Origin of the sequence: Mesorhizobium sp. WSM4935, from assembly GCF_029625735.1 — a bacterium.
Lineage (GTDB): Bacteria > Pseudomonadota > Alphaproteobacteria > Rhizobiales > Rhizobiaceae > Mesorhizobium.
In genome coordinates, this window is record NZ_JARTVR010000006.1 from 1 (window position 1) to 222,787 (window position 222,787).

Sequence of the window (222,787 nt, forward strand, 5' to 3'; positions counted from 1 at the left end):
GCTGGAAATGGCAGTCTCTCCCTCGCTCGACTGCCTGCCCAAAGAATCCTTTCTCAGGCTAACTTCAAGTCCCAAAAAGCCATATGCGATTCCCCTGCCCTCGTGGGGGAGATGTCCGGCAGGACAGAGGGGGGGCGCGAAGGAACGCGACGCGCGGTGATTGGCGGCGCTAGAGCCCCAGCGCCTGCTGCAGATCCGCGATCAGGTCATCCCCATCCTCGATCCCACACGACAGCCGCACCAGCGAATCCGAAATCCCGATCGCCCCCCGCTTCTCCGCCGGGATCGAGCCGTGCGTCATCAGCGCCGGATGCTCGATCAGGCTTTCGACGCCGCCCAGGCTTTCGGCCAGCGTGAAGAGCTGCGTGCGTTCCAGGAAGCGTTTCGTTCCGGCGAGGTCGCGGTCGAGGTCGACCGAGATCATGCCGCCGAAGGCGTGCATCTGCTGAACGGCGATGGAATGCTGCGGGTGGCTGGCAAGGCCGGGATAGATGACCCGGCGGATATCTTTTCGCGTTTCCAGCCATTGCGCGATCTTCAGGCCGTTGGCCGAGTGACGCTCCATCCTGAGCGCCAGGGTCTTGATGCCGCGCAGGGCGAGAAAACTGTCGAACGGGCCGGAGATGGCGCCGATGGCGTTCTGCAGGAATTTCAGCCGGTCGGCGAGATCCTTGTTGTCGCCGACAACCGCTACGCCGCCGACCATGTCGGAATGGCCGTTGAGATATTTCGTCGTCGAATGCACGACGATGTCGATGCCGAGCTCCAGCGGGCGCTGGAGATAAGGGCTGCAAAAAGTGTTGTCGGCGACGGTGAGCAGCCCCTTGCGCCTGGCCAGTGCGGCGACCGCTTCGAGATCGACGATGCGCAGCAGCGGATTGGTCGGTGTCTCGACCCAAAGCAGTTTTGTTTCCGGGCGGATCGCCGCCTCGACCGCGGCGAGATCGGTGAAATCGGCAAAGCTCACCTCGAGGCCCGCCGAGCGCTTGCGAACCCGCTCCATCAAGCGGAACGAGCCGCCATAGATGTCGTCGGTGGCGACGATATGGGCGCCGGAATCGAGAAGCTCGAGCACCGTGCCGATCGCCGCCAGGCCGGAGGCGAAGGCGAAGGCGGCCGAGCCGCTTTCCAGGTCGGCGACCGCACGCTCGAAGGCGAAGCGCGTCGGGTTCTGGCTGCGGGCATATTCAAAACCCTTGTGCACGCCCGGCGACTGCTGGCCATAGGTGGAGGTGGCATAGATCGGCACCATCACCGCACCGGTCAGCGGGTCATGGCTCTGGCCGCCATGGATGGCACGGGTGGAAAAGGCCAGGCGGTTCTTGCCGTTCGAACTCATTTTGCGCGGCGCCTCAGATGGTTGATCAGGTCGATACGGGTTATCAGGCCGATGAACTCCTCGCCATCGAAGACGATGGCGACCTCGTTGCGGTCGAAGACCGGCAGCAGCGCGTCGAGCGTCTGGTTGGCCTGCAGCGTGTGCAGGTTCGACGTCATGGCGGTGCGCACCGGCGCGTTGAAACGGTCCCAGCGGCCGTCATACGGGCCGTCGACCTTGGCCAGGATGTCGCTTTCGTCGACGATGCCGACCAGTTTGCCCTCGTCCAGCACCGGCAGTTGCGAGACATCGGAACGGCGCATGCGGCCATAGGCGTTGAGCAGGGTTTCCTCCGGGCCGACGGTCACGATGTCGCCGGTGCGCGGCGAGCGCATGACGAGGTCGCGCAGATCGCCATGTTGTTCCTGGTCGGCAAGGCCCTGCTCGGCCAGCCAGATGTCGTCGAAGACTTTCGACAGGTATTTGTTGCCGCTGTCGCAGACGAAGGTGACGACGCGCTTCGGCACCGTCTGCTCGCGGCAATAGCGAAGTGCCGCCGACAGAAGCGTGCCCGAGGACGAGCCGGCGAGGATACCTTCGCGCGACAGGAGATCGCGCACTGCCAACATGCTTTGCTTGTCGGGAATGGAGTAGGCCTTTTTCACCAGCGCGAGATCGGCATTGGGCGGCACGAAATCCTCGCCGATGCCTTCGACCGTCCAGCTCCCGGCCTCTTCCATCTTGCCGGTCTTGATCAGCGGCGCCAGCACTGAGCCGACCGGATCGGCCAGCACCATCTCGGTCTTCGGCGAATGTTTCGCGAAATAGCGGCCGAGGCCGGTCAGCGTGCCGCCCGAGCCGACGCCGACCACCACCGCGTCGACGTCGCCTTCGAGCTGCGATAAGATTTCCGGGCCGGTCGTCGTCTCATGCGCCAGCGGGTTGGCCGGATTGGCGAACTGGTTGGCATAGAAGGCGCCGGGCAATTCGGCGGCGATCTTCTCGGCCATGTCCTGGTAATATTCGGGATGGCCCTTGCCGACATCGGAGCGGGTCATGCGCACTTCGGCGCCCAAAGCGCGCAGATGCTGGATTTTTTCGCGCGACATCTTGTCGGGCACGACGAGAATGATGCGGTAGCCTTTCGGGATGCCGACCTGAGCGAGGCCGAGGCCGGTGTTGCCGGCGGTGGCCTCGACGATCGTGCCGCCGCGCTTCAGCTTGCCCGCCTTCTCGGCCGCCGCGATCATCGACAGCGCGATGCGGTCCTTGATCGAGCCGCCGGGATTCTGGCTTTCGAGCTTGATGAACAAGCGGCATTTGCCGGTGTCGAATTTGGTCAGCTCGACGACCGGCGTCTGGCCGATCAGGTCGAGCACCGAAGCGTAAGGCGGGCGAAGTCTCGACAGGTTGGTGTGCGCGCGCTGCGGCGCCGCTTTTGTCTGCTCGCTCATCTTGAGTGCTCCATCGAAGCAGTTCGAGGCGGATGTCGGCAATCTCGCGCGATAGGCCGCGGGATTCCATTCCGGTTTCGCGGATCGCGCGCCCTGTCTTTTCCAGCCCTTTTCATCAGGAAAGAAGATAGATCGTGCCAATCCCGCGGCGAGTGGCGGAATGGAATTCTAGGTGGGTTGCTTCGCAGCCTCTCATTGTTGAAGCCGGCGCGAGGCAGCCCCCTCTGGCCTGCCGGCCATCTCCCCCTTTCTGGGCATGGCGGTGCCAACCGCTGGGATATCGTCAAAGACGATAGAGAGGGTTCTTGCGCGTGAAGCTGCGATCCATCCTTCGTCATTCTAGGGCGGAGCAAGGAGCGAAGCGACGCGCGCAGACCCTAGAATGACGACCGATTGCAGCGAGCCTCACCCCAGCAGCAGCTTACTCAGCTTGGCGCATTGCACACGAATATCGGGAATGGCATCGATCTCGAAGAAGGTGCCGCGCGTCAGCGGGCCGACGGCGAGCAGCTTCGACGAGACCGTGCCGTCGGCCGCGATCAGCTCGCATTTCGCGGTGACATCGAGACCGAGGCGCAGCGGATCGGGCCGCGCCAGGCCGCGCTCGATCAGCGAGCGCACGACGCCGTTCGACGTCCTCGAAACGTCGCGGGCGATGCCCATGCAATCATAGAGCCGGGCGACCTCCAGGGTCTCGATATCCTGCGTGCCGCGCGGCTGGATTTTCACGGCGAAGCCGCCGTTCGCCTCGACATTCACGACCCTGCCGGCGACGAGGCGGATGCGGCCCGAGCGCACGGCTTCGGTGACGCGCGCGTAGACTTCCGGCGCCATCCGGTGGCGGTGGATGTCCCACCAGGCCTTAGTGTGCTCGACGAAGCGGCGTTTGGCAGAGGCCGGCCAGTTCTGCCAGATTTTCTGGTTGAAGGGCCTCAAGCCGTCGACGACGTCGCGCCAGTCGCCGCCGGCCTTCTGGTTCTCGCGGATCAGGTTGCGGAACCAGGCGACGAAATAGGAAAGCTGGGTGCCGAGCGGGATATCGGCGATATCGAGCTTGATCGGATTGCCCTTGCGATGCGGCGACGGCAGCAGGCCGCGTCGCGACACCGCGGCGATGGCGCCCAGATGGCCGCGCTGTTCCAGCGACAGGAAGGCGTCGACCATGCTCAGGCCAGTGCCGAGCAGCAGGACGGCGGCCTGCGGATCGAGCGCGGTATCGGCCTCCGTTCCCATGCGGATCGCATGGCCTTGGAAGGCGCCGGGTTGCTCGTCATGGCCGGTGGCCAAGACGGCGAGATGCGCCACGACGCTGGTGCCGTTGGCGAGCGCGACCTCGACACCCGACGGGGTCGGCGAGATCGACAGGCTCTCCTCGCGGATCAGCCTGAGACGCCCGGTCTCGCGTTCGCGTTCCTGGAGACCCTCGAGCACGTCCTGCAGATAGCGGGCATAGAGGCTGCGCGGCGCATAGAACGGCCCCTGGTCCGGCTTGGCGAGCCCGCGCTCCAACACCCAGCGCGCGAAATGCGTCGGGTCGTCGGCGTAAGCGCTCATGCCGGAAGCGTTGACGTTGAGCACATGCGCCGAAAGCAGCGTCGAATAGGCCATGCCCTGGCCGAAATGCGGCCGCTTCTCGATCAGCGTGACGCGCAGGTCCGGATTGGGCGATTTGAGCAGATGCGCAGCGAGCACGACACCGCTGGCGCCGCCGCCGACAATGATGATGGAATTGGCGCGTCCAACCATGACTGCTAGCCGAAACTGACGGAGCGATCAGCACGGAGCGGGCGCCGCGGTCGGCCTCGGCCGCAAGCCACGAACGATCGCCGAAACGGTCTTCAGAAGGTCGCGCATCGTTCTCTCACTCCCAATGTTGACAAGATTACTATACTAACCGAGCCAGGCACGAAACCCTCCTTCCAATTCGCCTGCGATGTGAAGCATGGATTTGCCAGGGTGGCGTGACAGGCAGATTTTCGTTCGCTGGGTCGCATCCACGCGGTCGGCATTCTGGGGCGGAGCGACGCGAAACAGAACGAGATAATAACGGAAGGGACGCCTGCCAGCAGATCAGATGCGCGAGCGGTTCGCCCAGCGCAGCCCGGCCACGCCGACCAGCATGGTGAGGAGGCCGACATAGAGCCATTGCGTCTGGCCGGTCATGAAGCTGCCCTTGACGAGACCGAGGCCTTGCAGCGACCACAGCGCACCGACGGCCAGCACAATCAGCGCCAGCACAAACCTGATCAATCGCATCGGTTGGACCCTCTCCAAAAGTCGATCCTGGACCGCGACAGAGACGCAACAAAGACGGCGAGGAATCGAAATAGTTCGGTTCCTCTTTACTGCAAAATCTTGAGGACCGATCTTGCCCGGAACGTGCCGGATTCCGGTCCGATATTCATCAAGAATACGCCGCTCCGCCTTCAGAAATATCATGACAAACTGTTTCGCAGCGACTCCAAACGTGTGCCGCCGCCATGGAACCGCCAGAAGGTTGCCGCATTTCCCGCCTCATTCGGCACTTAGGCGGGGCTATTCGATCAACGGAGCCACCCCCAAAAGATGAAGAAAACCAACCGCGCCGCGCTTGTCGCGGTGACGATCGCGGCTGGCCTGACGGCTGGCGCGTCGTCCGCCTCCTCCGCCGCCGCGCAATGCGGCCGCGCTTCCTGGTATGCGCTGCATTCCAGAACCGCCTCAGGGGAACGCATGAACCCCTCGGCACTGACAGCCGCCCATCGCTCCCTGCCCTTCGGCACCAAGCTCAGGGTCACCAACAAAAACAACGGCCGCAGCGTCATCGTTCGCATCAACGATCGCGGTCCATTCGTGAGGGGACGCATGCTGGATCTCTCCCGCGGCGCCGCCAGTCAACTGGGTTTCATCGGTTCGGGCCACACCGCCGTCTGCATGGCGCGTGTTTAAGCCATCTGTTCACAGGACCATGATCCAACCGCTCTTGATGTTAAGGATCGTGGCCGATGTCCGGCATGAGGGGCCGGACACATATCCTTCACATTTCTGCAGCGCACATTGAGCCGGCTCCGGCTTCAACGGCCGACTTTCAACAGCTTAGACCAAAGATGCATTCGTCAGACAAAATGACGTATTGCATCGCAACAAGATCTTGTTAACCTCGCCGCGACACATGCAAGGCTCGGCGCTGTTCGTCGTCCCTTTGGTCGTCGGACGGCAGCGGGGTTCGCGATGTTCTACCAGCTCTACGAAATGAACCATGCGGCGCTGCAGCCGGCCCGCCTCTATGCCGACGCGGTGCGGCTGTTCTACTCCAACCCGCTCAATCCGATTTCCCACACCCCGTTCGGCCGCTCGGTGGCGGCGACCGCCGAGCTGTTCGAGCGGAGCACCCGCCGCTACGGCAAGCCGCAATTCGGCCTGGACAAGACCGTGGTCGACTGGAAAAACGTCGCCGTCACGGAAAAGACGGTCTGGTCGAAGCCCTTCTGCAACCTCATCCGTTTCGAGCGCGCGCTGCCCGCCGGCCGCAAGCCCGACCCGAAGCTTTTGATCGTGGCGCCGATGTCGGGCCACTACGCGACGCTGCTGCGCGGCACGGTCGAGGCCATGCTGCCTTATGCCGACGTGCACATCACCGACTGGGTCGACGCCCGCATGGTGCCAGTCTCGCAAGGCAGCTTCGATCTCGACGATTATATCGATTACGTCATCGAGATGTTCCACGCGCTCGGCCCCGACACGCATGTGATGGCCGTGTGCCAGCCGTCGGTGCCGGTGCTGGCGGCGGTGGCGCTGATGGAGAAGCGCGGCGATCCCTTCGTGCCCTCGACCATGACGCTGATGGGCGGCCCGGTCGACACCCGCCGCAACCCGACCGCGGTCAATCTTCTGGCCGAGGAAAAGGGGATCGACTGGTTCCGCGACAATGTCATCATGCAGGCGCCGTGGCCGGTGCCGGGTTTCGGCCGCGAGGTCTATCCGGGTTTCCTGCAGCTTTCGGGCTTCATGAGCATGAACCTCGACCGCCACATCATCGCCCACAAGGACTTCTTCATGCACCTTGTGAAGCATGACGGCGACAGCGCCGAGAAGCACCGCGACTTCTACGACGAATATCTGGCGGTGATGGACCTGACGGCGGAGTTCTACCTGCAGACGGTCGACACCGTGTTCGTGCGCCACGCGCTGCCGAAGGGCGAGATGACGCATCGCGGCGAGCCGGTCGATCCGAAGGCGATCCGCAACGTCGCGCTGCTGACCGTCGAGGGCGAGAACGACGACATTTCCGGCCTCGGCCAGACCCAGGCCGCGCATGACCTTTGCGTCAACATCCCGGCAGATAAAAAAGCGCATTACGTGCAGCCGGCCGTCGGCCATTACGGCGTTTTCAACGGCTCGCGCTTCCGCTCGGAAATCGTGCCGCGCATCGTCGATTTCATTTCCAGCTATGGCCGCCAGCACCGGGTGGCGACAAAGCCGAAGCTGGTCCGTTCCGCAAAAAGCTGATTGCAGGCGCCCAGCATCAGCCCTGCCGCCACCCGGCGGCCGGCAGTGTTGCGTCCATGCCTCTGTTGCGAAAGTGCCGCTACTGGATCGTCCAGGTAACCATGCCGTCAAACGGACCGCCGTCTCTAATTGACACGGACTGTAAATCGCCCTTAACGTTTCGTTAATAAAGAACAGGGCGGGGGCAATGACTTCCTCAGCGATGACGCGGATTCTGCGTTTGTGTGCGACCGCGGGACTGGCGATCTCTGCGCATTGGGCGGTGCCGGCCTGGGCGGCGGGCGCGATGATCACGGGTGGCCTAACGTCGCAGCCGATCGGCCACTATGATTTCTGCAAATCGCATCCGAACGAATGCAACATCCGTCCGGTCGATCTCGAGCCGGCCAGGATGACGGATGGTTTGTGGCGCCGGCTGATCAACGTGACCGCCAAGGTCAACGCCGCCGTCAAGCCGATGAGCGACCTCGATCACTATGGCAAGGACGAAGTTTGGGCCTATCCGGACGACGGCTATGGCGATTGCGAGGACTATGTGCTGGAAAAGCGCCGCGAGCTCTATCGCATGGGCATGTCGCTGGCCGACCTTTTGATCACCGTCGTGCGCAAGCCGGACGGCGAAGGCCACTCCGTGCTGACGGTGCGCACCGACAAGGGCGACTATGTGCTCGACAATTTGACCGACAAGGTTAAAGCCTGGGACGCGACCGGCTACCGCTTCCTCAAGCGCCAGGCGATCGACAACACCGGACGCTGGGTCTCGATCCGCGACGGCCAGGCGGTGCTCGTCGGCTCGGTGCAGTAGGCAGGGCTAACCTCGGTTTCGTCATTCTAGGGCGAAGCAAGGAGCGCAGCGACGCCGCGAGGACCCCAGAATCCATTCCGTCACCTATAGGCGTTACCGCGGTGCAGGACGACCTCTGGTCTGCACCGCTTCTACCGTTCGCGCGAGGTCACGGAATGGATCCTCGGGCCTACGCTCCGCTTCGCGTCGCTTCGCCCTCGGATGACGAGCGCAAGGAGCTTCCGAAAAAATCGCACACCTCCATGAACCATTCCCGTTCGGCCGGCGACACACAGCCGTGAATGGCAAACCCAACCATGGAGAACGCAAATGACTTCTTTCCTGCGCAACACCTTGCTTGCCGCCGTCGCGCTGTCGGCCCTGACCGGATCGGCCCTGGCGGACCAGACCTACAAAAGCTGCGCCGCGACCAACCTCAATGACCTATGGAGCGGCCGCTGCTGCAGCGTCGGTTCCGCGAACTGCCCGGGCGGCGGCAATGGCCGCGACCACCAGGGCCATCAAGGCAATGGCGGCCGGGGCAGCCCCAACGGCGGCAGCACCAACGGCGCCGGCAAGCCCTGATCTCAGATGGAATTGAAACAGCGCCAGCGGACAATCGCGATCCGCTGGCGCCTGGCGCCGGGATTATAGAGGCCGGCCGAGTGCCGTGCGTATCGATGCGCTGAGGCGGCGCAATTCCGCCTCGTCCAGCTTCTCGATGCTCTCGGCCAGAAGGTTGGCGAGCTCCGTCGCCGCCGGCGACAGGCCGGACGTGTCGATCCTGACCCTGGGGTGCGAGCTTTCGGCGAGCCGGGCAAGGTCCTCGGCCTCGTCCCAAATGATGTTGAAATAGCCGATGATCTTCTGGATCAGCGTCCAGGTCGGCGCGCCGCGGCGGCCATGCTCGAGCGCCGACAGATAGGCGGCGCTGACGCCGATGGCCTCGGCCATCGCCTTCTGGCTGACGCCGCGCTCGGCGCGCAGCGCCCTAAGCCTTTCGCCGAAGGGGGTCATCTGGAACGGTTCACCGCTTCACCGAAGCGGCGACCCGCCGCGTTTCTTTGTTTTGGCGCAATTCCGGACGGAAAACCGCTACACACTTTTCCTGGAATTGCTCTAGGCATCCTCATGAGCGCGTCCGCCGCAGCCGCACATAGAGCGCGCCCGAACCGCCATGGTTGCGCGCGGCGTGGTCGTGGCTTGAGACCAGATGGCGGAAGGCCGGCGTAGAGAGCCAGGCCGGTACGGCGCGGCGCAGGATGCCGTCGCCGCCCGAAGACGAGCCCTTGCCGGTGATGATCAGCACATAGCGGATGCCGCCGGCATGCGCACGGTTGAGGAAGGTGAGCAGCAGCGAATAGGCCTCGTCCTGCGTCATGCCGTGCAAGTCGACGCGGCCCTCGATCGGCAGCCGGCCTTTCTTCAGCTTGTGCAGCGTCTGGTCGTCGAGCGAATGCGAGACATGCGGCGTCTTCGGCTTGACGGCAGCGGCCGGAACGCCATTGGCGGCAGGCCGCGGCGGCTCGGGTTTGGGCTCGACGATGTCGGGGATCTCGACGGCGGTCTTGCCTTTCAAAGGCCGGGCCGAGCGCGCCACCAGGTTCCACAGGATGCGATCGTCGTCGCTGAGATGATCGTCGCGGCGGCTCACCGGCTCGCTCCATCCAGAAGCGCGCGCGGCACCAGCGCATAGAAATCCGCCGCGTTGCGGACCACGCCGGCGATTTCGCCGGCGGCGTCACCTGAGCCGGCGAAGAGGTCGCCGCGCGCGGGTCCGGTGATGGCCGAGCCGGTGTCCTGCGCGATCATCAGCCGCCGGAACGGTTTTTGGTCGAAGGCGGTGAGCGTCGGGGCGTCGACATAGAAGGGCGTGCCGAAAGTGTGCAGCAGGCGGTCGACCGCGACCGATCGCCCGGGCGTCAGCGGCACCTTAGCGGCGGCGATGGGCCCGAGCGCCGCATCGTCGACCGCAGCCTCGCGGAAGAAAATGTAGGAGTGATTCTGCCAGAGGATCTCGTCGACCCGGTCCGGATGCGCCTTGAACCAGGCGCGGATCGACTGCATCGTGACTTTGTCCAGCGGGATCTCGCCGAGATCGCTCAGGATTTTGCCCGGGCCGGTGAAGCGCTGGCCGGACTTGGCCGCGTAGGTGATGCGGGCGAGCCTGCCGTCGGTCATCTTCAGTCTAGCCGCGCCCTGCACATGGATGAAGAAGGCGTCGACCTTTTCCGCAAGCCAGGCAATTTCGAGATTCCGGCCGGCGAGCGCGCCGCGTTCGATTTCGCCGCGGTCGAAATATTCGACCGGACCTCCATCCGTCCGGCGGGCAAAGGCCAGATAAGGATCCAGGCCGGCCGGCCGGTTGCCGTCGTCGATGTCGATCAGGTCGGCAGGCCGGGACAGCAGCGGCACGGTGAACCTTTCCGTCCTGACCGGCGAGGCCTCGACCTCCGGCTCGTAGAAGCCGGTGACAAGCCCTGAGCCGTTTTCAGCCTTCACCAGCATCGGCACGAAATGCCGTTCGAAGAAAGACCGCGCCTCCGACCGATTCGGCGCCGAAACGGCGCGCGCCTCGGCATAGGCCTCGGCAAAGGCATTGAAATCGACGCCGAGCAACCCGCTGCGATAAGGTTTTACCGGGGCATGGAAGGCGGAGCGGCGAAACGCGGCAAAGGCCGCGAGGTGGTCATCCTCGCCCCAGCCTGGTAGGTCGCCGAAGGTTTTTTCGCTGAATGTGGAAGAGAGCGGCACGACCGAGCCCCGCCGCCTGGATTTAGTCTTCTTCTTCGGTGGCGACGAGCTTCCAGTTCGGGTCGCGCGAGCGGGTGTCGCGGGCAAAGGTCCAGACATCCTTGACCTCGGCTACCGTCTCCGGATCGCCGTCGATGACGGCGCCGGCCTTGTCGCGGGTCGCCGAGATCAGCTCGGAGACGACGCGCAGCGTGATATGCGCTTCCGAGCCCTTCATTTCGGCGCTGACGATGTCGGCCTTGTCGATGCCGACGAAGGAAGACTGGATCTTTTCCGACTTGGCCTCGCGCTCGCCGATCGCGGCGACGAAGCCGTCATAGACTTCGCGCGACAGGAGGTTCTTCAGCGTCTTACGGTCGCCGTCGGCATAGGCCATGACGATCATCTCATAGGCCATCTTGGCGCCGTCGACGAAGGTCTTGGGGTCGAAGGACGGATCGTTGTCCTTGATCGTTCGCAGGCCTTTGTTGAGATCGGTGTCCGGCTTGGCGAAGGCGTCGATTTCGGCATAGGTCTCGGCCGCCGGTTCGCCCGGCATGCGCTTGCGCGGCACCGATACGACATTTTCAGGCTTCTGCGCCGCATCGGCCTCGCGCGTGCGGCTCGCCGAATAGGGATCGAAGGGCGGACGCTCGTTTCCGGTGCGACGTCCAAGCACGTTGCGCAGCTGGAAAAAGATCACAACCGCCGCAATCAAAAAGAAAATCGTGCCGAAGTCGAAGAAACCCATATTTTCCGCCAACTCGAACCCTGTCCTTGCCGGACCGGCGTAACTCCCTCGGGGAGCGCGGTCGCATAGCGTTCAACATCCAAAGCATATAGAACGGCAGGCGCTATCATTCAAATCAAAGGCAGCCATACCTATCTATAGGCGCCAAGGCCAGCGGCGATTGTCCGCGGGCGCCGCAAAAGAGAAAGCGATCGGTCGAGACTTGCGCATTTCCTTCATCCCGTTGTTCCTGCTTCTGCTGCCGCTGCTGGAGATCGCCGGCTTCGTCATTGTCGGCCGCGAAATCGGCGCCTTGGCGACGGTCGGGCTGGTGATCCTGTCCAGCATCGCCGGCAGCCTGCTGCTTCGGCATCAGGGTTTCGGCGTCATGACGCGGGTGCGCACGGAGATGGATGCCGGACGCGATCCCAGCCGGCAGCTTGCGCATGGCGCGATGATCGTGCTGGCGGCGATCCTGCTCATCATCCCGGGCTTCATCACCGACATCTTCGCCATTCTTCTGTTGCTGCCGCCGGTGCGCGACTTCGCCTGGCGCCTGCTCAAGAACCGTATCGTTATGGCAACCAGCTTCAGCAGCGGCTTCTCGGCGCGGCGGCGCCACACCGTCATCGATCTCGACGACAGCGACTATTCGCGCGACGATTATCCGAACCGGCCGGATCACAATTCGCCCTGGCGGCGGCTGAAGAACGATTAGTCCCGGACCTGTCGCCGACAGAGGCGGCAAAACTTGTTTTGTCCGGCCGACCATGGTAGCGAACCCGCGATTTCAATCCGGTCAGCAATGCTGCCCAGGCAAAAGGACTAAGGCTCATGGCCAGCAACGATGACGCGGCGACCGGCGCCGCCAACGGCAACGGCACCCAGAACCAGCCCTCGCTCAATGTGCTCGCGCAATATGTGAAGGATCTGTCCTTCGAAAGCCCCGGCGCGCCGAATTCGCTGCGCGGCCGCGACAAAGCGCCTGGCATCGCCATCAATGTCAACGTCAACGCCAACCCGCTTTCGGACAAGCAGTTCGACGTCAATCTGACGCTGAACGCCAAGGCGTCCTTCGACCAGGAAGTGCTGTTCAATGTCGAGCTGGTCTATGGCGGCGTCTTCGCCATCTCGGGCTTCCCGCAGGAACACATGCTGCCGCTGCTCTTCATCGAATGCCCGCGCTTGCTGTTCCCCTTCGCGCGCCAGATCATCGCCGACGCCACCCGCAATGGCGGCTTCCCGCCGCTGATGCTCGACCCGATCGACTTCGCGCAGATGTTCCAGCAGAGGATTGCCGAGGATCAGGCCGCGGCCAGCAAGGTCCAGGTGAGCTGAGAAGGCGCACCACCCATCGTATGGAGAGCCCGGCTTCGCGCCGGGCTTTTTTTGTTGGAGATGTCTGAGACTAGCGAAGACCTCCGGGCGATCGTCATTCCAGGGCGGAGCAGGGAACGAAGCGAGGCGCGCAGACCCTAGAATCCATGCCATGAAATTGGCCGTAGGCCGCGACAATGGAAGATCGAGTTGATCGAGAAGATCAACCCGGAATGGTTCGAGCTTTTCCGTGGGACAGGCTGGTAGCTCCGTCCGGCTTCTTGCACCGTCGGAGCATAGCACCAGCGTCACGGCATGGATCCTAGGGTCTGCGCGCGTCGCTTCGCTCCTTGCTCCGCCCTAAGACGACTAAGTCGCGAAAGCCTCGGCAGGCTACGTTCGGACGTTCTGGCTCAACCCACTGCCACCTTCAGCCACAGCGCCTTTTCACCCAGCGTCGAAACCAGCCCGGCATGCGCCGCGCGGTCCGCTTCGCTCAACCGTGGCGGCAGGGCGATCGGCCTCGCGCCGATGGAGATGTCGATATCGGCCACCTCGCCGGCGCCGTTCATCTGCACCGCCACCGCCTCCAGAACCAGCGCCGCCTGCTTGCCGCCGATGAGCTCGATATAGACCTCGGCCAGCAATTCGGAGTCGAGCAGCGCGCCGTGCTTGGTGCGGCGCGTGTTGTCGATGCCGTAGCGGCGGCAGAGCGCATCGAGCGAGTTCGGGCCCATCGGATGCTTGCGGCGCGCGAGCGCCAGCGTGTCGATGATGCGGCCGGGATCTATGGATGGATGGCCGAGCCGGCTGTATTCGAGATTGAGGAAGCCGAGGTCGAAGGTGGCGTTGTGGGCGATCAGTTTGGCGCCGTCGGTGAAGTCCAGCCATTCCTGCGCGATTTCGGCGAAGGTCGGCTTGCCGACCAGGTCGGCGGCACTGATTCCATGCACGGCCTGCGCTTCGGCATGGATGGCGCGGCCCTGCGGATTGATGAATTTGTGGAACGTGCGGCCGGTTGGAAAACGGTTGACCAGCTCGACGCCGCCGAGCTCGATGATGCGGTCTTCGCGCAAATCGAGGCCGGTGGTTTCCGTATCGAAGATGATCTCACGCATTCGAATCAATCCGCTCCAGGGAGCAGAATCACAAACCAGAACAAAATGGCAATGGGGACTGCTGACAGCAAGAGTCAGGAGCGGGGCGATTCCTGCTTATCCCCCGCCAGTTCGGCCACGATCGCTCCGACCGCCTTTCGCGCCGCGTCGAAGCCATTTCCGGTGTCGATGATGAAATCGGCCCGGCGGCGTTTTTCGGCGTCGGGCACTTGCTTGGCGAGGATAGAGGCAAATTTCTCCTCGCTCATGCCGGGCCTGGCCAACACACGCTGGCGCTGGATCTCGGGCGACGCGGTGACGACCACGACCTTGTCGACGCGGTTGCGCCCGCCGGTTTCGAACAGCAGCGGAATGTCGAGCACGGCGAGAGGCGCACCGGCGGCGCGGTGCCTGGCCAGAAACGCATCGGCGTCGGCGCGCACCAGCGGGTGAATGATCGCCTCGAGCTTCTTCAGCGCGGCCGGATCGGCAAGCACTCGGCCCGCTAGTTTCACGCGATCGACCACCCCTGCCTCGGTGGTACCCGGGAAAGCCGCTTCGACCAAAGGCGCTGCCTTGCCGGAATAAAGGCGGTGCACCGTCTCGTCCGAATCATGCACCGGCACGCCCGCCTCGGCGAACATTTTCGCCGTGGCCGACTTGCCCATGCCGATCGATCCGGTAAGGCCGAGCACGATCATCAATGGCCCTCGATGTCGGCAACGATCATACGCCGCAATTCGGGCGTGACTTCGGGTTTCCGACCGAACCAGCGTTCGAAGCCCGGTACCGCCTGATGCAGCAGCATGCCGAGCCCATCGACCGTCTTCAGGCCGCGCGCCCTGGCGGCTGCCAGAAGCGGCGTCTCCAGCGGTACATAGACGATGTCGGTCACGATGGCGCGGTCCGGCAGGCCGCCCGGATCGGCGGCCAAAGTCGCGTCACCATGCATGCCGAGCGCCGTGGTGTTGACGAGCAGGCCGGCATCGGCAAGCAGTTCGCCGACCGCGCCATGCGCCGAGACGCCGCCGCCGAAGTGGCGGCTGAGTTCCTCGGCTCTCGCGAGCGTCCGATTGACGACGCGGATATCCTTGATGCCACGCTCCTTCAGCGCGTGGATGACTGCGCGGGAGGCGCCGCCGGCGCCGAGCACCACGGCCGGCCCATTGGCCGCCCATCCGGGTGCATGGTCGTCGAGGTTGGCGGCGAAGCCGTAGCCGTCCGTGTTGCCGCCCCAGAGAAGGCCGTCCTCGAACCACAGCGTGTTGACGGCGCCGATTGCATCGGCCGCATGGTCGCGGCGGGCGACGGCCGCGAAAGCGGCTTCCTTGTGCGGAATGGTGACATTGCCGCCGCGATAGCCGTCCTCGCCGAGAGACTTGAGGAAGGCGGCGAAATCCGCCGGCGCGACGTCGATCGCCCGGTAGCTGCCGTCGATGCCGTATTGCTTGAGCCAATAGCCGTGGATCTTCGGCGAGCGCGAATGGGCGATCGGATGTCCGGTGACAAAAGCTTTTGCCTCAGCCATCGATGGCTCCCAATGCGCGCAATTCCTTCAGCACAGCCAGCAGCGGCAGGCCGACAATGGTGAAATAGTCGCCCTCGATCTTCTCGAACAGCTGGATGCCTTCGCCCTCGATCTGATAGGCGCCGACGCTGGAAAGCGCCTTGGCGCCGACGCGGGCCAGATGCCGGCCGATAAAGGCGGGGTCGAGCTTGCGCATGGTGAGGCTGGCGACGCCGACATGGCGCCACAGCACCTCGCTGTCGCGGCAGAGCACGGCGGCGCTGTTCAATTGATGCGTCTTGCCGGAGAGCGCGAGCAGGTGGCGGCGCGCGCCTTCCATGTCGGCGGGCTTGTGAAAAATCTCGTCGCCCAGCGACAGGGTCTGGTCGCAGCCGAGGACCAGAACACCTGGCCTGCGCTCGCTGACCTCGGTCGCCTTGGCCTCGGCCAGGATAGAGGCGACATCTTCCGGTGAAACGCCGCTGTCCTTCAGCGGAGCCTCGAGCGCGCGCTCGTCGACATTGGCCGGCACCGCCTCGATGTCGAGGCCGGCATTGACGAGCATCGCTTTCCTGTACGGGCTGCCCGAAGCGAGGATGATTTTTTCGGCCATTTTTTCGCGCCTGGTCTGTGGGACCAACTAGGGTGTTGAGATTCAGGTTAGGCCGAACCGAAAGTGGTGGCTTCCGAGAACCGGAGCGGAGCGTACTTAAAGTACGTGAGCACCGGAAGCGCAGGAAGCCGCTACTTGCAGGCCGGCATCACCTGAATATCGACGCCCTAGCGCGTCTTTCCCCGCAGGGCAACGATAGCCGCCGCTGTTTCCTCGATGGAGCGGCGGCTGACATCGATCATCGGCCAGCCATGCCTGGTACAGAGCTGGCGGGCATAGGCAAGCTCCTCGTTGATCGCGGCGCGGTCGACATAATCTGTCGGCACGAAGGCGGCGCTGTTGCCGAGGATGCGGTTTTGCCGCACATGCGAGATTCGCTCGGCCGTGGCGACGAGACCGACGACCAAAGGCGTCTTGGCGGCAATCAGGCTCTCGGGCAGCGGCACGCCGAGCACGATCGGGATGTTGGCGGTCTTGATGCCGCGATTGGCGAGATAGATGCTGGTCGGCGTCTTCGAGGTGCGCGAGATGCCGATCAGCACGACGTCGGCATCCTCCATATTGGCGGGCAGCTGGCCGTCATCATGCTCCATGGTGAAGTTCAGCGCGTCGATGCGGCGGAAATATTCGGCGTCGAGCACGTGCTGGGCGCCGACCCGGCGGCCGGCCGGCGTGCCGAGATAGGACTGGAAAACGCTGAGCACCGGCTCCAGCACCGAGACGCAAGGCAGGCCCATGGCGGCGCAGCGCTCGTCGATCGAGCGGGCGAGCTTCTGGTCGACGACCGTATAGAGAATGATGCCGGGCTCTTCCTCGATGTCCTCGAAGACCTTGGCAACCTGCTTCTCGGTGCGGATCAGCGGATAAATATGTTCGATGGCGCGCGCGTCCTTATACTGCGCGGACGCGGCGCGGCCGGCCGCCAGCAGCGTTTCGCCGGTGGCGTCGGAGATCAGATGCAAATGGAAGAAGCTCTGAGGTTTGTTCACAGGCGATGGGTCCAGGCTGTGGGCAATTGTGGACAAGGCTGGGTGGGCAGGCCTTGGGTCAAAAAGCGACTGTATCAGATGGCCGCTTGTCCACAATTCGACCCGCTGTAGGCTTTGTCGCGGCGCTGGGGACAAAACCGGGGATCAACTTTTCTTGGCCGATTTCATCCACAGCAAGGAGTTCGGAACGGAAGGCCCAAGCTTTTGACTCCAAAGCCTGAATCGGCTTCGTCCCCAGAACCCTCCAAATTGCGGACGCTAGTACGCGACAATATGCTGACTGGCCTTTTCGCGCCGCAGGCTGGACAGGTCGCAACCATCACAACCAACAGACTCTTAGAATCAGAAAACTCTTTTAAAATAGATATTTGATTTAGAGGGACTGGAGAGGGCAGCGCTGGATGGCTGGGAAACGGATCGTGCTGGACGTCCTCAAGGGCGAGACGGTTTCACCGCCGCCGCTCTGGATGATGCGTCAGGCGGGCCGCTATCTTCCGGAGTATCGCGAGACAAGGAAGCGGGCCGGATCCTTCCTCGATCTTTGCTACGATCCGGACCTCGCCGTCGAGGTGACACTGCAGCCGATCGAACGCTTCGGCTTCGACGCTTCGATCCTGTTCTCCGACATTCTCGTCGTGCCTAATGCCCTGGGGCGCGAGGTCCGTTTCGAGGAGGGTCGCGGGCCGGTCCTGAAGCCGATCACGGCGGCCGAGATCCCCGCGCTGAACGGCGATGTGTTTCACGTGAATCTCGAACCGGTCTATGAGACCGTGCGCCGGCTGCGCGCGAAACTGCCCGACGAGACGACGCTGCTCGGCTTCTGCGGCGCGCCCTGGACGGTGGCGACCTATATGATCGCCGGACATGGTACGCCCGACCAGGGCCCTGCCCGGCTTTTCGCCTATCGCGAGCCCGAGGCTTTCGCGAAGCTTTTGAACACGCTGGCCGATCACTCGGCCGCCTATCTCATCCGCCAGATCGAAGCCGGCGCTGATGCGGTGCAGATTTTCGATTCCTGGTCGGGCGTGCTGGACGAACCGTCCTTCGAGGCTTTTTGCGTCGAACCGGTGGCCGAGATCGTCGCCCAAGTGAAGGCGGTTCACCCCGACGTGCCGGTGATCGGTTTTCCCAAGGGCGCCGGCGAACGCTATCGCGACTACAGGAAGAAGACCGGCATTGCCGGTCTCGGCCTCGACTGGACCGTGCCTTTGTCGATGGCGAAGGACTTGCAGCGCGACGGCGCGGTGCAAGGCAATCTCGATCCGCTGCGCCTGGTCGCCGGTGGCAAGGCGCTGGCCGACGGCGTCGATGCCATTCTGAGAACATTGGGTGGTGGGCCGCTGATCTTCAATCTCGGCCACGGCATCACGCCGGAGACGCCGGTGGCGCATGTCGAGGCGATGGTGAAAATGGTGAGGAGCCATCGATGAGCAACGAGAACAGCACCGGCCAGGCGATGAAGCGCATGACGATCGGCATTGCCGTGCTCGTCGCCTTGACGGCGCTGCTCTATCTCGTCGCCGGCGACGGCTTCTATCTCTGGGCGAAGGCGATCCATGTGATCGCGGTCATTTCCTGGATGGCCGGCATGCTCTATCTGCCCAGGCTGTTCGTCTATCACGTCGATGCCGAGAAAGGCTCGGTCCAGTCCGAGACCTTCAAGGTGATGGAGCGCCGGCTGCTGAGGGCCATCATCAACCCGGCGATGATCCTGACCTGGGTGTTCGGGCTTTGGTTGGCCTGGAAAGGCTTTGCATTCCAGGGTGGCTGGCTGCATGCCAAGATCGCGCTGGTGCTCGTCCTATCGGGCCTGCATGGCTATCTCGCCGGCGCGGTCAGGAAATTCGCCGAGGACAAGAACGAAAAACCGGCACGCCACTGGCGAATCGTCAACGAGATCCCCACATTGTTGATGATCGTCATCGTCATCCTGGTCGTCGTGAAGCCGTTCTAGATCAGGAGCGTGATCTTTCCGAGAGCCGGTTCGCGTTTTTGCTTACGCTGACCTCCGGTCCGGGATCATGCTTTGGCTTCTCCGACCCCATCCAGGATCCGCAAAAGGCGGCTTGCTCTTTCAGGCGACCGACGATAAAAGACGGGTCTTCCTTCCCGTCATGCGCCGCCCCTTTTACTCGCTTCGGCCGCGCCCGGCATTTGTCGTATTCAGCCGATTTTTCTCCCCAAAGCCTACCCAGAGTCTATCTAATGCAAGAAATGAAACTCGCAGAGTTCAAGAACAAGAAGCCGCCGGAGCTGATCGCTTATGCCGAATCGCTCGAGGTGGAGAACGCCAGCGTCATGCGCAAGCAGGAGCTGATGTTCGCGATCCTGAAGAAGCTCGCCGCCCAGGATATCGAGATCATCGGCGACGGCGTCGTCGAGGTGCTGCAGGACGGTTTCGGTTTCCTCCGCTCGGCCAACGCCAACTACCTGCCAGGTCCCGACGACATCTATATCTCGCCGTCGCAGATCAGGCGCTTTTCGCTCAAGACCGGCGATACGGTCGAAGGACCGATCCGCAGCCCGAAAGAGGGCGAGCGCTATTTCGCGCTGCTCAAGGTCAACACCATCAATTTCGACGATCCCGAAAAGATCCGGCACAAGATCCACTTCGACAATCTGACGCCGCTCTATCCGACCAAGCGGCTGAAGATGGAGGTCGACAATCCGACTTCCAAGGACATCTCGCCGCGCGTGATCGATCTGGTCGCGCCGATCGGCAAGGGCCAGCGTGCGCTGATCAACGCGCAGCCGCGCACCGGCAAGACGGTGCTGATGCAGAACATCGCCCATTCGATCACCGCCAATCATCCGGAATGCTATCTGATCGTGCTTCTGATCGATGAGCGTCCGGAGGAAGTGACCGACATGCAGCGCTCGGTGAAGGGCGAGGTGATCTCTTCGACCTTCGACGAGCCGGCGGCGCGCCACGTACAGGTCGCTGAAATGGTGATCGAGAAGGCCAAGCGCCTCGTCGAGCATGGCCGCGACGTGGTCATCCTTCTGGATTCGATCACCCGCCTCGGCCGCGCCTACAACACCGTCGTGCCGTCATCCGGCAAGGTGCTGACCGGCGGTGTCGACGCCAACGCGCTGCAGCGCCCGAAGCGCTTCTTCGGCGCCGCCCGCAACATCGAGGAAGGCGGCTCGCTCACCATTATCGCCACCGCGCTGATCGATACCGGCAGCCGCATGGACGAAGTCATCTTCGAAGAGTTCAAGGGCACCGGCAACTGCGAAATCCAGCTCGACCGCAAGGTGGCCGACAAGCGCATCTACCCGGCGATGGACATCCTCAAATCCGGCACCCGCAAGGAAGACCTGCTTGTGCCGCGCGCGGACCTGCAGAAGATCTTCGTGCTGCGCCGCATCCTCGCGCCGATGGGCACGACCGACGCGATCGAGTTCCTCATCGACAAGCTCAAGCAGACGAAAACCAACGCGGATTTCTTCGATTCGATGAATACCTAGTCTAGTTGGAGGATCAGCCCTCTCCAGGCTTCGTCATTCTAGGGCGGAGCAAGGAGCGAAGCGACGCCGCGTAGACCCTAGAATCCATGCCGTTCCTTATGAGCTTTGCAGCGGTGCAGAATTCTGCTCTGTTGCCTTCGTCGGCCAACGTCACGGCATGGATCTTCGGGTCAAGCCCGGAGGATGACGAAGAAAAATCCGGCTTCGCTGGCTCTTGGCGCCTACCCCCGCCGCAACAGCTTCTCCAACTCCTCCGCATCCGTCACCACCGGCAGGCATACCTGCCCGCTGCAGAACCAAGCGCCGGGCTTGTCCGTCGGCGGCAGCACGCCGCCCGGCAACAAAGGTCGATTCGCTTCCGTACCGATCGGCACGACGATATCGACCCTGCGCGGATCGGGATTCCGATTCGCAACCGGAACAAGGCTTGAGGATTCTGGCCTGTCTATAATGACGAGCTTCAGTGGTTCGAGCGCCAGCGCGCAGGCATTGACGATGCCGGCTTGGCCATAGGCCTGTTGCGCGGCGCGGCCCATGGCATGTTCGGCGGTTGCCCAGGCCTTTTCCCAAAGATCGAGATCCCCGGTGAGCGATGACAGCCGCACCAGCGCCTCGACGATCTGGCTGGTGGCCGAGGGGATCGCCTCGTCGACATCGCCGCGGATGCGGATCGGCACGTCGCCGCTGTCCGACGCCGTCAGCCAGTAGCCGGTCTTGTCGTCGTCCAGATGCCAGCGGTCGAGCTCGCCGATGAAGCGTCTGGCGCGATCGGAATAGGCCGGATCGCCGGTCGCCTCGAACAGCGCGATCGCCGCGTTGGTCATGGCGGCATAGTCGCTGGACAGCGCGGGGAAAAGTTTCTTCGTCCCGAGCATGGAATGCGGCAGGCGGCCGTCCTGACTGGCCTCGGCGATATGGGCGAAAGCCTCGGCCGCGGCCTCGATCCAGTCGCGCCTGCCAAGGGAGCGTCCCGCTTCGGCGAGTGCCGCGATCATCAGCCCATTCCAGTCGGTGAGCGCCTTGCCGTCACGGCCTGGCCTGACCCGCGTTTCGCGAACGACCAACAGCTTTGCCTTCAGCGGCGCAAGCTGAGCGTCGTCGGCGATGCCCTGAACCTGTTGCGCCTCGCTTTGGCGAATGATCGGTTTGCCTTCCCAGCCATGCGGGGCAGCCAGCTCGAAATACCGGAAGAAGCTCGGCGCATCGTCTCCCAGCGCGGCTTCAACCTCTTCCCTGCTCCAGGTGTAAAAAAGCCCCTCCTCGCCGTCGCTGTCCGCGTCGAGGCTGGAGGCGAAGGCGCCGCCTTCGACTCGCATCTCGCGCAACAGCCAGGCGACCGTTTCTTCGATTCGTACCCGGAACAAACTATTGCCGGTCGCGGTATAGGCCCAGTTGCACAGGCGAATGAGCTGGGCATTGTCGTAAAGCATCTTCTCGAAATGCGGCACCAACCATTCGGCATCGGTCGAATAGCGGCTGAGGCCGCCGCCGACGTGATCGTAGATGCCGCCGGCGAGCATCTTTTCGAGGCTGGTGAGCACGGCGTTGCGATGCTCCGCACGGCCGTCGCGCAGCCAGGACAGCCACAGCGTATGCATGAAGGGCGCGTTGGGGAATTTCGGCGCGCCTTTCAAGCCACCGAGATCGCGGTCGATCATGCCGTCGATGCGGCCGGCGAGATCGCTGAGCGTATCGCGATCGAGCACAGCCTTCCCCGTCGCGCCGGCCAGTCGCTGCTCGACATGGGCGGTCAGCCCATCGGCGCTTTCGGCGAGGCTCTGCTGCTTTTCGCGCCAGGCCTTGTCGACAGCCTCCAGCACCTGGATGAAGCCCGGCCGCCCGTAACGCGCCTCGCGCGGAAAATAGGTGCCGCCCCAGAAAGGCTTGCCGTCGGGCGTCAGAAACATGGTGAGCGGCCAGCCGCCCTGCTCGCCCATGGCATGCAGTGCCGCCATATAGATCTGGTCGATGTCCGGCCGCTCCTCGCGATCGACCTTGATATTCACGTAGAGCCGGTTCATGACGGCCGCCACGGCGTCGTTCTCGAAGCTTTCATGGGCCATAACATGGCACCAGTGGCAGGCGGCGTAGCCGATGGAAAGCAGGATCGGCCGCTCCAGTTCCTTCGCTTCGGCAAGGGCTGCCGGCGACCAGCCGCGCCAATGGACAGGATTGTCGCTGTGCTGCCGCAGATAGGGGCTGGCTTCTTCGGCAAGCAGGTTTCGCGCGGGCAAGGTCACGATGGGCGGCTCGGCATTCGGGTTGATAAAGGCTGGAGCATGATGCCGAAACGTGTGGAGCGGTTTTCGGCCAACATGCTCTACCTCCTAATCTAGGCGGTTCGGCAGGTCCGGCAAATGGTTTCGCCAATGGCTTCGAAGGATTCGATCGTAGCGCTTTCCAGCGGCCGACTGCCCGCTGGCATCGCGGTTATCCGTGTCTCGGGACCGAAGACTCGATTCGTGGTCGAAACGATAGCCGGGCCGGTTAAGGATCGGTTTACCAATTTGCGGAGGCTCAGGGCGGCGGACGGCTCGACGATCGACCACGGGCTTGTCCTGTTCTTTCCAGGCCCCGGCAGCTTCACCGGAGAAGACGTCGCTGAGTTCCAGGTCCATGGCAGCCGCGCCGTAGCGGCCAAGATGCTGGAGACGATCACCGGCTTCGAAGGCGTCAGGCACGCCGAGCCCGGAGAGTTCACCCGGCGCGCCTTTCTCAACGGCCGGTTGGATCTGGTCGAGACGGAGGCATTGGCCGATCTCGTCAATGCCGAGACCGAGGCGCAGCGCCGCTTCGCTGTGCGCAACGCCGAAGGCGCGCAGAGCGAGCTTTATTCGAACTGGCGCCGCCGGCTCATCCATGCCCGCGCCATGATCGAGGCGGAGATCGACTTCGCCGACGAAGAGGATGTGCCCGGTTCCGTCTCGGAAGCGGTCTGGTCGGATGTGGCCGCGATGGTCGGCGAGATCGGACGGCACATCGAAGGCTTCAAGGCGGCGGAGATCATTCGCGACGGTTTCGAAGTCGTGATCATCGGCGCTCCAAATGCCGGCAAGTCCAGCCTTTTTAACGCTTTGGCGCAGCGAGAGGCGGCGATCGTCACCGATGAGCCAGGCACGACCCGCGACCTGCTCGAGGTCGTCATGGACCTCAAGGGACTGAAAGTGCGGCTTGTCGATACGGCCGGGCTGCGTGAGGCCGCGGGCAAGGTGGAGTCGATCGGCATCGAGCGGGCCCGGGCCAAAGCAGAAGGGGCAGATCTGGTGCTGTTGCTGGAAGATATGGCCGTCCCGGTTTCCGTCAGCGGTGTCCCAAGCGCTGTCCCGCTGTTGAGAATCGGTACCAAGTCGGATATTGCCGATGCCGGCGTCAGGGGCTACGACGTTGCGATCTCATCCAAAGACGGCAGCGGTGTGGACCGCCTGCTGGACGAGATCGGCACCCGCGCGACCGCCGCAGTTGGTGAGGCGGGCGACGTCTTGCCGTCCAGGCTGCGCCATGTCGAGCTGCTCAGGGAGGCGACGAACTTCTTGCGGGCGGCGCTGTCAGGGCGGAGCCAGGAGTTACGCGCCGAGGATCTGCGGCTGGCGGCCGAGCGCCTGGGGCGCATTGTAGGTGCGGTCGACGTTGAAGATTTGCTCGACGTCATCTTTTCGCAGTTCTGCATCGGTAAGTGATTCACGTGAAACATGGGCGGAGCCTACCCCGCAGTGATTCACGTGAAACACCGGCTGGAATGCGGATCGATGTTTCACGTGAAACGGCTCCGGTCCTTGACAGCCGGCGATAGCAGGGACATGTGTCAATCCATCTCTGAAAGCGGATTCTTGGAAAATGACCGATCACTATGACGTGGTGGTGGTGGGCGGCGGGCATGCCGGTTGCGAGGCGGCCAGCGCCGCCGCGCGCGCCGGCGCGAGGACCGCGCTGGTGACGCTGCGTTTCGATACGATCGGCGTCATGTCCTGCAACCCAGCGATCGGCGGTCTCGGCAAGGGACATCTCGTGCGCGAAATCGACGCTATGGATGGGTTGATGGGTCGTATTGCGGATGCCGCCGGGATCCAGTTCCGCCTGCTCAACCGCCGCAAGGGACCGGCCGTCCGCGGCCCCCGCACCCAGGCCGACCGCAAGCTTTATCGCCTGGCCATGCAGGAAGCGATTCGGCGGCAGAACAATCTCGACGTGATCGAGGGCGAGGTTCTCGACTTTGAAATCGTTGAGGGACAGGTCGCAGCCGTTCAGATATCGGGCAACCGTCGCCTTGCCTGCGGCGCCGTCGTGCTGACCACCGGCACCTTTCTGCGTGGCCTGATCCATATCGGCGAGAAGAAGATCGTCGCCGGCCGCATGAACGAGCAGGCCAGCATGGGTTTGTCGGCGACGATGGCGCGCGCGGGCTTCAAGCTCGGACGTCTGAAAACCGGAACGCCCCCTCGCCTCGACGGCCGCACCATCGACTGGGCCGCGCTGGAAAGCCAGGCCGCGGACGAGGATCCGGTGCCGTTCTCGCTGATGACGGATGCAATTGCCAATCCGCAGATCCATTGCGGCATCACCCGCACCATGCCGGCGACGCATGAGCTGATCCGCGCCAATCTCGGCCGCTCGGCCATGTATTCCGGCTCGATCGAAGGGGTCGGGCCGCGCTACTGCCCGTCGATCGAGGACAAGATCGTCAAGTTCGGCGACCGCGAGGGCCATCAGATTTTCCTCGAGCCGGAAGGCCTCGACGACGACACCGTTTATCCGAACGGCATCTCGACCTCGCTGCCTGAGGATGTGCAGCTCGAGATCCTGAAGACCATTCCGGGGCTCGAAAAGGCGACCATGCTGCAGCCGGGCTACGCGATCGAGTACGACCATGTCGACCCGCGCGAGCTGAAGACGACGCTGGAGACGAAGCGGGTCGCGGGCCTGTTCTTGGCCGGGCAGATCAACGGCACGACCGGCTATGAGGAGGCCGGCGCGCAAGGCCTGCTTGCCGGCATAAACGCGGCGCGCAAGGCTTCGGCGAGCGAGCCGGTCGTGCTCAGCCGGACCGAAGCCTATATCGGCGTGATGGTGGATGACCTCACCAGCCGCGGCATCGCCGAGCCCTATCGCATGTTCACCTCGCGCGCCGAGTTCAGGCTTTCGCTGCGCGCTGACAATGCCGATGAGCGGCTGACGCCGTTGGCCGAAAAGCTCGGCATCGCGTCGTCGGAGCGGCTGCAGCGCTTTGGTCGGATGGCGAAGAAGCTGGACGAGGCTCGCGCCTTGGCCAAGTCGGTCACCTTGACCCCGAACGAGGCGGCGCGGCATGGGCTCGAGATCAACCGGGACGGCGTGCGGCGCTCGGCTTACGAGTTGCTCGCGCATCCGGGGGTCGATATGGCCTGGCTCACCCGCGTCGAGCCGCGCTTTGCCGCGCTTGACACAAAGACGGCCGAGCGGCTTGAAACGGAAGCGAAATATTCGGTTTACCTCGATCGCCAGCAGGCCGATGTCGCGCAGATCAGGCATGAGGAATCGCGACTTATCCCAGAGGCGATCGACTTCTCCGATGTGCCGGGCCTGTCGAACGAGCTGAAGCAGAAGATGAAGACGCGCCGGCCGCGTTCGATCGCCGACGCGCAACGGATGGAAGGCATGACCCCGGCGGCGCTGGCGATCATCGTCGCACATGTCCGCAATGCCGAGCTTGCCGCACGAAGGTCTGTGGCGTGACTGCGGATGCCTGGGCGGACCTGCGGCAAGCAGCGGGTCCGGTTTCACGTGAAACATTCGAACGGCTGCAGGTCTTCGAGCAGCTGTTCCTGAAATGGAACCGCAGCATCAATCTGGCGGCGCCGTCGACGCTCGACGATGTCTGGCGCCGCCATATTCTGGACAGCGCCCAGCTCGCGCGAATCGCGCCCGCTGCAACACGCTGGGTCGATCTCGGCTCGGGCGGCGGGTTTCCCGGATTGGTGCTCGGCTTCCTGCTGGCCGAGCGTGCCGGCGCCTCGATCGATCTAGTCGAAAGCAACCGCAAGAAGGCATCGTTCCTGCACTCTGTCATTGGCCAGTTCAACCTTCCTGCACGCGTTCTGGCCAGGCGTATCGACGACAGCTATGCGCTTGTTTCCGCACCGGAAATAGTCACGGCGCGGGCGCTCGCCGCGCTCCCGGACCTGCTCGATCTGGCTGCGCCCTGGCTGACCAAAGGGGCGCGGGCGCTGTTCCACAAAGGCCGGGATTACCGGGCCGAAGTGGAAGAAAGCACTCACCGCTGGACCTTCGATCTGGTAGAACATTCGAGCATGACCGACCCACACGGCGTCATCCTCGAAATCACCGATTTGCGTCCGGCGAAACAGCAATGAATTACTGGCATAGGCCCATGAGCACAGCACCGCGTATCATCACTGTCGCCAACCAGAAAGGCGGCGTCGGCAAGACAACGACGGCCATCAATCTGGCCACGGCGCTGGCCGCGATCGGCGAGCGCGTGCTGATCGTCGACCTCGACCCGCAGGGCAATGCCAGCACCGGGCTCGGCATCGACCGAAAGGACCGCACGGTTTCTTCCTATGACGTGCTGACCGGCGAGCTCGAGTTGGAAGCGGCCGCCGTGCCGACGGCGGTGCCGGGACTGTCCATCGTGCCCTCGACGCTCGATCTGCTCGGCATTGAGATGGAGATCGCCTCAGCGCCCGATCGCGTGCTCAGGCTGCGCAACGCGCTGCGCGCCGCGGCTGAGCGTTCGGCGCCGTTCGGCTATGTGCTGATCGACTGCCCGCCCTCGCTCAATCTTTTGACTTTGAATTCAATGGCGGCAGCCGATTCCGTTCTCGTGCCGCTGCAATGCGAGTTCTTCGCGCTCGAAGGTCTCAGCCAGTTGCTGGAGACGGTCGAGCAGGTTCGCCACACGATCAATCCGGATCTCACCATCCAGGGCATCGTGCTTACCATGTATGACGGGCGCAACAACCTCGCCAACCAGGTGGTGCAGGATGTGCGCACCCATATGGGCGACAAGGTGTATGAGACGATCATCCCGCGCAATGTGCGCGTTTCCGAGGCGCCGTCCTACGGCAAGCCGGCGATCCTCTACGACCTGAAATGCTCGGGCAGCCAGGCCTATCTGCAGCTCGCCTCCGAGGTGATCCGCCGCGAGCGCAAGCTGCGCGCCGCCTGAGCGTTGGCAGCCGCCGGCTTTGGTTAATCGGCCAATTCGATTCCGAAACGATCTGGATATCATAATGAGCGAAGACCAATCGAGAAAAAGACTGGGCCGCGGCCTCGCGGCGCTGATCGGCGAAATCGACCGTCCGGCGGCGCCGGAAAAGCCAAGCGCGGTGGTGGCGGCCGACGGCAAGGTGCCGATCGAATTCGTCAGCCCGAATCCGAAGAACCCGCGCCGGCATTTCGGCGACGCCGAGCTGACCGACCTTGCCCAGTCGATCCGCGAGCATGGTGTGGTGCAGCCGGTGGTGGCGCGCCCCTCGCCCTCGCAGCCCGGCCGCTACGAGATCATCGCCGGCGAGCGGCGCTGGCGGGCGGCGCAGCGCGCGGGCCTCACCGAGATCCCGGTGATCGTGCGCGACGTCAACGACCGCACGGCGCTGGAGCTGGCGATCATCGAGAACGTGCAGCGCGCCGACCTCAATCCGGTCGAGGAGGCGCAAGGCTATCAGCAACTCATCGACGAGCATGGTTACACCCAGGCGGATCTCGGCCAGGTGATCGGCAAGAGCCGCAGCCATGTCGCCAACACGCTGCGTCTGTTGAAGCTGCCTCCCGTCATCCATTCGATGCTGGTCGACGGCGACCTGTCGGCCGGCCATGCCCGGACGCTGGTCACCGCCGAAGACCCGGCCGGGCTCGCCAAGCGCATCGTCCAGGAGGGGCTTTCGGTGCGCCAGGCGGAAGCGCTGGCTCAGATGCCCGCCGGCCCGACGCCGGCCAAGGCGAAGTCCGCCCCGAGCGCGCCCGAGAAGGATCCCGACACGCTGGCGCTCGAAAAGCTGATGACCGACACGCTCGGCATGATCGTCAGCATCGAGCACAAAGGCAAAGGCGGCACGCTCAAGGTGGATTACCGCTCGCTGGAGCAGCTCGACGAGCTCTGCCGGCGGCTTAAGGACGAGCGGTAGGCGGCTGGGACGCCACGGTATTTGGCTGTAGCTGAGGTTTTGGCTTAAGGCTGGATACGTCTGATATATTGGTGATAGACAAGGAGGGGCTGGCAATATGCCAGCCTTTTTTGTTGGCGACGGTGGCTAACGAGCGCGGCGGGGCTAATCTCCCTCCTTGTGGGGGAGATGCCCGGCAGCGCAGAGTGGGCGCGACGGAACGCTACATCTCCCGGAGCGAACCAAGGAACGAGCGCGCGCAGACATTAGGTGACTGGCGTGACTGATCGGGCCGAGCTTGATTGCTACGTGGGTCCCCCAATCCGTCGCTGCTTCGCAGCGTCACCTTTCCCCCTCCCGGGGGGAAAGGAAGGGAGTGTTGCTGGACAAGCGTTGATGGCAAAAAGCTTGGCGCCTTTCCTCTACCCCGTCGATCGGGGGAGAGAGGTGGCTCGGCGAAGCCGAGACGGAGTGGGGGTCGACCAGCGCTACAATAGACAATGCATGCGCCAAGCCGCCATGCACGCTATCGCCAAAGACCAGCCGCTTGGAAATGTGTGCATGCCGTAGTCAAAAAGGGGAGATCAGCCGGCACCGCGCCCTTTGCCAATCACCGGCGGCGACCGAGGCTGCGTTGCGGCAGCCGCTTTATCCAGCCGCGTCTGATCCGTTGCCTGGACGAGGAGATGCGGATTCAACGTCGGAGCCTTTCGCTTGACACCCCATGGCATCGGCGTAACCTGCATTAGATACAGCTAAACTATGCCCTGGCGTGCCGATCAGTCGCGATGAGGGCTATCTGCCGTTCCGAATCGTTCGTGAAACGGCACCGCCTTGCCAAAGCGATCCGCCGACACGCCCGACACGTTGGGAGGCGTAAATGGCAGTCAGCTGGCAATTGTCTGGAAGCTATTTCGAAAATTGCAGCTGCGACGTCGTGTGTCCTTGCCTGCTGTCCACCAACGCACAGCTGACATCGAAGCCGACGAAAGGCGTCTGCGACGTCGGACTGGTCTTTCATATCGACAAGGGCAATTTCGGCGACGTTCGATTGGATGGCCTCAGCGTCGCGATGGTCGCGCACACGCCAGGTCCGATGGCGGACGGCAATTGGACGGCCGCCGCCTATATCGACGAACGGGCCGATGACAGGCAAACGGAGGCGTTAGGCGCGATCTTTACCGGAGGCGCGGGCGGTCCGATGGCATTGCTGGCACCCATGATCGGCACCAATCTCGGTGTCAGGAAGGTTCCGATAGACTACCGGGTAGATGGCAAGAAGCGCTCGGCGGAGATTGCGGGCGTCATGAAGATGGCGGTCGAGCCGCTGCCGACGATGCGCGAGGACGGCGAGATGTGGGCGGCCACCGGCCATCCGATCAATCCCGACTGGCTCGGTCTGGCGATGGGGGCGGAAGGCAGCACGTTCAGCGACCACGGCATGAGTTGGGACAACTCCCGCCGGAACGGACATTACGCGCCGATCAATTGGTCCGGCCAGCAATAGCGCCTGCCCCGCATAGTCGAAACGGGGATCGCCAATGCTGACGCTGCAGCGAAACATTGTCCTCGTGCTGCTCATCGCCGCCGCAGCGGCGGCATGGACCCTGCTCGTCCGGCCGCAGACCGGCATGGACGCGGATATGGGCATGTACTCCCCCACCATGGGCATGACGGCGGCGCTGTTTCTTGCCGTGTGGTTGATCATGATGATTGCCATGATGTTTCCGGCGGCCGCGCCCATGATCCTGACCTTTCACCAGGTCCAGAGCGGCAAAAGGGGGCGCGGCCAGGCATTCGTCTCGACCTGGGTGTTCGTGGCCGGGTACATGCTGGTCTGGACCGCGACGGGCGTTCTCGCCTTTGCCGGCGCGGCGGGCGCGGAGATGCTTGCCGCGCATGTGGGATTGTCCGCAGCGACAGCCGCGCGCATCGGCGGCGCGCTGCTGATGGTTGCGGGCGCCTACCAGCTCTCGCCACTGAAAGACCTGTGCCTGGCCAAATGCCGTACGCCGATCAGCTTCCTCCTGACCTCATGGCGCGATGGTCAGTGGGGCGCGGTGCGCATGGGCATCGAGCACGGGCTCTTTTGTCTGGGCTGCTGCTGGTTTTTGTTCCTGGCTCTCTTTCCGCTCGGGATCATGAATGTCGCCGCAATGGCCGTGGTCACCTTGCTGGTCTTTGCGGAGAAGACCCTCCCCTATGGAGAGCGGATAGCGAAGGTGTCGGGTGTCGCCCTGCTTCTTTACGGAGCGGCGGTACTGGTCTTTCCACAGGCGCTGCCGACATTCCAGGCGACGAATGCGATGACGATGAACTGAGTGAAGGTGACTCTCGGGGCAAAGACAGTCTGACGTCATCATGAACGCCGTGAGTGCCGCTGCGGTTGGCTGATACCCTGGCGGGACAGCGCCCCCCTCTGTCCTGCCGGACATCTCCCCCACAAGGGGGGGAGATCGGCTAATCGCCTACCTCTGCCCCAATCTCGCGCTCTCGATCGCGATGCCGAGCAGCGCCTGCCGGGCCAGCGCTTCCGAAAGATCCGGCCGCTTGCGTGTTTGCAGCACCGCCGTCTGCAGTCGGCCGAGAGCGCGGCCGAGCGCCTCGACGTTCCAGCGCTCCAGTGTCTTTTCCACCAGCTTGCGGCGCGAGAAGAAGACGGGCGGGCGGGCGCCGGCGACGACCGAGGCGGCGTTGCGGCCGCCGCTTTCCATCTGGCCGCGCATCACCTGGATCGCCTGCAATTGCCGCATCGCCGAGGACAGCACCAGGAAGGGATGGCCGCCCGATTGGCAGTGGCGGTTGAAGGCGATGTCGAAGTCGCCGACCTTGCCGTCCAGCATGGCGTCGACCGCGGCGTCGAAGGAAGCGCCGGAGACATCGCCGGACAGCGCATTGACGTCCGCGAGGTCGATCTCCTTCTTGCCGTGGGCGTAGAGAACCAGCTTCTCGATCTCGCCGCGCGAGGCGAGCCGATCGCCGCCGAGATTGCGGCGCAGCGCCTGGCGGGCGTCCAGCGTCATCGACATGCCCGCCTTGCCCAATTCGTCGTCGATCACCGAATCCAGGTCGCGGGCTTCGTCGGCATAGCAGGGCAAGGCAATGGCGTTGCCGGCGGCCTCGACAATGGCCCTCAACCCGGTGCCCTTCTTCAGGTCGCCCGCCTCGATGAGGATGATGGCGTCGAGGGCGGGTTCGGCGGTCAGCGCCTTGATGTCGTCCGCCAGTGCCTTCTGGCCGCTGGCGTTACGCACCCAAAGCAGCCGCCGGTCGGAAAACATCGGCACGGTACGCGCCTCGTCGAGCAGCCGGCCCTCGTCGCGGTCGACCTCAGCGCCATCGAGCTTGACCACCGAGAACGGGTCGTCCAGCGGCAGGCCGGTTTTCGCGGCGAAGATTTTCGCCCGCTCGGCGACAAGGCCGCGGTCGGGGCCGTAGAGCAGGACGATCGCCATGGACGGGTCCGGTCGCGCCAGCCACGAATCGACTTCGTATCCTTTCTTTTGTGCCATGCGGCGTGAGTTAGCATGGCGTGGGGGCGGGGAACCAGCGTCTTCCCCTTCTCCCCTTGTGGGAGAAGGTGGATCGGCGCGAAGCGCCGAGACGGATGAGGGGTGGTCCAGCGGAGTGAGACGCTGGCTTTCCCTGGAGCACCCCTCATCCGTCGCCTTCGGCGACACCTTCTCCCACAAGGGGAGAAGGGGAAGGCCGCGCTCGACCGCAGCCTCCCACTTGCATTTTCTGACAGCAACTACCCCGCAAACTTCCGCCAAATTGCGCGCCAGCCAAAAACATCGACAAGAAATTTCGCCGCCATATCTGCATCTTGGCGCTTGCGTGCCGCATCGGCCTGCCAGGGCCAGCGACCGGGGAGGACGGCCGCGCCCAGACTCGGCGAATTCGCACTGGTCCGGCGGCGCGGATGTGCAAATATCGCACCGGCAACATTGGAGGATGTGAGCTTATGGCCGATGCTGGACTGTTGCGCTTCCATGTGCCCGAGCCCGAGGTGCGGCCCGGCGGCACGCCCGATTTCTCCAATGTGACCATTCCCAAGGCCGGCTCGGTGCCGCGCCCCGAGATCGATGTCGATCCGCGCACCATCCGCGACATGGCTTTCTCCATCATCCGCGTGCTCAACCGCGCCGGCGAGGCTGTCGGGCCCTGGGCCGGGCTGCTCAGCGACGAGGAGCTGCTCGAGGGCCTGCGCCACATGATGACGCTGAGAACCTTCGATGCGCGCATGCAGATGGCGCAGCGCCAGGGCAAGACCTCCTTCTACATGCAGCATCTGGGCGAGGAGGCGGTGAGCTGCGCCTTCCGCAAGGCGCTGCAGCCGGGCGACATGAATTTCCCGACTTACCGGCAGGCCGGCCTTCTGATCGCCGACGGCTATCCGATGGTCTCGATGATGAACCAGATCTATTCCAACGAGGCCGATCCGCTGAAGGGCCGGCAGCTGCCGATCATGTATTCGTCGAAGGAGCACGGCTTCTTCTCGATCTCCGGCAACCTGGCGACGCAATATATCCAGGCGGTCGGCTGGGCGATGGCCTCGGCGATCTCCAACGATTCGCGCATCGCCGCCGCCTGGATCGGCGACGGCTCGACCGCGGAGTCCGATTTCCATTCCGCGCTGGTGTTTGCCTCCACCTACAAGGCTCCTGTCGTGCTCAACGTCGTCAACAACCAGTGGGCGATCTCGACCTTCCAGGGGATCGCGCGCGGCGGCTCCGGCACGTTTGCCGCGCGCGGGCTGGGCTTCGGGATCCCCTCGCTGCGCGTCGACGGCAACGACTATCTCGCCGTCCATGCTGTGGCCAAATGGGCCGTCGAGCGGGCGCGCGCCAATCTCGGGCCGACGCTGGTCGAATATGTCACCTACCGCGTCGGCGCGCATTCGACGTCGGACGACCCGTCGGCCTACCGGCCGAAGGCCGAGTCGGATGCCTGGCCGCTCGGCGACCCGGTCATCCGGCTGAAGAACCATCTGATCCACAAGAAAGTCTGGTCCGAGGATCGGCACACCCAGGCGGAGGCCGAGATCCTCGAAACGGTGATCGCGGCGCAGAAGGAGGCCGAAAGCCATGGCACGCTGCATGCCGGCGGCAAGCCATCGACGCGGGACATGTTCGAGGGCGTCTATGCCGAGATGCCGCCGCATCTCAGGCGGCAGCGCCAGCAGGCGGGGGTCTGACCATGCCGAGAAAAACCATGATCGAGGCGATCCGCGACGCGCTCGACGTCTCGATGGGCCGCGACAGCCAGGTCATCGTCTATGGCGAGGATGTCGGCTTTTTCGGCGGCGTCTTCCGCGCCACGCAAGGCCTGCAGGCCAAATACGGCAAGAGCCGCTGCTTCGATGCGCCGATCAGCGAATCCGGCATCGTCGGTTCGGCCATCGGCATGGCCGCCTATGGGCTGCGCCCTTGTGTCGAGGTGCAGTTTGCCGACTATGTTTATCCGGCCTACGACCAGATCGTATCGGAGGCGGCGCGGCTGCGTTACCGTTCGAACGGCGACTTCACCTGCCCGATCGTGGTGCGCATGCCGACGGGCGGCGGCATTTTCGGCGGCCAGACGCACAGCCAGAGCCCGGAAGCGCTGTTCACCCATGTCTCCGGCCTGAAGGTGATCGTGCCCTCCAATCCGCATGACGCCAAGGGCCTGCTGATCGCGGCGATCGAGGATCCGGATCCGGTGATCTTCCTCGAGCCGAAGCGGCTCTATAACGGCCCGTTCGACGGCCACCACGACAAGCCGGTGACGCCATGGTCGAAGCATGAGCTCGGCGAGGTCGCCGACGGCCACTACACGATCCCGCTCGGCAAGGCGGCGATCCGCCGGCCGGGATCGGCGGTCACCGTGCTCGCCTACGGCACGATGGTCTATGTGGCGCAGGCCGCGGCCGAGGAGACCGGCATCGACGCCGAGGTTATCGACCTCAGGACGCTGCTGCCGCTCGATCTCGACACGATCGTTGCCTCGGTGAAGAAGACCGGCCGCTGCGTCGTCGTGCATGAGGCGACGCTGACCTCCGGCTTCGGCGCCGAGCTGGTCTCGCTGGTGCAGGAAAACTGCTTTTACCAACTGGAGGCGCCGGTGGCGCGGGTCGCCGGCTGGGACACGCCCTATCCGCATGCGCAGGAATGGGACTATTTCCCCGGCCCGGCGCGGGTCGGGCGCGCGCTCGTCGAAACGTTGGAAGCCTAGAGCCGGATGATTTCAGGTCGAACCGACCTGAAATCTGAATCCGGCTCTAAATCAGAGAGGGAGAGAGCATGATGTCGTCCGAAAACCGCTTCACACTTTTCGGCATCATGCTCTGGAGGGAGGCCTGAGATGGGTGAGCACGTCATCAAGCTTCCCGATGTCGGCGAGGGCGTCGCCGAGGCCGAGCTTGTCGAATGGCATGTCAAGGTCGGCGACCTCGTGCGCGAGGATACGGTGCTGGCCGCCGTCATGACCGACAAGGCGACCGTCGAGATCCCGTCCCCCGTCGACGGCGAGATCCTTTGGCTCGGAGCCGAGATCGGCGACACGGTGGCTATCGGCTCGCCGATCGTGCGGCTGAAGGTGGCCGGCGAAGGCAATGTGAAGGCTGCAGTCGAGCCAGCGCCGGAGGTGAAGGCAGCGGCTAAGCCGGCCGAGGCGGTACCGTTGCCGGCGGCGGCCGCGGCGCCAAAGCCAGCCGACCCGCCGGCTAAGGTTTCGCCAGCAGCCGCGCCGAAAGCCATGCGCCCCGCCTCCGTCTCCGGCGCGCCGCGCGCGGAAGGCGAGAAGCCGCTGGCCTCGCCTGCCGTCCGCCTGCGCGCCAAGGAGGCCGGCATCGATCTGCGCCAGGTGCCGGGCAGCGGTCCGGCGGGACGGATCAGCCATGAGGACATCGACGCGTTCCTCGCGCGGGGCCCGCAACTCGCCCGCGCCTCCGGGCTTGCCCAGAAGGACGGCGTCGAGGACATCAAGGTCGTGGGGCTGCGGCGCAAGATTGCCGAAAAGATGTCGCTCGCCAAATCGCGCATCCCGCACATCACCTATGTCGAGGAGATCGACGTCACGGCATTGGAAGAGTTGCGCGCGACGCTGAACAAGGAGAAGCGGGCGGCCAAGAGTGGTCTAGAGAGGCCCAAGCTGACGCTGCTGCCCTTCCTGATGCGGGCGATGGTCAAGGCGATCGGCGAGCAGCCCAACCTCAACGCGCTGTTCGACGACGATGCCGGCATCATCCACCAGCATGAAGGCATCCATATCGGCATCGCCGCCCAGACGCCGAACGGGCTGGTGGTGCCGGTCGTGAAGCATGCCGAGGCGCGCGATCTCTGGGATTGCGCAGCGGAGGTCAACCGCCTGGCCGATGCGGCCAAGGCCGGCACGGCAAGCCGCGAGGAACTGTCCGGCTCCACCATCACCATCACCTCGCTCGGCGCCATGGGCGGCGTGGCGACGACGCCGGTCATCAACTATCCGGAAGTGGCGATCGTCGGCGTCAACAAGATCATGGTGCGGCCGGTGTGGGACGGCACGCAGTTCATTCCGCGCAAGATGATGAACCTGTCGTCCAGCTTCGATCACCGCGTCATCGACGGCTGGGACGCCGCGGTGTTCGTGCAGCGGATCAAGGCGCTGCTGGAGACGCCGGCGCTGATCTTCGTGGATTGAAGGAGGCGGGACGATAGAGATGTCGGCGGGACAGCGCCCCCCTCTGCCTTGCCAGGCATCTCCCCCACAAGGGGGGAGATTGGCCGTCACGCCGGCTTTCGCCAATCACCAGCGCTCCCGGAATGAGCGAGGCGCCGAAGCTTCTAATCTCCCCCCTCGTGGGGGAGATGTCCGGCAGGACAGAGGGGGGCGCGAAGGATCTCGACGGAACGTTTCCTCGGATCGAAGGGTCACGTCATGAAAGAAATCTCCTGCAAGCTGCTCGTCATCGGCGCCGGGCCGGGTGGTTATGTCTGCGCCATCCGCGCCGGGCAGCTCGGCGTCGATACGGTCATCGTCGAGTTCGGCAGGCCGGGCGGCACCTGCCTCAATGTCGGTTGCATCCCGTCCAAGGCGCTCATCCATGCCGCCGAAGAGTTCGGTAAGATCGCGCATATTGCCGGCGGCAAGGATCCGCTCGGCATCAAGGTCGGTGCGCCGACGCTCGATCTGACCAAGACCATAGCATGGAAAGACGGTATAGTTAGCCGGCTCAACAGCGGCGTGGCGGGCCTGCTCAAGAAGGCCAAGGTCAAGACCGTGCAGGGCTGGGCGACCTTCCGCGACGGCAAGACCGTCGAGGTCGAAACCGAGACCGGGACGCAAGTCATCCGCGCCGAAACCGTGGTGATCGCCACCGGCTCGGCGCCGATCGAACTGCCGTTCCTGCCCTTCGGCGGTCCGGTGATCTCGTCGACCGAAGCGCTGGCGCTCAGCGAAGTGCCGGAGAAGCTCGCCGTCGTCGGCGGCGGCTATATCGGGCTCGAGCTCGGCATGGCCTTCGCCAAGATGGGCGCCAAGGTTACCGTGGTCGAAGCCCTGCCGCGTGTGCTCATGCAGTATGATGCGGAACTCGTCCGGCCGGTGCTGAAGCGGCTCGGCGAGCTCGGCGTCGAGGTGATGACCGGCGCGAAAGCCAAGGGGCTCTCGACCAAGGGCGATGCGCTGCTGATCGAGACGGCCGACCGAAAGAATAGCAAGGTCGCGGCGGACAGGATCCTGGTCACGGTCGGGCGCAAGCCGCTCACGGAAGGCTGGGGGCTGGAGCAGATCGATCTCGACATGGCGGGAAAATTCATCCGCATCGACGACCAGTGCCGCACCTCGATGCGCGGCATCTTTGCGATCGGCGACGTCACCGGCGAGCCGATGCTGGCGCACCGCGCCATGGCGCAGGGCGAGATGGTGGCCGAGATCGTCGCCGGCCATAAAAGAAGCTGGGACAAGCGCGCCATTCCCGCGATTTGCTTCACCGACCCGGAGCTGGTCACCGCCGGTCTCGCGCCGGACGAGACGAAGGCGCTCGCCGGCGAGATCAAGATCGGCCAGTTCCCGTTCGCCGCCAACGGCCGGGCCATGACAAAGCAGGGCGAGGATGGGTTCGTGCGGGTCGTTGCGCGGGCCGACAATCATCTGGTGCTGGGCATCCAGGCGGTCGGGCAGGGCATATCGGAATTGGCGGCGGCCTTTGGCCTGGCGCTGGAGATGGGCGCGCGGCTCGAGGACATCGCCGGGACGATCCACACGCATCCGACGCAGGGCGAAGGTTTCCAGGAAGCGGCGCTGAAGGCGCTGGGGCATGCGCTGCATATTTAGCCCCCCTTCTGCCGCAACAACCGCCGGCGCCGGTCGACCCCCACTCCGTCGAGCTTCGAACCGGTCGACGGGTGAGAGTAAGGGCGATGGGAGAGGAAGGGCGCGAAGCTATTCCGCCGGGCTCCCTTCCTCTCCCTCCGGAGGGGGAAGAGGTGGCTCGGCGAAGCCGAGACGGAGTGGGGGAAGCCGCTGCTCAAATATGCCGTCGCTGATAGCTAACCACCGGGCCTCTATCGTGGCGAGGCATCGACCCGGCTGAAAAGACAACAGCCGGCGCCGGTCGACCCCCACTCCGTCGAGCTTCGCTCGACACCTCTCCCCCGATCGACGGGGGAGAGGAAGGCGCGAACCGGTCGATGGGGTGAGGAAAAGGCGTGAAGCTCCTCAGCTCGCCAGTCGGCTCACCATTTCGTGCTGGGCGTAGGCACGGCCGAAACGGTTGGCGAGGAAGGCGTCGAGCGCGATGTCTTCCTGGCGTACGAAACCCTTCGCCGGCAGCGAGCCGTCGGCCAGCATGTCGAGCACGGCGCAGATGCCGGAGGCGGTGGTGATCTGGATGGCGCTGCGCACGATGTTGCCGACGCGCTGCGAATAGATCTTGTTGGCGTAGGTCTCCTGCAGCAGGCGGCCGTTGCGGCGGCCGGAGACGGTGACGAAGACGATGACCACGTCCTGCAGCGTCGCCGGCAGGGCGCTCTCGAAGATGTCCTTCAGCACGTCGCGGCGGTGACGCAGGCCGAGGTCGTTGAGCAGCGCCTTCATGATCGCGGCATGGCCGGGATAGCGGATGGTGCGGTAGTTCAGCGTGCGCACCTTGCCCTTCAGCGTCTCGGCCAAAGTGCCGAGCCCGCCGGAGGTGTTGAAGGCCTCGTAGGTAACGCCGTCGAGCGAGAACTCCTCGCGCTCTTCCAGTGGCGGCACCTCGATCAGCTCGCCCTCGACGATCGCCTCGCAGGGCTCGCAATATTCGTTGATGACGCCGTCGGTGCTCCAGGTGAGATTGTAGTTCAGCGCGTTCGACGGGTATTGCGGCAGCGCGCCGACGCGCATGCGCACGCTTTCCAGCGTGTCGAAGCGGCTGGCGAGGTCGTTGGCGACGATCGAGATGAAGCCGGGCGCCAGACCGCATTGCGGGATGAAGGCGGTTTTGGCGTCACGCGCCAGTTCCTTCACCCGGCGGGTCGAGACCACGTCCTCGGTGAGGTCGAGATAATGAACGCCGGTGGCGGCGGCCGCCTCGGCGATACGGGTGGTGAGGTGGAAGGGAGCGGCGCTTAGCACGGCGAATTTGCCGGCATGGACCTTTTCGAGGTCGCCTGCGGCGGCGATGTCGAGCTCCTGCGTCTCGATGCCGGCCGGCAATTCGGCGGCGACAAGCTGGGCGGCCGAGCGGTCGACGAGGGTGACGCGATAGTCGCCGGTAGCGCTCAGCATTTCGGCGATGGTCGAGCCGATCTTGCCGGCGCCGACGACAACGATGTTCTTCATGGTCAATACCCCTGCCAATCCTGATTTGGGCCAATTCGATTGGCGGGAATCATCGCAGCTTGCCTGTCGAAAGGAAGCGTGGAATCTGGCAGTATGAACCTGAACTTCAAGCGATTTGCCGAAGGGTTTCGTCGAAATGCTCACCGAAGCCGAACAAGCCCTGCTCACCCTGCTGCGCGCCAATGCGCGGGCCTCGACCGCCGAGCTCGCGCGCCAGCTCGGCGTGTCGCGCACCACGGTGCAGAGCCGCATCGAGCGGTTGGAGCAGCGCGGCATCATCAAGGGCTATGGGGTCAGGCTGTCGCCAGATTACGAGCAGGGGCTGGTCAAGGCGCATGTGCTGCTCACCGTCACACCGAAGCTCGCCGACAAGGTGGTGCGCAGTCTCGCGGCGATGGCGCCGGTCCGCACGGTCCATTCGGTGAGCGGCAATTTCGACATGATCGTCATTGTCGACGCGCCGTCGATCCGGGATCTCGACGCGTTGCTCGACAAGATCGGCGCGATGGACGGGGTGGAGCGGACGTCGTCGTCGATTATTTTGTCGACGAGGGTGGATCGGTGAAGGGGGGCCTGAGATATCGGCGGGGCGGCGAAGCTGCTGATCTCCCCCGCAAGGGGGGAGATTGGCCGTCGCGGCGGGTTTCGTCAGCCTCCAGCGTCGGCGCTAAGCCCTCCTTCTCTCCGGTCCCTCGTCCAGCCATGCCACATCCTCCGGCGTCAGCTTGATATCCAGGGCCTTCAGGCTGTCGTCCAACTCGTCCAACGTGCGCGGGCCGATCAGCGGGACCGACGGGAAGGGCTGCGCCAGCACGTAAGCCAGCGCAACATGGATTGGGCTCTTGCCGAGCTTGCGCGCCAGCTCGATGGCGCGGTCGCGGCGGCCGAAATTCTTTTCCGAGTACCAGACCCGCACCAGTTCCTCATTGTCGGTCCGGTCGCGGCCGGCGCGGTCGGTGAAGAAGCCGCGGCCTTGGCTCGACCAGGCGAAGTTGGGCATCTGCCTCGCCGTCAGCCAGGCCTTCCAGGCGTCGGTGGACGAGGTGACGCAGCCCGCCCAAATCGGCTCGAGCATCTCGGCCAGCGAGAAATTGTTGGAGAGCGCGCCAGGCTTCTGCCTGCCGTTCTTCTCGGCATAGGCGATTGCTTCGTCCATGCGCTCCATCGTCCAGTTGGAGCCGCCGAACAGGCCGCGAATGCGGCCGGCCTTGGCCTCGGCGTCCATTGCGTCGACGAACTCGCCGACCGGCACGTCCGGATTGTCGCGGTGCATGAAATAGATGTCGACATGGTCGGTCTGCAGCCGGTCGAGCGACTGGGCCAGCTGCTTGCGGATCACATCGGGATAGCAGAGCGGCGAATGCGCGCCCTTGGCGATGATCGCCGACTGCTCGCGCACGCCTCGATTCTTCAGCCATTGGCCAAGCAGCGTCTCGGTGTAGCCGGCGGCGTAGACGAAGCCGGTGTCGAACAGATTGCCACCGGCCTCGAAATAGGCGTCGAGCAGGATCGAGCCGGAGGAGAAGGTGCGGAAATCCTCGAAGCCGAGCGCCAGCCGGGATACGGCGCGCGGCAGGCCCGGAATGTCACGCTTGCCGATGGCCTTGCCATCGCTGCGCAGCGGCCGGCCGGCAATGGTGTTGACGCGCTTAGCCGGCTTTTCGATCTCGTATTCGAGGCCGACGGCGGCCCGCCATTTGTCGAGCACGCGCAGCGTGCCCAGGCTGTCCGCCCAGCCCATGCCCGGCCAGGCGAACTCCTGCCGTCCGGCAAGGATCGCCTCGCCGGCGGCATCAACCTCGAAGGAATAGAGGTGGCGCGTCTCGTTGAGGCTGATCACCTCGCGAGCCGCCCCGGACCGGATCACCTCGATCCGGCCCGGTCCGACATCGCGGTTGCCACCGGCGAACCAGAAATCGGGCACCTCGATCCGGCCCTTGGTGCCGAAGATGCGCAGCACATTGTCTTGATCGAGCGAGATGCTGCAGGAGATTTCGGCGACGAGGCCGCCGGGGAAACGGAGCAAAGCGGAAGCCCATTCGTCGACGCCGGACCGGCCGAGATGGGCGGCGCCAACAACCTTGTCGGGCTCGAGGAAAGGCTGCCCCGCTGCGGCACCCGCGATCAGCCGCGCCATCGACACCGGATAACCGCCGACATCGAGGATGCCGCCGCCGGCAAGCTCGTTGGCGTAGAGCCTGTGCTCCGGCATGAAGCCCGGCATGGCGAAGCCGAAGCTCGACTTGATCATGCGGACCTCGCCAATGGCGCCCGACTTGATCAGCTCGACCAGCTGAAGCGTCTGCGGGTGCAGCCGGTACATGAAGGCTTCGCCCAGAAACGTGCCGGCCTTGCGCGCGGCGTGCATCATGGCGTCGGCCTCGAAGGCGGTGAGCGCCAGTGGCTTTTCGCATAGCACGTGCTTGCCGGCCTCGGCGGCCTTGATCGCCCATTCGGCGTGACCGGGATGCGGGATCGAAATGTAGACGGCGTCGACATTCTCGTCGGCGAGCAGCGCGTCATAGCCGTCGAGGATGCGCGCGCCCGGAAAAGTATCGGCAAGGCCCGGCTTGGCGGGGTTGCGGGCGCCGAGCGCCTCGAGCGTGCCGGTGCGCGATCCCGCCACGCCGCCGGCGAAGGACTTTGCGATGCTGCCGGGCCCGAGAATGCCCCAGCGGATTTTCCTGGATGTCATATCGAATTCTCCATGAGTCGCCGGCACGCCTGGCATGCCGGCAAAGAAAAATTGCGGGTCAGCGGATCCTCGCGCCCTTCTTGTCGAAGAGCAGCGCGCGTTCCGCCTTGATCGAGACCGTGAAATGATCGCCGCTGGCGCGCTGGCGCGAGGCCTCGCGCTCGACGATCAGCTCCTCGGCTCCGGCATTGGCATAGACATAGCTCACCGAGCCCAGATGCTCGGCGACATCGGCCTTGACCGGAATGTCGCAATCGCCTTCGCCGGCCTCGAAGAAATGTTCCGGCCTGACGCCGAGCACGACCTCGGCGCCGATGGCGGGAAAGGCGTCGCAGAGCGGCTTGCGCAACCGCGCGCCGCCGTGATTGACGAGCTCGACAGTCGCGGCGCTGTTGGACGTCTCGACGACCTTGGCGCTGAGGAAATTCATCTTCGGCGAGCCGATGAAGCCGGCTACGAAACGGTTGGCCGGGTCATCATAAAGGTCGAGCGGCGCGCCGATCTGCTCGACATTGCCGGCCTTGAGCACCACGATGCGGTCGGCCAGCGTCATCGCCTCGGTCTGGTCGTGCGTCACATAGATCATTGTGACGCCGAGCTCCTTGTGCAGGCGCGAGATCTCGACCCGCATCTGTACCCTGAGCTCCGCGTCGAGGTTCGAGAGCGGCTCGTCGAAAAGGAACACCTGCGGCTCGCGCACGATGGCGCGGCCGATGGCGACGCGCTGGCGCTGGCCGCCGGACAATTGCTTCGGGCGCCGCTGCATCAATTCGTCGATGCGCAGGATTTCCGCCGCGCGCTTCACCCGGCGATCGGTGTCGGCCTTCGGATTGCCGTTCATCCTGAGGCCGAAGGAGAGGTTCTGCTCCACCGTCATGTGCGGATAGAGCGCGTAGGACTGGAACACCATGGCGATGCCGCGGTCGGCAGGCTCGACGTCGTTCATCACCTTGCCGCCGATGGCGATCTTACCGCCGCTGATGTCCTCCAGCCCGGCGATCATCCTGAGCAGCGTGGACTTGCCGCAGCCGGAGGGGCCGACGAAGACGACGAACTCGCCGTCGGCGATGTCGATGTTGGCGCCGTGAACGACTTCGAAGACGCCGAAACGCTTGACGACATTGGTGAGAGTGACGGCCGCCATCGCGCTCCTTCCTACTTGACCGCGCCGGCGGCGATGCCGGCGATGAAATGGCGCTGCAAGAGCACGAAGACGATGAGCATGGGCACGGTCAGCATGACCGCGCCTGCCATGATGCCGCCCCAGGAGACCTTGGTGAGGCCGACCAGCGTGCCGAGCGCCACCGGCGCCGTCATCGCGCCCGGCTGGCTGTTGATCAGCAGCGGCCAGAGATAGTTGTTCCACGAGGCGAGGAAGAGGATGATCGCAAGCGCCGCCAGCATCGGGCGGGCCAGCGGCAGCGCCACGAACAGGAAGATGCGCCATTCCTTGACGCCCTCGACGCGGGCGGCGTCGAACAATTCGGCCGGCATCATCGAGAAGGCCTGGCGCATGAAGAGCACGCCGAGCGAATTGAAGAGCGGCGGCACGATCAGGGCGAGCCAGGTGTTGGCCAAGCCGAAATCGCGCGCCACCATGATGAATTGCGGGATGAGCACCACGGCATAGGGAAGCGTGATGGTGCCGAAGATGATGGCGACCACCGCCCCCTTGCCGTGGAAGTCGTAGCGCGCCAGCGCCCAGCCGGCCATCGAGGTGAGCAGCACCGAAAGCACCGTGTAGGTCACCGCCACCGAGACCGAGATGCCGATGGCGCCGATGAAATTGGTGCCGCGCTGCAGATTGGCGACATTGTCGAGGAAACTGTCGTGCGGCAGAAGCTCGATGCCGGGGCTGAAGATGCCGTTGTCGGGCATGGTGGAGAACACCACCATCATCCACAGCGGAAACAGCCAGACCAGCGCCAGCGGCGTCAGGAATAGATGCAGCAGGATGCTGCGCCCGAGCCTTGCTTGCGAACGAGAGGTCATTCTCGGCGCCCCCGTCATTTGGGCTCTCTCGTCAGCCAGAGCTGCACCAAAGTGATGGCGATGGCGAGGCCCGCCATCGTGTAGGCGACGGCCGAGGCATAGCCGAAATTGAGCGACCGGAAGCCCTGGCGATAGAGCAGGAGGCCGAGTGTCTCGGTGCCGCCGCCCGGGCCGCCGCGCTCGGTGATCAGGAACGGCTCGGTGAAGAGCTGCATGGTGCCGATGATCGACAGCACGGCGCAAAAGACGATGACGGGCTTGAGCAACGGAAGCGTGATGTAGAAGAACTGCTTCAGCTTGCTGACGCGGTCGAGCGTCGCCGCTTCATAGACGTCCTCCGGGATCGACTGCAGGCCGGCCAGGATGATGATGGCGTTGTAGCCGGCCCAGCGCCAGGTGACTGCGATCATGATCAGCGCCATGGCCGGCGTGACGTTGGAGAACCAGTCGATCTTCTCCAGGCCGACGCTCTCAAGGAGCTTGTTGATGATGCCGAAATCGAGGCTGAACATCAGCCGGAAGACGGCCGAATACGCAACTTCGCCGACCACGACGGGGGCGAAGAAGGCGAAGCGGTAGAGGCCGCGGGCTTTGAGCAGCGGCGAATTCAAAAGCACCGCCATGACGATCGCCAGCGAGATCATCACCGGCACCTGGATGACCAGGATCAGCAGCGTGTTCTTCAGTGCATTGTAGAAGGCAGGGTCGCCGATCAGGCGGCCCCAGTTAAAGGCCGGCGCGAAGCGCCACGGCACGGTACGCGTCGCCTGGAAGGAAATCAGGAAGGACGAGATGATCGGCCAGATCCAGAAGATGGCGAAGATCAGCAGGTAAGGCGTGAGGAAGCGGTACGCGGTGGCGTTCTGCGTGCGCAATGACTTCCTCCTTTCTTTGTCTTTTCCTTCTCCCTTGTGGGAGAAGGAAAAGCGGCGCTCTACTTCACCGGCAGGCCGGTCGCGGCGGCGATCTGCTTGGCGGCGTCGTCGAGCGCGGCCTTGGCGTCGGGATAGCCGTTGGCCAGGTATTTGGTCTGCACGGCGCGCAGGATGATCTCGGCGTCGCTCTGGAACTGCGTGCCGCGGCTCGGCACCACCTTGGGGAGCGTCGCTAGGATATCCTTCCAGACGGCCTGGCCGCCCCAATAGGGCTGCGGCTGCGAGACGTAAGGATCGTCGAGCGCCGAGATCAGCGACGGCACCAGGCCGAAATCCTTCAGCATGGTGATCTGGCCCTCATTGGTCTCCAGCGTGTATTTCAAATAGGCGTAAGCCGCTTCCTTGTTCTTCGAGGCCGAGGTGATGGCCAGGGAGGAGCCGCCGAGATTGGCCGCGCGCGGGCCGTCGGCGGTCAGGCTGGGCATCAGGTAGACGCCCCATTTGCCGCTCTCCTTGGGCGATTCGGTGCGGATCGTGCCTTCATACCAGCCGCCATAGACCTGGCTGGCGACAGTGCCGGCGGTGTTGTTGGTGATCTTGGTCGACCAGTCGGCCGACGACACGATGCCGGCGTCCTTCATCTCCTTGACCTTGGCCATGGCGTCGACGCATTTCGGCTCGGCCACGGTGATCGACTGGCCGTCCTCGGCGAAATAGCCGCAGCCCTGCTCGTTGGAGATCATGCGGAAGAATTCGGTGTCGCCGTTGAAATCGGCATTGGTCATCGACACGCCGGGATTGGCGGCCTGGATCTTCTTGCCGGCGGCGATGAAATCGTCCCAGGTCTTGATCGAGGCCGGGTCGACGCCGGCCTTCTCGTAGAAGTCGCGGCGATAGAAGACGGCGACCGGGCCGGAATCCCAGGGCATAGCATAGGCCTTGTCGCCGACTTCGAGCTCGGTGCGCTTGAAATCGGGGAATTTCTTCTGGTCTTCCGCCGTGTAGCCCAGCGTGTGCAGGTCGACGAAACAGTCGGGAAACTGGCTCCAGTAGTTCTCGGCCTCGCCGTTCTCGATCGAGACGATGTCGGGCAGGCCGACGCCGCCGGCGGCGCAGCCGGCGATCGATTTGTCATAGGTCGGCTGGTTGCCGAGGTCCTGAACCGTGACCTTGATGTCGGGGTATTTCTTGTTGAAGCCCTCGACCGTCGCCTTCAGCGACGAGGCGGCGATGTTCCAGCTCCAGATGGTGATTTCGCCGGACTGCGCCAGGGCCGGGCCGGAACCCAGGGCAAGCATAAGCGCGACGCAGGTCAGTATAGTGCGCATTGAAATCCTCCCATTCCATTTGCTCTCTCACCGTGAGCGTGGCTAGACTATGCGGCGCAGAAGGCTTGTCCCCGTCGAAGGGAATAAGAAGTTGGCGGAAAGTAAGATGCCGGAGCGTCCGTTCTACCAGCCTGGCGCGAGCAGCGTCGAAGGACTGCCGCTCATGCTGCAGATGTTCCACAACCACCCGCTGGTGATGCTGAAGCCGCATTGGCACGCCCAGGTGGAGGTGAACTTCATCGTGCAGGGTTCGGTGCATTACCGCATGGCCGAGCACGAAATCGCGCTGTCGGCCGGCGAGATGTGCCTGTTCTGGGGCGGCCTGCCGCACCAGATGGACGATCTTTCCGACGACGCGATCTATGCCGGCGCGCATCTGCCTCTGGTGCATTTCTTCCGCCTGCACCTACCGGCGGACATACGCCACAGGCTGATGACCGGCGCGACGCTGGTGACCAACGCCACCGACCAGTCGGACAACGACAATTTCAAGCGCTGGAACGAGTATGCGCGCTCGGGCGATCCGGCCAAGGCCGAGCATGCCGTCAACGAGTTGCTGCTTCGGCTCGAGCGGGTGCGCTTCGAGCCTTACCGGCTGGTGCCGGAAAGGGTGGCCGGGCAAGGCGCCGGCAATGCCTTCGACCAGCAGTCCTCGCGCAATGTCGGGCGCATGTGCGATTTCATCGCCGAGAATTTCCTCTACGACATCGACTGCGTGACCATCGCCGCGGCCGCCGACATTCATCCCAAATATGCGATGAGCCTGTTCAAGAAATCGACCGGCATGACGCTCAACGAATATGTCAATCTGCTGCGCCTGAGCTACGCGCAGGCGCTGTTGATGCATGAGGACGCCAATGTGCTGAGGGTCGCCATGGAATCGGGCTTCGGCTCCCTCAGCGCCTTCAACAAATCGTTCCGCAAGCTCGCCGGCATGTCGCCCTCCGATTTCCGCCGGGCGGCCGCCGCGCGGTAGCGGATCATCAGGCGGACGCGACGGCCGGAAAGCTGACGGTGATGCCGAGACCCGGATTGCGGTCCTCAAGCGCTATCGCGGCGCCGTGCAGGTCGGCGACCGCCTTGACAAGGCTCAAGCCCAGGCCGCTGCCCGGCGTGGTGCGGCTGGCATCCAGCCGGTAGAGCCGGCGGAACACTTTTTCGCGCTCCTCGGCGGGGATGCCCGGGCCATTGTCATTGACATGAACGAGGACATGGCCGCCTCCGCCGGTCACCGACAGCTCGATCGCCGTGCCCGGCGGGCAATGCCTGAGCGCGTTCTCGACCAGATTGGCCAGCATCTGCATGAGCAGGTCGCGGTCGCCGTGGACGTACCATTTCGTGTCCGGAACGATCATCGTGGACAAGGACTTGCCGTCGTCCTCGGCGACATCGGCATAGACTTCGCCGATGGTCTCGACGACCGGCCCGACATCGAGATCGACGAAGCGCGCCTTGCGGGCGCCGGCCTCGATCTGGGCGATGCGAAGAAGCGCATCGAAGGTGCTGTTGATCTGCTGGCTTTCGGCGCGGGCGTCGGTCAGCTCGGTCGAGACGTCCTCGCCCGACACCGTCTTGTCGGCCGCGGATTCCAGGATCATCTGCAGCCGGTTGAGCGGCGTCTTGAGATCATGGGCGATGTTGGCGCTCACTTCCCGCATACCGTCGACCAGGGCCGACAGGCGCTCGAGCGCCGCATTCACCTGGGCCGAGACGGCGTCGATGTCGTCGCCATTGCCGATCAGCGGAATGCGCGCATCGAGCCGTCCATGCGAGACGTCGACCATAGTGCTGGCGATGCCGTCGAGGCGCCGCTGGACGCGCGAAGCAAGCACGGCGCCGCCGCCGACCGCCAGGCCGGTGATGAAGAGCGTCGCCCAGCCGAAGCTCATCAACACGATCCTTTCGAGATCCTCGGTTTCCGAAAGCGAGAAGGCGACTGTCAAATTGTTGCCGCCGACCGTGCCGGAATAGGCGCGATACTCGGTACCAGGCGACACACCCGGCAAGTCGGCGGCGAACATCGAAAAGCCCTCCGGCAGGTCGGATGCGGTGAAATCACCCGCGAGGCGGTTGCCGTTCTTGTCGGTGAGGGAAAAGATCTGATCCTTGTCCTGACTGAACTGGGCATGGTCCCTCACGGCGGTGGTGAGATCCTCTTCGTCGCTCTCGGCATAAGTCGCTGCGATGAGCGAATAGGTCTCCTTGATTGATTGATCGAGCTGCCTGGCGAGCGAGGCGCTCATCAGTTGATAGACGATCGCGCCCGACAGGATGAAGGCCAGCAGGAACAGGAAGGCGAAGGTCAGCGCCAGCCTGAATGGCGTGCTGCGCAGCAGGTTGGAGCGCGTCTCGCTCATCCCAAACCTATGGCCGGCGACGCGCCGATCCCAGAGCCGCACATGCGTTCAACCCTCCTGCGGCAATTCCAGGAAAAGCGCATAGCGGTTTTCCGTCCGCAAATCCATCAATGCCGAACCGCTTCAGGCCGGAACATGCAGGCTGTAGCCGGTGTTGCGCACGGTGTGGATCAGCGGCACGTCGAAGGGCCTATCGACCTTGGCTCTCAGCCGGCTGATATGCGTCTCGACGACACTGGTCTTGGGATCGAAATGAAAATCCCAGACGCGCTCCAGAAGCATGGTGCGGGTGATGACGCGGCCCTCGCCGCGCATCAGCACTTCGAGCAGGCTGAACTCGCGCGGCTGCAGATCGATCAGCTGGCCCTGCCGGGTCACGCGGCGCTGAATCAGGTCCATCTCGAGATCTGCGACGCGCAAAGCCGTCTTCTGCTCCTGCGCCGCCGGCCGGCGGCCGAGCGCGCTTATGCGCGCAAGCAGCTCGGAAAAGGCGAAGGGCTTGACCAGATAGTCGTCGCCGCCGGCTTCCAGGCCCTCGACGCGGTCGTCGACACCGCCGATCGAGGTCAGAAAGATGGCCGGCGTGCGGATGCCGGCCGCGCGCACCGCCTTGATCATCGACAGGCCGTCGAGGCCCGGAACCATGCGGTCGGCGACGATCACGTCATAGGCGTTGCGGGTCGCGGCGAAGAGGCCGTCATGGCCGTCGCGCAGCAAATCGCAGACATGGCCGGCCTCGGTCAGTCCCCTGACGATATAGTCGGCGGTTCTTGGATCGTCTTCAACAAGCAGAAGTCGCATCGCCCCGTGCTGTCCTTGCCGCCTCAACCTCACCGGCATGGTAGCGCCGGCTATGGCTTTTTCTTGGGCGGCCTCTGTGTCCTCGTTTGACGCGGTCCTGGAGGGAAATCCGGCGCCACCCGTTGCTGGAATTGCTCTAACCATCTGTTTTTACGCGTTGCCGGAGAGAAGACCGCTACACATTTTTGCGAGAAGCGTTTTAGCGACAAGCACGGTTCGGACCGAAACTCGAAGCCGCCCCAACCTCGTCATCCAGGGTCTCCGCGACGGAGCTTCGCTCCTGCTCCGCCATAGAATGACGATCACGATGGGCGTTTCGGCCAATCTCCAAGGCATGTCACCTGTCAACGCAAACAGAGCCGATCGGTCAAATCCCTGCGCAGTGCCTCTAGTCGAGCAGGGCCAGTTCGTCCTCGTCGATCAGCCTCCTCAGCGTCATATAGAGGACGATGACGACGATGCAGCCGAGGAAGGTCAGGCTGGTGAAGGTGGTGCCGAAGCCCATGCCGCCATATTCCACCGGCTGCGAGAGCAGGTCGCCGAAGGAGGCGCCGAATGGCCGGGTCAGGATATAGGCGAGCCAGAAGGCCAGGATGGCGTTCAGCCTGAGGAAGAACCAGGCAAGCGCGATCACGGCGACCACGCCGCCAAAGATGAGGCCAGTGGTGAGATAACCCAGGTCGAAACGCTCGACCACCAGGTCGCCGGCAGCGGTGCCGAGCGAGAAGGTGAAGAGGATCGCCAGCCAGTAGAAGATCTCGCGCCTGGTGGTGACGATGGTGTGGATCGACAGGGTCTTTTCGGCGGCGTACCAGGCGATGAAAGTCAGCGCCAGCACGACCGAGAAGACGATCGTCGCCGTCTCCAGCCGCACGCCGAAATTGTCGACGAGGTTGTCGGTGACCAGGGTGCCGACGATGCTGATCAGGACCACGGCGAGCCAGTAGGCCCAGGGCACGTAGCGCTTCTGCGCAAACTGCAGGACGAGCGCGACAATCAGAGTGCCTGTCATGATGAGCGACGTGCCGGTAAGGCCAAGGCCGAGATTGACGGCGAGATAATCGGCCGCCGTCTCGCCCATGGTCACCGCCATGATCTTGATCAGCCAGAAATCGACGGTGACGTCCGGAACCCGGTTAAATTCGAAATCGTGTTCGATGATTGTTGCGGTCATGGCGATGTTCATTTCCGGTCTCCGCTCGAAAATGGCGGCGATCGTCAGGCTAGACAGGCGAAATCACCGCAGCCTGTCCGCGCTCTTACAAATTCGTAAGGTCGGCCAAAAACATCGGGCGAGCCTCGCCATCACGCGGCGGAGAAGCTAGAGAAGCCTTGGTGTCCCGTCGGCGCCGGAGCGGTGAGAAAGAATGGCCTACACGTCCCTCAAATCGGCGCCGAACGCGTTCGACCAGCACAAGCGCCTGATCGTCGTGCAGGTGGCCGCCGTGCTCGCCCTGATCCTGCTGCTGTTCGGCAAGCCGGCGCTGGCCGAAGGGTCGGACGGGCACGAGATCGTCGAAACGATCGGCTTCGCGATGGTGCTGACCTGCTTCCTTGGCCGGCTGTGGAGCATCCTCTTCGTCGGCGGCAGGAAGAATGACGAGCTGGTCATGTCCGGTCCGTTCTCGATAACCCGGAATCCGCTCTATTTCTTCTCGACCGTCGGCGCGGCCGGCATCGGGCTGATGTTCGGCTCGGCGCTGGCGGCTGGAATGCTCGGCCTGGCGAGCTTCCTCGTCTTCCGCTTTACCGCGCGCAAGGAGGCCGAATATCTTGCCGGCAAGTTCGGCGCCGCTTACGCGGCCTATGCCGAGCGCACGCCGTCCTTCTGGCCGAACCCGATGCTTTACCGCGACGAGGCGCAGTGGCTGTTTTCGACCAGCGCGCTGTGGAACACGTTTCGCGACGGGCTCTATTTCCTGGCCTTGTTTCCGATCATCGAGGCGGTCGAGCATTTGCGCCTCAGCGGGGACCTGCCGACGCTTTTCACGGTTTATTAGGTTTCCGGCGCGGATTTGACCGGCGGCTATGTTTGCCGGCAAGCGGCATACGTTGGAGATTGGCCGAAACGCTTGTGAGGTCGTCATTCTATAGCGGAGCAAGGAGCGGAGCGACGCGCGCAGATCATAGAATCCATGCCGTTACTTCGAAGCGTCACAACGGTGCAGAATTCTGCTCCGCTGCATTCCACGGCTTAGGTCACGGCATGGATTCCAGGGTCTCCGCGACGCCGCTTCGCGGCTGCTCCGCCCTGGAATGACGAAGCTGAGGGCCTCCGTCAGTCTCCAGCGTTTGCGCTGATTTCCCGGAAAATGAAGGCCGATCAACGCGCCTTGTCGCGCGCGGCGCGGCGGGTGCTCTCCAGAAGAATTGCCAGGCAGCCGGCGAGAAGCAGGAAACCGCCGATGAGCGGCTGCAGCGCCAGCAATTTCACCGCGGCGGTGATCAGCGCGATCAGGATCAGCGCCAGCAACGCCAGGCTGCCGTCGTCGACGAACATGCCGACGAGCTCCTTGAAGACAAGACGGATCACGGTCATCGGGCAACTCCTTCGGCGGGTGCCGGGTAAGCGCCGCGCAGCCAGCGCACGATGGCGAAGGATGCAACGGCAATGACGGCGAAGATGGCGAGCAAAGCGAGGTCTTCGCCCGGCCATTCGGCGCCGAGGCCCTCACCGGTCCAGAACACGCCGAAGCTGGTCAGCATCAGCCCGACGATGAATTTCAGGGCATTCTCCGGCACGCGCGCCAGGGGCCGGTGCACGGCAAGGCCGACCAGCGTCACCAGCACGAAGGCCGCCAGCGCGCCGAGGCCGGCATAAAGCGTCTGGCCATGCGCGGCGCCGACGGCAATGACGATGAACACCACTTCGACGCCCTCGAGCAGCACCGCCTTGAACGACGCGACGGCCGCCAGATAGTCGGCGCGGCGGTCGGCGGCCTGCCGCTGCAAGGCAGCCGTCTCCTTGGAAAAGGCCTGCTCCTCGTCATGCAGCGCGATGACGCCGACGCTGCGCAGGATCGCCTTTCTCAGCCAGCGCATGCCGAACAGGATCAAAAGCACGCCGACCACGAATTGCAGGACGGTGATGGGGACGAGCGCCAAAAGCGGCCCGAAGACCAGCACCAGCGCCGCCAGCAGGGCGAGTGCCAGCGCCGCGCCGGTCAGCGCCGGGCGCCAGCTGCGCGTCACGCCGACGGCGAGCACGATGGTGAAGGCTTCGACCACTTCGACGAAGGACGCCAGGAAAGAGGCCGTCACGGTGGAAAGTATGGGCGTCAGGCCATGCATCAATGCATCCTACAGTTCGGGAATCATCAGTCGGCAAGAACGATACAACGCTCCGGCGGCAACGAGAACGCCAGCGACGAACCGACCGGCGGCGCCTCCGGCCAGTCGAGGCGGACGCGTTGCTGGCCAAGCTCCACCGCCAGCCGCCAGCAGCGGCCCTGGAAAGCGCTCGACAGCACTTTGCCTCGCAGGCGGTTTGCGGGATGCGCCTCGGCCGGCCGGGCATCCTCCGGACGCACCACAAGCATGCCGTCGCCCGGCTTCGCGCCGGGCGTCGCCAAGCTGTCGGCGGCGGCGCCCCGCGGGCTGAAGAGCCCGTCGCGCACGGTGCCCGGCACGACTGAAAAGCCGCCGATGAACCCGGCAACGAAGGAATCGGCCGGCGCCTCGTAGATCGCCCGCGGCGTGTCGAACTGGGCGATGCGGCCGTCGCGCATCACGGCGATGCGATCCGAAACGGCCATGGCTTCGGCCTGGTCATGCGTCACATAGATCACGGTCGCCGCCTCACGGCGCACCAGCTCCATCATCTCGATGCGCATGTCCTCGCGCAGTGCCGCGTCGAGATTGCTGAGCGGTTCGTCGAACAGCATCAGGGCGGGCCGCGCCGCCAGGCAGCGGGCGATGGCGACGCGCTGCTGCTGTCCGCCCGAGAGTTCAGATGGGAAGCGGTCGCGATAGGGCGCAAGCCGCGTGACCTGCAGCGCATGGCCGACGCGGGCGGCGATCTCCGGTTCGGCGAGGCGCTGCGCGCGAAGCCCGAACGACAGATTGCCCGCCACCGTCATATGCGGCCACAGCGCATAGTCCTGGAACACCATGCCGATCCGGCGCTTTTCCGCCGGCAGGACCGATCCTTCGCTCCAGACGACACGGTTACCGAGCGTGATCGTGCCCCTGTCGGGATCGACCAGCCCGGCGATGCTGCGCAGCAGCGTGGTCTTGCCGGAGCCGCTCGGGCCGAGCAGCGAGACGACCTCGCCGGCTTTGATCGCAAGGTCGAGATTGCTGAGCACGGCGCGCCCGCCGAGCGACTTCGAGATGCCGGCGCAATGGAGCGAAGCGGTCATGACGGCTCTCCCGGGGCGGCTGGGATGGTTTGGTGGCGACCGAAGGCCATGATGGCCTTCAGCGGATACCAGATCAACGCCGCCGCGCCGCCGGCGGCAGTCATGGCGGCAAGCGCGATCGCGCAGGCCAACCCGTCGCGATCATGGCTGAACAGTTTCAGGATCAGCGTCGGCGCCGGCGGGCCGCTTTGCGGGATGAGCATTTGCGACATCGGCAATTCGAACACGGTGCGGATGAAGGTGAGCAGGAAGGCGGTGACGACGCTGAGCAGGATCAGCGGCAGGGTCACCGATATCAGACACCGGACCGCGCCGACGCCGGAGAGCCGCGCGGCGTCGGTCAGGCTCGGCGCCAGCTGGCCGATGGCCGAGAGGATGACTACCAGGCAATAAGGCAGCGCCGCCGCGACATAGCCCATGACCAGCAGCGAGCCGTCGCCATAATGCGGAAACGGCCAGTCGCGGAAGCCGGGCAGCCGGTTCCAGACCAGGATGTAGCCGAAGCCGAGCACGATGCCGGGGATCGCGACCGCGCCCAGCGACAGGCCCAGCACCGCGGTGCGCATGACGGGGCTCGAACGATCGAGCCGGGCCGACAGCAGCAGGGCCAGCGTGCTGGCGATGATTGCGGTGAGGCCGGCATAGAAGAGGCTGCGCACCAACCCGTCATTGGCCGCCGTGTTCAGGCTGAGCGCCGCGCCGATATTGGCAACCGTGAAATTGTCCGGCGCCAGCCCGTGTCCGAGCGTGCTGGTGAGCGCCCTGACCGCGATCGCGCCGAGCGGCAGAATCAGCGCCAGGAAGGCGACCAGCAGCGCCAGCGCGAAAACGAGCCAGCGCCAGGCGCCAAGGTCATAGCGCCGGGCCGGCCTGGCCCGTCCGGAGATCAGTTGCGGATCGGCGCGGCGGCGCAGCAGCCTGTCGGCCACGACCACGAGCAGAACCAGCGCCAGCAACACGAGGGCCTGCGCGCCGGCGGCGGGAAAGTCGACCGGGTAGTCGCTTGCCGCCGCGTAGATGCCGTAGGTCAGCACGCCGAAGCTCGACATCCTGGCGATCGTCGAGGCCAGCCCGAAATCGGAGAGCACCTCGGCGAAGGTGGCGATGAAGGAGAGCATGATGGCCGGCGCCAGCAAGGGGCCGTTGACGCGCAGCCAGATCCTGAGCGGTCCGGCGCCCGAGAGGCGCGCGGCGTCCTCCAGCTCGCTGCCAAGCCCAGCCAGCGCGCTGCCGATGATGAAGACCGCGAGCGGGAAGAGGCTCAGCGTGTGCACGAAGACCAAGCCGGCCAAGCCGAAGAAGGAGGCGCCGAGCCAAGGCGGCAAAAGGCCAAGCTGCGCCAGATAGCCGCCGGACGACATCAAAAGCACCCAGGCCAGCGCCTTCAGGTAGGACGGCGTCAGGAACACCAGCCAGGGCACCAGCGAAATCGCGCCGCCCAGCGGTATGTCGCAACGCTGCACCAGCACGGCGAAGGCGCCGCCGAGGATGGTCGTCGTCAGGGCCGCAAGCAGGCCGAGCTCCAGCGAATGCAGCGATATGGGGCGAGGAGAAGATGCGCGCGAGCGGTTCGGCGCTGAAGAGACCTTGCGCGCCATCGACCGCGAACAGGCCGGGCATCACGGCCTGCAGCAGCACGAGCGCCAAGGGCAGGCCGATCAGCAGCGCGAAGACGGCGTAGACCGCCAGCGGTCCGGCAAGACGCGCCAGCGCGGGCGAGCGCCTGCGCGCCCACCCGCTCGAGCCGATGCCGCCGGCGGCGGCATCGAATTTCTGCACCATCGTCATTGCCTGGCGAGCACGGTCACTGGACGAATTTTTCCTTGTACCACTGCTTCCACTCCGTCTCGTGCGCCGAGGCGGTCGCGTCGTCGAGATGGGTGTAGGCGATGTTGGTCTCGCGGCCGGGCTTGGGATTCACGCCCTTGATGATCGGGATGAAGAAGAAATCGGTGTCGTCGCCGTTCTGCATCGCGGCCTGGCCCTCGGCGCTGGTGACGAAGTCGATGAATTTGCGCGCTGCGTCCATGTGCTGCGTCTTGGCGCTGATGCCGAGGCCCTGCGGCAGCGAGACCGAGCCTTCGCTCGGATAGACGGCGACGACAGGCTCGCCGGCGGCGATCTTGGAGAAGATGGCGCTGTCCTGGTTGATGCCGACCGCGGCGTCACCGGTGAGCACGGCCTTGTTGACCTTGCCGCCGCTGGAGAGGCCGGAGAGCGACTTGTTGGTCAGCGTCTTGGCGAGCAGTTCCTTGCCGGCGTCGACGCCATTGGTCTGGAAAAGGCCGGCCAGCCATTGATAGGCCGGGCCGGAAAGGTTCGGGTCCTTGGCGGCGACGCTGCCGGCGAAGCCCTCAAGGTCGGCCCAGGATTTCGGCATCTTGTCGGCCTTGACCTTCTTGGTGTTGACCTCGATCGCGGTGGTGCTGGTGCCGGTCGGCAGGAAGGCGTGGCTCCGCGGGATCAGCGACTTGCCGAGATCTGTCCAGGCGATCTTGTCATAGGCCTCGGCCGGCACCGGCTGCAGCACATGGTCGGCCGCCATGCGCTCCATCACGGCCGAGCCGTCGAGCCAGACGATGTCGAATTGCGGGTTGCTGCCCTCGGCGGCGATCTTGCCCAGCGTCTCGCCGGTGCTGCCGGGCTCGACGACGTCGACGGTCAGCCCGGTCTTGGCCTGAAAAGCCTTGGCGACCGGACCGGCGAAGTCGAGCGCGTCGTAGAGCACCAGGTCGGCGGCGCATGCCGGCGCGGCAATGGACAGAGCCGTCAAACCAAACGCAAGTCCAAGCGTTGTCTTTATATTCATATCGCTCTCCTGTTGTTTAGAAAGGCAAAGTAATGCCAATTCTATATTAGTAGCCTTTGGCCGACATTTTTATGTCAGCGGCGATTACTTCTTACGCGTCCCGCGTTTTATCCATGCCTTGTCGATCGCGCCCCGCAGGCTGCTCAGCCGGTCCAGGCTGTCGAACGCGGTCTCGCCGGCCTTTGCCGCGAGCGCGATGATCATTGCCTCGATGAGCACCATGGTGCCGCCATGGGTCGCGAGGTGGTCGGCCTTGCCGCGCGGAACCGGCAGCGTGGCCGCGATCCTGTCGGAGACGAGCGGTCCGAGATTGTCGCTGATCAGCACCACCGGCACTTCATGCAGGCCGGCCTGGTCGAGGACGATCTCGACCTCGCGGTAAAGCGGCGCGTAGGCCATCATCAGCACGGCGTCACCGCTTTGCAGCCACAGCAGACGGTCGGCGAGCGCGACGCCGGAAACCGACAGCGCGCTGCTCGGCAGACCGATCCTGTTGAATTGCAGGGCCGCGTATTCAGCCATGGCGCCCGACGGGCCGATGCCGAAGATGTGCCGGCGGGGGGCGGCGGCCAGGAGGTCGACGGCGTGGGCGAAGGCCGCTTCCATGTCGGGCTGCTTCAGCGCCTCGAGCGCACTTTCATGGAGGCCGACGACATGGCGCAGCGCCGAGGCGCTGTCACCGCCCGTCTCCTGCAAGGTGCGGGCCAGCCGCTTGCCGGGCGAGGCCGTTCCGGTCAGGTCCGCGAGCAGCACCTGGCGCAGCGCCGACAGGCTGTCGAAGCCGAGGGAGCGCGCGGTGCGCACCACGGTCGCGTCGCTGGCGCCGGCAAGGGCGGCGATTTCGGCCGCCGATCCAAGCAGCACCGCCTGCTTCTGGCTGACGAAGAAGCGCGCCATGCGCTGTTCGGCCGGCGGCAGGGCTTCCAGCGCCGCCTCGACGCGGTCGTCGAAGGCGCTTTGCCGGTCGGCGGGATTTTCGGATGTCATGGTGGCCGGCCATTCGTCGGGAAGGTTCGTAGCGATCGCTACGGCGCCGACATTCCGAAATGTTCATTACACCCGTGTGACAGCACATCCGTGTGACAGCGCCAGGATGCCTAGGCCCGTGGCGATTGACGGTCTGTATCCGTTCGGTGTCCGTTGTATCGCGGCGCTGCCCTGGCTATCTGCTGGAGCAACAAGGAGTTCGAGCGGTCAGTGGGCCGCTGCAGCAGGAATGGAGCCATGAAGAAGATCGGATTTCTGTCGTTCGGGCATTGGTCGCCCTCGCCGCAATCGGGCACGCGCTCGGGCGCCGACGCGCTGTTGCAGTCGATCGACCTCGCGGTCGCCGCCGAGGAGCTCGGCGCCGACGGAGCCTATTACCGCGTCCATCATTTTGCCCGGCAGCTCGCCTCGCCCTTCCCGCTGCTTGCCGCGGCGGGCGCCAAGACCAAACGTATCGAACTCGGCACCGCCGTCATCGACATGCGCTACGAGAACCCGCTTTACATGGCCGAGGACGCCGGTGCTGCCGACCTGATCGCCGGCGGGCGTCTGCAGCTCGGGATCAGCCGCGGCTCGCCCGAGCAGGTGATCGATGGCTGGCGCTATTTCGGCTATGTGCCGGAAGAGGGCAAGACCGACGCCGACATGGCGCGCCGGCACTCGGAGATCTTCCTCGACCTGCTGCGCGGCGAAGGCTTTGCCCAGCCCAATCCGCGGCCGATGTTCCCCAATCCGCCCGGCCTGCTCAGGCTGGAACCCTTCTCGGCGGGCCTGCGCGAACGCATCTGGTGGGGCGCGGCCACCGATGCCACAGCGGTCTGGGCGGCCAAGCTCGGCATGAATCTGCAGAGCTCGACGCTGAAATTCGACGAGAGCGGCGAGCCGCTGCATGTCCAGCAAGCCAAACAGATACGAGCCTATCGCGCCGCCTGGAAGGAAGCCGGCCACACAAGGGAGCCGCGCGTCTCGGTCAGCCGCAGCATCTTTGCCCTCGTCAACGACATGGACCGCGCCTATTTCGGCGGCAGCGAGGGCGAGGACCACTTTGGCTATATCGAGCCGGAGAAGCGCGCCGTGTTCGGCCGCACCTATGCCGCCGAGCCGGACAAGCTGGTCGAGCAGCTGAGGGAGGACGAGGCGATCGCCGAGGCCGACACGCTGCTGCTCACCGTGCCCAATCAGCTCGGCGTCGACTACAACGCCCATGTCATCGAGTCGATCCTGAAGCATGTCGCGCCGGCGTTGGGCTGGCGGTGATTGGCGGTTTCGGCGATAAATCCGCCCATAGGGCAATCGCCTGACATCACACGGTCCATGGGCTCGGAGCGTCAATTGCCGACGCTGGCGCTGCCCCTCATCTGCCTGCCGGCATCTTCTCCCCGTTGAACGGGGAGAAGGGGCTAGTCGCAACGCCGACACTTCTCTTTGCACCTCGGCGAATGGCGAAATCGACGGCGACGGCGTCTTTCTCCCCGTCACAATACGGGGAGAAATGCCCGGCAGGGCAATGAGGGGCAGCGCCAGCTTCTCAGGCAAACGTGTAGGCCGCAACTTCAAATGGCGCCCTCGGCAGCTTGCGTCCTGATATTGACACTCTTCAAATCCGCGCTCTACTCTCCAGCGTAATCGGTTACGTAACCGATTACGGCTCAATCAAGTGGAGGAGACTAATGAGCAAGGTTCCGAACACGCACTGGCTTGGCCCGTTCTCGCGCCGTCAGTTTCTGAAGACCAGCGCGCTGGCCGCCGGCGCGCTGGCGCTGCCGCTTGGACCGGCTTTTGCCGCCGACAAGCCGAAGGTCGGCCTGGTGATGAAGTCGCTGGCCAACGAGTTCTTCAAGCAGATGCAGGCCGGCGCGGAGGAGTATGCGGCCAAGAACAAGGACAAGTTCGATTTCGCCGCCGTCGGCATGAAGGACGAGCGCGACTTCGCCGCGCAGGTCGACGCCATCGAGAACTTCATCACCCAGAACTACAATATCATCGTCGTGGCGCCGGCCGATTCGAAGGCGATGGTCACGCCGATCGCCAAGGCGCTGAAGGCCGGCATCAAGGTCATCAACATCGACGTGGCGCTCGACGAGGACGCCAAGAAAAAGGCCGGCATCGACCTCGCCTTCTTCGGTCCCGACAACCGCGCGGGCGCCAAGCTCGCCGGCGATGCGCTGGGCAAGGCGCTGGGCAAGGGCGGCAAGGTCGTCATCCTCGAAGGCAATCCGGAAGCCGACAACGCCAAGCAGCGCAAGCTCGGCTTCGATGATTCGGTAAAGGAGTACGGCCTCGACCTGCTCGATTCCAAGACCGCGCATTGGGAGACCGAGGAAGCCAACACGCTGATGACCAACTTCCTCACCCAGCATCCCGATATCCAGGGCGTGATGGCGGCGAACGACTCGATGGCGCTCGGCGTCGTCAAGGCGATCGACGCGGCTGGCAAGTCCGGCCAGATCAAGGTCGTCGGCTTCGACAACATCCCGGCCGTGGGCCCGCTCCTGAAGAGCGGCAAGATGCTTGCCACCGTCGAGCAATATGGCGCGCAGATGGCGGCCATGGGCATCGACTACGGCCTGCGCGAGCTTGCCGGCGAGAAGTTCTCCGGCTGGGTCAAGACCGACATCAAGCTGATCACCGCATGAGGCGAGCGAGCCGCCGGCACTCCCTCCGGCGTTGCGCTTGTCTCATCACCGCCGCCGGTAGGTCCGGCGGCGGTGACGGAGCGCCGCTATCGCCGCGGACATGAGCGATTTAGGGTGCTGCCTGCCCATGGATGCGATTCTCTCCCTTGAAGGGGTCGGAAAGATCTTTCCCGGCGCCGTCGCCCTGAGCGACGTGTCGCTGGGAATCGCGCGCGGCGAGACCCACATCATCCTGGGCGAGAACGGCGCCGGCAAGTCGACGCTGATCAAGCTTCTGGCCGGCATCTACCAGCCAGACTCGGGCACGATCGCCTTCAGCGGCCAGCCCTACCAGCCGAAGACGCCGCATGACGCGCAGCAGAGCGGCATTCGCATCGTGCACCAGGAACTGAACCTTCTGCCCTATCTCAGCATCGCCGAGAATCTGATGCTGGAAAGCCTGCCGCGCCGCGCCTTCGGCATCGTCGACCGCAAGGCGCTCAACAGCCGCGCCGTGGCCCTGCTCGAGGAAGTCGGTCTCGACATCGATCCGCGCACGCGCGTCGAGGCGCTCGGCGTCGCGCAGATGCAACTGGTCGAGATCGCCAAGGCGCTGAGCTACGATTCGAAGCTCTTGGTGCTGGACGAGCCGACGGCGACGCTGACGCCGCCCGAGATCGAGCGGTTGTTTTCCATCATCAAGCGGCTGAAGGCCCGGGGTGTCACCATCATCTATATCTCGCACCGGCTGCATGAGGTGTTCGAGATCGGCAACCGGGTGACGGTGCTGCGCAACGGCAGACTGGTCGCGACGCGCGATCTCGAAGGCCTCGGCGTGCCCGATCTGGTGCGCATGATGATCGGCCGCGACATTGCCGACGAATATGGTTTCGACGCCAGGGTCGTGCCCGGCAAGGTCGCGCTCCGCGTCGCCAATCTGAAGCGCGACGCTTCCACTCCGGAGATTTCCTTCGCGGTGCGCCGTGGCGAGATCCTCGGCGTCGCCGGGCTGGTCGGCAGCGGCCGCACCGAAGCCATGCGGGCGCTGTTCGGCGCCGATCCGAAACTCGACGGCGTCGTCGAGATCGGCGGCAAGCCGGTGGCGATCGCCGCGCCCAAGGATGCGGTGCGGCATGGCTTGAGCCTGCTCACCGAGGACCGCAAGGGCCAGGGCCTGCTGCTCGACATGGCCGTCGACAGGAACATCACCATCACCGATCTCGGCAAAGTCTCGCGCAACGGACTGCTCAACCGCCGTGCGGAGGCAGCCGCGGCCAACGACCTCGTCGGCCAGCTACGCGTCAAGGCAAGCTCGATCGAGCAGGCGGTGCGCAACCTTTCCGGCGGCAATCAGCAGAAGGTGGTGCTAGCGAAATGGCTGTTCCGCGGCACCTCGACGCTGATCCTCGACGAGCCGACGCGCGGCGTCGATATCGGCGCGCGGCGCGAGATCTATCAGCTTCTGTGGATGCTGGCGGCGCAGCAAAAGGGCATCATCATGGTGTCGTCCGACCTACCTGAATTGATGGGCATGTGCCACCGCATCATCGTCTTTTCCAAGAACCGGATCGTCGGCGAGGTGCCGCGATCCGAATTCGACCAGGAGCGCATCCTGTCGCTCGCCTATCAGGAGTATGTGCGACCATGAGCGAGACGACCGCTTCCGCGCCTGTTTCACCCGGAAGGGCAAAATTCCTGCGCTTCCTGGTGCGCGATGCCGGCGTGCTCTTGGCGCTGGTGCTGATCACCTTGTTCTTCTCGGCCACCGCTCCCTATTTCGCCACGTCCGGAAACGCGCTGAAGATCTTCGTGCAGATCGCCATCAACACCGTGCTGGCGGCCGGCATGACCTTCGTCATCCTGACCGGCGGCATCGATCTTTCGGTCGGCTCGGTGCTGGCGCTTTGCACCGTGGTCGGCGCCACCGTGATGATAAGCGAGAGCCTGTCGCCGGCGGTCGCGATCACGCTGGCGCTGCTCGCCTGCATGGCAACGGGCGCGGTGTGCGGCTTCCTGAACGGCTGGATCTCAACGCGCTGGAAGATCCCGTCCTTCATCGTCACGCTCGGCATGCTCAACATGGCGGCGGGCGCGGCCCGCGTCGTCAGCGACAATTCGACCATCACGGGCCTGCCGCAGAGTTTCGTCGATTTCGGCAATCTCATCATCGGCGGCTTCCTGCCGTCGATCTTCCTGATCGCCGTGCTGGTGATCGCGGCCGGCTGGTTCGTGCTGCGCTTCACAGTCTTCGGCCGCATGATCTTCGCCGTCGGCACCAATGACGAGGCGGTGCGGCTGTCGGGCCACAATCCGGATTTCTACAAGGTCGCCGCCTTCACCATCAGCGGGCTCACCGCCGGCATCGCGGCCATGGTCTATCTTCTGCGCCTCAACATCGGCAGCCCGATCGCCGGCGTCGGCTACGAGCTCAATGCGATCGCCGCCGTCATCATCGGCGGCACCAGCCTCAGCGGTGGCAAGGGCTCGATCATCGGTACGCTGGTCGGCGCCTGCATCCTGCAGGTCTTGAGCACCGGATTGCAGCTGCTCGGCGTCGGCGACAATTTCAAACCCATCGTGATCGGCCTTGTCATCGTGCTCGCGGTCATCCTAGACGCGTATCGGGAGAGGCTGCTGCGGAAGATTCGGTAGGAGACCTCGGGGAACCAAGGCCATGACGACCATTGCCGATGTCGCGCGCCAAGCGGGGGTGTCCGTCGCCACCGTCTCGCATGTTATGAACCGCACGCGCCATGTCGAGCCGGAAACCGCCGAGCGCGTGCGCGCCGCAATCGCTGCGCTGCGCTACAGCCCGAACTCGGTGGCGCGAAGCCTGAGGCGCGGCGAGACCAAGACCATCGGCCTGCTTCTGCCTGACAATTCCAATCCTTTCTTCGCCAGCGTCGCGCGGCAGATCGAGGATGCCGGCTTCGTTTCCGGCTATACGGTGATCCTGTGCAACTCCGACGGCAATGCCGAGAAGGAGGAGCGCTATCTCTCGGTGCTGATGGCCAAACAGATCGACGGGCTGATCTTCGCCGGCTCGTCCGACCATGCGCGCGTGTTCGCCCGCCTCCTGCCCAGCGTGCCCGCGGTGCTGCTCGACCGCGAGATCCAGTCGGTCAACGTCGATTCGGTGCTGGTCGACCACGAGCATGGCGGCTATCTCGCCGGCAAATACCTGGCCGGTCTCGGCCACGAGAAGATCGGCGTCATCGGCGGTCCGCGCGATTCGAGCTCCAGTCCCGCCCGCCTGCGCGGCTTCGCGCGCGCGCTCAAAGAGGCAGGCCTTGAGCTGCCGTCCTCGTCGATCGTCGATTCCGACTATCATTTCGCCGGCGGCCGCCTGGCGATGGAGCAGCTGATTGCGCAGGCGCCTGAAACCACGGCGGTATTCGCCTGCAACGACCTGATGGCGATGGGCGCCGTCACCGCGCTGCGCTCGCGCGGGTTGCGGGTTCCCGACGACATCTCGATGGTCGGCTTCGACGACATCCCCTATGCCGTCACCACCTGGCCGCCGCTGACGACGATCGCGCAGCCGGTGGAAAAGATCGGCACGCGGGCCGTGAGCCTGCTGCTCGAGAGGCTGGGCGAACCGGCGGCACCGTCAAGGCGCGAGGTGCTGGCGCCGGTGCTGGTTGAACGGGAAAGCTGCGCGGCGCGGCGCTAGTAGGCGCCAGCATCATCAACGCAGGCGCCGCCCCTCATCCGCCGTTCGGGCACCTTCTCCCCGTGAAACGGGGAGAAGGGAAAGGCTTACGCCGCCGGCTGCATGGCCGCCCTCTCAAGCATGCCGAACAGGTCGCGCGGCTCGTCGGGGTCGGCAAGCAGGTCGAGCTCTTCATAGAGGCCGGTGGCCTGGAGCTGGTCGCGGACGTAGCGCAGCGCGGAAAAATCCTCGGTGGCGAAGCCGACGGAATCGAACAGCGTGATCTGTTCCGGCGCCTTGCGGCCGGGCGCCTGGCCGGTCAGCACCTGCCACAGCTCGGTCACCGGATGGTCGGCGTCGAGCTGCTGGATCTCGCCCTCCACGCGCGTCTGCGGCGGGAACTCGACAAAGATCTCGGAGCGCAACAGGATGTCGCGGTGCAGCTCCGTCTTGCCCGGGCAGTCGCCGCCGACCGCGTTGATGTGGACGCCGGAGCCGACCATGTTGTCGGTGAGGATCGTGGCGTACTGCTTGTCGGCCGTCACCGTGGTGATGATGTCGACGCCTTCCACCGCGTCCTGCCCGGTCGCGCAGATGGTGATGTCGAAGCCTTTGCCGGCGAGGTTGCGGGCGCATTTTTCGGAAGCGGTGCGGTCGATGTCGTAGAGCCGCAGCTTGTCGATGCCGAGCAGCGCCTTGAAGGCGATGGCCTGGAACTCGGATTGGGCGCCGTTGCCGATGATGGCCATGGCGCGCGAGCCCTTGGGCGCCAGGTATTTTGCCGCTACCGCCGAGGTTGCCGCGGTGCGCAGCGCCGTCAGGATGGTCATTTCGGTGAGCAGCATCGGATAGCCGGAGCCGACATCGGCGAGCACGCCGAAGGCGGTGACGGTCTGGCGCCCCTCGCGCATGTTCTTCGGATGGCCGTTGACATATTTGAAGCCGTACATCTTGCCGTCGCTGGTCGGCATCAGCTCTATGACGCCGTCATGGCTGTGCGAGGCGACGCGCGGCGTCTTGTCGAACAGCTCCCAGCGGCGGAAATCCTCCTCGATATAGGCGGCGAGCTCGGTGAGGAAACGCTCGACGCCGATGGCGAGCACGAGCTTCATCATGCGGTCGACGCTGACGAAGGGAACGATGGCGAGGCGCGAAGGCTGGGTCATGGTCAGAGGCTTCCGGAATGGCTGCGGGTCGGGCGGTCCATGATGCGGCGGCCCATCAGGCTGGCGGTGAGGTCGACCATCAGGATGGCGGTGCGGCCGCGCTCGTCGAGGAACGGGTTCAATTCGACAAGGTCGAGGCTGGAGACCAGGCCTGAGTCGGACAGCATCTCCATCACCAGATGCGCCTCGCGGAACGTGGCGCCGCCGGGCACGGTGGTGCCGACGGCCGGCGCGATGGACGGGTCGAGGAAATCGACGTCGAGGCTGACATGCAGGAGCCCGTTCTCCTTCTCGACACGGGCGAGGAAGGCGCGCAGCAAGGGCGCGATGCCGTGCTCGTCGATGGCGCGCATGTCATGCACGGTGACGCCGGCTTCAGTCAGCGCGCGGCGCTCGGCCGGATCGACGCTGCGCAGGCCGATGGCGCAGATACGGGCCGGGTCGACCGCCTGCGGCAGATCCGGGAAATAGCCCTTGAAGCCGGCTTGTCCGCTCGCATAGGCGAGCGGCACACCGTGCAGATTGCCGCTGGTGGTAGTGTCGAGCGTGTGGAAATCGGGATGCGCGTCGAGCCACAGCACGAAGAGCGGCCGGCCGCGCTCGGCGGCGCGGCGCGCCACGCCCGACACCGTGCCGGCGGAGATCGAATGGTCGCCGCCGAGGAAGATCGGCATGGCGTCCTTCGAAGCGGCGTAGGCGGTCTCGGCGATCGCCGCCGTCCAGGCGGAGATTTCCGGCAGCGCCTTCAGCGCGAGATTGCCGTGCACCACCGGGCGCGCCGCGGCCTTCTCGACCGCGCCCCAGTCCTCGACCTCGTGGCCGAGCTCGGCCAGCACCGAGACCAGTCCCGCCGTGCGCAGCGCGCTCGGCCCCATTTCGCATCCCATCCTGCCCGCGCCGTCCTGCACCGGCGCACCGACGATCCTGCAGCGCATGATTGTCTCATCCTCGCGATTGATCGGCTCGATTGGATCACCGACCGCTGGCGGTTTGAACAGGCGAAATTGGCATTTCGAGAAGAATGATTTATCATTCTGGGCAAACACCTTGATCGAACTGGGCAATCATGGACGCGCTCGACGAAAGGCTGGTCACGCTTCTGAGGCACGATGCGCGGCGCAGCGTCTCCGACCTTGCGGTCGATCTCGGCGTCTCGCGCGCTACGGTCCGGGCGCGCATGGAGCGGCTGGAGAGATCCGGCGAGATCATCGGCTACACGGTGGTGCTGCGCGCCGACGCGGTCGATCAGAAGATACGCGGCGTGATGATGATCGAGATCGAGGGCCACGCCGCCGATCGCGTCGTGAAGGCGCTGGGCGGCCTCGCCGAGGTCTCGACCATCCATACCACCAATGGGCGCTGGGACCTGGTGGTGGAACTCGGCACCGCCACGCTGACGGATTTCGACGCGGTGCTGCGCCGCATCCGGCTGATCCCCGGCATAACGGGCAGCGAAACGAGCCTCTTGCTGGCGACGCCGCGGACGACGAGGGCAAGGCTGGCGTAGTTGCGGGTCCACTTTCAACCCGGACGGCAATGCGGGAAGACGTTTACCGCCAAGAAGGCTTTCGAACAGGAAAAACGGCCGCCGGTGAAGGCCTAAAGCATGTCTCCCGAAAGTGGGAACCGGTTTCGGGGCAAAGACATGCGCAAAATCAAAAGCCTAAAGCGCGGGGAGCGAATCTGATCGCGACGCGCTTCAGGTAGGTCTGATCACACCGGCGGCAGCATTGGACGGGCGAATATCGTCAGCCGTTCGGATAATAGCCGCCGTCGGCGCCGCCGCCCATATAGGTGCCTTGGCCGGTGGCATTCTGAAGCCGCTGATCCAGATCATTGATCTGGCCCATCACCGAACGTCCTCCGGTCGGCCGGATTGCATCCGCCTGCCGCATCAGGTCGCGGGCCTGGTCCTCAGAGATCTTGCCGACCTCCCTGGCCTCACGGATACCCTGTTTCACGCCAAGCAGCTGCTCCGTCGCCGCTCTCGCTTCTGGATCCTTCGGCACCGATGCCGTGGTCATGGTGTCGACCTGTGCCCGATGGTGGCGATGCACGGCATAGGCGCTCGAAAGCGGTATGGCCGCGAAGATCGAGGCGGCCGCGATGATTTTTGGGATAAAAGAACGCATGATGACATCTCCTCTGAAGCGGTCAAACCGCTTTTCCGAACGGGCCGTCCGGTCGCGTCGTGTCGCGGTGCAGGCCATTCACCGCCGGCGGTTCTCGGCCCAGGGAGGAAATGTAGAAGCCGGCGCAACATCGGAATGGAGTGGCACGCAAACGTTATCCGATGTGATCTGCGGTTGAATCGCGGCGCCGCAATCCGCGTCCTCATGCGAACGGGACTCGCGAATCGCCCGCCAGCCCCCGATACCGGCATTGGCGCATGGCGCCGCCGGCCCTCGCCGGTCGTTCCGTCCGGCGAGGGCTGCCCGCAGGCCTAAACGCGAAAAAGCCGCGGCGAACCGCGGCTTTTCGTTTGCTTGATCCTCGGTGAGGAAACTGGAGCGGGTGAGGCGATTCGAACGCCCGACCCCAACCTTGGCAAGGTTGTGCTCTACCCCTGAGCTACACCCGCTCGCGCGGCCTTGGGCCGCAAGCCGCGCCTATATGGCCGAAGAGCGCGGCGATTGCAACAGGGAAATGACGGTCTTTTTGGGGCTAATTCTTTCCGCGGCGACGTTCGCTCGAAAAGCATCGAAGCGGCGGAACCGGGGCGATCGCAAATCAGCAGGCAAAGCCGCCGCCGGCCTTTCCGGGAATTGCTCCTTTCCCGGAAAGGCCGGCGGCGGCCTTGCCCCGATGGCACCGTTGGCCCTAAACGGCATGACCGCTCTTTTGACCGCGCGAGGACCGATGCCGAAGACCGAAGCCGAGCTCAACGAATTTCTTGCCGATCTCGGCATTTCCGTCTCGACCGTCAGGCACCCGCCGCTGTTCACGGTCGCCGATTCGCAAAGCCTGCGCGGCGAGATTCCCGGCGGCCACACCAAGAACCTGTTCCTCAAGGACAAGAAGGACAATTATTTCCTCGTCACCGTCGGCGAGGACGCCGCGGTCGATCTGAAGCAGATCCATCACCTCATCGGCGCCGCCAGCCGGGTGTCGTTCGGCAAGCCGGAGATGCTGATGGAGCTGCTCGGCGTCATCCCCGGCGCGGTCACCGTCTTCGGCCTGATCAATGACACGGAAGGACGCGTGAAGGTTGTTCTCGACGAAGCATTGATGAGCCATGACATCATCAACGGCCACCCGCTGACCAATGAGGCGACGACCTCGATCACCGCCGCCGACCTGATCAGATTCGTCAAGGCAACTGGCCACGATCCTGTTATCTTGAAAGTCTCATAATCTTGAAAGTCAGGGCTTGATCGCCACATGGAAGGCGGTTCCAAAATCCGAAAAATGACGCGCCGGGCGCCGACGCCTGACGCGCGACCGAAAGGGCGACACGATGAGCGACAACAATCCGTATAGCGGCGCGTTCGGCGGCAATGGCGGCCAATACGCCCAGACGGTGCAGTATGGCGGCGGCGACCGCCCCAAGGTTTCGCTGGGCGACGCGCCGGCGGCGGCCGACCTGATCAAGGATACCACGACCGCGACCTTCGCCGCCGACGTCATCCAGGAATCGCGCCGCCAGCCGGTGCTGGTCGATTTCTGGGCGCCATGGTGCGGGCCCTGCAAGCAGCTGACGCCGCAGCTCGAGAAGGCGGTGCAGGCCGCCGGCGGCAAGGTCAAGCTGGTCAAGATGAACATCGACGACCATCCGTCGATCGCCGGCCAGCTCGGCATCCAGTCGATCCCCGCGGTCATCGCCTTCAAGGACGGCCAGCCGGTCGACGGCTTCATGGGCGCCATTCCCGAAAGCCAGATCAACCAGTTCATCCAGAAGATCGGCGGCAAGGGCGGCGGCGCGCCGCAGATCGCGGACGCGCTTGCCGCGGCGGCGGAGGCGCGCACGGCCGGCGACGCGCAGACCGCGGCCGACATCTATGACGCGATCCTCGAGCAGGCGCCCGAGACGCTCGAGGCGATCGCCGGGCTGGGCGAGATCCTGTTCGATGCCGGCGACGCGCAAGGCGCCGAGGCCGTGCTCGCCCGGGCGCCCGAGGACAAGAAGGACGCGCCGGCGCTGGCGGCGCTGCGCGCCAAGATGACGCTGGCGGCGGAAGCGGCGGCGCTCGGCAATCCGGCCGAGTTCGAGCGCCGGCTCGCCGCCAACCCGGCCGACCATCAGGCGCGTTTCGACCTGGCGATGGTCCAGAACGCGCGCGGCGAGCGGAATGCGGCCGCCGACAATCTGCTGGCGATCGTCAAGGCCGACCGGACCTGGAACGACGACGGGGCCAGGGCGCAGCTGTTGAAGTTCTTCGAGGCTTGGGGAATGACCGACGAGGCGACGCTCGCGGCACGCCGCAAGCTCTCGTCGCTGCTGTTCTCGTAGAGCAATTCCAGGAAAACCGTTTCACACTTTTCCTGGAATTGCTCTAAAGCGCGTCGCGATCTTTCAGATTCGCTCCATGCGCTTTAGATTCTTGATTTACGCATGTCTTTATCCCGAAACCGGTTACCACTTTCGGGAGACATGCTTTAGGCTTGGTTTTGCGCAATTCCGGGCGGAAACCGCTGGTTCCTGGAATTGTCGTCAAAGTTTTTTGCCGACTGTCGCGGCCGGCAGGCTTGAGCGGCGGAGCACCAGCGCCAGATAAGGGCAGGTCGGCGGTTCGCCGCCGATCGAAGGCGGGTTTGCCGGTGCGAGAGGAGATTGCAGGGTGAAGCGTTTGCCGGCGTTGCTTTGGGAGGGTTGCGGTGCGCGTCGGTAACGCACTCTACCGGCTTGCCAGGGATCTGCCGACGGCAGTCCCAGTGTTTCCGCTCGCCGGAGCGCTGCTTCTGCCCGGCGGCCGCATGCCGCTCAACATCTTCGAGCCGCGCTACCTGCAGATGATAGACCAGGCGATGGCCGGCTCGCGGCTGATCGGCATGGTCCAGCCGAGCCTCGACGGCGCAGTGCGCGACGACGGCGAGCCGGAGCTGTGCAGCGTCGGTTGCGCCGGGCGCATCATCTCGCTAGCCGAAACGGGCGACGGCCGCTACCTGATCTCGCTGCAGGGCGTGTGCCGGTTCCGCATCGTGCAGGAGCTCACGGCAAAGGCGCCGTTCCGGCAGTGCAAGATCACACCGTTTCTCGCCGACCTCGATGAGGACCCGGCCGGCGCCGAGGTCGACCGGCCGGCGCTGCTCAAGGCATTTCGCGCCTATCTGCAGGCCAACGACCTCGAGGCCGATTGGGAGAGCGTCAGCCGCGCCGAAAACGGCATGCTGGTCAACGCGCTGTCGATGATGGCGCCCTATGGACCGGCCGAGAAGCAGGCGCTGCTGGAAGCGCCGGACCTCAAGACGCGCGCCGAGACGCTGATCGCCATCACCGAGATGACGCTGGCGCGCGAGGACGACGAGTTTGGGTCGAGCCTGCAATAGTTTGGGGTGAGCTCATGGCGGACGGACGGGACGGACGAAAAGCCACGGTCGATCCGAAGCTTCTGGAATTGCTCGCCTGCCCGTTGACCAAGGGGCCGCTGACCTGGGACCCGGAGCGCAACGAGCTGGTCTCGCGCGTGGCTAAGCTCGCCTATCCGGTGCGCGACGGCATCCCGATCATGCTGCCCTCGGAGGCGCGCACGATCTCGGCCGAGGACATGCTGACGCCACCGCCGCCGCGGCTCGGCGGGCCTTCGTGACGGGACCCTGCAAGCCTTCGAGATAGGAAGCGCTGCAGCGCACTGGTCGGAGACGCTGGCGGGACAGAGGGGGTGTGAAGGAACGCGGCTTTCACAATATCTTTCTCTCATCCTGGCGTCTTCGCTCCGATTAAGGGCAGAAGGTCTCTGTGCCTACTGAAAATTCCGCCCCTTCGGCATGACCTGTTGTGCGGTGCTCGACAGCGTCGCGACGTCCTGATGGAACGGCAGGCCACGGCTTGCGGCGGATCCAACCGGCCGTTCGGCGGGGTTATGCTCGATGACCGGGCGACTGGCGGACTCCAGCAGCACGCTCAGCCATGGAGTCAAATCCTCGATCCGGTCGGCGACGATGTGGATGACGTCCGATTCGTGCTGCAGCTTGCCGGTGACGCGGATGAAGCGCGCGCCCATCACCACCGAGCGGAAGCGGTCGAAGACGCGCGGCCAGACGATGACGTTGGCGATCGATTTCTCATCCTCCAGCGTGAGGAAGATGGCATTGCCCTTGCCGGGACGCTGGCGCACCAGCACGAGGCCGGCGACGGAGACGCGGCGGCCGTCGCGCACCGACGGCAGGCTGGCATTGGGTGTGATACCGGCACGGGTGAGCTTTTCGCGCAGGAAGGCGACGGGATGCTCCTTCAGCGACAGGCCGAGCGAACGGTAGTCGTGCACGACATGCTCGCCGAGCGGCATTTTCGGCAGCTTGGTTTCCGGCTCCAGCTCGCGCAGGCTGAGCGAAGGCTGATCGAATAGCGGCAGTTTCTCGGCGGCGCTCTTGCCGTCTAGCGCCCGCACCTCCCAGAGCGCGGCACGACGGTCGAGACCGATCGAGCGGAACGCGTCGGCCTCAGCCAATCTTTCGATCTCGCCGACATCGAGGCCCGAACGCAGCCAGACATCCCTGACCGATCGATAGCCGTCGCCGCGTTGAGCGACGACGGATTCCATGCGTTCTTTGGACAGGCCCTTGATCTGGCGGAAGCCGAGCCGCACCGCATGCGCCGTTTCGATGACGCCGCGCATCGAGGCGTGGCGCTCGAGGATGCGTGAGGGATCGAAGGCGGATTGCTCCAGCGTGCAGTCCCAGAGGGAATGGTTGATGTCGACCTCGCGTATCTCGACGCCATGGTCGCGCGCGTCGCGCACCAGCTGGGCCGGCTGGTAGAAACCCATTGGCTGCGAATTCAGGATCGCGGCGCAGAAGACATCGGGAAAGAAGGTCTTGAACCAGCAGGAGGCATAGACCAAGAGCGCGAAGGACGCGGCATGGCTTTCGGGAAAGCCATATTCGCCAAAGCCTTCGATCTGCTTGAAGCAGCGCTCGGCGAACTCTTTTTCGTAGCCCCTGCCGACCATGCCGTCGATCATGCGCTGGCGGTAATTGCCGATCGTGCCGGTGCGCTTGAAGGTCGCCATGGCGCGGCGCAACTCGTCGGCTTCGCCCGGCCGGAAGCCGCCGGCGACGATGGCGATCTTCATCGCCTGTTCCTGGAACAGCGGCACGCCGAGCGTTTTGCCAAGGATTTCTTCCAACTCAGGCTTGGGGTATTCGGCCTTCTCCTTGCCCTGTCGGCGGCGCAGATAGGGATGCACCATGTCGCCCTGGATCGGCCCGGGACGCACGATCGCCACCTCGATGACAAGATCGTAGAATTTCTCTGGCTTCAGGCGCGGCAGCATAGACATCTGAGCGCGCGACTCGATCTGGAAGACGCCAAGCGTGTCGGCTCGCTGGATCATGGCGTAGACGCGCCTGTCCTCTTCCGGGAGGGTGGCGAGCACGTAGGGTCGTCCAAACCGATCCCGCGCTTCCGGATAATGATCGGTGAGCAGGGTCAGGGCGCGCTTCAGGCAGGTCAGCATGCCGAGCGCCAGCACGTCCACCTTGAGGATCTTCACCGCGTCGAGGTCGTCCTTGTCCCACTCGACCATCTTGCGCTCCTCCATCGCCGTCTTGACGATGGGCACGACCTCGTCGAGCCGGTCGCGGGTGATGACGAAGCCGCCGACATGCTGGGAAAGATGGCGGGGAAAGCCCATGATCTCATTGGCGCGCTCCAGCACCTGACGCGACAGCGGGTCGGTACGGTCGAGGCCGCCGGCATCGGCTTCCCTTTCGCCGAGCTCGGAGGTCGACCAGCCCCAGATGGTGCTCGACAGCGCGCTCCTGACATCCTCCGACAGGCCCATGGCCTTGGCCACTTCGCGCAGGGCCGAGCGGCCGCGATAGCTGATGACGGCGGCGGCCAAGGCGGTGCGCTTGGCGCTGTATTTCTCGTAGATATAGGCAATGACCTCGTCGCGCCTTTCATGCTCGAAATCGACGTCGATATCGGGCGGCTCGTTGCGCTCCTCGGAGATGAAGCGCTCGAACAGCGCATCGATCCGGTCGGGGCCGACTTCGGTGATGCCGATGCAGAAGCAGATGACCGAATTGGCGGCGGAGCCGCGCCCCTGGCAAAGGATGTCCTTGCTGCGGGCGAATTTCACGATGTCGTGGACGGTCAGGAAATAGCGCGCATAATTCAGGCGCTCGATCAGCGCGAGCTCCTCTTCGATGCGTTGCAAGACATGGGCGGGAACACCGGCCGGATAGCGCACGGCCGCGCCTTCGCGCGCCAGGCGCTCGAGCTCGGCCTGCGGCTCGAGGCCGGATTCGGTCGGCTCGTCCGGATAATTGTATTCGAGATCGCTGAGCGAAAAGGTCAATTCGTCGGCGAAACGCAGCGTCTCGGCCAGCGCTTGCGGGTGGCGGCGAAACAGGCGCGCCATCTCCAGCGGCGGCTTCAGATGGCGCTCGGCATTGGCGGTCAGTTCCAACCCGACCTCGGAGACCGGCGTGTTGAGGCGGATCGCGGTCAGCACATCTTGCAGGGGACGGCGATCGGCGGCGTGGTAGAGCACGTCGTTGGTCGCCATCAGCGGGAGGCGCGCATGCTGGGCCATCGCCGCCGCCTGCTCGATGCGGAAGCGGTCCTTGCCGCCATAATCCGGCGCCACGGCCAGCCGGAGCGCCGCGCCAAAGCGATCCTTAAGCCGGCTAATGACCTTCAGATTGTCCTCCGCGCGGGCTGACAGATTGGGCAAGATCGCCAGCGACATCCGATCGCCCCATTCGAGAAAATCGCTCAATTCGAGCAGCGTCGCGCCCTTCTCGGTCTCGTCGCGCAGATTGGCCTGGGTCAGCATGCGGCAGAGATGCCCCCAGCCCTGGCGGTCGCGGGGATAGGCGAGGATGTCCGGCGTGCCGTCGCTAAACACCAGCCGGCAGCCGGGATGATAGGCCATCTTCTCCACCTTGGCCTGCTGCCAGGCGCGCACGACACCGGCGACGGTGTTCCTGTCGGCAAGGCCGATCGAGGCAAAGCCGTAGAATTTCGCCGTGACCACCAGCTCCTCCGGCTTGGAGGCGCCGCGAAGGAAGGAGAAGTTCGACTGGATGCCGAACTCGGCATAGGGGATGACCGTCAGCGCGTTCATGCGAACACCCCATGCATGAACCAGCGCGGCGGCGCAGCCCGCGACGCGCTGCCGTAGAGACCCTGGCGGTAGAGCCAGTAGCGGCGTCCCTCGCTGTCCTCGATACGGTAATAGTCGCGGGTCGGCGCCTCTTCCTCGCCGGGCAGCTGCCGCCACCATTCGGCGGCGATACGCTCCGGCCCCTCGGCGCGGGCGACGCGGTAGAGCGCGCGCCGCCAGCGGAAATTCATCGGCGGTCCCTCCGGGATCTCGGTCGCCGGCACCTCGATCGGCTCGGGCGAGCGAAACAGGCGCACCGGCCGCTCCGGCGGATAGACCGTCATCGGCGGCGCCGTTCGGGGCGCCACCGCCCGGCCAGCTGCCGGCGCGCGCCTTTGCGGCGCTTCGGCGAAAGGCACGGTTTTAACGGCGCGTTCCGGCAGATGGCTCTCGACAATCAACGGCTTCAGAACGGCGGCCTCGCCGAGGCGGGCGCGGACGCGGTCGGCGAAGAGCGCGATGTCGGCATCATCGTCGGCCACCTCGCCAGTCAGGTCGCCCTGAGCCAAGTCGAAGGCGGCGACCGACAGCACGGACAGCCGCACGAGGTCGAAGCCGAAGCCGGCATCGATGGTCTGCTCCAATGCGGTCAGCCGTTCATGGAACAATCTTTGGATCAGCCGCGGCTCGCGCATCGGGCGCGAGGTGCCGACGGCGATGCGGCTGACGGCGCCGTCGACACGGAAGAGAAGCAGCGCCAGCGTCCGCGCGCCTTCGCCGCGGCGTTCGAGATCGGTCTTCAAGGCGATCGCCAGCCGGCTCACCAGCCGCTCGATGTCGTCGGTGAGCACGACCGGCTCGGCAAGGTGGCGCTCGACCGAGAGCGGCGCGACGGGAAGGCGCGGCGACACGGCCTCGTCGAGGTGGCCGAGCGCCTGGTCGAGACGCAGAAGCAAGGTGGCGCCGAAGCGGCGGGCGAGCGGCGCGCGGGGTGCTGCCATCACCGCGCCGGCAGTGCGCAGGCCCACACTTTCCAGGCCGGTACGGGTCTCCGGCGCGATGCGCAGCGCCGAAAGCGGCAGGGGCGAAAGCAGCGCCTCCTCCTCGCCCCCGGCCACGATGCGGTCGCCATGGAAGCGCGCCGCCGCCCAGGCGGCGCCCGGCGTGGAGGCGAGGCCGGCGCGGACATCGAAACCCTGCTGGAAGAAGCGGGTGAGGATCTCGCCCTGCATGGCGCGCTCGCCGCCGAAGAGATGCGTGCAGCCGGTGACGTCGAGGAACAGCCCGTCCTCGCCGTCGATCGCCACCAGGGGCGTGTAGCGGTCGCACCAGTCGGCAAGGCCTTCGAGCAGGCGGCGGTCGGCTTCCGCGTCCGCCTCCACCACGTCGATCGAAGGATGCATGGCGCGGGCATCGGCAATGCCCATGCCGCGCTTCAGCTTCAGCGCCTCAGCCCGCTCGTCGAGGGCTGCGATGCGCTGGGTGTTGTTGTCGCGATGGCTGATCACCAGAGGCAGATGATGCGACGGCCGGGAACGCCAGGACCGCCCCAGACGCTGGCGCAGGATCCGCTCCGCGCTGAGATGTGGGAACCACAGCGACAGAATTCTCTGTTCTTTCTGCAAAAGCGTGCTCATCGGGGTTCCACTCCAGTGTGAATTGTCCGGGCAGGGCCGTGCGGCTCTTGCCGATATCGATGGTGAAGGCGGGGCGGCCGATCGAGCCGGCGAGCGGCCCGGCGACGGTCTCGCGGCTTGCCGAAGGTGCTGCCGAGACGATGAGGCGCACCGGGGCTGCGGTGGGTTCGGCCGCGCCGGCCTGGCGCAGCAACAGCAGCGGCCGGCCGGCGTTCCGGGCGCGGGCATGCAGGCGGCGCGTGGCGGTGAGGTCGAGAAGCCGCGGGCTGCCGCGGAGCTCGAGGATGACGGCGGCGAAGGCCGTCATGCGGGCAGCCTCCTCGGCGATCCACAGCGCGTCCAGCAGCTTCGGCGCCTCGGAAAACAGCAATTGCTCCGGCTCGATGCCGAACAAGGCGTGCAGGCCCTTGGCATAGGGAAGACCGGCCTCGTGGAAAATTTCCGCCGTGCCGACCCACAGGATAGGCAGGCCCTGCTTCTCCTTGAGGATCAGGCTTACGAGCGAGAGCGCGAAGCCGGCGACGGCACCGGCATCGCGGGTCTCCAGGCCATGGATCTCGCTGAGCGCCGCCTTGGGCAGGCCGCCGCCGAGGGCGGTGTCGAGGCGTTCGATGCCGGTGTGCAGGAAGGCGTCCGCCGAAGCCACGGCAAGGCCGCGCCGGACAAGTGTCATGTCCGATCCGCCGGCATTGTTGGATATTTGATTTTCCGCAATTCCGGACGAAAAACCGCTTCGCACTTTTCCTGGAATTGCTCCAGGCGCGCCGGGCGCCGGCGCCTGCAGGCGCTCGGGCAGCGTTCCTTCGATCTTCGCGATCTGGCGGCGCAGGGCAAAAATAGTGTCCCGCGCCACGGCGCTCATCGCCATGACGTTCACTTCCGGCAGCAATTGTTCCTGTTATGTTCTTATAGATTCCAGAGGCGTCCGGAAGAGTCAAGCAGACTCGCAAGGAATTTATTCCTTCGTCTTTTACCCTGAAAGCGGGCCGCCAGCCGGCTCATTTGCCTCTATCGGCGCGAAAGCCTATATGCCGGGATCAAAGGAAAGCTCATGGCCCGCATCTATAAGACACGCACCTGGCACGATCAGCTCTCGCCGTCGATGGACGAGATGGAGCTTCTGGCGCTGGAAACCTACGCCCATCTCCCGGAAGAGTTCCGCAAGCTCACCGGCGAGATCGTCATTCAGATCGCCGATTTCCCGACCGACGAGATCATGGATGACCTGTCGCTGGAGACCCCCTTCGACCTGCTCGGCCTGTTCGAGGGACGCGGCATCGCCGAGCGCTGGAACCCGCAGACCGGCGAGGGCCCGAACCGCGTCACGCTCTACCGCCGCGCCATCCTCGACTACTGGGCCGAGAACGAAGAGACGCTGGGCGACATCGTCACCCATGTGCTGATCCATGAGATCGGCCACCATTTCGGCCTGTCGGACGACGATATGGAGCGGATCGAGGAGGCGGCCGAGCAGGTGGCGCCAGGCTGAGTGTTACGCCGTTTTGTGGACGCCTCTCATCCGGCCGCTTCGCGGCCACCTTCTCCCCGCGGGGAGAAGAGATTGGGCGCGGCGCCGACCGCCTCCTCTGGGCGAGGGGGCGTCGCCTTACCAGTCGCTCAGCTTGGTGTCCGGCGTGTAGTCCTGGCCTTCGACATCCTTCACCACAGCCTGGCCGCAGCGCATCGACTTGGTTGTCTTGTCATAGGCGTAGGTCGGCGAGCCGAACAGGTGCCAGCCCTTGTTCAGCGCCGCCGTCACCTTGTGGCAGAAGGTGGCGTCGTCCGGGCCGGTGAGGAAGCGGTAGAGTTTCATGGATTTGTCCTGTCGTGCCTATCTGCCGTGCCTGATCTGTCTTGATTGCGCGAAAAGCCGGGTCTGAAAAATCTCGCCCGGCATCATGCGCCGATGATCGCGGCCTTCGCCAGAAGTTTCTCGGCTTCCGCCAGATGCAGCCGCTCGACCATGCGGCCGTCCAGCGCAATCACGCCCTTGCCGGCATTTTCGGGCCGCGCGAACGCATCCCGGATCGCGCGGGCCCTGGCCAGTAACTCCGCCGACGGCGAAAAGGCGCGGTTCGCCGGCTCGATCTGGGCCGGATGGATCAGCGACTTGCCGTTGAAACCCATGGCCGCAGCCTCGGCGCATTCACGGGCAAAGCCGTCGAGGTCGCGGAAATCATTGGCGACGCCGTCGATGACGTCGAGGCCGCCGGCCCGCGCCGCGAGCACCAGCTGCATCAGCCAAGGCGTCAGATAGCGCCGGTCGGGCGTCGCCAGGATGCCGGTCGCCTTCACCAGGTCGTTCGTTCCGGCCACGAAACAAGCCAGTCTGGAAGCCGGATCGCGGCCGAGCTCGGCGATGGCGCCGATATTGATTAGCGCCCTGGGCGTCTCGACCATCGCCCATAGTTTCACGCTGTCCGGCGCGAAATTGTCGTCGAGCAAATCGCCGACTTCGAGGATATCGCGCGGCGTGCCGATCTTGGGCAGGAGAATGCCGTCGGGCTCGGCCTTGGCCACCGCCAACAGGTCGTCGGTGCCCCACTCGCTGCCCAAAGGATTGATGCGCACCACCATCTCGCAGCGCCGTTCGGGGCGCGCAGCCAGGATGCCGGCGATCTTGTCGCGCGCCGCTTCTTTGTCGGCGGGCAAGACGGCGTCCTCGAGATCGATGATCACGGCGTCGCAGTCCAGCGAGCCGATCTTGGCGAGCGCCTTGTCGTTCGAGGCGGGAATGTAGAGCACCGAGCGGCGCGGGCTGTAGGGTTCTTGAGCCATGGCCGATCTATGCCGGGTGATGGCGGATGAGGCAAGGCGAGTCGTCACCGCAGAGGTTGGCGCCGCCCCTCATCCCCCTGCCGGGACCTTCTCCCCGTGAACGGGGAGAAGGGTGCTGGCGTGCACGAAAACTGCAAACCCTTGCTGAAAAGCTCCGGGATTCCGTCGCGCCTTTACCCCGCTGACCGGCGAGAAGGCCGCCATGCGAACACCTCACATATCCCGCTGGTCCCTGCCGCGCCGGCTCCGCGCCGAAGGCTGGTGGCTCGTCGAGCCGCAAAGGCCATGCCATGAGGCGGGTATCCTGCTTTTCGCCCCGAGGTCGCCCCACACGGTGCGAGCGGACACGCCGAGGAGGGTCCGGCGATGACGCTCTTTGCCAACCCTGCCATGGGTTCCGCGCAAGCATCCGCAAATGCCCGAGCGCCTTGCGGTTTCACGGCCTTTCCCCACACAGCTCGCGGTCGAAAAACAATTTCGCACTTTTCCTTGGAATTGCTCTAATCCTGCCGTCACCCAAGCTTACCCGCCGGGCTATTGATCGATGCCGCACAACATACTCGTCGCCGACGACGACCCGCATATCCGCGAGATCATCTGTTTCGCGCTGGAAAAGGCCGGCATGAAGACGGCCGCCGTCGCCAACGGCGCCGCCGCGCTCCAGGCGGTCGAGCGCCGCGCGCCCGATCTCATCGTGCTCGACATCGGCATGCCGGAGATGGACGGGCTGGAGGTCTGCCGCAGGCTCAGGCAAAAATCCGACGTGCCGGTGCTGTTTTTGTCCGCGCGCGACGAGGAGATCGACCGCGTGCTCGGGCTGGAGATGGGCGGCGACGATTATGTGACCAAGCCGTTCAGCCCGCGCGAGCTGGTCGCCCGCGTCAACGTCATCCTGCGGCGCGCGCGGCCAGCGCCGGTCGAAGAAGAAGCCGACGACCGTCAATTCGCGCATGGCAAGCTCATGCTCGTCCCGGCAAGCCATGAAGCGAGCTTCGACGGCAAGCCGCTCACCTTGACGGCGATCGAATTCGCCATCCTGAAAGGCTTCCTCTCCCGCCCGCAGCATGTGCTTGGCCGCGACGCGGTGATGGCCAATGCCTATGCCTCGAACATCCATGTCTCGGAACGCACGGTCGACAGCCATATCCGCAACGTGCGGGCCAAGCTGGCGGCGGTCGGCTGTATCGATGCGATCGCGACGGTGCATGGCGTCGGCTTCCGGCTCGGCCGATGCGGTGGTTGAGCAAGGAAAGATGGCGGCCGCGACTCGCCACCGTCGTCATCGTCATCCTGGTTATGGTGATGGCGCTGCCGCTGGTCGGGCTGTTCTTCTTCCGGCTCTATGAGAACCAGCTGATCCGCCAGACGGAGGGCGAGCTCATCGCTCAAGGGGCGGTCGTCGCGGCCATCTACGCCCAGGAGGTGCGCGCCGCAGGCATTCCCCAGGAAAGGCTGGGCTCGCCGATCTCGGCCGATCCGGCGAGGGACAACAACTATCCCTATGATCCGATCGAGCCCAGGCTCGACCTTGCCTCCGACGATGTCATGCCGATGCGCCCTGCGGCGCTTCCCGCCACCCCCGCCCCCGCCTTCGCGGCTATCGGCGCCCGGCTCGACGGCATTCTCGACGAAACGCAGAAAACGACGCTTGCCGGCTTCCGCCTGCTCGACCCACACGGCGTGGTGATTGCCGGCGGCGACGAGATCGGCCGGTCGCTCGGCAATGTCGAGGAGGTGCGGACCGCGCTTTCAGGCCTCTATGCCAGTGAACTCCGCCTGAGGATCCCCGACCAGCCGGCGCCGCCGCTCTATTCGGTCAGCCGCGGCACCAGGGTGCGCGTCTTCGTCGCCATGCCGGTCGAGCTCGACGGCCGGGTCGCGGGCGTCGTCTATCTGTCGCGGACGCCGAACAACATCGTCAAGCACCTCTATGGCGAACGGGGCAAGGTGACGTTGGCGGCGATCACGATCGTCGGCGGCACGCTCTTGATCGCGCTGGTGTTCATCCGCACCGTCAGCCGGCCGATCTATGCGCTGATCGAGCGGACGAAGCGGATCGCCGCCGGCGATCGCGACGCGATCAGGCCGCTCGCCCATCACGGCACGCGCGAGATGGCGGCGCTGTCGACGGCTTTCCTCGACATGGCGCAAAAACTGCAGGCGCGCTCCGACAGCATCCAGACCTTCGCCACCCATGTCTCGCATGAGCTGAAATCGCCGCTCACCGCAATCCAGGGCGCGGCCGAGCTGCTGCGGGATTCCGGCGGCGCGATGGACGAGGCCGAGCGCAAGCGTTTCTCCAACAACATCGTCACCGATGCGGGACGGCTCAATCTCCTGGTGCGACGGCTGCTCGACCTGGCGCGCGCGGAAAATCTGGAACCGAGCGGCGAAAGCACGACGCTTCACGCGGCATTGGCATCCTTGCCGATCGACACAAGGCTGGAAGCGCGGCTTGAAGGCGGCGGCGATATCAGGCTCGGCATCTCGGCCGAGAATCTCGGCATCGTGCTTGCCAACCTCATCGATAATTCGGCGAGGCACGGCGCCCGGCAGGTGGCGATCCACGCCTCGGCCGATGGCGAGCGCGCGTCGGTTCAGGTCGGCGACGACGGTGACGGCATCTCGGCCGCCAACCGCGCCAGGATCTTCGAGCCGTTCTTCACCACGCGGCGCGAGTCCGGCGGCACCGGCATGGGGCTCGGCATCGTGCTGGCCCTCCTGAAAGCGCATGATGGCACGATCAGGCTGGTTGACTCCGAGCGCGGCACGCGCTTCGAGATCGATCTGCCGGTTGCGTGAACGCGCGACCCGCCCAATTGGAGAAAAAATGCGCTACGACATCGTCATCATAGGCGGAGCCATCGTCGGGTCCTCGGTCGCCTACTATTTGCGCGAGGAAGGCTTTACCGGCTCCGTCGCGCTGATCGAGCGCGATCCGCAGTTTTCCCACGCGGCGACGACCTTGTCCCTCGCCTCGATCCGCCAGCAATTCTCGATCCCGGAAAACATCCGCCTGTCGCAGTTCACGCTGAAACTGTTCCGCCGGCTGAAGGAGACGTTCGGCGCCGATGCCGATATCGGCTTTCGCGAGGGCGGTTATCTGATCCTCGCCGGCGAGGCTGGCATGCCGATCCTCAAGGCCAATCACGAGACGCAGGTCGCCGAGGGCGCCGATATCCTGCTCGAGGACGCCGGGCAATTGGCGCGCCGCTTCCCATGGCTGTCGGTCGAAGATGTTTCCGCAGGCGCCTTTGGCCGCAGCGGCGAAGGCTGGTTCGACGCGCATGCGCTGCTGACGCTGTTCCGCAAGGCGCTGCGCGACAAGAAGATCGATTTCATCACGGCTTCCGCCGCCGGCATCAAACGCGAGGGTAACCGCGTCACCGGTGTGTCGCTCGACAATGGCGAGACGCTCGAAGCGGGTATCATCGTCAACGCCGCCGGGCCGAACGCCGGCAAGGTGGCGGCTTTTGCCGGGCTCAAGCTGCCGGTCGAGCCGCGCAAGCGCAACGTCTTCGTCTTCGAGGCGCGCGAGAAATATGCCGACATGCCGCTCTTGGTCGACCCATCGGGCATCTATGTGCGGCCGGAGGGCTCGGTCTACCTCACCGGCGGCGCCGAGCCGGAGGAAGGCGATGTCGCGCCCGACCCGACGGATTTCGATGTCAACTGGCCGCTGTTCGAAGAGGTGATCTGGCCGACCTTGGCCACCCGCATCCCGGCCTTCGAGGCAATCAAGCCGACGCGCGCCTGGGTCGGGCATTACGATTACAACACGCTCGACCAGAACGCGGTGATCGGGCCGCATCCGGAGGTCGAGAACTTCCTGTTCGCCAACGGCTTCTCCGGCCACGGCCTGCAGCAGGCGCCGGCGGTAGGTAAATCGCTCGCCGAGCTCATCGTGCATGGCGGCTACCGCACGGTGGACTGTACGGCGTTCGGATATCGTCGTGTGGCAGAAGGAAGGGCGTTCCGGGAGTTGAACGTCATCTGACGCATAATCGCATCGACCGACAACGCGTTGCCGAGCGCATGCCCGCGCCCCGTATTGTCGAAAATGCACCACACCTCAGTGGCGGACGCGCCCGCGTTGGCGAGTTGGGCACTGATCTCCAACAGCCGGCCGGCCTCATAGTCTGAAAAATAGACATGCGGCGCGCCATGAAAGCGGAAATAGGCGAGCTCATGCCAGCCGCCGGGCGCGGAAGCGGCGGAAACTGGGGCGGGGTCGGCCGCCACGCGCCCGACACGGAGGCGGCTCAGCAAAGCATCCGCTCCCGGCTCGAACCAACTGGCGTGACGCGGTTCGCAGACCAAGCGGCAGTCGGTCTCATCGCGGAACGAGGCGAAGAACTTTCTGGCTATTTGCCTGTCGAATTGCAGGCTGGGCGGCAGTTGGACCAGGAGGGCGGACAGCTTTTCACCGAGACCTCTGACCTCACCTATGAATGCATCCAGAATATCCTGGCAATCTTCCAGGCGGCGCTCATGGGTCGCGGCTTTGGGGATTTTAACAGAGAACCGAAAATGATCCGGGACCGAGCGCGCCCAGCGCTCATATGTTCCGCGCTGATGCGGTTTGTAGAACGAGGAGTTGATCTCCACAACAGGAAGACGCGAAGCGTAACGCTGCAATTGCGAGCCTGTCGCCGGAACAGAGGACCTGTGGGCTGCCGGTATGGTCCACCCGGCCGTTCCGATAAAAGGTTTGTTTTCGGCCATGTCCACAATCTGGACAGGCGCGCCTGCAGGTCAAGGCGGAGCTCAGGCAGCGAGGCGGCAGCCCAGATGTGCCTGTAGCCAGCCGAGCACGCGCGCCCAGCCTTCGGCGTGCTCCGCCGCGGCGTCCGGGAAGCCGGCGAATCCGCCGTGGCAGATGATGAGCCGCGTACCGTCGTCGATCGGCTCAAGCAGGTAAGCGACCGTGGTTTCATGACGGCCGAGCGTCGGATGGCCCCAGTCGTAGCGCCGCGTCTGCACGATGCGGCGCGGCGTTTCGATTTCGAGGAATTTTCCGCTGGCGGGCAGGCGCCTGCCGTCGGCGGTCCGCACCATGACGCGCCAGCTTCCGCCGGCGCGGAGATCGGCCGCCCAACCGGTCATGCAGTAGGTTTCTGGCGAACCCCACCAGCGTTCGACCTCCTTGGTGACGAGTGCCGCTATCACCTCGTCCGGCGAGGCGGGAAGCTCCGCCGACGCCATGACCGTGTCGGCATTCGCCATGGCTTGCGGCGAGGACAAGTGAAGCATCTAATCAACCTTTGCCAGAAATCGTCTCGCATCCGAAACGAAAGTCAACCCTTTGACGGCGGGCGCTCGAAACCCCTGCCGGTTTCGAGCAGGCTCTTCAAACTCGCCAGCACCAGCGGCCAGCCCTTGGAGACGTTCGGGATCAGCCTGTGCGGGCCGTCGGCCTCGTGGATGACGGCGAGCTTCATCAATTCGCCCTCCGGCTCAATGGTGAAGGTACAGCGGGTGTAGCCGTCCTCCTTCACCTCGGGCAGCCATTCGTTGCGCCATTTGATGACGAGGCGTTTCGGCGGGTCGATCTCGAGGATCTCGCCCGAGTCGGCGACGCGCCCGTCGGGGAAGACCAGCTTCCAGCTCGAGCCGACCTTCCAGTCGCTCTCCTGGTAGGAGCAGAGGAAGAACTGCCGGTTGAATTCCGGATCGGTCAGCGCTTGCCAAAGCTTCTCGGGCGTCGTGCGGATATAGGTGACATAGACAAAGCTGTTCTCGCTCACGGCTCTTCCCTTTCAAGGCGTTGCTTCAGGTCGCTCAATGCACTGAGCCGATGGCGCTCGAACTTACCGATCCAGCGCTCGGCGATCTCGTTGATCGGGACGGGGTTGAGATAGTGCTCCTTCTCGCGGCCCCGGCGCATGGTGGTGACGAGATTCGCCTCCTCGAGGATCGCCAAGTGCTTGGTCACCGCCTGGCGGGTCATCTCCATGTGCTCGCAGAGCGCGTTCAGCGTCTGCCCGTTCCGGGCATAGAGGCTGTCCAGCAATTGCCGGCGGGTCGGGTCGGCCAAAGCGCGAAAGACGGCATCCATGCTCATGACTTTAATATGCAACCATTTGGTTGCGTGTCAAGCGATGAGGCGGAAAAAGATTTGGCCCGCTGGCGCGGAACGGCGCGATTAAACCGCGGAGGCGGTCAGAGCTTGCGGGAGAACCAGAAGGCGTCGGGCATGCGCGTCATGCCGATGCGCTCGTAAAAGCCGATGGCGTCGGGCATCGAGATCAGGCTGATGGCGACCGAAGGGCCGAGCCGGCGCTGCGCCTCGTCCATCAGGCCCTTGCCGACGCCCAGCCTTTGCGCGGCCTTCGAGACGGCGAGCTCGGAGATATAGCAGACCCAGGAGAAGTCGGTGACGCCGCGCGCGACGCCGACAAGAGGCTCGCCCTCGATGTCAAGGCGCGCCGTCAGCACCAGGCTGGCATTGCCGAGCATCGCCCTCAGGCGGGCTTCGTCATCGACAGGGCGTGTTTTGCCGAGGCCCGACTCCACCAGCACGCGGCGGAATTCGGCGACATCGAGGGCGGGCTCGCTGGCGTAGAGAACTTTGGAAGGATCGGCCATGGCCGCAGACTGCACCAGCCGGCCAGGATTTCGAAGCCCTTTTTGAGCGTTCCGGCTCCGGTTCCGCGCGCCCTGCCGCCATTGGCCCAGGGCAGCGCACGAACAGTTGCCTTTCATTTGCCGCCGGCTTTGTGTAAACCGTCCGGCAAATTCCCCGCAAGCCAAGAAGAAGACGCGCAGGTATCCATGGATAAATTCACCAAGCTCACCGGCGTCGCCGCGCCCATGCCGATCGTCAATGTCGACACCGACATGATCATCCCGAAGGATTATCTCAAGACGATCAAGCGCACCGGTCTCGGCACCGGCCTGTTCGCCGAGATGCGCTACAATGAGGACGGCTCGGAGAACCCGGATTTCGTGCTCAACAAGCCGGCCTACCGCAAGGCTCAGATCCTGGTCGCGGGCGACAATTTCGGCTGCGGCTCGAGCCGCGAGCATGCGCCCTGGGCGCTGCTCGATTTCGGCATACGCTGCGTGATCTCGACCTCGTTCGCCGACATCTTCTACAACAACTGCTTCAAGAACGGCATCCTGCCGATCACGGTCAGCCCGGAAGACCTCGACAAGCTGATGGACGACGCCTCGCGCGGCTCCAACGCGACGCTGTCGATCGACCTCGAGGCCAAGGAAATCCGCGGGCCGGATGGCGGCGTGGTCAAATTCGACCTCGACGACTTCAAGCGCCACTGCCTCTTGAACGGCCTCGACGATATCGGGCTCACCATGGAAAAGGCCGGCGCCATCGCATCCTTCGAGAAGAAGAATGCCGAGCTGCGCCCCTGGGCCTGAGCGATCCGAACTTATAACCTGACCATCGCAGGTCGGGTTCGTGGCGGCTGAATGGAGGGAACAGTCATGACACGTTCGCTTCTGACCGCCGGCGCCACGGTGGCTATCCTTCTCGCCACGATCGGCGCCAATGCGCAGACCACCGCGCCGGCCACGCAGACGGCACCCGCCGCGTCCGATCAGCCGGCGTCCGATCAAGGCGCGGCCGGCCAGGGCAGCGACCAGGCCGGGTCGGATGAAGACAAGCAGGCGCCGATCCCGTTCGAGGGCGGACAGCTCACCATCACGCAGCCGGAGCAGGACGGCGAGAAGGTGCTGTCCTATGACGGCAAGCAGCTTGCCAGCAATTACGACGTCTTCTTCGACAAGATCGTCAAGATCGGCGACGTCAACGTGGCGCTGGTCGATGTCGGCGACGGCGGCAACCAATGCGGCCCGGCCAAGGTCATCGTCTGGAAGAAAGACGGCCAGATCCAGGCCACCACCGTCGAGCAGGACGAATGCGGCGCGCCGCCGGCCGCGGTCTCCGACGACGCCATCTATTTCGTGCCTTATCTGCTGCCGGGCGATTCCAAGCCGGCGCTGCAATGGTCGCCCACGGAAGGGCTGACGACCTCCGGCAACCTCACCTACACGCCGGAGCCCGGCACCGGCTGGAAGGATGTCGATCCGTCGAAATACGACAACATCATCGACGCCTTTCACAACGAGGCCGTCTACAAGGCCGGACAGGCGCTGCTCGGCGACGACATGCCCGACATGGCGACCAGCCTTCTGGTCGGCGGCGGCACCGAAAAGACCGAGTCCGGCGCCTTCTACGCCACCGGCTGCGTGCCGCATGACTGCGGCGGCAATGATGGCTTCATGGCGGTCGACCCAGCCAAGCAGAAGGTCTATTTCGCCCGCCGCGGCGACAATGGCGAGCCGCAGGCCTGGCCGCCGATGAAGGACTGGCCGGACGATATCAAGAAGGCCTATGACGACGCGCAGGGAAATTAGGGCGTATCGCGACGACTATCCTTGCCTTCGTCATTCCAGGGCGGAGCGACGCGTAGCGGAGCGCAGACCCTAGAATCCATGCCATGCCCGTTGCCGTAGAGCGCGAGGGCCCAGAATTCTGCACGGTTGGCGGCGCCTTGGCGTAGCGGCATGGATTCCAGGGTCTGCGCGCGTCGCTTCGCTCCTTGCTCCGCCCTGGAATGACGAAGGGAGGGAAGCCGCAGCCAAATCTCTGAGGCCCGCGCCAGCCTTCCTGACAATGCTCCGCCGGGCTTGGCCCACGACCACACCGTCTTCTCCTGCTAGACGATGACAACCAAAGCGAGGCACCCCATGCGCAAGCTCATCTCCACCGGCTCCCCCTTCGAGAAAACCGCAGGCTATTCGCGTGCGGTGGTGCAGGGCGACTGGTGCTTCGTCTCCGGCACGACCGGCTACGACTATGCCACCATGACCATGCCCGACACGGTCGAGGCGCAGACGCGAAATTGCCTCGCCACCATCGCCAAGGCTCTTTCCGATGGCGGCTTCGACATGGCCGATGTGGTGCGGGCGCATTACTACATCACCGACCAGGCTTTCGTTGACGTGGTCTTTCCGATCCTCGGCGAGGCGTTCGGCGACATTCGCCCGGCGGCGACGATGATCGTGTGCCAGCTCAACAAGCCGGAAATGAAGATCGAGATCGAGGTGACGGCGCTGCGGCGCACGCCGTTATAGCAAATGCGGAGGGCTCCCGGGACACGCAAAGGCAAGGAGCGGCTCATGGTGAAGGTTAGGCGCATCGTCGCCAATATCGAAACACGCGACATCGCCGCGGCCAAGCGCTTTTATCAAGACGTGCTTGGACTTGATGTTCTCATGGACCAAGGCTGGATCCTCACTTGCGGCTCGGCCGAGACAATGACGGTGCAGGTGAGCTTCATGGCCGAGGGGGGATCGGGCACGCCGGTGCCGGACCTGTCGATCGAGGTCGACGATGTGGACGCGGCGCTCGATGCCATGAAGGCCGCCGGCTTCGCCATCGAATACGGCCCGGCGGAGGAGCCCTGGGGTGTGCGCCGGTTTTACGTGCGCGATCCGTTCGGCCGGCTGGTGAATATCTTGGCGCATCGCTAGGCGTGCACACATTTCCAAGGGTCTGGTCTTTGACGATGGCATGCATGGCAACTTGGCGCATGCATTGTCGAATGTAGCGCTGGTCGACCCCCACTCCGTCTCGGCTTCACCGAGCCACCTCTCCCCCGATCGACGGGGTAGAGGAAAGGCGCCAGGCCTTTTGCCGTCAACGCTCGTCCAGCAGCGCTCCCTTCCTTTCCCTCCGGAGGGGGAAAGGTGGCGCTGCGAAGCAGCGACGGATTGGGAGAACCGCGTGGCAATCAAGCCTTGGCCTGATCAGTCACGCCTGACGAACCTCGCAATGCCCAGTCGTCCTCTTGCGCCCGACCCGCTTGGCGTTTAGCAAAAGCCGCGATTTCTCCAAACTCTCATCGGACGGTTCTCCATGGCTTCGAAAAATCTCTTCCTGCTCGCCGGCGACGGCATCGGCCCCGAGGCCATGGCCGAGGTCAAGAGGCTGATCAAGGCCATGAACGACAAGCTCGGCAGCGGCTTTACCACCGACGAGGGGCTGGTCGGCGGCTGCGCTTATGATGCGCATGGCGCGGCGATCTCCGACGCGGACATGGCAAAGGCGATGGTGGCGGATGCCGTGCTGTTCGGCGCGGTCGGCGGGCCGAAATGGGATGCGGTGCCTTACGAAGTACGCCCCGAGGCCGGGCTTTTGCGCCTGCGCAAGGACATGGAGCTGTTCGCCAATCTCAGGCCCGCGATCTGCTATCCGGCGCTGGCTGCCTCTTCCTCGCTGAAGCAGGAGGTGGTCGAGGGTCTCGATATCTTGATCGTGCGCGAGCTCACCGGCGGCGTCTATTTCGGCGAGCCGAAGCAGATCATCGACCTCGGCAACGGCCAGAAGCGTGGCATCGACACCCAGGTCTACGACACGTTCGAGATCGAGCGCATCTCGGGCGTCGCCTTCGAGCTGGCGCGGACGCGCCGGAATCACGTCACCTCGATGGAAAAGCGCAACGTCATGAAGTCGGGCGTTTTGTGGAACGAAGTCGTCAGCCAGACGCACAAGGCGCGCTATTCCGACGTCAAGCTCGACCACATGTTGGCGGATGCCGGCGGCATGCAGCTGGTGCGCTGGCCGAAGCAGTTCGACGTCATCGTCACCGACAATCTGTTCGGCGATATGCTCTCCGACATCGCCGCCATGCTCACCGGCTCGATCGGCATGCTGCCGTCCGCCTCGCTCGGCGCGCCGGATGCCAAGACCAAGAAGCGCAAGGCGCTCTACGAGCCGGTGCACGGCTCGGCGCCCGACATCGCTGGCAAGGGCATCGCCAACCCGATCGCGATGATCGCCTCCTTCGCCATGTGCCTGCGCTATTCCTTCGGCATGGTCGCCGAAGCCGACAAGCTCGAAGCTGCCATCGCCGCCGTGCTCGACGACGGCCTGCGCACCAAGGACATCATGTCCGAAGGCAAGACCGAGGTTGGCACGGTTGAGATGGGCGATGCCATCATCGCCAAGTTCCTCGGCTGACCCCATGGCTGACGAGGCGGCGGTCGACGTCCGCTGGGCGACGACCCAGGATGCCGAGGCGCTCGCCACCGTGCTTTGCGCGATGGCGACACATTACCGCCAGGCGCCGCTCGATCACAGCCGGGCGGCGGCCACGGCCCGGCAGTGGCTCGGCGACGAGAGCCCGGCCTATCCGCATTTCGCCTTGGCCTTCGTGGGCGGTGAGGTGGCCGGCCTCGCCTCGGTGGCCATCGCGCACCCCGGCATCGATCTCGAAAGGCTGATGTTCCTGAAGGATCTGTTCGTGCGCGACAGCGCCCGCGACAAGGGCGTCGGCCGCGCGCTGGTCGGCTTTCTCGCCGGCTATTGCGTCAGCAAAGGCATCGGCCGCATCGATCTGACCGCCGAAGACTGGAACGAGGGCGCGTTGCGCTTCTACGACCGGCTTGGCGCCGAGCGCCACGGCCAGAAGGTCTTTCTGCGGCTGCCGAAAGCAGCGCTGAACAGAGTCGCTAGAACCTGACGCCGACCTGTGTCGGCCCCCATCGGTTCTCCCCGAACTGTGAAGGTAGAAGTCCGAAGATCAGAAACGCCACGGCTCCGAAAGCCGGGATGTAGCAAAGCAAGGCAAGCCAGCCGGTCAGCCCGATGTCGTGCAGACGCCGCACGACGACCGCGATCGACGGCAGGATTGCTGCCAGCACGAAAAGCAGGGCAGGAATGTACCCGATCGACGTCCTTGGGCCGTCATCGAAACCACTTATCGCCAGGTTGAGCAGGATGCCGAAACCGAACAGCGCGACGAGCACGATGTAGAACCACAGATAGAACGCCCAAAACTCCTTACGGCGCGCCCGGCCGGTGAAATTTCGGTAGTCGTCGCCGAGCGCACGTAGAAAATAAGCCCACAGTCCCGTGGAGCTGGCGGAATGGCGTTGGGCGATGCGGCCGCGCTGTTCCGGATTGCCGTTTGCCGGGAGCGAAGGTCGGCTCGCGGTTACGATGTCGTGTGCAGTCCCGTCGTCTGGCGTGAACTCGACCAGCAGACCTCTGGCGAGGGGCATGTCCTTTGTCAGGTCCTTGCGGCCGAAGATGTAGCGCTTGCCGTCAACGCCGTTGATGTAGCCGTAGTCGTGATCCTCGTCGTAGTGAAACACAGTGCCGCGCATTGACTCCCCCCTGCATCGCCTTCAAAGTCTACCAATAGTTGCAGAAGAACGCAATGCACGCACAGCGCTAGATCGTGACACCGGCGAGGATAAGCCCCATTTGTTCTAACTGCCGATGTCGGCGACAGCCGCGCAAGAATAGTCATACTGGCCGCTTCTTCGACTTCCTGTTTTTCACCGGCCCCGGCTTGTCGAACTTCGGCTTGCCAGGCTTCTTCACCCAAGATTTTGCCCCGCCAGCAGGCTGTTGCTCGCCCGGCGCCCGCTTCTCGAAACCGGCCGCCTTCTGGTCGAAAGGCCGCTTGCCCCGATGCGGCTTCTTCTCCGGCCTCGGCGGCTGGTAGCCGGCGCGCGACAGGTCCGGCGTGCCGTCGATCCGCCTGACCGCAATGCTGCCCTGCAGCTTGCGGTCGGGGCCGATGGCGGCGACGAACCGGTCGGCCCAGTCTGCGGCGATCTGCACGAAGGTTTCTTCCGGCTGCATCTTGATGGCGCCGATCTCGCGCTTGGACATGCCGGCGGTGCGGCACAGCATCGGGATCAGCCAGCGCGGCTCGGCATTCTGCCGGCGGCCGACCGAGAGCGAGAACCAGACGCTGTCGCCGAAATCGTCGCGGCGGCCCGATGTTTCTTCCCTACGACCAAGTGCTTCTTCCCGGCGCGCGAACTTCTCCTTCGACGGCGCAAAGGGCGCGACATCGATCAGGTCCTCGGGCGCCGACCGGCTGCCACGGCAAAGCCGCACGAAGGCGGCGGCCACCAGTTCGGCGCCATGCCGCTCCAGGAGCGCCGCGGCGAAGTCGCGCTCCTCGTCCTTCACCGGCTCGCCAAAGGATGGATCGGCCAGGATGCGCTCGTCGTCACGCCGCAACACCTCGTCGGCCGAGGGCGGGCTCGCCCAGGTCGCTGTCAGGCCGGCGTTGGCGAGCAGTCGCTCGGTGCGCCGGCGGGCATTGCCCGGCACGATCAGCGCGCTGACGCCCTTGCGCCCGGCGCGGCCGGTGCGGCCGCTGCGGTGCAGCAGCGTCTCCGGGTTGCTCGGGAGGTCGGCATGGATGACGAGATCGAGATTGGGGAGGTCGATGCCGCGCGCGGCGACGTCCGTGGCGATGCAGACCCGGGCGCGGCCGTCGCGCATCGCCTGCAGGGCATGGCTGCGCTCATTCTGGCTGAGCTCGCCGGACAGCGCCACGACCGCGAAATTTCGGTTGTTGAAGCGCGCGGTGAGATGGTTCACCGCCGCGCGGGTGTTGCAGAACACCATCGCATTGGTGGCCTCGTAATAGCGCAGCACGTTGATGATGGCGTTCTCGCGATCGCCGAGCGCGACGGAGAGCGCCCGGTACTCGATATCGAGATGCTGCTTTGCCTCGCCGCCGGCCGAGATGCGCACGGCGTCGCGCTGGTAGCTTTTGGCCAGCGTGGCGATGGCGCGCGGCACGGTGGCCGAAAACATCAGCGTGCGCCGCTCGGCGGGCGCGGCGTCGAGGATGAATTCGAGATCCTCGCGGAAACCGAGGTCGAGCATCTCGTCGGCTTCGTCGAGCACCACGGCTTTCAACGCCGACATGTCGAGTGCGCCGCGCGTGATGTGGTCGCGCAGCCGGCCAGGCGTGCCGACGACGACATGGGCGCCGCGCTCCAGCGCGCGCCGCTCTGTGCGCATGTCCATGCCGCCGACGCAGGAGGCGACCTCAGCGCCGGTCAGCGCATAGAGCCACTCCAGCTCGCGCCGCACCTGCAACGCCAGTTCGCGCGTCGGCGCCACGACCAGTCCGAGCGGCGCGCCGGCATTGGTGAAACGCTGAGCTTCGCCAAGCAGGGTCGGCGCCACGGCAAGGCCGAAGGCGACGGTCTTGCCGGATCCGGTCTGCGCCGACACCAGCGCGTCGGCTTCGCCGAGCTCCGGCCCCAGCACCGCCTTCTGCACCGGCGTCAACTCGACATAGCCGCGATCTCGCAGCGCCTGCGCCAGCGCAGGCACAATCGTTTCGAAACTGGACATTCTCTTCTTTCGGAATTCGGAGCTCAGTGCTCGTCGCGGAGCACAAGGCGGGCACCGCGCCAGCCAAAGGATATTTGCGGCGTTCCTACTTCCTGCGGCCGTCATTGTACAGGGCAAGCGGCACCGCCAGGGCCGCTACTGCGTTGGCGATTGGCGAAACCGCTTGCGAGAGCGCCCCTGTCCCCGTCACTATACGGGGAGAGGATGCCGGCAGGCAGGTGAGGGGCAGCGCCGGCGATCATAGGTTCGTTGATAGAGCGAACAATCGCAGGTTCGCGCCGCCCCTCATCCGCCCTTCGGGCACCTTCTCCCCGTATAGAGACGGGGAGAAGGAGAGGGTCGCTGCCAATTGACTCTTCTGCCAAAGCGCGTAAAAGCCGGCAGCGAACGGGATCGTCTTCGATGCGCGGCCTTTTGATGGCTCTTCTTGCATTCGATGCCCCCAGCCACGATGCGGCGCATCGGGCGGGGCGGTTCGACGCGTCCGTCCGTTCCAGCAAAACTACGGCCAAAACCACCACCAAAACGGTGTGATTCCCTTGGCCTAACCACCCTCTCCCGGGTACGGCCGGGGGACGAAACCCGCATGAGGCCAGCGGGTTTTCTCCAACAAGCAAGCGGAGAGGGACAGGAGATATCAGATGAGTTTCAAGGTTGCGGTAGTCGGCGCCACGGGCAATGTGGGCCGCGAAATGCTCAATATTCTGGACGAGCGCGGCTTCCCGGTGAGCGAGGTCGTGGCACTGGCCTCGCGGCGCAGCCAGGGCACCGAAGTGTCCTTCGGCGACCGCACGCTGAAGGTCAAGGCACTCGACACCTATGATTTTTCCGACACCGACCTCTGCGTGATGTCGGCCGGCGGCAACGTCTCCAAGGAATGGTCGCCCAAGATCGGCAAGCAGGGCTGCGTCGTCATCGATAATTCGTCGGCCTTCCGCTACGATCCGGACGTGCCGCTGATCGTGCCGGAGGTGAACCCGGACGCGGTCTCCCTGTTCTCGCGCAAGAACATCATAGCCAACCCGAACTGTTCGACCGCGCAGCTGGTCGTGGCGCTGAAGCCGCTGCATGACGTCGCCACCATCAAGCGCGTCGTCGTCGCCACCTATCAGTCGGTGTCGGGTGCCGGCAAGGAAGGCATGGACGAGCTCTTCACCCAGACCCGCGCGGTGTTCGTCGCCGACCAGGTCGACGTCAAGAAGTTCACCAAGCGCATCGCCTTCAACGTCATTCCGCATATCGACGTCTTCCTCGACGACGGCTTCACCAAGGAAGAGTGGAAGATGGTCGCCGAGACCAAGAAGATGCTCGACCCCAAGATCAAGCTGACGGCGACCTGCGTGCGCGTGCCGGTGTTCATCGGTCATTCGGAAGCGGTCAACATCGAGTTCGAGAAGCCGATCACGGCCGACGAGGCGCGCGAGATCCTGCGCGAGGCGCCCGGATGCCAGGTGCTCGATAAGCGCGAGAATGGCGGCTACATCACCCCGCTCGAATCGGCCGGCGAGGACGCCACCTTCATCTCGCGCATCCGCGAGGATTCCACCGTCGACAACGGGCTGTCGATGTGGGTCGTTTCCGACAATCTGCGCAAGGGCGCGGCGCTGAACGCCGTGCAGATCGCCGAGCTTTTGGTCGAGCGCGGCCTGATCCAGCCGAAGAAGAAGGCGGCTTAGTTCTCGCTCACGGGCCGTATCGCCGCTTCGCGGCTGGCCCTCCGCGGGGGCGCCGGACGACCGGCGGCCCCGCGGTCGCGGGCTCGGCCTTTGGCCGAGTCGCCTTTCCCTTCTCCCCGTTCAACGGGGAGAAGGTGCCCGAAGGGCGGATGAGGGGCAGCGCCAGCATGTCCAGTTTTCCTGAAGTCTTGCTACGCCCGGCCAGAAGTTCCGACGCGGCTGCCATCGCGACCATAATGCGCGCGTCGCTCGATGCCTTCGCCTGGATGCCCGTCCTGCATACGCCGGAGGAAGACCTGTTCTTCATCCGCGACATCCTGCTGCCCAATCAGCAGGTCACGGTTGCCGAAAACGACGGCCGCATCGTCGGCTTCGTTGCCGTCAATGGCGATTGGGTCGAGCAGCTCTATCTCGATCCGGCCTGGTCAGGACAAGGCATCGGCAGCCGGCTGCTCGCCCAGGCCATCGCCGGCATGTCTCTGGTCAAGCTTCACTGCTTCCAGGCCAACACCGGCGCGCGACGGTTCTACGAACGCCATGGTTTTCGCGCCGAAGCCTTCGGCGACGGCTCGACCAATGAGGAAGGCCTGCCGGATGTTCTTTACGTGCTCAGGCGCTGAAGTCAGCCACCGTTTTCCGCCGCCAGCTGCTGCAGGATGCCGAGCACTTCCTCCGCCCGCTCGGCCGGCACGAACAGATGGTCGTGGTAGAAGGCCGAGACCGGATTGACGCCCATGCCGGCCGCCGCGAGCCGCTTGGTGATGGCGGCGAGGAAGCCGACGGCTTCCAGCGAGGAGTGGATGTCGAGCGTGATCATCCGGCAGCGGAACGTGCCGGCGAGGCCGGCCGCCTTCGCCTGGCTTTCGGCCAGGATCAGCGTCGTGCCCTCGCGCTCGACGAAGCGCATGACCGGCTCTACGCCCTTCGGCAAGGCTGCGCCGGGCGGCAAGGTCGCGAAGACATAGACTTCCGGGCAAAGCAGCGGCGTCATCGATGCCAGCAGCTTTTGCAGGTCCGTCTCGCCGCTCATGTCTCCTCCCCTTCGCGTGATGTTCCGCGACGTTCTCGACAGTCCTGCTCGAAACGTCAACGGTCCGGCGCCTGGACGACATGGCGATGTCGCTGGCGGCTGAGCCGCAAACCCGTTATCGCCGTAGAGACATAACGGCTCGCAAAGGTTCACCCGATGATCGTCCGCCCGCGCCCGACATTCCTGCAGCTGTTCTTCATCATGCGCGGCTCGGTGGTGCCGCGCATCCTGCCTCAGATTTTCGGCTTCGCCCTCTATTCGACGATCATCCTGCTGCTCGCGCGGCACTTCCAGCTCGATCTCAGCGCCTTCAGCATCGCGCCTTTCGGGCTCGTAGGCGTGACGCTGTCGATCTACCTGTCGTTCCGCAACAACGCCGCCTATGACCGCTGGTGGGAGGCGCGCAAGCTCTGGGGCGCGCTGGTTTTCGAGATCCGCAATCTGGCGCGCGCCACCACCGGCCTGATCGGCGACCGCGCCGAGCAGCGCGCGCTTCTAATGGAAGCGCTTGCCTTCTGCCATCTCCTGCGCGGGCAATTGCGCCTGATCGACAGCACAAAGGACGCGCGCACTTTCATCGGCGACGAGGTCGACACGGCCGCCGCCCGCACCAACCCGGCCGACGACATGGTCCGCCGCATGGGCCGGCGCGCCAATGCGCGGCGCGAGGCAGGCGCGCTCGATCCGATCGGCTTCCGCATCCTCGATGAAAGGCTGGCCGCGATCGCCGCCATCCAGGCCGGCTGCGAGCGGATCGCCGGCACGCCCTTGCCCTTCGCCTATACGCTCCTGGTGCACCGCACGGCCTATGTCGTCTGCCTGCTCCTGCCGATCGGCCTGATCTCGACCACGGGCTGGGCGACGCCCCTGTTCACGGCGCTGATCGCCTACACCTTCTTCGGCCTCGACGCGCTGTCGGAAGAGCTCGAGGACCCGTTCGGCATCGAGGCCAACGACCTCGCGCTGGACGGGCTCTGCCGCGTTTGCGAGATCTCCGTGTTCGAGGCGCTGGACGAAACGCCGCCGAAGATGATCGCGGCCGATAAATTTTACTTCTCGTAACCACAGGCGCCCGAGGATGACGAAGGCGTGTAGGATCGCGGCATGTTCCTCCGTCCTTGGATCGAACCCGGCAAACAGCCGGCATTCGAAACCGTCAGGAGGGAACATCCATGAGCCTTTCCGAAGCCGTGCCTGTCTCGAACGGCGCCTTGTGGACGGGGCGCGCGCTCAGCGCCGTCGTCGTGCTGTTCATGATCTTCGATGGCGTCATCAAGCTGCCGCCGCTGGATATCGTCACCCGGACGATGACCGAACTCGGCTGGCCGGCGGACGCCAATGTCGCGCGCCTGATCGGGGCCGTCGGGCTGATCTCGACCGCGCTTTATGCCATCCCGCGCACCTCGGTGCTCGGCGCCATCCTGCTTACCGCCTATATGGGCGGCGCGATTTCGACCCATGTGCGGATCGGTAACCCGCTGTTCTCGCACACGCTGTTCGGCGTCTATCTCGGCATTATCCTGTGGGGCGGGCTCTATCTGCGCGACGCGAGGGTGCGCGCGTTGATTCCGTTCTCACGATAGGGGGAGAAAATGCTCACCAACATCTAGCCGTCGCCATCGCCGCCGTGCTCGTCTATGCCGCGACACGGCCGAACGACTTCGTCGTCTCACGCTCGGCCGGCATCAAGGCGCCGGCCGAGGCGATCTTCCCACTGATCAACGATTTCCGGCGCTGGCAGGAATGGTCGCCCTTCGAAAAACTCGACCCTGGGATGCAGCGCACGCTGTCCGGCGCCGACAGCGGCAAGGGCGCGGTCTATGCCTGGGAAGGCAATTCCAAGGCCGGCAAGGGCCGCATGGAGATCACAAATTCGGTGCCGTCGTCGCAGGTCGCGCTCAAGCTCGATTTCGAAAAGCCGTTCCGAGCCAACAATACGGTCGACTTCTGGCTCTCGCCGACCGGCGAGTTCACCACGGTCACCTGGGCAATGCGCGGCGCAAGGCCCTTCATCGTCAAGCTGATGGGCCTGTTCATGAATTTCGATGCGCTGATCGGCAGGGATTTCGAGGCCGGGCTCGACAATCTGAGGCGCCTCGCCGAGCGCTGAAAGCCTGTTTATTTCAATCACCTGACGGCAGTTGCTGCGTCATTGACCGCCCCAAGCCGGCCAATCTTCGTTGTTCCAGGGATCAAATTAGCCGTCTGCGAGTTTAGAGCATGGCGGCGAGGACGGCGCTTGAGAGAGGAACAGCAATGAAGAAAGCAATTACCATCCTGGTGCTGACGGTGGCCCTTGGCGCCTGCTCGCAAACGGAAAAGGGCGCGGCGGTCGGCGGCTTGGGCGGCGCGGCGGTCGGTGCGGCCGTCGCCAATGACCCGGTCGAGGGCGCAGTGGTCGGCGGCGCGGTCGGCGCAGTGGCCGGCGCGCTGATCGGCCATGCCAGCGAAAGCGGCAAGTGCCGCTATCGCGACCGCTCTGGCCGCGTTTACATCGCAAGATGCCCGTCGGGATATTGAGGCGGCAAGCCGACAAAGAAAAACGGCGGGCCTGGGCCCGCCGTTTTTTGTAAACGAAAGCCGTGATTACTCGGCGCTGGCGGCTTCAGCCTCGGCCGGCGCCGCGGTCGCAGCGGCAGCCGCCGCAGCGGCGTCTTCCTGCGCCTTCTTCAACAGGGCGGCGCGTTCCTGCGCCTTCTTGCCGGGCAGGGCCTTGGTCGGGTTCGAGCGGGCTTCGCGCTTGGCGATGCCGGCTTCGTCGAGGAAGCGCAGCACACGGTCGGTCGGCTGGGCGCCGTGCGACAGCCAGTGCTTGACGCGGTCGGCGTCGACCTTGACGCGCTCGGCGTCCTTCGGCAACAGCGGGTTCCAGGAACCCAGGGCCTCGATGAAACGGCCGTCGCGCGGCGAACGGGCGTCCGCAACGACGACGTGGTAGTAAGGACGCTTCTTCGAGCCCGCACGGGCCAGTCTGATCTTCAGTGCCATTCTTTATCTCCTAAAAGCTCTGATTTCGTTTGATGTTGTGGCTTCGGCTGATGCTGTTAGCCGGCTTTGGCAGCGCCGTTGTTGGCGGCGATCTGTTCGTGATGCCGGATGACTTCACGGACGACGAAGTTCAGGAACTTCTCCGCGAAATCCGGATCGAGGTTCGCATCCTTCGCCAGCTGGCGAAGGCGGGCGATCTGCTGCTGCTCGCGCGCCGGATCGGCGGGCGGCAGGCCATGCTCGGCCTTGAGCACGCCGACCGCCTTGGTGCAGCGGAAGCGCTCGGCCAGCATATGGATGAGGGCGGCGTCGATGTTGTCGATCGAAGCGCGGTAGCCGGCCAGGATGGCGCGTGCGTCGGCCATGTCTTTCTCCTCGTTCATCGCCCCCTCACTTCTTCTTGCCGAGGCCAGGGAGCCCGCCGCCGCCCAGACCGGGAAGACCCGGAAGCTTCATACCGCCGGGCAGGCCCGGCAGTCCGCCACCGCCGGGAAGTCCACCGGGCAAGCCGCCCGGCAGGCCCTTGCCGAGACCGGCGGCTTGCGCCTGCTTCTGCAGGGCCTCGAGCTGCTTGGGATCCATCTTCGACAGGTCGGGCATGCCGCCGCCCGGCATCATGCCGCCAAGGCCCATCTTCGAGGCAAGGCCGCCCATCATGCCGCGCATGAGGCCGCCGCCTTTGCCCTTGCCGCCCATCGCCTTCATCATGTCGGCCATGCCGCGATGCATCTTCAAGAGCTTGTTGATCTCGGCAGCATCGGTGCCGGAGCCAGCGGCGATGCGCTTCTTGCGCGAGTGCTTCAGGATGTCGGGGTTCGCGCGCTCGGCCTTGGTCATCGAGGAGATGATGGCGAGCTGGCGGCGGAACATCTTGTCGTCGAAGCCGGCGGCGGCGAGCTGGTCCTTCATCTTGCCCATGCCGGGCATCATGCCCATGATGCCGCCCATGCCGCCCATCTTCGACATCTGCTGAAGCTGCTGGGCAAGGTCGTTCAGGTCGAACTTGCCCGACTGCATCTTCTTCGCCATCGCCGCCGCCTGCTCGGCGTCGATGGTCTCGGCAGCCTTCTCGACCAGGCTGACAATGTCGCCCATGCCGAGGATGCGGTCGGCGATGCGCTTGGGGTGGAATTCCTCCAGCCCGTCCATCTTCTCGCCGGTGCCGATGAGCTTGATCGGCTTGCCGGTGACGGCGCGCATCGAAAGCGCCGCACCACCGCGGCCGTCGCCGTCCATGCGGGTGAGCACCAGGCCGGTGATGCCGACGCGCTCGTCGAAGCTTTTCGCCAAGTTCACGGCATCCTGGCCGGTCAGCGAGTCGGCGACCAGCAGGATTTCGTGCGGGCTCGACACCTTCTTGATGTCGGCCATCTCGACCATCAGCGGCTCGTCGATATGGGTACGGCCGGCGGTGTCGAGGATGACCACGTCATGGCCGCCGAGCCTGGCGGCCTGCACGGCGCGCCTGGCGATGTCGACCGGGCTCTGGCCGGCGATGATCGGCAGGGTCGCGACCTTGGTCTGCTCGCCAAGCTGGCGCAGCTGCTCTTGCGCGGCAGGCCGCCGCGTGTCGAGCGAGGCCATCAGGACCTTCTTGTTCTGCCGCTCGGTCAGCCGCTTGGCGATCTTGGCCGAGGTGGTCGTCTTGCCGGAGCCCTGCAGGCCGACCATCATGACGACGACGGGCGCCGGCGCGTTGAGATCGATGGCGACGCCTTCGGCGCCGAGCATCTCGACCAGCTCGTCATGGACGATCTTGACGACCATCTGTCCGGGCTTGATCGACTTCAGCACCGCGGCGCCGACCGCCTTCTCACGCACCTTGTCGGTGAAGGAGCGAACCACTTCCAGCGCGACATCGGCCTCGAGCAGCGCGCGGCGCACCTCGCGAAGTGCCGCCGAGACATCCGCCTCGGATAGCGCGCCGCGGCCGGTCAGGCCGTTCAGGATGGAGCCAAGACGCTCCTGGAGGGATTCAAACATCTGCGGTCCTTGATCTCGGTGGGTTCGACCGAGAGGTAGTGCGTTCGCACCGGGTCGCCAAGCAAAAGCGCAAAGCCAAAAAGCACCCGGGGGCGCATCGCGCTGCCGGGTGTTGGCCTCCGGGATCTCTTTACAGCACTGGCCTCAAAGAGGCTTCGGCGTCCTGGTCGGCTTTCGCGAAAGGTTACTCGTCGCGGAATTCGAGGCGTCTAGAACAGGAAATCGGCCGTGGAGTCAAGGCTTGGGCCCAAACCTAGGCCAAAACGCCGCGATTTGGGGATCGCTCAGCCCAGGCTTTGCGTGCTCGTCCCGACCCGGAGCGGCGAGCGCCGGTGTAAAAGCAAAAGCATCGTCAGAAGCGTGCTGACGACGCCGATCGCGGCGATGAGCACTGCGTCCAGATTGCTCCAGCCTGGACCTTCGAGCGGCTTGGCGTTGAGCAGAGCGAAGCCATTATAGCCTTCCTGATGCGAGATCAGCAGGAAACCGGTGAGATTGTTGCCGAGATGAGCGCCGAAACCGGCGCCCAGATTGCCGGTGACATAGACGAGCAGCGTCAGCAGCAGCGCAAAGGTGCCGATCGAGATGAAGACACTGGCATTGATGGCCAGCGTCGAGGCCGAGTTCCAGTGCAGCGACGTGAACAGCAGGCCCGGCAGCACCGCCCAGACCAGCGGGCTCCTGAAGCGACAGGCGAGGCCGCGCAGCAGATAGCCGCGAAACAGCATTTCCTCCGACGAGGTCTGCAGGAAAGCGAGCAGCACGATCGGAACAAGGAAGAGCAGCCAGGACGACAACGCGATCGGTCCGCGCGCGATCTCCGGCTGCAGCCCATAGAGCAGTACCTCCGAAAACAGCGAGGTGATCAGCACCGCGACCAGGCCCTTGAGGAAATCCGAGCCGGCGATGCGGCGGGTGACGCCGAAGAGGGCGGACAGCGGCTCGCCATGCAGGAAGCGCATCGCCACCCAGAGGCCGATCCAGATGCCGGCGAAGGAGGTCAGGGCGCTCAAGATTCCGACGGGCGATGCCAGGAAATCCTGCATGTACTGTCCGGTCGACGGTCCGGGAAGGCGCCAGACGATATAGACATAGGTGCCGGCAAACAGCACGAGAGCCGTCATCGCCATCCAGAAGGCGACGACGATTGCCGTGCCGAAGAACAGGCGCGGCAAATTGGTCTTTTCGTTCGGCGAGCGGCGATAGCCCTCGAAGGCGGCATTCTCGATCGTCACGCGGCTCCCCTGCCGGAGGCTTAGGCTGAATGAAATAGGAGATCGGTGGTTACCGCGCGATTACCGCCACGGGGGTTGCCGTATGCCGAGTGAAAAACGGCCGCCATCGCTGGCGGCCGCTCTTCTCACGACGATAAAGCCCGATCAGCGCATCACATAGACGATGCGCCGCGTGCCGGGGTCGACCAGCGCCGGCTGGTTGTTCACATAGACGTAACGATACCGATAATCGGGGATCTCGCGCAGCTCGACCGTGTCGGGCAGCGTGGCGCCGGTCACCACCTCGCCTTCGAGATAGACCGGATCGACCCGGTGCGTCGTGACATAGGTGCCGACCTCGGCCGGCGGTCTGCCGATCGACTCGATGGCGTCGTCGCTCGAAACGATGGCGCCGGTGTAGCTGCCCGTAGTGTAGAGATCATCGGTCGGCGGCGCCACCACGGCGATATCGGCGTCGGCCGGGCGGCGGGTCACGACGACGCGGCTGCCGCCGAAATCGCCCGTCACATAGTCGGAATAGACCCAGCCCTTGCCGCCGGCTTCGGCGATCGTGCACCATTTGCTGCCTTGGATGCAGCCATTGAGCGTGGCCGACTGGCCGGCGGCCAGCACGCCGATGACAGGATATTGCGGACCGGGGCCGGCGCGAACGTTCAGATCCGTCACCGCCTGGACGGGGGTATCGGCGAAAGCGGCGCCCGAGACAGTGAGCAGCGCACCGGCCAGCGCCGGAAACAAGACGCGTTTCATGGTTTTTCTCTCCGTTTTCAACGCTCCCTCGGGCTTGGAAACGAGACAGAGGCTTATGCGTTCCGGCTAAAGTCCTTTTTCGCCCGCTCACGAATTGTTCCCCGGTTTTTCGCCGGTCCGGTCAAAGGCGCGCGAGCAGGCTTGAGCCTCTCCAGGCTCCCGACGACATTCCCGGGCATTTCGCCGCGTATGAAGAACGGGCAAAGGGCCGGGCGCTCGAAGCGCTTTGCGCCGCAAAACCGTGGAACCGGCGCCCAAGAGCCACGACAGTCCGCGTTCTCCATGCGGCAAGCACGCCACACCTGCCCCTAGATCGTCGGCAAATTGCCCTTCTTTCGCCCGTGTCGGATGCCACGTCCCCCGCGGGGGCGGTGACAACCCGGCGTTTCGCTGGCAAATTCGCAACCGGGACGTGATTCAAGGCAACCAGGAGAAGGACATGGCATTTTTTGCCAAAGGAAGGATTTTCGCGGCCGCCGCGGCGGTGGTGGCGATGCTTGGGCTGGCGACGGGGGCCGAGGCCGCGGCCAGCTGCGGCAAGACCGGCGCCGGCTTCGACGCCTGGAAGCAGGACTTTGCCGCCGAGGCCAAAGCCAACGGCGTCGGCCAAAGGGGACTTTCGGCGCTGGCCGGGGCAACCTACGCGACAAGGACGATCGCCGCCGACCGGGCCATCCATAAGGCGTTCAGCGGCTCGGTGGAGGCGTTCATGAAACGCCGCGGCGCGTCCGCCATCATCTCGAGAGGCCGCGCGCTGAAGAAGGCGAATGCGGCGATGTTCGCCGATATCGAGCGGACGTATGGCGTGCCGCCGGGCGTGCTGCTCGCCATCTGGGGCATGGAAACCGGCTTCGGCGCCTCGATGGGCAACCAGAACACGATCTCGGCCATCCTGACCCTCGCCTATGACTGCCGCCGTCCCGAGTACTTTACCCCGCATGCCATCGCGGCGCTGAAGCTCGTCGATCGCGGCGCGCTGAGCGCCTCCTCGGTCGGCGCCATGCATGGCGAGATCGGCCACACGCAGTTCCTGCCCGGAAACGTGCTGAAATACGGCGTCGGCAGCGGCAATTTGCGCGACCGCAACACGGCCCTGGCCTCCACCGCCAACTATCTCAAGGCGCATGGCTGGCAGGCCGGCGCAAGCTACGAGGCCAATATGGGCGCCATCGCCGGCTGGAACTCAGCCAGCGTCTACCAGCAGGCTATCGCCCGCATCGCCGAGGCGATCGACGCGGACTGAGCGAATTTGCATTCACTGCAACAACCAGCCCGGCCAGTGTCGGGCTGTTTGTGGGAACTGGAGTTAATCCGGACCGGCCCTCTCAATAATGGGCGTAGCCGCTCAACGGGCATTTCTGGGAAATGGGGACCTGGAAGGTGCCGTCAATTCCAGTGCAATTGCGGTACTTGGTCGACCGTGGCGCTGAGGCCGGTTTCGAACTGCGCCTGGTGTCTGCTTTTGTCGGCTGGTCGCCATGCGCATAGCCACTGAACGGACATCTCTGGGAAATCGGAACCTGGAATGCACCGTCAATGCCAGTGCAGTTGCGGTACCTGGACGACTGCGGCGCTGGGGCTCGCGTGACTGCAGCTGCCCTTGGCTTGCCCTTGATCACACTCCAGATTTCCGTCGGCTGGTTGAACTGAATGGCATTTAAGTCCGAGAAGCTGATGCGTCCGGTTCGCACGCCTTCGAAAATGCGCTGACAAAAAAGCGCTGGCATGCGGTCCAATGACACGCCCATGAATGACGCGAGCTGATGCTTGACCGTGAGATCCCAGACACGAGCCGAGGCAACACATTTGGCCATGTTTGGTTCTGAGGGCTTGCTGCCCGCAATGGCCACCTGACATGCGATTGAGATTACTGCTGCGGTCAGCAGCAAAATAATTCGATTCTTCAAATCCACCCCCCTGTCCCGCGAGCAAAGTAGCCCATATCGCGAGCAGGTCAATAGTATGAGGGCGGTACCAATACCTCTTATATTAGCGTACAAAAATAAAACCCGGCGTTTCCGCCGGGTCATCCGATGGCAGCTGTATCGGCAAAATATCAGTGTTTACGATTGCGCGCCGCAAGCGTCCTCAGCCTCAGGCCATTGAGCCGGATAAACCCTTCGGCGTCCTTCTGGTCGTAGGCGCCGCGGTCGTCCTCGAAGGTGACCAGCGCGTCGGAGTAAAGCGTCTTCTTCGACTTGCGGCCGGTGACGATGACATTGCCCTTGTAGAGCTTCAGCCGCACCGTTCCCTCGACGTCTTCCTGGCTCTTGTCGATCATCGCCTGCAGCATCACGCGCTCGGGCGCGAACCAGAAGCCGTTATAGATGAGCTCGGCATAGCGCGGCATGAACTCGTCCTTGAGGTGCGCAGCGCCCCGGTCGAGCGTGATCGATTCGATGGCGCGATGCGCGGCGATCAGTATGGTGCCGCCGGGGGTCTCGTATACGCCGCGCGACTTCATGCCGACAAAGCGGTTCTCGACCAGGTCGAGGCGGCCGATGCCGTTGTCGCGGCCGAGGTCGTTCAGCGCCGCCAGCATATTGGCCGGGGACAGCTTCTTGCCGTTGAGCGCGACCGGATCGCCCTTCAGGAATTCGATCTCGATCTCGGTGACCACATCAGGCGCGTCCATCGGCGAAACGGTGCGCTGATGCACGAATTCCGGCGGCTCGCTCCACGGGTCCTCCAGCACCTTGCCCTCGGAGGAGGAGTGCAGAAGGTTGGCGTCGACCGAGAAGGGTGCCTCGCCGCGCTTGTCCTTCGGCACCGGGATCTGGTGCTGCTCGGCGAAGTTGAGAAGGTCGGTGCGCGACTTGAACGACCAGTCGCGCCACGGCGCGATGACCTTGATGTCCGGGTTGAGCGCGTAAGCCGACAATTCGAAGCGGACCTGGTCATTGCCCTTGCCGGTGGCACCGTGCGCGATGGCGTCGGCGCCGGTCTCCTTGGCGATCTCGACCAGGTGCTTCGAGATCAGCGGCCGGGCGATCGAGGTGCCGAGCAGATAGGTGCCTTCATAGACGGCGTTGGCGCGGAACATCGGGAAGACGAAGTCGGCGACGAATTCCTCGCGCACGTCGACGATGCGGATGTCCTTGATGCCCATCATCTCGGCCTTGCGGCGCGCCGGCTCCAGCTCGCCGCCCTGGCCTAGATCGGCGGTGAAGGTGACGACCTCGGCGCCGAGCTCGGTCTGCAGCCACTTCAGGATGATGGAGGTGTCGAGGCCGCCGGAATAGGCGAGCACGACTTTCTTGACGTTCTTGGTCTTGGACATTTTTGGCGGTTCCGCGGGAAAAGAGCTTCGCGGGCGAGGTATCACGGCCTTTCCGGGCGGCGCAAGAGACGAAGCTGCGCCTCGCCATAGCACAGGCTGGGCCAGATGTTTGCTCCGGCAGGGGCTGGCGAGGGAAAAAACGCCGCGCTATAGGCAGTGCGATCCAGTCCGAGGCGACCCCCCCCCCATGTCCTTCATTCCCGACACTTCGACGCTCATCCAGTTCGCCATCGCCACCGTCATCCTGGCGATCACGCCGGGGCCGGACATGACGCTGTTCGTCTCGCGCACGCTGAGCCAGGGCCGCGCCACCGGCTTCGCCTCGATGGCCGGCGCGCTCTGCGGCACGCTCATCCACACCACGCTGGTGGTGGTCGGCATCTCGGCGCTGATCGTCGCCTCGCCGATGGCCTTCTTCGCCTTGAAGATCTTCGGCGCCGGCTATCTGGTGTTCCTGGCCTGGCAGGCGGTCGCCAAGGGCTCGGCCTTCTCGCCGGAAAAGAGGACGGGACCGCAAGTCTCCTTGTTCCGCAGCTGGGCGGCCGGGCTCGGCGTCAACCTGCTCAACCCGAAGATCATCCTGTTCTTCATGACCTTCCTGCCGCAATTCGTCTCCGCGCACGATCCGAACGCATCCGGAAAACTGTTCTTTCTCGGCATGATGTTCATCGTGCTGTCGATCCCGGTGACGGCGCCGATGGTGCTGGCGGCGGAAAAGTTCTCGGCGGCGATGAAGGCAAGCCCGCGTGTCACGCGCGTGGTCGATTACCTGTTCGGCGGCGTGTTCTCGGCTTTCGCGCTGAAGATCCTGACCGCGCAGGCGAGATAGGCTCACGCGGAGGTCAGGATTCCAGATCGGGCAGCGCCTCGCGGCGCCAGCTCCCGGCCCAGCGGCCGGCGGAGAGCCAGTAGAAGATGCCGCCGACCATGCCGCAGCCGATCACGGCCAATCTGGCGTTGGTCGCGGTGACATCGAAATTGGCGTCGCCCACGCTATGGACGAAGCCGAGAAAGACGACGGCGATGACGGCGCCGCCAAGCGCGTAGAACAGCCAGTCGCGCCGGCCGAGCACTTCGGCGATCAAAATGACGACCGCCGCCGGCATGAAGGCGAAATAGGCGACGAACAGCGCCACGAAAGGCACCGAGAAATAAAGCGAGGCGGTCGCCGTCGGCTCGGGATCGGCGGGCGTGTAGCCGAGATGCGCCAGGACCAGGATGTTGAGGAAGGCGCTCGCCGCCAGCGAGGCGACGACATAGCCGACCAGGATGACGGCAAAGCGGATGAGATAGGCGACGATGCGCCTCACGCCTCGCCGTGTCCCGCGATCATCATGGCTTCCAGCGCCAGGCGGTCCACCTTGCGCATGCGTTCCGATTCCGATTTCAGCTGGCCGCAGGCGGCGAGGATGTCGCGGCCCCGCGGCGTGCGGATCGGCGAGGCGTAGCCGGCATTGTTTATGTAGTCGGCAAACTTCTCGATCGTCTCCCAGTCCGAGCACTGGTAGTTGGTGCCGGGCCACGGGTTGAACGGGATCAAATTGATCTTGGCCGGAATGCCCTTCAAGAGCTTAACCAGCGCCTTGGCGTCTTCCAAGGAATCGTTGACGTCCTTCAGCATCACATATTCGAAGGTGATGCGCTTGGCGTTGGAGAGGCCCGGATAGGCCTTGCAGGCGGCGATCAGCTCCTTCAACGGGAACTTCTTGTTGATCGGCACCAGCAGGTCGCGCAGGTCGTCATTGGTGGCATGCAGCGAGATCGCCAGCATGACGCCGATCTCCTCGCCGGTGCGGGCGATCTCCGGCACCACGCCCGAGGTCGATAGCGTGATGCGGCGCTTCGACAGGGAAAGTCCGTCGCCGTCGGAAGCGATCAGCAGCGCCTTCTTCACCGCCTCGAAATTATAGAGCGGCTCGCCCATGCCCATCATGACGATGTTGGAAACCTTGCGGCCCTCGGCCGGCACGATGGCGCCGTCCGGCGTGTCGCGGTCGGGGAAATCGCCCAGCCGGTCGCGCGCGGTGAGCAGCTGCGCCAGGATCTCTTCCGTCGTCAGATTGCGCACCAGCTTCTGCGTACCGGTGTGGCAGAAGGAGCAGGTCAGCGTGCAGCCGACCTGCGAGGAGATGCAGAGCGTGCCGCGGCCTTCCTCGGGAATGTAGACGGTCTCGATCTCGACGGGACGGCCGGCGCCGCGCGGCGGAAAGCGGAACAGCCATTTGCGCGTGCCGTCGGAGGAGATCTGCTCCTCGACGATCTCCGGCCGCGCGACGGTGAAATGCTTGTCGAGCGCGGCGCGCAATTCCTTGGAGATGTTGAACATATGCGCGAAGTCGGAGACACCGCGCACATACATCCAGTGCCAGAGCTGCTGGGCGCGCATCCTGGCCTGGCGCTCCGGCACGATGCCGGCGGCAACCAGAGCCTCGCCGAGCTCGGCACGGGTCAGGCCGATCAGCGACGGCTTCTCGGCCGGTGCTGCGCGGCGCAAGGCGTCACGGGCGCCTTCGGCGGTAAGATCAAGCGAAACGGTCATGGTGGCGCCAATATAAGCGATTTGCGGCCGATTTCAGCACCGGCCCGCATGGGAAGCGCGGCGCATAGCACAGCTCGGCGCCGGAGTCATGCGCCGGCCTTTCCTTCTCACACAAGGGAGAAGGGGAGCTGCGACTGGCAACGGCCTTACCCTTGAGTATCCGTCCGCCGGCGATGGCCGCTGACCTGCTGGCCGTCTTCCGGATGCAGGAAGAAGAATCCCGGGATAGCAAGCAGCGGGATGACCGCCGTCAGCAGGAACGCCCAATGGAACTGACCCGCCGTCGGCGCATGGACCTCACCGGAGACGAGGCCCAGCACCATGGCGGCGATCGAGACGCCGAGCGAGACGCTGAGTTGCTGCAGAACGCCGCCCAGGCTGGTGGCGCGGCTGAGCTTCTCGGCCGGCAGGTCGGCATAGGAGAGCGTGTTGGACGACATGAACTGCGCCGAACGGACGATGCCGAAGAAAAAGACGTAGCAGCCGATCAGCCAATGCGGGGTGTCGGCATCGAGCAGGGCAAAGCCCGCCACGGCAACAGAGCCGACCACCGCACTGCCGCTCAGCACGGCCTTGAAGCCGAAGCGCCGCAGGAAGAACGACAGCAGCGGCCGCATCAGAAGCGCGCCGAAGCTGCCGACGAAGGTCAGCGAGCCGGACGTGACCGGGCTCATGCCGAAGCCGACCTGCAGCATCAGCGGCAACAGGAACGGCGCGCCGTTGAGGCCGATGCGGCACAGCCCCCCGGCCAGCGTGCCGACCCAGAAGGAGCGGAAGCGGAACAGCGTGAGATCGACCGCAGGTGCTTCGACGCGGCACGCATAGCGGCCGAAGGCGAAGAGCAGCAGGACCGATGCGGCCAAGACCAGCACGGTCGCCAGCGGCGAAATGACTGGCCTGCCGATATTCTCCAGGCCGAACTGCAGGAGTGCTGCGCCGGCGCCCACCATGAGGAAGCCGGCGAAGTCGAAAGGCTGAAGCTCCCCGCCATGGAAATCGTCGACGAAGCGCAGGGCGGCGAAAATGCCGATGAGGCCGAACGGCACGTTGACGTAGAAGATCCAGCGCCAGGAGGCATAGGTGGTCAAAAGGCCGCCGAGCAGCGGCCCGATGACGGGACCGATGATCGCCGGCAAGGTCATGTAGGTCATGGCGGTGATCAGCCCGCTGCGCGGAAAGGAGCGCAGCAGGATCAGCCGCCCGACCGGCGTCATCATGGCGCCGCCCAGCCCCTGCAGCGCGCGCATGGCAAGCAACATGCCGATGCTGTCCGCCACGCCGCACAGGACCGAGCCGAGGGTGAAGGTGAAGAGCGCCAGGGCGAAGATCTTGCGGGCGCCGAACCGGTCGGCGAACCAGCCGCTGACCGGAATGAACACGGCCAAGGTCAGGATGTAAGTGGCGATCGCCAAATTGAGGCGGACCGGGGTGGTGTCGAGGCTTTGCGCGATTGCCGGGATAGCGGTGGTGAGGATGGTGGAATCGAGCTGTTCCATCAGGAAGGCGATGGCGACGATCGCCGGGATGATCAGCTTCAGCCGCGGGTCGCGTTCTGTCGCAAAGAGTTGCTGTTCCAATTGTCCGCCAGTTCCGTCGCGCAGGAAGCGGTGGCCCGGTGCGAGCCGTCCGCGCTCAAGCCGGCGTCGATGTCATGCGGCCCAGCCGGCCCACCGCACCGGACTGCTTTATGTCCCGAGCCATGCGAAGCGGTAGCTATCGACTGGCACAGAGGTCAATAAATTTTGACCTTGGCCTGTGGCTGAACGTGACCGGCTGCCGCCATCTTCGGCTGAAAAATCGATCACATATTCGTGTTGGCGTAACCAATCGAAGCGCATCCGCGAACCGGAAGAGGGCGACCATGCCCCTCAACAATGGGAGTTTCAGATGCACTCGATCAAGCTCGCACTCGTTGCCGGCCTCGCCGGTCTTTGCGCCTCGCAAGCCTTTGCCGAAGATACGATGGGCGCCATGACGATGATGAAGGGCGGGCAAGTCACCGCGATCATGCCGGACGGTCACATGGGCACCATGATGCCGGACGCCAAGATGAGCGCCGAAATGATGAAGATGGCGAAACCGATCAAGCATTGCATGATGATAATCACCGACGCCAAGGGCAAAGCCTACATGATCGATACGTCGACCAAGAAGGCCCAGGCCGAGTGTGAGAAAATGGCGATGTGACCTCGCCGAGCCTGCGTGCGGACCTCCCCGCCGGCCGGTATGCCGGCGGGGAGTTCGCCATCCGGCCGCATGTCCTTGAGCAGCGTTCCTCGACTTTGCTGGCATAGCGCCCGCCCCGCCCTCGCAGGGTTGATCGGCCCGGCAAGTGTGCTAGGGCGGGCAACCATCGCGAGGACGGTCATGGCCGGCATATCCCGAAAATACCGTATGCTGCGGCGTTCACGCGCCATGTGGGTGTCGCGGCGCGTCTGGCAGCCGCGTCTCGTCTTCTGGGCCGGCGCCATCTCGATCGGCCTGATCAGCGTCCTGTTCGCCCTGCTCGCCGACCGGGCGCAGGCCCTGTTCCATGTCATGACCGGTGGTGACGGCGGCTGGCGCTTCTATCTGCCCCTGATCGTGACGCCGCTCGGGTTCGTGCTCTGCGCCTGGCTGGCGCATGCCTTCTTCCCGGGATCGCAAGGCAGCGGCATTCCGCAGGCGATCGCGGCGCGGCATCTGCGCGACGAGGACGACCGCAGCCGCATCCTGTCGCTCAGACTGGTGGTGGGCAAGATCGCGCTCACCATCGTCGGCCTCGCCTGCGGCGCCTCGATCGGCCGCGAGGGCCCGACGGTGCAGGTCGGCGCCTCGGTGATGCTGCAGGCGGCGCGCTGGGGCGGCATGGCGCAGGCGCGCGGGCTGATCCTGGCCGGTTCCGCCGCCGGCATCGCCGCCGCCTTCAACACGCCGCTCGCGGGCATCGTCTTCGCCATCGAGGAAATGGGCCGCGCCTATGAAGCGCGCACCAACGGGCTGGTGCTGACGGCGGTGATCCTGGCCGGCCTCGCCTCGCTCGGATTGCTCGGCAACTACACCTATTTCGGTATCGCCAAGGATACGGTCGCCTTCGCCGCCGACTGGCCGCTGGTGCTCGCCTGCGGCATCATCGGCGGCGGTGTCGGCGCGCTGTTCTCGCTCTCGGCGCTGAAAGTCATGCGCCGCATCCGACGCTGGAACGCGCTGCAGCCGCTGCCGCGCGCGCTGGTCGTGGCGGCCATCTGCGGGCTCGCCGTGGCGGTGATCGGCGTCGCGTCCGGCGGGCTGACATTCGGCACCGGCTACGTGCAGGCGCGCGGCGCGATCGAAGGCACGCCGCTGCCGGCCTTTTTCTTCGTCGAGAAATTCGCAGCCGGCCTCTTGTCGATGGTGTCGGGCATTCCGGGCGGCCTGTTCGCGCCGTCGCTGGCGGTGGGCGCCGGCCTCGGCAGCACGCTCGGCCTTGTCTTCGGCACGGCCACGGGGACCGCGGCGCTGCTGGGCATGGCCGGCTACTTCGCCGGCGTCGTGCAGGCGCCGATGACGGCCTTCGTCATCATCCTCGAAATGACCGGCAACCATGACAATGTGATCGCGCTGATGTGCGCGGCGATGCTGGGCTACGGAACGGCGAGGCTGATTTCCAACGAACCGCTCTACCATGCGCTGTCGCGCGTCTTCATCGCCGAGGCGATCCGGCGGCGCAGGGCCGAAACGAGCGACGCGGTCAGGGCGTAGAGATCGCCGTTGCGAAGCCGTATGACCGTCATGCGGGTGGTGAAGGGAATTCAAACGGTCCGACGCCGAGGCCGATCCGCCGCCCGTCCACGGTCCACAGATCGGCGGCGACGGGCTTCAGGATTGATCGGCTCATAGAGATCGAGAGCGGATTTGTCTGCGGAGGATTGCTGGGGCATGGCCACTCGCCGATAACTCGAAGCGCGATCCGGTCAGCCCCGAAACGGCCCGGCGCCTCCGAGGCATATGGCGCGCCTTCGCCAGGAGGGAAGCGCACGGCTCCGCAGCCACTCCGCGATGGACGACAGCGCCGTTTCGGTGCCGGGTCGAACGCCATGGACGCGCATCGCAATCGCCTGGTTTTAATGGGATATTGGCCCCGGGGGCCGGAGTCGGTTTGTTTCCTCTTTTGCGAAAACGGCCCGGCAACCCAAGCCGAGATGCCGGGCCGTAGGGAAACGCCCGCGCGCAGCGCTTCCCGTTCACCCTCCCGGGTCACCTGGGGGGTCGGTGACCCGCGGCAGCGTCTCGTTCGCGCAAGCGATCAGCGGAACGGTCGAAGCCCGGAGCCGCGCTTGCGACAGCCACAATTGGCGGTGCTTTCGTGACAGGCCCTTCATCGCGGTGCGAGCCGCCGAGGTGATCTCGAATGCTCCGCAGGCGGCACACTGGAATTCCACCTTGCGGGCCGTGACCTCGGCTGCCAGGGACATTCCGGCGCAGACCGGGCAAGTGGACGGATAATATCTTCTTTCGAATGACAGGACGCTCATCGCGTGAATCCATCTGACAGCGTGCGGCAGGGACAGGTTTTGAACTCCAGCATCGGGCGCATTCTTTCCCTTCTGCAACCGCAGCCGCGATCAACCTCTTATCTTCGGCGCAACGCTCCGGCGCGTGGCGACCTCGATCTGCTTTGCTTCCACCTCGAGCCGATCCGGCGCGGCTGACCCCATCAGCGCGTAGGCCGTGCCCCCGGACTGCCAATAAACCGTCGGCACGCGGCCGTCGGTGGCCGGCGTCGGGGGAACGGCGTCCTCGCCGTTCATCGGCGCGGCCACAAGTGTGATGCGCCCGACGCTCGGCGTGTCGGCCGTGACGACCAGGCTCTGCTGTCCGTTCCAGGGCTGCACCTGGACATCCTTGACGGCCCATGACGAGGGCAGCGTCGGCATGCTGACATTGACGGCGCCAACCAGTCGCTGGATCTTGTCCTGCTTGAGCTCGACGCCCTTTTCGGGACCCGCATTGAGCTGCGCGACACGCAGCGCATCCCGCGCCGCCAGGATGAAGGTTTGATCCGCCGTCTTGCCGCCCTGGCGAAGCGGCACGGTCAGCGAGTTGGCCGACCATCCGATCGCGACCAGCGCGACGGCGGCGACCTGAAGCCTGAGCATGGCGAACATCCGCCTGCGGCGAAGCGCCTGTTCCAGCTGTCTCGCCTTTTCGACGGTCGCGCCGGGCGGGAACAGCCGCCGCGGCTGGGAATCGCGCAGCGCATCCATGCGCTGCGCATGGGCGAACACCGCCGCCGCCAGTTCGGGCTCGCGGGCAAGCCGGCCTTGCAGCTCGGACCGCTGCGACGGCGACAGCTCGCCATCCAGCAAACGGCCGATATCCTGTTCGGAAACGCGATTATCGGACCACATCACGCCCTCCAATGATCCTCAAATGACGGGAAGCTTCGCTGTCCATATTTTCCATATTGTTCTTCAAGGCCGTGCGAGCCCGGCTGAGGCGGGACATCACGGTTCCCGTCGGCATGCCCAGCAGTTCGGCCGCCTCGACATAGGTGAAGCCCAGCACGCCGACGAGATGGAGTATTTCGGCCTGGTCGGTCGGCATCCGGGCAAGCGCCCTGCCTACCTTGGAGAGTTCGGCGCTGTGCTCCTGCGGCGGCGGCGAGGCCGCATCCGACATGCCGGCGATGGATGCAAGGCGCCGCCTGTCGGCAGCGGCCCGGCTGGCGCTTGTGAAGAAGGTGTTGCGGACAATCCTGATCAGCCAGGGCAGCAGCGGCCTGGAGGGGTCGTAGCTGCCGGCCATCGACAGCGCACGGGCGAGAGCTTCCTGCACCAAGTCATCGGCGTCGGAATCATTGCCGGTGAGCACTCTGCCGTAACGCCACAGATCCTCCAGATGCGGTATGACGTCGAATTTCGCTTTCATCCCATCTCATACCGCCCGTCTCGTGTTGCCCGTTTCAAGCTGGATTGGCGCGAGCCGGGCCTACCTTACCGCGCTGCCCAGCCGAAGCCGGCATGAAAGCGGCCCAGCGGTCAGGGACAGGGACAGACAACCGCTGGGCCGGATGGGAGCGTGCTTCCTCCCGACTGCAAGCCCTGAAAAACGCCAGCGCTTGCCGCTCCCTGTTTTCGACGCGGCCATGTACGCGACCACATATTTCAAAGAGCGTTCTCCCTCTTTTGTGCTATCTACCGGTCCCGGCCGGAAACTATTCCGCCCTAGTGTCAAATTTTTCCGGAAGCGTGGCTGCAGGCGAATTCCAGGCGAGAAGACGCCCGCGCAACATGGCCGACGCCGCCCGGCCGGGAGAACGGGCGCGGGCGCAAGGCAAGCCGAACGCCAAAGGCCGGACCCATGGCCCGGCCTTTCTTCAAATCAGCCGTTCGTTTGCCTGTAGCGGCTCTGGCCTATTTGCACTTGGCGATCGAAGCCAGCGCCGCCGAGATGCCCTTCAGCGAGAAGACGTAGGAGGTGGGATTGCCGCGGCCGGACTTCGCCTGCACCTTCATGTCGGAGCCGGTCTTCATGGCGGCGATCAGCACCGGCTCCTCGGCGGCATTCTCGACCCAGGCCGACTTGCCGCGGGTGAACATCGAGAAAGTCTTCTTGTCGATCGTGACGGTGGCCTTCGAGCCTTCCTGGAAATTGTAGCCGGCGATGAACTGCGGTTCGTAGGAGACCTGCTGTCCCGGACGCTGGCTGACGAAGAAGAACATGTCGCCATGGTCGAGCGTCGCGGGCTGCTTGTCGGTGGGCACGGTCAGCACATAGCAGACCTTGCCGGCGGCCGACTGATAGCTGTAGGTGCCCCAGGCATTGTGCTGGCCGATCTTGGTCGCCTGCTGCGCCAACACCGGCACGGCCGAGGCCACCAGGACCAGGCTGGAAACTATAGCAATCAATCCGCGCATCGTTCTTCCCGTATTCCAAATGGTGCGGAGGCGGGCCGCGTGGCGTCCTGCCGTCGCTTCATTTTGATTTAATCAGGGTTACCAAACGGTGAATTGTCCTCGAAGAAAGGAACTCACCCCCGGAAACCGCCACCATCCGCGCTGCCGCCTGTGGTTGTCAACGCGTTGTCCCGGCGCGGAGTTGGAGGCCACGAAAACGGCAAGAGTTTGTCTTTTCGCACCCGCTGATTTGCGGGCCTGAAACGCGGCGCCGTCAGCTCTTGTCGGCCAGCGCGTCCCTGGCGGCCTGCCTGTGGGCCGGCGTGATATGGGCGCTGACGGCGGTGATCGCGGCGGTCAGCACGGCGAGGTCGTCGGTGTAGCCCAGGCCGACGACGAAATCGGGAATGAAATCGAACGGCAGGACGAAATAGCCGAGCGCGCCGAGCAGGGTGGCCTTGGCGCGCAGCGGCGTGTCCTTGTCCATGGCGCAGTAATAGGCGGCGACAACCTCATCCATGAACGGAATCTGCCGCGCCGCCTTCTTGGCGGTGCGCCAGAATTTCTCACGTATCTCGCCTTCGCCGGCGAGCTTGTCGCCGAAGCCGAAGAAATCGAAACCGGTACCTTGCGTCATCAGTCGCTCCCTGGCGGCCGCGTGCATTGATGCCGCGGCCCGCCGGGGCGAAATGTGGTGAAAGCGGGGGGCTGCTGCAAGAGTTTGGGGAGTCAATCGCCTGGAAATTGGAAACGTATGCTGGCGTGGGGGAAGCTGAGTTGGCAATCGCCTACGTTGGAGATTGGCCGGAACGTCCTTCCCATCGTCATTCTATGGCGGAGCAAGGAGCGAAGCGGCCCGCGCAGACCATAGAATCCATGCCGTTACGCTGAGGCGTCGCCACGGTGCAGAGTTCTGCTCCGCTGCAATCCTCGACCACGGTCACGGAATGGATCCTCGGGTCTGAGCTCCGCTTCGCGTCGCTCCGCCCGTGGATGACGAAGTTCGCGAACGTTCGCCACGGTCTGCACCGCTGCGGCGCTCATCGGTCACGGCATGGATTCCAGGGTCTGCGCGCGTCGCTTCGCTCCTTGCTCCGCCCTGGAATGACGAACTCGGACGACCCCCCCAACGACGTGGCTTGTCCTACCCGAAATACCGGTTCATCCGCTTGGCCAGCTCGATGTCCAGCGCCGTCACGCCGCCAGCATCATGGGTGTTCAGCGTCACGTCGACGGTCTTGTAGACATTCGACCAGTCGGGGTGGTGGTCCATCTTCTCGGCGGCCAGCGCCACGCGGGTCATGAAGGCGAAGGCCTCGGAGAAGTTCTTGAAGACGAAGCTGCGCTTGATCGAGGCGCCGTCGGCGGCGAGCGACCAGCCTTCGAGTTCGGCGAGCGCCGCCGTGATCGCTTCCTTGCTGAGTTTTTCTCTGGTCATCTCGGGCTCCCGTGCTATTCGAAAATTGAACCAACCATAGCGCCGGATCGATGAGCGCAAAGCCCATAAAATCCATTCTGTTCGTCTGCCTCGGCAACATCTGCCGCTCGCCGCTGGCCGAGGGCGTGTTTCGCGCGGTGCTCGCCGGGCACGGCAAAGACCTTGTGATCGATTCGGCCGGGACCGGTGGCTGGCATGCCGGCCAAGAGCCGGACCGGCGCTCGATCGCGGTGGCGGCAAAGCACGGTGTCGACATTTCAGGACAGAGGGCGCGCAAGGTGCTGCCGGAGGATTTTTCGTGCTTCGACCTGATCCTGGGCATGGACCGGGCGAATGTGCGCGACCTCAAGGCGTTGGCGCCGCCTGCCATGCACGACCGGATCCATCTCTATCTGGATTTCGCGACGGGGAAGGCCGTGGACGTGCCGGACCCCTATTATGACAGCGCCGAGGCCTTCGCCTCGGTCTACCGCATGATCCGCGAGGCGTCGGAAGCGCTGGCGAAGCGGCTCGAGGCCAGCGTTTCGCCGACCAGCGGCCAGGCCTCCTCGACGATGTAGGGGCCGCCGCCGACCGAATCGCGCGACGACATCAGGACGAAGCGGCCGACGCGGAAGGGGAGCGCGGCGAAATTGCCGCGCGCCGAAAGATATTGCGCAACATCAAGCGGACTCGCATTGCGCAGGCGCGCCAGCGTCACATGCGGCGAGAACTTGCGCGGATCGGCCGGCAGACCGAGCCGCTGGCAGATGCGGTCGATCTCGCCCTGCAGCGCCGTCAGGTCCGGCGAGGCGGACACGCCGGCCCACACCGCATGCGGCTTCTTGCCGCCGAAGGCGCCGACGCCCGAGAGCGTCATCTGGAACGAGGGGCGGTTAACCCTGTCGAGAGCGTTGGCAATCTCGTCGGCGATATGGCCCTCGACATCGCCGATGAAGCGCAGCGTCAGATGGTAGTTTTCGACATCGATCCAGCGCGCGCCGGGCAACCCGCCCCGGAGCAGGGACAAAGAGAGAGCGGCATCACGCGGAATTTCGAGGGCGGTGAAAAGACGTGGCATGTGAAGCCTCCTGTCCTCGAATCGAAACTCTCGGTCCTAGCGAATCATCGATATCAGCGCGGGGCAAGCGGTTTGTTGTCCACAAGGTTTCCCCAGCGGAAAGCGTTGCGTTCCGGACTCATGACGGTCCTCCATTCTCGGCGATCGCTTTTTCGACCGCGGGAAGGATGCGCTCGACCATGACATCGACCCCCTTGGGATTGGGATGCATGCCGTCCTCGATCTGCAGATCCGCATGGCCGGCGACGCCGTCGAGAAAGAACGAATAGAGCGGGACGCTGTATTTTTCGGCAAGCCGCGGATAGATGGCGTCGAAAGCCTTCTGATAGTCGGCGCCGAGATTGGGCGCGGCGCGCATGCCGGCGAGAAGCACCGGAATGTTGCGCTGCTTCAGCTTGCCGAGCATGGCGTCGAGGTTCTTCTCGGTGATCTCGGGCGAAAGGCCGCGCAGCATGTCGTTGGCGCCGAGCTCGAGGATCACCAGCCGGGTGCCGTCCGGCACCGACCAGTCGAGCCGCGCCAACCCGCCGCTCGAGGTGTCGCCCGATACGCCGGCATTGGCGACGGCGACATCAAGGCCCTTCGCCTTCAGCGCCGCCTGCAGCCTGTCGGTGAAACCCTGGCCAGGGCCAAGGCTGAAGCCCGCCATCAGGCTGTCGCCGAAGCCGACGATGGTGAAGGTGGCGGCGCGCGCCGACGAAATGGCGCCGCAAAGGGCGAGGGAAAGGATGAGGGTTGCGGCAAAACGGTGTTTGAATGCCATGCGGCGAGCCCCATATGACCGAAACAACCCAGGAAAGGAGACTACGGGCCGTCTCCTTTTTCCACATATAGGGCACTTTCATTGTGACAGAAGCCGTCATCGTGCTGAGGAACGTATCGCTGACGCTCGGCGAGGGCGCGTCGTCCGTCCATGTGCTGAAGGGCGTGAGCCTCGACGTGGCGGCCGGGCAAGCCACCGGCATTGTCGGCCCTTCGGGCTCCGGCAAATCCACGCTGCTGATGGTTCTTGCGGGACTGGAAAGGGTCGATTCGGGCACGGTCCGGATCGCCGGCGAGCTGATCAACGGCAAAAGCGAGGACCAGATTGCTTCGTTTCGGGGGCGAAACATCGGCATTGTATTCCAGTCCTTCCATCTCATCCCGAACATGACGGCGCTGGAGAATGTCGCGGTGCCGCTCGAGCTTGCCGGCCATTCCGATCCGTTCGGGGTGGCCGCGCGGGAACTCGCGGCGGTCGGCCTGAGCGACCGCGTGACGCATTATCCGGGCGAGCTTTCCGGCGGCGAGCAGCAGCGCGTGGCGATCGCGCGGGCGCTGGCGCCGTCGCCGCGCATCCTCATCGCCGACGAGCCGACCGGCAATCTCGACCAGGCGACGGGAAAGCAGATCGCCGACCTTCTCTTCGCCAAGGCGGCGGAACGCGACATGACGCTGGTGCTGGTCACGCATGATCCGGTGCTCGCCGGGCGTTGCGCGCGCCAGGTCTCGATGCGCTCGGGGCGGATCGAGGATGCGCCTTTGCTCAAAGTGACGGCATAGTCGCATGGCTGGCTCCCCCTCATCCGGCCCTTCGGGCCACCTTCTCCCCGAGGGGAGAAGAGATCGCCGGGGCCGGCGCCAACCTCTTCTCCCCGCCGGGGAGAAGGTGGCCGCGAAGCGGCCGGATGAGGGGGTCGCTTGGCTTCGAACTCTGAAGCTCGCCATCCGCTTCTCGCTGCGCGAGATGCGCGGCGGCCTGTCCGGCTTCATGATCTTTCTTGCCTGCATCGCGCTGGGCGTGGCGGCGATCGGCGGCGTCAATTCGGTGGCGCAGGCGATCTCGGCCGGCGTCGCCAATCAGGGCCAGACGCTGCTTGGCGGCGATTTGCGCTTCCAGATCAACCAACGCAGTGCTTCCGGCGCCGAGCTCGGCTTTATCCGCAGCCTCGGCGCGGTTTCGCAGACTTCCGGCATGCGCTCGATGGCGCGGCTGGAGGACGGTTCAGACCAGGCGCTGGTCGAGGCGAAGGCCGTCGACGACGCCTATCCGCTCTACGGCGCGCTGGAGACCGATCCGGTGCTGCCGAAGGACCAATTGTTCGGCGAAAGGTCCGGCGTGTTCGGCGCCGCCGCGCCCGACCTGTTGTTCGACCGGCTCAATCTTCACATCGGCGACAGGCTGAAGCTCGGCAGCGCCGTTTTCGCGCTGCGCGCCAAGCTGGTCAGCGAGCCGGACGCGGTGTCGGACGGCTTCGGCTTCGCACCGCGGCTGATGATTTCGCGCGAGGGCCTTGCCGCATCCGGCCTGGTGCAGCCGGGCAGCCTGGTCGAGAACGCCTATAAGGTGAAGCTGCCGGACGGCACGTCGGAGGCGCGGATCAAGGACATCCAGGCCCAGGCCGCGAAAGATTTCCCGCAGGCCGGCTGGTCGATCCGCACGCGCAGCAACGCCGCCCCCGCGCTCTCCGCCAATATCGAGCGCTTCTCGCAGTTCCTCACCCTGGTCGGGCTGACGGCGCTGGTGGTCGGCGGCGTCGGCGTGGCGAACGCCGTGCGCGCCTATCTCGACGGCAAGCGCGGCGTCATCGCCACCTTCAAGAGCCTGGGCGCCTCGGGCGGCTTCGTCTTCACCGTCTATCTCGTGCAGATCCTGTTGATTGCCGGCCTCGGCATCGTGCTCGGGCTCATCCTGGGCGCCGCGATGCCCTTCGCGGCGAGCGCGCTTTTGCAATCGGTCATCCCGGTGCCGGCGCAAGGCGGCTTTTATCCTGGCGCGCTCGCCATGGCGGCGCTCTTCGGCCTGCTGGTGACGCTGGCCTTCGCGCTCTTGCCGCTCGGCCGCGCCCGCGACGTGCCGGCGACCGCGCTGTTCCGCGAAATGGGTTTCGAAAGCCGCGGCCTGCCGCGTCTGCCCTATACGGGTGCCGCGCTGGCGATCGTCGTCGCGCTGGCGGCGCTGGCGATCCTTTCGGCCAATGACTACCGCATCGCCTCGATCTTCGTCGGCGCCACGGTCTTTGCCTTCCTGGTGCTGCGGCTGGTCGCGGTGCTGGTGCAATGGGTGGCGAAAAAGAGCCCGCGCGTGCGCTCCGTTTCGCTACGGCTGGCGCTGGGCAACATCCATCGTCCGGGTGCGCTGACGCCCTCGGTGGTGCTGTCGCTCGGCCTCGGGCTGACGCTTCTGGTGACGCTGGCCCTGATCGACGGCAATCTCAGGCGACAGATCTCCGGCAGCCTGCCGGAGCGGGCGCCGAACTTCTTCTTCGTCGACATCCAGAGCAGCGATGTCGATGCCTTCGCCAGCCTTGTCGGCAAGGAGTCGCCGCGGGGAACGCTGGTCAAGGTGCCGATGCTGCGCGGCCGCATCATGGCGCTCAACGGCGTCGACGTCGACAAGGTGAAGACCCCGGCCGACGGCGCCTGGGTGCTGCGCGGCGACCGCGGCCTGACCTATGACGCCAAGCAGCCGGAGAACGCGACGCTGACCGAAGGCGCGTGGTGGCCGCAGGACTATTCCGGCGAGCCGCTGGTGTCGTTCTCGGCCGAAGAGGGCAAGGCGATTGGGCTGAAGCTCGGCGACACCGTGACCGTCAACGTGCTCGGCCGCAACGTCACGGCGAAGATCGCCAATTTTCGCCAGGTTGAGTGGGAGACGATGGGCATCAACTTCGTCATGGTGTTCTCGCCCAACACCTTCGCCGGGGCGCCGCATGGCTGGCTGGCGACGCTGACCGACAAGAGCGCTACCACGGCCGACGACGCAAGGCTGCTCAATGCCGTCACCCGCGCCTTTCCGGCGGTGACGACGGTGCGCGTGAAGGACGCGCTCGACATCGTCAACCGGCTGGTGGCGCAACTGGGCACCGCGATCCGCGCCGCCGCCGGCGTGGCGCTGATCGCCTCGGTGCTGGTGCTCTCGGGTGCCTTGGCGGCCGGCAACCGGGCGCGCACTCACGACGCGGTGGTGCTGAAGACGCTCGGCGCGACGCGCAAGACGCTGATTGCCGCCTTCTCGCTGGAATATGTGCTGATCGGCCTTGCGACCGCGCTGTTCGCGCTTGCGGCCGGCGGCATCGCCGCATGGTTCGTGGTCGCGCATATCATGACGCTGCCGTCGCATTTCATGCCGGAAGTGGCGGTGGCGACGATCCTGGTCTCGCTGACGGTCACCGTCGGCATCGGCCTTGCCGGCACCTGGCGTGTGCTCGGCCACAAGGCGGCGCCGGTGCTGCGCAACCTCTGATGCGCAGCCCCTGACTAGAGCAATTCCAGGAAAAGTGTGAGCGGTTTTCCGTTCGGAATTGCGTAAAAAACAAGGAGATAGAGCGGTTCGCCGTTTCCGTGAAACGGTGAAACGCTCTAGGCCTCCGGCGGCCTTTTCCGATTTAAATCTTCGTAAGAATGGCGGCTGGAAGGCCTGAAAACCGGGCTTTTGCCTTCTCACAAAGCGTTACCGCGCGTTACCGTCTTGTTCTTGACGTCGAGAACGCTCATATTTTGCGCAGGCATGCTGGAGCTCCGCCAGCGGCGCCTGGTCCCCGAAAGACCTGTCACCGGACGGGGCAGAAGCAACAGAGGATTTCCAATGGCTGATCCCATTCGCAACTACCAGACGGGCGCCGTCCCCGGCGCACGCGTCGATATCGATCAGGGCCTGCGCGCCTATATGATCAAAGTCTATAACCTCATGGGGCTTGGCCTGCTCATTACCGGCCTAGCCGCCTGGGGCGCCTTCCACCTCGCCGTCACGGGCGACGGCCAGCTGACTGCCTTCGGCCAGCTCATCTATGCAAGCGCGTTCCGCTGGGTCGTCATCCTGGCTCCGCTTGCGGCCGTGATGTTCCTGTCCTTTAGGATCCAGTCGATGAGCGTGGCGGCGGCGCAAACCACGTTCTGGGTCTATGCGGGCCTTGTCGGCCTGTCGCTGTCGACGATCTTCCTCGTCTACACCGGCACCAGCATCACCCAGACCTTCTTCGCCACGGCCGCGGCCTTTGGCGGTCTGTCGCTCTACGGCTACACGACCAGGCGCGACCTGTCGGCGTTCGGCTCGTTCCTGGTCATGGGCGTGATCGGCCTGCTGATCGCGATGCTGATCAACATCTTCCTGCAGTCGTCGGCGCTCGCCTTCGCCATCTCGGCGATCGGCGTGCTGGTCTTCGCGGGCCTCACCGCCTACGACACGCAGCGGATCAAGGAGATGTATTTCGAGGGCGACGTCGCCGATGTTGCCGGCCGCAAGGCGATCATGGGCGCGCTGCAGCTCTATCTCGACTTCATCAACCTGTTCATGTTCCTGCTGCAGTTCATGGGCGACCGCCGCTAAAGGCGTTGCCCGGTCCCGCTGGACCATAGAGTTGCGAAGGGCGGCCCAACGGCCGCCCTTTTCTTTTGTGCATCGCTCTGCTGTTATCGAGGCAGGAAAGTGAATTGCATAAATTATGAGCACTATTGCGATCAGACCCGCCACCGCGACCGACCTCGACCGGATCACGGAAATCTATGCTGATGCGGTCACGCACGGCACGGCGAGCTACGAACTGGAGCCGCCCAGCCGCGCGGAAATGGGCGACCGATTCGATAATCTGGAGGCGGGCGGTTTCCCCTATCTCGTGGCCGAGAAGAACGGCGTCGTGCTCGGCTATGCCTATGCCGGACCATTCCGGCCGCGGCCCGCCTACCGATTCGTCGTCGAGGATTCGGTCTATGTCGCGCCCGAGGCCAAGGGGCAGGGCGTGGGCTCGGCGCTGATGCAGGCGCTGATCGAGGCGGCGCGCGCGGCGGGCTTCCGTCAGATCATCGCGGTCATTGGCGACGGCCATGCCGACAGCGCTTCGGTGCGGCTGCATGAGAAGCTCGGCTTTCGCCATTCCGGGCGCCTGGAGGGATCCGGCTACAAGCACGGGCGCTGGCTGGACACGGTGTTCATGCAGTTGTCGCTGAATGGTGGCGCGGCGCTGCCGCCGGATCCGGATTCGCTGCCGGAACGGAGGTTTCGGACTCAAAGGGAACTGAAGAATTGAGGAATTGAAGAACTGAAGAAAGACGACTGCCGCAGCGGCGCCAACCACCCTTTCCTCAGTTCTTCAATTCTTCAGTTCCTCAATTCCTCTTTTTCCCTCAGGCCTCAACGAGCTTCAGCTTCGCATCGAACACGCCGAGCACGCGGCCGAGTTCCTGGCCGCGCTTGAGGATGCGGCCGCCCGCGGCGATGACCGCGAAGGCGCCCTGCCGGCGCGCCAGCTTGGGGTCCTTGACGATCTGGAACAGCGGTACTTCACTGGCCCGGCGGAAGACGGAAAAGACGGCGCGATCAGTGAGATGATCGATCGCATAGTCGCGCCATTCATTGGCCGCAACCATGCGTCCGTAGAGCCTCAGGATCTGGTCGAGTTCGCGCCGGTCGAATCGCACCGGCTGATCGAGGCGGGCGTTGCGCGCCTCATGCAGCGGGATCAATATTCCGGATGCTTCCCCATCCTCCGTCCCGCTGCTGTGATCGGTCATGCCTCGATCCTTCGATTGAATCATGCGCCGGCCAAGGTTCGCGCTTTCATGGCGGAATTGCAAGGGCGCGATGGAATTGCCGGACGCCGTCCCGACGCAAGCGGTCGCGCGGTTTCCCAAACGTCCAGTCACGTTTGCAAAACGCATGTTGGAATTGGTGATGCTCCGCCACATTCTCGCCACAAATAATCCGCGCTCATGCCCCAATGTCCGACGACTTTACCCGCGTTGCCTGAGACGGTTCGGTCCGGCACCGGCTCGTAAACCCCAAGCCCCCCGCCCACGGGTCAGCGTCGGATCGAACCAACCTCGGTTTTTCTTTGGAAAAATCAGGTGCGACGATCCCAAAACCTAAATGACCGGCGTCAGAAGCAAGCTGACGCCGGTTTTTTCATGCCCGTCGTTCTGGCGCGCCCAATCCGTCCCGCGGACAGGCGGACGTCATTCAAAGCACGATCAGGGAATGAGAACGGGAACCTTTGCGCCGGGTGAGCGGCCATTCCTAATGAGCGCATACAGAATTTCATCGCGCCAAGAATCGCCAACACGCAAATGGTCGCGCAGCAGGCCTTCGGGCTCAAATCCGAGTTTTTCGGCCAGCTTGCGCGACGGGGTGTTGTCGGGATCGATGAAAGCCTGCAAACGGTGCAGGCCGAGATCCTCGAAACAGAAGTCAAGCATCGCTGATACAGCCTCGGTGGCCATGCCCCGGCTCTGATACGCTGGATTGATGAAATAGCCGATGGCCGCACGTTTGTTGCGGATGTGGCCATCGTGATAGCTGACGAGGCCGAGGCAGCGGTCAGTCTCAAAGTCGGCCACCGCCCAGTGCCGATAATAGGAGGGGGTGCAGTCGATGTATCGGAGCACGACGCGCTCGGTATCGATCCGCTTGGTGTGGACTGGTGTATTCCAGAAGCGCATCGCCTCCGGGTCGGCAAAGCATTCGTGCATCGCATCCGCGTCCTCGGCCCTGAACTGACGAAGGCGCAGGCGCGTCGTCAGGAGAATCGGGTGCGGCTCGGGTCGTTTTGCCATGGATGCTTCAATTGCTGGGCCCGGCCAGCTTGTATCAGCGATCGGGGAGTCGTCAGAGACGATCGGGCTTGTGGATGAAGGCGGCGCCGAGGATCGGGCCGGGCATGCCGTCCTTGCCGACCGACTGCAGCAGCACCGCGCAGCCGCCCTTCTTGGCGATCTCGCTCATCGGCACTTCGTAACGCTGCGCCTTGCCGTGCCACATGCCGGCGGTCTGGATGTCGGACACGGCGTTCCAGTAGGTCAGGCTGCGGCCGCTGTTCTCGCCCTGGCCGATCTTCACCATCTGCGGCGGGTCGAAATAAACGATCACCACATGGGCATCGGTCGGGCCGCCCCCGGCGTCGCCCGTGTCGATCATGACGCGGTCGCTGGTGCGGCTCACCTTGATGCCGACCCGCATGCCCTGGCCGTTCCTGTCCATGCGGGCCAAGGCGCCGTCGACATCCTTGCGGCTGGCGCCGTTGACATGGCTGCGGCCGTTGATGATGGCTTGCGGCGTGTAGACGGAGCGGCTGCCGAAGGCGCGCATATAGTCATATTGCCGCTCGGTGTTTTCCTTGGTGCTCAGCGTGTCCTGCCAGCCGAGATAATCCCAGTAATTGACGTGATAGGCGAGCGCGATGATGTCGTCCTTGCCGGCGAGCTCGGCGAAGAACTCGTCGGCCGGCGGGCAGGAACTGCAGCCTTGGCTGGTGAACAACTCGACCACGCCCAAGGGCCTGTCGATTTGGGGCTTGTCGGTTTGAGGCTTGCCGGCCGCGGCCTTCTCGGGTTCGGCTGCCAGGGCCGCGCCGCCCAACGCCGTAAGGGCCAGCGCTACTGCCGCAAGCCGCAATCGTCCTCGAAATGCCATAGCTTTTCCAATTCCCGCCGGTGACGCCGGCCTTGTTCTGATTGCTAAAATATGTGGCAGAAGCGCCAGTCAACGGGAAGTCACGTTGCGGTGAAATTTTGCTGTTGCAGCCGCAGGTAAGGGCGCAATAGGAGAGGCGGTTGCATTTCAAGGCACGGTTCGATTCGGGAGCAGCATCCTCACCATGTGGCAAACTCTCCTGATCCCTGTCGATCTCTATTGCGAGCGGACGGGGCCTGGACTTTGGGCCGAGCCGGCTAATGCTTTGACCAACCTGGCTTTCATTGCCGCGGGACTGTGGGGCGTCTGGCAGGTGCGGCGATGCAAGACTGGCACCTTCGCGGAAGTGCTGGCCTGGTGGGTGGTGGCGATCGGCATCGGCTCTACCCTGTTCCATATCTTCGCCAGCAAAGGCACGATCTGGGCCGACATCCTGCCGATCGCCGGCTTCACGCTGGCCTACACGCTGTTCAACCTGCGGCGCTTCCTCGGCATGGATTGGGGCAAGGCGATCCTCGTCTTCGTCGCCTTCTATGTCGTGGCCGGCCTGATCACCTATGCCGTGCCGGACTGGCTGCGCCAGGCGTCGAACGGCACGACGAACTATCTGCCGCCTTTCCTGGCGCTCGCCTTCTTCGGGGCATGGGTGGCGGCCACCGGCAACCGGGCCGGCTGGTACAATTTGACCGGGTCGGCGATCTTCGTCGTCTCGGTTATCTGCCGCATGATCGATCCGCTGGTCTGCGCCAGCTTCCCGCTCGGCACGCATTTCCTATGGCACGTTTTCAACGGGCTGATGCTGGCGGTGCTTTTGGCGGCGACGGCGCAGTTTGGGAAGCCGGCAGTAGGCAGTAGGCAGTAGGCAGTAGGCAGTAGGCAGTAGGCATCCTGTTTCCTTACTGCCTATTGCCTAAGCCCTATTGCCTGGCCGCTACGCGGCCAGATCACGCAGCACGTACTGCAAGATGCCGCCGTTCTTGAAATAGTCGAGCTCGTCCAGCGTATCGATGCGGCAGACGATCGGCACATTCTTCACCGTGCCGTCGCCGAAGGTCACCTTGGCGACCATCTTCTGGCGCGGCTTGATCGCGTCCAGGCCATCGATCTCGACCAGCTCGTCGCCCTTGAGGTTGAGGGAGGCCCATGAGGTGCCCTCCTCGAAGACGAAGGGGATGACGCCCATGCCGACGAGGTTGGAGCGATGGATGCGCTCGAAGGACTGGGCGATGACCGCGCGGACACCCAGAAGATTCGTGCCCTTGGCCGCCCAGTCGCGCGAGGAGCCGTTGCCGTATTCGACGCCGGCGAAGATGACCAGAGGCACGCCTTCCTTCTTGTACTCCATGGCGGCGTCGTAGATCGACATCTCCTCCTTCGAAGGATAGTGGATCGTGTAGCCGCCCTCGCGGCCGTTCTCCCCCAGCATGTGGTTGCGGATGCGGATGTTGGCGAAGGTGCCGCGCATCATCACCTCGTGATTGCCGCGCCGCGTGCCATACTGGTTGAAGTCGGCAACGCCGACGCCGTGCTCGGTGAGGTATTTGCCGGCCGGCGAGGCGGCCTTGATCGAGCCCGCCGGCGAGATGTGGTCGGTGGTGATCTTGTCGCCGAACAGGCCGAGCACACGCGCGCCCTTGATGTCGCCGACCTTGCTGAAGGCACGGCCCATGCCGGCGAAATAGGGCGGGTTCTGCACATAGGTCGAGTGGTCGTCCCAGGCATAGGTCTGACCTTCCGGCGCCTTGACCTTCTGCCAGTAGGCGTCGCCCTTGAAAACGTCGGCATATTTGCGGGCGAACAGCTCGCGGGTGACGTTCTTCTCGATGAACTCCTGGATCTCGGCCGAGGTCGGCCAGATGTCCTTGAGATAGACCGGCTTGCCGTCGCTGCCCTCGCCGAGCGGCTCGGCGGTGAGATCCTTGGTCACCGTGCCGGCCAACGCATGCGCCACCACCAGCGGCGGCGAGGCGAGGTAGTTCGCCTGCACATCCGGCGAGACGCGGCCTTCGAAGTTGCGGTTGCCGGACAAGACCGCGGCGGCGATCAGGCCCTTGTCGTTGATGGTCTTGGAGATCGGCGCCGGCAGCGGGCCGGAATTGCCGATGCAGGTGGTGCAGCCGAAGCCGACCAGGTTGAAGCCGATCTGGTCGAGCTCCTTCTGCAGGCCGGACTTTTCGAGATATTCCGCCACCACCTGGCTGCCGGGCGCGAGCGAGGTCTTCACCCACGGCTTCTGCTTCAGGCCGCGCCGGTTGGCATTGCGGGCAAGCAGGCCGGCGCCGATCAGCACGCTCGGGTTGGACGTGTTGGTGCAGGAGGTGATGGCGGCGATGACGACGTCGCCATGGCCGAGATCGTAGTCGGTGCCCTCGACAGCGTAGCGCTTCGAGATCTCGGCAGCCTTCTTGTACTCGGTCTCCATCGCCATGGCGAAGCCGGCGGGGATGTCCTGCAGCGCAACGCGGCCCTCGGGGCGCTTGGGGCCGGCCATCGACGGCACGACGTCGCCGAGGTCGAGCTCGAGCAGGTCGGTGAAGACCGGATCGGCGGAGCCGGCGTCGCGCCACATGCCCTGCGCCTTGGAATAGGCTTCGACCAGCGCGATGCGTTTCTCGTCGCGGCCGGACATGGTGAGGTAGCGGAGGGTTTCCGAATCGACCGGGAAGAAACCGCAGGTCGCGCCATATTCCGGCGCCATGTTGCCGATGGTGGCGCGGTCGGCCAGCGTCATGTTGGAGAGGCCGGGGCCGAAGAACTCGACGAACTTGCCGACGACGCCCTTCTTGCGCAGCATCTGGGTGACGGTGAGCACGAGGTCGGTCGCGGTGACGCCCTCCTTCAGCTTGCCGGTGAGGCGGAAGCCGATGACCTCGGGCAAGAGCATGGAGACCGGCTGGCCGAGCATCGCCGCCTCGGCCTCGATGCCGCCGACGCCCCAGCCGAGCACGCCGAGGCCATTGATCATGGTGGTGTGCGAATCGGTGCCGACGCAGGTGTCCGGATAGGCGACGGTCTCGCCGTCTTCCGAATTGGTCCACACGACCTGGCCGAGATATTCGAGGTTGACCTGGTGGCAGATGCCGGTGCCGGGCGGCACGACGCGGAAGTTGCGGAAGGCCTGCTGGCCCCATTTCAGGAATTTGTAGCGCTCCTCGTTGCGCTCATATTCGAGCTCGACATTGCGGGCGAAGGCCATCGGCGTGCCGAACTCGTCGACGATGACGGAATGGTCGATGACGAGGTCCACCGGCACCAGCGGGTTGATCTTTTCCGGGTCACCGCCGAGTGCCTTGATGCCGTCGCGCATGGCGGCGAGGTCGACCACCGCCGGCACGCCGGTGAAATCCTGCATCAGCACGCGGGCCGGGCGATAGGCGATCTCGACGCCGGCCGTGCCCTTGTCGGTCAGCCAGGCGGCGACCGCCTGGATCGATTCCCTGGTCACCGAGCGGCCATCCTCGTTGCGAAGCAGGTTCTCCAGCAGCACCTTCATCGAATAGGGCAGCTTCGCGATGCCGGTGAGGCCGTTCTTCTCGGCCTCGGCGAGGTCGAAATAAACATAGTCCGCGCCACCCGCGGTCAGGGTGCGGCGGCAATTGAAACTGTCGAGGGATTTCGTCACGGCGATCCGTCCTTGTCTGTTCAGCCTGAAAGGGAACGGACGCCGTTGGCATGCAATCACGCGCAAAGGTGCGGGTACGGCCATTTCCGCTGTCCGCTCCCAAGCAACCCGAGCCGTTCAAGGCGGCGCGTTCGCTGGTTCGGCGCTAATTCTGATCCCGCGCCGACCGCTGGCACGGATGAACCGCATATAGAGAATTTCCTGGAATAGTTCTAGACAGTCCAAAGACGAATTTGCGTGAGCCGGAAACGGCCGCGAAACGGTGCTTTCGGGACGGGCAAAGAATGCGGCTGATCGCCGAAAATCTGGGCGGCGAGCGCGGCGGCGAGACGGTTTTTTCCAACATCGGCTTCGCGCTAGACAAGGGCGAGGCGCTCATCGTCACCGGGCCGAACGGCGCGGGCAAATCGACGCTGCTGAGGATCGTCGCCGGCCTGCTGCCGGCCGCCGAGGGCAAGGTGCGATTCGAGGGCGGCGGCGAGGCCTTCCCGACGGTCGCCTCCGCCTCGCATTATCTCGGCCATCTCAACGCGATGAAGACGGCGCTCAGCGTCGAGGAGAATCTCGGCTTCTGGCGCGCGTTTCAGGGCGAGCCCGGACTGGGCGTGGAGGAGGCGCTGGAGACAGTGGCGCTCGGCGGTCTCGGGCATCTGCCCTTCGGCTATCTGTCGACCGGGCAGAGGCGGCGGGCCTCGATCGCGAAGCTTCTGGTCAGCCGGCGGCCGGTCTGGCTGCTCGACGAGCCGACGGCGGGGCTGGACAAGGCCTCTGAGGAACGGTTCGCGGGCTTGATGAAGGCGCATCTGCGCGGTGGAGGGATCGTGGTGGCGGCGACGCATCTGCCGTTGGGGCTGGAGGGGGCGAAGGTGTTGGGGATGGGGCAGGTTCTTTGATGTCGGTGCTCTACGGCGCCCCCCTCTGGCCTGCCGGCCATCTCCCCCACTTGGGGGGAGATTGGCAGCTTCGGCGCCCCGCTCATCTTGCGAACGTTGGTGATTGGCGAAATCGCCTGCGACGGCTGATCTCCCCCCTTGTGCGGGAGATGTCCGGCAGGACAGAGGGGGGCGCGAAGGAACGCGGACCTAACCAGGGGGCCACCTTGTAATGTGGTCGCTCTTCCTCCGCGACATCCGCCTTTCCATCCGTGCCGGCGGCGGGGCGCTGATCGGCGTCATCTTCTTCCTCGCCGTCATCGCCACCATCCCTTTCGGCGTCGGACCCGACCTCAACCTGCTCGCCCGCATCGGCCCGGCGATCCTGTGGATCGCGGCGCTGCTCGCATGCCTGCTCGGGCTCGATCGCCTCTTCCAGGCCGACCGCGAGGACGGCTCGCTCGATCTCCTGGTGCTCAACGGCGACCGCCACATGCTGGCGCTGACGGTGCTGACGAAATGCCTGGCGCACTGGACGGGCAGCGTGCTGCCGCTGGTGGTCGCGGCACCTCTGCTCGGCCTGTTCATGAACATGGAACCGCTCGGCATCGGAGCCACGGCGCTCACGCTTCTCGTCGGCACGCCGGCCATCACCTTCATCGGCGCGGCCGGCGCCGCGGTGGCGGTGGCGCTGCCGCGCGGCGGGCTGCTGATCTCGGTGCTGGTGCTGCCTTTGACCATTCCGGTGCTGATCTTCGGCGTTTCGGCAAGCTATGGCGCCGTCGCCGATCCGGCGCCGTTCCTGCAGCCCTTCCTCATTCTTGCCGCGCTGACGCTGTTCCTTGCGGTGCTGGGTCCCCTGGCGGCAGCGCTGGCGCTGCGGCATGGGACGGATTGAGGTTGCGAGAACGTTGCCTCACTGCGGCACCGCGGCAAATTGCGGATCGGCTGGTGGGGGGTTATGGAAAGCTATGATCGGAACGGTTGACATGGCCAAAGACAGGGAGCGGCCGCTATGAGCGCGCACGCCCTGTTCGTCACCGCCGCTTATGCCATCACGGCTGTCGTGCTCGCTGGGCTGATCGGCTGGATCCTGCTCGACCAGCGGGCGCGCAAGCGCGAGCTTGCCGCGCTCGAGGCCGCCGGTGTGCGGCGGCGCTCCGACAAGGCCGTCAAGCCATGAGCCTTGAAACCGAAGCGCCGTCGCCGCGCCGCCGCCTTTTCGTGCTTCTGCCGCTGCTGGTGTTCCTGGGGCTGGCGGGGCTTTTCCTGTCGCAACTGCTCTCGGGCCGCGACGCCTCGGAAATCCCCTCGGCGCTGATCGGCCTGCCGGCGCCGCAGACCAGCCTGCCGCCGCTCGAGGGAGCCAATCTGCCGGGGCTTGAGTCAAAAGACTTTGCCGGCAAGGTGACGCTGGTCAATGTGTTCGCGTCCTGGTGCGCGCCGTGCCGCGAAGAGCATCCGGTGCTGCTCGGCCTGTCGCAGGACAAGCGCTTCACGCTTGCCGCGCTGAACTACAAGGATCAGCCGGAAAACGCCCGCCGCTTCCTGGGCGATCTCGGCAATCCGTACCAGGCGATCGGAGTCGATCCGGCCGGACGCGCGGCGATCGACTGGGGCGTCTATGGCGTGCCCGAGACCTTCGTCATCGGCAGGGACGGCAAGATCGCCTACAAGCATGTCGGGCCGCTGACGCCCGACTCGGTGAGGGCGTTGCTCCTGCCGCAGATCGAGAAAGCGCTGGCGGCGCATTGATATTCAGGTGAAGCCGGCCTGCAAGTGCCGGCTTCCTGCGCTTCCGGTGCTCACCTACTCTAAGTACGCTCCGCTCCGGTTCTCGGAAGCCACCACTTTCGACTCGGCCTGATCTGAATCTCAATGCGCCGCGGGGCCGTGCTGGGTCGAAAAAGACTCAGCCGTAGATCTGCTTGTGGACCTGGTAGAGCATCTCGGAACGGTCGGCGCGCAGATCGGCGAGATCGCGGCTGGACAGATTCTCGATTTCGGCGACGAGGCGGTTGTAATGACGGCGCTTGGCGATGCTGGCGCGGGCGCGGGAGACAAGATTGTCGAACATGACAGGGTTCCTTTTAGTTTTTCCTCCCTGACGATTGCGAGCATGACATAGGTGTGGTGCATTGCAAAAGAAAGATGTTGCAATGCACCATTGCAACCAGCGCATAGCCGGTTAATTGGAGCCTAACGGACCATGCGCCCAGCGCGGCCCGCGAGACTGGCCTCTTCACGCAGTTCTCATCCTTTTTGTCATACAAAATACCGGCCTGCCGTCTTGCCAGATTGGCTTCGGGCTGGCTTGATCCGCCCGTCACCTGATGCCGGGAGGAAATTGATGGCGGCCGCTGACTATTACGAAATTCTCGATCCGCGCTTCGCGCGCCTGTTCAACGGCAGCGCGCAGGTGGAAAAACTGTTCACCGGATGCCGCTGGGCGGAAGGACCGGCCTGGTTCGCGGCCGGCCGCTATGTCGTATGGTCCGACATCCCGAACAACCGCATGCTGCGCTATGACGAGACCGACGGCAGCGTCAGCGTGTTCCGGCAGCCGTCGGGCAACTCCAACGGCAACACCGTCGACCGGCAGGGCCGGCTGGTGACCTGCGAGCATTCCGGCCGCCGCGTCAGCCGCACCGAACATGACGGCTCGATCACCACCATCGCCGAGAAATGGAAAGGCAAGCGGCTGAACTCGCCCAACGACGTGGTGGTGCGTTCCGATGGCTCGATCTGGTTCACCGATCCGAGCTACGGCATCGACACCGACTATGAAGGCGACAAGGCCGAAAGCGAGATCGGCGCCTGCAATGTCTATCGCGTCGATCCGGAGACGGGCGATGTCGAGGCCGTCATCACCGATATGGTGCGGCCGAACGGGCTCGCCTTCTCGCTCGACGAAAGCCTCCTCTATGTCGTCGACACCGGCCGCACGCATGGCGAGAAGAACCCCGCGCATATGCGCGTCTTCAACGTCGACAAGCATGGCAAGAAGGTTTCGGGCGGCAAGGTGTTCGCCGACTGCACCGCCGGCCTGTTCGACGGGTTCAGGCTCGATTCCGACGGACGCATCTGGACAAGTGCTGCCGACGGCATCCATTGCTACGACCCTGACGGGACGCTGATCGGCAAGGTCAAGGTGCCGGAGGTGACTGCCAACTGCGTGTTCGGCGGCAACAAGCTCAACTGTCTCTACATCGCCGGCACCACCTCGCTCTACATGGTGCGGCTGATGGTGAATGGGGCCAAAACTTATTGAGGCAAGACTGTTTGGAAATTCTACTCCGGCGGCCATCTGCTGGCGGTTTCTGCGCTTCCGGCATTCGCCGGGCGAAGCACTCGAGACGGTGTGGGAATTAAGGCTACGGCCGGCGTAGGCCGGTGCTCACGGGCTTGAATGTCCGATCCGCTTCGATTCTCGAGACCACCACCATATGGCTCGCCGGAGCGAATTTCGAAACAGTCTCCCGGCAAGTAGCGAATTCAAAGGAGCGACATCATGCCATTCGTCAACATCCGCATCGTCAAGGAAGTGATCGCGGCCGATCCGGCCGGCAAGAAGGCTGACATCGCCAGGAAGGTGACGGCGGCCATCATGGAGGCCACCGGGCTTGGCAACAACGATGTCTGGGTCGTGTTCGAGGAGGTCAACGCTCGCGACTGGTATGTCGGCAAGACCGATGTCGAGACGCTGCGGAAGGGGTAGGGCTCTTCCTTCTCCACAACAAGGGGAGAAGGGAAGGGCCGTTCACCGTCCGCCGATAAACTCGACAAAAGCCCGCACCGCCTCACGCATGGCCCGCCGGTTCGCGTCCTTCGCCAGAATCGCTTCCATCTCAGCCGGCTTCTTGCCCAGCAGCGCGATCTCCAGCGCCGTCTCCTCATACATCGCGAACGACATGGTCCGCATGATCTCGGCCAGCGCAGCGCGCGCATAGAGCGAACGGGGCGAGGCATGGACCAGCATCGCCGGCTTGCCGACGGCGGCGTCGCGCGACACCAGCCAGTCGAGCGCGTTCTTCATGCCGCCCGGCACGCCATGCGCATATTCCGGGCAGGAGACGATGACGCCGTCGGCGCGGGTGATCATCTCGATCAGGCGCGCTGCTTCGGGCGGCGTGCGCCCGCCCTCATCGTCGGGGTTGAAGATCGGCAACCGGCCGAGACCATCATAAATATCGAGGCGGCAATCGGCGGGCGCTTTGGCGGCCAAGGCCGCCACCAGGGCCGAATTGGTCGAGGCGGCGCGCAGGCTGCCCGATATGGCGATGATGTCGATCAAGAGAGAGCCGGACGAAAGTGTGTGTCGTCCGCGAAGCCTACCACATGGTCTGCCGGTAATCGTCGTCCAGTTCGCGATCGATCTCGCCCGCGCTTTCGCTGAGCGCCAGCTGGTCGCGGATGATCTGGCCGAGCGTCGGCAGGGTCGCGCGGTCGTACCAGGTCTCCGGCTTCCAGAGATCGGAGCGCATGAAGGCCTTGGCGCAGTGCATATAGGCGGCCTTCACCGTCACCACGATCACGCTTTGCGGTTCCTTGCCGTCGACGGCCAGGCGTTCTCGCAAGGCGGGGTCGACGGTGATGCGGGCATCGCCGTTGACGCGCAGCGTCTCGTTCATGCCGGGGATCAGGAAGAGCAGCCCGACCGACGGGTTGCGGATGATGTTTTCCAGCGTGTCCAGCCGGTTGTTGCCCGGACGATCGGGAATGGCGATGGTGTTGTTGTCGAGGATCGCCGTGAAGCCTGGCTTGTCGCCCTTGGGCGTCACATCGGCATTGCCGGCGCCGTCGGAGGAGCCGATCAGCACGAAGGGGCTCTTGCCGATGAAGGAGCGGCAATGGCCGTCGAGGCTTTTCAGTTCCTTGCGGATCGAGCCGTCGGTCGGCTGGGGCGTCTTGTAGATCGTCCTCAGCTCGTCACGCGTGGTGAGGAATTCCATATCGCCCCCCTCTTATTCTGACGCAATTCCGGACGGAAAACCGCGTCACACTTTTCCTGGAATTGCTTTAGTTGCCGGCCTTCTCTTCCTTGGGTTTTTCCTCGAGCGAATGGCGCATGATCAGCGGCATCTGGCTGAAGGTGAACAGCAAGGTGATCGGGATCGTGCCCCAGACCTTGAAATAAAGCCAGGTCGCCTCGGAAAAGTTGCGCCAGACAATCTCATTGAGCACGGCCAGGAACAGGAAGAACAGGCCCCAGCGGAAGGTCAGCTTGCGCCAGCCCTCGGCATCGAGCTGAAAGGCGGAATCGAAGACGTAGCCGAGCAGCGAGCGGCCGAACAGCAGCCCGCCGAGCAGCGTGACGCCGAACAGCGAGTTGATGATCGTCGGCTTCATGAAGGCGAAGGTCTTGTCCTGCAGGTAAAGCGCCAGCGCGCCGAAGACGAAGACGACGATCGCGGATACCAGCGGCATCAGCGGCAGGCTGCGCGTGAGCAGCCAGGAGGCGCTCAGCGAAAGCGCAGTCGCCACCATGAAGAAGGCGGTGGCGATCAGGATCGGCTCGCCGAGATGGGCGAGCACCGGAAATTTTTCGGCCAGCCACTCGCCGCGGATGGTGGTGAAGAAGAACACCAGCCCCGGTCCGAGCTCGAGCAGGAACTTCAAGCCGGGATTCATCGGCTTGCGGCGAGGATCGGACGGGTCGCGTTCGAGGATGTTCATAAAAGTCCTTCTTGCGCATGATCTGGCCAAAAAGCAGGCGACCTCAAGATCACGTCTTTGTTCAGGCCACGCCGGCGATCGCCCTGGCGAATTCGCTGGCGGAAAATGGTTCGAGGTCGTCGACCTGCTCGCCGACGCCGATGAAATAGACCGGCAATCTGTGCTTGGCGGCGATCGCCACCAGAATACCGCCGCGTGCCGTGCCGTCCAGCTTGGTCATCACCAACCCATTGACGCCGGCAACGTTGCGGAAGATCTCGACCTGGCTCAGCGCGTTCTGACCGGTGGTGGCGTCGACCGTCTGCAGCACCGTGTGCGGCGCTTCCGGATCGAGCTTGCCCAGCACGCGCACGATCTTTTCCAACTCGGCCATCAGCTCGGTCTTGTTCTGCAGGCGGCCGGCCGTGTCGATGATCAGCACGTCGGAGCCGGCCTCTTTCGCCTTCTCGAAGGCGTCATAGGCAAGGCCCGCCGCATCGGCGCCGAGCTTGGTGGCGATGACGGGCGATTTCGTGCGCTCGCCCCAGATCTTGAGCTGCTCGATCGCGGCGGCGCGGAACGTGTCGCCGGCGGCCAGCATCACCTTGAGGCCGCCATCGGTGAGCTTGGCGGCCAATTTGCCGATGGTGGTGGTCTTGCCGGTGCCGTTGACGCCGACAACCAGGATGACATGCGGCTTGTGGCTGAGATCGAGCTCTAGCGGCTTTGCCACCGGCGTCAGCACCTTCTCCACCTCCGCCGCCATCACGGCGCGGACCTCAGAGTCGGAAACGTCGCGGCCATAGCGGCTGGAAGCGAGCGAGTCGGTGACGCGCAGCGCCGTCTCCACACCAAGGTCGGCGCGGATCAGCACGTCCTCCAGGTCCTGCAGCGTGTCCTCGTCCAGCTTTCGCTTGGTGAAGACGCCGGCAATGTTGCCGGTGAGCTCGCGCGAGGAGCGGGCGAGCCCATCGCGCATGCGCTGGAACCAGGAGCGTCGCGGCGCCGGCTCCGGCGCCTTTTGCGGCTCGGCTTGCTGCTCGACCTTTTTTGAGACCGTCACCTTGCCGGCGGCGGGCTTTGGCGGCGACGGCACGGCTTCCGGTTCCGGTGCGATCTCGGCAAGGATCGGCTGCGGCTCGACGGGCACCGGCTGTCGAATAGGGGGCGAGATTTCGGCGTCGGCTTCGGCGGATGGTTCCGCAGAAGGTGCCTCCGCCGGCGGAATCCCGATGGGCGCCGGCGTCTCGACCGGGGCTTCGGCAGGCGGCGTGGGCACTTCGGCCGGTGCCGGCTCGGGCTGCGGTTTCGGACGCGAAGGCTCGATGTCCGGCTGAGTCGGCGCCGGTGCGGGCACTTCCTGCGGTGCGGGTTCGGGCTCCGGTGCCGGCGCGGGTAAAGGTTCGGGCTGCGCCGGCGGCACTTCCTGGGGGGCTGGCGGCTCCGGCTTTTCGGGCGCCGGCTGCGGCTCCTCTTCGGGCTCAGGCTGTGGCAACGGTTCCGGCTCGGCGGGTACGATCGGCTCCGGCGTCGGCGGAATGGTCGGAGCGGGCTCCGGCTTCGGCTCCTCGGGAACCTGCTGAGGCGCCGGTTCTACCTCCCCCTCGATGGGGGAGGTCCCGAGCGCAGCTCGGGGGTGGGGGTGACCGGCGCCGGCGTCGGCGCTATCACCCCGCCCCGCCACTTCGTGGCGACCCTCCCCATCGAGGGGAGGGTGGGGCGCTGCCTGCTCGGCCTCCGGCTTCAGCGCCTCCAGCTGATCCCATTTGATCGGCGGCAGCGCCTCGTCGGCGCGCTCCTCGACGACCTCTTTCCTGCCGAACGAAAATATCTTCTTGAAGAAACCAGCCATGCGTCTCGCAGTCTTAGGCGGCTTGCGCGGCAGAGGGCGCCGCAATCAGGCGGGCGCCGTCATGGCCGGTGATCACGGCATCGACGATCTCGCCGGGCGCGCCGGTGCCGATCGCGGCCAGCGTGAATCCTTCGGTGCGTCCGAGCCCATCGCGCTCGATCAAGATCGACTGCCTCGTGCCGGGAAGCGATGAAAGGTGGCGGCGATAGGCGGCCTCGCCGGCGGCGCGCAGCCTTGCGGCGCGCGCCTTTACCACCTCGCGGCGGACTTGCGGCATGCGCGCGGCGGGCGTGCCCTCGCGCGGTGAGAAGGGGAAGACGTGGAGATGCGTCAGCCCGCACTCCTCGACGATCCTCTCCGAATTCTCGAACATCGCCTCGGTCTCGGTCGGGAAGCCGGCGATGATGTCGGCGCCGAAGACGACACCCGGGCGCAGCTTGCGCACGTCCTCGCAGAAGCGGATCGACTGGTCGCGCAGATGGCGGCGCTTCATGCGCTTCAGGATCATGTCGTCGCCCGACTGCAGCGACAGATGCAGATGCGGCATCAGCCTACGCTCGGTGGCGATGGCATCGAGCAGGTCGTCGTCGGCCTCGATGGAATCGATGGAGGACAATCTCAGCCGCTTCACATCCGGCACCTGGCGCAGGATCGTCTTCACCAGCTTTCCGAGTTTTGGCGCGCCCGGCAGGTCGGCGCCGAAACTGGTCATGTCGACGCCGGTCAAAACAATCTCGGCATAGCCGTTGCCGGCGAGACGCTTGACCTGCTCGACCACCGCGCCCATCGGCACGGAGCGCGAATTGCCGCGGCCATAGGGAATGATGCAGAAGGTGCAGCGATGGTCGCAGCCATTCTGCACCTGGACGAAGGCGCGCGCCCGGGCCTCGATGGCGTCGACCATGTGGCCTGCCGTCTCGCGCACCGAAAAGATGTCGTTGACACGCGCCTTCTCGGTGTCATTGACGCCGAAATCGGGCAGCGCGCGGTAGGAATTGGCCTTGAGCTTCTCCTCATTGCCGAGCACGAGGTCGACCTCGTCCATGGCGGCGAAATTCTGCGGCTCGGTCTGCGCCGCGCAGCCGGTGACGATGATGCGCGCCGAAGGATTCTCGCGGCGCGCCTTGCGGATCGCCTGCTTGGCCTGGCGCACCGCTTCCGCAGTGACGGCGCAGGTGTTGAAGATGACGGCCCCGCCTTGCAGCGCGCCCAGGCCAGCGCTCTCGGCCTCGCGACGCATCACTTCCGATTCATAGGTGTTGAGGCGGCAGCCGAAGGTGACGACGTCGATGCCCTTGCCGGCGGGGGCTTGGGGCGCGCCTTTTTGAAGGGCGGACATCAGGCGGCGCTTTCGGTGTCGCGGGCCCAGGCGCCGGTCGAGGGATCGAAGCTGCCGGAAAACTCCCATTCGGCAGCACCGGTCAGGATGACGTGGTCGTCGTCGCGCCATTCGACATTGAGTTCGCCGCCACCGGGCGTCAGCAGCGAGACGCTGCGGCCGGTGCGCTTGGTGCGGGCGGCAGCGACGACGGCGGCGCAGGCGGCCGAGCCGCAGGCCTTGGTGAGGCCCGCGCCGCGCTCCCAGGTGCGGATGATCATCCTTTCAGGCGACGTCACCTGGGCAATGGTGATGTTGGCGCGCTCGGGGAAGATCGGATGGTTTTCGAGCAGCGGGCCGAAGCGGTCGAGTTCGTAGGACCAGACGTCATTGTCGACCCAGAAGATGGCGTGCGGATTGCCCATCGACACGGCCGAGGGCGAATGCAACACCGGCGCGTCGATCGGGCCGATCTGCAGCTCGATCATGCGGGTGTCGCGAAATTCTTCCGCCAGCGGGATCTCCTGCCAGCCGAAACGCGGCTTGCCCATGTCGACCGAGATCGTGCCGTCGGCATGCTCCTGAGCATTGAGGATTCCGGCGCGGGTCTCGAAGGTGAAGCTCTTCTGGCCGGTCTCGGCGGCCAGAGCCTGCACGACGCAGCGCGTGCCGTTGCCGCAGGCCTGCGCGCTGCTGCCGTCGGAATTCAGGATGTCGATATAATAGGCGGTGCCCGGCGTGCGCGCGTCATGGATCGCCATGATCTGGTCGAACCTGGTCGCCGCATCGGCGTTGAGGGCGATCGCCGCCGTCGCCGTCACCTTGTCGGCGCGGCCACGCATATCGGCAACGATAATCTCGTTGCCGATACCATTCATCTTGGCGAAGGGGGCGGTGCCTGCCATCTAACCGGTCATTCCAATCCGTTTAGGCCAATCCGTTTAGGCCGCTATATGGCGGAAACGGGGGGGAATTACCAGTCCGGCAATAAACTCGGTCACGGCGTAAACGCCGCGCCGCGACGGAGGTCGCGCCTAAGTTACTGCGAAGACCCCGAGCACGATTAGCAGGAAGATGATCAGCACGATGCCGATGAGGATGCGCGCGCCGGTAGCGGCCGCGCCGGCTAAAGCCGGCATGCCGAGAAGGCTCGCGGCTGCGGCAATGATGAGAAGGATGATGATCCATTTGATCATGGGAAGCTCCGGCGAAATTGCGTCGGCGGATCAACGTGTTTGGCCGCTTTGAGTTCCTTTGTAGATGGCCGGCACGTCCCATAGCTCGCCCGGCCGCAAGGCGCGGAAACGCTCCGGCGGCAGGTCTTCGGCAGCCAATGCCTCGGCCAGTTTCTGGGCCGGCTCCTCGACCGGCTCGTCGGTGAGATGGAAGGTGCCCCAGTGGCAGCCGGCGGCGAAGGCGGCATTGCAGAGCTTCATGCCTTGCACGGCCTCCTCAGGGTTCTGATGCTGCGGCGCCATGAACCAGCGCGGCTCATAGGCGCCGATCGGCAGGATGGCGAGGCGGAAGCCGCCATGCTTTTCCGCCATCAGCCGGTAGTTGATGCCGTCATGGAAACCGGTGTCGCCGGCGAAATAGATATTGCCGCCCGCCGTTTCGATGACAAAGCCCGCCCACAGCGCCATGCGGCGGTCGCGTCCGCCACGCGCCGACCAGTGATGCGCCGGCTCGACATGGATGGCGGCCGCGCCGATGTCGACCCGGTCGCCCCAATCATGCGCGCCGAGGCGCATGCCAGGCACAGCGCGGCCGATGACGGCGTCGTTGCCGAGCGGCGTGATCACCAGCGGGTCGTGGCTCTCCTTCAGCCGCCTCAGCGTGGCGAGGTCGAGATGGTCGTAGTGATTGTGGCTGACCAGGACCAGGTCGATCGGCGGCAGGTCGGCAAAGGCGATGCCAGGCGCATTGACCCTTCTCGGACCGGCAAAGGCGAAGGGCGAAGCGCGCTCCGACCAGATTGGATCGGTCAGGATGTTCAGGCCCGCCGTCTGGATGAGCAGGCACGCATGGCCAACCATGGTGAGCCGAAGCGCGCCGCCATCGAGCCGACCCTCCGGTTTTGCCAGCGGATGGGGGCTCGGAAAGGCGGCCGGCCATTTCGCCCGCTTGCCGCCGAACTGCCATCTGAGGAGATCGCTGAAGCGCCCGGGCGGCTTGCCGCCGGGGTTGAAGAACAAGGCGCCGTCGAAATGATCGCTGGGCGGGCCGCTATAATAGCGGTTGGCGGTTCTTTTTCTCGCGGTCATTCTCTCTTCCCGCCGGCTCGGTCCTTCGTGAGATAAGGAAGCGTCCGCCTGGCGCAAGCATTTTGCTGGCGAATGCCAACGAGCGAAGCCCTCTTCCATTAAGATCGGGTGAGAGGGGACGACCGCCATGGCGATGAAGCGGACCAAGACACCGTGGATGAAGGCCGAGGATTTCGGCCGCTCGCTGCCGCATGGGGTCGGCGTCAACCTTCTGGTCACCGACATGGCGGCGATGGAGACCTTCTGCCGCGAAGTGCTCGGCGCCAGGATCGTCTATGCCGATGAGGATTTCGCGGCGATCGAGCTTTTGGGCTCGATCTTCATGCTGCATGCCGACCATTCCTATCTCGACAATCCAATGACTGGGGTCACTTCGGGCGCCGAGACACGCGGCGCCGGCATAGAGCTGCGTTTTTACGGCGCCGATCCGGATGCGGTCGAGAAAAAGGCGGCGGCGCTCGGCCACATCGTGCTGGCCGGCGCGATCGACAAGCCGCATGGGCTGCGTGAATGCTACATCGTCGGTCCGGACGGCTATGTGTTCGTGCCCAGCGTCCGAATTTAGCACCGCCATTTCAACAGTTTAGCGGCATCCGCCGCCGGCGTTCCCGATGCTGTTTCTTGCTGCGGCAAATTTGCAACAGCCGGCCCGAAAACCCTATTTTAACCATATCGGGTTGAAATTCTGCCACCTTCGCCGTCTTGGTGAAGCGAAGATTACGCGGATGGCTCCCCCCCGGCCGGATCCGACGGAGGTTTTGATGAATTTTTCGATGACCCGCCCCTTTTCGCGGAGCGGCCTCGTGGCCGTATCGCTGGCCGCGCTGGTTGCGAGCGGCTGTTCGACCTCGCGCTTCTCGTCGATGGACGACCAGCAGCCGGCGCCGCTGACGCCGGCGCCGTCCGGCACGGTGACGCAGAACCAGCTGCCGCCGCCGGCTTCCCCTGGCACCACCGATCCTTCGCAATTCCCGACCGCGCCGAAGAACACCCAGGTCGCTTCGCTGCCGCCGGACGGCACGGCGCCCGCCGGCGCCACCGACCTCACCGCGGCCAGCGTCGCCGGCGTGTGGAACGTCAATGTCTCCGGGCAGAGCTGCAAGGTGGCGACGCCGCAGACCAAGTTCGGCGCCGGCTACCGCGCCGGTCCGCTGCACTGCCCGGCGCCGATCGACGGCATCAAGTCGTGGAATGTCGCCGGCAAGCAGCTAACGCTTTACGACGAAAATGGCGGCACGCTGGCCAGGCTCTATTCCTCGGGGGGCGAAAAGTTCGACGGCCAGACTTCCAATGGGCAGCCGATCTCGCTTACAAGGTAGGGCGAGAGTGTGCTGATATTCAGGTGAGGCCGGCCTGTAAGCGGCGGCTTCCTGCACCCATCATTGTGCTCAATATAGACGACGTGAACCATGCACCTGCGTGACGGCCTCCAGACCCACGCGACCGTCAAGCAGCGCTACGATCATCTCGTCCAGAGCGGCGCGGTCGAGCGCGATCCGGCGCAGGAGCGCATCATCGCCGCGCTCGACCGGCTGATCGACGAGATCTCGGCCAAAAGGCTGGCGCATAAATCGAGCGCGCTGGGCTGGCTGTTCGCGGCCAAGCGGCAGCCTCGCGAGCCGGTCAAGGGCCTCTACATCCATGGCGGCGTCGGTCGCGGCAAGACCATGCTGATGGACATGTTCTTCGAGCTGTTGCCGGTGCGGCGCAAGCGCCGCGTGCATTTCAACGACTTCATGGCCGATGTGCAGGACCGCATCCAGAAGCACCGGCAGGCGCGCAAGGAAGGCACGGTCAAGGAAGACGACCCGATCCCGCCGGTGGCGCGGGCACTCGCCGACCAAGCCTGGGTGCTGTGCTTCGACGAATTCTCCGTCACCGACATCGCCGACGCGATGATCCTGTCGCGGCTGTTCTCGGCGCTGTTTTCCAATGGCGTGGTGCTGGTCGCCACCTCCAACGTAGCGCCGGAAGACCTTTATCGCGACGGGCTGAACCGCCAGCTCTTCCTGCCGTTCATCTCGCTGCTCGAGCGCAATGCCCATGTGATGACGCTCGACGCCGAGAAGGACTACCGGCAGGAAAAGCTCAATCGTCTGCCGGTCTATGTCACGCCGGCCGACGCTTCGGCCGATCGCGCGCTGGATGAGGCCTGGAGGGCGATGACGCATGGCAGGCCGACCGAAGCGGTGACACTGACGCTGAAAGGCCGCCAGCTCGTCGTGCCGCGCGCCGCGGGCGACGCCGCGCGCTTTTCCTTCGCCGAACTCTGCGAAAAGCCGCTCGGCGCGCGCGACTATCTGGCGATCGCCGACCGCTTCTCGACCGTCTTCATCGACCATGTGCCGGTGCTGGGCGAAGGGAAGCGCAACGAGGCCAAGCGCTTCATCCTTTTGATCGACACGCTCTACGATCACCACATGCGGCTGGTGATGAGCGCCGCGGCGACGCCCGAAAGGCTCTACACGGCCAAGCGCGGCACGGAGGTATTCGAATTCGAGCGCACCGCCTCGCGCCTGGTCGAAATGCAGAGCCGCGACTGGCTGGAAAGCTGGACGGAACGGCGAGAGGTGGCGCCGGTAGCAGAGGCAAGGCAGGCGCAGGGATAGAATGTTGTTCCGCCGCTCTCTTTGTACCGTGGCAGGTTGGTGAAGTCCGCCGCGGCAGCTGAAGCGGCGGCGTATCTTCGTCATTCTAGGGCGGAGCAAGGAGCGAGGCGACGCGCGCAGACCCTAGAATCCATGCCGTGACATTGGCCGTAGAATGCAACGGCCCAGAATAGCCGTTAGCGATAGCGCGGGGTAAGATCGCAGCATGACCGGCTTCTACATGACCGCAAGCCAAAAAGGCGGCACGATCTACCAACGACCTTGCTCGTCGCATGCCCGAGCACAAGACCGGCCAAGGCTCCAGCTTCACCAGCCGTTACGGTGTGCAGCGTCTCGTCTGGTACAGGAGGATGTCGAGATCACCGACGCCATCCAGCGTGAGACGTCATTGAAGCGCTGGCCACGACAGTGGAAGATTGATTTGATCGAAAAGACCAATCCGGAGTGGTTCGAGCTGTTTCGCGGAATTGGCTGGTGAACGTTCTGCACCGTCGCGGCGCTCGTGCGTCACGGCATGGATTCCAGGGTCTGCGCGCGTCGCTTCGCTCCTTGCTCCGCCCTAGAATGACGAAGGACAGGCTGGCGATCCTTCCCGCGCCCCTCTGCCCTGCCGGGCATCCCTCACACAGGGAGAGATCCTCAAGGGGGAGATTTACCATCGCATCACAACAGCGTCATCGCCGGGATGAAGCCTTCGGATTTCGACGTTCATTGTGTAAATTCTCCTCAGTCGGCTCATAAACTTTGACGTTTACGTAATTCCCAAAGCATCTAACCGATTGAAAATACAGGAGTCGAAATAATCGTTTGAATTTTTCTTTGGCCGGCGCTATTCGGTGCGGCCAAATCCCGCGGTTTCCCGCATCCTTTCGGCCTCCCGGCCCCGTCACGACCTCGTCACAGACAAAGGGAAAACATCCTCATCATGGCACGCAACAAGATAGCGCTTATCGGCTCGGGCATGATCGGCGGCACGCTCGCCCATATGATCGGCCTCAAGGATCTCGGGGACGTGGTGCTGTTCGATATCGCCGAGGGCATTCCGCAGGGCAAGGGCCTCGACATAGCGCAGTCCTCGCCGGTCGACGGCTTCGATTCCCGGCTGACCGGCGTCAACGACTATGCCGGCATCGAGGGCGCGGATGTGTGCATCGTGACCGCCGGCGTGCCGCGCAAGCCGGGCATGAGCCGCGACGACCTTCTCGGCATCAACCTTAAGGTGATGGAACAGGTCGGCGCCGGCCTCAAGAAGTACGCGCCGAAGGCCTTCGTTATCTGCATCACCAACCCGCTCGACGCGATGGTGTGGGCGCTGCAGAAGTTTTCCGGCCTGCCGACCAGCCATGTCGTCGGCATGGCCGGGGTGCTCGACAGCGCCCGCTTCCGCTACTTCCTGGCCGAGGAGTTCAAGGTCTCGGTCGAGGATGTCACCGCCTTCGTGCTCGGCGGCCATGGCGACTCGATGGTGCCGATGATCCGCTATTCGACCGTCTCCGGCATCCCGCTGCCCGATCTCGTCAAGATGGGCTGGACTTCGAAGGAAAAGCTCGACCAGATCGTGCAGCGCACCCGCGACGGCGGCGCCGAAATCGTCGGCCTGCTCAAGACCGGCTCGGCCTATTACGCGCCGGCCGCCTCGGCGATCGCCATGGCCGAATCCTACCTCAAGGACAAGAAGCGCGTGCTGCCGTGTGCTGCGCATCTGTCGGGCCAGTATGGCGTCAAGGGCACCTATGTCGGCGTGCCGGTGGTGATCGGCGCCGGCGGCGTCGAGCGCGTCATCGAGATCGAACTGTCCAAGGCCGAGCAGAAGATGTTCGACAATTCGGTCGCGGCCGTCCAGGGCCTGACCGAGGCCTGCACCAAGATCGCCCCGCATCTCGCCGGCAAGTAATCGTCCTACCCGGAGACCAAGCGCATGAACATCCATGAGTATCAGGCCAAGGCGCTGCTGAAGACGTTCGGCGCGCCGGTCGCAAGCGGCGTCCCGGTGTTCAAGGCGAGCGAGGCGGAAGCTGCCGCCAAGGCGCTGCCCGGTCCGCTCTATGTGGTGAAGAGCCAGATCCATGCCGGCGGCCGCGGCAAGGGCAAGTTCAAGGAGCTCGGCCCCGACGCCAAGGGCGGCGTGCGGCTGGCGAAGTCGGCGGCGGAAGTCGTCGCCAACGCCAACGAGATGCTCGGCCACACGCTGGTCACCAAGCAGACCGGGCCTGCCGGCAAGCAGGTCAACCGGCTCTATATCGAGGACGGCGCCGACATCGCCCGCGAGCTTTATCTGTCGATCCTGGTCGACCGCTCGGTCGGCCGCATCGCCTTCGTCGTCTCGACCGAGGGCGGCATGGACATCGAGACGGTCGCGCATGACACGCCGGAAAAGATTGTCACCGTCGCCATCGATCCGGAAAAAGGCGTGACGGCGGACGACGTGAAGACGCTCAACGGCGCGCTGAAGCTTGACGGCGATGCGGCCAAGGACGGCGTCTCGCTGTTCCCGACGCTCTACAAGGCCTTCGTCGAGAAGGATATGAGCCTGCTCGAGGTCAACCCGCTGATCGTCATGAAGGACGGGCATCTGCGCGTGCTCGACGCAAAGGTGTCGTTCGACAACAACGCGCTGTTCCGCCACCCGGACGTGATGGAATTGCGCGACACCACCGAAGAGGACGAGAAGGAGATCGAGGCGTCGAAGTTCGACCTCGCCTATGTCGCGCTCGACGGCAATATCGGCTGCATGGTCAATGGCGCAGGCCTTGCCATGGCGACGATGGACATCATCAAGCTCTACGGTGCTGAGCCGGCTAACTTCCTCGACGTCGGCGGCGGCGCCTCCAAGGAAAAGGTCACGGCGGCGTTCAAGATCATCACCAAGGATCCGGCGGTCGAAGGCATCCTGATCAACATCTTCGGCGGCATCATGAAGTGCGACGTCATCGCCGAGGGCGTGATCGCCGCCGTCAAGGAAGTGGGGCTGAAGGTGCCGCTGGTGGTGCGGCTGGAAGGCACCAATGCCGAGCTCGGCAAGAAGATCATCAACGACAGCGGCCTGAATGTCGTCTCGGCCGACGACCTCGACGACGCGGCCAAGAAGATCGTCAAGGCGGTGAAGGGCTGAGCGGCTGTGGAACAGGACGCCACGCAAAGCTTGCTTGGATACGTCATTGCATGGCTGCCGATGGCGATTTTCCTGGTGATCTGGATCTGGGGTCTCGTCACTCTAAAGCAGTATGTGCGAGCCCGGGAACTTGCCGGCCATGACAACGCGACCGCTATTCGTGAGCTCGTCGAGACGAATCGGGAAATTGTAGCCGTGCTGCGTGACCTGAAGTCGGAACTTCAAGGGCGGAGGTCATAGGATGCCTCCGCGCAAGATAAACTTGGTTGAGGCTGCGGATCAAAAGATCGCCAAGGTCTTCGATCCGCACATCGCCGGCGACGTCAACGATGCCCAAGCGAAGGTCGCCAAGTTCGGCGAGGTCTTCGACTGGCATGCGCATGACCATGAGGACGAGGCTTTCCTGGTGCTGCGCGGCAGGATCGCCATCGATTTCCGCGACGGGCCGGTCGAGCTCGGCGAGGGCGACTTCATCGTCGTGCCGCGCGGCGTCGAGCATCGGCCGCGCTCGCTGACGAAGGAGCCCGTGGTGCTGATGTTCGAGCCGGCGACGACGCTCAACACCGGCAATGCCCGGAGTGACCTCACCGTCACCGACCTGAAGCGGCTCTGAGCCATGAACGCGTCGCCCTTCTCCTCCCTCTCGGATGCTCACCAACGCCTGCAGGCGCTGGTCGGCGCGTGGCGCGGCGAGGAAGAGGTGGCGGCGACGCAATGGACCGATGCCGGCGCGGCGACTTCGGAAGTGCTGACAGAGGCGCAGTTCGGCGGCCTGTTCGTGGTGCAGCGCTATCGCCAGCGCCGCGACGGCACGGTCTCGTTCGGCGCGCACAATGTGTTCGGCTTCGACCAGCAGAACGGACTCGCCACCATGCATCAGTTCGACTCGATGGGGTTCGTGCCGATGTCACCGGCCACTGGTACGTGGAACGGCAACGAACTGGTCCTGGAGCGGTCGTCGCCGCGCGGCGCAGCCCGCGTGACATATGGTTTTGACGGCGCCGATACTTATCGCATGAGACTTCAGTTCAAGCCTACGGGCAGCGACGCCTGGCAAGACATGGTGAGCGGGCTCTACCGGCGCGTCTCGCCTTCCACGATCAACGGTTTTTAGAAAAGGGCCGCGATGTCCATTCTCGTCGACAAGAATACCAAGGTGCTGGTGCAGGGCCTGACCGGCAAGACCGGCACCTTCCACACCGAGCAGGCGCTGGCCTATCACGGCACCAAGATGGTGGGCGGCATCCATCCGAAGAAGGGCGGCGAGACCTGGACCGGCTCGAAGGGCGAAAGCCTGCCGATCTTCGCCACGGTGGCCGAAGGCAAGGCAAGGACCGGCGCCAACGCATCGGTCATCTATGTGCCGCCAGCGGGCGCGGGCGAAGCCATCATCGAGGCGATCGAGGCCGAAATCCCGCTGATCGTCTGCATCACCGAAGGCATCCCGGTGATGGACATGGTCAAGGTCAAGGCGCGGCTCGACCGCTCGGCCTCGCGGCTGATCGGCCCCAACTGCCCGGGCGTGCTGACGCCCGACGAATGCAAGATCGGCATCATGCCCGGCAACATCTTCCGTAAGGGCTCGGTGGGCGTTGTTTCGCGCTCGGGAACACTTACCTATGAGGCAGTCTTCCAAACCACCAATGTCGGCCTCGGCCAAACCACGGCGGTGGGCATCGGCGGCGACCCGGTCAAGGGCACCGAATTCATCGACGTGCTGGAGATGTTCCTTGCCGACGACGAGACCAAGTCGATCATCATGATCGGCGAGATCGGCGGCTCGGCCGAGGAAGACGCCGCGCAGTTCCTCAAGGACGAAGCCAAGCGCGGCCGCAAGAAACCGATGGCGGGTTTCATCGCCGGGCGCACGGCGCCGGCGGGCCGCACCATGGGTCATGCGGGCGCGGTGATCTCGGGCGGCAAGGGCGGCGCGGAAGACAAGATCGCGGCGATGGAATCGGCCGGCATCAGGGTCTCGCCCTCTCCGGCGCGGCTCGGCACGACGCTGGTCGAGGCGATCAAGGGTTAAGGCAGTAAGGGAGTAGGGGAGTAAGGGAATAGGAAGAACGGGGCGCGCGGCAACAAATGCCACTTTCCCTACTGCCCTACTCCCTTATTCCCTTATTCCCCTCCGAACAGGAGACGGAGCCGGGCTCCGCAGATAAAAATGGCAAGACAAGATCAGGCCAACGACCAATTCTCGCTCACCTCATTCCTCTATGGCGGCAATGCCGACTATATCGACGCGCTCTATGCCGCCTATGAGGACAATCCGGCTTCGGTCGATCCGGAGTGGCAGGATTTCTTCGCCGCGCTGAAGGATGACGCTGGCGACGTGCGCAAGAACGCCAAGGGCGCCTCCTGGGCGAAGCCTTCCTGGCCGCCGACGGCCAATGGCGAGCTGGTCTCGGCGCTCGACGGCAATTGGGGCCTGGTCGAGAGGGCGATCGAAAAGAAGGTGAAGGAAAAGGCTGTCGTCAACGGCGCCGTGCTTTCCGACGCCGACGTGCACCAGGCGACGCGCGATTCCGTGCGCGCCATCATGATGATCCGCGCCTACCGCATGCGCGGCCACCTGCATGCCAATCTCGACCCGCTCGGCATTGCCAAGCCGCTCGAAGACTATAACGAGCTGTCGCCGGAGAATTACGGCTTCACCGAAGCCGACTACGACCGGCCGATCTTTCTCGACAATGTGCTCGGGCTCGAATTCGGCACCATCCGGCAGATGCTGGACATCCTGACCCGCACCTATTGCTCGACGCTCGGCGTCGAGTTCATGCATATCTCCGATCCGGAAGAGAAGGCCTGGATCCAGGCCCGCATCGAAGGCGCCGACAAGGAGATCACCTTCACCGCAACCGGCAAGAAGGCGATCCTGTCGAAGCTGATCGAGGCCGAGGGTTTCGAGCAATATATCGACGTCAAGTACAAGGGCACCAAGCGCTTCGGCCTCGACGGCGGCGAAGCGCTGATCCCGGCGCTGGAGCAGATCATCAAGCGCGGCGGCCAGCTCGGCCTCAAGGAGGTCGTGCTCGGCATGGCGCATCGCGGCCGCCTCAACGTGCTTTCCCAGGTGATGGGCAAGCCGCACCGCGCCATCTTCCACGAGTTCAAGGGCGGCTCGGCCGCGCCGGACGACGTCGAGGGCTCGGGCGACGTGAAGTACCATCTCGGCGCCTCGTCGGACCGCGAGTTCGACGGCAACAAGGTGCATCTGTCGCTGACGGCCAACCCCTCGCATCTGGAAATCGTCGACCCCGTGGTGATGGGCAAGGCGCGCGCCAAGCAGGACCAGCTCGCCGGCCGCGAGCGCGGCGAGATCGTGCCCCTGTCGGAACGCGCCAAGGTGATGCCGCTGCTGCTCCACGGCGACGCGGCGTTTGCCGGGCAGGGCGTGATCGCCGAAATGTTCGGGCTGTCCGGCCTGCGCGGTCATCGCGTCGCCGGCACGCTGCATTTCATCATCAACAACCAGATCGGCTTTACCACCAATCCGCGCTTCTCGCGTTCGTCGCCCTATCCGTCGGATGTGGCTAAGATGATCGAAGCGCCGATCTTCCACGTCAACGGCGACGATCCGGAGGCGGTGGTGCATGCCGCCAAGGTTGCGACCGAATTTCGCATGAAGTTCCACAAGCCGGTGGTGGTGGACATGTTCTGCTACCGCCGCTTCGGCCACAATGAGGGCGACGAGCCGTCCTTCACCCAGCCGATCATGTACCGCAACATCCGCAACCATAAGACGACGGTGCAGATCTATGCCGACCGGCTGATCGCCGAAGGCCACGTCACCCAGGCCGAGGTCGACAAGATGCGGGCCGACTGGCGTGCGCATCTCGAGGCCGAATTTGAAGTCGGCCAGCACTACAAGCCGAACAAGGCCGACTGGCTGGACGGCGCGTGGTCGGGCCTGCGCACCGCCGACAATCAGGACGAACAGCGGCGCGGCAAGACGGCCGTGCCAGTGCGCACGCTGAAGGAGATCGGCAAGAAGCTGACCGACGTGCCGAAGGATTTCGAGGCGCACAAGACCATCCTGCGCTTCCTCGAAAACCGCCGCCAGGCGATCGAATCCGGCGAAGGCATCGACTGGTCGACGGCCGAGGCGCTGGCTTTCGGCGCCATCCTGCTCGACGGCAACCCGATCCGGCTTTCCGGCCAGGATTCGGAACGCGGCACCTTCTCGCAGCGCCATTCGGTGCTTTACGACCAGCGCGACGAGACCCGCTACATCCCGCTCAACAATCTCTCGGCGGCGCAGGCCGGCTACGAGGTCATCAACTCGATGCTCTCGGAAGAGGCGGTGCTCGGCTTCGAATATGGCTACAGCCTGGCCGAGCCCAAGGCGCTGACGCTCTGGGAGGCGCAGTTCGGCGACTTCGCCAATGGCGCCCAGGTGGTGTTCGACCAGTTCATCTCGTCGGGCGAGCGCAAGTGGCTCAGAATGTCGGGCCTGGTCTGCCTGTTGCCGCATGGCTATGAGGGCCAGGGGCCGGAGCACTCGTCGGCGCGGCTGGAGCGCTTCCTGCAGCTCTGTGCCGAAGACAACATGCAGGTCGCCAACGTCACCACGCCGGCCAACTACTTCCATATCCTGCGCCGGCAACTGAAGCGCGACTTCCGCAAGCCGCTGATCCTGATGACGCCGAAGTCGCTGTTGCGCCACAAGCGCGCGGTGTCGACGCTGTCGGAGATGGCGGGCGAAAGCTCGTTCCACCGGCTGTTGTGGGACGATGCGCAGCTCCTGGCCAACCAGCCAATCAAGCTGGTGAAGGACTCCAAGATCCGCCGCGTCGTGCTCTGTTCGGGCAAGGTCTATTACGATCTCTATGAGGAGCGCGAGAAGCGCGGCATCAACGACATCTATCTGCTGCGCGTCGAACAGCTCTATCCGTTCCCGGCCAAGGCGCTGATCACCGAATTGTCGCGTTTCCGCAATGCCGAGATGGTGTGGTGCCAGGAGGAGCCCAAGAACATGGGCGCCTGGTCGTTCATCGATCCCTATCTCGAATGGGTGCTGGCGCATATCGACGCCAAGCATCAGCGGGTGCGCTACACCGGGCGGCCGGCCTCGGCCTCGCCGGCGACAGGGTTGATGTCGAAGCATCTCAGCCAGCTCGCCGCGCTGCTCGACGACGCTCTCGGCGAATAACCGGACGAAACAGACCTCAAGAAGACAAGAGAACGGACAGGCACAATGGCTACCGAAATCCGCGTCCCCACTCTCGGCGAATCCGTCACCGAGGCGACTGTCGGCAAGTGGTTCAAGAAGGTCGGCGACGCGATCGCCGCCGACGAGCCGCTGGTCGAGCTCGAAACCGACAAGGTGACGGTGGAAGTGCCCGCCGCGGGCGCCGGGACGCTGGCCGAGATCACCGTCAAGGAAGGCGAGACGGTCAATGTCGGTGCGCTGCTCGGCTCGATTTCGGCGGGCGGCGCGGCCGCCGCTCCTGCCACGAAGCCGCAGGCGGTGGCGCAGGCTTCCAGCCCCGACGCCGCGTCCACCACCAAGCAGGCCGCGGCCGAAACCGCCAAGATGGCCGGCGATGCCGGTCCGGTCGAGCCGCGCACCATGCCGCCAGCCCCGGCCGCGGCCAAGCTGATCGCGGAACACAATCTCTCGGTCGACCAGTTGTCCGGTTCCGGCAAGCGCGGTCAGGTGCTGAAGGGCGACGTGCTCGACGCCATCGCCAAGGGCGCGCCGTCGCAGCCGGCCGAGACGCCGAAGGCTGCTCCTGCTCCAGCGCCCGTCGCAGCTCGCGCGCCGTCTTCGGCCGAGGATGCGCCGCGCGAGGAGCGCGTGCGCATGACCAAGCTGCGTCAGACCATCGCGCGCCGCTTGAAGGAAGCGCAGTCGACCGCCGCCATGCTCACCACCTTCAACGAGGTGGACATGAGCGCGGTGATGGCCCTGCGGGCCAAGTACAAGGACGTGTTTGAGAAAAAGCATGGCGTGAAGCTCGGCTTCATGGGCTTCTTCACCAAGGCGGTGACCCATGCGTTGAAGGAAATCCCGGCCGTCAATGCCGAGATCGACGGCAGCGACATCATCTACAAGAATTTCGCCCATGTCGGCGTTGCCGTCGGCACGGACAAGGGCCTGGTGGTGCCGGTGGTGCGCGACGCCGACCAGATGTCCATCGCCGAGATCGAAAAGGAGATCGGGCGGCTGGGCCTTGCCGCGCGCGACGGCAAGCTGTCGGTCGCGGACATGCAAGGAGGCACGTTTACGATTTCCAACGGTGGCGTCTATGGCTCGTTGATGTCGACGCCGATCCTGAATGCGCCGCAGTCGGGCATCCTCGGTATGCACAAGATCCAGGAGCGGCCGGTGGTGGTCGGCGGTCAGATCGTCATCCGGCCGATGATGTATCTGGCGCTCTCCTATGACCACCGCATCGTGGACGGCAAGGAAGCCGTGACCTTCCTGGTGCGCGTCAAGGAAAGCCTGGAGGATCCCGAGCGGCTGGTGCTCGATTTGTGAGCAGGTCGGTCGCGCTGTGAGCGGCTGGCTGGAAGGGTTGGGGTTCAAGCTGGGCCGCGGTTTGCGGCGCAGCCTCCTTCTGCTCGGCGTCTCCACTGCCATACCGGCACCGGCAATTGCTGCCGACTGGGATGTCTCCATGGCCAGCAGCAATTTCGGCATATTCGCGCTCTCCGACGCGCAGCTGGCGGAACGCAGGATCACGGTCACGCCGATCGGCGAGCTGGAACTGCCGACCGGCGAGATCATCGCCTGCGATCCCCTGATCACGGACGACAATTGGCCGGCGCTGGCCCGCAAGGTGAAGCCCGGGCATTATCCGGTCACGCTGTTCGAGGCGCAGGGCCGCGTGGCGGCGGCCTTCCTTCGCTTTCGGCCTGGCGTGCCAGTGCGCTGGGAGCTCGCGACGTTGCCAGACCAGGACGTCTCGACGCTGAAAGGCGACGAGATCTTCGGCTATCCCGTCGATGCCGGCCTCGGCTCGTTCATGGATAAGGCGGCGATGGCCCTGATGTCGGCCGCGCAGGACAAGCTCAAGCTCGACCAGAATTATTATGACGATGTGCTGGCGGCCGAGTTCGCGCCCAACCAGGACCGGTTCGTCATGCACCGTCCGGCCGCCGGCAGTCCGGTCAACATAGCGATTTTCTGGAGCGGCTGGGGCGACGGGTTCTACCCGTCCTTCTGGGGACTCGACGCGACCGGCGAGCCGGTGGTCCTGATGACCGATTTCGGCGTGCTTGAAAACGCCGACGGCCGCGAGAGCGACCAGGCCAAGTGATGACGAATGCCGCCTCGCCCCTGATCGGATTGATGGCCGGATCGCTGGCGCTCGCAGCCGCGAATTCAGGCGCCCAGGCCGCCTGCCCGATCCAGCTTGCTGTCTATGGCGAGGCCCAGAGTGGCGCCGAGATCGACTTCACCCCGGCCGGCACTTCGGCCACGATCACCAACGCATTCCGCATGATCCTCGACAACAATGTCGTGCTCGACGGCATCGCGATGTGGACCGAGGGATCGGCGGCGCGGCCGCATGGATCGCTGATGTATAAGTGCCCGACCGGCGACGTCACCGGCGAGGAGCTTGCCGCCTGCACGGTCTGGGAAGGCGTCATCTACAGCGCCGACGAGAAGGGCGGCGTCGGCCTGCTGCCGGCCGAGGGCGCCGACGCGCCGAAAAGCCTGATCTTCCCCGATCTCGGGCCCTCGCTCGAAATGTCAGCCGCTTATGGCCCGGCCGGCTTCTCCAAAGTGCCATGGGACATCTTCGTGCTAAAGGGCTGCCAGGAATGAGCGCGGAAAAAAAGACGCTGCTGGTCACGGGCGGCAGCCGGGGCATCGGGGCCGCGATCTGCCGGCAGGCGAACCGGGCCGGCTACCTGGTGGCGGTGAATTATGTGTCCAACCAGGCGGCGGCTGATGCGCTGGTCGCCGAGCTCAAAGCCGCAGGCGGCGATGCCTTCGCGGTCAAAGGCGATGTCGGCAGCGAGGCCGATGTGATTGCGATGTTCGAAGCCGTCGACCAGGCCTTCGGCCGGCTCGACGCCTTCGTCAACAATGCCGGCATCGTCGACGTCAAGGCCCGGGTCGACGAGATGAGCATGGCGCGGCTGGAGCGCATGATGCGCATCAATGTCGTCGGTTCGTTCCTGTGCGCCCGTGAAGCGGTGAAGCGCATGTCGACCCGTCACGGCGGCAAGGGCGGCGCCATCGTCAACCTGTCCTCGGCGGCCGCCAGGCTCGGCTCGCCAGGCGAATATGTCGATTACGCCGCCTCAAAGGGCGCGATCGACACCATGACCATCGGACTGGCGCGTGAGGTGGTCCTCGAAGGTATCCGCGTCAATGCAGTCAGCCCCGGCATTACCGAGACCGAAATCCACGCCTCGGGCGGCCAGCCGGACCGCGTGGCGCGGATGCAGGACGCGCTGCCGATGAAACGCGCCGGCACGGCCGATGAGGTCGCGAGCGCGGTTCTTTATCTTTTGTCGGATGCGGCCTCCTATGTAACGGGCGCGATCCTGAATGTGAGCGGCGGCCGATAGGCGCCAAAGCAAAGGACAGTTTCATGGCTTATGACGTCGTAATCATCGGATCGGGACCGGGCGGCTATGTCTGCGCCATCAAGGCGGCGCAGCTCGGCCTGAAGACGGCGGTGGTCGAGAAGGACGCAACCTTCGGCGGCACCTGCCTCAACATCGGCTGCATTCCCTCCAAGGCGCTGCTCCATGCCTCCGAGATGTTCGCGGAAGCCGGCCATGCTTTCGATACGCTGGGCATTGAGTTACCGGCGCCGAAGCTCAATTTGAAGAAGATGATGGCGCACAAGGACGCGACGGTCGCCTCCAACGTCAACGGCGTCGCCTTCCTGTTCAAGAAGAACAAGATCGACAGCTTCCGCGGCACCGGCAAGGTGATTTCCGCCGGCAAGATTTCTGTGACCGGCGAGGACGGTAAGGTCGAGGAAATCGAAACGAAGAACATCGTCATCGCCACCGGCTCCGACGTCGCCGGCATTCCGGGCGTCAAGGTGGATTTCGACGAGAAGGTGATCATCTCCTCGACCGGCGCGCTGTCGCTGGCCAAGGTGCCCGCCACCCTCGTGGTGGTCGGCGGCGGCGTCATCGGGCTGGAGCTCGGCTCGGTGTGGGCCAGGCTCGGCGCCAAGGTCACGGTCGTCGAGTTCCTCGACACCATTCTCGGCGGCATGGACGGCGAGGTATCGAAGCAGTTCCAGCGGCTACTGTCCAAGCAGGGTTTCGAGTTCAAGCTCGGCGCCAAGGTCACCGGCGTCCTCAAGACCAAAAAGGGCGCGACCGTCACCTTCGAGCCGGTCAAGGGCGGCGCGGCCGAAACCATCGAGGCCGACGTGGTGCTGGTCGCCACCGGACGGCGCCCCTATGCCGACAGCCTCGGGCTGAAGGAAGCAGGCGTCGAGGTCGACGAGCGCGGCCGGGTGAAGACCGACGGGCATCTCAGGACCAATGTCCCCGGCATCTATGCCATAGGCGACGTCGTCGCGGGGCCGATGCTGGCGCACAAGGCCGAGGACGAGGGTGTCGCGGTGGCAGAGACGATCGCCGGCCAGGCCGGCCATGTGAACTACGACGTCATCCCGAGCGTCGTCTACACCAGCCCGGAAATCGCCTCCGTCGGCAAGACCGAGGAGGAATTGAAGAAGGCAGGCATCGACTACAAGGTCGGGAAATTCCCGTTCAGCGCCAATGGCCGCGCGCGCGCCATGCTGCACACCGACGGTTTCGTGAAGATCCTGGCCGACAAAGCGAGCGACCGCGTGCTCGGCGTCCATATCGTCGGCTTCGGCGCCGGCGAGATGATCCACGAGGCGGCGGTGCTGATGGAATTCGGCGGCTCGTCGGAAGACCTCGCCCGCACCTGCCACGCGCATCCGACCATGTCGGAAGCGGTGAAGGAAGCGGCGCTGGCGACGTTCTTCAAGCCGATCCATATTTAGTCGGTAAGGGCCGTAGCTCGCGACCTCGTCATTCTATGGCGAAGCAAGGAGTGGAGCGACGCAGCGCAGACCAGAGAATCCATGCCGTGACGCTAAGGCTTTGCAACAATTACAGATTCTGCACCGTTGCACTCTATGGCAACAGTGGCCGCATGGATACTCGGATCAAGCCCGAGTAGGACAAGGCGTGGTTGCCCCGAACAAAACGGCCCGCCTTTCGGCGGGCCGTTCGTTCTTAAGCTGCAGCCCGATTACTGAGCCGGAGCCGGAGCAGGCGCCGGAGCAGGGGTCGGCGCGGGTGCAGGAGTCGGGGCTGGCGCCGGAGTGGGCGCAGGTGCCGGCTCGGGCGCCGGAGTTGGCGTTGCGGGCGCGGGAGCCGGCGTGCTGGCAGCCGGGGGCTCAGCCGTGGCGGGGCCATGCTCGCCGCCGCTTCTGCCAAAGACATAATACGCAACGATGGCCAGGATAATGACAACAAGGGCGATCAGCCACCCGCTGCCGCCACCACCGCCACGCGAGGGGGGAGGCGTGCTCGAAGGGGTGTAGGGATCGTTAGGGTTCGCCATGAAACGTGTCCTCCTTGGATGAAAGTCATCAAAATAACAGCCATCAACGCGCTGAGCCCGGATCGGGTTTCACGCGAACGGACGGAAAGCGCTGAAAAACCGGCGTTTTCAGGTCCGCCAGCCGCCAGACGACTCAGTTGACGGCGGTAACACTATACCCTGCCTTGCGAAAATCCTCGACCAGTCCTTCCGGACCGGGCAGATGCATGGCACCGACGGCCATGAAGACGCTGCCCTTGGCCAAAATCGGCCCGGCATGCGCGGCCATCACCTTGTTGCGGCTGGTGATCATAGCCTGCTCGAAGGCGGCATAGCCGGCCTGGTCGTCGGCGGCGTCGGGCAGCACCGCCTTGAAGAGCGGCCAGAACATGCCGACCTCCCCGCGCTGGTAGAGCACGATCATCGTTTCGTTCACGTCGTTCACCTTGTCGCCGAGCTTCATCGTCTCGACCAGGCTCTTCATGTGAAATTCGAGCGGCAGCGAGGCCATGGCGCGCAGCTGATCGACGGCGGTCTCGAGTCCTTCGACGTCCTTGCCCGAGGCCTTGGCCTCCGAGGCCAGCTTGATGTCCAGCACGGGTTCGCCGGCGCTCTGGCGCGCCACCTCGCAAGCCGGCAGCGCCATCATCGCCGACAGGATCCACGGCTTCATCTTGGCGACCGTTGCCGGCGGAATGCCGCGGGCGTCGAGCCCTTTGTTCAACGCCGCCGCATCTTCGGGCGACAGCAGCGACGACAGCGTGGTGTTGTCGGTGAACATCATCAAGCCGGGTTCGCTTGCCATCGCGGCCATCATCTTGGCCTTGTCCATCGCATCGGTGGTTTCGATGACGATGGTGTCGGCGCCGTCATAGGCCTTTTGCGCGGCTGCCGGCAGCGTGGTGACACGCGTATCCGTCATGTGCATGGTGCCGAACAAGTAGGACGGCTTTTCGCCCGGTTTCTCCAGCTTCCACAGCAGGCCCTTGCCGTTGGGAACCGTCGCCGCTTCCGCTTCGACCTTCTTGAAGGCGGCGGGATCGTTCCTTTCCAGCGCGGACAGAAGATCGGTACCCACGCAATTGGGCGTTTCGGCATGCGCCCGGCCCGCAAGCACCAGAACGACGAGGAAAGACAGGAAAAACAGCAGGTTGAGCGCTACGAGCAGCTTCAACGAGACAAGGGCCGCGCGGTCGGCGATGGCGATGACGCGTTTCATGGAAAGGGTCTTAGCGCTGAAAAGCGGCAAAACGGTTAATCAGCGGAGCGAAATTGTTCGCGGTGCGGTGAGCTGCCGGATGGTGGTTAGCGGAAGCGCCCATTGAAGTCCGGGGGTCACGCCCTTGGATGCGCCTTCTCGTAGATATCGAGCAGCCTCGCGGTGTCGACGCCGGTGTAGATCTGCGTGGTCGATAGGCTGGCGTGGCCGAGCAGTTCCTGGATGGTGCGCAGATCGCCGCCGCGGCCAAGCAGATGGGTAGCGAAGGAGTGGCGCAGGGCATGCGGCGTCGCGGTGTCCGGCAGGTTGAGCGCCGATCGGAGCTTCGCCATCTCGCGCTGGACGATGGCCGGCTTGAGCGGGCCGCCGCGCGCGCCACGGAAGAGCAGGCCCTCGGGACCGATATGGAAAGGGCAGAGCCGGCGGTATTCGGCGACCGCCCTGCGGGCCACCGGCAGTACCGGCACCAGCCGCGTCTTGCCGCCCTTGCCGGTGACGCGCAGCACGGTGTCGGCTTCCGTGGCGAGGTCGCCGCCGGTGAGCCCAAGCGCTTCCGAGATGCGCAGGCCGGAGCCGTAGAGGAGCGTCAGCACGGCGGCGTTGCGGGCGGCGATCCAGGGTTCGTCGGCAAGCTGGCCTTCGACGGCCACGACCTGTTTCGCATCGCTCGCCGTCAGCGGCTTGGGCAGCGATTTCGGCTGGCGTGGCGCGCGCAGCGCCGCCGCGCCAGCCGCATTGACCATCCCGCGTTTTTCGAGAAAGCGCAGCAGCGAGCGGATGCCGGCAAGGCCGCGTCCCAGCGTGCGTGCGCCGGCGCCTTCATTGCGGCGCGCGGCGAGGAAGCCGCGCAAATCGGCGGGGCGCAGGTCGGCAATGTCCGAAATGCCGGGTGCGCCGCCGCAATGACCGGTCAGGAAATGCAGGAATTGGCGGGTGTCGCGTTCATAGGCCTCGACGGTCTCCGGTGACAGGCGGCGCTCATGCGCGAGCGTCTTCAGCCAGGTCTCGCGCGCCGCCTGGAGATCGGGTTTTGCCGGGATGAGAAATTCCTGCATGAGGGCAGTTTCGGGCATGCGGGTTAGGAAGCGGTGAAGAGGCCCTCATTGAAATGATGGCTTGACGGGATTAGAGCAGGGCAAAGGAAGCGCCGCCCATGTCGAAGCTCGAAAATCCCGTACAGATGGCCGTGATCGGTGCCGCGCACGGCATCAAGGGCGAATTGCGGGTGAAAGCCTTCACCGGCGATCCGCTGGCTCTGGCCGATTACGGCCCGCTTCATGCCAAGGACGGCCGCACCTTCCAGATCACCGATATCAGGCCGGCCGGGACTGTAGTGGTGGTGCGCTTCAAGGGCGTCAACGACCGCAATGCCGCCGAGGCTTTGGCCGGCACCGAGCTTTTCGTCGACCGCTGGGTGCTGCCCGACGACGGCGAGGAGGACGAGTTCTATCACGCCGATCTCATCGGCCTCGATGTCAGGGACGATACCGGCGTCATCGGCAAGATCGTCGCCGTGCATAATTTCGGCGGCGGCGACATACTCGACGTCACGCTTGCCGGCCGGAAGGGCGTGCTGATCCCGTTCACGCAGGCCGCGGTGCCGCATGTCTCTATCGCCGACGGCTTCGTCGAGGTCGATCCGCTCGCGGCCGGGCTGGTCGACGACGAGGAAAGCGAGGCGCCGGGCCGGTCCGGTTTCGACCCGAAGGGCCGGCCGCGCGGGCCGAAGGACGCCGGGGGCAACCGTTGAGCTTTGCCGCTTCGGTGCTGACGCTCTATCCGGAGATGTTTCCGGGGGCGCTCGGCCTGTCACTCGCCGGCCGCGCGCTGGAGGCCGGCACATGGTCGCTCGAGGCCATCCAGATCCGCGATTTCGCCACCGACAAGCATCGCACCGTCGACGACACTCCGGCCGGCGGCGGCGCCGGCATGGTGATGCGCGCCGACGTGCTGGCGCGCGCCATCGACCACGCCTCGCCGCCGGGCGATAAGCGTCCAAGGCTGCTGATGAGCCCGCGAGGCAGGCAGCTGACGCAGGCCCGCGTGCGGGAGCTTGCCGCCGGCCCGGGCGCCGTCATCCTGTGCGGCCGCTTCGAGGGCGTCGACCAGCGGCTGATCGAGGCGCGGGAACTGGAAGAGGTCTCGATCGGCGATTTCATCCTGTCGGGCGGCGAGCCGGCGGCGCTTGTGCTGCTCGATGCCGTGGTGCGGCTGCTGCCCGGCGTCATGGGCAATGCGGCGTCGGGTGAGGATGAGAGCTTTGAGAACGATCGGCTTGAGCATCCGCACTACACGCGGCCGCAAGAGTTTGAGGGCAGGCCCATCCCGGATGTGCTAATCTCCGGCAATCACAAAAAAATAGCGGAGTGGCGCCGGGCCGAGTCGGAAAAGCTTACAATGGACCGGCGACCCGCCTTACGCACTGCCATTCAGAAGGTGAGCTACGATCCGTTGACCAAGGTCCTTTCAATATGGTTCAACCCCAGCGGTGATCGCTATGACTACGAGGGGGTCGAGCCCGAGATCTATACGGCCTTCGCCGCGGCTTCTTCTAAAGGTCGATACTTTATCGAACACGTTCGTGATCGGCACAGGCTACGCTTTGTCGAACAGGGCCGCGTGCATTGAGCTACCGATCCCGCCTCAGCCTTTGGTGAAATAGTAGAAAGCCAGAAGCAGGCCGACCGCGACGACGAAGCCGCGCACCACGGCCTGCGGCACGCGCTTGGCGATCCACACCCCGGCGTAGCCGCCGAGCGCCACACCCGGGATCATGACAACCGCCTGCGGCCAGGCGACGACGCCTCCGGAAACGAAAACCAGGATGGCGACGACCGCGATCACGATGGACAGCATGTTCTTCAACGCGTTGAGCCGGTGGTAATCGCCGGCTTGCGTCAGGCCGAGCGTGGCCAGCATCATCACGCCCATGCCGGCGCCGAAGAAGCCGCCATAGACCGCGGTCGCGAATTGAACAAGCGAACCGGCGAGGGAGCCTACCGAGGCCTGGTGCTCCGGCCCCGCCGCGGGCTTCAGCCATGGCCCGGCGGCGAACAGCGCGGTCGCGGCGATGAGCAGCCAGGGCACAAGGGCGCGGAAGGACGGGTTGGACAGCGCGAGCAGGATGAGCGAGCCGGCCAGCGCGCCGAGCGCGGAAATCAGGCATAGCAGCAGGGCGCCGCGCCAGAAATGCCGGATATCGATCCAATAGGCGAGCGTCGAGGTAATGTAACCCGGCAGCTGCGTCACCGAGGAGGTGGCGTTGGCGACGATCGGCGGCAGGCCGACCAGCGTCATGGCGCCGAAGGTCAGGAAAGTGCCGCCGCCGGCGACCGCATTGGCGGCGCCTGAGGCAAAGCCGGAGAGGAAGAGCAGGACGGCATCGTAGAGCGTCATTAGGCGGGCCTGGAAGTTGGACTTTTCCCCGCTTAGAAAGCTTGCAAGGCTTGTGCAACCCGGCACGGCGACGATGCGATGGTGCCATGAGCGCAAAAAATACGCCTCGAGGTCCTTTTTGATGCGTGTCGTGGTCCCAGAACCGCTCGCACTTCCGGGCGACACGCATTAGGGCGTGACAAAGCGCCGAAATAGCTGTATGTCGCCGCCCGAACCGGAAGAACGATCTTCCGGACCCGTCAACAAGTGCGGTGTAGCCGTCCCTGCCCGATGTTTCGACAAAGGGCATAGCCGAGCGGTCGATGGAACTGCAAGGCGAGTTGAGGACGCTCTGACTGTCGGAAGAACAAGAAGTGGATATTGAGATGGATCTCATCCGTCAGCTCGAGGCCGAGCAGGCCGCCAAGATCGAAGCCAAGCGCAAACTGCCCGAATTCCAGCCGGGCGACACCGTGCGCGTCCAGGTGCGCGTCACCGAAGGCAGCCGCACCCGCGTCCAGGCCTATGAGGGCGTCGTCATCGCCCGCTCCGGCTCGGGGTTCCAGGAAAATTTCACCGTACGCAAGATCTCCTACGGCGAAGGCGTCGAGCGCGTGTTCCCGGTCTACTCGCCGATGGTCGAGGGCGTCGAGATCGTGCGCCGCGGCAAGGTTCGCCGCGCCAAGCTCTATTATCTGCGCGACCGCCGCGGCAAGTCCGCCCGCATTTCGGAAAACACCGGCGTGCGCGCCCGCAAGCTGAACGACGAAGAGCGTGATGCGCTGAACGCCGAGCGTGCCCGCATCGAGGCCGAGAAGGTCGCCGCCGCTCAGGCGCTGGCCGCCGAGACGGCCGCCAAGGAAGCCGCCGAGAAGAAGGCCGCCGAGGCCGCTTCCGCCGAATAAGGCTTTTGCGAGACAGGTTTTGGAAAGGCGGCTTCGGCCGCCTTTTTCGTTTTCACCGAGCTGTGATCGCTTACCGCAGGAAAACCGCCGCACCGGCATTGACCGCAAATTATCTTGTACACTAAATAATTGTGCACAAATCAATGGAGATCGAGAATGTCTGCACTCTACACCGCCCAAGCTCACGTCAGCGGCGGCCGCAACGGCCATGGCGAGACCAGCGACGGCCTGCTCAAGGTCGATCTGGCGATGCCGAAGGAACTCGGCGGCAAGGGTGGCGCGACCAATCCCGAGCAGCTCTTCGCCGTCGGCTACGCCGCGTGCTTCGAGAGCGCGGTGCGCTTCGTCGCCCGTCAGCAGAAGTTGCCGCTTGAGGGCGCTTCCGTCACGTCCACGGTCAGCCTTTATCCGAACGACCAGGGCGGATTCCGGCTCGGTGTCGCGCTGGCGGCGGAGATTAAGGGGCTTGATCAGCCGGGCGCCGAGGCGCTTGTATCGGAAGCGCACAAGATCTGCCCCTATTCCAACGCCATTCGGGGCAATATCGACGTGGCGCTCTCGGCAAAGGCTGCATGACGACGACGACGGAAACCACGACCAGGCAAGCCTCGGCACAGCATGCCGGGGCGCTCGAGGTGCCGCGCCTCGACCAGCAGCTTTGCTTCGCGCTCTATTCGGCAAGCGGGCTGATGACGAAGCTTTACCGGCCGCTGCTCGATCCGCTCGGCCTCACTTATCCGCAATATCTGGCGATGCTGGCGCTGTGGCAGCATTCGCCGAGCACGATCGGCGAGCTCGGCGCGGCACTTGGGCTCGATTCGGCGACGCTGACGCCGCTGATCAAGCGCATGGAAGCGGGCGGCCTGGTGACGCGCCGGCGCGATACCGCCGACGAACGCCGGGTGCTTGTCGAGCCGACCGCGAAGGGCGAGGCGCTGCGGGCGAAGATGAAGGACGTGCAGGAAGGGCTAGCCTGCGGCATGCCGCTGGAGCGGGCCGAGCTCAAGGCCCTGCACGGCACGCTGACACGCCTGGTCGCCGGCTTGCGCGAAGCCACGGCCGATCGGAACTGAACGCCGCAAAGGCCGTCCTCAAAACCTTCCTCGAAGAGCATCGATTCACGTATTGGCCGACCGGCGGCAATACGGACCGGCTTGCATGGCGCATGCGGAAAGCTAAAGTCGGCGCCTGATTTGTCCTGGCGCGCGGGGATCGTGCGGCCAATCACGTTCGGGAGTTTGTCATGACCAAGTCGAAACTGCTGCTGGCGGCACTGCTCGCCTGCCTTCTCGCGCCTGTCGCCGCGCTCGCCGACAATCTGCCCGATCTTGGCGGCAGGAAGGTCGTGGTGGTGACGGAAAACGCCTATCCGCCGCTGCAGTTCATCGACAAGAAGACCGGCAAGCAGATCGGCTGGGAATATGACGCCATGGACGAGATCGCCAAGCGGCTGAACTTCAAGGTCGAGTACCAGAACACCTCCTGGGACGCGATGATCCAGGCGGTTTCCGACAACCAGTACAACATCGGCATGACCGGCATCACCATCAAGGACGATCGCAAGGAGAAGGTCGACTTCTCCGACCCCTATATGCGCTCGGAGCAGTTCATGCTGGTGCGCGGCGACGAAAGCCGCTTCACCGATGCCAAGAGCTTCGCCGCCTTCAAGGACGGGCTGATCGGCGCCCAGCCCGGCACGACGCCCTTCTACACCGCCGTCTACAGCGTCCTCGACGGCAACGAGCAGAACCCGCGCATCAAACTGTTCGAGACCTTCGGCGCGACCGTGCAGGCGCTGAAGTCGGGCGACGTCGACGTGGTGCTGACCGACGGCACCGCCGGCAAGGGCTATGTCGATGCCTCCGAAGGCAAGCTGAAGCTGATCGGCGGACCGCTCGGCACTGAGGATTTCGGCTTCATCTTCCCGAAGGGCTCGGACCTGGTGAAGCCGGTGAATGCCGCGATCGCTTCGCTGAAGGCGGACGGCACGTTGGACAAGCTCAACAAGAAGTGGTTCCTCGATTACAAGATGGGGCAGTGAGCTCGTCTTGTTGCGCGCGGTGAGTTTGCAGGAAATCGCGCTGACGTCGCGCCCAGGCCCCCCTCTCTGCCCTGCCGGCCCCGGCCCTTCGCTGTCGCTCCGGGCGTTCGTCCTTCGAAAAGCCAAGCAATTGGCTTTTCGTCCGCTACGCGGACCTCTCCTCCCCCCCCGCAAGGGGGGAGATTGGCAGCTCCGGCCTCTAGCTCAATCCTGCGACGTCGAAAATTGGCGAAAGCCTACGCGACATCTGATCTCCCCCTTTGCGGGGGAGATGCCCGGCAGGGCAGAGGGGGGTGTGCCGGAACGCGACCTTCGCAACGACCTTGCCGGCATCGCCTGATGGCAACGCCTATATCCACCCCCAAACCAGAATTCCCCTGGTGGCTGGCCGCGGCTGCCGTCCTTGCTTTGGCCGCCGCGCTCTCCATCGCTTCCAGCGATCTCTACGCGCAAGTCTTCGCCACCGTCGCCAAGGGCATCGGCATCACCATCTTCGTCACCGTTGTCGCCTTCGCCTTGGCCTCGGCGCTTGGGCTCGGCATCGCGCTGATGGCGCTGTCGGGATCGCAATGGCTTCGGCAGATAGCGCGTTTCTATGTCGAGATCATCCGCGGTGTGCCGATCCTGGTGCTGTTGTTCTGGATCGCCTTTGCCGGCGCGCCGGCCTTCGTCGCGGCCTGGAATGCGCTGACCGCGCCGCTGCAGAGCGCCGGCCTGATCGGCGAACTGCTGGTGCGCGACGTGTCGCTGCTGTGGCGGGCCATCATGGCTTTGACCATCGGTTATTCGGCCTTCATCTCGGAAGTGTTCCGCGCCGGCATCCAGTCGGTCGAGAGAGGCCAGATCGAAGCCGCCAAGGCGCTCGGGCTCAGCCGGGCGCAGCGCTTCCGGCTGATCGTGTTCCCGCAGGCGATCCGCATGATCCTGCCGCCGCTCGGCAACGACTTCGTCGCCATGGTCAAGGATTCATCCCTGGTCTCGGTGCTCGGCGTCGCCGACATCACGCAGATCGGCAAGATCTATGCCGCGGGCTCCTTCCGCTTCTTCGAGACCTATTCGATCGTCGCCTATATCTATCTCATCCTGACCGTCGGCCTGTCGCTGGCGCTGCGGGCGCTGGAGCAGCGGCTGCGCCGCCAGCATCAGGAATAGCGGGCAGCAAAAGTCCGCGCTACGATCCAGGGTATGTTGATATTCAGGTGACGCCGGCCTGCAAATGATGGTTTTCTGCGCTTCCGGTACTCACGGACCCGAATGTCCGCTCCGCTCCGGCTCTCGAAAGCCACCATTTTCGGCTCGGCCTGACCCGAATCTCAACACACCCCAAGGCCCGGGAGGACTGTTTCATGAATTTCGACAAGGCCAATGCGGCGCTGGATTCCGTCTATTCGGCCGACTCGCCGGAAGGGCTCGCCAAGGCCTATGCCGACTGGGCCGCGACCTATGACAGCGAGACCGCCTCGCTCGGCTATCTCCTGCCGTTCCTGATCACCGCCTGGGTGGCGCGGCATGTTCCGGGGGGCGAAGGCCCGCTGCTCGACGCCGGCTGCGGCACGGGCCTGTCGGGGCCGTCGCTGAAGGCCTTGGGCTATGGCGACATCGCCGGGCTCGACCTCTCCGACGACATGCTGAAGATCGCCGGCAGCCGGCAGGCCGGCGGCAAGCCGGCCTATAGCGAGCTGAAGAAAGCGATGCTCGGCGGCCCTCTGCCCTGGCCCGACCGGCATTTCCGCGCCTTCTTCTCGACCGGCGTCTTCACCATCGGCCATGCGCCGGCTTCCGGCCTGCACGAGCTGGTGCGCATCACCAAGGGTGGCGGCCACGCCATCTTCACCGTGCGCGACCAGGTGTTCGAGAGCGGCGGCTTCCAGGCGGTGTTCGACGAGCTGATAGAGACGGGGAAATGGCGCCTGGTCGAGCAGAGCCCGTGGTTCCGCTGCTACGCGATCGGCGATCCGGACGCGCTGGTGAAGACTTTCGTGTTCGAGGTGCTCTAAAGGGTGAGCTCGCCGACCTTGGCTCCCTTCCTCTCCCTCCGGAGGGGGGAGAGGTGGCGCTGCGAAGCAGCGACGGAGTGGGGGAAGGCGGTCCTCAAATGCGCTGCCGCTGACAACCTGCCCCAGAGCCCGATCAGGCCGAGGCATTGCTCGGTTTGAAATAACCGTGGCTGAGCCAGGTCGACCCCCACTCCGTCGAGCTTCGCTCGCCACCTCTCCCCCGATCGACGGGGGAGAGGAAGGGAGCTATTCGCCGACACTGCGTTCTGCCTCTGTCCTCCGGGGTGGAAGTGACGGGCGAGGAAACCAGATCCTGCCGCTAATTGCCGAAAAGCCAAAACATTGCTATCTACCCCGCCATGGAAAAGCTTTTCAGCGATCCGGCCTATAAGGGTTTCGTGCTGCAGGACAGAAAGCGCCTGCCGTCGCGATTTGCCGCGCGGGTCTGTGGCGCGCTCACCAGCCGACTTAGCCTGGCCGTCTGATCGAAGTCGCTCGCCGGCGGAAAGCCGCGCCGGCTTTTCCCATTTCTCATATCGACGGATTTTACGCACATGAGCGCACCGCGCACCCTCTACGACAAGATCTTCGACGACCACACGGTCGACCGCCAGGACGACGGCACCTGCCTGCTCTATATCGACCGCCATCTCGTGCACGAGGTCACCAGCCCGCAGGCTTTCGAAGGCCTGCGCATGAGCAACCGCAAGGTCCGCCATCCGGAAAAGACGCTGGCCGTGGTCGACCACAACGTGCCGACCTCGCCCGAGCGCAAGTTCGGCATCAAGAACGAGGAGAGCCGCATCCAGGTCGAGGCGCTGGCCAAGAACGCCAAGGATTTCGGCATCGACTATTATTCCGAGAACGACGTCCGCCAAGGCATCGTCCACATCATCGGGCCGGAGCAGGGTTTCACGCTGCCGGGCATGACCATCGTTTGCGGCGACAGCCATACCTCCACGCATGGCGCGTTCGGCGCGCTGGCGCATGGCATCGGCACGTCGGAGGTCGAGCATGTGCTGGCGACGCAAACGCTGATCCAGCGCAAGGCCAAGAATATGCTGGTGCGCGTCGACGGCCAGCTGCCGGAAGGCGTCACCGCCAAGGACATCATCCTCGCCATCATCGGCGAGATCGGCACCGCCGGCGGCACCGGCTACGTCATCGAATATGCGGGCGAAGCGATCCGCTCGCTGTCGATGGAAGGCCGCATGACGATCTGCAACATGTCGATCGAAGGCGGCGCCCGCGCAGGCCTGATCGCGCCGGACGAGACGACCTTCGCCTATGTCAAGGACAAGCCGCGCGCGCCGAAGGGTGCCGCCTGGGATGCGGCGCTCGCCTATTGGAAGACGCTGCATTCCGACGAGGGCGCGCATTTCGACAAGGTCGTCGTGCTCGACGCGCAAAAGCTGCCGCCGATCGTCTCCTGGGGTTCTTCGCCGGAGGACGTCGTCTCCGTGCAGGGCATCGTGCCCAATCCGGAAGAGATCGCGGACGAGACCAAGCGTATGTCGAAGCTCCGCGCGCTCGATTATATGGGGCTGACGCCCGGGACCAAGATCACCGATATCGCGCTCGACCGCGTCTTCATCGGCTCCTGCACCAACGGCCGCATCGAGGACCTGCGCGCCGCCGCCAAGGTGGTCGAGGGCAAGAAGGTCAATCCGCGCGTCAACGCCATGATCGTGCCGGGCTCGGGCCTGGTGAAGGAACAGGCGGAGGCCGAAGGCCTCGACAAGATCTTCCTCGCCGCCGGCTTCGATTGGCGCGAGCCGGGCTGCTCGATGTGTCTGGCCATGAACGACGACCGGCTGAAGCCGCATGAGCGTTGCGCCTCGACCTCGAACCGCAATTTCGAAGGCCGCCAGGGCTTCAAGGGCCGCACGCACCTGGTGTCGCCGGCCATGGCGGCGGCCGCCGCGATCGCCGGCCATTTCGTCGACATCCGCGACTGGAAGTAACGGCCCAGCCGCAAGCTCACAAAGGCCCGGACAGGACGTCCGGGCCTTTGCTTTTAGCGATCTACCTGCGAATGATCTCGTGGAACTCCTCGCGCCGGCCGGGCTGATCAGCGGCGACGACCAATGCCAGTTTCCGCTCGTCGAAGATTTTGAACCATTCGTCCCACTCCACGAGCTCGTAGCCGCCGGCGTTGATCGGACGCTCCGGGCGGTCGGTGTCCTCATAGGCGTTCTGCCCGAAAACCAGCCGCAGCATAGCCTGCGTTCCGGCCTCTGGCGAGACGTCGACGATGGCCGGGAAGCCGGCGCGCGCCGCCGCCCAGGAGCGGATTTCATCGTGGTTCGTCAAAGTGATCGTGTCGGCCATCTCGATCGTCTCCCGTCTGGCGTCTCCTGTCTGGCCGGACAACGCCGCTCCGGCAGGCCGGTTCCGCGTGGCACGCGATGGGTCTATCGGGGGCTTAACCGCTTGTTTGGGCTTGCCCCCTTATATCTCCCCTTGGGTAAGTTGGGAAAGTCGCGGTCCTTTGGACACCGGTCTGCTCATAGCGCTGCTCAATCCGACGATAGCGCTGGCGCTCGGCGCTGCGTTCCTCCTGCTGTGGTCCTATCAGCGCCATCGTCCGTATCTGGCGGCGCTTGGCGCGAGCTACTGCCTGTCGGCGCCGGGTTTCCTGCTGCAATATTTCACGCTTCCGATGGGCGTGGCGCTGACCAAGCTCGTTTCCAACATCTGCTTCACGATCGCGGCCTGCTGCCTCTCCAGCGCGATTATCGCGCGCTACGGGCGGCGCGTGCCCTATGTCGGCATCGGCATCGTGACCGGCGGCGGGCTCGCCGCCTTCATCTGGTTCATGTTCGTTCAGCCGGATCTCACCTGGCGCGTGCTGGTCATGAATTTCGGCTTCGGCGCGCTCAGCCTGCTGGTCGCCGCGGAACTCAGAACGGTGCGCCACAACGGTCCGACCGAAAAGATCCTGTTCGCGCTGTCGCTGCTTTCCGCGCTGAATTTCATTGCCCGCACGCTGATCGTCGTCATCGCGCATGGGCCGTTCCCCAGCTATGACGGCTTCTACGGCTCGTCCTACTGGACGACGGCGCTGCTGTCGCACGCCTTGCTGTCGCTGCTGATCGCGCTTTGCCTGTTCACGGCCGCGGCGCTCGATGTGATGAAGGCGCTGAAGACCGAGACCCATACCGATCCGCTCTCGGGGATCCTCAACCGCCGCGGTTTCGAGGAGCGGGCGACCCTATTGCTCGACCAGTGCGGCAGGGCGGGCTTTCCCGTCGCCCTGGTGCTGGCCGATCTCGATCACTTCAAGGCGCTGAACGACCAGCACGGACACGAGGCCGGCGACCGGGTAATCGCCGACTTCGCCGCCAAGCTGCGCGCCGCCACCGGCGCGCGCGGGGCTGCCGGCCGCGTCGGCGGCGAAGAGTTCGCCGTGCTTCTGCCGCTGAGCGACCTTGCCTCGGCAAGGCTCTTCGCCGAAGCGATCCGTGCCGTCTATTCGGCCGGCGCGATCGATGGCCTGCCTGCCGGCATCAGAGTCACCGCGAGCTTCGGCGTCGCCGCCCGCTCCGGCAGGGAAGGGCTGATGCCGTTGATGCGGCGCGCCGACGAGGCGCTCTACAAGGCCAAGAAGAACGGCCGCGACAGCGTGCGGCTCTCATATGAGAGGCCCGAGGCCGCCTTCGTTGCCGAGCCGTTCGCCGTCGGCTGAGGCAAATCTACAATCGCGGCGGCAAGGTTACGGCGAAGTCGCAGTATGCGTGGAGATTGACGCTACGACTGTCTGCGCGTGTCAGGCGCGCTGCGGCGCCGTCAGCGCCGGTTATCTTCAACGGCAGGGGCTGAGATTGGGCATCTCGCCGTCGGAAAGCCCGTACATATAGGAGCGGCCTTTGACCAGCACCGGCGGTTGGTAGCAGCCGGGCGCGCCGACCTCGTCCGCGTCGTCATAAACGACATCCGGCTGGCCGGCGCCGGTGTATTCGGAAAGTTTTTTCGCGAGCTTGCCCTCGCCGACGATGATGCGCTTGTAGCCGGCGGCGCTGTCGATGACGAGATTGCCGAAGGAATCGGCATAGACGCGGTCGTGATGGCGCAAGCCGGCTTCGGCCGGCGCGGCGATCGCCGTCACCAGCCCTGCCAGCGCCGCGGCGGCAATGCTTGCCCGCACTGATTTCGAACGCATGTCGCTCTCCCTTGATCGGCGCGAGGTCGCGCCCGCATTCCGGTTCGAATCGGAAATTAACCCTTTCTTAACCTTTGTTAAGAGGCGGCAGGCTTTCGGGCGCCGGCTCTTAAGGAACATGGTTAATTTTTGGAGGGCCGGGTTCCCAGGCGGCGAGGCGGTCCGGAGCTGGGCTGACTCGGCGTGAACTTGATCTTGCGGCGCCGCGTGTCTACAGCGGTCCACCGATTCACGGAAAAGGCAGCCGCCTTTCTTTGTTTCGACGCAATTCCGGATGGAAGGCAATGGCGAGGCGCCGAACCCAACCGTTCACACTTTTCCCGGAATTGCTGTAGCGTGCCGCGCATGAAAGGGCAGCGCATGAGCTTTGGCCACAGGGTCCGGGTGTCGATCACCATCCCGCTGCTTTTCGCGGCTGCGGCCTGCGTGCCGCAGGACGGCGCGCCGAAGGCGGCTAATGCCGCGCCGCCCGCCGCCTCGGCTGCTCCGGCCCCGCAGTCCGCCGCACCTGTGGCGCCGGCGGCAGCTGCAACGCCCCCCATACCCGGCGCGGCTCCGATACCGACTACGGCCCCGGCACCTGCAACGACCAAGACGCCTGCGGCGCCCGCGACCAAGATCGTCACCGACCTTACTGTGCCACGATTCCGCATCGGCACGGCCACCTACAGATGCGGCAATGGCGGCATGATCACCATCCAGAATCTCGGCTCGTCGTTGCGCGTGGTCCGCCCGGATGGCACGGCCGAGGAATTCGCGGCCTCGCCCGCCAACCAGAGCAGCCGTTACCAGGAAGCGGCGACGCATGACGCAATCGTGATCGACGGACGCGAAGCGCTGGTGATGAAGAGGGGATCGACGCCGCAGACCTGCCGGCGATAGCCCTTCTGTTGCACTGCAACGAAACGCTGCGCCGGCTTCGAAACAGCCGCTAATCGATTGAAGCGCACACCGCCAATTTGTCAGACTAAATGACGTTTCCAAAACGATTTTCCGGCTTTGACGCGGTGCAAAAAGCGCATTAGAAACCGCCTGTCCGGAGCCATATATGAGGGGCGGAAAACGCTGCTTCTCGGTAGCGGCATTCGGGACGCCGAACTGGGGCAGCCATGAGCAAATCACCAGCCACCCGCGCAGTTGCCAGACGTGAAAGGCCGCTCTCGCCGCATCTGACGGTCTACCGGCCGCCGATCACGATGACGATGTCGATCATCCATCGCATCACCGGCGGCGCGCTTTATTTCGGAACGCTGCTGGTGGCGGCTTGGCTGATCGCCGCCGCGAGCTCGCAGGCCGCCTTCGACTGGGTCAACTGGGCATTTGGTTCGTGGATCGGCCGGCTGGTTCTGTTCGGCTACACCTGGGCGCTGATGCACCACATGCTGGGCGGGCTGCGCCACCTCATCTGGGACACCGGGGCTGGACTGGAAAAACATACCGCGTCGAGGATCGCCTGGGCGACGCTTGCCGGCTCGATCGTGCTCACGCTGTTGATCTGGATCGCCGGCTACATGGCGCGGGGAGCTTTCTGATGAGCGCGAACAACACGGACATGCGCACGCCGCTGGCGAGGGTCCGCGGCCTCGGTTCGGCCCGCGAGGGCACCGGGCATTTCTGGCGGCAGCGGCTGACGGCGATCGCCAACATTCCGTTGATCCTGTTCTTCGTCGGCTTCCTGATCGCGGTCAACGGCCATGACTACGCGGATGTGCGGGCGGCGCTTGCGAACCCGTTGGTGGCGGTCATGCTCGGGCTGGTGCTGATCTCGCCGCTCTATCACATGCGCATCGGCATGCAGGTGATCATCGAGGATTATGTGCATGGCGAGGGCATGAAGCTGGCCCTGATCGCCCTCAATACATTCTTTTCGGTAGCAGTCGGCGTCGCTTCGCTGTTTGCCCTGCTCAAACTCGCATTCGGAGGCTGACGTCTTGGCCAACGCAAATATCGCCGGCACCGCTTCCGCCTACACTTTTGTCGATCACAAATTCGATGTGGTGATCGTCGGCGCCGGCGGCGCCGGGCTGCGCGCCACGCTCGGCATGGCCGAGCAGGGGCTGCGCACCGCCTGCATCACCAAAGTGTTCCCGACCCGCTCGCACACCGTTGCCGCGCAGGGCGGCATCGCCGCTTCGCTGTCGAACATGGGCCCGGATTCCTGGCAGTGGCACATGTACGACACCGTCAAGGGTTCGGACTGGCTGGGCGACGTCGACGCCATGGAATATATGGTGCGCGAGGCGCCGGCTGCGGTCTACGAGCTCGAGCATTACGGCGTGCCGTTCTCGCGCACCGAGGAAGGCAAGATCTATCAGCGGCCGTTCGGCGGCCACATGATGAATTATGGCGACGGTCCGCCGGTGCAGCGCACCTGCGCCGCCGCCGACCGCACCGGCCACGCCATCCTGCACACGCTCTACGGCCAGTCGCTGAAGAACAACGCGCAGTTCTTCATCGAGTATTTCGCGCTCGACCTGATCATGGAACCGGACGGCACCTGCACCGGCGTCGTCGCCTGGAACCTCGACGACGGCACCATCCACCGTTTCTCGGCCAAGATGGTGGTGCTGGCGACGGGCGGCTATGGCCGCGCCTATTTCTCCGCCACCTCGGCGCATACCTGCACCGGCGACGGCGGCGGCATGGCGGCCAGGGCCGGGCTGCCGCTGCAGGACATGGAGTTCGTGCAGTTCCATCCGACCGGCATCTACGGCGCCGGCTGCCTGATCACCGAAGGCGCGCGCGGCGAGGGCGGCTATCTCGTCAATTCCGAGGGCGAGCGCTTCATGGAGCGCTACGCGCCGTCGGCCAAGGACCTCGCCTCGCGCGACGTCGTCTCGCGCTGCATGACGCTGGAGATCCGCGAGGGCCGCGGCGTCGGCAAGAAGAAAGACCACATCTTCCTGCATCTCGACCATCTCGACCCGGCCGTGCTGCATGAGCGGCTGCCGGGTATTTCCGAATCGGCCAAGATCTTCGCCGGCGTCGACCTCACCAAGGAGCCGATCCCGGTGCTGCCGACGGTGCACTACAATATGGGCGGCGTGCCGACCAATTACTGGGGCGAGGCGCTCAACCCGACGCCAGAGAATCCCGACCGCGTGTCGCCCGGCCTGATGGCCGTCGGCGAGGCCGGCTGCGCTTCGGTGCATGGCGCCAACCGGCTTGGCTCGAATTCGCTGATCGACCTCGTCGTGTTCGGGCGGGCGGCCGCCATCCGCGCCGGCCAGGTGATCGACCGCAAATCGGCGATCCCGTCACCCAATGAAGCTTCGGTCGAAAAGATCATGGAGCGCTTCGACCGGCTGCGCCACGCCAACGGCTCGATTCCGACGGCGGTGCTGCGCGAGAGAATGCAGCGCGCCATGCAGGAAGACGCCGCCGTATTCCGCACGCAGGAATCACTTGAGAACGGCTGCAAGCGCATTTCGGAACTCTGGGGCGAGCTCAAGGACATCAAAGTCACCGACCGCTCGATGATCTGGAATTCCGACCTCGTCGAGACTCTTGAGCTGGAGAACCTGATGGCCAACGCCATCACCACGGTCTACGGCGCCGAGGCGCGCAAGGAGAGCCGTGGCGCGCATGCGCGTGAGGATTTCGACAAGCGCGACGACGCCAACTGGCGCAAGCATACGCTTGCGCATCTCAGCGAAGACGGCACGGTGACGCTCACCTACCGGCCGGTGCATACCGAGCCGCTGCTGGCAGAGACGGACGGCGGCATCAGCCTGGCCAAGATCGCGCCGAAGGCGAGGGTCTACTGACCATGGCATTGGCGGCCGCGGGATATTCCGGCACGCCCCTTCCGGCCAAGCTCGGCCTGAAGGACGGCATGGTCGCTGCCTTCATCGCGCTGCCGCCGGAGCTCGAGGACCTTGCTGAAGCGGTGTCCTTCGCCGAGGTCGATCGGCTGCCGAAGTGGTCGGCGATCTCGGGCAGCCGGAAATACGATGCCGTGCACGCCTTCACCCGGCGGCGCGCCGAGATCGAGGACGGCTTGGCCGACATCGAGACGGCGATCAAGCGCGACGGCATGGTCTGGGTCTCCTGGCCGAAGAAGGCCTCGAAGGTGCCGACCGACGTCACCGAGGATGTGATCCGCGCCGAGGCGCTGAAGCGCGACCTGGTCGACGTCAAGGTCGCCGCCGTCAACGAAATCTGGTCCGGGCTGAAGCTCGTCATCCGAAAGGACCGCAGGTAATGGTCGAACTCACGCTTCCCAAGAATTCGCAGATCAAGCAGGGCAAGACCTGGCCGAAGCCGGAGGGCGCGACGAACCTGCGCGAATACCGCATCTACCGCTGGTCGCCGGATGACGACGAGAACCCGCGCATGGACACCTACTTCGTCGACATGGACGATTGCGGCCCGATGGTTCTCGACGCGCTTCTGTGGATCAAGAACAAGATCGACCCGACGCTGACGCTGCGCCGTTCCTGCCGCGAAGGCATTTGCGGCTCCTGCGCCATGAACATCGACGGCTCCAACACGCTGGCCTGCACCAAGGGCGCGGAGGACATTTCGGGCGCGGTGAAGGTCTATCCGCTGCCGCACATGGCCGTGATCAAGGACCTTGTGCCCGACCTCACCAATTTCTACGCCCAGCATGCCTCGATCCAGCCGTGGCTGCAGACGGTCTCGCCGACGCCCGCCAAGGAATGGCTGCAGAGCCATGAGGATCGCGAGAAGCTCGACGGGCTCTATGAATGCATCCTGTGCGCCTGCTGCTCGACGTCCTGCCCAAGCTATTGGTGGAACGGCGACCGCTATCTCGGCCCGGCCACTTTGCTGCAGGCCTATCGCTGGCTGATCGACAGCCGCGACGAGGCGACGGGCGAGCGGCTCGACAATCTCGAAGACCCGTTCCGGCTCTATCGCTGCCACACCATCATGAATTGCGCGCAGACCTGCCCGAAGGGTCTCAATCCCGCCAAGGCGATCGCGGAAATCAAGAAGATGATGGTGGAGCGCCGCGTTTAGGCTTCGGCTGATCGCTCGCGACAATCCCGAACGCAGCGTTCCTTCACACCTCCCTCTGTCCTGCCGGACATCTCTCCCGCAAGGGGGGGAGATTGGCTGTCATAACGGCTTTCGCTAATCTCCGACATTGCAACAAGGGGCGAGCGGCGCCGCAACTGCTGCCCCCTTGCGGGGGAGATGGCCGGCAGGCCAGAGGGGTGCTGTCCCTCCAGCGCCAAAAAGGATGCCAACCAATGACCGATCTCCCCCTTCTCTCCGCCGTCGAAGCGCGCGTGCTGGGCTCGCTGATCGAGAAGAAGGAGCTGACGCCGGACGTCTATCCACTGACGCTCAACGGCGCGCATCAGGCCGCCAACCAGAAGACCGCGCGTGAGCCGGTGATGGCGCTGGAGCTGACGGAAGTCCGGCGGGCGCTGAGCACGCTCGAGCAGAAAGGCCTGGTGCGCCAGGCCTTCGCTTCGCGCGTCGAGCGCTACGAGCATTTGATGGCGCAGCGCTTTTCGCTGACCACGCCGCAGATCGCCGTCGTCGGCCTCTTGCTCCTGCGCGGCGCGCAGACGGCGCATGAATTGCTCGCCCGTTCGGAGCGCATGACGCGCTTTGCCTCGATCGAGGAGCTTCGCGACAATCTCGATTTGATGATCGGCCGCCGGCCGCCGCTGATCCAGCTGCTCGAACGCGCGCCCGGGCAGCGCGAGGAGCGCTATGTGCATCTCTTGAGCGGGCCGGTGGAAGCAGCCGCGATGGCGGCGCCTTGGCAGTCGCGGGCGCCGGCAGACTCCGACCTTGAAGCGCGGGTCAAGGCGCTGGAGGAAGAAGTCGCGGCATTGCGGGCGAAGATAGAGGCGCTGGGCGGCTAGCCACTACGGGAAATGTCGGCGGGACAGCGCCCCCCTCTGTTCTGCCGGACTCCCCCCCTAGACTAGGGAGATTGGCAGTTCCGGCGCCGGCGCCCTTCTTTCACCGTCGGCGATTGGCGAAAGCCAACGCGACATCCGATCTCCTCCCTTGAGAGCCCTTGAGAGGGAGATGCCCGGCAGGGCAGAGAGGGGGCGAAGGATCGCTGCCCCCGCAATCTGCATCACCCCAACCGTGCATCCAGCGACACCTTGATCGCCCCCAGTGCTTTCGACACCGGGCATTCGGCCTTCGCCTTCTCGGCCAGTTCCTTGAACTTCGCCGCGTCGATGCCCGGCACCTTGCCGACCAGGGTTATGGCGCTGCCGGTGATGCCGGTGCCGGGCACCAGCGTCACCACCGCCTTGGCGTCGAGCTCGGCGGCGGGTGTGCCGTTTTCGGCGAGGAAGTGCGACAGCTGCATGGCGTAGCAGCCGGCATGGGCGGCGGCGATCAGCTCTTCCGGATTGGTGCCGGACTTGCCGCTCTCGTCCTCGAAGCGCGCCTTGAACGAGTAGGGCGTGCCCTTCAAGGTCCCGCTTTGCGTGTCCAGCGTGCCGTTGCCTTCCTTCAGATTGCCTTTCCAGACGGCGTTTGCGGTGCGGTCCATGGAGTCCTCCTGCCTTGTCGGGGTTTTCGCCGGCGGGCGCCGGCGCTCGCGGTGACTATAGCGCGGGCGCGGCGGAAGACCATCCACTGTGTGCTGATATTCGGGTGAGGTCGGCCTGATCAGAAATGCCTCCCGCCAGCCCTGGGCAGCGCCGCGGCAAAATTCTCGAAAATATGCGCGCAGAAATGTCGGCTTCCGGGCCGCTGGACCGTCCTGCGGGCGGCCAATGAGTTACGGCCGAAGGAGGTCAGGATGGACAATCTGTTTTTCGCAATCTGGAGGCGCCCCGGCCGAAAGGTCCAGCGGCCGGAAGATTTCTGGCTGGATCCGCCGGCGCTCGGCTTCGGCCGGCTGATGGTGGTCGTGGCCATTATCGGGGTCGGGGCATGCTTGCTCGAATATGCGGCGGCCACCAGAGGTAAGGCTGACAGCGTCGCTGTCGCCTCCTATGGTTCATCACAGGAAGGGAACTGATATGAAATATGTGCTGCTGGTCTACGGTGAGGAGAAGGACCTCTTCGCGCTTAGCCCGCAGGAATCGGCCAAGCTCGATGCCGATTCGCTGGCCTATGACAGGGAACTGGAGGGACAGGGCAAGCTGATCGTCGCCCAAGCGCTGCAGCCGGTGAAGATGTCGAAATCGCTCAGGCGGCGCAAAGGCAAGCGGCTGGTGACCGACGGCCCCTTCGCCGAAACCAAGGAGCAATTGCTGGGCTTCCTCATGGTCGAGGCGGCGGATCTCGATGAGGCGCTGGCGATCGCCGACCGCGTTCCGTTGGCCGAGCTCGGCACCGTCGAGGTCAGGGCGATCTACGACATACCAGGATCATGACGGCGGTGTATAACGACGGCGTATACTTTGGGATTTGTTCATCGTCGCGATTGTCGCTTGTTGAAGCGATGCCGCACTTCTCCTATCGTTGCCCGGATTTCGGGGGAATTCGGCATGCCTTTCCTGATCGCTTTGCTTGGCGTGCTCGGCGCGGCTGCCTTCTGGTGGTATCGGCTGAAGGCGATGAATGAGGCGGCGAACGAGGTCGCCGATGTCATCGGACGCGTGCAAGGTAACATTCGCCGGAAGAAGCTGCGCAAGCAGGCAGCACTTTCGCCACTGACGGCGATCGACGATCCGGTGGTAGCGGCCGCGACGCTGATCACCGCGATCGTTGCCGAGCATGGCCCGATCCTGCCGCAGCGCGAAGGCGTCATCCGCGAGGTGATCGCGCAGATCGCGGAAAATCCGAAGAAGACCGACGAGGCGGTCGTCTACGGCAAATGGGCCGCCGCGCAGATCGACGACACGACCATCGTCATCGACAAGCTGGCGCCGTTCCAGCGCGAGCGCCTCGATCCGCATGAGCGCGACGACCTGCTCAGGATGCTGAACCGCGTCGCTCAAGGCGGCGAGCAGAGCCTCAGGATCGCCGACCAGCGGATGCTGAGGCTGCGGCAGAAGCTGGGCTTCGAGGTCAACTGAATTGAAACGGCGACGATCGGATCGCCTGCCTTCGTGATTGGCCGAAAGCCCTCGCGCTCCGCCCGTGGATGACGATGTTGAATGGCTTAGGCCAATCGTTCAGATCGCCTCCCCCTTCAGCAGCCTTGGCGTGTCGCCGGAGAGGCCTGAGGCCTGGCGGATGAAGAAATCCTTGAGCCTGGGCATGCGCTCGACCAGGCCGAGGCCGAGATCGCGCACGGCGCGCAGCGGGCCGATGTCGTTTGAGAATAGCCGGTTCAAGACATCGGTGGTGACACCCATCTGCAGCGTGTCGAAGCGGCGCCATTGCTGGTAGCGTTCGAGCACATCGAGCGCGCCGATGTCCTGGCCGAGCCGATCGGCCTCGACCACCACTTCGGCGAGCGCCGCGACGTCCTTGAAGCCGAGATTGAGGCCCTGGCCGGCGATCGGGTGGATGCCGTGCGCGGCGTCGCCGGCGAGCGCGATGCGCGGCGCGACGAAGGCGCGGGCGAGCGTCAGGCCGAGCGGCCACGCGCGCGGCTTGTCGGCAACGCGGATCTCGCCGAGCTTCAGGCCGAAGCGCTGCTCCAGATCGTGCTCGAAGACGAACTCGTCGCCCTCGACCAGCGCCTTGGCGTCTTCCGTGCGCTCCACCCAGACGATCGACGAGCGGTTGGTGCCGTCCTTGTCCGGCTTCAGTGGCAGCGTGGCGAAAGGACCGGCAGGGAGGAAATGCTCCTCGGCGCGGCCATTGTGCGGACGCTCATGCGCCACCGTGCAGACAATGCCCGACTGGCCGTATTCCCACTTCACTGTCTTGATGCCGGCCATGTCGCGCAATTTCGAATTGACGCCGTCGGCGGCAACCAGCAGCCGCGCCTTGAGCGTCGCGCCGTCTGCCAGGTGCACGGTGATGCCGGCGCCATTCACATCGAAGGCGCTGACCGCCATGCCCTCGATGATGTCGATGCCGAGCTTTTCGGCGCGTCGGCGCAGTGCGCCGTTCAAGTCGCGGTTGGCGACCATGTGGGCGAAAGGCTCGCCGGGCGCCACCTCGCCGTCGAAGGTCAAGAACACCGGACGCACCGGGTCGGCGGCGCGCGAGTCGGTGATGATCATCTCGGTGATCGCCTGCGCCTCCGGCGCGATCTCTTCCCAGACGCCGAGCTGATCCAGCATGCGGCTGGCCGCCGCCGCGATGGCCGAAGCGCGGCCGTCCTTCTCCCAGACGCCGGCGGGGGCGGCATCGACGATGGCGACGGCGAGGCCCGGCCGCGCCTGCTTCAGGGACACGGCCGCGGTGAGGCCGACATAGCCGGCGCCGGCGATGAGCACGTCGAGCGGCGCCTCGCGGCCCTCGTTCGGCCCCGCTTCCCTCGGCCTGCGGTCGACCATGGCATCATCCTTTCATGGCTTCGGCCGGCTGCCGTTTGCGGCCTTGACTGCCTGCGCGTCCTGTCCGAAACCGGCCATGGCACATCCTTCAAGGATTTCAAACATGACCGCGGCCATGGACGAGCTTCTCGACATTCTCGACCTCGAGCAGCTCGAACACAATCTGTATCGTGGTCGCAGCCCCAAGGTCGACTGGCAGCGCGTCTTCGGCGGGCAGACTATCGCCCAGGCGCTGGTCGCCGCGCAGCGCACCGTCGAGCCGGAGCGCCACGTGCATTCGCTGCACGGCTATTTCATGCGGCCCGGCGACACCAAGCTGCCGATCGTCTACGAGGTCGATCGCATCCGCGACGGCGGCTCTTTCACCACGCGCCGGGTCGTGGCGATCCAGCATGGACAGGCGATTTTTTCGCTGGAGGCGTCTTTCCAGCAGGACGAGGTCGGGCTCGAGCATCAGCTGCCGATGCCGCGCGACGTGCCGGCGCCCGACACTCTGCTCTCGCAGCGCGAGCTGCTCGGCAAGTTCGGCGAGGCGGTGCCGGAAGGCATCAGGCGCTACTGGGAGCGCGACCGGCCGATCGAGATGAAGCCGGTGATGCTGAAGCACTATACCAGCCGCGAGAAGCTGGAGCCGCAGCAGAACATCTGGATCCGCACCACCGGCCCGGTGCCGGACGACCGCGCGACGCAGGCGGCCGTGCTCGCCTATCTCTCCGACATGACGCTGCTCGACACCTCGACCTTCGCGCATGGGCGGGCCATCTTCGACCGCGATATCCAGGCCGCCAGCCTCGACCATGCCATGTGGTTCCATCGCAGCCATTCGCTCGACGACTGGATCCTCTACAACCAAGACAGCCCGTCGACGCAAGGGTCGCGTGGCTTCACGCGCGGTTCGCTGTTCGCGCGCGACGGAACGCTGATCGCTTCGGTCGCCCAGGAAGGGCTTATCCGGTTGAAACGCTGAGCCGGCTTCCAGCTAAAGCCTAGAAAACGGGCATTTTCGAAAATTTGCATATTTCTTAATCAGGTGTCCTGACGCCCTTGCGCACGTTTAGTGTGCACCGGCCGCACATTCTCTTTGTTTACAACAGGTTAACACCGTGCCTCGGCATTTGGCACGGAGCTTGAATCCTGTCGTGCACTCTCCGGCTCCTCGGGATCGGTGAAGGTGTGCAATCGCGGGGGACCGCAACAAGCAAAGGGTGAAACCTTATGAAAATCGTGATGGCAATCATCAAGCCGTTCAAGCTCGACGAGGTGCGCGAAGCGCTCACCGCCGTCGGCATCCAGGGCCTGACCGTCACCGAAGTCAAAGGCTACGGGCGTCAGAAGGGACATACGGAAATCTATCGCGGCGCGGAATACGCGGTCAGCTTCCTACCCAAGATCAAGATCGAGGTCGCCGTCGGCGCCGACATGGTCGACAAGGCCGTCGAAGCCATCACGGCAGCCGCCAAGACCGGCCAGATCGGCGACGGCAAGATCTTCGTCTTCGGCATCGACCAGGCAGTGCGCATCCGCACCGGCGAAACAGACACCGACGCGCTCTAAGCGGCGACCATCCATTCCAACGGAGAGTTCAATGAATATTCCTTCCCCCTTGAAGACGACGGGACGCGCGGCCGCTTCGCTCGCGCTCGTGGCCATGAGCACCGTCGCCGCCATCGCGCAGGAGGCCGCCCCGGCAGCCACCGCCGCCGCGCCTGCCGCGCCGGCGCCCGCGCTCGATACCGGCAACACAGCCTGGATGCTGACTTCGACGGCGCTGGTGCTGATGATGACGATTCCCGGCCTGGCGCTGTTCTATGGCGGCATGGTGCGCAAGAAGAACGTGCTCGCCACCATCATGCAGAGCTTCGCCATCACCTGCCTGGTGACGGTGCTGTGGTTCATGTTCGGCTATTCGCTGGCCTTCTCCGACGGCGGCGCCACGAACGCCTATATCGGCGGCTTCACGAAATTCTTCCATCACGGCATCACCACCGCAACGCTGTGGGCGCCGGGTGTGGCGAATATCCCTGAATTCGTCTTCTCGATGTTCCAGATGACCTTCGCCATCATCACTCCGGCGCTGATCGCCGGCGCCTTCGCCGAGCGCATGAAGTTCTCGGCGCTGCTCATCTTCATGGGCCTGTGGCTGGTCTTCGTCTACGCGCCGATCGCCCACTGGGTGTGGGGCGGCGGCTTCCTCGGCTCGGCCGGCGTCCTCGACTTCGCCGGCGGCACGGTCGTCCACATCAACGCCGGTGTCGCCGGCCTGGTCTGCGCGCTGGTGCTCGGCAAGCGCGAGGGCTACGGCACCACCAACATGGCGCCGCACAACCTGGTCTATTCGGTGATCGGCGCCTCGCTTCTGTGGGTCGGCTGGTTCGGCTTCAACGCCGGCTCCGAGCTCGCCGCCGACGGCCTTGCGGGCGCGGCGATGATGAACACGCAGGTCGCTACCGCCGCCGCGGCCTTGGCCTGGATGTTCGCCGAATGGATCGTCGCCAAGAAGCCTTCGGTTCTCGGCATCATCTCGGGCGCCGTCGCCGGCCTCGTCGCGGTGACCCCGGCCTCCGGCTTCGTCAACCCGACCGGCGCTTTCATCGTCGGCATCATCGCCGGCGTCGTCTGCTACCTCTCGGCCGTCAAGCTCAAGCATGCGTTCGGCTATGACGACTCGCTCGATGCCTTCGGCGTGCACGGCGTCGGCGGCATCGTCGGCGCGCTGCTCACCGGCGCGCTCGCCGATCCGGCTATCAACGCGCTCGGCAAGGACGCCTCGGTCGCCAAGCAGCTCTATGGCATCGTCTTCACCATCCTGTGGACGGCGATCGCCACCTTCGTGATCCTCTATATCGTCAAGGCGCTGGTCGGCCTGCGTCCATCGACCCAGGAAGAGGTCGAAGGTCTCGACGTCACCCAGCATGGCGAAGTGGTACCGTAAGTCCCGCTTTGCAGTTTGCTCTGGCGCAATTCCGGACGGAAAACCGTTTCACACTTTTCCTGGAATTGCGCTGAGGGCCGGCGGATCCTCCTCCCGCCGGCCCGGAATTTCCTCCCAAGATCCCGTCGTGACGCTCTCGAAAGGGGCTCACGCCTTGAGGCCCGGAAGAACCCTCCGGGCCTCCTTTTTGTCGGGCGGCCATCCAGGCCCGTTTCGATCACGTTCACTTGATCGCGTCGGCGTGAAACATCGGCCTTCCAGTTTCCGTACTGGGGTGGCGGGCGTCATCAAGGCGCCCGCCAAACAAAAGGGAAGGAACCACCTGATGAACATCAAGAATATCTTGCTAGGAGCAATGGCTCTTTCGATGATCAGCGGCGTTGCACTTGCCGGTGCTCTCGACGAGCCGGACAACATGGCCCCATTCTTCACCGATTCCAGCATGAAGACCATGAAGTCCGAGGCCGACTTCAAGGCGGCCTGGGCGGCGACGCCGAAGGACAAGCAGGACATGATGATGAAGGAGTGTCAGGACGCGGCGATGAGCAAGCCTCACGCCGAGTTCTGCGCCAACCTGAACATGTTTGCCGGCCACAAGTGATCAACGGACGGGGTCGGGTCCTAACGGGTCCGATCAGTTAGGCGTTTGATGTATAGGGTGGCGGGCCGCGAGGCCTGCCATCTTTGTTGGAGCCGCGCCGGTAAAGGCCCATGGTTAATGCGGCCTTAACCTTCCCCCCGATAGTCTGGCGCTCGAATCTGCCGGAATGCGCCATGCGCCCGGCCAGGCAACGATTACGGGGAAGAGCATGCGTTCAGGCGCTTCAGCACCGCTCGCGCTGACCGATACGGGGCACGGCATCCAGGCATTCGCACGGCGCCAGGTCGGGCGGCTGGTCGGCGCCGGGCTGTTCCTGTTCACCGCCTTCGGCGTCGCGGCCTTGGCCACATGGAACGTCGCCGACCCGAGCTTCTCCCACGCCACCAGCAACGTCGTCACCAACGCCATGGGCTATGCCGGCGCGGTGTTCTCGGACCTCGCCATGCAGTTCTTCGGCCTTGCCGCCGTCGCAGGGCTGGTGCCGGCGGTGATCTGGGGCTTCCTCCTGTTTTCCGCGCGCGGCGTTGACAAATTGCCGAAGCGCGGCTTCGCCTGGTTCGGCTTCGCGCTTCTAGCCGCGGCCATCGCCGGTTGCGTGACGCCGCCCAACACGTGGCCGCTGCCGACCGGCCTCGGCGGCGTGTTCGGCGACATGGTGCTGAAGATTCCCGGCATCGCGGTCGGCGGTTATCCGAAAGGCCTGTTCGCGACGATCATAGCGGTCATCCTCGCCGCGCCGACCTTGTGGCTGTTCGCCTACGGCTCGGCGCTGATCGCGCGCAAGAACGGCTTTGCCGTCATGGAGCGCGCTGCTGCGCCCGATCCGCGCGAGCAGGACGAGATGCTGTTCGACGAGGATGAGGACGAGGGCGATGAGGGAATACTTGCGCTCGGCGCCGTTACCCACTGGTGGCTGTCGTTCCGCGCCTTCCTGCACCGTCGCGCCGAGCGTCGCAGGCGGGAGCGCGACGAGTTCGAACCGCCGATGGAGCCCAAGGCCAGCGCCTGGCGACGCGCCGCCGAGCGGGTCGAATCGGCCGAGTTCGCCGAAAGCCGGATGAGCCCGGGCGGCCGCGCCCGCGTCGAGCCGGAATTCTTCGCCGCCCTGGTCAACGACCGCAGCGCGTCGGTCGATCCGGCCGACCAGGATATTTTCAACGAGGAGGACGAAGACGTCGATCTCGACGACTTCGACGACGAGGTGCCCGTCCAGCGGCGCGGCGCGCCGGCCAAGGTGCGGAACTTCCGCTCCGATGCCGCGACCCGCGTCGAGGCGCCGGCGGCGCGGCCGGTGCCGGGCGCACGCGTCCAGCGCGAGGCGCAGACCTCGCTCATCGGCTCCGATGCGTTCGAGATGCCGTCGCTGCACTTCCTGTCCGAGCCGAAGAACGTCGCCAAGGATCCAAGCCTGTCGAAGGACGCGCTGGAGCAGAACGCGCGGCTGCTCGAAGGCGTGCTGGAGGATTTCGGCGTCAAGGGCGAGATCATCCATGTCCGCCCCGGTCCCGTCGTCACGCTCTACGAGCTCGAGCCGGCGCCGGGCATCAAATCCTCGCGCGTCATCGGCCTTTCCGACGACATCGCCCGCTCGATGAGCGCGATCGCCTGCCGCGTCGCAGTCGTGCCCGGCCGCAACGCCATCGGCATCGAGCTGCCCAACGCCAAGCGCGAGACGGTCTATCTCAGAGAGATCATGGCCAGCCGCGACTTCGAGACGACAAAGGCGAAGCTCGCGCTGGCGCTCGGCAAGACGATCAATGGCGAGGCGGTCATCGTCGACATCGCCAAGATGCCCCACGTGCTGGTCGCCGGCACCACCGGCTCGGGCAAGTCGGTCGCCATCAACACCATGATCCTGTCGCTGCTCTACCGGCTGACGCCGCAGGAATGCCGGCTGATCATGATCGACCCGAAGATGCTGGAACTCTCGGTCTATGACGGCATCCCGCATCTTCTGACGCCGGTCGTCACCGATCCGAAGAAAGCTGTCGTCGCGCTGAAATGGACCGTGCGCGAGATGGAGGACCGCTACCGCAAGATGTCCAAGGTCGGTGTGCGCAACATCGACGGTTTCAACGCGCGCGTGCAACTGGCCGAGAAGAAGGGCGAAAAGATCTCGCGCACGGTGCAGACCGGCTTCGACCGCCAGACCGGCGAGGCGATCTACGAGACCGAGGATCTCGATCTCGAGCCGATGCCCTTTATCGTGGTCATCATCGACGAAATGGCGGACCTGATGATGGTGGCCGGCAAGGATATCGAAGGCGCCGTGCAGCGCCTGGCGCAGATGGCGCGCGCCGCCGGCATCCATGTCATAATGGCGACGCAACGTCCGTCGGTCGATGTCATCACCGGCACCATTAAGGCCAATTTCCCGACCCGCATCTCCTTCCAGGTGACGTCGAAGATCGACAGCCGCACCATTCTGGGCGAGCAGGGCGCCGAGCAGCTGCTCGGCATGGGCGACATGCTCTACATGGCCGGCGGCGGCCGCATCCAGCGCGTCCACGGCCCCTTCGTCTCCGACGACGAGGTCGAGAAGGTCGTCGGACATCTGAAGCTGCAGGGCGTGCCGGAATATCTCGACGCCATCACCGAGGACGACGAGGAAGAGGACGAGGACGGCCCGTCGGGGAAGGGTAGCTCCGGCGGCGGTGGCGGCGGCAATTTCGAGGATTCCGACGATCCCTACGACCAGGCGGTGGCGGTGGTGCTGCGCGACGGCAAGGCCTCGACCAGCTACATCCAGCGCCGGCTCGGCATCGGCTATAACCGCGCCGCCTCGATCATCGAGAAGATGGAGAAGGAAGGCATTGTCGGCCCGGCCAACCATGCCGGCAAACGCGAGATTCTGGTGCCAACCGAAGAGGACAAATTCTAGGGTTTATCGATATTCAGGTGAGGCCGGCTGCAAATGGCGGCTTCCTGCGCTTCCGGTGCTCACGTACGAAAAGTACGCTCCGCTCCGGTTCTCGACAGCCACCATTTTCGGCTCGGCCTGACCTGAGTCCCGATAAACCAACGGTGCCAGCAGGCAACCGGAAATCGTCTGGCGCGTTTCGTGCGACGGACAGTTGTCCGGGCTTATGCGGCGGGCCTGTCGCGCACCGCCAAACTTAGGCCCTAGTGGGAGTCCAGAAACTGCGGCGACACGAATCACAGAAAGTGACCGGCATGAAGACCCAGACCGAATCCGCCCTCACCCGCCGCCAGGTCATCGGCCTCGGCCTGATGCTTGGCGGAGCCGCCGCGCTCAACCTCGTGCCGGGCTATCAGCTCGTGGCCGCCGCGCAGGCCGCCGTGCCGCCGGCGGCGCAGAAGATTGCCGACCATTTCTCCTCGGTGAAGTCGATGAGCGGCGAGTTCGTCCAGTTCGGCCCGAAAGGCGAGCAGACCGGCGGCAAGTTCTTCCTCGAGCGGCCGGGCAAGATCCGCTTCAACTATGACGGTTCCTCGAATTTCCGCGTCATCTCCGACGGCAAGTCGGTGGTGATCCTGAACAAGAAGCTCAACACCTCCGACCTCTACCCGCTGTCGAAGACGCCGCTGAAGCTGCTGCTCGACGACCGGATCGACCTCTCCGGCGGGCGCGTCAAGGCCGTCAAGGAAGAGGACGACCTCACCACTATCAAGCTTTCCGACAAGTCGGTCTTCGGCAATGCGACGATCACCATGATGTTCGATCCGAAAACCTACGAACTGCGCCAGTGGACGATCACGGACGCACAGGGTAAGGATACGACGGTGATGATCTTCAACGTCAAGGAAGGAGTCAGCATCCCGGCCGACACGTTCGCGATCGACTACACGGCGAACAGAGAGTTGAATAGCAGGGAGCGATCCGGCGGATAAGCCGGCGCCGAAGCGGCCGAGATCCACAGCCGAGCTTGTCTTTCCGGTAGGCGGCTGGCACTAGTGCGGCGAGCTTTGCCGTCCCGGACCTCGCCTGAATGCCTTTCACCATCGCCACCTGGAACATCAACTCCGTGCGCCTGCGCATGCCGATCGTCGAGCGGCTGCTGAAGGAGCACGCGCCGGACGTGCTCTGCCTCCAGGAAACCAAGGTGCCCGACGAGCTGTTTCCGGAAAAGGCATTCCGCAAGGCAGGCTACGAGCACATCCTGTTCCATGGCCAGAAGGGCTATCACGGCGTCGCCACCGTCGCGCGTCGGCCGATCGAGCTGGTCGAGAAGCGGCGTTTCTGCGAGATCGACGACAGCCGGCATCTGTCGGTCAGGGTACAGGCAGGCGGGAAATCGGTGCTGGTCCATAATTTCTATGTGCCGGCCGGCGGCGACGAGCCGGATCCGGAGATCAACCGCAAATTCCGGCACAAGCTCGATTTCGTCTACGAGATGAACAGCGTGCCGGCGAGCGGAGACGAATCGTCCGCGTCGATCCTGGTCGGCGATCTGAATATCGCGCCGCAAGAGCACGACGTCTGGTCGCACAAGCAATTGCTCAACGTCGTCAGCCACACGCCGGTCGAGACGACAAGTTTCGAGGCGATGCGCAAGGCCGGCGGCTGGGTCGACCTGATGCGGCTCAACGTGCCGGCCGAGCAGAAACTCTACACCTGGTGGAGCTACCGCGCGAAGGACTGGCAGGCGTCGAACCGCGGTCGACGCCTCGACCATGTCTGGTCCTCCGCCAATCTGGTGCCGGCTTTCAAAGGCTACGAGATACTGCAGGCGGCGCGCGGCTGGGAGAAGCCGTCGGACCATGTGCCGGTGATCGCGCGATTCGAATTGGATTGAAGCGCTGCGGGATAGGGCGGCGCTGGCGTTCGGTCCTTGCTCCGCCCTAGAATGACGAAGCTCTCGAGCCTTTCGTCGAGCCCCTACTCCGTAAACCGCGGCGCCAGTTCCTCGATGCGGGCGATCATCTGCTGGAATTCCTCCAGGATGCGGTCATGCAACAGCACCGCGATCTCCGGATATTCTTCCAGGATGCGATGGAACATCTTGCGGCTCAATCGGATCACTTCCGAATCGACGGCGGCGGAGGCGCTGGTCAGCCGGTTGGTATCGGCGATCAGCGCCAGTTCGCTCAGCATGGTGCCTGGACCCGCAGTGCCGATCGGGACGCGTTCGCCCCCGAGCTCCCGATAGAGCGTGATCAAGCCGCTGACCACGATGTAAGCAGAGTCGGCGACGTCATCCTCGCGGTAGAGCTTATGGTCGGCCTGCAGCACGGTGGTCTCGGCGCCGAAGGCGAGCAGGCGCAACTGTTCCTGCGTGAAGCCTTGGAAAAGCTTCACGCCGGACAGGATGCGGATGTCGTCATCCAGTGCCATCCTAGGTTTGTCCCCGAGCGGTCAGTCCAATCCCTCCTTTGGAGCGGGCGCCCTTCTGCGCACGCGAGAAACGCTCCACCGTGCATCGTGCGATGCGTGCAACGAGCCGACCCGTCACCCTCCAGCACCAGGATCGTACCCGAAGCGGTTCCGCCCGACCGCTCTATCTCTTTTGGCTCAATTCCAGGCGGAAGGCTACGGCGAAGCCGCCGAGCCCAACCGTTTCACACTTCTTGGATCATGAAATGTTTAAGGAACCAGCTTGTAGCCGCCGCTTTCCGTCACAAGAATTTCGGCGTTGGACGGATCGCGCTCGATCTTCTGGCGCAACCGGTAGACATGGGTCTCAAGCGTGTGCGTGGTGACGCCGGAATTGTAGCCCCAGACCTCTTCCAACAGCACGTCGCGCGTCACCACCTTCTGGTCGGCGCGGTAGAGATATTTGATGATCGAGGCTTCCTTCTCGGTCAGCCGCACCTTGGCGCCGCGCGGATCGATCAGCAGTTTCTGGCTGGGCTTGAAGGTGTAGGGGCCGACCGAGAAGGTCGCGTCCTCGCTCTGCTCATGCTGGCGAAGCTGGGCGCGGATGCGCGCGAGCAGCACTGCGAAGCGGAAAGGCTTGGTCACATAATCGTTGGCGCCGGCCTCTAGGCCCAGGATCGTGTCGGAATCGGTATCGTGGCCGGTCAGCATGATGATCGGCGCCTTGTAGCCGCCCTTGCGCAGGATCTTCACCGCCTCGCGGCCGTCCATGTCGGGCAGGCCGACATCCATGATGAGCAGGTCGACAACGCCGCCGCGCGCGGCGGCAACGCCTTTTGCGGCGGTCGATTCCTGCTGGACGTCGAACTCTTCGTAAAGCGCCAGCTGCTCGACCAGGGTGGCGCGCAGGTCGTCGTCGTCATCAACGATCAGGATGGTGCGTGATGTCATGGATATCAATCCGTTGTTTTAAAAAGAATATTCAGTTGACCTCCCCCCATTTATGCGGAAGCTCACCGGCGCAACAGCCGATCACAGTGATTTGTTCCGTGACACGATCATACAAGAAAAAACGCGCGCGCAATGCGGCGGGCGCATTTTTGCCGAAGGGCTTGAGCGTTTTGCTGGTGCGGGCGCGCCCCGGCAACCCCGCGCAAGGCTTCCTGCAAGCCGGAAAAACGGTGTTTCCCTGCGCGCTGGGGCGCAGCGGCATCACCGCCAACAAGCATGAAGGGGACGGCGCGACGCCGCTGGCGTCGATGCGCATCCTGTCGGGCTATTTCCGGGGCGATCAGTTTGCGGCCAGGCGCCGGACGAGGCTGCCGATGGTGCCCATCGGCCCGGATCTCGGCTGGTGCGAGGTGCCGGACGACCGCAACTACAACCGTCCGGTGAAGATCCCCTATGGCGCGAGCCACGAGCGGATGAAGCGCGACGACCGGCTCTACGATGTCTGCCTGGTGCTCGACTGGAACATCGCGCCCCGCCGGCGCGGGCGCGGCAGCGCGATCTTCTTCCACCTGGCGCGGCCGGGCTTCACGCCGACCCAAGGCTGCGTGGCGGTGACGGCGCGGACCATGGCAAGGCTGCTTCCGTTGCTGTCGGACAGGACGGTGGTGAAGGTGGTGAGGTAGGCAGCGCAGGTAAGGCAGTAAGGCAGTAAGGCAGTAAGGCAGTAAGGCAATAGATGGTTCTTTCCCTACTGCCTTACTGCCCTATTCCCTTACTGCCTTACCTGCGCTGCCAACCCGTGCCGAGCAGCCCAATCTCGCGAAGCTCTCGATCCATCGTCTTCGAAATATCCCGGCGCTCGGCGCCGATGTCGCGCAGCTGGCTGTCGGAGAGGTCGTCGACCGACTCGTGTGGCAGCCTGGCGGCGACGTGGGCGTGGCGCAGCCAATCGCGGGCTGAACGCAGCCAAAGGGTGAGGCTGGAGGGGGATTCAAGGGGGGTGCAGGGCTTCAGGGCGATCTCAGACATGGCTTTATCCCGTGTTCTCCGGATATCAAATCCGGTTTTATGGTGTTTTCGATGAAGCCATGATGCCGGATTGAAAAACAAACGGGAAACGAGTAGTTCTTTTCTGATCATCAAGTTTTATTTGGAGATCGCATGTCCAAGCTGCTGCCGGGAACGCGGGCGCTGAGGACGTTCGAGGCGGCCGCCAGGCATCTCAATTTCACCCGCGCCGCGGACGAGCTCGGCCTGACGCCGGCTGCGGTCAGCCATCAGATCAAGGAAATCGAGGATCAGCTCGACCTGGTGCTGTTCACGCGCACCAGCCGCACCATCCGGCTGACGGAGGCGGGCAATGTGCTGCTGGAGGCCTCGGTCGACGCGCTCGACCTGCTGAACCGCGCCGTCAGCCGCGCCCGCAAGATGGCGCGCGGCACGGCGCTGCTCAAGGTGACGCTCGACGCGCAATTCGCGACGAAATGGCTGATGCGCCGCGTCGACGACTTCCGCCGGCAGAAGCCAGGCGTCGAGCTGCGCTTCGACATCACCTACGACGTCAGGGATTTCGAGCGCGACGATGTCGATATCGGCATCCGCTTCGGCACCGGCAAATATCTGGGGATCATCGCGCACCGGCTTTTCGAGAACATCATCATCCCGGTCTGCAGTCCGGCGCTGCTCGCCTCAGGTCCGCCGCTGAAGGAGCCGCGCGACCTCTTCAACCACACGCTTGCGCATATCGAATGGTCGCGGCAGGGCGTGACGTGGCCCAACTGGAGCATGTGGATGCACGCGGCCGGCGTCGACGATTTCGACGACAGCCGTACGCTCGTCTTCGGGTCATCGACCGATGCGACCCAGGCGGCGCTCGACGGCAATGCGGTGGCGCTCGCCGACTTTGCCATGGTGGCCAACGATCTCTCGCAAGGGCGCCTGGTGCGGCCCTTCGAGCTCGGCATCAAGGTCGCGCCGGAATTCGCCTATTTCCTGGTCTATCCCGAGGCGTCCAAGGACGATGCGCGGATCATCGCCTTCCGCGAATGGCTGCTGGACGAGGTGGCGAAAGACGCGGATGCGGGGTAGCGCCGTCTCTAGCTTCAGCCCGCCGGCGCCGCGGGCGCGCCGAACCAGCCGATGATGGCGCCGATGATCAGCATCACCCCCAGCCAGTGGCCGGCATCGATCAGCGTCAGGGCCCAGCCGAAGCCTTCATAGCGATGGTTGACGGCAAGCGTGGTGGCGATGAAGCCCAGCCAAAGCACGAAGCCGAACAGCAATCCCGCCACAGGGTTCGGCTCGCCGCCGGTTATGGCGCCCACCACCAGCGTCAGCACGAGCGCCATAATGAGCTCGGCGATGAAGCTGATGACGAACGGAACGACCGAGCGCTGCATGGTGGCCGGGTCGAGCTTGGCCGCGTTCAGCCAAGGCTTGCTCAGGCTCATATACCAGGCGGCGCCGAACAACCATGCGACGACGGCGGCGGCGACCACCGCCAGCCAGTTCACGACCGAAAAATCCATGCTTTCCCCTCCAGATCGAAATGCGATGGAACGCTTGTTCGCTGGTCGCGTCAAGCAAGGCGCCACACGGTTGTACGCTTGACCTCGGCATCCTCCAGCACGCGCGTCACCGGAACCTGATAGACGGCAAGCTGTTCCAGCCCGGTCTTGGGAAGGTAGGCACGGCCGGGATCGCCGACGAGGATCTCGGCGCCGCGCGCTTTCAGGGACGTGAACCAGGGCAGCAGCCTGTCGGCGAAGGCCTTGTCGTAAAAGACGTCGCCGGCGAGCACGACGTCCCAGCCATCGTCGGTGCCGACGCAATCAGTGCCGAGGAATTGCGCTTCAATGCCGTTCGCTTCGAGGTTGATGGCGATTGCCGTCTCGCAGAACGGGTCGATGTCGGCGGCGATGACTTGCGCAGCACCTGCTTTCGCCGCGGCGATGGCGACGAGGCCCGAGCCGGAAGCGAAGTCGAGCACCCGCTTGCCGCGCACGGTTCCGGGGTGATCGAGCACATAGCGGGCGAGACCCTGGCCGCCGGCCCAGGCAAAGGCCCAGAAGGGCGGCGGCAGGCCGATCTCGGCCAGCTCCTCCTCGGTGCGCAGCCACAAATCATGCGCTTCGTCGGCGAGGTGCAAGAGTACTTCCGGCACATGCGGCGGCGCCATCAGCGCCGTGTTGTCGAGGATGAAGGTCTTCGCGCTTTTCGGCGTAAGTCGTTTCACGGCGCAGGGTTGAGCTCGGCCATACGGCAGACCTCTTTCCATTCGGCCGCCGTCACCGGCTGCACGGAAAGCCGGCTGAGCCGGACCAGCGCCATCTCGGCGAGCTTGGGGTTGGCCTTCACTTGCTCCAGCGTCACCGGCTTCGGCACGTCCTTATAGGCGCGGATGTCGACGCATTCCCAGCGCGGATCGTCGGTGGTGGTATCGGGATGCGCCAGCGCGCAGACCTCGGCGATGCCGACGATGTCGAGCCCCTCATTGGAATGATAGAAGAAGCCGAGATCGCCGATCTGCATGGCCTTCATGTTGTTACGGGCGGCGTAGTTGCGGACGCCATCCCATTGAGTGCCGGCCTTGCCCTTGGCCTTCAGCGCCTCGAAGGAAAAGACCGAAGGTTCGGACTTGAACAGCCAGTAATTCATGTCGTTTGTCCCATCGCTTTGTCGAACCGCCACGCATGGCATTCCCGTCTATGCTTACTCTCTCGCCGGCGCTGCGGCGAGAGCAGCCAACGATCATGCGCCGGCGGGCTTCTGGAAGACCCAGTTCCACGGACGGATCTGCACGCTTTCGAACAGGCCGGCCTTGGCGTAGGGATCGGCGGCGGCGAGCGCCTGGGCAGCAGCCATGTCCGGCGCCTCGATCATCACCAGGCTGCCGTCCGGCTTGCCGTCTGCGTCGAGGAAGGGACCCGCAAAGGCAAGCTTTCCCTCAGCGATCAGGCCCTCCAGGAAGGCCGCATGCGCCAGCCGCGTGTCGACGCGCAGCTGCAGGCTGCCGGGCTTGTCCTTGCAAATCAACGCAAACAGCATTTTCAACTCCGATGATTCAGATGTCGGTTTCGGTCTTGAGCGGGCGTGTCATCAGCGCGGTCACCGCCTGGCCGATGGTCACCTTGCCGTCGAGGATGGCGGCGACGGCCGAGATGATCGGCGCCTCGATGCCGCGCTCGGCGGCGATGCGGGCGGCGATGCCCGCCGTCGGCACGCCTTCGGCCAACGGCAGGCCGGCGAGCGGCTTGCCTTGACCGAGCGCCAGGCCGTAGGCGAAATTGCGCGACTGCGCGGAAGAACAGGTGAGCAGCAGGTCACCGAGGCCGGAAAGCCCCATCAGCGTCTCGGGTTTCGCGCCGAAGGCGGCGCCGAGGCGGCGCAATTCGACGAAGCCGCGCGTCACCATGGCGGCCTGGGCACTGGCGCCTAACCCGGCGCCGGTGATCGCGCCGGCGGCGATAGCAAAGACGTTCTTCAGCGCGCCGCCGATCTCGACGCCGATCAGGTCGTCACTGGAATAGCAGCGCAGGTTCTCGGCCGAGAAGCGGGCGGCAAGCTCGGCGGCCAATTCCGCCTCGCGGGCGGCGACCACGACGGCAGTCGGCAGGCCGCGCGCGACGTCGCTGGCGAAGCTCGGACCAGAGAGCGCCGCGATCGGATTGTCCGGCAGGCTTTCCTCGACGATCGCCGACAGCAGCGCCCCGGTGTCGCGCTCGATGCCCTTGGCGCAGAGCACCAGCGGCACGCCTGCAGGGACATGGCTGCGCGCAGAGGCGAGCACAGCGCGCAGCGACTGCGCCGGCGTGACGGCGAGCACGCAGTCGGCGCCGCCGAGCGCCGCGGCGATGTCGCTGGTGGCGACGATGCCCGGCTCGATCGTGATCCCCGGCAGATAGCGCGGGTTTTCGCCGCGATCGATGGCGGCCACGGTGTCCTGGTCGCGCGCATAGAGGCGGACGAAATGACCGGCTCGCAATATGGCGAGCGCCAGCGCCGTGCCCCAGGCACCGCCGCCCAGCACCGCGACGCGCCATCCGCTAGCAGGACTTTTGCTCTCCTTGCTGGTGATGCCTTTCTTGGTCATGCCTTGGCACCGCGCCGGCCCGAGCCGACCAAGGGAGCCGAAACACTGTCGAGCGGCCAGCGCGAGCGCGGCACGAAATCGGCGGCATTCTCGTCGGCGATGCCGGCGCGCAGCCGTTCGATGCCGGCCCACGCGATCATCGCGGCGTTGTCGGTGCAAAGCTTTTGCGGCGGCGCCACGAAGGCGAAGCCCGCTTCCGAACACAGCGCTTCAAGCGTCGCCTTGATGGTGCGGTTGGCGGCGACGCCGCCGGCGACGACCAGCGCCGGCTTTGCCTGGCCCGGGAATTCCTGGCGGAAGCGGGCAAGGGCGCGCGCCACACGGTCGCCCAGCGCGTCGGCCACCGCCGCCTGGAAGGAGGCGCAGATGTCGGCGACGTCCTGGTCACTGAGCGGCGCGATCGCCGTTGCCGCCTGGCGCACCGCCGTCTTCAGGCCGGAGAAGGAGAAATCGGGCTGCGCCGAGCCTTTCATCGGGCTTGGGAAGGCAAAGCGGCCTGCGTCGCCGCCTGCTGCCGCCTTCTCGACATTCGGCCCGCCCGGATAGGGCAGGCCGAGCATCTTGGCCGTCTTGTCGAAGGCTTCGCCCAGCGCATCGTCGATTGTGGTCGCCCAGCGCTGATAGTCGCCGACGCCACGCACCGCGACGATCTGGGTGTGGCCGCCGGAGACGAGCAGCAGAAGATAAGGGAAATCGAGCCCATCGGTCAGCCGTGCCGTCAGCGCGTGGCCTTCAAGGTGGTTGATGGCGATCAGCGGCTTGGCGGCGGCGGCAGCGATCGCCTTGGCCGTCATCAGGCCGACGATCAATCCGCCGACCAGGCCGGGACCGGCGGTGGCGGCGATAGCGTCGACCTCGTCCAGCGATACCGCCGAATCGGCGAGCGCCGCCTCGACGATACCGTCCAGCGCCTCGACATGGGCGCGCGCTGCGATTTCCGGCACGACGCCACCGAAGGCCGCATGCTCCTCGATCTGGCTGAGCACGACGTTGGACAGGATCTCGGGCGCGGCGGTACCGTCCAGCGCCACCACGCTGGCCGCCGTCTCGTCGCAGCTCGTTTCAATGCCCAGAACGCGGATCAATTGGTCGCTGTCCTCGAAGATTGTCTGACCGGCATTTACTAGATAGGACAAAGCCCGACAGACCTCGGCCAAGGACGGGGGTTATCACGGACGGCGCGCCATGCAAACTTTGAAAATCGGAACACGCGGAAGCCCGCTGGCGCTGGCCCAGGCGCATGAGACGCGGGCGCGGCTGATGCAGGCGCATCGCCTACCCGAGCAGGCGTTCGAGGTGGTGCCGATCTCGACCAGCGGCGACCGCATTCAGGACCGGCCGCTCTCGGAAGCCGGCGGCAAGGGCCTGTTCACCAAGGAAATCGAGGAGGCGCTGCTCGACGGCCGCATCGACATCGCGGTGCATTCGTCGAAGGACATGCCGACGGTGCTGCCCGACGGGCTGGAGCTTTCCACCTTTCTGCCGCGCGAGGACGCGCGCGACGCCTTCATCGGCAAGAAGGTGAAGCGGATCGCCGACCTGCCGCATGGCGCCACGGTCGGGTCGTCGTCGCTGCGGCGCCAGGCGCTGCTCCGCCGTATGCGGCCGGACCTCGACGTGGTGATCTTCCGCGGCAATGTGCAGACCAGGCTGCGCAAGCTGGACGAAGGCGTCGCCGAAGGCACCATCCTCGCCTATGCCGGGCTGAAGCGGCTTGGCCTCGAACATGTCGTCACCGACCTGATGGCGCTCGAGGGTTTTCCGCCGGCGCCAGGCCAGGGCGCGATCGGCATCGAAACGCGCATCGGCGACCGCGACGTCGAGAAGATGCTGGCGGCGATCCATCATGTGCCGACCGGCCAGGCGCTCGCCTGCGAGCGCGCCTTCCTCGCCGCGCTCGACGGCTCGTGCCGCACGCCGATCGCCGGTCATGCGACGGTAGCCGGCGAAAAACTCTCCTTCGCCGGGCTGATCATCTCGCCCGACGGCACGGAATCGCATGAGGTCCGGCTGGAAGGCGAGGCCGCGGACGCGGCGGAGATCGGCCTCGATGCCGCCCGCACAGTTCGCGCCAGGGCCGGCGCTAAATTCTTCGACGGCTGGGCCTGACATGGTCCGCGTCCTGGTGACGAGGCCGGAGCCTGGCGCGTCGCGCACGGCACGACGCCTCGAAGCCCTAGGATTCCAGCCGGTCCTGCTGCCGCTGACCGTAACGAGCGCCTTGCCTGTCGAAGCGAGCATCGGCGGCGATGCCGTCGCGGTCGCTGTCACCAGCGCCAATGCGGTGCGGCATGCACCGAAAGCGCTGGTCGCGGCGCTTGCGGACCTGCCTTGCCACGCGGTCGGGAAAAGGACGGCCGAAGCCTGCCGCGCGGCGGGATTTCTCGCTGTCACGGAGGGTCCGGGCGATGCCGAGGCGCTGGCACACACCATCGCCGGCGGCCTTGCCGGCAAGGCAATCGTCTATCTATGCGGCCGCGTCCGCTTCCCGATGTTCGAGCAACGGCTGGCGATGGCGGGCGTGCATGTCCAGGCGATCGAGACCTACGACACAACAGCGATCGACTATGGCGATGCAGAGGTGGCCGCCTGCCTGTCGGGCCGGCCCGTGGAGGAGGCGCTGCTCTATTCGGCCAAGGCCAGCTTGGCGCTTCTCAGCCTGATGGCGCGGCCGACGCTACGGCATCTCTTTGCAAAAACGGAATTCCTGGCGCTCTCGGCCCGGGTTGCGGGGCCGATGGAAAGGGTTGCCGGTAACAGGGTTCGCATCGCATCCAAACCCGAGGAAGATGCGTTGCTGGCCCTTTTGTCGCTGCCCGGCTGAGCCGCGTCATCACACCGCCCCTTTTCACCGCTTGGTGATGTGCTAGAGCATCCTGACGCTCTGACCCGTTGATCCATCCTCAAGCCAATTTGCGGAGCCCAAGCATGGTCAAGACGCCGAAGATGCGGCATTCGAAGACCCGGCGCGAGCCGGCGACCATCGAACTCGAGCCCGGCGCCGTCTCGCGAATCACCGACGAGGATGCCGCCAAGGCCGAGGCCAGCACCGCGCAGACCGACGAGGCGAAGGCGGAAGAGGCGGCCGCCGCTTCGCAGCCGGAAGCTCCGGAAGAGCCGATCCATGCCGAGCAGGCCGATATCGAGCCTTGGGAGCACAGCGACGCCGCCCAGGCGACGGCCGACAAGCCCGAGACTGGCAAGGACGAGCCGGAAAAGCCATATCCCGGCGGTTCCGATGCATCGAAGAGCCAGCCCAAGGGCTTCGACTACAATTTCGAGGATGCCTCCACGGCCAGCGCCGGCGCCTCCACCGCGAAGCCAAGCGAGACGCGAAGTGAGACATGGGGCGAGGACCGCGTGCCGCAGCCACCGCGCAGAACCGGCGTCAACGCCATCGCGGCGGGTGTCATCGGCGGCGTGATCGCGCTTGCCGGCGCCGGCCTTTTGCAGGCGGTCGGACTGATTGGCGCGCCGGGATCGAACGGAGGATCGCTCGATGGCCTCAATGGCGAGATCGCTTCGCTGAAAAGCGAAATCGCGGCGCTGAAGGAAAGCGGCGACAGCGGGGCCTCGGCCAAGGTCGATGATCTTTCCTCGGCGCTCGCGCAGGTCAAGAGCGATGTCGCGGCGCTGAAATCCTCGGCCGGGCAGAGCGGCGACGCCACCGCGCTCAAGGCGCTCGGCGACAAGGTCGGCCAGATCGAGACGGCCGTCGCCGAGCTGCGGAAGAACGGCAATGCCGCGCCCGTCGATCTCGGCCCGCTCAACGAGAAGATCGCCGGGCTCGACGCGCTGGTGAAATCGACCGGCGACGCGGCCAAGGCCGCGGAAGGCCGGATCGCGGCGCTGGAGCAGTCCGTGTCGCAGCTTTCCGGCAAGGTCGAAGCGCAGGCCTCGCAGCCCAAGATCGCGCTGGCGATCGCCGCGTCGGCGCTGAAGTCGGCACTCGACCGCGGCGCGCCCTTCGCGACCGAGCTCGACACGTTCGCGGCGATCGCGCCGGACGCGCCGGAACTCGCTGCGCTGCGCTCCTATGCCGAGAAGGGCGTGCCGACCCGCGCCACCATCGCTTCGGAGGCCGATGCCGCCGCCAATGCCATCGTCGAGGCGGCAAAGCCGGTCGACCAGAATGCCGGCTTCTTCCAGAGCCTGGTGTCGAGCGCGGAATCGCTGGTCAAGGTGCGCCCGGTCGGCGCCATCGAAGGCAAGGGCGTGCCCGAAACCGTGGCCCGTATGGAAGTGGCGGTCAACCAGGGCGACTATGCCAAGGCCCTCAGCGAATACGACACGCTGCCCGACGCCGCGAAGGCCGCCGGCGCCGATTTTGCCGGCAAACTGAAGGCGCGGTTGGAGGTCGAAAAGCAGCTCGAAGCGCTGATTGCCGGCGCGACGAAGGCGTGAGGACGACAAGATGATCCGCCTCCTCGTCTTCCTCGCCGTCGTCTTCGCGTTGGGGCTGGGCTTTGCCTGGCTGGCCGACCGTCCGGGCGAGATGATCGTCACCTTCAACGGCTACCAATACCAGGTCACGCTGATGGTTGCGGCGGTGGCGATCGTCGCCGTGGTCGCCGCGGTGATGATCGTCTGGTGGCTGATCAAGTCGCTGTGGAACAGCCCTTACACGATCTCGCGCTATTTCCGCGTGCGCCGCCGCGACCGTGGTTATCAGGCGCTTTCGACTGGCATGATTGCGGCTGGCGCCGGCGACGGCGCGCTGGCGCGCAAGAAGACCAAGGAAGCGGCCAAGCTGATCAGCTCCGACCGGGAGCCGCTGATCAACCTGCTCGACGCGCAGGCCTCGCTGCTCGAAGGCGATCATGAGGGCGCGCGGGAGAAATTCGAGCGCATGCTCGACGATCCCGAGATGCGGCTGCTCGGCCTGCGCGGGCTTTATCTGGAGGCCGAGCGGCTCGGCGACCGCAATGCCGCGCGCCACTATGCCGGCCGCGCGGCCGCGGTGGCGCCGCAGCTTGCCTGGGCAGCGGAATCGACGCTGGAGGAACTGACCGAACGCGGCGACTGGGACGGCGCGCTGAAGCTGGTCGAGGCGCAGAAATCGACCAAACAGATCGAGCGCGACGCGGCCAACCGCCGCCGCGCCGTGCTGCTCACCGCCAAGGCGCAAGCGCTGGTCGACAGCGACCCGAACGCCGCCCGCACGGCGGCACTCGAAGCCAACAAGCTGGCGCCCGATTTCGCGCCGGCGGCGGTCATCGCCGCCGATCTGGTCATCCGGCAAAACGACGTGCGCAAGGGCTCCAAGATCCTGGAGACCGCCTGGAAGGCCGAGCCGCATCCCGATATCGCCGAGCTCTACACCCATGCAAGGCCGGGCGACGCCGTGCTCGACCGCCTCAACCGGGCGAAGAAGCTGCAGGAATTGAAGAAGAACCATGCCGAGTCGTCCATGGCCGTGGCGCGCGCGGCGCTCGACGCGCAGGATTTCGCCACCGCTCGGCGGGAAGCGGAGGCGGCCATCCGCATGGATCGCCGCGAGGGCGCCTATCTTCTGCTCGCCGATATCGAGGAAGCCGAGACCGGCGACCAGGGCAAGGTGCGGCAGTTGCTGTCCAAAGCCGTGCGTGCGCCGCGCGACCCGGCCTGGGTGGCCGACGGCGTCATCTCAGAGCGCTGGGCGCCGGTGTCGCCGGTCACCGGCAAGCTCGACGCCTTCACCTGGCGCGCGCCAATGGAGCGGCTCGGCCAGCTGATCGACAGCGACGCGGATGCCGCGGTGCCGGCGATCACGGCTGCGCCGCCTGTCCAGCCTGTCGCCGAGAAGGCGATCGACATCGTCGCCGATGCTGCGGCCGAGAAGCCGTCCCCGGCGCCGGCGAATGGCGGCGAGAAGGACACGGCCGTTGCGGAAGCCGTCGGCGAGGCCGAAACCAACGGGCGGGGCTCGGAGCTGCCGCCTCTGCCGGACGATCCGGGTGTCGCGCCGGAAGAAGCAGCGGAAAAATCGCCGCGCCGGTTTCGTTTGTTTTGAGGCCGGGTTTGGTGGGCAGGGAAAAAACATCGATGTTCGAGCGCGTATTGTCCTTCCTGAGGGATCTGCCGGTAGGTCGCGAGGCCAAGCCGAGCGCCGACGATCCGCGCGTCGCGGCCTCCGCGCTGCTGTACCATGTGATGAATGCGGACGGCGTGCGCCAGGACGTCGAATGGGAGCGGTTCAAGCAGATCCTGGCCGAGACCTATTCGGTGAGCGGCGCGGAGCTCGATGCGCTGGCGGCAGCCGGCGAGCGCGCCGACAATGAGGCCATCGACCTCTACGCCTTCACCAGCGTGCTCAAGCGTCACCTCGACACCGAGGCGCGGAAGGCCTTCATCGGCCTGATGTGGGAAATCGTCTATGCCGATGGCGAGCTTGACGAGCTCGAGGACAACACCGTCTGGCGGGTCGCCGAGCTGATCGGCGTCGAGCGCCGCGACCGCATCGAGGCGCGCCGCAAGGCGGCGGCCGAGGTGCCCGGCGCCAAGGGCAAGTCGAGCGACGAATAACAGGACGCGTCGCCTTCCATGCCATCCAGACCGAGGCAGAGACCAAAGATCCTGATCGTGCTGCATCAGGAGACTTCGAGCCCCGGCCGCGTCGGCCACATGCTTTTGGAAGAGGGGTTCGATCTCGATATCCGCCGGCCGCCATTGGGCGACGAATTGCCCTGCACGCTGGACGATCATGCCGGCGCGGTTATCTTCGGCGGGCCGATGAGCGCCAATGACGAAGACGAGTTCGTCCGCCGCGAGACGGATTGGCTGGAAATCCCGCTGAAGGAGAACCGACCGTTCCTCGGCATCTGCCTCGGCGCGCAGATGCTTGCCAACCATCTCGGCGGCAAGGTCGAGGGCCATGGCGAAGGACTGGTCGAGATCGGCTGGTATCCGCTGAAGGCGACCGAGGCCGGCAAGAAACTACTGCACTGGCCGGAGATGGTCTACCAATTCCACCGCGAGGGATTCTCGCTGCCGAAGGATGCGACGCTGCTCGCGACGGCCGAGACCTATCCCAACCAGGCGTTTCGCTACGGCGAGAATGCCTGGGGCATCCAGTTCCATGGCGAGCTGACGAGGGTGATGATGCAGCGCTGGGTGGTGCGCGGCGCGCATCGCTTCGAATTGCCCGGCGCCCAGCCCGGCCGCGACCATCTCGGCGGCAGGCTGATCTGGGACATGCATCTCAAGCGCTGGTTGGGGGAGTTCTTGCAGGTGATCTTCGGCAGGCCGGCTGTGGGATAGAGCAAAAGCCGATTGCCCTGAGCGGCGTCGCGTCGGTCTCGGCGGAGCCGCGAATCTGTGCTAAGGCGCCGCCCGAACAATCAAAGGACGACACACGTGAGCGAACTGACCGTGGCCGAGGCGACCGAAAATATCTATGCCTCACTCCGAGCCGACAATGCCGACCTCGATGCGCATATCGCGGCACTCAAGGCCGTGCTGGCACGAGAGGGGAAGAAACAGGCGGTGTTCGATCCGGCCAGGCTGGCGCAGAACAACCGCGCCGGCCGCAAGCTGATGCAGGCCTATTTCCGCCAGCGCGGCGTCAGCGTGAGCTTTTTGGAGTAAATTTGCTCGCGACCTGAGCTACCGCGCTTGCCGTCGCAGCTCAACCTGCAATTCCATGTCTCTATGGCGGGCCGATGCGTGCCGTCGGCCTGATCCGGCGTCCAATCAATTCCGGCTATTCAGATGCCTTACCTGCCGCAGCGCCGGGAACAGCCAGGCCCACAATCCCGCAACCGCGATGGCGCCGATGCCGCCGATCACCACGGCGGGAACGGTGCCGATCAGCGCCGCCATGGTGCCGGCGCGGAATTCGCCGACTTCGTTGGAGGCGCCGACGAAGACCTGGTTGACGGCGTTGACGCGGCCGCGCACATCGTCAGGCGTCCAGAGCTGGATCAGCGTCTCGCGGATATAGACGCTGAACATGTCGGTGGCGCCGAGCAGGGCAAGCGCCACGATCGACAGCCAGGTGATGGTCGACAGGCCGAACAGCACTATCGAAGCGCCGTACAAGGCGACGAATCCCAGCATGATCTTGCCGGCATGGTCGCGGATCGGATGACCGGCGAGCCAGACGGCGACGCAGATGGCGCCGATACCGGGCGCCGAGCGCAGCAGGCCGAGACCCCAGGGGCCGAGTTCCAATATGTCGCGTGCGTAGACCGGCAGCAGCGCCGAGGCGCCGGACAGGAGCACGGCGAACAGGTCGAGCGAGATCGCGCCGAGTACGATCTTCTCGCCCCAGATATAGCCGAAGCCGGCAAACAGCGTCTGCATCGTCGGCTTGTCGGTGGCCGTCTGCTGGGCGGGCTTCGGGATGGTGAAGACGAGCAGCGCGGCGGCGAGCATCAACACGGCGGCGGTGGCGTAGGCGACTTCCGCCGATATGCCGTAGAGCAGGCCGCCGGCGACCGGGCCGACGATGGTTGCCGTCTGCCAGGCCGACGAGTTCCAGGCGATCGCGTTGGCGAAGTCTTCCTGCGGCACGAGATTGGCGAACAACGAGGACGAAGCCGGCCCGTAGAAGGCGCGGGCTATGCCGAACATGACCAGCACGGCGAAGATCGGCAGCGGGCTGGTCAGGCCGCGCAGCGTCAGAAGCAGGAGGGCCAAGGCGCAGCCGGCCTCGATGAGCGTCGCCAGCGTCATGATCAGCCGGCGGCCGAAGCGGTCGGCGACGACACCGGTGACCAGGACCAGAAGCAGCGAAGGCAGGAACTGGACGATGCCGACAATGCCGAGGTCGAACGGATCGCGGGTCAGGTCATAGACCTGCCAGCCGACGGCGACCGACACGATCATGGTGGCGAATGTCGTGAGGAAGCGCGCCGTCCAGTAGCTGAGGAAGGGGCGGTGCCGGAACGCGGCGTAGCGCTGGTCTGGTGACGTTGCTTCGACGGTCATGATTCGAGGGCCCCGTTGCGACAATGGGCCGGCGGGGCACTTCCACGGTGGGCGCTGGTCCGGCCGCAACCCCTTAGCCCAGTTCGTCTTGCCATGCGCGGAAAAAATCCGCGCTGGATCAAAGAAAATCGAATTTTTTGCCGTGAAACCGACTCAGCCCCTCAGCGCGGCCGAGATGGCCGCCAGCCCGCCGCGCAGTTCCGCTTCCGTCGGCCAGCCGAAGCCGAGGCGGAAGAAGCGTTTGGGCATCTCGAACCAGTGGCCGGGGCCGACATAAGTGCCGTGCTCCTCCAGCAGCCTGGTGTAGAAGCGGTCGAGGTCGAAGCCCGCATTGACGTTGAGCCGCGGGAAGCCCACCACGCCACCCTGCGGCCGCACCCAATCGACCAGCTTCTCGCCGTCGATCCAGCCTTGCACGATGTCGCGGCGCCTGGCCATGTCCGGCAGGAGCGAGGTCAGGAAAGCATCACGGCGTTCGAGCACGGTGCGGGCGATCGCTTCGTCGATGACGCTGCCGCAGATGCCGATCTGCTCCTTGGCGGCGAGAAAGGTTTCCTGCAGCTCCGGATCCCGGGTCAGCAGCCAGCCGATGCGGATGCCCGGAATGCCGAAGGCTTTGGACAGAGAGCAGACGCTGATGGCGTTGGGACTGAGCGAGGCTGCCGCGGGCAGGCGCTCGCCATAAGAGAGGTCGCGATAGGTCTCGTCGACCAGCAGGCGGCATTTGCGGCTGTCGGCAAGCGCAACCAGCGCGTCGAGATCGGCGCGTGTCATCATCGCGCCGGTCGGGTTGTGCGGGCAGGTGACGCTGATCAGCCTGGTGTTAGGCCGCAACTCCGCCTTCACGCGTTCGATGTCGAGAACAAAGCCCTGGTCGAAATCGAGATCGACATAGGAGATGGCGCAGCCGATCGCTTTGGGCGTCTCGATGTTGGTGGCGTAGTTCGGCCGCACCACCACGAGATGGTCGCTAGCCGAAAGCAGCGCGGTGGCGATGATGAACAGCGCGCCGGCCGCGCCTGCGGTCACCAGCACATCGTCGGGGGAAACGCCCTTGTCCTGCGCGGCGATCAACGCCCGCAACTCCTTGTCGCCGCGATGCTCGCCATAGAACAAGGTGAGGTCCGGAAACGTCAGACCGATACCGGAGAGTTTCTGGTCGGCGATCGAGCTTTCGGAAAGGTTGTAGCGGATGCGGTCGTAGCCGTATTCCTCCGGCGCTTCCTTCTCGATCAGCATCCTGGCGTAATTCATGGTCGGCTCCCCCCGTTGGAGCGCCTCGCCGTTTCGTGGAAACGGCAAATCGCTCCATTTCTTGTTTTTACGCAATTCCGGACGGAAGGCTACGGCGAGGCGCGGAGCCTAACCGCTTTACACTTTTCCTGGAATTGCTCGGCATATCCAAGCCATAAAAGCAGGAAGCCTGCCAAGGCGGATTCCTCGGCAGGCTTGCTTAAACCATCGGTGCAGGCGGGTTATTTCAGGCGGGCGCCTTGGCCTTCCTGCCCTTGGTGGGTTTCGCCGGCTCGGGTTCCGCCTTGCGGCCAAGGCCGATCGACTTGGCGAGCTGCGAGCGCGAGGCCGCATAGTTGGGCGCGACCATGGGGTAGTCGACCGGCAAGCCCCATTTGGTGCGGTAGGCTTCGGGCGTCAGGCCGAAATGCACGCCGATATGGCGCTTCAGCGATTTGAACTTCTTCCCGTCCTCGAGGCAGATGATGTAGTCCGGCGTCACCGAGCGCTTGGGATTGACGGCGGGGACCGGCGGGGGCGCGGCGGGTTCCGCCGGCTGGCTGATCCCGCCGATCGATGAGGCGACGCTGGCGATCAGTCCGCCCAGGTCCGAAGCGGGCAGGCGGTTTTTCGCGACATAGGCCGATACGATGTGAGCGGTGAGCTCGAGCAGGTCGACTTCCTTGGCTGTGCTGATGTCCTCGTCCACGTAGTCCCTCCATTTCTGCCGCAAGGCCGCGAAACCGATCCGGCTTTCGCTGTGTGTAAATCAAAGCGCTGCGAGCGTTGTTGGCGAATTCTGAAAAGCCGCAGGGGCCGCAGGCCGGCGAATTCCTAGTCGGCAAATCTGCCCGACGCAACGTTTTGTCGCGTCAATACACGCTGTTTTGAACAATTATACTGAAATGTAACAATATCAGATGATCAGCGCCTTGTCGCGCCATAGACGAAATCCGCCCTCGAAAGCGCGAGTGTTGTCGCCGCGCCGGGATTTTTCAGGCAATTCATCGAGCTTGTCGACATTGCCGCCGCCGATCACGACATAATCCGGCTGCAAGGCGGCGCGAAGCCTGTCGACCACGTCAAAAACGTATTTGCGCCACTTCTTCTTCCCGTGCTTCACCAGGCCGCGTTCGCCGACGTAATCCTCGAACGTCGCTCCCTTTTTATAGGGCAGATGGGCAAGCTCCATGGGCTGGCCGACATTCTTGATGATCATGGCGGCGCCTAGGCCGGTGCCGAGGCCGAGGAACAGCATGCGGTCGCCGTCATAGCTGCCGATCGCCTGCATCAGCGCGTCGTTGACGAGCTTCACCGGCTTGCCGAAGGCGGCGGTGAAATCATAGCCGTTCCAGCCCTTGCCGAGATTGAAGGGATCGAGCGAGGGCTTGTTGTCGCGCACGGGGCCGGGATAACCCATCGAGATGACGTCGTAGTCCAGGCCCTCGGCCAGTTTCTTGACCGAAGCGACGACCTGGTCGGGGGTGAGGCTCGGTCCGGACGCGACGCGGCGCATCTCGCCGCCGGCGCTGGTGAGGATCTTCACATGCGAGCCGCCGACATCGACGGCGAGCACGATCGGATCGCTGCTCGCCGCGGCTTTCTTCGCTGCCTTCGCCATTCCGTCCTCCGAAGTTACTTGGTCGGATTGATCCAGCCGTCCGGCGGGCCGAAACCTTTCATGGCGTCGGCCGGTCCCCAGGTCTTGGGCGCATAGATCGCCGGCGGCGTGGTGTCGCCGAGCACCGGACCGACGATGCGCCAGGCAAGCTCGGCGGCGTCCTGGCGGGTGAAGAGCTGGCCGTTGCCGTTCATGGCGTCGCCGATCAGCCGCTCATAGGGCGGCATGTCGCCCTTGGTGTCGTCGAGCGCGGTCAACTCCACCTGCTCGCCGATCATGTCGTCGCCTGCGACCTTGCGCTGGGCGCCGATCGAGATCGCCACCTGCGGGTCGATGCGGAAGCGCACATAATTGGCGTCGCTCGGCTTGATCGGATCGAAGACGTCGAGCGGCGGCCGCTTCAGCCGCACGATCACTTCGGTCGCGTGCACCGGCATGTTCTTGCCGGCGCGGATGAAGAAAGGCACGTCCTGCCAGCGCCAGGTGTCGACGAAGAAGCGCACCGCGGCGAAGGTCTCGACGGGCGAGTTCGGCCTGACACCCGGCTCGGCCAGATAGCCGTCGAACTGGCCGCGCACGACATCGTCCTTGGTCAACGTGCGAATGGCGCGCAGCACCTGCACCTTCTCGTCGATCAGGTCGTCGGCCGAGCGGCCGACCGGCGGCTCCATGGCCAGAAGCAGCAGGATGTTGAGCAAATGGTTCTCGATGACGTCGCGGATGCAGCCGACATCGTCATAGAATTTGCCGCGGCCCTCGACGCCGAAATCCTCGGCCATGGTGATCTGCACGCTTTCGACGAAGTTGCGGTTCCAGATCGGCTCGAGGAAGGAATTGGCGAAGCGGAAATAGAGCAGGTTCTGGATCGCTTCCTTGCCGAGATAGTGGTCGATGCGGAAGATCGACTGTTCGTTGAAGACCAGATGCAGCACCCGGTTCAGCCAGCGCGCCGACTGCAGGTCATGGCCGAAGGGCTTTTCCACCATCAGCCGCGCGCCGCGCGCGGTGCCGGACTGCTCCAGGCCTTGCACGACCGTCTCGAACATGGTCGGCGGCACCGCCATGTAATGCAGCGGCCGCTGCGCGGAACCCAGCGCCGTCCTCAGCTTCTCGAAGGTCGCGCTGTCGCGGTAGTCGCCGCTGACATAGCGCAGCAGCGAGGCGAGCTTGCCGAACACCTTGTCGTCGACCGCGCCCAGCGCGGTGACGATGCCGTCGCGCGCACGGTCCACCAGCTTGGGCAGCTCCCAAGGCTCGAAGGCGACGCCGATCACCGGCTCGGTCAGTGTCCCCTTGGCGACCATCTGGTAGAGCGCCGGGAAAATCTTCTTATGCGCAAGGTCGCCGGTGGCTCCGAAAAGCACCAGCGTGTCCGACCTCTCCTGGCTCATGCAGTCTCTCCCCTCACGCGCCGGTCTTCGGCTTTTCGACATGGCCGCCGAAGGCATAGCGCATGGCGGACAGAAGCTTGTCGGCGAATTGCGATTCGCCCTGCGAGGAGAAGCGGTCGAACAGCGCGGAGGACAGCACAGGGGCCGGGACGCCGGTGTCGATAGCCGCCTTCAGCGTCCAGCGGCCCTCGCCGGAATCGGAGACGCGGCCGCCGAACTGGGCGAGCGTCGGGTCGTTCTTCAGCGCGCCGGCGGTGAGATCGAGCAGCCAGGAGCCGATGACGCTGCCGTGCCGCCAGACCTCGGCGACCTGCGGCAGGTCGATGTCGAACTGGTAGTATTGCGGGCTTTCGAGCGGGCTGGTCTCGGCGTCCGCGGTGCGCTGCCTTTTGCCGGCATTGGCCGACTTCAGGATGTTCATGCCTTCGGCATACGCGGCCATGACGCCGTATTCGATGCCATTATGCACCATCTTGACGAAGTGGCCGGCGCCGCTCGGGCCGCAATGGAGATAGCCGAAAGGCGCCGTGCCGGCATCCTTGGACGGGTTGGCGCCCGCATCGGCGCCGGGCGCCAGCGTCGCGAAGACCGAATCGAGGTGCTTCACCGCTTCGTCGGGGCCGCCGATCATCAGGCAATAGCCGCGCTCCAGGCCCCAGACGCCGCCGCTGGTGCCGACATCGACGAAGTTGATGCCCTTCACCGCCAGCTTGGCCGCCTGGTCGACGGCGTCATGGTAATAGGAATTGCCGCCATCGATGATGATGTCGCCCGGCTCCATCAGCGCCGCGACCTGATCGACGATCTTGCCGGTGATCGCGGCCGGCAGCATCAGCCAGGCGCAGCGCGGCTTGGCGAGCTTGGCGACGAACTCCTCCAGCGAGGCCGCGCCAATGGCCCCGTCCTTGACCATGCCGGCGACGCTTGCCGAATTGATGTCGTAGACGACGCATTCATGGCCGTCGCGCATCAGGCGCCGCACCATGTTGGCGCCCATCCTGCCCAGTCCCATCATTCCGATCTGCATGGTTTTCATCCCGATTGCTTGAGGAAAGGAGAAGTATGGCCCTGCCGGATCACGATTGAGCGTCAATGCCGACGCTGAAGTCGACATTCTCCCAACGCATCGCCTCGGGCCAGAAAAAAGTGAAGACGATGGTGTTCCCCGGCTCCAGGCGGTTAACGGGCAAATCCACCAGATGGATGCCGAATGCGTTCTCGACCGTCTTGCTGTCCTGCACCGTCAGCCATTTGTCGCTGCTCCAATGGACGACGCCGGGCGCCAACAATTCGATGCGCAACGTCTTGCCGGCCGGAATGGAGCGGACCTTGTGGTTGAAGCGCCAGATCCGCAGCGGCGAGACCGTCTTGCCCTTGATGTAGCGTTCGACGCCCTGCGGCGGCAGGTCGAAGACGGCGCCGTCGCGCAGCGAGCGCAACAGCTTGATGTGCTCGGCATGCGCCCAGACCAGCGGCATGGCGCTGCCGGAAGGGGCGCCCAGCCGCAATTCGCGCTCCGGCATGTCGCGGCGATCCCAAACCTGCTCGGGCAGGAGGCCGCCCACGCCGGCCGAGCGCTCGAAGGTCTCCAGCAGCTGCGCGGCTTTGTCCTTGCGGCCGGCGGCCAGCTCGTAATGGGCGCGCTCGCCGGCAAGCAGCGGCCACGGCCTTCCGCGGCCGGTGCCGTTAAAAGGCGCGCCGTCCTCGTGCTCGCCATAGCCGTCGCCGTTATAGCGGTACCAGAGCGGGCCTTGCGGCAGGTCGCAGCGCAGTTCGGCGTCGATCGCCTTGACAGTGTTCAAGATGCATGGATCGTCCGCGGCTCTGAGCCCGAAACGCACCAGCGCCAGCGCGTCCGGGCTGATGATGGCTTCGGCCGGCTTGTCGGTGTCGCCAGGCGGCCGGTTCTTGATCGGAACGAAGCCGTCCTTCGGCGAGGCGGCGCCGCCGCCGTCGAGCGGCGCGATGCGGACATAATATCCCTCGATTCCCGCCCTGGTACTGGCCTCAGTGCCGGTCACATAGGTCCAACGCTCGATCTGGCCGTTCCAGCAATCGGCGGTTTCACGCAGATAGTTTGCCGGCTCATTTTTGCCGCAGGCGTCGAGCATGTCGGCGGCTGCGAGCAATGCGGCTATTTCCACGGCCAGCGTGAAAGGGCTGTAGCCCGCGTCCTCTTCCCAGCGATCCTCGCCGGTGACCGGGCCGTTGCGCACGACATAGGCGGCCGCCTTCTCGATCATCGCCAGGAAGTCGGCGAGCTTCGACTTCGGCAGATGGCCGGCGCGGCGCAGAGCGTCGGCAAGCAGCAGCGGAAAGGCGCATTCGTCCATCTGTATGCCGGGCCAATAGGCGGTGCCGTCGGACCAGCAATTCTGCGGCCAGTGGCCGTCCGGCTGCTGGATCGAGCGCAGGTAGGTGAGGATCTGCAGCGCCTGCCTGCCGTCGCCGGCGGCGAGGAAGCCGCCCGCCGTCTCGACCAGGTCGCGCGGCCAGACGAGGTGATAGCCGCCGAGATCGTCGTCGCCCTTGTTGAAACCCCAAGGGATCGAAAGGCTGGCGACGGCGGCGCCGGGCCGCGCGATCGACAGGTGCGTCGCCAGCACCGCCGTGCTGGCGCGGTAGGAGTTCAGACCGGAGGCGGCTCGGCGGTCAAGCTTTTCCAGCCTTGCCTGGAACGCCCGCCAATTGTCGACATAGGTCTTCGCGGCCGGCTCGAAACCCTGTTTCAAGCTGGAAAGGGCGAGGTCGGCGGCTTCCTCGGGTGAAGCGCCGAAGCCGAGCGCCAGCAGGGCAACCGTCCTGCCGGTCGAAAAACCGATCTCGCCGGTGAGCGCGACATTGCCGTTTTCGGCTGTATGACAGGAAGGATCGAGCGCGCCGTTATCGTGCAGTTGCTGCCAGCCGTCGGAAAAGCCGACATAGCCGGCCGAACAGGCGCCCCAAGGCAACGAGGAGGCAAGCGCCAGCGAGACGCCGCGTCCGGTGGCAAAGAGAAGGCGCTGTCCCTTGTGCTCGCCGACCCATGCCGTGTTGCCCATGCCGGCGTTGACGAGATGCGGCGCAAGCAGCGCGTAGACGCGATAGTCGCTAGCCTGCCCCCGGAGGGCCGTGAACCTGGTTTCCTGCAGCAGCACAGGTCGTTTCGAGTCCGTAACGATGCGCTTCTCGAGCCGGTAGGCCCCATCGGAAGCGATGTTGGTCAGCCGGTAACCAGGCACGCCGTCCTCGAAAGACTCGACAGTGTGGGCCGCATCGCGCTTCTCTTCGGAAAAATAACCGCCGGGACCGGTGACGATCAGCCCCAGGTCGCGCGTGCAGGCGCTGTCGAGGTGCGGATAATAGATCTCGTTCAGTATGCCGTGGCTGGTTGTGAACCAGAGCGGGCTTTTTGCCGAAAGGGCGGTTCCGACGCCGCTCTTGGCGCTTGACGTCCAGCGTGCGGGAATTCCGGGCGCGCCTTGAGCAACGGTCGGCGTCACTGCCATGCATTGGCCTCCTGCCGCGTTCCTAGACCAGGAGTCGCCGTCTTTTCAATCGTCGCACCGCAAGTTGATCGGGCAGTGCCAATGCTTTGCAGTTGACAGCTTGCGGTTCGTCTGCATTTGTCTGACAATAGATAAAAAACAGGCATTCGCGTTACGACGATCCGTTAAGATCAGCAACCCCGGGAGGAAACCTATGAAGAAACTGCTCGTTTTAAGTGCATTCGCGGCGATGCTCGCCTCGGGCACGGCGCTCGCCGACACCAGCGGCAAGAAGATCGCCTTCTCCAACAATTATGCCGGCAATTCCTGGCGCCAGGCGATGCTCGACAGCTACGCCATCGTCACCAAGAAGGCGGTCGAAGACAAGGTGGTCGCGGCGGCGGACGTCTTCACCACCGCCGACAAGGAAGTACCGACGCAGGCCGCGCAGGTGCAGAACCTGATCCTGCAGGGCTATGACGCCATCGTCATCAACGCCGCTTCGCCGGATGCGCTGAACGGCGCCATCAAGCAGGCCTGCGACGCCGGAATCGTCGTCGTCTCCTTCGACGGTATCGTGACGGAGCCCTGCGCCTACCGGGTCGTCGTGGACTTCAAGGACATGGGCAAGCAGGAAGTCGAGCAGATGGCCAAGTTCCAGCCGAAGGGCGGCAACCTGCTCGAAATCCGCGGGCTCGCCGGCACCTCGATCGACGACGCCATCCACGCCGGTATCCTCGAAGGCGTGGCGGCGCATCCCGAGTTCAAGATCGTCGGTTCGGTGACCGGCGACTGGGACCAGACCACCGCACAGAAAGCGGTGGCGACCATCCTGCCTTCGCTGCCAGAGATCGTCGGCGTGGTCGACCAGGGCGGTGACGGCTATGGCGCCGCGCAAGCTTTCGCCGCCGCCGGCAAGCCGCGCCCGACCATCATCATGGGCAACCGGCAGGACGAGCTGAAGTGGTGGAAGGAGCAGAAGGACAAGGACGGCTACCAGACCTGGTCGGCCTCGATTGCGCCCGGCGTGTCGACGCTCGCCTTCTGGGTGGCGCAGCAGGTGCTCGACGGCCGTAAGGACGTGCCGCACGACCTCTTGGTTCCGTATCTTGCCTTCACCCAGGACGATTTCGAAGCCGCGCTGCCGAAGATCAAGGAAGGTGGCGTCGCCACGCATGAATACACGCAGGAAGACGCCATCGCGGCCATCAAGGCCAACATCAAGCAATAGCGGCGCGACATTGCCAGCCGCATCGGCAACCGGATAAAGTTGAGGATGCTTCAGGCTATTGCGGACATTGTCAGACTGAACGGCGCCGAAAAACATTTCGGCGCCGTTCGGGCGCTTAACGGCGTCGACTTCCATGTCGGCGCCGGCGAATGCGTCGGGCTGGTCGGGCACAATGGCGCCGGCAAGTCGACGCTGATGCATATGGTGGCCGGCACGCTGCGGCCGGATGGCGGGCAGATCGCGGTGCGCGGCAATCAGGAGGCGAGCTATTCGGTGGCGCGGGCGCTGGAGCTCGGCATACGCTGCGTCTTCCAGGAGCTGTCGCTCTGCCCCAATCTCAGCGTCGCCGAGAACACCCGCATCAACCATCCCTCGCTTGCCGGCTTCGGCTGGCGGCGCAAGGCCGCTGATCTTATCCGCGCCAAGCTCGACGAGATCTTCCCCGGCCACGGCATTTCGGCGGACGACGTCGCCGGCGACCTGTCGATCGGCCGGCGGCAGATGGTCGAGGTGGCGCGCGCTTTCACGCTGACCCGCGAGCCGCTGCATCTGGTCATCCTCGACGAGCCGACCTCCTCGCTCGACGCGCATACCGCAGGCCAGCTCCTATCTTTCGTGCGCCGCTTCGTCGAGCAGGGCGGAAGCTGCATCCTGATCTCGCATGTGCTGGGCGAGGTGCTGCAGCACGCCGACCGCATCGTGGTGATGCGCGACGGCAAGGTGGTCGCGGCCGACGCCGCGAGCGCTTTCGACCGCGACAAGCTGGTCGCCGCCATGGGCGGCGCCGAAGGACATCAGAAGGCCGCGGCCGAAGCCCGGAAAATCGAGGCCGGCGCGCTCAGGGTTCGCGCGCGCCCGGCCAGGCAGCAGGACGACAAGGAGGTTGTCGCCCGCGCCGGCGAGATCATCGGCCTTGCCGGGCTTGCCGGTCACGGTCAGACCGACCTTTTGCTGGCGATCTTCTCGGCCGCTTCCCGAGCCAGGACCGGCATCGAGGTCACCGCGCCCGTCGCGCTGGTCGCCGGCGACCGCCAGTCGGACGGCATCTTTTCGCAATGGTCGATCGCGCAGAATATCGGCATCCGCTCGCTGGCCAGGCTGCGCAACGGTCTGCTGATCTCCCCGCAACGCGAGGCCGAGCTTGCCGAGTTCTGGAAGAAGAAGATCGGCATCCGCACACCCGACATGAACAACAACATCTATTCGCTGTCGGGCGGCAACCAGCAGAAGGCGCTGTTTGCCCGCGCGCTCGGCTCCGACGCCGAGATCGTGCTGATGGACGATCCGATGCGCGGCGTCGACATCGGCACCAAGCTCGAAGTCTATGACCTCGTGCGGGAGGAGGCCGCGAAGGGCCGAACCTTCCTCTGGTACACCACCGAGACCGAAGAGCTCGACAATTGCGACCATGTCTATGTCTTCAAGAACGGCCGCATCGTGGCCAATCTGCGGCGCGACGAACTGACGGAGGAAAAGATCATCCAGTCCTCGTTCGGCGATGCGGCCTGAGATGACCGCGCTCGCTCCCGGCACGGTCCCCAGAACCTCGCCGCGCGGCAGCGCGGCGCGGGCGCGCATGCTGCGCAGCCTGCTGCCGGCGCTGTCGCTGGCGCTGGTGCTCATCGCCATTGCCTGGCTCAACCCACGCGCCATCAGCTATTTCGGCTTCAACCTGATGCTCAACCTGGCGATCCCGATCGCGCTGGCGACGATCGCGCAGATGTTCGTCATCGCCGGCAATGAGCTGGATCTCTCGATCGGCACTTTCGTCGGCTTCGTCGGCTGCGTCACCGCGACATGGCTGAGGGAGGCGCCGTTGCTGGGCATTCTCGTGTTGCTCGGCTCGATCGGCGTCTATGCACTGCTCGGCGCGCTGATCCATCTGCGCAATCTGCCGTCGATCGTGGTGACGCTCGGCATGAGCTTCGTGTGGCAGGGGCTTGCCATCCTCATCCTGCCCAAGCCCGGCGGCAAGGCGCCGGACTGGCTGCTGGCGATCATCTCCTTCAAGCCGCCTTACATCCCGTTCCCGATCCTTGCCGCGTTGCTGATCGCCGCGGTCGTGCATTTCGGCCTGATGCGCACCTCCTACGGCGTCATTCTGCGCGGCTCGGGCGGCAATGCCGCGGCACTGCGGCGCGCCGGCTGGTCACTGCTTAGGACTAAGATCGTGCTGTTCGCGCTGACCGGCCTGTTCGGCGTGCTTTCCGGCATGGCGCTGATCGGCATCACCACGTCGGCCGACGCCAATATCGGCAATGGCTACACGCTGCTCTCGATCGCCGGCGTCATCCTCGGCGGCGGCGAGTTCGTCGGCGGGCGCGTGTCGCCGATCGGCGCGGTCATCGGTGCGCTGACGCTGGCTTTGGCCGCCTCGCCGCTCTTGACCTTCATGCACATCCCGCCGGACTGGCAGGTCGCCGCCAACGGCGCGATCCTGATCATCGTGCTGGCGGCGCGCGTGCTGATCAGCCGCAGGGAGCGGTGAGCGATGACTTCGGTTCGGATGGTGCTCGAAAAACCCTGGATCTGGTCCTTCGCCGGCGCGCTCGTCGTCTGGCTGGCAACCGTTGCCTTCACGGGCGGCTACGGCGCCGGCGGCATGGTCACGGCAGCGCTTTCGCTTGCCGTTTTCACCGTCATCGTCGGCATCGGCCAGATGTTCGTCATCACGCTGGGACCCGGCAATGTCGATTTGTCGCTGCCGGCCAATATCGGGCTGGCCAGCGCGGTGGCCATGAAGGTGATGGGGGGCAGCGATTCCATGATCCTCGTCGGGCTGCTCGCAGCACTCGCCTGCGGCGCGGCGATCGGCGCCGTCAACTATCTCTTGATCTGGGCGCTGCGCATCCCGCCGATCATCGCGACGCTGTCGGCAAGCTTCATCATCCAGTCGGTCGACATCAGCTACGGCCGCGGCCTGCAGATCAAGCCGCCGCCGGGCTTCGCCGACTTCACCAACTGGCAGGTGCTGGGCATCCCCGTGCTGGCGATGCTGACGGTGATCTTCACCATCGGCGCGGCACTTGCGCTGCAGCGCATGATCTATGGCCGTTCGGTGCTGGCGATCGGCCAGAACATCCGCGCCGCATGGCTCGCCGGCGTCCATGTCGGCCGCATCCGCTTCCTCACCTACACGCTGTGCGGCGCGCTGGGCGGCATAGACGGGGCGCTGCTTGCCGGCTATTTCCGCGGCGCCAATGTCGACATCGGCAACGAATACCTGCTGGCCTCGATCGCGGTCGTGGTCATAGGCGGCACCTCGGTCGCCGGCGGTAAGGCGAATGTGCCCGGCGTCTGGGGCGCCGGGCTGTTCCTGGTGCTCTTGCTCACCATGCTCAACACATTCGGCGTCAGCGCCGGCGTGCGGCTGGTGCTGACCGGGCTGATCATTGTCGGCGTGATCACCGCGGCCGGCGGCGAGAAGGCGGTGCGCTAGCTAAAGCAATTCCAGGAAAAGTGTGAAGCGGTTTTCCGTCCGGAATTGCGACAAAACAACAACCCCTATTTGGCCGCCTTGGCCCGGGCGATCGCGTCGACGATCATCTTCTTGGCGTATTTGGAATCGTGCCAGCCCTCGATCTTGACCCATTTGCCGGGCTCGAGATCCTTGTAGTGCTCGAAGAAGTGCTGGACCTGCTGGCGTGTGATCTCGGGCAGATGCGTGTATTCGGTGACGTTCTCGTAGCGCAGCGTCAGCTTGGGCGAGGGGACGGCGATCACCTTCTCGTCCTGGCCGGCATTGTCTTCCATGATCAGAACGCCGATCGGCCGCACATTGATGACGCAGCCCGGCACCAGCGCGCGCGTGTTGCAGACCAGAACGTCGATCGGATCGCCGTCGCCCGACAGCGTGTGCGGCACGAAACCGTAATTACCGGGATAGCGCATCGAGGTGTGCAGGAAACGGTCGACGAACAGCGTACCGGCTTCCTTGTCCATTTCATACTTGATCGGCTCGCCGCCGATCGGCACCTCGATGATGACGTTGATGTCGTCCGGCGGGTTCTTCCCGGTGGGCACGGCTTCGATACGCATGGCTAAATCCCTCTCTCGATTGCAAGACCGATAGCGGGCGAAGCGTCATGGTGCAATGCGGCGAATAGCACTGAACGCCCAGGGAAGCGCACAGTTTGTGATGGATTGTAACCTAGGCGAGGTTAGTCATTCCAGACGAAAGCCACTTTCTTCAGCGCCTTCTGCTCGAAGACCTCGACGCCTTCGGCGATATCGCGGCCGCCATTGCCGGCATAGAAAGCCAAGGCGTTGTGATTGTCTTCCAGCGCCCACACCACAAGGCCACGCAAGCCATGGTCGGCGAGTCTGGCCTTGGCCGCCTTGAACAGCCGGCTGCCAAGCCCGATGCCCTGATATTCCGGCCGCAGGTAGAGTTCGTAGATCTCGCCCTGCTGGCGGAGCTCGCGGGCGCGGTTTTTGCCGATCGTGGCATAGCCGGCGACCGTTCCGCCGATCTCGACCACCAGCACGGTGGTCGCGCGGCGAATCGCGTTTGCCCACCAGTCGACGCCGCGACGGTTGATCATCGAGGTCAGCGTGCGGTGCGGGATGATGCCCGAATAGGCGCCGCGCCAGGCCTGCTGGTGCACCTCGGCGATGGCGCTCGCGTCGCGCGGTTCTGCCTTCCTGATGTCGATCGTGAGCGTGTTCATGATTGGTTAACCATAAACCCGCCTCGTCCGATTGCAAAGAGTCCCCCGACAGGCCTCGACGCTTTCGCACAGGCGAAAGGCGCGTCTGACGACGAGGCCTTCATTTCCGTGAAATCAGCGCAAACGCCGGGGATTGGTTGAAGCCGCCCCAACGTCGTCATTCTAGGGTCTTCGCGACGGAGCTTCGCTCCTGCTCCGCCCTAGAATGACGATCGCGATGGGCGTTTCGGCCAATCTCCAAGGCATGCCGCCAATGCAAACAGAGTCGACCGGTCAAAATCCCAATGCGGGAACTCGTCAGATTTCGACCAGATGATCGTCGAGTTCGTTGGTGTCGCCCTCGGTGACCGGAAAATGCTCGGCGAGCACCGCGCCGACCGATTCGATGGCCTTGATGAAGCCGTGCGCCAACCGGTCGTCCCCGGCGTGTTTCGTCAGCTCGCGCACCACGCCGTCCCAGACATGCTGGCCGACCTTGGCGTCGATGCCGGAGTCGGCGACGACCTCGGCATAGCGCTCGGCGATGGAGACGAAGATGAGCACGCCGGTGCGCGCGTTTGTGCGATGGACGTTGCGGGCCAGGAACTGCTTCATCGCATTGGCGTGCGCGGCCTGATAGCGCAGCCGTCTCGGCACGAAATGAATGCGCAAGGCGGGCAGGAGCCAGAGCAGGGCGAACACGGAAGCCAAGGCCAGCAGCTGCGCCAGCACGAAATGCGGCAGCCGGATGGTCAACCATAAGCCTTCCAGCCCGTAGGCGACGGCAAGGCTGGCGATGAACAGGCCGATCGTCGCCGTGAAAGCGGCCGGAAAGAAGTAGCCGTCGCTGGCTCGAGCGACGACGCAGTAGATCTCGCCGTCGGTCTTCAGCTCGGCCGTCCGGATCGCCTCGGCGATGCGGTCATGGTCCTCGGCGCTGATCGGTCGCGTTGCCATGATGCCTCACCAGCTTCCCGAAGAGCCGCCGCCGCCCGACGAGCCGCCGCCGCCGGAAAACCCGCCGCCGCCGGAGGACCAACCTCCGCCGCCTGACGACCAGCCTCCGCCACCCGACGACCAGCCGCCGGAGGAAGAGCGCCGGTTCTGATCGAAAGTCATGCCGAGCCAGCGATAGCGGCCGGGACCGATCTTCTGGCCGAAGATCGGCGGCAGCACCGTCATCGCGATGCCGCCGAAGAAAATCAGCGCCCAGATGGTGATGAAGATAGCGAAGAAAAGGTCGTCGGAGTTGAACGGCGCCTGTTCGTTGCGCTTGCCGCGCGCCTCCAATTCCTCGGGATTGCCCTCCAGCACCATGATCATGTCGTCGACGGCTTTGGTGATGCCGCCGGAGAAGTCGCCGGCGCGGAAGGCCGGCACCATGTCGTTCTCGATGATCAGCTTGGTGTGCAGGTCGGTCAGCGTGCCTTCCAGCCCGTAGCCGACCTCGATGCGCATCTTGCGGTCGTTCGGCGCCACCAGCAGCAGCACGCCGTTGTTTTCCTTGGCCTGGCCGAGCTTCCAGAAGCGGAACAGCCGGTTGGCGTAAGGCTCGATCTCCTCGCCGCCGAGGCTGGGTATGGTGGCGACGACGATCTGGTCGGAGCCCTTGGTTTCGAAATCGGCGAGCTTCTGGGTCAGGGCCGCGCGCGTGCCGGCATCGATGATGCCGGCATTGTCGACGACGCGGCCGGTCAGCGCAGGAAGGTCGGCGGCGAGGGCGGCGAGGGGAAGGAGGAAAAGGGCGAGCAAAACACCGACGAAGGCGCTTCGGCACACCCCCTTGTGGCCTGCCGGCCATCTCTCCCGCAAGGGGGGAGATTGACAGCTTCGCCGCCGGCCCGCTCCTTCGGACGCCGAAAATTGGCAAAAGAAGAGATGACGCCCGATCTCCCCCCTTGCGGGGGAGATGTCCGGCAGGACAGAGGGGGGTGTGAAGGAACTCAAGGCCTGCAAGCTCGATTAATTTTCAGCCGAGCCTCTCACCCGCCCTGCTTGGTGCCCGTGCCGAAATCGACCTTCGGCACCTGCATCTTGTCCTCCTCGACGGTGAAGTTCGCGAAGGGCTGGTTACCGCGGAACCAGAAGGTCGCCCACAGCACGGAGGGGAAGGTCTTCAGCGTCAGATTGTAGTCCCTGACCGCCTGGATGTAGTCGCGCCGCGCCACTGCGATGCGGTTCTCGGTGCCTTCGAGCTGAGCCTGCAGCGCGAGAAAATTCTGGTTCGCCTTGAGGTCGGGATAGGCTTCCGACACCGCGATAAGCCGCGACAGCGCGCTGGTCAGGCCAGCCTGAGCATCCTGGAACTTCTTCAGCGCTTCGGGATCCTTCAGTGTGTCTGGTGTCACCGTGATTTGCGTTGCCTTGGCGCGCGCCTGAACGACCGCGTCGAGCGTGTCCTTCTCATGCGAGGCATAGCCCTTGACCGTCTCGACAAGGTTCGGGATCAGGTCGGAGCGGCGCTGATACTGGTTGAGCACCTCGCTCCAGGCCGCATGGGCGTTCTCCTCGGCCGTCGGGATGGTGTTATAGCCGCAGCCGGCAAGCAGCGGCAGCACGAAAACCATCATCAGGAAGGCGGGGAGGCTGCGGAAAGGAGAGGACAGTGAGAGGCGCTCGGTGATCATGAATGGTCCCTCGACAGAAGTTGCACGCGAAGCATTACCACAATCCACGCGTAAGAAAATGTCCGGCTCATGACGCCGATTCCAGCCCTGGCGCGAGCCACTGTGAATGATCGAGCGAACGAGATTCGCCTTTTTTGGTTTGACCCAATTCCGGCTGGAAAACCGCTTCGCACTTTTCCTGGAATTGCTCTAAGCTGCGGGCAGGAAAGGGCAATTGCCATGGCCGAGCGCCGGGACGACGAGACCGAATCGCGCCGCATCCTCGAACGCGTGGCGCGCGAGACGGCGCCGGGCGGCGCGTCGTTCATAAGCCGCACGGCGAAGCATGCGCGCGACCATGTAACCGCCGCCGACGCCGACCGCGCCGATCCTATCGAATATTGGGGAACCCGCATTGGCCGAACGCTCGGCGTCATCATAGCCATTGGGCTATTGGTCTGGCTGGTGTATGCCGCCACGCGTGGCGGCTAGGATTCAGATTCCATGAATGCAGAAAAAACCGACGCGCCGCGCGCGGTCATCGTCATCTCCAGCCATGTCGCCCGCGGCTCGGTCGGCAACCGCGCGGCGGTGTTCGCGCTGGAGACGCTGGGTTTCCCGGTCTGGGCGGTGCCCACCGTCATTCTGCCCTGGCATCCGGGGCACAGCCGCGCAACCCGCATCGTGCCGCCGCTCGACCAGTTCAAGGCGCTGATGGCCGATCTCGAGCGGGCGCCCTGGCTGGGCGAGGTGCGGGCCGTGCTGTCGGGCTATCTCGGCGAGGCGGGCCAGGCCGAGGCGGTCGCCTCGCTGGTCGCCGCCGTCAAGGAAAAGACGCCGAAGGCGCTTTACGTCTGCGATCCGGTGATGGGCGATTCCGGCGGGCTCTACGTGCCCGAGCCGACGGCCGTCGCCATGCGCGACAAATTGATGCCGATCGCCGATATCGCGACGCCCAACCGCTATGAGCTGGAATGGATGGCGGGCGCGCCGCTGCCCGACATCAAGGCGGTGACGGCGGCCGCGCTTCATGCCGGGCCGTCGACCATGCTGGTGACCTCGGCGCCGGCGATGATGACCGGCGGCACCGGCAATTTCCTGCTCGACGGCAGCCAGGCGCTGCTTGCCGAGCACCGCATGATCGAGAGGCCGCCGAACGGGCTGGGCGACCTGACGGCCGCGGTCTATCTGGCGCGCGTTCTCTCCGGCCAGCCGCCGGTCAAGGCGCTGCAATCGACCACCGCCGCCGTCTACGAGATACTCGCCCGCACAGCCAAGCGCGGGGGTGACGAGCTGCAGCTCGAAACCGACGCGCAGAGCCTTTCGCATCCCATGGCCATGGTGCAGCTGCGCCATCTGCTCCATCCCGGGCGGGACAAGCGGGCGTGACGCCGGGTGGGCTGGCCGGCGTCGACGGCTGCAAGGCCGGCTGGATCGCCGTCCATCGGGAAGCAAACGCCGCGCCGTCGGTCACGGTCTTTCCGAGCTTCCAGGCGCTGCTCGATGCGCTGCCCGATGCCACCATCGCCGTCGACATGCCGATCGGCCTGCCGGATTTTTCGCGCAGGGGCGGCCGCGGGCCGGAAGCGCTGGTGCGGCCGCTGCTCGGGGCGCGGCAATCGAGCGTCTTCGCCATTCCCTCGCGCGCGGCGCTCTATGCCGATACCAGCGACTTCACCACCGTCGATGCCTGGTATGAAGCGCATCGGCGCGCGAGCGCGGTGGCGATGGAGACCTCCGATCCGCCGCGCGGCGTTTCCATCCAGGCCTTCGGCATCTTTTCGAAGATCCGCGAGATCGACACTTTGCTGATCGCAAGGCCGGAATTGCGTCACCGCATATTCGAATCTCATCCCGAAGTCGCCTTCTGCCGGCTGAACGGCGGCGCGGCGATGGTGCTGCCGAAGAAGATCAAGGGCGCGGTCAACCCGGCCGGCATGGAAGAGCGTAGAGCGCTGCTTTGCC

At 64.8% G+C, this 222,787-nt stretch carries 228 protein-coding genes and 1 tRNA gene (1 of these 229 cut by a window edge); 124 read left to right on the forward strand and 105 right to left on the reverse strand.

Features of this window, described 5'->3' with window-relative positions:
* Window positions 1-169 precede the first annotated feature (169 nt).
* From P9273_RS15990 to P9273_RS16005, 4 genes are all read right to left on the reverse strand, one after another.
* Window positions 170-1,339 carry a cystathionine gamma-synthase gene (locus P9273_RS15990; protein WP_278049784.1) on the reverse strand — a complete coding sequence of 390 codons (1,170 nt, stop codon included), beginning with the start codon at window positions 1,337-1,339 and terminating at the stop codon, window positions 170-172.
* On the reverse strand, window positions 1,336-2,772 hold the full coding sequence (locus P9273_RS15995) for a pyridoxal-phosphate dependent enzyme (RefSeq protein WP_278049785.1): 1,437 nt from the start codon (window positions 2,770-2,772) through the stop codon (window positions 1,336-1,338). Before P9273_RS15995 ends, P9273_RS15990 begins: the two co-directional genes overlap by 4 nt.
* A gap of 405 nt (window positions 2,773-3,177) precedes the next feature.
* Window positions 3,178-4,518, reverse strand: a complete 1,341-nt coding sequence (locus tag P9273_RS16000) for an FAD/NAD(P)-binding protein (protein ID WP_278049786.1) — start codon at window positions 4,516-4,518, stop codon at window positions 3,178-3,180.
* A 324-nt stretch (window positions 4,519-4,842) separates the two neighbouring features.
* The gene (locus tag P9273_RS16005) at window positions 4,843-5,028 is read right to left on the reverse strand and encodes a hypothetical protein (protein WP_040999261.1); all 186 of its coding nucleotides are present in this window, start codon (window positions 5,026-5,028) and stop codon (window positions 4,843-4,845) included.
* 309 nt (window positions 5,029-5,337) lie between these two features.
* Here P9273_RS16005 and P9273_RS16010 point away from each other — a divergent pair, with 309 nt between their 5' ends.
* The 4 genes from P9273_RS16010 to P9273_RS16025 all read left to right on the forward strand — a co-directional run bounded on the left by P9273_RS16010 (window position 5,338) and on the right by P9273_RS16025 (window position 8,629).
* A complete protein-coding gene (locus P9273_RS16010; RefSeq protein WP_040999259.1) occupies window positions 5,338-5,700 on the forward strand; it encodes a septal ring lytic transglycosylase RlpA family protein in 363 nt (120 codons plus the stop codon).
* A gap of 282 nt (window positions 5,701-5,982) precedes the next feature.
* Window positions 5,983-7,260 carry a polyhydroxyalkanoate depolymerase gene (locus P9273_RS16015; RefSeq protein WP_278049787.1) on the forward strand — a complete coding sequence of 426 codons (1,278 nt, stop codon included), beginning with the start codon at window positions 5,983-5,985 and terminating at the stop codon, window positions 7,258-7,260.
* Between the two features lie 187 nt (window positions 7,261-7,447).
* On the forward strand, window positions 7,448-8,065 hold the full coding sequence (locus tag P9273_RS16020; RefSeq protein ID WP_278049788.1) for a transglutaminase-like cysteine peptidase: 618 nt from the start codon (window positions 7,448-7,450) through the stop codon (window positions 8,063-8,065).
* A 309-nt stretch (window positions 8,066-8,374) separates the two neighbouring features.
* Entirely contained in the window at window positions 8,375-8,629 is a 255-nt protein-coding gene (locus tag P9273_RS16025) for a hypothetical protein (protein WP_040999255.1), read from the forward strand.
* Window positions 8,630-8,692: 63 nt separating this feature from the next.
* Here P9273_RS16025 and P9273_RS16030 read toward each other — a convergent pair whose 3' ends face one another.
* From P9273_RS16030 to P9273_RS16045, 4 genes are all read right to left on the reverse strand, one after another.
* Window positions 8,693-9,061, reverse strand: a complete 369-nt coding sequence (locus P9273_RS16030; RefSeq protein ID WP_278049790.1) for a helix-turn-helix domain-containing protein — start codon at window positions 9,059-9,061, stop codon at window positions 8,693-8,695.
* Window positions 9,062-9,173: 112 nt separating this feature from the next.
* Window positions 9,174-9,698 (reverse strand): Smr/MutS family protein, encoded by a 525-nt coding sequence (locus tag P9273_RS16035; protein WP_278049791.1) that lies wholly within the window; start codon window positions 9,696-9,698, stop codon window positions 9,174-9,176.
* On the reverse strand, window positions 9,695-10,798 hold the full coding sequence (gene mltA / locus P9273_RS16040) for a murein transglycosylase A (protein WP_278049792.1): 1,104 nt from the start codon (window positions 10,796-10,798) through the stop codon (window positions 9,695-9,697). Before mltA ends, P9273_RS16035 begins: the two co-directional genes overlap by 4 nt.
* Before the next feature lie 22 nt (window positions 10,799-10,820).
* Window positions 10,821-11,528 (reverse strand): Tim44/TimA family putative adaptor protein, encoded by a 708-nt coding sequence (locus tag P9273_RS16045; RefSeq protein WP_040999248.1) that lies wholly within the window; start codon window positions 11,526-11,528, stop codon window positions 10,821-10,823.
* Window positions 11,529-11,730: 202 nt separating this feature from the next.
* Between P9273_RS16045 and P9273_RS16050 the strand changes: the two genes are divergently transcribed.
* Window positions 11,731-12,225 (forward strand): FxsA family protein, encoded by a 495-nt coding sequence (locus P9273_RS16050; protein WP_278049793.1) that lies wholly within the window; start codon window positions 11,731-11,733, stop codon window positions 12,223-12,225.
* Between the two features lie 116 nt (window positions 12,226-12,341).
* The gene (gene secB, locus P9273_RS16055; protein ID WP_040986315.1) at window positions 12,342-12,845 is read left to right on the forward strand and encodes a protein-export chaperone SecB; all 504 of its coding nucleotides are present in this window, start codon (window positions 12,342-12,344) and stop codon (window positions 12,843-12,845) included.
* Window positions 12,846-13,237: 392 nt separating this feature from the next.
* On the opposite strand, the gene dnaQ is transcribed toward secB, so the two are convergent.
* From dnaQ to P9273_RS16080, 5 genes are all read right to left on the reverse strand, one after another.
* On the reverse strand, window positions 13,238-13,942 hold the full coding sequence (gene dnaQ / locus P9273_RS16060; protein WP_278049794.1) for a DNA polymerase III subunit epsilon: 705 nt from the start codon (window positions 13,940-13,942) through the stop codon (window positions 13,238-13,240).
* Window positions 13,943-14,016: 74 nt separating this feature from the next.
* Window positions 14,017-14,622 (reverse strand): dephospho-CoA kinase, encoded by a 606-nt coding sequence (coaE, locus tag P9273_RS16065; protein ID WP_278049795.1) that lies wholly within the window; start codon window positions 14,620-14,622, stop codon window positions 14,017-14,019.
* Window positions 14,622-15,449, reverse strand: a complete 828-nt coding sequence (locus P9273_RS16070; RefSeq protein WP_278049797.1) for a shikimate dehydrogenase — start codon at window positions 15,447-15,449, stop codon at window positions 14,622-14,624. Before P9273_RS16070 ends, coaE begins: the two co-directional genes overlap by 1 nt.
* Window positions 15,442-16,041, reverse strand: coding sequence for a Maf-like protein (locus P9273_RS16075; RefSeq protein ID WP_278049798.1), 600 nt, complete (start codon window positions 16,039-16,041; stop codon window positions 15,442-15,444). The genes P9273_RS16070 and P9273_RS16075 overlap by 8 nt, the downstream gene beginning before the upstream one ends.
* A gap of 167 nt (window positions 16,042-16,208) precedes the next feature.
* Window positions 16,209-17,030, reverse strand: a complete 822-nt coding sequence (locus tag P9273_RS16080; protein WP_278049799.1) for a pyruvate, water dikinase regulatory protein — start codon at window positions 17,028-17,030, stop codon at window positions 16,209-16,211.
* A gap of 401 nt (window positions 17,031-17,431) precedes the next feature.
* Between P9273_RS16080 and hemE the strand changes: the two genes are divergently transcribed.
* From hemE to rho, 3 genes are all read left to right on the forward strand, one after another.
* Window positions 17,432-18,460: a uroporphyrinogen decarboxylase gene (hemE, locus tag P9273_RS16085; protein ID WP_278049801.1), complete on the forward strand. Its 1,029-nt coding sequence runs from the start codon at window positions 17,432-17,434 to the stop codon at window positions 18,458-18,460.
* Window positions 18,457-18,984, forward strand: coding sequence for a protoporphyrinogen oxidase HemJ (hemJ, locus tag P9273_RS16090; protein WP_278049802.1), 528 nt, complete (start codon window positions 18,457-18,459; stop codon window positions 18,982-18,984). Before hemE ends, hemJ begins: the two co-directional genes overlap by 4 nt.
* Before the next feature lie 251 nt (window positions 18,985-19,235).
* Window positions 19,236-20,501, forward strand: a complete 1,266-nt coding sequence (gene rho, locus P9273_RS16095; RefSeq protein WP_127230347.1) for a transcription termination factor Rho — start codon at window positions 19,236-19,238, stop codon at window positions 20,499-20,501.
* Window positions 20,502-20,722: 221 nt separating this feature from the next.
* Here rho and P9273_RS16100 read toward each other — a convergent pair whose 3' ends face one another.
* Complete coding sequence (locus P9273_RS16100) at window positions 20,723-22,741, reverse strand: thioredoxin domain-containing protein (protein WP_278049803.1); 2,019 nt, start codon at window positions 22,739-22,741, stop codon at window positions 20,723-20,725.
* 129 nt (window positions 22,742-22,870) lie between these two features.
* Here P9273_RS16100 and mnmE point away from each other — a divergent pair, with 129 nt between their 5' ends.
* The 7 genes from mnmE (at window position 22,871) to P9273_RS16135 (ending at window position 30,921) form a co-directional block, all read left to right on the forward strand.
* Entirely contained in the window at window positions 22,871-24,178 is a 1,308-nt protein-coding gene (mnmE, locus tag P9273_RS16105; RefSeq protein ID WP_278049804.1) for a tRNA uridine-5-carboxymethylaminomethyl(34) synthesis GTPase MnmE, read from the forward strand.
* Between the two features lie 157 nt (window positions 24,179-24,335).
* On the forward strand, window positions 24,336-26,210 hold the full coding sequence (gene mnmG, locus P9273_RS16110; protein WP_278049805.1) for a tRNA uridine-5-carboxymethylaminomethyl(34) synthesis enzyme MnmG: 1,875 nt from the start codon (window positions 24,336-24,338) through the stop codon (window positions 26,208-26,210).
* A complete protein-coding gene (gene rsmG, locus P9273_RS16115) occupies window positions 26,207-26,848 on the forward strand; it encodes a 16S rRNA (guanine(527)-N(7))-methyltransferase RsmG (protein WP_278049806.1) in 642 nt (213 codons plus the stop codon). The genes mnmG and rsmG overlap by 4 nt, the downstream gene beginning before the upstream one ends.
* A 17-nt stretch (window positions 26,849-26,865) precedes the next feature.
* Window positions 26,866-27,663, forward strand: coding sequence for a ParA family protein (locus P9273_RS16120; protein ID WP_040999223.1), 798 nt, complete (start codon window positions 26,866-26,868; stop codon window positions 27,661-27,663).
* 64 nt (window positions 27,664-27,727) lie between these two features.
* Window positions 27,728-28,621 (forward strand): ParB/RepB/Spo0J family partition protein, encoded by an 894-nt coding sequence (locus P9273_RS16125; protein WP_278049807.1) that lies wholly within the window; start codon window positions 27,728-27,730, stop codon window positions 28,619-28,621.
* 859 nt (window positions 28,622-29,480) lie between these two features.
* On the forward strand, window positions 29,481-30,107 hold the full coding sequence (locus tag P9273_RS16130) for a DUF1326 domain-containing protein (protein WP_278049808.1): 627 nt from the start codon (window positions 29,481-29,483) through the stop codon (window positions 30,105-30,107).
* Between the two features lie 34 nt (window positions 30,108-30,141).
* Complete coding sequence (locus P9273_RS16135; RefSeq protein WP_278049809.1) at window positions 30,142-30,921, forward strand: DUF2182 domain-containing protein; 780 nt, start codon at window positions 30,142-30,144, stop codon at window positions 30,919-30,921.
* A gap of 147 nt (window positions 30,922-31,068) precedes the next feature.
* Here P9273_RS16135 and holA read toward each other — a convergent pair whose 3' ends face one another.
* Complete coding sequence (gene holA, locus P9273_RS16140) at window positions 31,069-32,112, reverse strand: DNA polymerase III subunit delta (protein WP_278049810.1); 1,044 nt, start codon at window positions 32,110-32,112, stop codon at window positions 31,069-31,071.
* 452 nt (window positions 32,113-32,564) lie between these two features.
* Between holA and P9273_RS16145 the strand changes: the two genes are divergently transcribed.
* The 4 genes from P9273_RS16145 to lpdA (P9273_RS16160) all read left to right on the forward strand — a co-directional run bounded on the left by P9273_RS16145 (window position 32,565) and on the right by lpdA (P9273_RS16160) (window position 37,894).
* Window positions 32,565-33,797 carry a 3-methyl-2-oxobutanoate dehydrogenase (2-methylpropanoyl-transferring) subunit alpha gene (locus P9273_RS16145; protein ID WP_278049811.1) on the forward strand — a complete coding sequence of 411 codons (1,233 nt, stop codon included), beginning with the start codon at window positions 32,565-32,567 and terminating at the stop codon, window positions 33,795-33,797.
* A gap of 2 nt (window positions 33,798-33,799) precedes the next feature.
* The gene (locus P9273_RS16150; protein ID WP_278049812.1) at window positions 33,800-34,813 is read left to right on the forward strand and encodes an alpha-ketoacid dehydrogenase subunit beta; all 1,014 of its coding nucleotides are present in this window, start codon (window positions 33,800-33,802) and stop codon (window positions 34,811-34,813) included.
* Between the two features lie 129 nt (window positions 34,814-34,942).
* Entirely contained in the window at window positions 34,943-36,259 is a 1,317-nt protein-coding gene (locus P9273_RS16155) for a dihydrolipoamide acetyltransferase family protein (protein WP_278049813.1), read from the forward strand.
* Window positions 36,260-36,496: 237 nt separating this feature from the next.
* Window positions 36,497-37,894, forward strand: a complete 1,398-nt coding sequence (gene lpdA / locus P9273_RS16160) for a dihydrolipoyl dehydrogenase (RefSeq protein ID WP_278049814.1) — start codon at window positions 36,497-36,499, stop codon at window positions 37,892-37,894.
* 384 nt (window positions 37,895-38,278) lie between these two features.
* Here lpdA (P9273_RS16160) and P9273_RS16165 read toward each other — a convergent pair whose 3' ends face one another.
* On the reverse strand, window positions 38,279-39,382 hold the full coding sequence (locus P9273_RS16165) for a saccharopine dehydrogenase family protein (protein ID WP_278049815.1): 1,104 nt from the start codon (window positions 39,380-39,382) through the stop codon (window positions 38,279-38,281).
* Window positions 39,383-39,518: 136 nt separating this feature from the next.
* On the opposite strand from P9273_RS16165, the gene P9273_RS16170 reads away from it, so the two are divergent.
* Window positions 39,519-39,947 carry an Lrp/AsnC family transcriptional regulator gene (locus tag P9273_RS16170; protein ID WP_278049816.1) on the forward strand — a complete coding sequence of 143 codons (429 nt, stop codon included), beginning with the start codon at window positions 39,519-39,521 and terminating at the stop codon, window positions 39,945-39,947.
* Between the two features lie 102 nt (window positions 39,948-40,049).
* Here P9273_RS16170 and P9273_RS16175 read toward each other — a convergent pair whose 3' ends face one another.
* The 5 genes from P9273_RS16175 to P9273_RS16195 are packed head-to-tail and all read right to left on the reverse strand — an operon-like array spanning window position 40,050 to window position 46,272.
* Complete coding sequence (locus P9273_RS16175; protein WP_278049817.1) at window positions 40,050-42,077, reverse strand: aldo/keto reductase; 2,028 nt, start codon at window positions 42,075-42,077, stop codon at window positions 40,050-40,052.
* A gap of 58 nt (window positions 42,078-42,135) precedes the next feature.
* On the reverse strand, window positions 42,136-43,221 hold the full coding sequence (locus P9273_RS16180; protein ID WP_041000526.1) for an ABC transporter ATP-binding protein: 1,086 nt from the start codon (window positions 43,219-43,221) through the stop codon (window positions 42,136-42,138).
* Between the two features lie 11 nt (window positions 43,222-43,232).
* Window positions 43,233-44,069 carry a carbohydrate ABC transporter permease gene (locus tag P9273_RS16185; protein ID WP_278049818.1) on the reverse strand — a complete coding sequence of 279 codons (837 nt, stop codon included), beginning with the start codon at window positions 44,067-44,069 and terminating at the stop codon, window positions 43,233-43,235.
* Window positions 44,070-44,083: 14 nt separating this feature from the next.
* Window positions 44,084-44,944 carry a carbohydrate ABC transporter permease gene (locus P9273_RS16190; protein ID WP_278049819.1) on the reverse strand — a complete coding sequence of 287 codons (861 nt, stop codon included), beginning with the start codon at window positions 44,942-44,944 and terminating at the stop codon, window positions 44,084-44,086.
* A gap of 59 nt (window positions 44,945-45,003) precedes the next feature.
* The gene (locus P9273_RS16195) at window positions 45,004-46,272 is read right to left on the reverse strand and encodes an ABC transporter substrate-binding protein (protein WP_278049821.1); all 1,269 of its coding nucleotides are present in this window, start codon (window positions 46,270-46,272) and stop codon (window positions 45,004-45,006) included.
* Window positions 46,273-46,378: 106 nt separating this feature from the next.
* On the opposite strand from P9273_RS16195, the gene P9273_RS16200 reads away from it, so the two are divergent.
* The gene (locus tag P9273_RS16200; RefSeq protein WP_278049822.1) at window positions 46,379-47,248 is read left to right on the forward strand and encodes a helix-turn-helix domain-containing protein; all 870 of its coding nucleotides are present in this window, start codon (window positions 46,379-46,381) and stop codon (window positions 47,246-47,248) included.
* Window positions 47,249-47,255: 7 nt separating this feature from the next.
* Here the strand turns inward: P9273_RS16200 and P9273_RS16205 are convergent, their stop codons facing one another.
* The 3 genes from P9273_RS16205 to P9273_RS16215 form a co-directional block, all read right to left on the reverse strand.
* Window positions 47,256-48,629: a sensor histidine kinase gene (locus P9273_RS16205; RefSeq protein WP_278049823.1), complete on the reverse strand. Its 1,374-nt coding sequence runs from the start codon at window positions 48,627-48,629 to the stop codon at window positions 47,256-47,258.
* Window positions 48,630-48,752: 123 nt separating this feature from the next.
* Window positions 48,753-49,430, reverse strand: coding sequence for a winged helix-turn-helix domain-containing protein (locus tag P9273_RS16210; protein WP_278049825.1), 678 nt, complete (start codon window positions 49,428-49,430; stop codon window positions 48,753-48,755).
* A gap of 388 nt (window positions 49,431-49,818) precedes the next feature.
* Window positions 49,819-50,616, reverse strand: a complete 798-nt coding sequence (locus tag P9273_RS16215) for a COG4705 family protein (protein ID WP_278049826.1) — start codon at window positions 50,614-50,616, stop codon at window positions 49,819-49,821.
* A gap of 181 nt (window positions 50,617-50,797) precedes the next feature.
* On the opposite strand from P9273_RS16215, the gene P9273_RS16220 reads away from it, so the two are divergent.
* Window positions 50,798-51,430 carry a methyltransferase family protein gene (locus tag P9273_RS16220; RefSeq protein ID WP_278049827.1) on the forward strand — a complete coding sequence of 211 codons (633 nt, stop codon included), beginning with the start codon at window positions 50,798-50,800 and terminating at the stop codon, window positions 51,428-51,430.
* Between the two features lie 323 nt (window positions 51,431-51,753).
* Here P9273_RS16220 and P9273_RS16225 read toward each other — a convergent pair whose 3' ends face one another.
* The 6 genes from P9273_RS16225 to P9273_RS16250 all read right to left on the reverse strand — a co-directional run bounded on the left by P9273_RS16225 (window position 51,754) and on the right by P9273_RS16250 (window position 57,587).
* Window positions 51,754-51,969 (reverse strand): hypothetical protein, encoded by a 216-nt coding sequence (locus tag P9273_RS16225; protein ID WP_278049828.1) that lies wholly within the window; start codon window positions 51,967-51,969, stop codon window positions 51,754-51,756.
* Window positions 51,966-52,721 carry a COG4280 domain-containing protein gene (locus P9273_RS16230; RefSeq protein WP_041000518.1) on the reverse strand — a complete coding sequence of 252 codons (756 nt, stop codon included), beginning with the start codon at window positions 52,719-52,721 and terminating at the stop codon, window positions 51,966-51,968. The genes P9273_RS16225 and P9273_RS16230 overlap by 4 nt, the downstream gene beginning before the upstream one ends.
* A gap of 26 nt (window positions 52,722-52,747) precedes the next feature.
* A complete protein-coding gene (locus tag P9273_RS16235; protein ID WP_278049829.1) occupies window positions 52,748-53,791 on the reverse strand; it encodes an ABC transporter ATP-binding protein in 1,044 nt (347 codons plus the stop codon).
* Complete coding sequence (locus tag P9273_RS16240) at window positions 53,788-55,389, reverse strand: ABC transporter permease (RefSeq protein ID WP_278049830.1); 1,602 nt, start codon at window positions 55,387-55,389, stop codon at window positions 53,788-53,790. Before P9273_RS16240 ends, P9273_RS16235 begins: the two co-directional genes overlap by 4 nt.
* A 206-nt stretch (window positions 55,390-55,595) precedes the next feature.
* Entirely contained in the window at window positions 55,596-56,600 is a 1,005-nt protein-coding gene (locus P9273_RS16245; protein ID WP_278049831.1) for an ABC transporter substrate-binding protein, read from the reverse strand.
* An 84-nt stretch (window positions 56,601-56,684) separates the two neighbouring features.
* Window positions 56,685-57,587 carry a MurR/RpiR family transcriptional regulator gene (locus P9273_RS16250; protein WP_278049832.1) on the reverse strand — a complete coding sequence of 301 codons (903 nt, stop codon included), beginning with the start codon at window positions 57,585-57,587 and terminating at the stop codon, window positions 56,685-56,687.
* A gap of 237 nt (window positions 57,588-57,824) precedes the next feature.
* Between P9273_RS16250 and P9273_RS16255 the strand changes: the two genes are divergently transcribed.
* The 5 genes from P9273_RS16255 (at window position 57,825) to P9273_RS16275 (ending at window position 63,875) form a co-directional block, all read left to right on the forward strand.
* The gene (locus P9273_RS16255) at window positions 57,825-58,844 is read left to right on the forward strand and encodes an LLM class flavin-dependent oxidoreductase (protein WP_278049833.1); all 1,020 of its coding nucleotides are present in this window, start codon (window positions 57,825-57,827) and stop codon (window positions 58,842-58,844) included.
* 413 nt (window positions 58,845-59,257) lie between these two features.
* Window positions 59,258-60,223, forward strand: coding sequence for a sugar ABC transporter substrate-binding protein (locus P9273_RS16260; RefSeq protein ID WP_278049834.1), 966 nt, complete (start codon window positions 59,258-59,260; stop codon window positions 60,221-60,223).
* A gap of 127 nt (window positions 60,224-60,350) precedes the next feature.
* Window positions 60,351-61,850 (forward strand): sugar ABC transporter ATP-binding protein, encoded by a 1,500-nt coding sequence (locus tag P9273_RS16265; RefSeq protein WP_278049835.1) that lies wholly within the window; start codon window positions 60,351-60,353, stop codon window positions 61,848-61,850.
* Window positions 61,847-62,854 carry an ABC transporter permease gene (locus P9273_RS16270; protein ID WP_278049836.1) on the forward strand — a complete coding sequence of 336 codons (1,008 nt, stop codon included), beginning with the start codon at window positions 61,847-61,849 and terminating at the stop codon, window positions 62,852-62,854. Before P9273_RS16265 ends, P9273_RS16270 begins: the two co-directional genes overlap by 4 nt.
* Window positions 62,855-62,876: 22 nt before the next feature.
* Complete coding sequence (locus P9273_RS16275) at window positions 62,877-63,875, forward strand: LacI family DNA-binding transcriptional regulator (protein WP_278049837.1); 999 nt, start codon at window positions 62,877-62,879, stop codon at window positions 63,873-63,875.
* An 86-nt stretch (window positions 63,876-63,961) separates the two neighbouring features.
* Here the strand turns inward: P9273_RS16275 and P9273_RS16280 are convergent, their stop codons facing one another.
* Together P9273_RS16280 and rocF are read right to left on the reverse strand one after the other, a co-directional pair.
* Window positions 63,962-65,020, reverse strand: a complete 1,059-nt coding sequence (locus tag P9273_RS16280; RefSeq protein ID WP_278049838.1) for an ornithine cyclodeaminase — start codon at window positions 65,018-65,020, stop codon at window positions 63,962-63,964.
* Window positions 65,021-65,022: 2 nt separating this feature from the next.
* The gene (gene rocF, locus P9273_RS16285) at window positions 65,023-65,955 is read right to left on the reverse strand and encodes an arginase (protein WP_278049839.1); all 933 of its coding nucleotides are present in this window, start codon (window positions 65,953-65,955) and stop codon (window positions 65,023-65,025) included.
* A 131-nt stretch (window positions 65,956-66,086) separates the two neighbouring features.
* Between rocF and P9273_RS16290 the strand changes: the two genes are divergently transcribed.
* Window positions 66,087-66,527 (forward strand): Lrp/AsnC family transcriptional regulator, encoded by a 441-nt coding sequence (locus P9273_RS16290; RefSeq protein WP_278049840.1) that lies wholly within the window; start codon window positions 66,087-66,089, stop codon window positions 66,525-66,527.
* Between the two features lie 241 nt (window positions 66,528-66,768).
* On the opposite strand, the gene P9273_RS16295 is transcribed toward P9273_RS16290, so the two are convergent.
* Together P9273_RS16295 and P9273_RS16300 are read right to left on the reverse strand one after the other, a co-directional pair.
* Window positions 66,769-67,152 (reverse strand): hypothetical protein, encoded by a 384-nt coding sequence (locus tag P9273_RS16295; protein ID WP_278049841.1) that lies wholly within the window; start codon window positions 67,150-67,152, stop codon window positions 66,769-66,771.
* Between the two features lie 374 nt (window positions 67,153-67,526).
* Window positions 67,527-67,601, reverse strand: a tRNA-Gly gene (locus tag P9273_RS16300).
* Between the two features lie 278 nt (window positions 67,602-67,879).
* On the opposite strand from P9273_RS16300, the gene P9273_RS16305 reads away from it, so the two are divergent.
* The 4 genes from P9273_RS16305 to P9273_RS16320 all read left to right on the forward strand — a co-directional run bounded on the left by P9273_RS16305 (window position 67,880) and on the right by P9273_RS16320 (window position 70,767).
* Window positions 67,880-68,374 (forward strand): prolyl-tRNA synthetase associated domain-containing protein, encoded by a 495-nt coding sequence (locus tag P9273_RS16305; RefSeq protein ID WP_278049842.1) that lies wholly within the window; start codon window positions 67,880-67,882, stop codon window positions 68,372-68,374.
* Window positions 68,375-68,477: 103 nt separating this feature from the next.
* A complete protein-coding gene (trxA, locus tag P9273_RS16310; protein WP_041000503.1) occupies window positions 68,478-69,470 on the forward strand; it encodes a thioredoxin in 993 nt (330 codons plus the stop codon).
* A 365-nt stretch (window positions 69,471-69,835) separates the two neighbouring features.
* Window positions 69,836-70,507 (forward strand): LON peptidase substrate-binding domain-containing protein, encoded by a 672-nt coding sequence (locus tag P9273_RS16315; protein WP_041000501.1) that lies wholly within the window; start codon window positions 69,836-69,838, stop codon window positions 70,505-70,507.
* A gap of 14 nt (window positions 70,508-70,521) precedes the next feature.
* The gene (locus P9273_RS16320) at window positions 70,522-70,767 is read left to right on the forward strand and encodes a Trm112 family protein (protein ID WP_041000500.1); all 246 of its coding nucleotides are present in this window, start codon (window positions 70,522-70,524) and stop codon (window positions 70,765-70,767) included.
* 153 nt (window positions 70,768-70,920) lie between these two features.
* On the opposite strand, the gene P9273_RS16325 is transcribed toward P9273_RS16320, so the two are convergent.
* The 3 genes from P9273_RS16325 to P9273_RS16335 are packed head-to-tail and all read right to left on the reverse strand — an operon-like array spanning window position 70,921 to window position 76,737.
* Complete coding sequence (locus P9273_RS16325) at window positions 70,921-74,253, reverse strand: error-prone DNA polymerase (protein ID WP_278049844.1); 3,333 nt, start codon at window positions 74,251-74,253, stop codon at window positions 70,921-70,923.
* A complete protein-coding gene (locus P9273_RS16330) occupies window positions 74,250-75,740 on the reverse strand; it encodes a DUF6504 family protein (RefSeq protein WP_278049845.1) in 1,491 nt (496 codons plus the stop codon). The genes P9273_RS16325 and P9273_RS16330 overlap by 4 nt, the downstream gene beginning before the upstream one ends.
* On the reverse strand, window positions 75,682-76,737 hold the full coding sequence (locus P9273_RS16335) for an ImuA family protein (protein ID WP_278049846.1): 1,056 nt from the start codon (window positions 76,735-76,737) through the stop codon (window positions 75,682-75,684). Before P9273_RS16335 ends, P9273_RS16330 begins: the two co-directional genes overlap by 59 nt.
* Window positions 76,738-76,920: 183 nt before the next feature.
* On the opposite strand from P9273_RS16335, the gene P9273_RS16340 reads away from it, so the two are divergent.
* Window positions 76,921-77,358 carry a metallopeptidase family protein gene (locus tag P9273_RS16340; RefSeq protein WP_041000495.1) on the forward strand — a complete coding sequence of 146 codons (438 nt, stop codon included), beginning with the start codon at window positions 76,921-76,923 and terminating at the stop codon, window positions 77,356-77,358.
* Window positions 77,359-77,475: 117 nt separating this feature from the next.
* Here P9273_RS16340 and P9273_RS16345 read toward each other — a convergent pair whose 3' ends face one another.
* Window positions 77,476-77,682, reverse strand: coding sequence for a DUF1737 domain-containing protein (locus P9273_RS16345; protein ID WP_041000493.1), 207 nt, complete (start codon window positions 77,680-77,682; stop codon window positions 77,476-77,478).
* A gap of 83 nt (window positions 77,683-77,765) precedes the next feature.
* Window positions 77,766-78,647, reverse strand: coding sequence for an HpcH/HpaI aldolase/citrate lyase family protein (locus P9273_RS16350; protein ID WP_278049847.1), 882 nt, complete (start codon window positions 78,645-78,647; stop codon window positions 77,766-77,768).
* A gap of 544 nt (window positions 78,648-79,191) precedes the next feature.
* Between P9273_RS16350 and P9273_RS16355 the strand changes: the two genes are divergently transcribed.
* Genes P9273_RS16355 through P9273_RS16365 form a run of 3 tightly spaced genes read left to right on the forward strand, consistent with a single transcriptional unit; the run spans window position 79,192 to window position 82,644 of the window.
* Window positions 79,192-79,890 (forward strand): response regulator transcription factor, encoded by a 699-nt coding sequence (locus tag P9273_RS16355; protein ID WP_278049848.1) that lies wholly within the window; start codon window positions 79,192-79,194, stop codon window positions 79,888-79,890.
* A gap of 59 nt (window positions 79,891-79,949) precedes the next feature.
* Window positions 79,950-81,449 carry a HAMP domain-containing sensor histidine kinase gene (locus P9273_RS16360; RefSeq protein WP_442920232.1) on the forward strand — a complete coding sequence of 500 codons (1,500 nt, stop codon included), beginning with the start codon at window positions 79,950-79,952 and terminating at the stop codon, window positions 81,447-81,449.
* A 28-nt stretch (window positions 81,450-81,477) separates the two neighbouring features.
* Complete coding sequence (locus P9273_RS16365; RefSeq protein ID WP_278049850.1) at window positions 81,478-82,644, forward strand: NAD(P)/FAD-dependent oxidoreductase; 1,167 nt, start codon at window positions 81,478-81,480, stop codon at window positions 82,642-82,644.
* Here P9273_RS16365 and P9273_RS16370 read toward each other — a convergent pair.
* From P9273_RS16370 to P9273_RS16390, 5 genes are all read right to left on the reverse strand, one after another.
* On the reverse strand, window positions 82,563-83,372 hold the full coding sequence (locus P9273_RS16370) for a DUF72 domain-containing protein (protein ID WP_278049851.1): 810 nt from the start codon (window positions 83,370-83,372) through the stop codon (window positions 82,563-82,565). The two genes, P9273_RS16365 and P9273_RS16370, sit on opposite strands and share 82 nt — an antisense overlap.
* 42 nt (window positions 83,373-83,414) lie before the next feature.
* Window positions 83,415-83,900: an SRPBCC family protein gene (locus P9273_RS16375; protein WP_278049852.1), complete on the reverse strand. Its 486-nt coding sequence runs from the start codon at window positions 83,898-83,900 to the stop codon at window positions 83,415-83,417.
* 44 nt (window positions 83,901-83,944) lie between these two features.
* Window positions 83,945-84,394 (reverse strand): SRPBCC family protein, encoded by a 450-nt coding sequence (locus P9273_RS16380; RefSeq protein ID WP_278049853.1) that lies wholly within the window; start codon window positions 84,392-84,394, stop codon window positions 83,945-83,947.
* Window positions 84,391-84,711 carry an ArsR/SmtB family transcription factor gene (locus tag P9273_RS16385; RefSeq protein WP_041000476.1) on the reverse strand — a complete coding sequence of 107 codons (321 nt, stop codon included), beginning with the start codon at window positions 84,709-84,711 and terminating at the stop codon, window positions 84,391-84,393. The genes P9273_RS16380 and P9273_RS16385 overlap by 4 nt, the downstream gene beginning before the upstream one ends.
* A gap of 98 nt (window positions 84,712-84,809) precedes the next feature.
* Window positions 84,810-85,235 (reverse strand): GNAT family N-acetyltransferase, encoded by a 426-nt coding sequence (locus P9273_RS16390; protein ID WP_278049854.1) that lies wholly within the window; start codon window positions 85,233-85,235, stop codon window positions 84,810-84,812.
* Window positions 85,236-85,421: 186 nt separating this feature from the next.
* Between P9273_RS16390 and leuD the strand changes: the two genes are divergently transcribed.
* The 6 genes from leuD to P9273_RS16420 all read left to right on the forward strand — a co-directional run bounded on the left by leuD (window position 85,422) and on the right by P9273_RS16420 (window position 90,136).
* Complete coding sequence (leuD, locus tag P9273_RS16395) at window positions 85,422-86,027, forward strand: 3-isopropylmalate dehydratase small subunit (RefSeq protein ID WP_041000473.1); 606 nt, start codon at window positions 85,422-85,424, stop codon at window positions 86,025-86,027.
* A gap of 66 nt (window positions 86,028-86,093) precedes the next feature.
* On the forward strand, window positions 86,094-87,026 hold the full coding sequence (locus tag P9273_RS16400; RefSeq protein WP_278049855.1) for a hypothetical protein: 933 nt from the start codon (window positions 86,094-86,096) through the stop codon (window positions 87,024-87,026).
* 333 nt (window positions 87,027-87,359) lie between these two features.
* Window positions 87,360-87,746, forward strand: a complete 387-nt coding sequence (locus tag P9273_RS16405; protein ID WP_278049856.1) for a RidA family protein — start codon at window positions 87,360-87,362, stop codon at window positions 87,744-87,746.
* 48 nt (window positions 87,747-87,794) lie between these two features.
* Window positions 87,795-88,145 carry a VOC family protein gene (locus P9273_RS16410; protein ID WP_278050014.1) on the forward strand — a complete coding sequence of 117 codons (351 nt, stop codon included), beginning with the start codon at window positions 87,795-87,797 and terminating at the stop codon, window positions 88,143-88,145.
* Window positions 88,146-88,530: 385 nt separating this feature from the next.
* Window positions 88,531-89,634: a 3-isopropylmalate dehydrogenase gene (leuB, locus tag P9273_RS16415; protein ID WP_278049857.1), complete on the forward strand. Its 1,104-nt coding sequence runs from the start codon at window positions 88,531-88,533 to the stop codon at window positions 89,632-89,634.
* Window positions 89,635-89,638: 4 nt separating this feature from the next.
* Entirely contained in the window at window positions 89,639-90,136 is a 498-nt protein-coding gene (locus P9273_RS16420) for a GNAT family N-acetyltransferase (RefSeq protein ID WP_278049858.1), read from the forward strand.
* Here the strand turns inward: P9273_RS16420 and P9273_RS16425 are convergent.
* Window positions 90,126-90,782 carry a DUF805 domain-containing protein gene (locus P9273_RS16425; protein WP_278049859.1) on the reverse strand — a complete coding sequence of 219 codons (657 nt, stop codon included), beginning with the start codon at window positions 90,780-90,782 and terminating at the stop codon, window positions 90,126-90,128. The genes P9273_RS16420 and P9273_RS16425 overlap by 11 nt on opposite strands.
* Window positions 90,783-90,924: 142 nt before the next feature.
* Window positions 90,925-92,787: a DEAD/DEAH box helicase gene (locus P9273_RS16430; protein ID WP_278049860.1), complete on the reverse strand. Its 1,863-nt coding sequence runs from the start codon at window positions 92,785-92,787 to the stop codon at window positions 90,925-90,927.
* 641 nt (window positions 92,788-93,428) lie between these two features.
* On the opposite strand from P9273_RS16430, the gene P9273_RS16435 reads away from it, so the two are divergent.
* A complete protein-coding gene (locus tag P9273_RS16435; RefSeq protein WP_041000460.1) occupies window positions 93,429-94,463 on the forward strand; it encodes an aspartate-semialdehyde dehydrogenase in 1,035 nt (344 codons plus the stop codon).
* Between the two features lie 236 nt (window positions 94,464-94,699).
* Complete coding sequence (locus P9273_RS16440) at window positions 94,700-95,083, forward strand: GNAT family N-acetyltransferase (RefSeq protein ID WP_278049861.1); 384 nt, start codon at window positions 94,700-94,702, stop codon at window positions 95,081-95,083.
* 2 nt (window positions 95,084-95,085) lie between these two features.
* On the opposite strand, the gene P9273_RS16445 is transcribed toward P9273_RS16440, so the two are convergent.
* On the reverse strand, window positions 95,086-95,493 hold the full coding sequence (locus tag P9273_RS16445) for an ACT domain-containing protein (protein WP_278049862.1): 408 nt from the start codon (window positions 95,491-95,493) through the stop codon (window positions 95,086-95,088).
* A gap of 156 nt (window positions 95,494-95,649) precedes the next feature.
* On the opposite strand from P9273_RS16445, the gene P9273_RS16450 reads away from it, so the two are divergent.
* The 4 genes from P9273_RS16450 to P9273_RS16465 all read left to right on the forward strand — a co-directional run bounded on the left by P9273_RS16450 (window position 95,650) and on the right by P9273_RS16465 (window position 98,013).
* Window positions 95,650-96,555, forward strand: a complete 906-nt coding sequence (locus P9273_RS16450) for a bestrophin family protein (protein ID WP_278049863.1) — start codon at window positions 95,650-95,652, stop codon at window positions 96,553-96,555.
* 110 nt (window positions 96,556-96,665) lie between these two features.
* Window positions 96,666-97,076, forward strand: coding sequence for a DoxX family protein (locus P9273_RS16455; RefSeq protein ID WP_278049864.1), 411 nt, complete (start codon window positions 96,666-96,668; stop codon window positions 97,074-97,076).
* Window positions 97,077-97,120: 44 nt separating this feature from the next.
* Complete coding sequence (locus P9273_RS16460) at window positions 97,121-97,603, forward strand: SRPBCC family protein (RefSeq protein ID WP_442920229.1); 483 nt, start codon at window positions 97,121-97,123, stop codon at window positions 97,601-97,603.
* A 146-nt stretch (window positions 97,604-97,749) separates the two neighbouring features.
* Window positions 97,750-98,013 (forward strand): glycine zipper domain-containing protein, encoded by a 264-nt coding sequence (locus tag P9273_RS16465; RefSeq protein WP_278049865.1) that lies wholly within the window; start codon window positions 97,750-97,752, stop codon window positions 98,011-98,013.
* Between the two features lie 66 nt (window positions 98,014-98,079).
* On the opposite strand, the gene rpsP is transcribed toward P9273_RS16465, so the two are convergent.
* The 5 genes from rpsP to P9273_RS16490 all read right to left on the reverse strand — a co-directional run bounded on the left by rpsP (window position 98,080) and on the right by P9273_RS16490 (window position 102,449).
* Window positions 98,080-98,481, reverse strand: coding sequence for a 30S ribosomal protein S16 (gene rpsP, locus P9273_RS16470; protein WP_278049866.1), 402 nt, complete (start codon window positions 98,479-98,481; stop codon window positions 98,080-98,082).
* A gap of 56 nt (window positions 98,482-98,537) precedes the next feature.
* Window positions 98,538-98,864 (reverse strand): chorismate mutase, encoded by a 327-nt coding sequence (locus P9273_RS16475; RefSeq protein WP_041000445.1) that lies wholly within the window; start codon window positions 98,862-98,864, stop codon window positions 98,538-98,540.
* A gap of 7 nt (window positions 98,865-98,871) precedes the next feature.
* On the reverse strand, window positions 98,872-100,464 hold the full coding sequence (gene ffh, locus P9273_RS16480) for a signal recognition particle protein (protein ID WP_278049867.1): 1,593 nt from the start codon (window positions 100,462-100,464) through the stop codon (window positions 98,872-98,874).
* A gap of 284 nt (window positions 100,465-100,748) precedes the next feature.
* A complete protein-coding gene (locus tag P9273_RS16485) occupies window positions 100,749-101,699 on the reverse strand; it encodes a CPBP family intramembrane glutamic endopeptidase (RefSeq protein WP_278049868.1) in 951 nt (316 codons plus the stop codon).
* Window positions 101,700-101,843: 144 nt separating this feature from the next.
* Entirely contained in the window at window positions 101,844-102,449 is a 606-nt protein-coding gene (locus tag P9273_RS16490; protein ID WP_041000439.1) for a DUF1236 domain-containing protein, read from the reverse strand.
* Window positions 102,450-102,888: 439 nt separating this feature from the next.
* On the opposite strand from P9273_RS16490, the gene P9273_RS16495 reads away from it, so the two are divergent.
* Window positions 102,889-103,692, forward strand: a complete 804-nt coding sequence (locus P9273_RS16495; RefSeq protein ID WP_278049869.1) for a lytic murein transglycosylase — start codon at window positions 102,889-102,891, stop codon at window positions 103,690-103,692.
* Window positions 103,693-103,774: 82 nt separating this feature from the next.
* Here P9273_RS16495 and P9273_RS16500 read toward each other — a convergent pair whose 3' ends face one another.
* Entirely contained in the window at window positions 103,775-104,362 is a 588-nt protein-coding gene (locus P9273_RS16500) for a hypothetical protein (RefSeq protein ID WP_278049870.1), read from the reverse strand.
* A gap of 143 nt (window positions 104,363-104,505) precedes the next feature.
* Complete coding sequence (locus P9273_RS16505) at window positions 104,506-105,729, reverse strand: argininosuccinate synthase (protein ID WP_278049871.1); 1,224 nt, start codon at window positions 105,727-105,729, stop codon at window positions 104,506-104,508.
* A gap of 187 nt (window positions 105,730-105,916) precedes the next feature.
* Here P9273_RS16505 and P9273_RS16510 point away from each other — a divergent pair, with 187 nt between their 5' ends.
* Window positions 105,917-106,558, forward strand: coding sequence for a LysE family translocator (locus P9273_RS16510; protein WP_278049872.1), 642 nt, complete (start codon window positions 105,917-105,919; stop codon window positions 106,556-106,558).
* 13 nt (window positions 106,559-106,571) lie between these two features.
* On the opposite strand, the gene P9273_RS16515 is transcribed toward P9273_RS16510, so the two are convergent.
* The 3 genes from P9273_RS16515 to P9273_RS16525 all read right to left on the reverse strand — a co-directional run bounded on the left by P9273_RS16515 (window position 106,572) and on the right by P9273_RS16525 (window position 109,845).
* Window positions 106,572-107,039 (reverse strand): hypothetical protein, encoded by a 468-nt coding sequence (locus tag P9273_RS16515; RefSeq protein WP_278049873.1) that lies wholly within the window; start codon window positions 107,037-107,039, stop codon window positions 106,572-106,574.
* A complete protein-coding gene (rlmN, locus tag P9273_RS16520; RefSeq protein WP_278049874.1) occupies window positions 107,036-108,268 on the reverse strand; it encodes a 23S rRNA (adenine(2503)-C(2))-methyltransferase RlmN in 1,233 nt (410 codons plus the stop codon). The genes P9273_RS16515 and rlmN overlap by 4 nt, the downstream gene beginning before the upstream one ends.
* A gap of 146 nt (window positions 108,269-108,414) precedes the next feature.
* Window positions 108,415-109,845, reverse strand: coding sequence for a DHA2 family efflux MFS transporter permease subunit (locus tag P9273_RS16525; RefSeq protein ID WP_278049875.1), 1,431 nt, complete (start codon window positions 109,843-109,845; stop codon window positions 108,415-108,417).
* 310 nt (window positions 109,846-110,155) lie between these two features.
* Here P9273_RS16525 and P9273_RS16530 point away from each other — a divergent pair, with 310 nt between their 5' ends.
* Both P9273_RS16530 and P9273_RS16535 read left to right on the forward strand, forming a co-directional pair.
* Window positions 110,156-110,455 (forward strand): hypothetical protein, encoded by a 300-nt coding sequence (locus tag P9273_RS16530; protein ID WP_278049876.1) that lies wholly within the window; start codon window positions 110,156-110,158, stop codon window positions 110,453-110,455.
* 180 nt (window positions 110,456-110,635) lie between these two features.
* Complete coding sequence (locus P9273_RS16535; RefSeq protein ID WP_278049877.1) at window positions 110,636-111,988, forward strand: chloride channel protein; 1,353 nt, start codon at window positions 110,636-110,638, stop codon at window positions 111,986-111,988.
* An 863-nt stretch (window positions 111,989-112,851) separates the two neighbouring features.
* Here P9273_RS16535 and P9273_RS16540 read toward each other — a convergent pair.
* The 5 genes from P9273_RS16540 to P9273_RS16560 all read right to left on the reverse strand — a co-directional run bounded on the left by P9273_RS16540 (window position 112,852) and on the right by P9273_RS16560 (window position 116,563).
* Window positions 112,852-113,637, reverse strand: coding sequence for an anti-sigma factor family protein (locus P9273_RS16540; protein WP_278049878.1), 786 nt, complete (start codon window positions 113,635-113,637; stop codon window positions 112,852-112,854).
* On the reverse strand, window positions 113,624-114,157 hold the full coding sequence (locus P9273_RS16545; protein WP_278049879.1) for a sigma-70 family RNA polymerase sigma factor: 534 nt from the start codon (window positions 114,155-114,157) through the stop codon (window positions 113,624-113,626). The genes P9273_RS16540 and P9273_RS16545 overlap by 14 nt, the downstream gene beginning before the upstream one ends.
* Before the next feature lie 485 nt (window positions 114,158-114,642).
* Window positions 114,643-115,146 (reverse strand): invasion associated locus B family protein, encoded by a 504-nt coding sequence (locus P9273_RS16550; protein ID WP_040987887.1) that lies wholly within the window; start codon window positions 115,144-115,146, stop codon window positions 114,643-114,645.
* 253 nt (window positions 115,147-115,399) lie between these two features.
* Complete coding sequence (locus P9273_RS16555) at window positions 115,400-115,762, reverse strand: YkvA family protein (RefSeq protein WP_278049880.1); 363 nt, start codon at window positions 115,760-115,762, stop codon at window positions 115,400-115,402.
* A gap of 507 nt (window positions 115,763-116,269) precedes the next feature.
* A complete protein-coding gene (locus tag P9273_RS16560; protein WP_040996303.1) occupies window positions 116,270-116,563 on the reverse strand; it encodes a 4a-hydroxytetrahydrobiopterin dehydratase in 294 nt (97 codons plus the stop codon).
* 50 nt (window positions 116,564-116,613) lie between these two features.
* On the opposite strand from P9273_RS16560, the gene P9273_RS16565 reads away from it, so the two are divergent.
* Window positions 116,614-117,123 carry a low molecular weight protein-tyrosine-phosphatase gene (locus P9273_RS16565; RefSeq protein ID WP_278049881.1) on the forward strand — a complete coding sequence of 170 codons (510 nt, stop codon included), beginning with the start codon at window positions 116,614-116,616 and terminating at the stop codon, window positions 117,121-117,123.
* Here P9273_RS16565 and thpR read toward each other — a convergent pair.
* Both thpR and P9273_RS16575 read right to left on the reverse strand, forming a co-directional pair.
* A complete protein-coding gene (gene thpR / locus P9273_RS16570; protein WP_278049882.1) occupies window positions 117,030-117,623 on the reverse strand; it encodes an RNA 2',3'-cyclic phosphodiesterase in 594 nt (197 codons plus the stop codon). The genes P9273_RS16565 and thpR overlap by 94 nt on opposite strands.
* A 118-nt stretch (window positions 117,624-117,741) precedes the next feature.
* Complete coding sequence (locus P9273_RS16575; RefSeq protein WP_278049883.1) at window positions 117,742-118,386, reverse strand: arylesterase; 645 nt, start codon at window positions 118,384-118,386, stop codon at window positions 117,742-117,744.
* Between the two features lie 83 nt (window positions 118,387-118,469).
* On the opposite strand from P9273_RS16575, the gene P9273_RS16580 reads away from it, so the two are divergent.
* The 4 genes from P9273_RS16580 to P9273_RS16595 all read left to right on the forward strand — a co-directional run bounded on the left by P9273_RS16580 (window position 118,470) and on the right by P9273_RS16595 (window position 123,628).
* Complete coding sequence (locus P9273_RS16580; RefSeq protein ID WP_278049884.1) at window positions 118,470-119,165, forward strand: ABC transporter ATP-binding protein; 696 nt, start codon at window positions 118,470-118,472, stop codon at window positions 119,163-119,165.
* A gap of 184 nt (window positions 119,166-119,349) precedes the next feature.
* Entirely contained in the window at window positions 119,350-121,848 is a 2,499-nt protein-coding gene (locus P9273_RS16585; RefSeq protein WP_278050016.1) for an ABC transporter permease, read from the forward strand.
* A 342-nt stretch (window positions 121,849-122,190) separates the two neighbouring features.
* Window positions 122,191-122,931, forward strand: coding sequence for a Bax inhibitor-1/YccA family protein (locus tag P9273_RS16590; RefSeq protein WP_040996315.1), 741 nt, complete (start codon window positions 122,191-122,193; stop codon window positions 122,929-122,931).
* 115 nt (window positions 122,932-123,046) lie between these two features.
* Complete coding sequence (locus P9273_RS16595; protein ID WP_040996317.1) at window positions 123,047-123,628, forward strand: GNAT family N-acetyltransferase; 582 nt, start codon at window positions 123,047-123,049, stop codon at window positions 123,626-123,628.
* A 97-nt stretch (window positions 123,629-123,725) separates the two neighbouring features.
* Here the strand turns inward: P9273_RS16595 and P9273_RS16600 are convergent, their stop codons facing one another.
* The 3 genes from P9273_RS16600 to P9273_RS16610 all read right to left on the reverse strand — a co-directional run bounded on the left by P9273_RS16600 (window position 123,726) and on the right by P9273_RS16610 (window position 126,006).
* Window positions 123,726-124,112 (reverse strand): DUF2794 domain-containing protein, encoded by a 387-nt coding sequence (locus P9273_RS16600; protein ID WP_224517957.1) that lies wholly within the window; start codon window positions 124,110-124,112, stop codon window positions 123,726-123,728.
* Between the two features lie 456 nt (window positions 124,113-124,568).
* Entirely contained in the window at window positions 124,569-125,150 is a 582-nt protein-coding gene (locus tag P9273_RS16605) for a GNAT family N-acetyltransferase (RefSeq protein WP_040996319.1), read from the reverse strand.
* A gap of 52 nt (window positions 125,151-125,202) precedes the next feature.
* Complete coding sequence (locus P9273_RS16610; RefSeq protein ID WP_040996321.1) at window positions 125,203-126,006, reverse strand: DUF1223 domain-containing protein; 804 nt, start codon at window positions 126,004-126,006, stop codon at window positions 125,203-125,205.
* Window positions 126,007-126,190: 184 nt separating this feature from the next.
* Between P9273_RS16610 and P9273_RS16615 the strand changes: the two genes are divergently transcribed.
* On the forward strand, window positions 126,191-126,868 hold the full coding sequence (locus P9273_RS16615) for a ceramidase domain-containing protein (RefSeq protein ID WP_278049885.1): 678 nt from the start codon (window positions 126,191-126,193) through the stop codon (window positions 126,866-126,868).
* 69 nt (window positions 126,869-126,937) lie between these two features.
* On the opposite strand, the gene acnA is transcribed toward P9273_RS16615, so the two are convergent.
* Entirely contained in the window at window positions 126,938-129,628 is a 2,691-nt protein-coding gene (gene acnA, locus P9273_RS16620; RefSeq protein ID WP_278049886.1) for an aconitate hydratase AcnA, read from the reverse strand.
* Window positions 129,629-129,912: 284 nt separating this feature from the next.
* Between acnA and ccmA the strand changes: the two genes are divergently transcribed.
* The 4 genes from ccmA to P9273_RS16640 all read left to right on the forward strand — a co-directional run bounded on the left by ccmA (window position 129,913) and on the right by P9273_RS16640 (window position 132,255).
* Window positions 129,913-130,521, forward strand: coding sequence for a heme ABC exporter ATP-binding protein CcmA (gene ccmA / locus P9273_RS16625; RefSeq protein WP_278049887.1), 609 nt, complete (start codon window positions 129,913-129,915; stop codon window positions 130,519-130,521).
* 211 nt (window positions 130,522-130,732) lie between these two features.
* Complete coding sequence (gene ccmB, locus P9273_RS16630; RefSeq protein WP_278049888.1) at window positions 130,733-131,398, forward strand: heme exporter protein CcmB; 666 nt, start codon at window positions 130,733-130,735, stop codon at window positions 131,396-131,398.
* Between the two features lie 117 nt (window positions 131,399-131,515).
* Window positions 131,516-131,683, forward strand: coding sequence for a heme exporter protein CcmD (gene ccmD, locus P9273_RS16635; RefSeq protein WP_040996332.1), 168 nt, complete (start codon window positions 131,516-131,518; stop codon window positions 131,681-131,683).
* Window positions 131,680-132,255 carry a DsbE family thiol:disulfide interchange protein gene (locus P9273_RS16640; RefSeq protein ID WP_278049889.1) on the forward strand — a complete coding sequence of 192 codons (576 nt, stop codon included), beginning with the start codon at window positions 131,680-131,682 and terminating at the stop codon, window positions 132,253-132,255. The genes ccmD and P9273_RS16640 overlap by 4 nt, the downstream gene beginning before the upstream one ends.
* Before the next feature lie 157 nt (window positions 132,256-132,412).
* On the opposite strand, the gene P9273_RS16645 is transcribed toward P9273_RS16640, so the two are convergent.
* Window positions 132,413-132,577 carry a hypothetical protein gene (locus P9273_RS16645; RefSeq protein WP_116390116.1) on the reverse strand — a complete coding sequence of 55 codons (165 nt, stop codon included), beginning with the start codon at window positions 132,575-132,577 and terminating at the stop codon, window positions 132,413-132,415.
* 273 nt (window positions 132,578-132,850) lie between these two features.
* Here P9273_RS16645 and P9273_RS16650 point away from each other — a divergent pair, with 273 nt between their 5' ends.
* Both P9273_RS16650 and P9273_RS16655 read left to right on the forward strand, forming a co-directional pair.
* Window positions 132,851-133,771, forward strand: coding sequence for an SMP-30/gluconolactonase/LRE family protein (locus P9273_RS16650; RefSeq protein ID WP_040996334.1), 921 nt, complete (start codon window positions 132,851-132,853; stop codon window positions 133,769-133,771).
* 240 nt (window positions 133,772-134,011) lie between these two features.
* Complete coding sequence (locus P9273_RS16655) at window positions 134,012-134,218, forward strand: tautomerase family protein (protein WP_278049890.1); 207 nt, start codon at window positions 134,012-134,014, stop codon at window positions 134,216-134,218.
* 42 nt (window positions 134,219-134,260) lie between these two features.
* Here the strand turns inward: P9273_RS16655 and P9273_RS16660 are convergent, their stop codons facing one another.
* From P9273_RS16660 to P9273_RS16695, 8 genes are all read right to left on the reverse strand, one after another.
* Window positions 134,261-134,794, reverse strand: a complete 534-nt coding sequence (locus P9273_RS16660) for an NADPH-dependent FMN reductase (protein ID WP_278049891.1) — start codon at window positions 134,792-134,794, stop codon at window positions 134,261-134,263.
* Between the two features lie 37 nt (window positions 134,795-134,831).
* Window positions 134,832-135,452 carry a pyridoxamine 5'-phosphate oxidase family protein gene (locus P9273_RS16665; protein WP_278049892.1) on the reverse strand — a complete coding sequence of 207 codons (621 nt, stop codon included), beginning with the start codon at window positions 135,450-135,452 and terminating at the stop codon, window positions 134,832-134,834.
* Window positions 135,453-135,519: 67 nt separating this feature from the next.
* Window positions 135,520-136,176, reverse strand: coding sequence for a septation protein A (locus P9273_RS16670; protein ID WP_040996340.1), 657 nt, complete (start codon window positions 136,174-136,176; stop codon window positions 135,520-135,522).
* A 61-nt stretch (window positions 136,177-136,237) separates the two neighbouring features.
* Window positions 136,238-138,007 (reverse strand): signal recognition particle-docking protein FtsY, encoded by a 1,770-nt coding sequence (ftsY, locus tag P9273_RS16675; RefSeq protein ID WP_278049893.1) that lies wholly within the window; start codon window positions 138,005-138,007, stop codon window positions 136,238-136,240.
* Window positions 138,008-138,020: 13 nt separating this feature from the next.
* Window positions 138,021-139,346 (reverse strand): tRNA (N(6)-L-threonylcarbamoyladenosine(37)-C(2))-methylthiotransferase MtaB, encoded by a 1,326-nt coding sequence (mtaB, locus tag P9273_RS16680; RefSeq protein WP_278049894.1) that lies wholly within the window; start codon window positions 139,344-139,346, stop codon window positions 138,021-138,023.
* Window positions 139,346-140,230, reverse strand: coding sequence for a diaminopimelate epimerase (gene dapF, locus P9273_RS16685; RefSeq protein WP_278049895.1), 885 nt, complete (start codon window positions 140,228-140,230; stop codon window positions 139,346-139,348). Before dapF ends, mtaB begins: the two co-directional genes overlap by 1 nt.
* Before the next feature lie 129 nt (window positions 140,231-140,359).
* Window positions 140,360-140,521, reverse strand: coding sequence for a DUF1328 family protein (locus P9273_RS16690; RefSeq protein ID WP_040987840.1), 162 nt, complete (start codon window positions 140,519-140,521; stop codon window positions 140,360-140,362).
* Between the two features lie 30 nt (window positions 140,522-140,551).
* The gene (locus P9273_RS16695; protein ID WP_278049896.1) at window positions 140,552-141,589 is read right to left on the reverse strand and encodes an MBL fold metallo-hydrolase; all 1,038 of its coding nucleotides are present in this window, start codon (window positions 141,587-141,589) and stop codon (window positions 140,552-140,554) included.
* 127 nt (window positions 141,590-141,716) lie between these two features.
* On the opposite strand from P9273_RS16695, the gene P9273_RS16700 reads away from it, so the two are divergent.
* From P9273_RS16700 to lpdA (P9273_RS16775), 16 genes are all read left to right on the forward strand, one after another.
* The gene (locus P9273_RS16700) at window positions 141,717-142,154 is read left to right on the forward strand and encodes a VOC family protein (protein WP_278049897.1); all 438 of its coding nucleotides are present in this window, start codon (window positions 141,717-141,719) and stop codon (window positions 142,152-142,154) included.
* A 208-nt stretch (window positions 142,155-142,362) separates the two neighbouring features.
* Complete coding sequence (locus P9273_RS16705; protein WP_040996538.1) at window positions 142,363-142,908, forward strand: protease inhibitor Inh/omp19 family protein; 546 nt, start codon at window positions 142,363-142,365, stop codon at window positions 142,906-142,908.
* Window positions 142,909-142,998: 90 nt separating this feature from the next.
* Window positions 142,999-144,198 carry a cell division protein ZapE gene (gene zapE / locus P9273_RS16710; protein ID WP_278049898.1) on the forward strand — a complete coding sequence of 400 codons (1,200 nt, stop codon included), beginning with the start codon at window positions 142,999-143,001 and terminating at the stop codon, window positions 144,196-144,198.
* A 205-nt stretch (window positions 144,199-144,403) separates the two neighbouring features.
* Complete coding sequence (locus P9273_RS16715) at window positions 144,404-144,676, forward strand: GIY-YIG nuclease family protein (RefSeq protein WP_442920230.1); 273 nt, start codon at window positions 144,404-144,406, stop codon at window positions 144,674-144,676.
* A 447-nt stretch (window positions 144,677-145,123) separates the two neighbouring features.
* On the forward strand, window positions 145,124-146,092 hold the full coding sequence (gene mdh / locus P9273_RS16720) for a malate dehydrogenase (protein WP_278049899.1): 969 nt from the start codon (window positions 145,124-145,126) through the stop codon (window positions 146,090-146,092).
* A gap of 24 nt (window positions 146,093-146,116) precedes the next feature.
* Window positions 146,117-147,310, forward strand: a complete 1,194-nt coding sequence (gene sucC, locus P9273_RS16725) for an ADP-forming succinate--CoA ligase subunit beta (protein WP_278049900.1) — start codon at window positions 146,117-146,119, stop codon at window positions 147,308-147,310.
* Between the two features lie 6 nt (window positions 147,311-147,316).
* Window positions 147,317-147,550, forward strand: coding sequence for a hypothetical protein (locus tag P9273_RS16730; protein ID WP_127240721.1), 234 nt, complete (start codon window positions 147,317-147,319; stop codon window positions 147,548-147,550).
* Between the two features lies 1 nt (window position 147,551).
* Window positions 147,552-147,923 (forward strand): cupin domain-containing protein, encoded by a 372-nt coding sequence (locus P9273_RS16735; protein ID WP_041010995.1) that lies wholly within the window; start codon window positions 147,552-147,554, stop codon window positions 147,921-147,923.
* 3 nt (window positions 147,924-147,926) lie between these two features.
* Window positions 147,927-148,424, forward strand: coding sequence for a DUF1579 family protein (locus tag P9273_RS16740; RefSeq protein WP_278049902.1), 498 nt, complete (start codon window positions 147,927-147,929; stop codon window positions 148,422-148,424).
* Between the two features lie 12 nt (window positions 148,425-148,436).
* The gene (gene sucD / locus P9273_RS16745) at window positions 148,437-149,339 is read left to right on the forward strand and encodes a succinate--CoA ligase subunit alpha (protein ID WP_278049903.1); all 903 of its coding nucleotides are present in this window, start codon (window positions 148,437-148,439) and stop codon (window positions 149,337-149,339) included.
* A 138-nt stretch (window positions 149,340-149,477) separates the two neighbouring features.
* A complete protein-coding gene (locus tag P9273_RS16750; RefSeq protein ID WP_278049904.1) occupies window positions 149,478-152,465 on the forward strand; it encodes a 2-oxoglutarate dehydrogenase E1 component in 2,988 nt (995 codons plus the stop codon).
* 45 nt (window positions 152,466-152,510) lie between these two features.
* A complete protein-coding gene (gene odhB, locus P9273_RS16755; protein WP_278049905.1) occupies window positions 152,511-153,797 on the forward strand; it encodes a 2-oxoglutarate dehydrogenase complex dihydrolipoyllysine-residue succinyltransferase in 1,287 nt (428 codons plus the stop codon).
* Window positions 153,798-153,936: 139 nt separating this feature from the next.
* Window positions 153,937-154,578: a DUF4241 domain-containing protein gene (locus P9273_RS16760; protein ID WP_278049906.1), complete on the forward strand. Its 642-nt coding sequence runs from the start codon at window positions 153,937-153,939 to the stop codon at window positions 154,576-154,578.
* Window positions 154,578-155,090, forward strand: coding sequence for a hypothetical protein (locus P9273_RS16765; RefSeq protein ID WP_278049907.1), 513 nt, complete (start codon window positions 154,578-154,580; stop codon window positions 155,088-155,090). Before P9273_RS16760 ends, P9273_RS16765 begins: the two co-directional genes overlap by 1 nt.
* Window positions 155,087-155,842 carry an SDR family oxidoreductase gene (locus P9273_RS16770; RefSeq protein ID WP_278049908.1) on the forward strand — a complete coding sequence of 252 codons (756 nt, stop codon included), beginning with the start codon at window positions 155,087-155,089 and terminating at the stop codon, window positions 155,840-155,842. Before P9273_RS16765 ends, P9273_RS16770 begins: the two co-directional genes overlap by 4 nt.
* 23 nt (window positions 155,843-155,865) lie before the next feature.
* A complete protein-coding gene (lpdA, locus tag P9273_RS16775) occupies window positions 155,866-157,272 on the forward strand; it encodes a dihydrolipoyl dehydrogenase (RefSeq protein WP_278049909.1) in 1,407 nt (468 codons plus the stop codon).
* A 699-nt stretch (window positions 157,273-157,971) separates the two neighbouring features.
* Here the strand turns inward: lpdA (P9273_RS16775) and P9273_RS16780 are convergent.
* Entirely contained in the window at window positions 157,972-159,036 is a 1,065-nt protein-coding gene (locus P9273_RS16780; RefSeq protein ID WP_278049910.1) for a TraB/GumN family protein, read from the reverse strand.
* A 116-nt stretch (window positions 159,037-159,152) separates the two neighbouring features.
* The gene (locus tag P9273_RS16785; protein WP_278049911.1) at window positions 159,153-160,091 is read right to left on the reverse strand and encodes a tyrosine recombinase XerC; all 939 of its coding nucleotides are present in this window, start codon (window positions 160,089-160,091) and stop codon (window positions 159,153-159,155) included.
* A gap of 98 nt (window positions 160,092-160,189) precedes the next feature.
* On the opposite strand from P9273_RS16785, the gene rimM reads away from it, so the two are divergent.
* The gene (rimM, locus tag P9273_RS16790) at window positions 160,190-160,786 is read left to right on the forward strand and encodes a ribosome maturation factor RimM (RefSeq protein ID WP_278049912.1); all 597 of its coding nucleotides are present in this window, start codon (window positions 160,190-160,192) and stop codon (window positions 160,784-160,786) included.
* Entirely contained in the window at window positions 160,783-161,664 is an 882-nt protein-coding gene (gene trmD / locus P9273_RS16795; protein WP_442920231.1) for a tRNA (guanosine(37)-N1)-methyltransferase TrmD, read from the forward strand. Before rimM ends, trmD begins: the two co-directional genes overlap by 4 nt.
* 15 nt (window positions 161,665-161,679) lie before the next feature.
* Here trmD and P9273_RS16805 read toward each other — a convergent pair whose 3' ends face one another.
* Entirely contained in the window at window positions 161,680-162,432 is a 753-nt protein-coding gene (locus tag P9273_RS16805) for a sulfite exporter TauE/SafE family protein (RefSeq protein ID WP_278049913.1), read from the reverse strand.
* A 365-nt stretch (window positions 162,433-162,797) separates the two neighbouring features.
* On the opposite strand from P9273_RS16805, the gene rplS reads away from it, so the two are divergent.
* The 7 genes from rplS to leuC all read left to right on the forward strand — a co-directional run bounded on the left by rplS (window position 162,798) and on the right by leuC (window position 169,318).
* Window positions 162,798-163,316: a 50S ribosomal protein L19 gene (gene rplS, locus P9273_RS16810; RefSeq protein ID WP_040996377.1), complete on the forward strand. Its 519-nt coding sequence runs from the start codon at window positions 162,798-162,800 to the stop codon at window positions 163,314-163,316.
* Window positions 163,317-163,472: 156 nt separating this feature from the next.
* Entirely contained in the window at window positions 163,473-163,892 is a 420-nt protein-coding gene (locus P9273_RS16815; protein ID WP_278049914.1) for an organic hydroperoxide resistance protein, read from the forward strand.
* The gene (locus P9273_RS16820; protein ID WP_278049915.1) at window positions 163,889-164,389 is read left to right on the forward strand and encodes a MarR family winged helix-turn-helix transcriptional regulator; all 501 of its coding nucleotides are present in this window, start codon (window positions 163,889-163,891) and stop codon (window positions 164,387-164,389) included. Before P9273_RS16815 ends, P9273_RS16820 begins: the two co-directional genes overlap by 4 nt.
* Before the next feature lie 170 nt (window positions 164,390-164,559).
* The gene (locus P9273_RS16825; protein WP_040996381.1) at window positions 164,560-165,357 is read left to right on the forward strand and encodes a transporter substrate-binding domain-containing protein; all 798 of its coding nucleotides are present in this window, start codon (window positions 164,560-164,562) and stop codon (window positions 165,355-165,357) included.
* A 339-nt stretch (window positions 165,358-165,696) separates the two neighbouring features.
* Window positions 165,697-166,509: an amino acid ABC transporter permease gene (locus P9273_RS16830; RefSeq protein WP_040996383.1), complete on the forward strand. Its 813-nt coding sequence runs from the start codon at window positions 165,697-165,699 to the stop codon at window positions 166,507-166,509.
* Between the two features lie 194 nt (window positions 166,510-166,703).
* The gene (locus P9273_RS16835) at window positions 166,704-167,354 is read left to right on the forward strand and encodes a class I SAM-dependent DNA methyltransferase (RefSeq protein WP_278049916.1); all 651 of its coding nucleotides are present in this window, start codon (window positions 166,704-166,706) and stop codon (window positions 167,352-167,354) included.
* Between the two features lie 554 nt (window positions 167,355-167,908).
* Window positions 167,909-169,318, forward strand: a complete 1,410-nt coding sequence (leuC, locus tag P9273_RS16840) for a 3-isopropylmalate dehydratase large subunit (RefSeq protein ID WP_278049917.1) — start codon at window positions 167,909-167,911, stop codon at window positions 169,316-169,318.
* A 61-nt stretch (window positions 169,319-169,379) separates the two neighbouring features.
* Here leuC and P9273_RS16845 read toward each other — a convergent pair whose 3' ends face one another.
* Window positions 169,380-169,685 carry a hypothetical protein gene (locus tag P9273_RS16845; RefSeq protein WP_040996388.1) on the reverse strand — a complete coding sequence of 102 codons (306 nt, stop codon included), beginning with the start codon at window positions 169,683-169,685 and terminating at the stop codon, window positions 169,380-169,382.
* 160 nt (window positions 169,686-169,845) lie between these two features.
* Here P9273_RS16845 and P9273_RS16850 point away from each other — a divergent pair, with 160 nt between their 5' ends.
* Window positions 169,846-171,042 carry a GGDEF domain-containing protein gene (locus P9273_RS16850; RefSeq protein ID WP_278049918.1) on the forward strand — a complete coding sequence of 399 codons (1,197 nt, stop codon included), beginning with the start codon at window positions 169,846-169,848 and terminating at the stop codon, window positions 171,040-171,042.
* 117 nt (window positions 171,043-171,159) lie between these two features.
* Here the strand turns inward: P9273_RS16850 and P9273_RS16855 are convergent, their stop codons facing one another.
* Window positions 171,160-171,516 (reverse strand): hypothetical protein, encoded by a 357-nt coding sequence (locus tag P9273_RS16855; protein WP_278049919.1) that lies wholly within the window; start codon window positions 171,514-171,516, stop codon window positions 171,160-171,162.
* Between the two features lie 360 nt (window positions 171,517-171,876).
* Here P9273_RS16855 and P9273_RS16860 point away from each other — a divergent pair, with 360 nt between their 5' ends.
* The 7 genes from P9273_RS16860 (at window position 171,877) to P9273_RS16890 (ending at window position 177,359) form a co-directional block, all read left to right on the forward strand.
* The gene (locus P9273_RS16860) at window positions 171,877-172,398 is read left to right on the forward strand and encodes a hypothetical protein (protein WP_278049920.1); all 522 of its coding nucleotides are present in this window, start codon (window positions 171,877-171,879) and stop codon (window positions 172,396-172,398) included.
* 227 nt (window positions 172,399-172,625) lie between these two features.
* Window positions 172,626-173,048, forward strand: coding sequence for a succinate dehydrogenase, cytochrome b556 subunit (gene sdhC, locus P9273_RS16865; RefSeq protein WP_278049921.1), 423 nt, complete (start codon window positions 172,626-172,628; stop codon window positions 173,046-173,048).
* Window positions 173,048-173,443: a succinate dehydrogenase, hydrophobic membrane anchor protein gene (gene sdhD / locus P9273_RS16870; RefSeq protein WP_278049922.1), complete on the forward strand. Its 396-nt coding sequence runs from the start codon at window positions 173,048-173,050 to the stop codon at window positions 173,441-173,443. Before sdhC ends, sdhD begins: the two co-directional genes overlap by 1 nt.
* Before the next feature lie 4 nt (window positions 173,444-173,447).
* Entirely contained in the window at window positions 173,448-175,283 is a 1,836-nt protein-coding gene (gene sdhA / locus P9273_RS16875; protein ID WP_278049923.1) for a succinate dehydrogenase flavoprotein subunit, read from the forward strand.
* A gap of 2 nt (window positions 175,284-175,285) precedes the next feature.
* On the forward strand, window positions 175,286-175,720 hold the full coding sequence (locus tag P9273_RS16880) for a DUF3052 family protein (protein WP_278049924.1): 435 nt from the start codon (window positions 175,286-175,288) through the stop codon (window positions 175,718-175,720).
* Window positions 175,720-176,499, forward strand: coding sequence for a succinate dehydrogenase iron-sulfur subunit (locus P9273_RS16885; RefSeq protein ID WP_278049925.1), 780 nt, complete (start codon window positions 175,720-175,722; stop codon window positions 176,497-176,499). The genes P9273_RS16880 and P9273_RS16885 overlap by 1 nt, the downstream gene beginning before the upstream one ends.
* A 233-nt stretch (window positions 176,500-176,732) precedes the next feature.
* Window positions 176,733-177,359 (forward strand): YceH family protein, encoded by a 627-nt coding sequence (locus P9273_RS16890; protein WP_278049926.1) that lies wholly within the window; start codon window positions 176,733-176,735, stop codon window positions 177,357-177,359.
* Between the two features lie 221 nt (window positions 177,360-177,580).
* On the opposite strand, the gene P9273_RS16895 is transcribed toward P9273_RS16890, so the two are convergent.
* Window positions 177,581-178,006, reverse strand: a complete 426-nt coding sequence (locus tag P9273_RS16895; protein ID WP_124998336.1) for an OsmC family protein — start codon at window positions 178,004-178,006, stop codon at window positions 177,581-177,583.
* 252 nt (window positions 178,007-178,258) lie between these two features.
* Here P9273_RS16895 and P9273_RS16900 point away from each other — a divergent pair, with 252 nt between their 5' ends.
* The 3 genes from P9273_RS16900 to P9273_RS16910 all read left to right on the forward strand — a co-directional run bounded on the left by P9273_RS16900 (window position 178,259) and on the right by P9273_RS16910 (window position 179,483).
* The gene (locus P9273_RS16900) at window positions 178,259-178,480 is read left to right on the forward strand and encodes a hypothetical protein (RefSeq protein WP_278049927.1); all 222 of its coding nucleotides are present in this window, start codon (window positions 178,259-178,261) and stop codon (window positions 178,478-178,480) included.
* A 1-nt stretch (window position 178,481) separates the two neighbouring features.
* On the forward strand, window positions 178,482-178,838 hold the full coding sequence (locus tag P9273_RS16905; protein WP_278049928.1) for a YciI family protein: 357 nt from the start codon (window positions 178,482-178,484) through the stop codon (window positions 178,836-178,838).
* Between the two features lie 114 nt (window positions 178,839-178,952).
* Window positions 178,953-179,483, forward strand: coding sequence for a hypothetical protein (locus tag P9273_RS16910; protein WP_278049929.1), 531 nt, complete (start codon window positions 178,953-178,955; stop codon window positions 179,481-179,483).
* A gap of 99 nt (window positions 179,484-179,582) precedes the next feature.
* On the opposite strand, the gene P9273_RS16915 is transcribed toward P9273_RS16910, so the two are convergent.
* The gene (locus P9273_RS16915; protein WP_278049930.1) at window positions 179,583-180,860 is read right to left on the reverse strand and encodes a ubiquinone biosynthesis hydroxylase; all 1,278 of its coding nucleotides are present in this window, start codon (window positions 180,858-180,860) and stop codon (window positions 179,583-179,585) included.
* Between the two features lie 103 nt (window positions 180,861-180,963).
* Here P9273_RS16915 and tesB point away from each other — a divergent pair, with 103 nt between their 5' ends.
* The 7 genes from tesB to xth all read left to right on the forward strand — a co-directional run bounded on the left by tesB (window position 180,964) and on the right by xth (window position 189,150).
* The gene (gene tesB, locus P9273_RS16920) at window positions 180,964-181,827 is read left to right on the forward strand and encodes an acyl-CoA thioesterase II (protein WP_278049931.1); all 864 of its coding nucleotides are present in this window, start codon (window positions 180,964-180,966) and stop codon (window positions 181,825-181,827) included.
* A gap of 248 nt (window positions 181,828-182,075) precedes the next feature.
* Window positions 182,076-182,414 (forward strand): P-II family nitrogen regulator, encoded by a 339-nt coding sequence (locus P9273_RS16925; protein ID WP_006327120.1) that lies wholly within the window; start codon window positions 182,076-182,078, stop codon window positions 182,412-182,414.
* A 49-nt stretch (window positions 182,415-182,463) separates the two neighbouring features.
* On the forward strand, window positions 182,464-183,792 hold the full coding sequence (locus P9273_RS16930; RefSeq protein WP_442920233.1) for an ammonium transporter: 1,329 nt from the start codon (window positions 182,464-182,466) through the stop codon (window positions 183,790-183,792).
* Between the two features lie 325 nt (window positions 183,793-184,117).
* Complete coding sequence (locus tag P9273_RS16935) at window positions 184,118-184,393, forward strand: hypothetical protein (RefSeq protein WP_040996551.1); 276 nt, start codon at window positions 184,118-184,120, stop codon at window positions 184,391-184,393.
* Window positions 184,394-184,601: 208 nt separating this feature from the next.
* Window positions 184,602-187,274 carry a DNA translocase FtsK gene (locus tag P9273_RS16940; RefSeq protein ID WP_278049932.1) on the forward strand — a complete coding sequence of 891 codons (2,673 nt, stop codon included), beginning with the start codon at window positions 184,602-184,604 and terminating at the stop codon, window positions 187,272-187,274.
* Between the two features lie 293 nt (window positions 187,275-187,567).
* The gene (locus tag P9273_RS16945; protein WP_040996423.1) at window positions 187,568-188,245 is read left to right on the forward strand and encodes an outer membrane lipoprotein carrier protein LolA; all 678 of its coding nucleotides are present in this window, start codon (window positions 187,568-187,570) and stop codon (window positions 188,243-188,245) included.
* A 98-nt stretch (window positions 188,246-188,343) separates the two neighbouring features.
* Entirely contained in the window at window positions 188,344-189,150 is an 807-nt protein-coding gene (gene xth, locus P9273_RS16950) for an exodeoxyribonuclease III (protein WP_040996425.1), read from the forward strand.
* An 83-nt stretch (window positions 189,151-189,233) separates the two neighbouring features.
* On the opposite strand, the gene P9273_RS16955 is transcribed toward xth, so the two are convergent.
* The gene (locus P9273_RS16955) at window positions 189,234-189,689 is read right to left on the reverse strand and encodes a Crp/Fnr family transcriptional regulator (protein WP_040996427.1); all 456 of its coding nucleotides are present in this window, start codon (window positions 189,687-189,689) and stop codon (window positions 189,234-189,236) included.
* Between the two features lie 249 nt (window positions 189,690-189,938).
* Window positions 189,939-190,622 carry a response regulator transcription factor gene (locus tag P9273_RS16960; protein ID WP_040991447.1) on the reverse strand — a complete coding sequence of 228 codons (684 nt, stop codon included), beginning with the start codon at window positions 190,620-190,622 and terminating at the stop codon, window positions 189,939-189,941.
* A gap of 86 nt (window positions 190,623-190,708) precedes the next feature.
* Between P9273_RS16960 and P9273_RS16965 the strand changes: the two genes are divergently transcribed.
* On the forward strand, window positions 190,709-191,305 hold the full coding sequence (locus tag P9273_RS16965) for a L,D-transpeptidase family protein (protein WP_278050019.1): 597 nt from the start codon (window positions 190,709-190,711) through the stop codon (window positions 191,303-191,305).
* A gap of 97 nt (window positions 191,306-191,402) precedes the next feature.
* Here the strand turns inward: P9273_RS16965 and P9273_RS16970 are convergent, their stop codons facing one another.
* Window positions 191,403-191,651 carry a hypothetical protein gene (locus P9273_RS16970; RefSeq protein WP_278049934.1) on the reverse strand — a complete coding sequence of 83 codons (249 nt, stop codon included), beginning with the start codon at window positions 191,649-191,651 and terminating at the stop codon, window positions 191,403-191,405.
* 132 nt (window positions 191,652-191,783) lie between these two features.
* Between P9273_RS16970 and gcvA the strand changes: the two genes are divergently transcribed.
* Window positions 191,784-192,710 (forward strand): transcriptional regulator GcvA, encoded by a 927-nt coding sequence (gene gcvA / locus P9273_RS16975; protein WP_278049935.1) that lies wholly within the window; start codon window positions 191,784-191,786, stop codon window positions 192,708-192,710.
* 14 nt (window positions 192,711-192,724) lie between these two features.
* Here gcvA and P9273_RS16980 read toward each other — a convergent pair whose 3' ends face one another.
* From P9273_RS16980 to tsaD, 6 genes are all read right to left on the reverse strand, one after another.
* Window positions 192,725-193,150, reverse strand: coding sequence for a DUF1761 domain-containing protein (locus P9273_RS16980; RefSeq protein ID WP_278049936.1), 426 nt, complete (start codon window positions 193,148-193,150; stop codon window positions 192,725-192,727).
* Between the two features lie 50 nt (window positions 193,151-193,200).
* Window positions 193,201-193,899: a class I SAM-dependent methyltransferase gene (locus tag P9273_RS16985; RefSeq protein WP_278049937.1), complete on the reverse strand. Its 699-nt coding sequence runs from the start codon at window positions 193,897-193,899 to the stop codon at window positions 193,201-193,203.
* Entirely contained in the window at window positions 193,854-194,279 is a 426-nt protein-coding gene (locus P9273_RS16990) for an EVE domain-containing protein (RefSeq protein ID WP_278049938.1), read from the reverse strand. The genes P9273_RS16985 and P9273_RS16990 overlap by 46 nt, the downstream gene beginning before the upstream one ends.
* 93 nt (window positions 194,280-194,372) lie before the next feature.
* Window positions 194,373-194,669 (reverse strand): YciI-like protein, encoded by a 297-nt coding sequence (locus tag P9273_RS16995; RefSeq protein ID WP_278049940.1) that lies wholly within the window; start codon window positions 194,667-194,669, stop codon window positions 194,373-194,375.
* 16 nt (window positions 194,670-194,685) lie between these two features.
* The gene (locus P9273_RS17000) at window positions 194,686-195,714 is read right to left on the reverse strand and encodes an NAD(P)H-dependent glycerol-3-phosphate dehydrogenase (RefSeq protein WP_278049941.1); all 1,029 of its coding nucleotides are present in this window, start codon (window positions 195,712-195,714) and stop codon (window positions 194,686-194,688) included.
* Complete coding sequence (gene tsaD / locus P9273_RS17005) at window positions 195,711-196,796, reverse strand: tRNA (adenosine(37)-N6)-threonylcarbamoyltransferase complex transferase subunit TsaD (RefSeq protein ID WP_278050020.1); 1,086 nt, start codon at window positions 196,794-196,796, stop codon at window positions 195,711-195,713. Before tsaD ends, P9273_RS17000 begins: the two co-directional genes overlap by 4 nt.
* 103 nt (window positions 196,797-196,899) lie before the next feature.
* On the opposite strand from tsaD, the gene hemC reads away from it, so the two are divergent.
* The 7 genes from hemC to P9273_RS17040 all read left to right on the forward strand — a co-directional run bounded on the left by hemC (window position 196,900) and on the right by P9273_RS17040 (window position 203,280).
* Entirely contained in the window at window positions 196,900-197,823 is a 924-nt protein-coding gene (gene hemC, locus P9273_RS17010) for a hydroxymethylbilane synthase (RefSeq protein ID WP_278049942.1), read from the forward strand.
* 1 nt (window position 197,824) lies between these two features.
* Window positions 197,825-198,538: a uroporphyrinogen-III synthase gene (locus P9273_RS17015; RefSeq protein ID WP_278049943.1), complete on the forward strand. Its 714-nt coding sequence runs from the start codon at window positions 197,825-197,827 to the stop codon at window positions 198,536-198,538.
* A 104-nt stretch (window positions 198,539-198,642) separates the two neighbouring features.
* Window positions 198,643-200,118, forward strand: coding sequence for a COG4223 family protein (locus P9273_RS17020; RefSeq protein ID WP_278049944.1), 1,476 nt, complete (start codon window positions 198,643-198,645; stop codon window positions 200,116-200,118).
* A 10-nt stretch (window positions 200,119-200,128) separates the two neighbouring features.
* Entirely contained in the window at window positions 200,129-201,706 is a 1,578-nt protein-coding gene (locus P9273_RS17025) for a heme biosynthesis protein HemY (protein ID WP_278049945.1), read from the forward strand.
* 32 nt (window positions 201,707-201,738) lie between these two features.
* Window positions 201,739-202,218, forward strand: a complete 480-nt coding sequence (locus tag P9273_RS17030) for a tellurite resistance TerB family protein (protein WP_278049946.1) — start codon at window positions 201,739-201,741, stop codon at window positions 202,216-202,218.
* Between the two features lie 18 nt (window positions 202,219-202,236).
* Window positions 202,237-202,953: a glutamine amidotransferase gene (locus tag P9273_RS17035; RefSeq protein WP_278049947.1), complete on the forward strand. Its 717-nt coding sequence runs from the start codon at window positions 202,237-202,239 to the stop codon at window positions 202,951-202,953.
* Between the two features lie 96 nt (window positions 202,954-203,049).
* Window positions 203,050-203,280 carry a hypothetical protein gene (locus tag P9273_RS17040; RefSeq protein ID WP_278049948.1) on the forward strand — a complete coding sequence of 77 codons (231 nt, stop codon included), beginning with the start codon at window positions 203,050-203,052 and terminating at the stop codon, window positions 203,278-203,280.
* A gap of 105 nt (window positions 203,281-203,385) precedes the next feature.
* On the opposite strand, the gene P9273_RS17045 is transcribed toward P9273_RS17040, so the two are convergent.
* The 7 genes from P9273_RS17045 to P9273_RS17075 form a co-directional block, all read right to left on the reverse strand.
* Window positions 203,386-204,627, reverse strand: coding sequence for an MFS transporter (locus P9273_RS17045; RefSeq protein ID WP_278050021.1), 1,242 nt, complete (start codon window positions 204,625-204,627; stop codon window positions 203,386-203,388).
* Window positions 204,628-204,777: 150 nt separating this feature from the next.
* A complete protein-coding gene (locus P9273_RS17050) occupies window positions 204,778-205,878 on the reverse strand; it encodes an aminotransferase class I/II-fold pyridoxal phosphate-dependent enzyme (protein WP_278049949.1) in 1,101 nt (366 codons plus the stop codon).
* A gap of 226 nt (window positions 205,879-206,104) precedes the next feature.
* Complete coding sequence (locus tag P9273_RS17055; protein WP_278049950.1) at window positions 206,105-206,566, reverse strand: MucR family transcriptional regulator; 462 nt, start codon at window positions 206,564-206,566, stop codon at window positions 206,105-206,107.
* 207 nt (window positions 206,567-206,773) lie between these two features.
* A complete protein-coding gene (locus P9273_RS17060) occupies window positions 206,774-207,478 on the reverse strand; it encodes an ROK family protein (RefSeq protein WP_278049951.1) in 705 nt (234 codons plus the stop codon).
* A gap of 14 nt (window positions 207,479-207,492) precedes the next feature.
* Complete coding sequence (gene zwf / locus P9273_RS17065; RefSeq protein ID WP_278049952.1) at window positions 207,493-208,869, reverse strand: glucose-6-phosphate dehydrogenase; 1,377 nt, start codon at window positions 208,867-208,869, stop codon at window positions 207,493-207,495.
* Window positions 208,870-208,882: 13 nt separating this feature from the next.
* On the reverse strand, window positions 208,883-209,896 hold the full coding sequence (gene gnd / locus P9273_RS17070; RefSeq protein WP_278049953.1) for a phosphogluconate dehydrogenase (NAD(+)-dependent, decarboxylating): 1,014 nt from the start codon (window positions 209,894-209,896) through the stop codon (window positions 208,883-208,885).
* 49 nt (window positions 209,897-209,945) lie between these two features.
* On the reverse strand, window positions 209,946-212,357 hold the full coding sequence (locus P9273_RS17075) for a glucan 1,4-alpha-glucosidase (protein ID WP_278049954.1): 2,412 nt from the start codon (window positions 212,355-212,357) through the stop codon (window positions 209,946-209,948).
* A gap of 193 nt (window positions 212,358-212,550) precedes the next feature.
* On the opposite strand from P9273_RS17075, the gene P9273_RS17080 reads away from it, so the two are divergent.
* From P9273_RS17080 to P9273_RS17095, 4 genes are read left to right on the forward strand one after another with little or no spacing between them, the layout of a single operon-like run.
* Entirely contained in the window at window positions 212,551-213,567 is a 1,017-nt protein-coding gene (locus tag P9273_RS17080; RefSeq protein ID WP_040996471.1) for an ABC transporter substrate-binding protein, read from the forward strand.
* Window positions 213,568-213,612: 45 nt separating this feature from the next.
* Window positions 213,613-215,076: a sugar ABC transporter ATP-binding protein gene (locus P9273_RS17085; RefSeq protein WP_278049957.1), complete on the forward strand. Its 1,464-nt coding sequence runs from the start codon at window positions 213,613-213,615 to the stop codon at window positions 215,074-215,076.
* Window position 215,077: 1 nt separating this feature from the next.
* A complete protein-coding gene (locus P9273_RS17090) occupies window positions 215,078-216,055 on the forward strand; it encodes an ABC transporter permease (RefSeq protein WP_278049958.1) in 978 nt (325 codons plus the stop codon).
* A 3-nt stretch (window positions 216,056-216,058) separates the two neighbouring features.
* Complete coding sequence (locus P9273_RS17095; protein ID WP_278049960.1) at window positions 216,059-217,006, forward strand: ABC transporter permease; 948 nt, start codon at window positions 216,059-216,061, stop codon at window positions 217,004-217,006.
* Between the two features lie 65 nt (window positions 217,007-217,071).
* On the opposite strand, the gene ppa is transcribed toward P9273_RS17095, so the two are convergent.
* The 5 genes from ppa to P9273_RS17120 all read right to left on the reverse strand — a co-directional run bounded on the left by ppa (window position 217,072) and on the right by P9273_RS17120 (window position 220,843).
* Window positions 217,072-217,605 carry an inorganic diphosphatase gene (gene ppa / locus P9273_RS17100; RefSeq protein ID WP_040996475.1) on the reverse strand — a complete coding sequence of 178 codons (534 nt, stop codon included), beginning with the start codon at window positions 217,603-217,605 and terminating at the stop codon, window positions 217,072-217,074.
* Window positions 217,606-217,727: 122 nt separating this feature from the next.
* Entirely contained in the window at window positions 217,728-218,237 is a 510-nt protein-coding gene (locus P9273_RS17105; RefSeq protein ID WP_040996476.1) for a GNAT family N-acetyltransferase, read from the reverse strand.
* Between the two features lie 297 nt (window positions 218,238-218,534).
* Window positions 218,535-219,173, reverse strand: coding sequence for a TPM domain-containing protein (locus P9273_RS17110; protein WP_278049963.1), 639 nt, complete (start codon window positions 219,171-219,173; stop codon window positions 218,535-218,537).
* Between the two features lie 6 nt (window positions 219,174-219,179).
* Entirely contained in the window at window positions 219,180-219,995 is an 816-nt protein-coding gene (locus P9273_RS17115) for a TPM domain-containing protein (RefSeq protein WP_278049964.1), read from the reverse strand.
* A gap of 203 nt (window positions 219,996-220,198) precedes the next feature.
* On the reverse strand, window positions 220,199-220,843 hold the full coding sequence (locus P9273_RS17120) for a LemA family protein (RefSeq protein ID WP_278049965.1): 645 nt from the start codon (window positions 220,841-220,843) through the stop codon (window positions 220,199-220,201).
* A 219-nt stretch (window positions 220,844-221,062) separates the two neighbouring features.
* Here P9273_RS17120 and P9273_RS17125 point away from each other — a divergent pair, with 219 nt between their 5' ends.
* The 3 genes in view from P9273_RS17125 to P9273_RS17135 are tightly spaced (at most 12 nt apart) and all read left to right on the forward strand, a layout consistent with a single transcriptional unit that may run on beyond the window.
* Window positions 221,063-221,314, forward strand: a complete 252-nt coding sequence (locus P9273_RS17125; RefSeq protein ID WP_278049966.1) for a hypothetical protein — start codon at window positions 221,063-221,065, stop codon at window positions 221,312-221,314.
* Window positions 221,315-221,326: 12 nt separating this feature from the next.
* Complete coding sequence (gene pdxY, locus P9273_RS17130) at window positions 221,327-222,211, forward strand: pyridoxal kinase PdxY (protein WP_278049968.1); 885 nt, start codon at window positions 221,327-221,329, stop codon at window positions 222,209-222,211.
* Window positions 222,208-222,787, forward strand: partial view of a DUF429 domain-containing protein gene (locus P9273_RS17135; protein WP_278049969.1) — the 5' portion only. 182 nt of this gene lie beyond the right edge of the window; the window shows 580 of its 762 coding nt (coding positions 1-580); the start codon lies at window positions 222,208-222,210; the stop codon falls past the right edge of the window. Before pdxY ends, P9273_RS17135 begins: the two co-directional genes overlap by 4 nt.

Coding starts and splice junctions, on each gene's coding strand:
- P9273_RS16735 (WP_041010995.1), top strand. CDS start 147,552: ATGCCTCCGCGCAAGATAAACTTGGTTGAGGCTGCGGATCAAAAGATC.
- P9273_RS16000 (WP_278049786.1), bottom strand. CDS start 4,518: ATGGTTGGACGCGCCAATTCCATCATCATTGTCGGCGGCGGCGCCAGC.
- P9273_RS16365 (WP_278049850.1), top strand. CDS start 81,478: ATGCGCTACGACATCGTCATCATAGGCGGAGCCATCGTCGGGTCCTCG.
- hemE (WP_278049801.1), top strand. CDS start 17,432: ATGGCTGGGAAACGGATCGTGCTGGACGTCCTCAAGGGCGAGACGGTT.
- P9273_RS16225 (WP_278049828.1), bottom strand. CDS start 51,969: ATGACCGTGATCCGTCTTGTCTTCAAGGAGCTCGTCGGCATGTTCGTC.
- dnaQ (WP_278049794.1), bottom strand. CDS start 13,942: ATGCGTGAGATCATCTTCGATACGGAAACCACCGGCCTCGATTTGCGC.
- P9273_RS16550 (WP_040987887.1), bottom strand. CDS start 115,146: ATGCGCGGATTGATTGCTATAGTTTCCAGCCTGGTCCTGGTGGCCTCG.
- P9273_RS16120 (WP_040999223.1), top strand. CDS start 26,866: ATGAGCACAGCACCGCGTATCATCACTGTCGCCAACCAGAAAGGCGGC.
- P9273_RS16010 (WP_040999259.1), top strand. CDS start 5,338: ATGAAGAAAACCAACCGCGCCGCGCTTGTCGCGGTGACGATCGCGGCT.
- P9273_RS16495 (WP_278049869.1), top strand. CDS start 102,889: ATGGCATTTTTTGCCAAAGGAAGGATTTTCGCGGCCGCCGCGGCGGTG.
- P9273_RS17120 (WP_278049965.1), bottom strand. CDS start 220,843: ATGATCACCGAGCGCCTCTCACTGTCCTCTCCTTTCCGCAGCCTCCCC.
- P9273_RS16385 (WP_041000476.1), bottom strand. CDS start 84,711: ATGAGCATGGATGCCGTCTTTCGCGCTTTGGCCGACCCGACCCGCCGG.
- mtaB (WP_278049894.1), bottom strand. CDS start 139,346: ATGTCCGCCCTTCAAAAAGGCGCGCCCCAAGCCCCCGCCGGCAAGGGC.
- P9273_RS16015 (WP_278049787.1), top strand. CDS start 5,983: ATGTTCTACCAGCTCTACGAAATGAACCATGCGGCGCTGCAGCCGGCC.
- P9273_RS16180 (WP_041000526.1), bottom strand. CDS start 43,221: ATGGCGGCCGTCACTCTCACCAATGTCGTCAAGCGTTTCGGCGTCTTC.
- P9273_RS17110 (WP_278049963.1), bottom strand. CDS start 219,173: ATGGCAACGCGACCGATCAGCGCCGAGGACCATGACCGCATCGCCGAG.
- P9273_RS16990 (WP_278049938.1), bottom strand. CDS start 194,279: ATGAATTACTGGCTGTTCAAGTCCGAACCTTCGGTCTTTTCCTTCGAG.
- P9273_RS16135 (WP_278049809.1), top strand. CDS start 30,142: ATGCTGACGCTGCAGCGAAACATTGTCCTCGTGCTGCTCATCGCCGCC.
- P9273_RS16345 (WP_041000493.1), bottom strand. CDS start 77,682: ATGAAACTCTACCGCTTCCTCACCGGCCCGGACGACGCCACCTTCTGC.
- P9273_RS16905 (WP_278049928.1), top strand. CDS start 178,482: ATGAAATATGTGCTGCTGGTCTACGGTGAGGAGAAGGACCTCTTCGCG.
- P9273_RS17085 (WP_278049957.1), top strand. CDS start 213,613: ATGCTTCAGGCTATTGCGGACATTGTCAGACTGAACGGCGCCGAAAAA.
- P9273_RS16670 (WP_040996340.1), bottom strand. CDS start 136,176: ATGAACATCCTCGAACGCGACCCGTCCGATCCTCGCCGCAAGCCGATG.
- P9273_RS16780 (WP_278049910.1), bottom strand. CDS start 159,036: ATGAAACGCGTCATCGCCATCGCCGACCGCGCGGCCCTTGTCTCGTTG.
- P9273_RS16200 (WP_278049822.1), top strand. CDS start 46,379: ATGCCGGAGCGTCCGTTCTACCAGCCTGGCGCGAGCAGCGTCGAAGGA.
- sdhD (WP_278049922.1), top strand. CDS start 173,048: ATGAGCGCGAACAACACGGACATGCGCACGCCGCTGGCGAGGGTCCGC.
- P9273_RS16295 (WP_278049841.1), bottom strand. CDS start 67,152: ATGCGTTCTTTTATCCCAAAAATCATCGCGGCCGCCTCGATCTTCGCG.
- P9273_RS16025 (WP_040999255.1), top strand. CDS start 8,375: ATGACTTCTTTCCTGCGCAACACCTTGCTTGCCGCCGTCGCGCTGTCG.
- P9273_RS17025 (WP_278049945.1), top strand. CDS start 200,129: ATGATCCGCCTCCTCGTCTTCCTCGCCGTCGTCTTCGCGTTGGGGCTG.
- P9273_RS16985 (WP_278049937.1), bottom strand. CDS start 193,899: ATGGAAAGAGGTCTGCCGTATGGCCGAGCTCAACCCTGCGCCGTGAAA.
- thpR (WP_278049882.1), bottom strand. CDS start 117,623: ATGCCACGTCTTTTCACCGCCCTCGAAATTCCGCGTGATGCCGCTCTC.
- P9273_RS16935 (WP_040996551.1), top strand. CDS start 184,118: ATGAACATCAAGAATATCTTGCTAGGAGCAATGGCTCTTTCGATGATC.
- rimM (WP_278049912.1), top strand. CDS start 160,190: ATGTCGAAGCTCGAAAATCCCGTACAGATGGCCGTGATCGGTGCCGCG.
- P9273_RS17125 (WP_278049966.1), top strand. CDS start 221,063: ATGGCCGAGCGCCGGGACGACGAGACCGAATCGCGCCGCATCCTCGAA.
- P9273_RS17015 (WP_278049943.1), top strand. CDS start 197,825: ATGGTCCGCGTCCTGGTGACGAGGCCGGAGCCTGGCGCGTCGCGCACG.
- P9273_RS16615 (WP_278049885.1), top strand. CDS start 126,191: ATGTGGCAAACTCTCCTGATCCCTGTCGATCTCTATTGCGAGCGGACG.
- P9273_RS16475 (WP_041000445.1), bottom strand. CDS start 98,864: ATGAACGAGGAGAAAGACATGGCCGACGCACGCGCCATCCTGGCCGGC.
- P9273_RS17105 (WP_040996476.1), bottom strand. CDS start 218,237: ATGAACACGCTCACGATCGACATCAGGAAGGCAGAACCGCGCGACGCG.
- P9273_RS16350 (WP_278049847.1), bottom strand. CDS start 78,647: ATGGCTCAAGAACCCTACAGCCCGCGCCGCTCGGTGCTCTACATTCCC.
- P9273_RS16255 (WP_278049833.1), top strand. CDS start 57,825: ATGAAGAAGATCGGATTTCTGTCGTTCGGGCATTGGTCGCCCTCGCCG.
- P9273_RS16325 (WP_278049844.1), bottom strand. CDS start 74,253: ATGAACGCGCTGACGGTCATCCCCTATGCCGAGTTCGGCATCCAGTCG.
- xth (WP_040996425.1), top strand. CDS start 188,344: ATGCCTTTCACCATCGCCACCTGGAACATCAACTCCGTGCGCCTGCGC.
- P9273_RS16575 (WP_278049883.1), bottom strand. CDS start 118,386: ATGGCATTCAAACACCGTTTTGCCGCAACCCTCATCCTTTCCCTCGCC.
- P9273_RS16390 (WP_278049854.1), bottom strand. CDS start 85,235: ATGGCCGATCCTTCCAAAGTTCTCTACGCCAGCGAGCCCGCCCTCGAT.
- P9273_RS16220 (WP_278049827.1), top strand. CDS start 50,798: ATGGCCTACACGTCCCTCAAATCGGCGCCGAACGCGTTCGACCAGCAC.
- P9273_RS16690 (WP_040987840.1), bottom strand. CDS start 140,521: ATGATCAAATGGATCATCATCCTTCTCATCATTGCCGCAGCCGCGAGC.
- ccmA (WP_278049887.1), top strand. CDS start 129,913: ATGCGGCTGATCGCCGAAAATCTGGGCGGCGAGCGCGGCGGCGAGACG.
- P9273_RS16860 (WP_278049920.1), top strand. CDS start 171,877: ATGAGCTTTGGCCACAGGGTCCGGGTGTCGATCACCATCCCGCTGCTT.
- leuD (WP_041000473.1), top strand. CDS start 85,422: ATGGATAAATTCACCAAGCTCACCGGCGTCGCCGCGCCCATGCCGATC.
- P9273_RS16210 (WP_278049825.1), bottom strand. CDS start 49,430: ATGCGACTTCTGCTTGTTGAAGACGATCCAAGAACCGCCGACTATATC.
- P9273_RS17095 (WP_278049960.1), top strand. CDS start 216,059: ATGACTTCGGTTCGGATGGTGCTCGAAAAACCCTGGATCTGGTCCTTC.
- P9273_RS17030 (WP_278049946.1), top strand. CDS start 201,739: ATGTTCGAGCGCGTATTGTCCTTCCTGAGGGATCTGCCGGTAGGTCGC.
- P9273_RS16335 (WP_278049846.1), bottom strand. CDS start 76,737: ATGGCGATGAGCGCCGTGGCGCGGGACACTATTTTTGCCCTGCGCCGC.
- P9273_RS16280 (WP_278049838.1), bottom strand. CDS start 65,020: ATGACCCAGCCTTCGCGCCTCGCCATCGTTCCCTTCGTCAGCGTCGAC.
- P9273_RS16125 (WP_278049807.1), top strand. CDS start 27,728: ATGAGCGAAGACCAATCGAGAAAAAGACTGGGCCGCGGCCTCGCGGCG.
- P9273_RS16195 (WP_278049821.1), bottom strand. CDS start 46,272: ATGCGCACTATACTGACCTGCGTCGCGCTTATGCTTGCCCTGGGTTCC.
- P9273_RS16360 (WP_442920232.1), top strand. CDS start 79,950: ATGGCGCTGCCGCTGGTCGGGCTGTTCTTCTTCCGGCTCTATGAGAAC.
- P9273_RS17020 (WP_278049944.1), top strand. CDS start 198,643: ATGGTCAAGACGCCGAAGATGCGGCATTCGAAGACCCGGCGCGAGCCG.
- P9273_RS17050 (WP_278049949.1), bottom strand. CDS start 205,878: ATGAATTACGCCAGGATGCTGATCGAGAAGGAAGCGCCGGAGGAATAC.
- ppa (WP_040996475.1), bottom strand. CDS start 217,605: ATGCGTATCGAAGCCGTGCCCACCGGGAAGAACCCGCCGGACGACATC.
- P9273_RS16375 (WP_278049852.1), bottom strand. CDS start 83,900: ATGCTTCACTTGTCCTCGCCGCAAGCCATGGCGAATGCCGACACGGTC.
- dapF (WP_278049895.1), bottom strand. CDS start 140,230: ATGGCAGGCACCGCCCCCTTCGCCAAGATGAATGGTATCGGCAACGAG.
- P9273_RS16805 (WP_278049913.1), bottom strand. CDS start 162,432: ATGACGCTCTACGATGCCGTCCTGCTCTTCCTCTCCGGCTTTGCCTCA.
- trxA (WP_041000503.1), top strand. CDS start 68,478: ATGAGCGACAACAATCCGTATAGCGGCGCGTTCGGCGGCAATGGCGGC.
- P9273_RS16695 (WP_278049896.1), bottom strand. CDS start 141,589: ATGACCGCGAGAAAAAGAACCGCCAACCGCTATTATAGCGGCCCGCCC.
- P9273_RS17075 (WP_278049954.1), bottom strand. CDS start 212,357: ATGGCAGTGACGCCGACCGTTGCTCAAGGCGCGCCCGGAATTCCCGCA.
- P9273_RS16305 (WP_278049842.1), top strand. CDS start 67,880: ATGCCGAAGACCGAAGCCGAGCTCAACGAATTTCTTGCCGATCTCGGC.
- P9273_RS16565 (WP_278049881.1), top strand. CDS start 116,614: ATGAGCGCAAAGCCCATAAAATCCATTCTGTTCGTCTGCCTCGGCAAC.
- P9273_RS16605 (WP_040996319.1), bottom strand. CDS start 125,150: ATGGCAAAACGACCCGAGCCGCACCCGATTCTCCTGACGACGCGCCTG.
- P9273_RS16590 (WP_040996315.1), top strand. CDS start 122,191: ATGGCTGATCCCATTCGCAACTACCAGACGGGCGCCGTCCCCGGCGCA.
- P9273_RS16955 (WP_040996427.1), bottom strand. CDS start 189,689: ATGGCACTGGATGACGACATCCGCATCCTGTCCGGCGTGAAGCTTTTC.
- P9273_RS15990 (WP_278049784.1), bottom strand. CDS start 1,339: ATGAGTTCGAACGGCAAGAACCGCCTGGCCTTTTCCACCCGTGCCATC.
- P9273_RS16030 (WP_278049790.1), bottom strand. CDS start 9,061: ATGACCCCCTTCGGCGAAAGGCTTAGGGCGCTGCGCGCCGAGCGCGGC.
- rlmN (WP_278049874.1), bottom strand. CDS start 108,268: ATGACCGTTTCGCTTGATCTTACCGCCGAAGGCGCCCGTGACGCCTTG.
- rocF (WP_278049839.1), bottom strand. CDS start 65,955: ATGCGCTGCAGGATCGTCGGTGCGCCGGTGCAGGACGGCGCGGGCAGG.
- mnmE (WP_278049804.1), top strand. CDS start 22,871: ATGGCTTCGAAGGATTCGATCGTAGCGCTTTCCAGCGGCCGACTGCCC.
- zapE (WP_278049898.1), top strand. CDS start 142,999: ATGCACCTGCGTGACGGCCTCCAGACCCACGCGACCGTCAAGCAGCGC.
- P9273_RS16910 (WP_278049929.1), top strand. CDS start 178,953: ATGCCTTTCCTGATCGCTTTGCTTGGCGTGCTCGGCGCGGCTGCCTTC.
- P9273_RS16610 (WP_040996321.1), bottom strand. CDS start 126,006: ATGGCATTTCGAGGACGATTGCGGCTTGCGGCAGTAGCGCTGGCCCTT.
- P9273_RS16890 (WP_278049926.1), top strand. CDS start 176,733: ATGACCGATCTCCCCCTTCTCTCCGCCGTCGAAGCGCGCGTGCTGGGC.
- P9273_RS16405 (WP_278049856.1), top strand. CDS start 87,360: ATGCGCAAGCTCATCTCCACCGGCTCCCCCTTCGAGAAAACCGCAGGC.
- P9273_RS16770 (WP_278049908.1), top strand. CDS start 155,087: ATGAGCGCGGAAAAAAAGACGCTGCTGGTCACGGGCGGCAGCCGGGGC.
- P9273_RS16820 (WP_278049915.1), top strand. CDS start 163,889: ATGACGACGACGACGGAAACCACGACCAGGCAAGCCTCGGCACAGCAT.
- P9273_RS16150 (WP_278049812.1), top strand. CDS start 33,800: ATGCCGAGAAAAACCATGATCGAGGCGATCCGCGACGCGCTCGACGTC.
- P9273_RS16450 (WP_278049863.1), top strand. CDS start 95,650: ATGATCGTCCGCCCGCGCCCGACATTCCTGCAGCTGTTCTTCATCATG.
- P9273_RS16530 (WP_278049876.1), top strand. CDS start 110,156: ATGCACTCGATCAAGCTCGCACTCGTTGCCGGCCTCGCCGGTCTTTGC.
- P9273_RS16700 (WP_278049897.1), top strand. CDS start 141,717: ATGGCGATGAAGCGGACCAAGACACCGTGGATGAAGGCCGAGGATTTC.
- P9273_RS16240 (WP_278049830.1), bottom strand. CDS start 55,389: ATGGCGCGCAAGGTCTCTTCAGCGCCGAACCGCTCGCGCGCATCTTCT.
- sucD (WP_278049903.1), top strand. CDS start 148,437: ATGTCCATTCTCGTCGACAAGAATACCAAGGTGCTGGTGCAGGGCCTG.
- P9273_RS16320 (WP_041000500.1), top strand. CDS start 70,522: ATGGCGGACGGACGGGACGGACGAAAAGCCACGGTCGATCCGAAGCTT.
- P9273_RS16260 (WP_278049834.1), top strand. CDS start 59,258: ATGAGCAAGGTTCCGAACACGCACTGGCTTGGCCCGTTCTCGCGCCGT.
- P9273_RS16275 (WP_278049837.1), top strand. CDS start 62,877: ATGACGACCATTGCCGATGTCGCGCGCCAAGCGGGGGTGTCCGTCGCC.
- P9273_RS16420 (WP_278049858.1), top strand. CDS start 89,639: ATGGCTGACGAGGCGGCGGTCGACGTCCGCTGGGCGACGACCCAGGAT.
- holA (WP_278049810.1), bottom strand. CDS start 32,112: ATGGCACAAAAGAAAGGATACGAAGTCGATTCGTGGCTGGCGCGACCG.
- P9273_RS16885 (WP_278049925.1), top strand. CDS start 175,720: ATGGTCGAACTCACGCTTCCCAAGAATTCGCAGATCAAGCAGGGCAAG.
- P9273_RS16005 (WP_040999261.1), bottom strand. CDS start 5,028: ATGCGATTGATCAGGTTTGTGCTGGCGCTGATTGTGCTGGCCGTCGGT.
- rho (WP_127230347.1), top strand. CDS start 19,236: ATGCAAGAAATGAAACTCGCAGAGTTCAAGAACAAGAAGCCGCCGGAG.
- P9273_RS16440 (WP_278049861.1), top strand. CDS start 94,700: ATGCGCGCGTCGCTCGATGCCTTCGCCTGGATGCCCGTCCTGCATACG.
- pdxY (WP_278049968.1), top strand. CDS start 221,327: ATGAATGCAGAAAAAACCGACGCGCCGCGCGCGGTCATCGTCATCTCC.
- P9273_RS16900 (WP_278049927.1), top strand. CDS start 178,259: ATGGACAATCTGTTTTTCGCAATCTGGAGGCGCCCCGGCCGAAAGGTC.
- lpdA (WP_278049814.1), top strand. CDS start 36,497: ATGAAAGAAATCTCCTGCAAGCTGCTCGTCATCGGCGCCGGGCCGGGT.
- P9273_RS16170 (WP_278049816.1), top strand. CDS start 39,519: ATGCTCACCGAAGCCGAACAAGCCCTGCTCACCCTGCTGCGCGCCAAT.
- P9273_RS16070 (WP_278049797.1), bottom strand. CDS start 15,449: ATGGCTGAGGCAAAAGCTTTTGTCACCGGACATCCGATCGCCCATTCG.
- P9273_RS16650 (WP_040996334.1), top strand. CDS start 132,851: ATGGCGGCCGCTGACTATTACGAAATTCTCGATCCGCGCTTCGCGCGC.
- P9273_RS16045 (WP_040999248.1), bottom strand. CDS start 11,528: ATGGGTTTCTTCGACTTCGGCACGATTTTCTTTTTGATTGCGGCGGTT.
- P9273_RS16825 (WP_040996381.1), top strand. CDS start 164,560: ATGACCAAGTCGAAACTGCTGCTGGCGGCACTGCTCGCCTGCCTTCTC.
- zwf (WP_278049952.1), bottom strand. CDS start 208,869: ATGAGCCAGGAGAGGTCGGACACGCTGGTGCTTTTCGGAGCCACCGGC.
- P9273_RS16760 (WP_278049906.1), top strand. CDS start 153,937: ATGGCCAGCAGCAATTTCGGCATATTCGCGCTCTCCGACGCGCAGCTG.
- P9273_RS16915 (WP_278049930.1), bottom strand. CDS start 180,860: ATGGTCGACCGCAGGCCGAGGGAAGCGGGGCCGAACGAGGGCCGCGAG.
- P9273_RS16340 (WP_041000495.1), top strand. CDS start 76,921: ATGGCCCGCATCTATAAGACACGCACCTGGCACGATCAGCTCTCGCCG.
- P9273_RS16455 (WP_278049864.1), top strand. CDS start 96,666: ATGAGCCTTTCCGAAGCCGTGCCTGTCTCGAACGGCGCCTTGTGGACG.
- ffh (WP_278049867.1), bottom strand. CDS start 100,464: ATGTTTGAATCCCTCCAGGAGCGTCTTGGCTCCATCCTGAACGGCCTG.
- hemC (WP_278049942.1), top strand. CDS start 196,900: ATGCAAACTTTGAAAATCGGAACACGCGGAAGCCCGCTGGCGCTGGCC.
- ccmD (WP_040996332.1), top strand. CDS start 131,516: ATGAGCGCGCACGCCCTGTTCGTCACCGCCGCTTATGCCATCACGGCT.
- P9273_RS17090 (WP_278049958.1), top strand. CDS start 215,078: ATGACCGCGCTCGCTCCCGGCACGGTCCCCAGAACCTCGCCGCGCGGC.
- P9273_RS16715 (WP_442920230.1), top strand. CDS start 144,404: ATGACCGGCTTCTACATGACCGCAAGCCAAAAAGGCGGCACGATCTAC.
- P9273_RS16540 (WP_278049878.1), bottom strand. CDS start 113,637: ATGTGGTCCGATAATCGCGTTTCCGAACAGGATATCGGCCGTTTGCTG.
- hemJ (WP_278049802.1), top strand. CDS start 18,457: ATGAGCAACGAGAACAGCACCGGCCAGGCGATGAAGCGCATGACGATC.
- P9273_RS16765 (WP_278049907.1), top strand. CDS start 154,578: ATGACGAATGCCGCCTCGCCCCTGATCGGATTGATGGCCGGATCGCTG.
- P9273_RS16980 (WP_278049936.1), bottom strand. CDS start 193,150: ATGGATTTTTCGGTCGTGAACTGGCTGGCGGTGGTCGCCGCCGCCGTC.
- P9273_RS16640 (WP_278049889.1), top strand. CDS start 131,680: ATGAGCCTTGAAACCGAAGCGCCGTCGCCGCGCCGCCGCCTTTTCGTG.
- P9273_RS16445 (WP_278049862.1), bottom strand. CDS start 95,493: ATGAGCGGCGAGACGGACCTGCAAAAGCTGCTGGCATCGATGACGCCG.
- P9273_RS16130 (WP_278049808.1), top strand. CDS start 29,481: ATGGCAGTCAGCTGGCAATTGTCTGGAAGCTATTTCGAAAATTGCAGC.
- P9273_RS16645 (WP_116390116.1), bottom strand. CDS start 132,577: ATGTTCGACAATCTTGTCTCCCGCGCCCGCGCCAGCATCGCCAAGCGC.
- P9273_RS16835 (WP_278049916.1), top strand. CDS start 166,704: ATGAATTTCGACAAGGCCAATGCGGCGCTGGATTCCGTCTATTCGGCC.
- P9273_RS16020 (WP_278049788.1), top strand. CDS start 7,448: ATGACTTCCTCAGCGATGACGCGGATTCTGCGTTTGTGTGCGACCGCG.
- P9273_RS16400 (WP_278049855.1), top strand. CDS start 86,094: ATGACACGTTCGCTTCTGACCGCCGGCGCCACGGTGGCTATCCTTCTC.
- P9273_RS16585 (WP_278050016.1), top strand. CDS start 119,350: ATGCGCGGCGGCCTGTCCGGCTTCATGATCTTTCTTGCCTGCATCGCG.
- P9273_RS16855 (WP_278049919.1), bottom strand. CDS start 171,516: ATGCGTTCGAAATCAGTGCGGGCAAGCATTGCCGCCGCGGCGCTGGCA.
- P9273_RS16145 (WP_278049811.1), top strand. CDS start 32,565: ATGGCCGATGCTGGACTGTTGCGCTTCCATGTGCCCGAGCCCGAGGTG.
- P9273_RS16435 (WP_041000460.1), top strand. CDS start 93,429: ATGAGTTTCAAGGTTGCGGTAGTCGGCGCCACGGGCAATGTGGGCCGC.
- P9273_RS16945 (WP_040996423.1), top strand. CDS start 187,568: ATGAAGACCCAGACCGAATCCGCCCTCACCCGCCGCCAGGTCATCGGC.
- P9273_RS17035 (WP_278049947.1), top strand. CDS start 202,237: ATGCCATCCAGACCGAGGCAGAGACCAAAGATCCTGATCGTGCTGCAT.
- P9273_RS16970 (WP_278049934.1), bottom strand. CDS start 191,651: ATGTCTGAGATCGCCCTGAAGCCCTGCACCCCCCTTGAATCCCCCTCC.
- P9273_RS16175 (WP_278049817.1), bottom strand. CDS start 42,077: ATGACATCCAGGAAAATCCGCTGGGGCATTCTCGGGCCCGGCAGCATC.
- P9273_RS16430 (WP_278049860.1), bottom strand. CDS start 92,787: ATGTCCAGTTTCGAAACGATTGTGCCTGCGCTGGCGCAGGCGCTGCGA.
- P9273_RS16595 (WP_040996317.1), top strand. CDS start 123,047: ATGAGCACTATTGCGATCAGACCCGCCACCGCGACCGACCTCGACCGG.
- sucC (WP_278049900.1), top strand. CDS start 146,117: ATGAACATCCATGAGTATCAGGCCAAGGCGCTGCTGAAGACGTTCGGC.
- sdhC (WP_278049921.1), top strand. CDS start 172,626: ATGAGCAAATCACCAGCCACCCGCGCAGTTGCCAGACGTGAAAGGCCG.
- P9273_RS16995 (WP_278049940.1), bottom strand. CDS start 194,669: ATGCTGTTTGCGTTGATTTGCAAGGACAAGCCCGGCAGCCTGCAGCTG.
- lpdA (WP_278049909.1), top strand. CDS start 155,866: ATGGCTTATGACGTCGTAATCATCGGATCGGGACCGGGCGGCTATGTC.
- P9273_RS16425 (WP_278049859.1), bottom strand. CDS start 90,782: ATGCGCGGCACTGTGTTTCACTACGACGAGGATCACGACTACGGCTAC.
- leuB (WP_278049857.1), top strand. CDS start 88,531: ATGGCTTCGAAAAATCTCTTCCTGCTCGCCGGCGACGGCATCGGCCCC.
- P9273_RS16880 (WP_278049924.1), top strand. CDS start 175,286: ATGGCATTGGCGGCCGCGGGATATTCCGGCACGCCCCTTCCGGCCAAG.
- P9273_RS16250 (WP_278049832.1), bottom strand. CDS start 57,587: ATGACATCCGAAAATCCCGCCGACCGGCAAAGCGCCTTCGACGACCGC.
- P9273_RS16245 (WP_278049831.1), bottom strand. CDS start 56,600: ATGAATATAAAGACAACGCTTGGACTTGCGTTTGGTTTGACGGCTCTG.
- mnmG (WP_278049805.1), top strand. CDS start 24,336: ATGACCGATCACTATGACGTGGTGGTGGTGGGCGGCGGGCATGCCGGT.
- P9273_RS16490 (WP_041000439.1), bottom strand. CDS start 102,449: ATGAAACGCGTCTTGTTTCCGGCGCTGGCCGGTGCGCTGCTCACTGTC.
- P9273_RS16165 (WP_278049815.1), bottom strand. CDS start 39,382: ATGAAGAACATCGTTGTCGTCGGCGCCGGCAAGATCGGCTCGACCATC.
- ftsY (WP_278049893.1), bottom strand. CDS start 138,007: ATGGCTGGTTTCTTCAAGAAGATATTTTCGTTCGGCAGGAAAGAGGTC.
- P9273_RS16665 (WP_278049892.1), bottom strand. CDS start 135,452: ATGGAATTCCTCACCACGCGTGACGAGCTGAGGACGATCTACAAGACG.
- mdh (WP_278049899.1), top strand. CDS start 145,124: ATGGCACGCAACAAGATAGCGCTTATCGGCTCGGGCATGATCGGCGGC.
- P9273_RS17080 (WP_040996471.1), top strand. CDS start 212,551: ATGAAGAAACTGCTCGTTTTAAGTGCATTCGCGGCGATGCTCGCCTCG.
- rpsP (WP_278049866.1), bottom strand. CDS start 98,481: ATGGCACTGAAGATCAGACTGGCCCGTGCGGGCTCGAAGAAGCGTCCT.
- P9273_RS16740 (WP_278049902.1), top strand. CDS start 147,927: ATGAACGCGTCGCCCTTCTCCTCCCTCTCGGATGCTCACCAACGCCTG.
- P9273_RS17060 (WP_278049951.1), bottom strand. CDS start 207,478: ATGGCGAAGGCAGCGAAGAAAGCCGCGGCGAGCAGCGATCCGATCGTG.
- P9273_RS16155 (WP_278049813.1), top strand. CDS start 34,943: ATGGGTGAGCACGTCATCAAGCTTCCCGATGTCGGCGAGGGCGTCGCC.
- P9273_RS16185 (WP_278049818.1), bottom strand. CDS start 44,069: ATGACCTCTCGTTCGCAAGCAAGGCTCGGGCGCAGCATCCTGCTGCAT.
- P9273_RS16785 (WP_278049911.1), bottom strand. CDS start 160,091: ATGCAGGAATTTCTCATCCCGGCAAAACCCGATCTCCAGGCGGCGCGC.
- P9273_RS16215 (WP_278049826.1), bottom strand. CDS start 50,616: ATGAACATCGCCATGACCGCAACAATCATCGAACACGATTTCGAATTT.
- P9273_RS16505 (WP_278049871.1), bottom strand. CDS start 105,729: ATGTCCAAGACCAAGAACGTCAAGAAAGTCGTGCTCGCCTATTCCGGC.
- P9273_RS16545 (WP_278049879.1), bottom strand. CDS start 114,157: ATGAAAGCGAAATTCGACGTCATACCGCATCTGGAGGATCTGTGGCGT.
- secB (WP_040986315.1), top strand. CDS start 12,342: ATGGCCAGCAACGATGACGCGGCGACCGGCGCCGCCAACGGCAACGGC.
- coaE (WP_278049795.1), bottom strand. CDS start 14,622: ATGATCGTGCTCGGCCTTACCGGATCGATCGGCATGGGCAAGTCGGCC.
- P9273_RS16510 (WP_278049872.1), top strand. CDS start 105,917: ATGTCCTTCATTCCCGACACTTCGACGCTCATCCAGTTCGCCATCGCC.
- ccmB (WP_278049888.1), top strand. CDS start 130,733: ATGTGGTCGCTCTTCCTCCGCGACATCCGCCTTTCCATCCGTGCCGGC.
- P9273_RS16600 (WP_224517957.1), bottom strand. CDS start 124,112: ATGACCGATCACAGCAGCGGGACGGAGGATGGGGAAGCATCCGGAATA.
- P9273_RS16895 (WP_124998336.1), bottom strand. CDS start 178,006: ATGGACCGCACCGCAAACGCCGTCTGGAAAGGCAATCTGAAGGAAGGC.
- P9273_RS16075 (WP_278049798.1), bottom strand. CDS start 16,041: ATGGCCGAAAAAATCATCCTCGCTTCGGGCAGCCCGTACAGGAAAGCG.
- P9273_RS16655 (WP_278049890.1), top strand. CDS start 134,012: ATGCCATTCGTCAACATCCGCATCGTCAAGGAAGTGATCGCGGCCGAT.
- P9273_RS16750 (WP_278049904.1), top strand. CDS start 149,478: ATGGCAAGACAAGATCAGGCCAACGACCAATTCTCGCTCACCTCATTC.
- rplS (WP_040996377.1), top strand. CDS start 162,798: ATGGATCTCATCCGTCAGCTCGAGGCCGAGCAGGCCGCCAAGATCGAA.
- P9273_RS16230 (WP_041000518.1), bottom strand. CDS start 52,721: ATGCATGGCCTGACGCCCATACTTTCCACCGTGACGGCCTCTTTCCTG.
- gnd (WP_278049953.1), bottom strand. CDS start 209,896: ATGCAGATCGGAATGATGGGACTGGGCAGGATGGGCGCCAACATGGTG.
- P9273_RS16265 (WP_278049835.1), top strand. CDS start 60,351: ATGGATGCGATTCTCTCCCTTGAAGGGGTCGGAAAGATCTTTCCCGGC.
- P9273_RS16535 (WP_278049877.1), top strand. CDS start 110,636: ATGGCCGGCATATCCCGAAAATACCGTATGCTGCGGCGTTCACGCGCC.
- P9273_RS16830 (WP_040996383.1), top strand. CDS start 165,697: ATGGCAACGCCTATATCCACCCCCAAACCAGAATTCCCCTGGTGGCTG.
- P9273_RS16290 (WP_278049840.1), top strand. CDS start 66,087: ATGGACGCGCTCGACGAAAGGCTGGTCACGCTTCTGAGGCACGATGCG.
- P9273_RS15995 (WP_278049785.1), bottom strand. CDS start 2,772: ATGAGCGAGCAGACAAAAGCGGCGCCGCAGCGCGCGCACACCAACCTG.
- P9273_RS16465 (WP_278049865.1), top strand. CDS start 97,750: ATGAAGAAAGCAATTACCATCCTGGTGCTGACGGTGGCCCTTGGCGCC.
- P9273_RS17000 (WP_278049941.1), bottom strand. CDS start 195,714: ATGACCAAGAAAGGCATCACCAGCAAGGAGAGCAAAAGTCCTGCTAGC.
- P9273_RS16355 (WP_278049848.1), top strand. CDS start 79,192: ATGCCGCACAACATACTCGTCGCCGACGACGACCCGCATATCCGCGAG.
- P9273_RS16960 (WP_040991447.1), bottom strand. CDS start 190,622: ATGACATCACGCACCATCCTGATCGTTGATGACGACGACGACCTGCGC.
- P9273_RS16560 (WP_040996303.1), bottom strand. CDS start 116,563: ATGACCAGAGAAAAACTCAGCAAGGAAGCGATCACGGCGGCGCTCGCC.
- gcvA (WP_278049935.1), top strand. CDS start 191,784: ATGTCCAAGCTGCTGCCGGGAACGCGGGCGCTGAGGACGTTCGAGGCG.
- P9273_RS16940 (WP_278049932.1), top strand. CDS start 184,602: ATGCGTTCAGGCGCTTCAGCACCGCTCGCGCTGACCGATACGGGGCAC.
- P9273_RS16555 (WP_278049880.1), bottom strand. CDS start 115,762: ATGACGCAAGGTACCGGTTTCGATTTCTTCGGCTTCGGCGACAAGCTC.
- leuC (WP_278049917.1), top strand. CDS start 167,909: ATGAGCGCACCGCGCACCCTCTACGACAAGATCTTCGACGACCACACG.
- P9273_RS16815 (WP_278049914.1), top strand. CDS start 163,473: ATGTCTGCACTCTACACCGCCCAAGCTCACGTCAGCGGCGGCCGCAAC.
- odhB (WP_278049905.1), top strand. CDS start 152,511: ATGGCTACCGAAATCCGCGTCCCCACTCTCGGCGAATCCGTCACCGAG.
- P9273_RS16925 (WP_006327120.1), top strand. CDS start 182,076: ATGAAAATCGTGATGGCAATCATCAAGCCGTTCAAGCTCGACGAGGTG.
- P9273_RS16205 (WP_278049823.1), bottom strand. CDS start 48,629: ATGAGCGAGACGCGCTCCAACCTGCTGCGCAGCACGCCATTCAGGCTG.
- P9273_RS16845 (WP_040996388.1), bottom strand. CDS start 169,685: ATGGCCGACACGATCACTTTGACGAACCACGATGAAATCCGCTCCTGG.
- P9273_RS16270 (WP_278049836.1), top strand. CDS start 61,847: ATGAGCGAGACGACCGCTTCCGCGCCTGTTTCACCCGGAAGGGCAAAA.
- P9273_RS16370 (WP_278049851.1), bottom strand. CDS start 83,372: ATGGCCGAAAACAAACCTTTTATCGGAACGGCCGGGTGGACCATACCG.
- P9273_RS16235 (WP_278049829.1), bottom strand. CDS start 53,791: ATGACCGCTTCGCTCCATTGCGCCGGCATCTCGAAGTCGCTCGGCGGG.
- P9273_RS16705 (WP_040996538.1), top strand. CDS start 142,363: ATGACCCGCCCCTTTTCGCGGAGCGGCCTCGTGGCCGTATCGCTGGCC.
- tesB (WP_278049931.1), top strand. CDS start 180,964: ATGACCGCGGCCATGGACGAGCTTCTCGACATTCTCGACCTCGAGCAG.